The organism is Azomonas macrocytogenes (assembly GCF_014191985.1).
GTDB lineage: Bacteria > Pseudomonadota > Gammaproteobacteria > Pseudomonadales > Pseudomonadaceae > Azomonas > Azomonas macrocytogenes.
In genome coordinates this window covers 57,672-222,325 of sequence record NZ_JACHXI010000006.1, presented here as the reverse complement: position 1 = coordinate 222,325, position 164,654 = coordinate 57,672, and the positions used below count along the sequence as shown (strand labels likewise).

Sequence of the window (164,654 nt, the reverse complement as noted above, 5' to 3'; positions counted from 1 at the left end):
TCGGTGTAGCGACGACGGGTAATACGTTGCATGGGAACCTCCAGGTTGCGATCAAAGTATCGCTTCCTGGCGTCCGCTCTGGTGGGGCAGGTTCACCTCGTCCCAATGGGCTGTAAGGGACGAAGCCAATCCCCAGGCGGCGGCAGGTTGCCAAGCTGCCATTCGCTTCCGCTTCCGGGTCACGCGTCCACAGGGAATATTCGGTTTGCAAGGCATTGATCGGATGGACCTTGTGAACCCGCTCAAGGGTGGCGGCGGACGCTTCGCTCAGGCCGAGATAACGGACCTTGCCGGCGTGTACCAGATCGGCCATCGCGCCGACGGTCTCTTCAATAGGCACCTGCGGATCGACTCGATGCAGGTAATACAGATCCAGATGGTCTACGCCAAGACGCTTCAAGCTGCCCTCGATGGCCTGGCGGACATAGTCGGGACGACCATTGGTGCCCCGCGCCGCTGGATCGGCAGACCGGACAATGCCGAACTTGCTGGCCAGGAACACCTGCTCGCGCTTGCCACGGATGGCTTTGCCGACCAGTTCCTCATTGGTATGGGGGCCGTACATATCCGCGGTATCGAAAAAATTCAGCCCCAGTTCGAGTGCGCGATGCAGGGTCGCGGTCGACTCTCTATCATCGCGGTCAGTGCCATAGAAGTCGCTCATGCCCATGCAGCCCAAGCCGATTGCGGAAACCTGCGGGCCGTTGCGACCCAGTTGGCGCGTTTTCATATGCTGCCCCTCGCTCAATCTCGTTGGATAACCTTGGCGAGTCTGTTTATTTAATCTTCAAAGATAAATGCGGTAAAACTGCATTCACTATTTGTAATTTCCAAATAAGTTCATGGATCGACTATTTGCCATGCGGGTCTTCACCCGGATTATCGAATTGCAGGGTTTTGCCAGGGCAGGCGAAAGCCTGCAACTTTCACCAGCGACAGTCACGACCCTGATCAAGCAGCTCGAAGCCCATCTGGGCGTACAGTTACTGCAGAGAACCACGCGCCAGGTAACGCCGACGCGGGACGGCATGGCCTATTACGAACGGTGTGTGCGCCTTTTGGCCGATCTGGACGAAACGGAAGCGTTCTTTTCGCAGACGCGTAAAAATCCTCAGGGAAAGCTGCGGGTGGACCTGCCCGGTTCAATCAGCAGATTGCTGGTCATGCCGTCGCTACCGCAATTCTGCGAGCGCTATCCGGGCATCGAATTGATCATCAGCAGTAACGACCGGCCGATCGACTTGATCCGAGAAGGCGTGGACTGTGTGCTCCGCGCCGGCGCTGTGCTGGATGAAAGCCTGGTCGCCCGCCCCTTGACCAAACTCGCCCAGGTCACTTGCGCGAGCCCCGGATACCTGGAGAAACACGGCATACCGAGAACGATCGGACAGCTCGAAGGGCACTGCGCCGTGAATTATATTTCTGGCGCCACCGGCCGGCAGTTTCCCCTGGAGTTTCAAGTGGATGCCGAGCGGGTCATCCGCGAGCTGCCCGGGCAGGTTTCCGTCAACGGCGCCAGCGCTTACGTGGCAGCTTGCGAAGCAGGACTTGGCTTGATCCAGGCACCGCTTTACGTCTCGGCACAGCTGGCAGAAGGTCGCTTGTGCGAAGTGCTGCCCGCTTGCCGGCCTCCACCGCTGCCCTTGTCGGCGGCTTATCCGCCTCATCGGCAACTGTCCTCGCGTGTCAGGGTCTTCGTCGATTGGCTGGCCGAGTTGTTCGGCCGTCAAGCTTGAGCCTTGTCCGGCGTCCGGGCTCGCTACAGGCCGTAAGCAGCAATCACCGCAGCAGGCAGGCCGCATGACTCGGTCCGCCTGCTGCGGCGAATTCGGGCCACACCGTTGTCTGCCTCATTCGGTCGCTTGGGTAATGCCATGCGGGGCCGGCTTGCCGTGCTCGTCCAGGTTGACGAACACCATTTCCTCGACCGTGACGATTTCATGGTGGGTGGTCTTGTTGCGCATGGTGCAACGAATGGTGATCGAGGAATTGCCCAGGCGCACCACGGCGCAGCCGATCTCGATGATATCGCCCTGCCTGGCCGGCGATTTGAAGTTGATGACCGACATCGCCTTGGTGACCAGTCTTTCGGTTTTCAGTTGGCAATGGGCGAAAATCGCGGCTTCTTCATCGATCCAGGCCAGCGCCCGGCCACCGAAGAGATTACCGGCACCGTTGAGATCTTCGCCCTTAACCATCTTGCGACTTCTGAAATTCATCTCTGTTTCCTTCTGGGGTAATAAGTCGATCATGAACCTTTATGGCCGTTAATACTGCCGCGCGGGAAAAATCAGCGCTGCTGCCGGTCGGCTACTGAGGAACAGGGTTTCGGCATTGCAGCAACATATCGCTGCATGTTTCCGCGGGAGCGCAGTCCAGAACAAGTCGACAAAAAGCTATACTTCAATTATCAAGAAACATTCCCATCTGCAGGTCAAGCCGACGTGCCACCCTCCGCAAGCGCTCCATTGATCATCATCGCCGACAACGACCCGGAAATTGCCGATCTGCTTGCCCGAATCGTGGCCGAGGTGCGACCGGACGCCCGCGCTATCGCCATGGACGACGGTCGCAAGGTACTGACCGCCTGCAAGCGCCAGACGCCGGACCTGCTCATCGCGGATGTTGCCATTGCCACCCTCGACGGACTGAGCCTGCTTCGCGAACTGCGCGGCCATGGCCCGACCCAGCGACTGCCCTGCATCCTGCTCGATGGCAAAGCCAGCGCAGCCAATGTGCGAGCCGCACAACCCCTGCACCCAGCGGCATACTTGAGCAAACCACTGGATCGTGACGATTTGCGCAAGCGCCTGGGCAAATTGCTGGCCACGGATACCCCGGTGCCACCTCGCCAGCAACAGGAGCGGCTGGACGACTTTCTCGAACAACTGCGCGAAGCCCCCGGCAAGGCTCCGATCCTGGAGGAAATCCGTAGCGCCACGGCGCAATGCCTGCAAGCAGGCGAATATGACCTACACGACCTGGAGAAGATCTACAAACAAAACCCGCACATCACGGCATACCTGATCCACGCGGCCAATAGCGCGGTCTACTATACCGCCACGCCATGCACGACCTTGCCCCAGGCCCTTGCACGACTCGGCATCAAACGCACCCTCAATCTGATTCTCTCGGCCACTCTCGAAGAGCACGCCAGGCTGGCCGACCACCGCCTGGCCGACAAGGCCCGCGGCTTTACCCAGCAAGCCATACAGGTGGCGCAAACGTCGGCCTGGCTGGCCAAGCAGTTGAAGCTCGATGCCGAGCTCTGCTACACCGCAGGCTTGCTGCACAACCTGGGCGAACTGGTGCTCCTGCACTACCTGCAAAAGTGGCAGGACCAGGGCGGCGAGCTGGATGAAGCGCAACGGAACGACATAATCGAACGGCGCGGGGCCAGCTTCGGTTCGGCCCTGCGCGCCCACTGGCGGCTGCCCATCAACCTGCGGCAACTGATCGGCGCCTATTATTCCTTCTGGAACGGCGTCGTCGTTCCGGAAGCCCTGGTGCTCAACCTGGCCGGCCAACTGCTCAGGCTCCCGGAAGGCCAGGAGCCCGGCACCCTGTTCGACGTTCGCGAAGCCCGTATGCTGCGCCTCGATCGCAAACTGCTCGCCGAGGTTCCCCGGCAGAGTGCCAGCAGCGCCCACTGACTAAGAGGTGTGCCAGTGTTGCTTTGCTGAAGGCAAGCTCTGCTTTCAGACCGGCTCGCCACCCTGGCCGAAACTGTCGGCCTGCAACCGCCACAGCCCCCCGAAAACCCCACCCGATCGGCTGCGCAGCTCTTGCGGCGGGCCATCTTCGGCGATCCGCCCGTGGCTCAGCACCACGATACGGTCGAAGCCGGACAGCGTCGACAGCCGATGCGCCACGGCCAGTACCGTGCGCCCCAGGACCAGATCATTGAGCGCGGCCTGGATTTCCAGTTCGGAATGGGTATCCAGCGCCGAGGTGGCCTCATCGAGAATCAGAATCGGCGCATCCTTGAGAAACGCCCGGGCGATCCCCAGACGTTGGCGCTGGCCGCCGGACAGCATCACGCCGCGCTCGCCCACCAGAGTGTCGTAGCCCTGCGGCAATTCACGGATAAAGGTATCGCAATAGGCATGGCGGGCGGCCACCTCGACCTCCTCATCGGAGGCCTGCGGACGGCCATAGCGGATGTTCTCGCGAATACTGCGGTTGAACAGCGCGGTTTCCTGCGGAACCACCGCGATCCGTTCGCGCAGGCTGTCCTGGCTGACACTGCGGATATCCTGGCCATCGATCAGAATGCGCCCGCTTTGCACATCGTCCAGCCGCTGCAGCAGGCTGATCAAGGTGGACTTGCCGGCCCCGGACGTCCCGACGATGCCGACCTTCTGCCCGGCCGGAATATGCAGGGCGAAATGCTCGAAAACCTGGCGCCGGTCGGGATAGCGGTAACCGACATCCTCGAAATCGATACGCCCCGCCCCGTGCTCCAGATGGATCGAAGCATCGTCCAGCGCATGCGGTTGATTGATGATGCGCAGGGTATCGGCGATCGCCCCGAGCTGCTGGGTACTCTCCACCAGCGCCAGGGCCAGCTCGCGCGAACCATGCAGGATGCGGAACGTGAGCGCGCTGACCAGCACCACATCACCCGGCGTCGCCAGGCCCTGGCGCCAGCGCAGAATGGCCCAGACCAGCATGCCGCCAGCCATCACGGCCAGGCACATATCGTGCAGAAAGCGCATCCGCTCCAGATACATCCAACTGCTGCGGTGCGCCTGCGCCTCGTGGCCGATCTCCCGGGCCAGGCGCAGGCTTTCCCGCTCGCGCGCGGCGAACGCCTTGATAGTCCAGACATTGGACACCGCATCCACCAGTTCGCCACCGACGCGGGCGGCCTGCGCAGCGTACAGTTGGTGCCGCATGCGCCCACGCACGCCGAAAAGCGTGACCAGCGAAGCGATCAGGCTGACAAACACGACCAGCGCCAGCGCCATTCGCCAGTCCACCGTCAGCAGCACGACCAGCGCCCCGAAAAAATCCACCACCGGCGGCATGATCCGCCAGGTCATGCTGGCGTAAACGACTTCTGCCGCCTTGCCCACCGCCGAAATGCGGCTCCCCAGCGAACCGGCGAAATGTTCGTTGAAATAGCGCATGGGATGACCGGTGAGATGGCGGAACAGGTCGACGCGCAAATCCATGCAACTGGCAACGATGCAGCGACAGCCCAGCCAGCCGCCGACACGCCAGAACAGGTTTTCCAGCACGATCAGGCCGAGGAACAGCGTCAGCGGCGTCCATACATCGGCACTGTCGCGCTCGCCGGCCATGGCATCGACCAGCAGTTTCATGCCGTATTGCACTGCTACCGCCGAAAATGCAGCGCCGCAAATCAGCAACAGCAGCCCGCCGAAATGCCAGGGGCGCTTGCGTACGTAGAACCAGAGGAATGCCAGCGGCCGACTGGGCAGCAAAGAAGTTTGAGCGGAATTCGGAGCGGGTGCGTTCATAAGGACCGAGAGAATTCAAAACAGGCTGAAAAGGCGGCGCAGCGCTTGTGTTGCAAATTAATTCATCATCTGGACGGCCCTGCAAGACCCAGGGTTCCGTCAGTCGGGTCGGCATTGCGCTTGAGGCTTTCTATCTGCAGGAGAACGTGGCGTGCAGTACTGAATATACCGAAAACGACAGCCGCTATCTGTCCAATCCGCGCACTGATCCAGCCTTGGCGCGCCTTTTCCCGCTCGCGGCTGCTTCGCCGCCAATGACCTGTCCGGTGTAGCGCTTTTGCATGCGCCTGGCTTGCTCTTTCCAGTATTCCTCGCTCTTGGGCTTGAAACGGCGAGGCTTCGCAGCGGCATGGAGCATGATTGCCACGAGAATAAGAGCGACGACCGCCAACGCGACGATCCAGAGGGTATCCATAAGGCATTATTCCCGGAGAGACCGGCAGCCCTGGCTGCGGCAGATATTGAAGGAACTGCCGGAGTTGACTGCCCGGCTGGCATCGCCCACGACGACAGGCCACACATTCTACCGGAGCGGACCAACGAGGGGAGTCCGTTCAGCAGTTGCCGGCTGCATCGAGTTCTTGTCGCAACCAGGTGGCCAATCGCTCGGCACGCAAATCCGGGCGCCTCGCCCAAAGCGCCAACCTGGCCCTGGTCTCGACGAAGCCCCAGGGGGCCAGCAGCCGTCCACTGGCCAGGTCATCGGCGACCAGCTGCTGCGGCGCGATAGCCACGCCAAGCCCGGTCAGCGCGGCCTCCAGCAAATAATAAAGATGCTCGAAGCCCTGCCCCAGACGCAATCGTTCCAGCGCCAGATTCTGGCTGGCGATCCAGCTCGGCCAGGCCTGTGGGCGCGAGGTAGTGTGCAGCAGCGGCTCGTCGAGTAGTTTCCCGGCCGGCTGTCTGCCCAGCTCGGCGCCACGTGGATGCAGCGGGCTCAGCACCGGTCCGATACGTTCCACGGCCAGTTCGAACACCTGCATGTCCGCCGGCCACGGCGGTTCGGCATACCACAGCGTCGCATCCAGCCCGCTGCGCCGCGGGTCCGGCTCGCTTTCGCTGGCAGAAAGCTGCAGGCGCAGTTCCGGCAGTTCACGCTGCAAGCGGTCCAACCGAGGAATGAACCAGCGCGCCAACAGGCTACCGGGGCAACCGAGCACGAACGGCGCTTCGGCGGTCTGTTGCTGCAACTCGGCGCAGGTATCACGCAATCGCGCGAACGCCTCGCCCGCCGCTTCGCGCAGACGCAATCCGGCATCAGTGAGTTTCACGCCACGCCCATCCTTGACGAACAAGACCACGCCCAAGGCTTCTTCCAGCACTTTCAGTTGCCGACTAATGGCCCCATGAGTCACATGCAGCTCATTAGCTGCAAGGGTTACGCTTTGCCGGCGGGCGGCAGCCTCGAAGGCACGCAGGGCATTGAGCGGCGGAAGATCGATTGGCATATCAGTGAGTTTTTCTGACAGGTTGTAGCAATCTTATCGCTTTTCATTACCCGTGGCGGGGGTAGGATGACGCCATGCGTTTTTGGGAAGAACGAATCATCAACCCTGGAGATTGCCATGAATTCCTTCCGCTCCGGCCCCGACGAGCGCGGCCTGTTCGGCAACTTTGGCGGCCAGTTCGTCGCCGAAACCCTCATGCCGCTGATTAACGATCTGGCCACCGAATACGAAAAAGCCAAGGATGATCCGGCATTCCAGCAAGAGCTGGCCTACTTCCAGCGCGATTATGTGGGTCGCCCCAGCCCGCTGTATTTTGCCGAACGCCTCACCGAGCACTTGGGTGGCGCGAAGATCTACCTCAAGCGCGAAGAGCTGAACCACACCGGCGCGCACAAGATCAACAACTGCATCGGCCAGATCCTGCTGGCCCGGCGCATGGGGAAAAAACGCATCATTGCCGAAACCGGCGCCGGGATGCACGGCGTGGCCACCGCCACCGTGGCGGCGCGCTTCGGCCTGCAATGCGTGATCTACATGGGCACCACCGACATCGACCGCCAGCAGGCCAACGTCTTTCGCATGAGGCTGCTGGGTGCCGAAGTGATCCCGGTTACCGCCGGCACCGGTACGCTGAAGGATGCAATGAACGAGGCGTTGCGCGATTGGGTGACCAACGTCGAGAGTACCTTCTACCTGATCGGCACGGTCGCCGGTCCGCATCCCTATCCAGCGATGGTGCGTGACTTCCAGGCCGTAATCGGCCAGGAAACCCGTGAGCAACTGCTGGAAAAAGAAGGCCGCCTGCCCGATTCGCTGGTGGCCTGCATCGGCGGTGGCTCCAATGCCATGGGCCTGTTCCATCCCTTCCTCGATGAGCCGGGTGTGAACATCATCGGCGTGGAAGCAGCCGGCCACGGCATCGACACCGGCAAGCATGCCGCCAGCCTCAACGGCGGCGTACCCGGCGTGCTGCATGGCAATCGTACTTTCCTGCTGCAGGATGAAGACGGCCAGATCATTGACGCTCACTCCATTTCTGCTGGCCTGGATTACCCAGGAATCGGCCCGGAACACGCCTGGCTATACGACATCGGCCGGGTCGAATACACCTCCATCACCGACCACGAAGCATTACAGGCTTTCCATGTCTGCTGCCGCCTGGAGGGCATCATTCCGGCGCTGGAGTCCTCCCACGCCCTGGCCGAAGTACTCAAGCGCGCTCCGCAGTTACCCAGCGATCACCTGCTCGTAGTCAACCTCTCGGGACGTGGCGACAAGGATATGCAGACCGTCATGCACCACTTGAACCTGGAGGAGAAGCCCGCATGAGCCGCCTCCAGCCCCGCTTCGCCGAGCTGAAACAAGCCAACCGTGCTGCCCTGGTCACGTTCCTCACCGCTGGCGATCCGAACTACGATACGTCGCTGGCCATTCTCAGGGGACTGCCTGCCGCCGGTGCCGATGTGATCGAACTGGGCATGCCCTTCACCGATCCGATGGCTGACGGCCCGGCGATCCAGCTGGCCAATATTCGCGCCCTGCAGAACGGGCAAACGCTGGCGAAAACGCTGCAGATGGTCCGTGAATTCCGCCAGACCGACCAGGCTACGCCTCTGGTGCTGATGGGCTATTACAACCCCATCCACAAGTACGGCGTCGAACGTTTCATCGCCGCCGCACAGGAAGCCGGCGTCGATGGCCTGATCGTGGTCGACCTGCCGCCCGAGCATAACGACGAGTTGTGCGAACCGGCACAAGCCGCCGGTATCGACTTCATCCGTCTGACCACCCCGACCACCGATGACCAGCGCCTGCCCAAGGTACTACACGGCAGTTCCGGCTTCGTCTACTACGTCTCGGTGGCCGGAGTGACCGGCGCCGGCTCGGCAACCCTGGAGCATGTCGAACAGGCCGTGGCCCGCCTGCGCCGCCACACCGACCTACCCATCAGTATCGGTTTCGGCATCCGCACGCCGGAGCATGCCGCCACAGTCGCCCGCCTGGCCGATGGCGTGGTAGTGGGCTCGGCGCTGGTGGATCGCATAGCCAAGGCCGAATCCAGCGAGCAGACGGTGGAAAGCGTGCTGAAGCTGTGCCAGGAACTGGCGGAAGGGATAGGTAGCGCCCGACGCTAAAACCGGCCGGTCCCATCCAGACCGAACACGACGCATTCCGGCCGGCGCAACCGTGCCGAGCCGGATTCCACGCCCATTGCGCGCCCTCTCAATCCGTTGCCCTGCTTGCCATCCTTTCATCCAGCCCGCCTTGCGGGACGGCCCCAGCCAATAACGCTTTTCTGGCCTGTCGATTCGAGCAGCAGAAAAACGCGTAGGCGCTTCGAAAAGGCGGCCATGGAAGCTTTTCACTCAGTTGAATCGGCTTTTCATGAAGATTTTCCGGAACTTCGCTGCGGTATGCAGGGCCGATTGAACAGAGAGATCTATCGCCCCTTCAGCAAGCAGAGGAGAAATAAAGATGCTTTCAGCAGATGGCAAAGTTCGTTATGCCGTGGTGGCCGGTGGTTGGATATCGCAAGGTGCATTCATGCCCGGAGTCGAGCAGACCGGCAACTCCGTGATGACCGCCTTGGTCACTGCCGATCCGGCCAAGGCCGATAAGCTGGCTGAGCGCTACCAGTTGAAAAGCTACCATTACAATCATTTTTCCGAGTTGCTCGGATCCGGGGAAATCGATGCCGTTTATGTGGCCACCCCCAATCATCTGCATCGCCAGTTCGTCGTTCCGGCCCTTGAAGCAGGTATCCATGTCTTGCTGGAAAAGCCCATGGCAACCAGCGAAGAGGATTGCCAGGCCATACGCGCCGCCGCCGAACGCTCCGGCGCCAGATTGATGATTGCCTATCGCTTGCATTGCGAGCCGGGCACGCTGGAAATGATTGAACGGGCACGCAGCGGTGAATTCGGCGATCTGCGCCTGTTCACCTCAATCTTTACCCAGATGATCAAGCCGGAAAATCATCGTATGCAGCATGGCTATTGGGCTGGTCCGGTGCCGGACATGGGAACTTACCCGATCAATGCCGTACGCAATCTTTTTGGCCTGGAGCCCATCGAGGTCTACGCGGTAGGCAGTCATACGCCGGGGCGCAATATCGCAACGCCGGATGTGGTGACGGTCGTCCTGCGCTTCCCTGACGAACGGCACGCTCAATTCACCCTTAGCTACAGCGCGGCGGCAACCGATCGCTTCCAACTGGTGGGGACCAAAGGCGAGATCGAGGCATCGCCTTGTTACGGCTTCGGTGAAGGCACGGCGATCAATTACCGGGCTACGCTGGAAGGGGAAGTCAAAGAACATACACATCCGATCGTGGATCAATTCAGTAGCGAAACGGCGTATTTTTCCGATTGCATCCTGAACGACCGGGCCCCTGAACCAGACGGCGAAGAAGGCTGGCTGGATGTGCGGATACTGGCTGCCGTCGAACGGGCTCTGGAAACCGGCCAGCCGCAATCCCTGGAACCCATGACACGTAGCAAGCGGGCCACGCGTGACCAGGTTCGCCAGTTTCCACTGGCTGAAGTTCCCGAGTTCATCAATACGACCGATCCAGCCACATGATCGCTGGATACTGCAGCTGGTTGCCAGTTGCTCCGGGAAAAGCGTTTCTACCGTCGAACAGCATCCATCGAGCGATCAAACGCATCGTTCAACCCCAGCCCGGCGTCAGGGGCTTGCGGTGCGTGCGGATCACCTTGGCCGGGATCGGGATCCATATCCCCTGGAATGCAAGCCAAGCGCAACGTTTGTGTGGTGCGTGCACAGCCATTTCCTGCTTTGGCAGAACCTCTGGCATGCCACATCGGCGTTGTGCTTGCCGGCCGATTGTATGGCGGCAAAACCGCTGATCCCGTACCTCGATTGCCCTGCTGGCCTGCTTCGCTTCCAACCCCAGCGGGAACTTACTGTAATGATTAGTTACAGAAATCTGTAGCCTCGCGCTCCCTCTTTCCCCAATCCGCCCACTTTTCGTAGCCCAAAATGGAGGAACCATGGAAGAGACTTTGGACTGGAATACCGCCTGGCATAATCTCACCAGTCAGGTAATTGCGTTCAAACACTCAGTGATCAGCAATCAGACCTTGTGGATCAACCTGGCCGTTCTGCTGAGCATCACCATTGCCAGCTATCTGATTCTTCGCGCATTGCTCGCGCTTGCCACGCGCCGCCTGAACACGCTCTATGAGCGCAAGCACGGCAAGATCTACGGTTTTGCCGCCGAAATGCTCGGCAATACCAGCCGGCTGCTGATCTTTGCCTTCTCGCTCATGCTCGGCCTGCATGTCATCAAGCTCGCAGATCGCTGGGAAAGCAATATCAGCCATGGCTGGTTCTTCGCCCTGTCCCTGCAGATAGCCATCTGGCTCGACATGGGGATACGCCTGTGGATGAGCGGCCTGTCTTCATCCACGACGGCCAGCGGCAGGGCGCGCAATCCCGTCACCACCATCATCGTGGGCGTCATATTGCGCGGCATCGTTTGGGTAATGTTGCTGCTGTCGGTGCTGTCCAACCTGGGCGTCAACATTACGGCCATGGTTGCCAGTCTCGGGGTTGGCGGTATCGCCATCGCGCTTGCCGTGCAGACTGTCCTCAGCGATGTCTTCGCCTCGCTGTCCATCGGGCTCGATAAACCCTTCGAAGTTGGCGACTTCGTAGTCTTCGGCGAGGTAGCCGGAACCATCGAAAGCATCGGCCTGAAAACCACGCGCATTCGCAGCCTGAGCGGCGAACAGATCGTCTGCTCCAACGCGACCCTGCAATCGCAGATCCTGCACAACTACAAGCGGATGGGAACGCGCCGGATCGTGTTCAAGTTCGGTATCACCTATGACACGCCACCGGAAAAGGTTCGCGAAGTCTCCAGTGTCGTTCGGCGCATCATCGAGCAACAGGAAAAGGTTCGTTTCGACCGGGCGCATTTCACGGCATTCGATGAAAGCCAGCTGACTTTCGAAGTCGTCTACATCGTGCAGGCTGCGGACTTCAACCTGTACATGGATATTCAGCAGGAGATCAACCTGGCCCTGATGCAGGAATTGCGCAGCATGGACGTGAAGTTCGCCTTTCCTTCACGCAGCGTCGAGCTCATCGGCGGCAATCTGCCTGACATAAAGGTAACCAGCCCCGACCATGAAATAGCCCAATTTAATGCCAGAAAAGCAAGCAGGTAGAGTGTTTCTATCGCCAGTAGAAGCCTCGACGCCAGAGACTGTCGAGGTTTGACCGCGATAGCCATGGCAGCCAGCCGGCAAGCCATGGCTATCGTACTCTGGTGATTTATTGCCACTTGCACAGGAGTCGACGATGACCGATACCCCTTTCAACGGCGCCAAACTGGCTCTGTTGCACGGCGACGAACTACTGGTCTATCGGCGTGACTGCAAACCCGACCTCGAATACGCGAACTGCTGGGATCTGCCCGGAGGTGGTCGTGAAAACGAGGAAACACCCATCGAATGCGCCTTGCGCGAACTGCATGAGGAATTCGGCCTGCATCTAGCCGCCGAGCGCCTCGAATGGGCTCGCCTCTATCCACCGCGCAGCGCCGGCCGTCTACCGAGCTGGTTCTTCGCCGGGCAGATCGAGCCTGCAGAAATCCGCCAGATCCGCTTCGGCGACGAAGGCCAGTACTGGCAGATGATGACCGTCGCAGTCTTTCTCGAACATCCCGCAGCAGTGCCGCATTTACCCGGACGACTGTGGGATTATCTGCAAGATTGCGGTCGGGCTACAAAAGGCTAGCCACTGCTTGGCAGGCCTGAGCAAAAATCACTTTGCGCGGCGCAACAGCAGCAAGTATCTTCGAGGCACCGTACCGGACCAGCCACCGATGAAGATGACTACTCCCCTGTTTCTACGCCGGCTGCATATCGTTCGAATTTACCGCTTGACAATCGATGGCTCCGAATGATCTCCTGAAACCGGTTTCAACCAACGCCTGAAAACCACCAAGAACCCACAATAGGGAACCAGGCCGTGAACAGCATTCTCCTGCCCAGTCGCGGGCGTGTCACCATCAGTGAAGTTGCCAGTGCCGCCGGCGTATCCAAAGCCAGCGTGTCGCGCTATATCGGCGGCGACCGCCAGCTGTTGGCCGAAGCCACGGCCGAGCGTATTGCGCAAACCATCGAGCGGCTCGGCTTTCGCCCCAATCAGATGGCTCGCGGCCTCAAGCGTGGTCGTACACGGCTGATCGGCATGCTGGTGGCTGACATCCTCAATCCCTATTCGGTAGCCGTGATGCATGGCGTGGAAACCGCCTGCCAGCGACACGGCTATACCTTGGTGGTATGCAATACCAATCGCGACGATGAGCAGGAATGCCGCCATCTGGCCGCCCTGCAGTCCTACAACGTCGAAGGCTTGATCGTGAACACCCTGGGTCATCATGCCGGGGAGCTGAAGGATCTGCAGAACAGGTTGCCCCTGGTACTGGTCGACCGCCAGATGGAAGGCTTCGAGGCCGACCTGGTAGGCCTGGACAATACTCAAGCGGTGCGCCAGGCCATCGACCACCTGCAACAGCGCGGTTACCGTGACCTGCTACTGGTCAGCGAGCCGCTGGATGGCACCAGTTCGCGTCAGGAGCGTGCCCAGGCGTTCCGCACCCAAATCGCCGCCAATCCGTCCCTGAAAGGTCGCCTGCTGGAAACCAATGGTGACTTCACGGCCAAGCTCAAGACCTTCCTCACCGAACCGGGTCCGGGCCCCAAGGCCGTGTTCGCCGCCAACGGCATGGCGGCGCTGACCAGCACCGCAAGCTTGCGGGAACTGGGTTGCCGGTTGTTCGAGGACATCGGCCTGATTGCCCTCGACGATCTCGACTGGTATCCGCTGGTCGGCAACGGTGGCATCACCGCCCTGGCCCAGCCGACCGAGGCTATCGGCATCACTGCCCTGGAATATCTGCTGGCGCGCCTCAACGGCAGTCGATCGGCCGCGCAGCGGATGGCGTTTCCAGCAGAGCTGCGCATCCGTGGCTCCACCCAGCCACGAATATCCTGAATCCGAACGAGTACTACCGATAAACCACTTGCCGTGACGCCATTGTGGTCACGCGGCTTTGACCGAACCATCATGAAACCGGTTTCAAACAGGAGATGATAATGCCAAGACCACCTGTTTCCATCAGCCTCTCCAGCTTCGGGGCGCACGCGGTACTGGAGCATGGCCAGGCCAGCTTCCTGCCTTTGGTCAGTGCCGGCGGCGCTACCTTTGCAGAGGTTCGCGAAGAGCTGTTCGGCCCGGGAGAACCAGATCTCCAGGCGTTGGCGCAAGCCATTCAGACTCACCGGCTGCAGTGTATTTATTCCAGCCCGCTCCAGCTCTGGCAGGAAAACGGGCAGCTCGACACGGTTACGCTGAAACGCGCCCTGGGCAGAGCGCAATCCCTCAATGCCCGCTGGCTGAAGGTTTCCATCGGTTATTACGTCGGTCAGAACCTCGCTGAACTCGCTATCTGCCTGGCCGGATATCCGGTTCGCCTGCTGGTGGAAAACGACCAGACTGCGCAGGGTGGACGTATTGCCCCCTTGCAGGATTTCTTCGCTGCGGTACAGCGGCAGCAACTGGATATCGGCATGACGTTCGATATCGGCAACTGGCACTGGCAACGGGAGACGCCCAGCTTCGCTGCCATGCAACTGGGCCGGCATGTCGAATACGTGCATTGCAAAGCGGTGCGCCAAGTGAATGAGCGCCTGCACGCAGTGCCTCCGAGCGTCGAGGAGCTGGCCGACTGGACGGCCCTGTTCGCCTGTTTCCGCACCAATTTGCCGCGTGCCATCGAATTCCCCCTGCAAGGCGACAACCTGGCCAAAGAGGTTGCCCAGCAGGTCGAGAACCTCGCCAATCTCGGACAACTTCACGAGGAGCGCCACCATGCCTGAATTCGATATTCTCTGCTTCGGCGAAACCATGACCATGTTCGTCGCCGACGAGCCGGGCAACCTGCAGCATGTCCAGCATTTCAACAAACGCATCGCCGGCGCCGACAGCAACGTCGCCATCGGTTTTGCCCGCCTCGGTTTCCAAGTCGCCTGGCTGAGCCGGGTCGGCGATGACTCCTTCGGCCGTTTCATCCTCGATACCCTGCAACGCGAAAAAGTGGATTGCCGGCATGTCGCAGTCGATCCGCAGCACCGCACTGGCTTCCAGATGAAATCGCGCGAAATCGATGGTAGTGATCCGCATGTGGAATATTTTCGGCGCGGTTCGGCAGCCAGCTACCTGTCGCCTGCGGATGTCCATGAAAACCTGCTGCGCGCCAAGCACCTGCATGCCACCGGCATCCCGCCGGCACTTTCGCCAACGGCCCACGAGTTGTCACGGCATCTGCTCACCAGCATGCGCGCTGCCGGGCATACGATCTCCTTCGATCCCAACCTGCGGCCCTCCCTGTGGCCAAGCCCGGAACGCATGATCGAGACAATCAACAGTCTCGCCGTGCTCGCCGACTGGGTGATGCCCGGTCTTGCCGAAGGCCGGTTGCTCACCGGCTATGACAAGCCCGCCGATATCGCAGCCTTCTATCTGGATCAAGGCGTCAAGGCAGTCGCGATCAAGCTCGGCCCGGAAGGCGCCTACTACCGCAGTGCCGCTGGCGAGGGTGTCGTACCCGGGGTGCCGGTCAGCAACGTAGTGGATACGGTCGGTGCCGGCGATGCCTTCGCCGTCGGCCTGGTCAGCGCCCTGCTCGAAGGATTCGAGCTCCCCCAAGCCCTGGCGCGCGGCAATGATTTCGGCAGTCGCGCCGTACAGAGCATCGGTGACATGGAAGGACTGCCGTACCGGCATGAACTGATCGAGCCAGCCCAACGCCAGTTGGCCTGACCGGAATCATGGCCGCCCAAACCGTGCGGCCATTATTGAAAAGCTGAAACAACAACAACAATTCAGGAGAATCTCCATGACTACGAAAGCGCTCGCCAGCCGCCGCTGGTGGTACATCATCCCGATCGTTTTCATCACCTACAGCCTGGCCTACCTGGACCGCGCCAACTACGGTTTCGCCGCCGCCTCGGGAATGGCCGAGGATCTGAACATCACTCCGGGCTGGTCTTCGCTGCTGGGCTCGCTGTTCTTTCTTGGCTATTTCTTTTTCCAGGTACCGGGTGCCATCTATGCGGAAAAACGCAGTGTCAAGAAGCTGATCTTCGTCAGCCTGATTCTCTGGGGCGGTCTGGCGGCCCTGACTGGCGTGGTGCACAACCTTTACATGCTGGTCGTCATCCGCTTCGTGCTCGGGGTGGTCGAGGCTGCCGTGATGCCGGCGATGCTCATCTATCTCTGCCACTGGTTCACCCGTGCCGAGCGCTCACGGGCCAATACCTTTCTGATGCTGGGCAATCCTGTGACCATTCTCTGGATGTCGGTGGTGTCCGGTTATCTGGTCGAGAATACCGATTGGCGCTGGATGTTCATCATCGAAGGCTTGCCGGCAGTGTTGTGGGCCTTTATCTGGTGGCACCTGGTAGATGACCGTCCAGCCCAGGCCAAATGGCTCAGCGAACAGGACAAGGACGATCTGCAACAAGCGCTGATCGCCGAGCAACAAGGCATCAAGCCAGTGAAGAATTATGCCGAAGCCTTCCGCTCGCCCAAGGTGATCGTGCTGTCCTTGCAATACTTCTGCTGGAGCATCGGCGTATACGGTTTCGTCCTCTGGCTGCCGTCGATCCTCAAGCAAGGCGCCGACCTCGACATCGTCGAAGCCGGCTGGCTGTCTGCCCTGCCTTACCTGGCGGCCGCGATTGGCATGCTGGGCGTGTCCTGGGCGTCGGACCGCACGCAACAACGCAAGCGTTTCGTCTGGCCGCCGCTGCTAATCGCTTCGCTGGCTTTCTATGGCTCCTATGTGCTGGGTAGCGACCATTTCTGGCTGTCCTACGCACTGCTGATCGTCGCCGGTGGCTGCATGTACGCGCCTTACGGTCCGTTCTTCGCCATCGTGCCGGAAATCCTGCCATCCAACGTCGCTGGCGGTGCCATGGCGTTGATCAACAGCATGGGCGCACTGGGCTCGTTCGGTGGCTCCTGGTTCGTCGGCTATCTCAATGGCGCGACCGGCAGCCCTGCCGCTTCCTTCCTGTTCATGAGCTGCTCGTTGCTGGTTTCGGTGGCATTGACCCTCTTTCTCAACCCCAACTCCGGCGAGCGTTCGCCCCGTCAGCCGCAACATTCGCGTCTGGCGACCAATAATTAAGGATCATCGGCCATGAAGAAAAACGTTGTGTTGTACAAGAAGCTTTCCGCCGAGCTGATGACTCGTCTGCAGCAACAAGCGGAAGTCGTGCTGATCGAGGATCCGAAGAAACCCGACGGCCTGGCCCGGCTGCGCGATGCCCTGCCGCAGGCCCATGGCCTGCTGGGCGCCAGCCTCAAGCTGGATGCCGGGTTGCTCGATCTGGCGCCGCAACTCGAAGCCATCGCCAGCGTTTCGGTAGGCGTGGACAACTATGATCTGGATTACCTGACCAAACGCGGCATCCTGCTCAGCAATACGCCCGACGTGCTGACTGAAACCACCGCCGATACCGGCTTCGCGCTACTTATGGCGACAGCCCGGCGTGTGGTCGAACTGGCCGACTGGGTCCGCGCAGGCCAGTGGCAGAAGAGCGTGGGGAGCGCGCATTTCGGTAGCGACGTGCATGGCAAGACGCTGGGTATCGTCGGCATGGGCCGCATCGGCGAGGCACTGGCGCAACGCGGGCATTTCGGCTTCGGGATGCCGATCCTCTATCACAGCCACTCGCGCAAGCCGCAGGTCGAGGAACGCTTCGGCGCCGGTTATCGCTCGCTGGACGCGTTGCTGGAAGAAGCGGACTTCGTCTGTCTGACCCTGCCGCTGACGGCCGAAACCGAAGGCTTGATCGGTGCCGAGCAATTCGCTCGCATGGGGCCGCAGACCATCTTCGTCAATATCTCCCGCGGCAAGGTGGTCGATGAGCAAGCCCTGATCGCCGCCCTGCAGAACGGCGTCATTCGCGCCGCCGGGCTCGATGTGTTCGAGAAGGAGCCGCTACCGGCCGATTCGCCTCTGCTGCGCCTGTCCAACGTGGTCGCCACGCCGCATATCGGCTCGGCCACCCATGAAACCCGTGAGGCCATGGCCCGTTGCGCAGTGGAGAATCTGCTCACGGCACTTGCCGGTCAGCGCCCTGCCGACCTGGTCAATCCGGCCGTCTGGGCCAAGCGCTGACAGAAATCTGCCTCACTACCGCGCAAGCGTTTCTTTACCGACGCTTGCGCGGTACGACAGAGCACCTTTTCACAATGGCGTGACCGAGGAATCCGCCATACGCAGACTGCAGCCGATTTGCATACCAACAAGAAAAGACAAGAGGGTTCGGCATGTTGCAATTTCACTGCTCAAAGCGCACAGCGATACTGGGTTTCACTCTGGGTTTGCTGCCTTTTTCTGTCTCTGCCGCCGACTTCGTCGTCTCGGCCAACGATGGCAAGTATCAACGGGTAGAAGGTAAGGATACCTGGCCCAAAGAGGCCGGGAGCGACACCCTGACCGTATTGGATACCAGCACGTTTCCCTTCAGAAAAATCAAGGAGATTCCCGTCCAGTTCGGCATCCAGGGTCCCCCGCAAGCGGTGGCCATCACCCCGGACGGGCAACTGGCCCTGGTCGGCGCGCCAACCCGCTACGATCACGCCAACGGCAAGTTGATGACCGACAACTTCCTGCAAGTCGTCGATCTGCAAGCCGCTTCGCCAACCATCACGAAATTGCCGCTGCCTACGCATCCGCAAGGCATTGCCATCAATCCTGCAGGAAACCTGGCCCTGGTCGCGGGCATAGACGGCTCTCTCTACGCCGTCAGCCTCGAAGATAAACACGCCACCTTGCAGGGCTCGCTCAAACTCAGCTCCGGGCGTCTCGCCGGCCTCAGCTTCACCCATGACGGTCAGCATGCCCTGGTTGCCCTACGCGATCAGCAAGGAGTAGCCGTCGTGGATATCAAGGGCCAGGCGATCGAAGACAGTCTGGTCCGCCTGAGCAGCGGAGTGGCCCCCTACACCATCGATGTGTCGAGCGATGGCCGTTGGGCTGTCGTCAGCAACGTAGGCCTTGCCGGGCTGGCCGGCGATGCGAAAAAAGTCGGTGATGCGGATACAGTCAGTCTTATCGATGTATCGAGCACGCCCTTCAAGACCGTGCAGTACCTGAACGTTCCTTCGGTTCCGGAAAGCGTCGCCATTTCACCCGATGGACGCTGGATCGCCGTATTGTCGATGGACGGCTCGAATCTGCCCAAAGACAACCCGGGACGCAAGGAGAAAGGCAAGCTGACGCTATTCTCGATCAGGGATGGCCAGGCTATGCAGGTTTCCGAGGTTCCTTGCGCAGAAGCAGGCCAGGGCCTGGTCTTCACCCAGGATAACCGCCACATCATCGCTCAGTTGAATGTGGAGAAGCAGTTGGCCATCTATGCAATCCGCGATGGCCAGTTGCATGACAGCGGAACATCGATCCAACTGGAAGCAGGTCCAGGTTCGCTCAGAACGCCGCCCCGTTAAAGCCGAGCCATACCAGCAGGTTCGGCGCGATACCGGCCGAACCGCGCACACATCCTGGAGCATCCATCAAGGATGCTTGCCCGGGCTTCACCGGCTATGCTGAATTCCTTCGGAGGAATTCAAACGCATGGTGTACGACGCACTTTATCTGTTCGGTTACTTCATGGCGGTGCTGCAGGTCTGCGGCCTGGTGGCCGCGATCCACGCGATATTCACGGTAAGGACCTCACAAGGAGCCATCGCCTGGGCGATGTCGCTGGTGTTCATGCCGCTGCTGACCTTACTGCCTTACTTGGTATTCGGCCGCAGCAGCTTCGATGGCTATATTCGCGCCCGCCGCCAGGCCAACGAAGAGATGCACAAGGCGATGGCCGAGCTGGACTGGCGGCCCTGGGTCGAGGAGGCCCTGGCCGTAACCGATTCGCCAGACAAGCCCGATCTGCTATGGCCCTTCGCCCAACTGGCGGAAATGCCCAGCCTGGCCAGTAACCAGATACGCCTGCTGGTCAATGGCGAGGCGACGTTTTCAGCTATTTTCGAGGCCATTGCCAAGGCGCGCGAAGTGGTGCTGGTGCAATTTTTCATCATCCACGATGACGAGCTGGGACGGCGCTTGCAGGCTGCCCTGCTGGAACGCGCGGCGGCCGGGGTGCAAATCTATCTGCTCTATGATGCGGTCGGCAGCCACGCTCTGCCGCGTCACTATTCGACCCGGCTACGTCAGGCTGGGGTGCAGGTACACGACTTTTCCACCCGTGGCGGCTTCATCAACCGTTTCCAGTTGAATTTTCGCAACCATCGCAAGATCGTGGTGATAGATGGGCAAATCGGTTTCGTCGGCGGGCATAACGTGGGTGACGAGTACCTCGGCCACGATCCCAAACTGTCGCCCTGGCGCGATACCCATATCGAATTGAGCGGCCCGGTACTGGCGTGCCTGCAGGAATCCTTCGCCGAGGACTGGTATTGGGCCACCCGCCAGTTACCCCCCTTGTTGCTGCCGGCAGGCTATCTGGAAGACCAGGGGGTGATCTGCCAGGCGATCTGCAGCGGTCCGGCGGACTCGATGGAAACCGCTTCGCTGTTCTTTGTGCAGGCACTCAACCTGGCCCAGCAGCGGATCTGGCTGACCAGTCCGTATTTCGTGCCGGACGAGGCGGTCTTCGCCGCCATGCGCCTGGCGGTGCTGCGCGGCGTGGAAGTACGCCTGCTGCTGCCCTCGCGACCGGATCACCGCATGGTCTATGCCGCCTCCTCGCTCTATGCCCTGGAAGCTGCACAGATGGGCGTGCGGGTGTTTCGCTATCTACCGGGTTTCCTGCACCAGAAAGTGGTCCTGATCGACGACCAGATGGCTTCGGTCGGCAGCGCCAACCTGGACAATCGCTCGTTCCGGCTGAATTTCGAAGTGACGGTGCTGGTTGCCGACAGTAATTTCGCCGACGAAGTAGCGCGCATGCTGGAAGCGGATTTCGCCGAGTCGCAGGAACTCATTCCGGCGAACATGCCGAAGCCGCGCCGCCTGCAGCAGTTGGGGATGCGGGTCGCACGGCTGGTAGCGCCGGTGCTGTAGTTGGAGGAGCTGTCCCGCCTCGGCAGCATCAAGGCGGGACAGCAAGGCTTTCACGAAGGGCAGGCCAAACCTGCCGCCAGCAGGCAGCTATTGACGATTATCGTCACGGCCAATGATCTGGCCCAGGAACCAGACACGCTCTTCGGCCTGATCGATCCACTCTTCCAGCAGACTGGTAGTGGCCACGTCGTTGCCGTCCGAAGTCAGGGTATGGGTGGTGCGCATGTAAGCAGCCAGGGACTGGTTGTCGGCATACAGCTCTGCGAGCATCTGCTCGGCGCTGAGCTGCTCGGCCTCACTGCTGGCCAGGCGTTTGCGCTCGACAATCTGCTCAACGGAGCGCAGGGTCGGCTGGCCAAGCTTGCGTCCCCGCTCGGCAATGGCATCGGTGATGCCGAACAGTTGCGCTGCCTGCGCATCGAGCAGCAGGTGATAGTCACGGAAGTTCGGGCCGGAAATGTGCCAGTGGAAATTCTTGGTCTTGAGGTACAGCGCGAAGACATCGGCCAGCAGCACGGAAAGCGCCTTGCCGATCTCTACGCGGGAAGAAATATCCGCATCACGGCCCTGTCGGGCCTTGGTCATGATGCTCTCGACGTTATTCAATTCTTGCTTGGCGGTTGCAGTAGCCATGAACTTTCTCCTAATAAAGGTCGTTTCAGGATTTGCCGACCGAACCTCGCTGTCCGGGTCGCATGCCACCATGGGTTTGGCGCGATTTCGCCATAGCGGCAACGAAACCGCGCCAGACCCTGGAAAATCGTTCGAAAAGGCAATACCAAAAGCTTGCTGTGTAATTGACCATGCAAAATGGCAGGTTTCTCATATACGCCGCCTATTATTTCGATCCATCCATCGAATACCTCAGCATTTGCCAGCGCGCACAGAATCGATAGCGTCTTGATACCATAATGACACCAAGAGCTCGAATACGTCCTGCAGCCCGAACATGTCCATCCTGACCAGCCTGCGAACCCGCTTCGCACTCATCGCCGCTCTTTTGATCATTTCTCTCAGCTGGGTTTTCGGTGTGCTGATCAGCGAAGCCTCGTTCAACCGTCTGCGGGAAAACATCGGTAGTGAACTGGCCAGTTCTGCCTTTCTCATGATCGAACGCCTGGATCGCGATATGGCCGAACGGGCCCAGAACCTGCGGCTGCTCAAGCGACTCGAGACGGTACGCAGCTTCGACGATATCGATAACGCGCGCGCGCTGCTCAAGCAGTTCCAGGAACAATTCGTGGATATCGCCTGGCTCGGCCTGATGGACGCCACAGGCGTGGTACTCGCCTCGGGCAACGGCCAGTTGGAAGGCACCAGCATCGAGCGATTGCCGGTCTTTCTGAATGCCCGACAGGCACTTTTCATTGGTCCATCCCATGAAACGATGCAATCTTCGACCAAGATGAACAACAACCTCGTCGAAATCGGCCTGCCCATTCGCGACGACCAGGATCGCTTGCAAGGTGTGCTGGTGTGCTACCTGTCCAGGGCCTGGGCGGAATGGGTACGCCGCTCTCTGCTCGAATCCACCCCGGGTATTCTCGATGGACAGGAGTTTCTGATCCTGGGCAAGGACCAGACCGTCCAGCTCGGCCCATCCGAGCTGCTCGGCCATAGGCTCAATCTCGAGATTCAGCGGACCGACCACGAATCCTGGAGCGTGCAGAAATGGCCAGATGGCAGGGAGTATTTGATCGGCGTCGCCGGCAATAGTAGCCATCAGAACTATCAGGGGCTTGGCTGGACGGTGCTGGCCCGGCAACCGCTGGACAAGGCTTATGCCCCGGTCCGGGCCATGCAGGAGGAAATCCTCCACTGGGGCGTGGTGCTTTCCCTGTTTTTTGCTGGCCTGGGCTGGCTGCTCGCCGGCCTCATCACCCAGCCGCTGGATCGGATCGCCAGTGCCGCCAAGCGCATCGCCGCCGGCGAGAAAGTCGCGATTCCCGAACTGTACGGCAGTAGCGAAGTGCAAAGCCTCAGTCAGGCCATTCATCAACTGGTCCAGAGCCTGAGCAGCCAGCAGCACGAACTGGGGGCGATGAAGAATATCGCCTATTGCGACACCCTGACTGGGCTGGCCAACCGTGCGGCACTGGAAGGCTATCTCGCCAAGGTCGAGCAGCGCATCCATAACCAGGGCGGCAGCCTGTTTGTCCTTTGCCTGGATCTGGACGAGTTCAAGCCCATCAACGACCGCCTCGGCCATGCCGCCGGTGATCTGGTTCTGCAGGAGGCTGCCCGGCGACTGCAGCACTGCTCCCGCGACACCGATCTGGTGGTGCGCCTGGGGGGTGACGAATTCCTCATGCTGCTGCCCTTCCCCACCGGCGCGGTGCAAGGCATCGTCAATGGCATTGCCCAGCACGTGATCGATACCTTCGAAGCGCCTTTCCAGCTAGGGCACGAAAGCATCCGGCTGAGCTGCAGCATCGGCGGCGCCATGTGGCCTCGCGATGCCATGAACATGGACGAGGTGTTCAAGCTGGCCGACCAAGCCCTGTACTGCGCCAAGCGCCAAGGCAAAAACCGGATGCATTTCCATCAGGTACAGCCGATGACCAGCAAGGCTGGATGAAAGAGAAGGCCGCTTCCCGCCAGGCTTTTTCTCGGTTTTGCCCGAGCCTGTAACCTGCAACCGTTTCTCTACTTCTTCAACAGCGACCGTATCCCCGCCAGCGCTTCGTTTCCCCGCGCGGCCTTGACCGCGACCGGCGCATCTTCCTGACCTTCCCACTGCAGATCATCGGCCGACAGTTCAGCGAGAAAGCGGCTGGGCAGGCAGTCGAGCACTTCGCCGTACTGCTTGCGCCTGGCCGCGAAGGTGAACGCCAGGTTGCGGCGGGCGCGGGTGATGCCGACATAGGCCAGGCGACGTTCTTCCTCGATGGTATCGGCCTCGATGCTGGAGCGGTGCGGGAGGATGTCCTCTTCCATGCCCATGATGTAGACACTGGGAAACTCCAGGCCCTTGGAAGCGTGCAAGGTCATCATCTGCACGCCGTCGGCACCCTCCTGTTCCTCTTGCTGGCGTTCGAGCATGTCGCGCAAAACCAGCTTGGCGATGGCCTGCTCGATGGTCATGGCGCCGTCTTCGTCTTTTTCCAGGGTGTTCTTCAGCGCATCGATCAGGAACCAGACGTTGCCCATCCGGAAGTCGGCGGCCTTGTCGCTGGAGCTGTTCTGCCGCACCCAGTGTTCATAATCGATATCCATCACCATGCTACGCAGGGCAGCGATGGGTTCGTTCTGCGCGCAGTGCTGACGGAGTTGGTCCATATAGCGCTTGAAGCGCACCAGGCGCTCGGTGAAGCGGCTATCGAGCTGGGCGGACAAACCGATCTCATCGCAGGCGGCATAGAGCGACAGATCGCGCTCGCTGGCATAGTTGCCAAGCTTTTCCAGTGTGGCCGAACCGATCTCCCGGCGCGGTACGTTGATGACACGCAGGAAGGCGTTGTCGTCGTCCGGGTTCACCAACAGGCGAAAATAGCTCATCAGATCCTTCACTTCCTGCCGGGCAAAGAAGCTGGTGCCGCCGGACAAGCGATAGGGAATCTGGTGATGCTGCAGCTTCAGCTCCATCAGCTTGGCCTGGTAGTTGCCGCGATAGAGGATGGCGAAGTCACTGTAGGGACGGTCGGTCTTCAGGTGTTCGGTGAGGATTTCCAGGGCGATGCGCTCACACTCGGCGTCCTCGTTGCGGCAGCGGATCACACGGATCGCGTCACCATGGCCCATGTCGCTCCACAGTTCTTTCTCGAACACGTGGGGGTTGTTGGCGATCAGGATGTTGGCGCATTTGAGGATGCGGCTGGTGGAGCGGTAGTTCTGCTCCAGCATCACCACCTTCAGCGAGGGAAAATCCTCCTTCAACTGCATCAGGTTTTCCGGCCGCGCACCGCGCCAGGCGTAGATCGACTGATCGTCATCGCCCACCACGGTGAACTGCGCGCGTCCCTGCACCAGCAGCTTCACCAGCAGGTACTGGCTGGCGTTGGTGTCCTGGTACTCGTCCACCAACAGGTAGCGCACGCGATTCTGCCATTTCTCCAGCACCTCGGGATGCTCCTGGAACAGCTTGACCGGCTGCAGGATCAGGTCGTCGAAATCCACCGCATTGTAGGCTTTCAGGGTGCGCTGGTAGTGCAGGTAGACGACGGCGGCAGTCTGCTCCTTTGGATTGCGCGCCTTGGCCAGGGCCGCGTCCGGCAGGATCAAATCGTTCTTCCAACTGCCGATCTGCCGCAGCACCTCGTCGGTGCCGTCGTCGCCAGCGTATTCCTTCTGCATGATGTCGCTGACCAGCGCCTTGATATCGCCCTCGTCGAAGATCGAGAACCCCGGCTTGTAGCCCAGCTTCGCGTGTTCCTTGCGAATGATGTTGAGGCCGAGGTTGTGGAAGGTGGAGACCGTCAGCCCCTTGCTCTCGGCACCGCGCAGCAGGCTGCCGACCCGCGCCTTCATCTCCCGCGCCGCCTTGTTGGTGAAGGTCACCGCATAGATGTACTGGGCGCGAATGCCACACTGCTGAATCAGGTAGGCGATCTTGCGAGTGATGACGCTGGTCTTGCCGGAACCGGCGCCAGCCAGCACAAGCAACGGGCCGCCGATATAGGACACGGCCTCCTGTTGCCGGGGATTGAGTCGGGACATCGGGGAACACCAGAGACAAAAGGCCAGTCATTCTAGTGGCCTGTGCGGTTGATGGGTTAACTCAAGTTCGGCTGGCCGAGGTTTCCAGACAAGGCGCCACGACGAGTCATAGCCAGCTATGGCGAGGAGTGGCAACGCAGTATCGGCGCCTCGGGCACCGAAATCAGGCACTGCGCTTGTCCTCGGCTTCATTCTTCACATTCTGGAGCGTATGTTTTCAGTTGAAACCGTTTTCATCAGGAGGCAATGCCATGACATCCCTATCGCGTCGCCGGTTCAACCGGATGCTCGCCAGCCTCGGCCTGGCAATTCCCGGCCAGGCGCTGTTCGCGGCTACCGCTACCAACCCCGCCAGCAGTGCACCGCCGGAAACGTTATTGCTATCGCGCAATGACTGGGTCCCCAACAACGATCACCTGCCCGTCCTGGTATACCGTGGCGTACTCGCCGCAAACGGCGGCAATCCGGCAGCGGATTTCGAAGAACGCTTCGAGCGGACTGGCTGGCCGCCGCGCTGGCGCGCCAGTATCTATTCCTTCCATCACTACCATTCGAGCGCCCATGAAGTGCTGGGCATCGCCAGTGGTTCGGCGCAGCTGATGCTCGGCGGCCCCGAAGGCCATACCGTACAAGTCAGCGCCGGGGATGTCGTGGTGCTACCGGCCGGTACTGGGCACCGCGAGCTCAGTTCGACCGACGATTTCCTGGTGGTTGGCGCCTATCCACCCGATCAGCGGGTGGACAACTGCCGTTCGGCGCCTTCGCCAGCCGCCCTGCAAAGTATTCGCCAGCTACCCTTTCCGGACAGCGATCCGGTCGCTGGTAGAAACGGCCCCCTGACGCACCTCTGGCAATCGGCCTGAAACGCCACGGCAGACCAACCATTGCCTCGCTTCGAGGCCATTCAACCCAAGACAACAAGACAATAAGAGATGAAGATGGACACGCAGCGTAGAAAAGTACTCCGGTTCCTGTCTGGCATGATGCTGGCGCTCACCTGTGCGAGCGCCAATATGCCCGCGTCCTGGGCCGCTACCCCGACCCAGAAGCAGCAGCTACCCAAGATCGGCATCATCGGGGCCGGGCAGGTCGGCTCGACGCTTGGCCGATTATGGATCGACAGCGGTCATCAGGTGCTGTTCTCGTCCCGTCACCCGAATCAGCTCGACGAGCTGGTCAGCGAGTTGGGTAAGCGGGCCAGTGCGGGCAGCCCGGCCGACGCGGCACGCTTTGGGGATATCATTCTCCTGGCGGTCCCCTATGGCGCATTGCCCCAGCTAGGCCGCGATCTCGCACCGCTGCTGCGCGGTAAGGTCATTCTCGACGCGACCAACCCCTATCCGTGGCGCGACGGCGATCCAGCGCGACTGGCCGAGCAACAAGGCGCTGGGGTGACCAGTGCCAGTTACTTCCCTGGCGCGCAGCTGGTGCGCGGCTTCAACTCGATCGACGCCAGTGCGGTCGCCAGTAACGCCAACAAAACCTCGCCCACCATCGGCATCCCGCTGGCCGGAGACGATCAGGCAGCACTGGCGGCAGCCTCGGCGCTGGTCAAAGATGCCGGTTTCGAACCGGTAGTCGTCGGTCCACTGGCAAGCGCACGCCTGTTCCAGCCAGGCACCGCGCTGTTCCAGCAGGTCATGACACCCGCCCAATTGCACAGCCGCCTGGGCGCCAGTCGCTAACCCGAACCGGCTGCAGCCGTGGCGCAAGCGCGATGCTTCGCCCGGCCCCGCCACGCCGTTCAGTGCCGCAGAATTTGCCAGAGCGACGCCCCCACTCCGACGAAACTCTCTCCCGCCACCAAACCTGCTGCCAGGGTGATCACGAAACGCTCGGCGAAACTGCGCCAGCGCGACATCCACAGCCAAGCGAGCAACGCGCCGCTGGCCATCATCACGGACAGCGAGGCCGGGATCACGAAAGCCAGGCCGACGGCCGCGCAACTGGGCAGGTATCGACTGCGTTCGGGCGGCAGCAAGCCTTCGCCAACACCGATCAGGCTGCCGCTCAGCAGCGCAGCCAGCATTGCCCAGCGGGCACTCGGTGCGACCGAATCCAGCCCCTGGGTCAGGGCTTCGGCCACGGCTTTCCAGGTAGCCACGGCCGGCGCCGGCCACTGTTCGGTCAACAGCATGCCTTGCGGATCGGGAATCAACAGCTGGTAGGCGAGCACCCCGACGATGCTGCCGATAAAAATGCCGACACACTGGGCAAACAGCTGCCGCTCCGGCGTGGTGCCGATGGCACGGCCCACCTTGAAGTCGTTCATCAGATCGGCGCATTGCCCGGCAGCGCCGCCGGCCGTGTTGGCGCTCATCAAGTTGAGCGTAGGCTGGCCGGGTGCGATCAGGCCAAAACTCAACTGCGAGAGCTTGCCGACCGCACCGATGGGCGAGATAGCCGTCTCGCCGACAACCCGCGCCGCGACCAGCGCCAGCAGCATGGCCAGCGGCAGGGTCAGCACCGCCATCAGCGGATCGATATCGAACAGCAGAATCTGCAGCGTCACCACCAGCGCACTACTTGCCAGCATCCCCACCAAAGGGATACCGGATGGACGCGGCGGCAGGCCGATGGATGGATTATTGGCCTCGCCCCGGCGCAGACGAACCAGATAGCGGGCCAGCAGGTTGGCCAGGGTGGCGCTGACCATAAGGCTCACACCGGGCCAGAGCAGCCATTCCACCAGCGCCTTGAATTGTGGGCCATGGCTGTCCGGCAGCAGGACAATATGCCCGCTGTCCAGCAGCCAGGAACCCAGTCCGCCCCAGGCCAGCACGGCGCCAAGCAGCAGCGATAACCCGACACGCAGGCCGATGATGCCGCCGAAGCCGATCAAGAGTAAGGATGGATCGAGCGTGAAGGTCAGGCGTTCCAGATAAACGCCCGGTGTCCAGCGTGGCAGGTGCCAGACAAAATCGTCGATCCATTTCAGCGTGCCGGAGGCCAGCGCGGCAGAGAACAGTACGGCGATGCGCTTTATGGCCTCACCACCATGGCGAAAGATGTCCTGCATGGTTTCCAGCGTCGCCATGCCCTCCGGAAAGCGCAGCCCCGAATCAAGCAACGGACCGCGCAGATACCAGGCAACCCAGACACCGAGAAAACTCACCGAAAACACCCAAGCCATCAACGGTACGGCGTCGATCTGCTGGCCACTGATCAGCGTGTAGGCCGGAATCGGTGCGACCAACCCGCCGGAGATGATCGAGGCGGCGGCCGAAGCGGTGGTCTGGCAGATATTGCTCTCGCGCAGGGTCCAGGCAGCCTCCTGACGCTGGCGGCTATACAGGCGCCAGAAACCGAAGGCCAGCAGCAGGGAAATGATCGACATATTGAACGACCAGCCGATCCGTAACCCGGAATAGACGTTGGAAGGGGTCAGGATGGCGCCGAGCAGGATGCCGGTGAGCAATGCGCGCAACGTCAGCTCGCGTTCGGTGGACATGCAAAGGCTCTCCTTGGCCTGGCTGGGGCGAGACATCGCCATGGAACAGAGTCCGACCGGCACATCGGGAGATGGTTGCGCCCGTGCACGGTCATGGATGGTAATGCACGCACCGCCCTCTCCCGGCAAGAGGGCGTATCACCTATCAGTCACGACTTCCACCTGGATCGGCAATTGGCGGGCGCATGACACGCGCTCATGCATGGCTCAGATGGCATTGCGCAGACTGAGATCATCCGGGTGCGGCTGCAGGTAGGCCTGCTGGCCCAGGTAGGGGTCGGGATGCTTGCGTAAATGATGCTTGAGCAAGGTCAGCGGGACCACCAGCGGGACGGTGCCCTGGTGGTATTGCGCGATCAGATTCTGGATTTCCCGGCGATCACCGGGGTCGAGAAACTGTTTCAGGTAGCCGGACATATGCTGCAGGACATTGGCGTGGGTACCGCGCGTGGCGGTTTTCTTCAGCGCCTGCATCAACAGACTGAAATAATGCGGTCCGATCTGGTCGATTGGCTGCTCGCCAATACTGGCCAGCAGCCGCCCCAGTTGGCGGTACTGGCGCGGATCGTGAGCCAGCAGCTGGAATTTGTAGCTGGAGTGAAAATCCAGCACAGCCTTGCGCGTCAGACCGAGGCTCAACAGTTGCTGCCAGCGCGCGTAGGCGAATACACGGGCCAGGAAATTCTCGCGCAGTACCGGATCGTTCAAGCGGCCGTCCTCCTCCATCGGCAGATCCGGGCTGGCACCGCGAAAGGCCTGCGCGTAGATACCGGAGGCACTGTCTGAGGAATAACCGTTTTCCTGATAGACCTTGACTCGCTCCATCCCGCAGGAAGGCGATTTCTGCATCAGGATGTAGCCGCAAACATCGCGCAGTTGCCCAGCCATATGTCGACCATACTCGGCCAGCGGCTCGGTGACGTCGTGCTCGTGATGAAGGGTGCCTTGCGCTCGCGGGTTTTCCGGATCGCCCACCAGGCGAATCGACTCACGCGGCGTGCCAAGGCCAATCGCTACCTCGGGACAGACCGGGACGAAATCGAAATGCCGGGCCAGGGTTTGCGTGCACAAGCGCGATTCCTTGTGCCCCCCGTTATAGCGCACCGGCTCGCCTAACAAGCAGGCACTAATGGCGATCTTGATCTTGGGGCGGTTGAGATTTTCCATATGAACCTCGGCGTCCTATGCGTGCTTTGCAAACTACCACTCGACTCGTCCAGTTTCCTTGGCAAGCCATAACTATACAAACAAATAATCTGCGTACAAATATTGTACCCATGGGGTTAGCAACATGGGCGTAACTCATGGCATGCAGCGCAGAGCGAGGCCAGACGGAGATGGCGATTCTAGTACTCGGCTCGAACTGCTTATTAGTATATTCCGCCGTGTAATTGACGCCAGTTAATTAACGATTTTTTATTGACCACTCGCTCCAGATGATTCCCTCTACCACAGCCTGCCTGGCTCACCATGCGACAGACAGGCGACCGGGAAAACCGTTCCAGTCCGGGCCGGCAAACTATCCGTTCGGGTCTGTACCGGTGGTGTGCGCGCAAGCGCTTCACAATTGCACCAGCAGGCGCCGCGCCGCTTCACTGCCACTGAGCCAGGCTCCTTCGACCCGACCGGACAGGCACCAGTCGCCGCAGGCGTATACACCCAGGCCGGCATTACCGAGTACGCCCCATTCGTGCGGCTGTGCCGGACGGCCATATAGCCAACGATGGGCCAGGGCAAAAGCTGGCGCCGGCACAGTGCAGCCGATCAGTTCCGCGAATACGCCATACAACTGCTCGATCACCGCCTCCTTGGGCAGGTCGAGATTTTTCCGGGTCCAGTTGCTGGAGGCCTGTAGGCCCCAGGTATCCAGGCGATTGTCGCGCCCGGGCTTGCCACGGTCGCGCTCGATCCATTCGAGCGGGCCGTCCTGTACGAAACAGCCCTGCACTTCAGTAGGCAACGGCTTTTCGAACCCGAGTGCCACCGACCAGACCGGGTCCATGGTCGCGCTGGTCGCCGTGCTGGCCAGGACCGGGACCGCAGCCAGCAAGGCGCTGGCCTGCGGTGCTGGCGTGGCGATGATGACATGGCTGAACGGTCCATGGCCTTGGCCGCTGGCATCCTGCAGGGTCCAGTGAGTCGGGCCATGGAACACTTCGGTGATGCGGCAGCTGAATGTGACCGGTAGGTCACCGAGCAGGCCGCGGGTAATCGCACTGGTGTGCGGAATGCCGACCCAGCGCTCCTGTTCATCCGGCGATGCACTCAGCACACCCTCGCGGGCCTGGTAAAGATTGGGTTTCCATTCAGCGACCCAGCCTTGTTCCTGCCATTCCCGGATAGCCGTGCGAAAGTTCCGGTCACGGGCAGTGAAATATTGAGTGCCCATGTCCAACGTGCCAATTTCGCTGCGTTTACTGGCCATGCGGCCACCGCTACCGCGGCTCTTGTCGAATAACTGGACGGCGATCCCAGCCTTGTCCAGGGCACGGGCGGCGGTTAGTCCGGCCATCCCGGTACCAATGATGGCGACAAAAACGGAATTCATGGTTTACCTCGCTTGATGGTTTCAGGCCTCATAAAGTCATACAAACAATTACTCTTGTACAGGATCACGCCATCCAGATGGCGGCATCGAATGTATCGCCCTGCAACTCCTATAAATGCAGAACCTCACAACCTCTACAAGATCCCTTGATCGGAGCGGATCGAATAGCGCGGAGATAACATTCATGCACATATTGTTGACTGGCGGTACAGGATTGATCGGCAAGGCACTTTGCCGATACTGGACAACCCAAGGGCACCAGCTTGCGGTATTAAGTCGCACACCGCAGCGGGTAAAAGAACTGTGCGGCCCGCAGGTACAGGGGATCGCTCGCCTCGAAGAATGGACTGGCGAATCACTGGACGCCGTGGTCAACCTGGCCGGTGCGCCCATCGCCGAACGACCCTGGACGCAAAAGCGGCGGACCCTGCTGTGGGACAGCCGGGTGACGCTGACCGAACGCCTGGTGGAGTGGCTGGCCAGCCGCGAGCAGAAGCCGGCAGTGTTGATTTCTGGTTCCGCGATAGGTTTCTACGGTGACGGCGGCGAACGCGAGCTGCAGGAGGATGCCCAGTCGGGCAATGATTTCGGCAGCCAACTGTGCGCGGCCTGGGAAGCTGCCGCGCGCCACGCCGAGCCACTGGGTATCCGCGTGGCGCTGGTGCGTACCGGGCTGGTCCTGGCCCCTGGCGGAGGCTTTTTGCAGAAACTGCTACCAGCCTATCGACTGGGGCTGGGCGGGCGCATCGGCAGTGGCCAGCAATGGATGTCGTGGGTGCATCTGGACGATCAGGTTGCACTGATCGACTTCCTCCTCAACCATCCTGCGGCCAGTGGCCCTTATAATGCCTGTGCCCCACAACCGGTACGCAATGCCGAATTCAGCCAAGCTTTGGGCCAGGCCCTGCATCGACCGACCATCCTTGCCGTACCGGCGCCGCTGTTGAAACTGACTTTGGGCGAGCTGTCCACGCTGTTGCTGGGCGGACAGAAAGCCCTGCCGGCGCACCTGCAGGAGGCTGGCTTCACCTTTCGTTACCCTGAGCTGCCGGCGGCACTGGCCAGCGTACTGGGTGAAAACCGACACTAACCCTGATCACCCGATCCGGGACAGCTTGCGAGGAAATGGAACAATCAATGGCAGAACAGGCGTTGTTGCTGGTCAACCTGGGCTCCCCAGCCTCCACTGAAGTGGCCGATGTACGTCGCTATCTGAACCAGTTCCTGATGGATCCCTACGTGATCGATCTGCCCTGGCCGCTGCGACGCCTGCTGGTTACCCTGATCCTCGCCAGGCGGCCTGCCGAATCGGCGCACGCCTACGCCTCCATCTGGTGGCCGGAAGGTTCTCCGCTGAGCGTCCTGAGTCGCCGCCTGCAGGAAGCGTTACAGCCGCTCTGGGTGGATGGCCCGGTGGAGCTGGCGATGCGCTATGGCGATCCGTCTCTCGAAAACGTCCTGCTCGACCTGGCCAGGCGCGGTATCGGACAGGCGGTTCTGGCACCGCTCTACCCGCATTTCGCGGACAGCACGACCACGACAGCCATCCAGCAGGCACGCCAGATCGTGAGCCGACATGGGCTGGCCTTGCAGTTATCGATACTCGAGCCTTTTTATGAACAGCCGCCATACCTCGACGCACTGGTCGCCAGCGCACAGCCCTATCTGCAGCAAGGCTTCGATCACCTGCTGCTGAGCTACCACGGCCTGCCCGAGCGACATTTGCGCAAGCGCGACCCCAGCGGCGGGCATTGCCTGCAAGACACCGATTGCTGCGCACGCGCCGAGGGCGAAGTGCTTGCCCAGTGCTACCGTGCCCAGTGCTACCGCACCAGCACCGGCTTCGCCAGGCGGGCCGGTCTGCGCCCGGAGCAATGGTCGGTCGCCTTCCAGTCACGCCTGGGCCGGGCAAAATGGATCGAGCCCTACACCGATGCACGCCTGGACGAACTGGCACGACAAGGCGTGAAAAAACTGCTGGTGATGTGCCCGTCCTTCGTCGCCGACTGTATCGAAACCCTGGAGGAAATCGGTATCCGCGGCCGCGAGCAGTTCCTTGCTGCCGGCGGCGAAGAGTTGATCCTGGTGCCCTGCCTGAATACGCAGGAATCCTGGGTCCAGGCACTGGCGATACTGTGCCGGCAGACAAGCCGGGAATTCGCACGGCAAGCCACCTGAGCCAACCTTGCGGATTTGCACTTTTCTGCGGACCGACGGCCTGTACAACTGCCGTATAATCTCTCGTCAATCAGCTGGGGTAACCATGCCCAACACCTGCCACCCCAGACCAGTGCCCATATATGAACGATCCGACCGGCCCCGCTCCTCCCACAGGCTCAGGCTCCCCGAACCGGCAAGAGCTCTACCCCATCCGTGAAGTGGCGCGCCTGACCGGCATCAACCCGGTGACCCTGCGGGCCTGGGAGCGGCGCTACGGTCTGATTCGACCAACCCGCACCGAAAGCGGTCATCGGCTATATTCACTGGCAGATATCGAAGCGATCCGCAGCATCCAGGCCTGGACCCAGCGCGGCGTTCCGGTCAGCAAGGTCGGCGACATCCTCGAACGCAGCAGTGCCGGCAGCCCCGGACCGGTCGGACAGCAGAGCGCCAATCATGAATGGAGCGAGTGGCAAGTACAGATCCGGCACGCTACGAGCGGCTTCGATGAAGCGGCCCTGGAGCGGATCTACGGCCAGGTATTCGCCACCTGGCCGACGCACCTGGCATTCAACGAAATCCTGCTGCCAGTCTGGCAAGACCTGTCGCGGCGGCATCACGAATTCGGCGGCACCAGCGAATGGCTGTTCCTTGACGGCTTCCTCCGCGCACGGGTTCTGCAGCGATTGCTGCTGGCGCGGCCACAAACCGCCAATCGCGTATTACTGGCTGCGGTTCCCACCCACTGCCACGAACTCGAATTGCTGGTCGCCGGCCTGCTGCTGACCGGTGACAGCCTGGCGGTCGGCGTGCTGGCCATGGGGCAACCGCTGGAGGAACTCGGCTTGGTCTGCGAGCGTACCAGGCCACAGGGGCTGGTGCTCTATTCCAACCATCCCGGCGCAAGCGACTTGCCACGCCAGCTCACCAGACTGGCCATGATCCTGGACTGCCCGCTGGCCCTGGCCGGCGAAGCGGCCGAACTGAGCCGGGACAGCTTTGCCGGAACCCCCATCGCCTGCCTGGGCCGGGTCGGACCGGGTCTGCAGAACCGCCTGCAGCGATTCCTGGCCGGACAGCTGGATACCTGAACCGACTACAGCAGGGCGCGCAGAGCAGCCAGCTCGAACTGGAGACGCTGCAACTCGGCCTCCAACTGCTGCACCCGCTCCATGGCCTCCACCTCGGCGGTAACATCCTTCTGAATGCCAATGAAATAGGTAAGCGAATCACCTTCATTGAATACCGGTGAAATCGACAGCTCGTTCCAGAACGGCGTACCGTCCTTGCGGTAGTTGCGAATAACGCGCCGGCATGGCTGACGATTGCTGATCGCCTCGCGCAGCACTGCAGCGTTCGCCTGGCCACCTTCCTCGCCCTGCAGAAACCTGCAGTCTTTGTAAAGAATTTCCTCGGCCGTAAAACCGGTCAAACGCTCGAAAGCCGGATTGGCGTAGATCAGGATATTGTCGTCACCTTTCTGTTCGGTAACCACGATTCCGTCATTACTGGCTTCGACCACGAGTTGGAGCAGTTTGGCATTGATCATCAGCGGGACTCCCGGGGTATGACCGGCATTCTAACCGGGTTGGCCAGGCGAACCGCTACACTTGCCATGATCGGCACCACCCCGAAGACTGGCTGGTCGCCACATCATAAAGGGCTCGTCTGCTGCCCCCTGATGTATTCACTTCACGAAAACGGAGAATGAGATGACTCGCAAGACAGTATTCATCACCGGTGCCACATCCGGTTTTGGGCGCGCCAGCGCACGACGTTTTGCCGAAGCCGGCTGGGGATTGGTGCTGACCGGGCGGCGGGTCGAACGCCTGCAAGAGCTGCAGAAGGAACTGGGCAGCAAGGTGCCGGTGCATATCGCCACACTGGATGTACGCGATGCCCAGGCTGTCGCCCGGATCGTCGCCGAGCTGCCCGACGATTTTCGCGACATCCATTGCCTGGTCAACAATGCCGGGCTGGCCCTCGCCCCGCAGGCGGCGCAACAGACGGAACTGGCAGACTGGCATACCATGATCGATACCAATGTCACCGGCCTGGTCAATGTCACCCACAGCCTGCTCCCGACGCTGATTCGTTCGGGTGCCGGTGCCAGCATCGTCAACCTCGGCTCGGTGGCTGGCGCGTGGCCCTATCCCGGTAGCCATGTGTATGGCGCCAGCAAGGCTTTCGTCCGCCAGTTTTCCCTGAATCTGCGCTGCGACCTGCTAGGCACCGGCGTGCGGGTGACCGATATCGAACCGGGCATGGCAGAAACCGAGTTTACCCTGGTCCGGACTAAGGGCGACCAGGCAGCATCCGCTGCGCTCTACCAAGGCACGACGCCGCTTTCCGCCGAAGATGTCGCCGAGCAAATCTTCTACGTCGCCAGCCTGCCGCCGCAGATCAACATCAACCGCCTGGAAATCATGCCGACCCGTCAGGCCTGGGCAGGCTTTGCCGTCGATCGCGATAAATAAATAGAAGCGACCCAACAGCAGGCAAAAAAAACCCGAATCCGACAACCGCCGGATTCGGGCGAAAACCACGAAGAGAAACGGTTTCACATCCCGCTTCGGCCCGGTCCACCGCCAGTTCCGAAGATCTGGCGCGTCCAGCCGGCAGCCTGTCCGTCATTCTTGATCTTTTTTCAGGCATGCAAAGAAGAAATGAAACCTATGGTGCATCCGCTGCACCTGCCGGTCCGTGCAATGCAGACCAGGTCCGACATCATCCAGAGCGTGGATCGGAAGCGCTAAAAGTAGTCCACTTTCCGATTTTCGCACTGTTTTGGTTAATTCCGTTTAGGAAAGGCACCATTGTCGAACGAACAAAAGGAAAACTTCATTGATCTAAGTCAGAAAGGCCCATTCTTTCATGTGCGGCAACTTGGCACAGTTTCTGTATCAGTCGGAACAAGACGACAACGCCACTGTGCAGAAGGAATTCTCCTATGAAGAAATTTGCTCACCTCTCCCTCTACATGTTCCTTGCTGGAAGCGTCACCGCCAACGCCGCTGAAATCATGATGGAAAAAGAAGATACCAGCATCGGCAAAGGCTATGGCGCACTCTCCACCATGATGCTTGGTGCTGCCGCTGGCGGTCCGATCGGAGCGGTAGCTGGCAGCGTGGCGGGTTTCTTCGCCGGTGGTGAAACGCAGAAAGCCGTGGGCGGTAGCCAGAAGGCTTATATCGTGCGCACGGAAGACAATCGGGATGTGTGGATTCGCTCGCCCAATCGGGAATACCAAATCGGTCAGGACGTCGATGTGGTACGTGGCCGGATTCAGCCTCAGATCAACTGAGGCACTCCTGCCAATGGCTGCGTCGTGATGATCGAATCCAGCCTGGTGGCTGCTACAGGTGCTCCACCAGCCGGATTCGATATGACGAACTGACGTTTCCACCCGTCCTTTTCACCCGGCTCCCCACTCTCTCTGCGAATCCAGCATCCTGCCCAAGCCGTTGCCGACCACGATCATCCGGCTTATCCAGGCACCAGAAGAAATCCCCCCCAAACTGGCAAGCGGAAGTCATCTCCTGAGTCGTCCGCAAAATGGCAGGCGCACGCAACGTGCTCACGCCCGCACGGGTGAAAGAACCTGCAGAGAGCAGGCTTTTAGCGAGATGAATCAGTCGGCTTCGCCGATGGAAACGATGGAAGCCACACCCTCTGTGCTGAATTCGAAATCCACCTTTTCGCCCACCTCGACTTGCGTCAGTTGCTCAGCAGTGGCTTTGAACGGCATGGTCATCGCCGGCCATTGCAGCGCCGGCACTGCTTCGTGGGCGATAACGAGGGCGCCGTTTTCCTTGTCGATCTGTTTTACCGTACCGCTGGTGCTGACGGTTTCAGTGGCGGCTTTCTGCACCACCGAGGCATGGTCTCCATGCTCCGGATGGTCGGCGTATGCAACAGGCAGCACAACAAGCGAAGCAAAAATGGGGATGAGGATGTTCATGGAAGGACTCCTGTTTCAGTGATCGAAGTAGTGTGGGAAAGACGCCGGCGCTCGATCAGTCGATAGGCCGCCGGCAAGACAAAAAGAGATAGCAGCGGTGCGCTGAGCATGCCGCCGACCATGGGTGCGGCGATGCGGCTCATGATTTCGCTGCCGGTACCGCTGGCTAAAAGGATTGGCAGCAGGCCGGCGACGATGGTGGCCACCGTCATCGCCTTGGGCCGCACGCGCTGCACGGCACCGATGCGGATGGCCGCGAGCAGCGCGACTTCATCGCCGCGCCCGGCGGCACGTTGCTCGGCCCAGGCGTGTTTCAGGTAAAGCAGCATGATCACGCCGAACTCGGCGGCAACCCCGGCCAGGGCGATGAAACCGACCCCGGTGGCCGCCGACAGGTGATAACCCAGCAGGTAGAGCAGCCAGATCCCACCGATCAAGGCGAACGGCAAGGTCACCATGATCAGGAGCGCCTCGCCGACGCTGCCGAAGGTCAGATAGAGCAGCACCAGAATGATCGCCAGGGTCGCCGGTACCACCAGTTGCAGGCGAGCGGTGGCGCGCTCCAGGTATTCGAACTGGCCGGAATAGCTCAGGCTCATGCCCGGTTCCAGCTGGATTTGCGCGGCGATGGCCTGGCGCAGGTCGGCGACCACCGAGGCCAGATCGCGGCCACGCACGTCGATATAGACCCAGCCGGACAGTCGCGCATTTTCGCTTTTCAGCATCGGCGGGCCGTCACTGATCTCGACCTTCGCCACTGTGCCCAGGGTGATCTGACTACCCTGCGGCGTGTAGATCGGCAATTGACGCAAGCCGTCCAGCGAATCGCGCCATTCGCGGGGATAGCGCAGGTTGATCGGATAGCGCGCCAGCCCTTCCACCGTCTCGCCAACATTCTGCCCGCCCACGGCACCAGCGACGATGGCCTGCACAGCGTCGATATTCAGGCCATAACGAGCAGCCCTGGCGCGGTCGATCTGCACATCGAGGTAACGCCCGCCAGTCAACCGCTCGGCCAGCGCCGAGGTGACCCCGGATACGTTTTTGGCGATATGTTCGATGTGCTGGGTGGCCGCATCGATCTGCGCCAGATGACTACCCGCGACTTTGACCCCGATGGGACTCTTGATCCCGGTGGCGAGCATGTCGATGCGGTTGCGGATCGGTGGAACCCACAAATTCGCCAGCCCCGGCACGCGTACCCGGCGGTCCAGTTCCTCGATCAGTTGTTCCGCAGTCATGCCAGGCCGCCACTGGTCACGCGGCTTGAACTGGATAGTGGTTTCGAACATTTCCAAGGGTGCCGGATCGGTGGCGCTGTCAGCCCGCCCGGCCTTGCCGAACACTTGCGCCACTTCCGGTACGCTCCTGATCAATCGGTCGGTCTGTTGCAGCAATTCACCGGCCTTGCGTGCCGACAGGCCCGGCAAGGCTGTGGGCATATAGAGCAGATCGCCCTCGTCCAGGGGTGGCAGGAACTCCCCGCCCAGTCGCGATGCGGGCCAGAGTGTGGTGAGCAGGGCCAGCAACGCCACCGCCAGGGTGAGCTTCGGCCAGCGCAGTACGCGGTCCAGTGCCGGTCGGTAGAGGTGAATCAGCAACCGGTTGAGCGGGTTGCGCGCCTCATTCGGAATCTTGCCGCGAATCCAGTATCCCATCAGCACCGGCACCAGCGTCACCGACAGCGCCGCTGCCGCCGCCATGGCGTAAGTCTTGGTGAAGGCCAGCGGGCCGAACAGACGGCCTTCCTGCGCCTCCAGAGTAAACACCGGGATGAACGACAGGGTGATGATCAGCAAACTGAAGAACAACGCCGGTCCGACTTCCACTGCCGCTTCGGCGATCACCTGCCAGTGCGCCGCGCCCTGCAACGCCTGTTTCGGATTAGCCGCGCGCCAGGCTTCGATGTGCTTATGGGCGTTTTCGATCATTACCAGGGCGGCATCGACCATGGCACCGACGGCGATGGCAATCCCGCCCAGCGACATGATGTTGGCATTCACGCCCTGGCGCTGCATGACGATGAAGGCGATCAGCACGCCCACCGGCAGCGAGACGATGGCCACCAGCGACGAGCGCAGGTGCCAGAGAAACAGTCCGCAGACCAGCGCCACCACGATGAACTCCTCGACCAGCTTGTGGCTGAGGTTGTCCACGGCGCGGTCGATCAGTTGGCCGCGGTCATAGGTGGTGACGATTTCCACTCCGTCCGGCAGGCTTTTCTGCAATTCGGCCAGTTTGCTGCGCACCGCTTCGATGGTGGCACGGGCGTTCTTGCCGCTGCGCAGAATCACCACACCGCCGGCCACTTCGCCTTCGCCGTCCAGCTCCGCGATGCCCCGGCGCATTTCCGGGCCGAGCCGGATTGTGGCGACCTCGCCCAGGGTCACCGGAACGCCATTGGTATCCAGCCGTAGCGGGATGGCGCGAAAGTCCGCCAGTGTTTGCAGATAGCCAGAGGCCCGCACCATGTATTCGGCCTCGGCCAGTTCCACCACGCTGCCGCCGGTTTCCTGGTTGGCGGCCTGGATTGCCTGGGCAATCTGCTGCTGGGTAATACCGAGGCTGGCCATCTTCAGCGGATCGAGCTGCACCTGATACTGGCGCACCATGCCGCCAATAGCCGCCACTTCGGCGACGTTGGGCAGGGTTTTCAGCTCAAAGCGCAGAAACCAGTCCTGCAACGAACGCAACTGGGCCAGATCGTGCCCGCCACGGCGATCCACCAGGGCATATTGGTAAATCCAGCCAACGCCGGTGGCATCCGGCCCCAGTGCCGGGGTTACGCCAGCCGGCAGGCGGCTTTGTACCTGGCTCAGGTATTCCAGCACCCGCGAGCGTGCCCAATAAAGGTCGGTGCCATCCTCGAACAGGACGTAGACGTAGCTGTCGCCGAAGAAGGAATAACCGCGCACGGTCTTGGCACCCGGCACCGACAGCATGGTGGTGGTCAGCGGATAGGTGATTTGATTCTCGACGATCTGCGGCGCTTGACCGGGAAACGGTGTGCGTACGATCACCTGCACGTCGGAAAGATCAGGCAACGCATCGACCGGCGTCTGTCGCACCGCCCAGATGCCCCAGGCGACCACGAACAGCGTCGCCAGCAAGACCAGCAAGCGATTACCGATCGACCAGCGAATCAATGCGGCAATCATGGCTGGTGTCCCTCGTGGCCAACGGCGGGCAGCTTCTCGATCCGCCGAATCAAGAGCCCGTCATCAGTCTGCTCGACGGCGAAACGAACCCGGTCTCCCACCGCCAGCCCCGTGGCCAGCGCCGGATCGGCCAGCGGAAACGGCATACTCATGCCAGGCATGCCAAGGCTCTTGAACGGGCCATGGGAAATAGCGATCAGGCCGCCCTCCAGGCCGACAATGGTGCCCTCGGACTCATGCAGTGCCGGTTGCGCGGCTACCGCTCGCCGGTCCGACGACGGGACGCCAAGGCCGCGCAGGCTGGCTTCGGAGTCCAGCAGAAACTGCCCGGAGGCCACCACCTGCTGGCCTTCGGCAAGACCGTCCAGCACTTCGGTGAAATCACCGGTGTCGCGACCGATACGGATTTCCACCGGCCGATAGCGGCCTGCCGCTTCAGCCAGCATGACCAGATTGCGCTTGCCGGTGCGGATTACCGCTTCGCTGGGCACGACCAACACGCTGCGCTCGGAACCCGGCTGCAGTTGTACCTGCGCCGTCATACCGGGTCGCAACCGTGCGTGTGTATTGGGCAGCTCGACCCGTATCCGCACACTGCGGCTATCCAGACTCGCCAGGGGCAACAGGGCCGCGATACGCCCGTGCAAGATTTCACCGGGAAGCGCCGGTAAATGCGCCTCGACCGTTTGGCCGGCAGCCAGCCCGGCGCTTTGCGCCTCGGGCACCGCGATCTCTAGCCAGACGGTGCTCAAGCCATTGATTCGCGCCAGCGGCTGACCGGCTACCAGGGTCATGCCTTCGCGCACCTCGAGGCTTTCCAGCACCCCGGCAATCGGCGCGGTAACGGTCCAGATCGCCTGCACCTTGCCGGTTTTCTCGACACGAGCGATCAGTTCGCCCGGCATCCCGGCCAGACGCATGCGCTGGCGCGCGGCGGTCAGCAAGGCCGGCTGACCCAACCCGCGCAGGGCCAGGAATTCCTCCTGCACCGCCCCCCATTCGGGCACCAGCAAATCGGCCAGCGGCGCGCCTTTGGCAACCAGATCCTCCGGGGCGCGGGCATAGACACGCTCGACGAAGCCATTACTACGCGCCTGCACCAAGGCGACATTACGCGCGTCGAAGGTCAACACACCGCTGACGTCCAGCGTCTGGCTGAAGTGTTGTTGCGTGACCCTGGCCAGGCGCATACCAAGATTCTGCGCTACGTTGGCGTCGACACGAATACCCGGGCTTTCGGCCTCGCCCTCGGCGTAACGCGGCACCAGGTCCATATCCATGAAGGGCGATTTGCCGGGCCGGTCGAAATGCTGCTGCGGAGCCATGGGATCGTACCAGTAGAGCACCTTGGGTTCGTCAGGCATGGCCGGTGGATGCGCTGCCGGCGACTGCGCATGACGTGGGTAGAAGGCATAGGCCATTGCTGCCAGCGCGACGAGCAGGCTGATGACGGCAATGAGCCAGGGTAGCCGAGTGTTCATGGCTCGATATCTCCGAAGGCGAAATGCAGGCCGGCGCCGCTGGCGGCGTATTGTTCGGCAAGGTCGATGCGCCGCAGGCATGTGCGTATCCGTTCCTGGCGGGCCTCGACCACCGCCTCCAGCGAGCCTTTGCCGCCGCTGTAGTCGGCCAGCGCCAGGCGGACCTTTTCCTCGGCCAGCGGCAGCAGGGTCTGGTCGAGGCGTTTCAAGGCCTGGTCCAGGCGCTGGTAGCCGGCCAGCTCGTCTTCCAGCGCCCAGGTGTGCTCGCGCACCCGCGCTTCACGCTCGGCTTCCAGTTGGGTGACGCGGGCACGCTCGACGGCGATCTTCGGATCCTGGCGCGAACCAGTGAACAACGGCAGGTCGAAGGTGAACTTCAGATTCACCATGTCGCTGTAGTGGTTGCCACGCTTGAGGTAATCCAGCTCCCAGCCCCAGTCCGGTTTCTTCGCGGCAATGGCCTCCCGCACGCGTGCCTCGGCCTGGCGCGTCTGCGGTGCGAACACAGCCAGTTCCGGGTGACGCTGCAGATTGTGTTGGTAGTGCGCGGTATCAGTCGGCCAGCGCGGCCAATCACCCTGTAGCACTTGCCCGGCGGCCGCGCCGATCCAGCGGCGCAACGCCGCACGGGCACTGCTGCGGGCTTGCTGCAGTTCATCTTGCTGTTCGTCCAACAGGGCTTTTTCCTGACGCGGCAGCACAGCATCGGCGGCTAGCCCTTTCCCCCCGGCGATTCGCGCCCGCACGGTGCGCTCGAACAGGCGGTTCTCCGTATAAAGCTCCTGGAACAACGCCAGCTTGCGCTCGACCGCCAGATTGGCGATCCAGGCCAGGGCGGTCTGCCGGCGCACGGTGAGCAGGGCGATACGCTGCTCGGCATCCGCCACCTCGATCCCGGCCTGGGCCACTTCGACCCGGGCCTGGCGCTTGTCGCCGTTGGTCATTTCCTGCATGACGCCGATCATGCGCATGCTCATGGAGTCACGGTTGACACTCCAGCGGTCGTCTTCCTCGATGGGCAGATTCTGCACGCCCAGGGTCAGTTTGGGGTCCGGCAGCTCGCCGGCGGGAATGGCTGCGCTACGGGCGGCCTGCTGACTGGCGGCCTGGGCCGCGAGCGTCGGGGCCTCGCGTTCGGCCAGGCGCAAGGCTTCATCGAGAGTCAGGGCGGCGGCCGGCCAGGGCCAGGCCAGCGCGCCCGCCAACAGAGCGGCCACGCACGGGCGGCCCCTGAAGGATCGAAAGGGCATGATCGGGATTCCAGTGATGATCCAATGCGTGCCAGATGGCGACACGCAAACTCGCCGGCAGCCAAAGAGGCTGCTGGACGGAATTCAGGACACGACAGGAATCAGGCGCGCGGAGGGCGCCAGAAGGAATCGAAGGCAGGCAAGGGAGCAGCGAAACTGAAGGAAGGCGCGCCGAAACGGGCTGGCGGCAATAACGGCGACCGGATCACCGAGACTTGCAGGGGATTACTCGACTTGCACTCGTGGCCATGCTTGCACAGTTTGACCATCTCTTTCTGCACCTTTTGCGACCCCTTCTGGTGATCGCAACAATCGTGCGTGCCTGCGGCCATCTGCAGATCGGCATTCATGCTGCCGTGCATGGCATGCGTCTGCCCATGCTGCTGCAGGCAGGGCTGCACGGATGCCAAGGCACTCGCCATGCCATTGAGGGGCAATGCGAGGCCGAGCAACAGCATGAGGAAAAGGCGCAGAAAGATCTTCATGCGCCCGAGTCTACCGAGCACACCCAGAGCGGACAAGCCAAGCCGGCAGCAGGGAAAGGCGGTGCCTCTCTCAAGCAGCGGCACACGCCTGGCCGAACAAATAGGAATCCATCGCCAGGACGCCGTGGACAATGCCGCCATCCAGCACTTGCAGCGCATCGTCGGCACGCCGGGCACCCAACGCCACCAGCAGCGGCAAGAAATGCTCATCGGTGGGGTGAGCGCGCTCGGCTTCCGGTGCCAGGTGCACATAGTCCACCAGGCGCCGTGTATCACCAGCCGCCAGCGCTTCCCGTACCCAGGTAGCGAATGCCTTCACATAGGCAGCTTCACTATCGGGGCGGCGGCGCCATTCATGCAGATTATGGGTCAGGCTGCCCGAGCAGACGAGTAGCACACCCTCTTCACGTAGCGGAGCCAATGCCTGTCCGAACCGAAAGGCATCCTGTGGACGTAATGGATAAGGCAGCGAAACCTGGAAGACCGGCACCTTCGCCTTCGGCAGCAGGTGCAGCAAGGGTACCCAGGCGCCATGGTCAAGGCCGCGCTGCCTGTCGAGCCCGGCTTGCCAGCCGGCCTGGCGCAGCAGTTCCACGGTACGCGCCGCGAGCTGCGGATGCCCTGGCGCCGGATATTCCAGCTCGTAGAGTTGCCGGGCAAAGCCGCCGAAGTCGTGGATGGTCTCCGGCTGCGCCGTGCCAGTCACCATGACGTCGCCCTGGGTCATCCAGTGCGGCGAAACCACCAGCACCGCTTCCGGCTCGGGCAAGTTGCGCCCCAGCGCGGCGAGCAACGGCCCGGCCAACCCCGGCTCGAGAGCGAAAGTCGGCGCACCGTGGGAAACGAACAGGACAGGCAGAGTGGACATGGCAAACCTCCAGGGCACCGTCTGAAAGTGGCGCACCATCGACTGAGCGGAACTGATGTAGGGCCTGTTGACAACAGTCCGCGGTGGCGTAAGCCCCCGGCCCAAGTGGCAAAGGACTCACTGCGCAATACAACGTTGTTGGCGGATCGGCTGCTGCAATACTGCACTCGACACTCGATCCGGTACGAGCTCGATCAGCTTAAGCGCAAAGGAAGGCCCGATGCAGGCCCCTAGCACGTGAAAGTGGTCGATGCCCAGAGAATCCATTAGTAGCAAATTATCAATAGCATAGTTATCCCACCCGTCCCTGGCTGTGATCGGTGCCATGGAACGACCGGCATTACGCTGATCAACACTGATCACAGTGTAACGGTCGGCAAAGGCTTGTCGCGGATCAACAATGCCACGAGGTGTACCGTCTTCACGTACGCCCAGAGTTCGGAGCGTGAATGTAACCCGCCGGGTGCCAGAGCAAGTAGGGCAGGTCCTCTACCATGACACTGATAATGCAGGTGCGTACCGTTGGACAAAAGAAGGTCAGGCATAGGATGTCCTTGTTCCGCTGGAATACTATTAATTCGGCCGTTAAATTCACGCCATCGTAAATAGGCAAGATTGAGCCAGTGGCTCAGCGAGCCGTCGTTACCGCCAGCGCCTGTTCCAAATCGGCGATCAGGGAAGCGCTGTCGTCCAGGCCGATATGCAGACGCACGATGCAACTGGAGGTCGTCGGCAAGGCGCCGCGTCCGCTCAGTTCGGCGAGGATCGCCAGGCTTTCGTAGCCGCCCCAGGAGGCGCCGATGCCGAACAGGCGCAGCGCATCAATGAAGCGGGCGGCCAGCGCCGGGTCATCCTCGGCGAATTCGAACGACAGCAGCCCGTTGCTGCCGGTGAAATCGCGGCGCCAGAGCGCGTGGCCTGGGTGCTCGGGCAAGGCCGGATGGTAGACGCGACCGACCTCCGGGCGCCGCTGCAACCAGCGGGCGATTTCCAGCGCCTGACGTTCATGCACTTCCAGGCGTGCCGCCAGCGTCCGTGCGCCGCGCAGCACCAGCCAAGCATCGTCCGGGCTGACGGTGATGCCGAGGGCATCGCTCAGGCGCGACAGCGGTTGCCAGACCTCCTCGCGGGTGCAGACGCTACCCATGACCACATCGCCGTGTCCGCCCAGGTACTTGGTCAGCGCCATGATGGAGATGTCCGCGCCCAGCGCCAGCGGCCGGTACAGGTAGGCGGAGCCCCAGGTGTTGTCGACCGCCAGCAGAATGCCGCGCGGCCGGCACAGGGCGGCGATGGCCGGCAGGTCGCACAGTTCGTAGAGCAGCGAGCCGGGCATTTCGGTGTAGACCAGGCGCGTGTTGGCTTGCAGGTGCGCTTCGAGATCCCGGCCGTCCGGGGCGAAATAGCCGACCTCGATGCCGAAGGGTTCGAGCAGTTCGCGGGCCACGCGGCGCACCGGCGCATAGACCGATTCGGTGATCAATACGTGATCGCCCGGCCGCAGGTAACTCAGCAGCGCCTGCGCTGCCGCGGCCAGCCCGGTGGGGAACAGCTTGGTGCGGTAACCGCCTTCCAGTTCGCTGATCAGATCCTCCAAAGCGAAGGCGGTCGGGTTGCCGCGGGCGTCGTAGCTCAGGACGCGCTCGCTGTCGCGGCGGCCACGGACTGCCTGCATTTCCCCGACGCTGTCGAACAGCACGGTGCTCAGGCGCGTCAGCGGCGGATTGACCGGGCGCCCGCCGGAGCCTTTCGGCGGCCGGGCGGCGTGCACCAGACGGGTACGCGGGTCGTCGCTCATGACCGTTCCTCCGCGACCAATGGGCGGAAAGCGGCCAGTTCGCGCGCATTGAGCTGCGCCAGCAGGCCCAGTTCCCAGGCCAGGTACTGGCGCGCGGCCGCCTTGTTGCCGGCATGCCGGTCATGGACGAAGAACAGGAAGTCGATGCATTCCCCGTCCGGCGGCTGCGTGCCGCCCTCCTCCAGCGCCAGTCCGGCGGCATGCCAGAGATCTGGATCGGCACGGCAGATCCGCACGTTCTCGTGCTGCGCCTCGGGCAACTCCAGGGCGGCCAGATGCGCGAGCTGCGGATCGTCGGCGAGCAGCCGCAGCGGACGCGTTTCGCCGGCCGCGGCGGCAGCCAGCAGCGGGCGAATCGACCAGTTCGCACCTTTTATATGCACAGCGCGGTAGGCCATGCTCGGGCGCAGGTCGAACAGCCGCACGGCATCCCGTGCCAGTTCATCCACCAGGGTCGCAGTATCCACTTCCGCCACCACCGGCGGCTCGAATGCCGGCGCGCGGTCTGGCATCGCCAACCTGCTGCCCAAGCCATCGGCCAGCACATGGGCATCATGGCCCGCCTGGCGCAGCCAACTGGCTACGATGGGTGCGCGGATGTCTTCGGCATCGAACAACACGATCCGCGCCTGGCGCACGCCGATATACTGGTCGGTTGCCTGGATCAATTGCCCGCCCGGCGCGTGGCGGGCGCCCGCCAGGCTGCCGGCGGCGAATTCCTCGGCGCTGCGCACATCGAGGAGGAACAGGCTGCGCTGCGGATCGTCGGCCCAGGCCGCCACCTGCTCCGCTGTCAGCGCACGCACCCCGGCCCGCGCCGCCAGTCGCTGCGCGGCCTCGCGTCGTTCGGCGAGACCGGTCGGATGGGTCGATTCCGGGTAGCGCCGCGTGCTGCCGTGTTCCAGCGGCAGGTCGGCGAGGAACCAGCCCTGGGTGCCGTTTTCCAGCGCGTAGACGGGATTCTTCACCCCCAGGTTGATCAGGGTCTGCGCACCGATGATGCTGCGCGTGCGCCCGGCACAGTTGACCACGATGGTGGTCCGTTCGTCGGCAAGCAGATCGCCCAGCCGGTAGCCCAGTTCGCCGTTGGGACAACAGATGGCACCGGGAATGTTCATCTTGTGGTATTCCTCGAACGGCCGGCCGTCCAGTACCAGCAGCCGCTCGCCGCGCGCCTGCCGGGCGGCCAGCTCGGGTGCCGAGATGTGCGGCGTGGCGCAGGCCAGCTCGACCTGCTCGCCGAACGCCTTGGACGGCACGTTGACCCCGGCGAACAGCTCGAAGCCGGCGGCCCGCCAGCCCTGGACGCCGCCTTCGAGGATGTGCAGCCGCTGGTAGCCCAGCGCCTGCAAGCGCTGGGCGGCACGCTCGGCCAGTGCGCCGCCGGTTTCGTCGCAGATCACCAGGCGTACCGCCGGGTTCGGCGCCAGTCGCACGGCATCCAGCTCCAGCCGGCTATAGGGCAGCGACACGCCATAGAAGAGGTGCGCCGCACCGTACTGTCCGTGTTCGCGTACATCGAACAGGGCGATTTCCCGCCCGTTGTGCAGCCATTGCTGCAACTGCTGCGGCGTTATGGTCTGGGTCATGAGAGTCTCGTCTGCATAAAAAGATGGCCCTCATTCGAGAGCCAGGGAACGCTCCGCCGGTGCCAGTTCGCGCCCCTTGGCATAGGCGCGCTGGACGGCCGGTCGCGCTTTCAGGCGTTCGCGCCAGGCATCAATCCGTGGGTAGTCGGCGAGGCTCCGGCCCTGACGCTGCGGCTGGATCCACGGGAAGATCGCCATGTCGGCGATCGAATAGGCGCCAGCGACGTAATCCACCTCGCCCAGGCGCCGCTCCAGCACGCCGTACAGCCGCTCGGCCTCCTTGTCGAGCAGTTCCAGCGCGTAGGGCAGCGGCTCCGGCGCCCGCTCGCGGAACACCTGCAACTGGCTGAGGTAAGGCGTGATGTGCCCGGCCTGCCAGAACAGCCATTCCTGCACCCGATGACGGTCGTCCTGGAAGCGCCCGGTCTTGTCGGCCAGATAGCCCAGAATGGCGCCGGACTCGAACAACGCGAAGGGTTCGCCGCCACCCTGCGGCGCGTGATCGACGATGGCCGGGATGCGTCCGTTGGCGCTGATGCGCTGGAAGGCCGTGTCTTGTTGTTCGCCGGCGCGGATGTTCACCGGCAGCAGGCGATGCTCCAGGCCCAGCTCTTCCAGCAGGATGGCCGCCTTGAGGCCGTTGGCGGTCGGCCAGTAGTAGAGATCGATCATGCGTAGACGACCGCTGCCGAAGGCTCCATATGGTTGCGGTTGTAGTTTTTCAGCCGGCCGTCGGGCTGTACGGCGAAACGTCCGCTCAGCGCCTCCAGCGGGCGGCCGTAGAGGTGGAAGTGCAGTGTCGGCCGCTCGCCCTCGACGCGGATGTCGTGGATGTCGTCGCCGAGGAAGGCGATAGGCGCGCCGGGCTGTACGGTGATTTCGCGCTCCAGTTGCAGCGTGGCGAATTCCGGATCGCTGCCGTCGTCGGTGCGCAGGTAGACCCGGTTGAACTCGGTGCCCTCGACCGCGACGATGATCGCCCAGGTCTCGTGGTTATGCGGCGGCGTCTGCTTGCCCGGCAGCAGGGAATTCAGGTACAGCGTCGGGCTGTCGTCGCCATCGTCGTTGAGGCGATAGCGGATCGCAGTCTTGCCTTCGCTGGCAGCCGCAGCCGGTGGCGGAAAGCTGGCGAAGTTGAAGAAATCGCGACGCTCGGCCAGCTTCTCCAGCAGGCTGACGATTTCCGGCAGGCTCTCCCGGTCGATGCCGCGCGCCTGGATCGCACGCACCTGCTCGAGAAGAGCGGCGACCGCCTGACCGACTTCTTTGCTACTCATGGGTTTTTTCCTTATCTGGGGTGGTTGGCGACGGCTTTTGCGGGCCATCGGGTGAAATCCTTGAAATCGTCGATCAGCGTGCGGCCGCGACGGCCGGGACGAACGGCCGCCGATCCTGTTCGCCGCGCCCCAGCGTGTGCTGGAGAAAGGCGCGGGTGCGCGGACTGCGCGGCTCGTTGAACAGTTGCCGGGGGCTGCCGTGTTCGACGATCACGCCGTGCTCGGTGAAATACACCGCATCGCTGATCTCCTCGGCGAAGCGCATTTCGTGAGTGACCAGCACGCAGGTCATGCCCTCCTCGATCAGTTCGCGGATCACCCGCAGCACCTCGCCGACCGTCTCCGGGTCGAGCGCCGAGGTCACCTCGTCGAACAGGATCAGCTCCGGGCGCATGGCCAGCGCCCGGGCGATGGCCACCCGCTGCTGCTGGCCGCCGGACAGCTCGCCGGGATAGGCGCGCGCCTTGTGTTCCAGGCACACCTTGCCGAGCAGGCGCAGGGCCTCGTCCTGCGCCTCGCGGCGCTCGCGGCCCAGCACCTTGCAGGGGGCGATGGTCAGGTTTTCCAGCACCGACAGGTGCGGGAACAGGTTGTACTGCTGGAACACGAAGCCGACCCGCTTGCGCAGGGCGATGAACTCGGCATCGCTGTGCAGCGCGTGCACCGCCGTGTCGTCCACGCGAATCTGCCCGCGCTGCGGCCGCAGCAGCCCGGTGATGCAGCGCAGCAAGGTGGACTTGCCGGAGCCGGACGGGCCGATGATGGATACCGCCTGGCCACGCTGCACGTCCAGGTCGATGCCGCGCAGCACCGGGGTGTCGGCGAAGCTCAGGTGCACATCGCGCAGCGCGATCAGGGGGGCGGAAAGGTCAGCGGAAGGCATAGCGGCGCTCCAGGTACCGGGTGAATCGGGAAATCGGGTAGCAATAGGCGAAGAACAGCGCCAGCACGCTGAAGTAGATCAGCACCGTGAAACCGACCCGGTTCACCGTATTGCTGGCGATCTGCGCGGTATCGAGCAAATCGTGCACGCCCACCAGCGAAGACAGCGCCGTGCCCATGGTGATGACCGCGTAGAGGTTCATCCACGGCGGCAGCATGCGCTTGCAGCACTGCGGCAGGATGATCGTGCGCAGAATCTGCCCGCGACTGAATCCCAGCGAACGGGCGGCTTCCCACTGAGTGCCGGGAATCGAGGCAACCGCGCCGCGAAACACCTCGGCGACATTGGCGCTGGCCGGCAGAGCCAGGCCGAGGGTGACCTTGAGCCAGTCGGGAAACGGCAGGTAATGCCCGGCGACGCGGATCTCGAAGGGGAACACATAGGTGGTGAAGTAGATCAGCACCAGCCAGGGCGCGTTGCGGAACACCTGCACCCAGAGCCGGCCGGGCAGCCGCAGCAGTCGCAGCGGCGACAGGTTGAGCGCGCCGATAGCGAGCCCCAGCAGGGTGCCCAGGCCGATGGCCAGCAGGCTGATGAGGATGTTCAGCGCGAAGCCCTTGGCCAGCGCCGGCGACCACTCCAGCAGCGGCGCGAACACCTCGCGGGGCGGTGCCCCGGCGGCCAGCCAGACCAACAGCGTGGCCAGGGCCAGCACCTTGCCTGGATGGCGGCCGGGCGCGCAGCGGCGGGTCAACGACAGTTCAGTGGCCATAGCCGGGCATCCTCAGGCGCGCTTCCAGACCGCGTCCCAGGCAGTTGACAATGAAGCTCAACAGGCCGAAGAACAGCAGGATCAGGATCATCAGCTCCAGCACGTTGTCGCGCTGGGTCCAGATCAGGATCGAGGCGTAGGTGATATCGCCCACGGCGATGGCCGAGGCCACGGCGGTCATCTTCACCATCTCGATCAGGTTGTTCACCAGCGACGGCAGGGCGACGCGCACGGCCAGCGGCAGTTCGACCCGCCAGAGCCGCTGGCGGCGGCTGAAACCCAGCGAGGTCGCGGCTTCCAGAGTCACCTGCGGCACCGCTTCGAGGCCGGCGCGCAGGGCTTCGGCGTGGAACACGCCCTTGTGCAGGGAAATGACGATCACTACCCAGGCGAAGGGCGTGAACGGATTGGCGCCGCCGATAACCTCGGTGATCAGCATGTTGAGCACCAGGAAAGCGCAATAGAGCTGTACCAGGGTCGGCGTGTTGCGAGTGACCTCGACGAACAGCCGGGCCGGCCCCGCCAGCCAGGGACGCCCGGACACCAGCGCGGCGGCCAGTGCCACGCCGACCGCCAGGCTGCCGGCCATGGTGCATAGGCACAACTGGACGGTGACCCAGGCCCCCGCGACGAAAGAGTCGCGCTCGTAGGTATCGAGCAGGAAGTGGTAGTCGAGCCCCAGCCAGGCTGTCCACTGTACGAAGGCGTCGAGCCAGGCATTCATGCCGGCAGTTCCGCACGCAGCGCCGCGCAGGCCCGGGCGATGCGCCGACCCGCTTCGACGACGATGTCGGTCGCCGTGGCGATGGACAGGCGGAAATACGGCGAAAGCCCGTAGGCGCTGCCGGCGACCCCGGACACGCCGGATTCCAGCAGGTAGTCCAGCACGTCCGCCTCGCCGTCCAGGCGGCGGCCGTCCGGGCGCAGGCGGCCGAGCAGGCCGGCGCAGCGCACGAAGACGAAGAAGCCGCCCTGTGGCGCCAGCACCTCCAGCCCGTCCACCGGTGCCAGCGCCTCGACCAGCAGGTCGCGCCGCTCGCGGTAGGCGGTCACCTGGGCCGGCAAGAACGCCAGGCCATCCTCGAAGGCGGCCAGCGCGGCGGCCTGGCCGACCGAGGAAGCGCCGGAGGCAGCCTGGGACTGCACTATGGTCAGCGCCGTCGCCAGGGCTTCGGGTCCGGCGCCGAAGCCGACCCGCCAGCCGGTCATGGCATAGGTCTTGGACACGCCGCCGACCAGCAGGCTGCGCGCCTGCAGATCCGGGGCCACGTTCAGCAGTCCCTGCGGCGGACGCGCGTCGAAACGGATGTGCTCGTACAGCTCGTCGAGCAGGATCAGCACCTGCGGATGACGGCGCAGCACGGCGGCCAGCGCCGCCAGCTCGGCCTCGTTGTACAGCGCGCCGCTCGGGTTGCCCGGGCTGTTGAGGATCAGCCAGCGGGTGCGTGGCCCGATATGTGCCTCCAGTTGCGCCGGGGTCAGCTTGTAGTGCTGCTCCAGCGGGCATTCGAGGAATACCGGGGTGCCGTCGTTGAAGCGCACGATATCCGGGAACGACGGCCAGTAGGGCACCGGAACCAACACCTCGTCGCCCTCGTCCAGGGTCGCGGCGAAGGCATTGAAGATGATCTGCTTGGCGCCGTTGGCGACCATGATGCCAGCCAGCGGGTAGTCCAGCCGGTTCTCGGCGGCCAGCTTGCGCCGCACCGCCTCGCGCAGCGCGCGCACGCCAGCGGTCGGGGTGTACTTGGTGGCGCCAGCGGCGATGGCCGCGCAGGCTGCCCGCTTGATGTGTTCGGGGGTGTCGAAATCCGGCTCGCCGGTGGTCAGATCGAGGATGTCGCGACCGGCTTCGCGCAGCGCGGTGGTCTTCAACTTGGCAGCGGCATTGGCCGACAGCGATACGCGGCGCACGCGCCGGGACAGGTGAATACTCATGCGGAAGCCTCCGGCAGAACCTTTCCGGGATTGAGCAGCCCGCGCGGGTCCAGCGCCTGCTTGATACGGTGCATCAGCTCCAGTTCGACCGGGCTCTTGTAGCGGGCCAGCAGGTCGCGCTTGCGCTGGCCGATGCCGTGTTCGGCGCTGATCGAACCGCCGTGGGCATGCGCGCTGTCGTGCACCAGTTGGCTCAATGCCGCGTAGTTGGCCATGTGCTCGGCCACGCTCCGGCCGGGCGCATGGGCCACGTTGTAGTGCAGGTTGCCGTCGCCAAGATGGCCGAAAGTGTAATTGCGCACCCCAGGGAAATGCTGCTGCAGCAGCGCGTCGGTGCTTTCGACGAAGGCGACAATCTGCGAAACCGGCACCGAGATGTCGTGCTTCATGTTCTGCCCGGCGCACTTCTGGGCGTCGCTCATGGTTTCCCGCAGGCACCACAGCGCCTCGCTCTGCGCCAGGCTCTCGGCGATCCACGCATCGACCAGCAGGTCGTTTTCCAGCGCATCGCCCAGCACCCGTTCGAACAGCGCGCGGGCATGGGCTTCGTCCTGATGGTCGGACAGCTCCAGCAGGGCATACCAGGGCTGCTCCAACTCCGGGAACGGCAAGGGGCTGGCGGGAAACTGCTCGCGCAGCAGACGCAGGCAATCCACCGAGAGCAGTTCGAAGGCCGTCAGGCCGGCGCTGAAGCCCCGCCGGGCATGAGACAGGAAGGCCACCGCCCGGGCCAGCGAGGCGAAGGCGAGAAAGGCCGTGCATTGCGCTGCGGGCAAGGGGAACAGTTTGAGCGTGGCCGCGGTAATGATGCCCAGGGTACCTTCGCTGCCGATGAACAGGTCGCGCAGGTCGTAGCCGGTGTTGTCCTTGCGCAGACCGCGCAGGCCGTCCCAGATCTGTCCGTCGGCGGTGACTACTTCGAGTCCCAGGGTCAGTTCGCGGGCGTTGCCGTAGCGCAGCACCGCGACGCCGCCGGCATTGGTGCCCAGGTTGCCGCCCAGGGTGCAACTGCCCTCGGCACCCAGGCTGAGCGGGAACAGCCGGCTGGCGGCGCGGGCCGCCTCCTGCACATGCTGCAGGATGCAGCCAGCCTCGACGGTCAGGGTGTCGTTGTCGGTATCGACCTGCCGCACGCGGTTCAGCCGGTCGAGCAGCAGCAGCACGGCCCGGCCGCTGGCGTCGGGAGTCGCCGCGCCCATCAGCCCGGTATTGCCGCCCTGTACCACGATGGGCGCCGTGTGCCGCCCGCACAGGCGCACCACGGCGGCGACTTCGGCGGTATCGCGCGGGTGCACCGCCGCCACGACCCGGCCGACGAAGCGTCCGTGCCGGTCGCGCAGCAAGGCCTCGGCCTGCGCGGAATCTTGCACCCGGTCGGCGCCCAGGAGTTGCTGCAATTCGCTGAACAGCGTCATCGGGCGACCTTCGGCGACAGCACGCGGGCACCAGGTGGCACCAGCATGGAGCTGCTCGTGACAGTGGTAACCAGCCCGCTCATTTCCGGCTATCCGCCAGAGGCGCGGCGTTGCGGTATTTCTCGTGCAGGTCGCGCAGTGCCTGCGATGGATGCATACCGTTGCGCTCACCGACTTCGAGCAGCCAGCCGCTGCGGTGCCAGTCGCGGATGACTGCATCGAGTCGGGCCTGGATGTCTTTCTCGCCCTTGCGCACCCAGATCACCGAAGGCGACGGGATCAGATCGTTCGGCAGCGGGATCTCGTAATCGGCCCACTCCGGTTCCTCGAGCAGGGTGTGCATGGTCGGACTGACATGCACGGAAGCGACGCAGCCGTTGCCGCGCAGCGAGAGCAGCGATTCCGACTGGCTGCGGAACGCCTTGATCTCGGCGCCGTAGATCTCCACCAGCGGCTTGATGAAGTTGCTGCCCTGGGACACGCACACCGGCTGGCCCTTGAGGTCTTCCCAGCGCGCGATACCGCTGCCCTTGCGGATCAGCGCGGCGCCGCCCACTTCCTCGTAGGGGGTCGGCACGTAGTCGAGGATCCGGGTGCGCTCCTCGGTCAGCTGCATGTTGGCGATCAGGATGTCGACCTTGCCCTGCTGCAGGAACTGGATACGGTTGGGTGCCAGCACCGAGACCGTTTCCAGCTCGACGCCAAGCGCCTGGGCAATGCCCTTGGCCAGTTCGACATTGTAGCCGAGGTGCGCGCGGGTGAGCGGATCGATGGTGCCGAACGGCGGCCCGCTGAGGATCACCCCGACGCTGATCTTGTGACGCTCCCCAATCTTATCCAGCGTCGCATCGGCGTGCGCCGCGGTGCCGGCAACGGCCAGCAGCGTCACACCGAACAGGGCAGCCAGCGCCTTGAGCGCGGGGTGGCCGGAAGATGAATGAGCGTGCCTGAAAAACATGAAATTTCCCTCTCGCCAGATCGGTGCGGGTCGATCGAATCGGAGGGATGCTAGGAACAACAGTTAAGGCAGTGAAATTCTATTAAATAATATGGTTATATTCGGTATATTTTTTATTCACTTAATTAAAAATCAACTTATTGTATTAATTGATTTTTTTGAAAAACCCAACATGAAATCACTTCAAATACATTATGAAATATGATGTTTTACGTGACAGTCATGATGAATAGCGAACGGGAAACCGCCCATGCCTCCCTCTTCGACCCTGGACCTGGAATTGCTGAGGACCTTCATCGCCGTGGCGGATAGCCAGAGCTTCGCCGAAGCGGGACAGCAACTGGCGCGGACCCAATCGTCCGTCACTCAGCAGATGCAGCGTCTCGAACAATCGGTCGGCGTCGCCCTGTTCCAGAAACAGGGCCGCCAGAAGCAGCTCACCGACGCCGGCCGGCAACTGCTGCGTCGCGCCCGGGAAATGCTCGCGCTCAACGACGATGCGCTGAATTCCCTGCGCGAAGACGGCCTGAGCGGCGTGCTCCGGATCGGCTCGCCGCACGATGTCGCCGACACCATCCTGCCGCCGATCCTCAGCCACATCGCCCGCTCCGCACCACGTCTGCGCTTGGAGATCGACGTGGGCCGCAGTCCCTTCCTGATGGAAGATCTGCACCGAGGACGGGTCGACATGATCATTTCCACGCGCGAGGACCCGACCCTCGAAGGCTTTCCCCTGCGTACCTCTCCGGTCTGGTGGATCTGTTCTGCGCAATACCTGCACATGCCCCACGCGCCTCTACCGCTGATCTTGATCGACGAGCCGAGCATTTACCGCCGCTACGCTCTCGAAGCGCTCGAACAGCAGCGCATACCCTGGCGCCAGGCCTACCTGGCCTCGAATCTGATCGGCGTCAAGGCGGCCATTCGTGCCGGCCTGGGCGTCACCGCTCGCAGCATGGAACTGCTCGGACCAGACATGCGTGTCCTAGGAGAGCAAGAGGGGTTGCCGCGTCTGCCGGACGTCACCTATCACCTATGGATCAGGCCAAACACGCACAATTCTCTGGTACGCAAGGCCTATGACCTTATCCGCAGCAATCATGAGGCCGTCTATCGAAGCGGCCGGCGCAAGCAGATAGCGGATAGCGGATAGCGGATAGCGGATAGCGGATAGCGGATAGCGCTAATGGATGACAAGAACACATAGTTTTTATTTTTTATATTTATAAAACTACCAGTTGTCAGGTTGCGAGACGTCATTGGGATCAGGCAAGCCGGGCAATAGCGCAGCAGGCGCCCTTTCGAAGCGCTTGTCCGGGAGGTGTCCTGATGCCTCAGATCCATCCGCAGGCCCGTACCATCTCCGTCATGAAATCCCCAGGGCGGATGAGCCAACCGGCGTTCTGGAATGTCACCCACAGGCGATCATTGATTGGAACGCCAAGAGCCAAGAGCCAAGAGCCAACAGGCTTCTGGCAATTGCAGCATCGCGCTGTAGCCGTCAGAGTATGGAAAGCTTGTAAGTGACGATCAGTCGGTTTTCGTCACGATCGGTCGTGTCATTGCCGCGTAATGTGGCATTCCGCCAGCTGAAACCGAGTCCCTTGAGTGGGCCGCCTTGCACCACATAATCCAGGCGGAAGTCGCGTTCCCATTCTTTGTTGTCGCTCCCTGTGGCGTCGATACCTCTACCGCTGACATAGGTCAGGCTGGTCGCAAGGCCCGGTACGCCGACCGCTGCGAAGTCATAGGCGTACCGACCAACCCAGGAACGTTCGCCGGCACTGGCGAATTTGCTGTTCTGCAGGTTGGTGATCAGGTAGACCGTCTGGCCTGTACCCAGGTTGATGCGTGGCCAGTCACTGTTGCCGGTAACTTTTTGGTAGCCAATACCCAGCGAATGGCCCGACAGGTCATATGTGAACATCGCGCTCCAGAGCCTATTGTCTACCTCGCCGCTTCTGGAATCTCCAGCGCGCCAGTATCCACTGCTGCGATATCCTTCGGCGCGTCCAGAGCGGCTGGCGTTCTTGCTGTCGGAGTCGCTGTCGAAATAACGCAGATCGGTTTTCAGCGACCCTGCCGGCAGGATCCAGTTATGGATCAGGCCGACGAAGTGCTGCTTATAGAAATCCTTCAGGTTGCCGAAGTAATACTGCAGCGTTAGATCCTTGGTAGCCTTGTAGTCGGCACCGGCGAAATAGAATTTATTGCTGAACCGAGCCTGGCTGCCGCTATTGGCGCCAGCGATGGACAGACCGTAGCTATCGCTGGAGTTACGCTCGGTGGAATGCTCGATTTTACCTGCGGTCAGGGTTAGATCCTTGACCTCGTTGGAGGTGATTTGGGTACCGTGGAACAACTGCGGCAGCAGGCGACCGTCGTTGTAAATCAGCACTGGCATCTTCGGCAGCAGGGTGCCGAGGCGGGCCTCGGTCTTGGAAAAACGCAGCTTGCCGGTCACCCCGACCCGACCGAAGTCGGTCTTCGCCTTGCCGTTGCTTTCCAGCGGGAACAGGGCGCCGGGAGTGCGCTCGGCGTTCGCTTTGCCAGAGCGACCGCCACCATCCAGGCGGATGCCGTGCATGGCCAGCACGTCGAGGCCGAAACCGACCGGACCCTCGGTGAAGCCGGACTTGTAGTCAAGGAAGAAAGCCTGGCCCCACTCCTCGGACCTGGGACCACCGCCATTGCGGTTATCCTGATTGAAGTAGAAGTTGCGCAGCGAAAGCGTAGCTTTGCTGTCTTCGATGAATCCGGCGGCAGTAGCGGGTTGCGCGCCCAGGATGGCCAGCATGGCGGCTAGCATGGCGATGGTTCGGTCCGCGCCGCACACTGGCACGGTGAAGGTCGAAACGCTGGTATCAAGCGGTGGATAACTCATTGAACTGCCGCCTCTGGAAGGGTTGGATGGAGGCGGCATGCTAGGAACGACAGTTCGGTTGATGAAATTCAATTAGTTTATAATATTATATAAATAATATTTTTTATTCCCCCAAGTAAAAAATAACTCATTGTATTTATTAAAAATAATCCAAGATTGCAATTTGCAATCCTTATAAATACATAAGAATTACTGATGTATTTTATGACAGTCTTAATGTAATCGCGGCGAGTGCCACGTGCACTTCCCCTGAGTAGTGAACAGCCCCGGCCGGGCAGACAATAATCCTGGTGTGCAAATCCTACGGCCTCTGGAAGACTCGATCCGCACAACCTGCGGGATAATGATGTTCCGCAACCATCGGACGTAACGCATGACTAGCGCAAACGAATGGATCGATCAGTACGGCTACTTGGCAGTCCTGATCGGGACCGCCATCGAGGGTGACGGCATCGCCGTGCTGGCCGGGATCGCGGCCCGGCATGGTTATCTGAATCTGCTGTTCACCATCGTCGCAACGGCGTTGGGTGGGGCACTCAGCGATATCGGTCTCTATTTCGTCGGACGCCGTTATGGCGATGCCATCATCAGGCGCTTCAGCAAGCACCGGGAACGCATCGAACGGGCCCGCAGCCTGATCCTGCGGCACGAACGGCTGTGGATCATCGGCCTGCGATTCGCCTATGGATTCCGGATCATCGGGCCGATCATCATCGGTTCGAGCGGCATACCGGTACGCCGCTTCCTGCTGCTCAACATGCTGGGAACGGTGCTCTGGGCAGTGACGGTGGTCGTATTGGGGTATTGGGTGGGCGATGTCCTGCACCGGATCTTCGCAGGACATCCCCGGCTGGAAATCTGGCTGCTGGTGATTGCGGCCTGGATCGCGCTGCTGGCCTTCGCGGTACACCGCTTCCGGCGGCGACGGCAGATCTAGCCTGGCAGCGGCCACTCTCGAGCGCGGGCGCTCGGTGGTTCACTGCCACTACTTGATCGATCCGGAACCGGCAAGCCGTGCTCCCGTCTACTCAGAGTGGATCGAAATCCAGTTCTTCACCGCTCTGCTCCAGCGTCGCCCGGGCCAGTAATTCACCCAGGGCTTCGTCGTCGCTGTCGCAGATCCAGCGCTCGATGGCTTCGTCGTAATCGAAGTGAAAACCGCCGCAACGCGCGGCAACCCACAACTGGCGCAGCGCCGGCTGGCGACTGAGGATCAGTTGACTGCCATTGTCGAAGCGCACCGTCAGTACACCTGCGCTGTTTTCCAGATCGACATCCAGAGAACTGTCGTCGAAGATATCTTCGAGCGCCTGCTGGGCAGCATCGACAAGATCGTGAAAGCGGGCTTCGCTCATGCTCATGGAAACATTCCTACACAGTTGGATGGGCGGGATGCGCGCCAGGCAACGGCGCGGACACAGGACAACCGGTCGCGACCAGCACAGGGGCTCGTAGGCAATCTGCCGGGTGCCCGGTATACTCCGATCATTCGATTTTTCAAGGATTTTCGAGCCATGAAGCGTCCATTGCTTCTCTTACTCGCCCTGGTGATAACGGCTGGCAGCATGGTTGGCTGCGGCCAGAAAGGCCCACTGTACCTGCCGGGAAGTGAAACCGCCAAAGAGCGCCACAAAGACCGCTTCGAATTCTAGGTAAACAATTCATGGAAGCCTTCTGCTACCGCGATGGCCAACTGTTCGCGGAAGATGTGGCATTGTCTGCCATCGCCGAACGTTTCGGCACGCCCACCTACGTCTATTCCCGTGCGCAGATCCAGGCACAGTATCAGGCCTACGCTGCTGCGCTGGCCGGTATGCCGCACCTGGTCTGCTTCGCGGTCAAGGCCAACTCCAATCTTGGCGTGCTGAATGTGCTGGCGCGTCTGGGTGCGGGTTTCGATATCGTCTCGCGTGGTGAACTGGAGCGGGTACTGGCCGCCGGTGGCGAGCCGGACAAGATAGTCTTTTCCGGCGTAGGCAAGAGCCGTGACGATATGCGCCGCGCCCTGGAGGTCGGCGTGCATTGCTTCAACGTCGAATCCACCGACGAACTGGAGCGCCTGCAGCAGGTGGCTGCCAGGCTGGGCCTGATCGCACCGGTTTCGCTGCGGGTCAATCCCGACGTGGACGCCTTGACTCATCCGTACATTTCCACGGGCCTCAAGGAAAACAAATTCGGTATCGCCATCGACCAGGCCGAAGCGGCCTACCGGCGCGCCGCCGAGCTGCCGAACCTGCAAGTGATCGGGGTCGATTGCCATATCGGCTCGCAACTGACCAACCTGGCACCGTTTCTCGATGCGCTCGACCGTCTGCTGGCGCTGGTCGACCGTCTCGCTGCACAGGGCATCCATATCCGCCACCTGGACCTGGGCGGCGGTCTCGGCGTGCGCTACCGGGACGAACAACCACCCTCGCCCGGCGACTATATCCGGGCCGTGCGCCAGCGCCTCGGGGATCGCCCGCTGGCCCTGGTGTTCGAACCGGGCCGTTCCATCGTGGCCAACGCCGGCGTGCTGCTGACCCGGGTGGAGTACCTCAAGCACACTGCTCACAAAAACTTCGCCATCGTCGACGCCGCAATGAACGACATGGCTCGCCCTTCGCTGTATCAAGCCTGGATGGGGCTGGTACCCGTGCAACCGCGCCAGCAAGCGGCGCAGCACTACGATGTTGTCGGACCCATCTGCGAAACCGGCGATTTTCTCGCCAAGGACCGCGAGTTGGCGCTGGCCGAAGGCGATTTGCTGGCAGTGTGCTCGGCAGGTGCCTATGGCTTCGTCATGAGTTCCAATTACAACACCCGTGGTCGCGCTGCCGAAGTGCTGGTAGATGGGGCACAGGCTTTCGAAGTGCGCCGCCGCGAAACCCTCGCGGAGTTGTACGCTGGCGAAAGCCTGCTGCCGGAGTAAGCCATGCTGCTGCGTTTCACCAAAATGCACGGGCTGGGCAATGACTTCATGGTCATCGATCTGGTCAGCCAGCATGCGCATATCCAGCCCAAGCATGCCAGGCAGTGGGGCGACCGGCACACCGGTATCGGCTTCGACCAGTTGCTACTCGTCGAACCACCGCAGATGCCTGACGTGGACTTCCGCTACCGGATCTTCAACTCCGACGGTTCGGAAGTAGAACAATGCGGTAACGGCGCGCGCTGCTTCGCCCGTTTCGTGCTGGACAAGCGCCTGACCACCAAACGCCAGATCCGGGTCGAGACCAAGGGCGGCATCATCGAACTGGATATCCGCCAGGATGGCCAGGTACGGGTGGCGATGGGGCCACCACGGCTCGAACCGGACAACATTCCGTTCCTCGCCGACACGCAGGCGCTGAGCTATCCGCTCGAAGTGGAGGGCCAGACTGTCGAGTTGGCGGCCCTTTCCATGGGCAATCCACACGCTGTGCTGCGGGTCGCGGATCTGAGCCTGGCGCCGGTCACCGAATGGGGACCGAAGATCGAGCACCATCCACGCTTTCCACAGCGGGTCAACGTCGGTTTTCTGCAAGTGATCGACCGTCAATACGCACGTCTACGGGTCTGGGAGCGCGGCGCCGGCGAGACCCAGGCCTGCGGTACGGGTGCCTGTGCGGCAGCGGTTGCAGCGATTCGCCAGGGCTGGATGGATTCACCGGTACGGATCGAACTGCCCGGAGGCACTCTTTCCATCGAATGGGCAGGCGCGGCGCAATCAGTCATGATGACCGGCCCCGCCGTACGCGTTTTCGAAGGACAGGTACGCCTATGAGCAAAGAAAAGAGCAATCCACCCTCGCCCAGAAAGCGGTCGGGAAAGGTTTGCTCCGGTACGGAGCAGACTCTGGATGCCGAACGTGTGGCGGCCTATCTCAAGGAGAACCCGACGTTCTTCATCGACCGCGACGAACTGCTGGCGCGAATCCAGGTGCCGCACAAGCCGGCTGGCGCCATCTCGCTGGTGGAGCGGCAGCTCGACATCCTGCGCAAGCGCAACGACGAGTTGGCCCAGCGCCTGGCGCAAATCATGGAAGTGGCGCGGGAAAATGACCGCCTGTTCGACAAGACCCGCCGCCTGGTCCTGGATCTGCTCGATGCAGGTAACCTGGAGGAAATCGTCGGAGCGCTCGATGACAGCCTGCGTTATCAGTTCCAGGTGCCTTACGTCAGCCTGATTCTGTTCAACGAGACGCCATTGCCGGTAGGCCGCAGTACCCCCCTGGCCGAAGCGCAAAAAGCGATCGGGGATCTGCTGGTCGAGAGCAAGAGCATTTGCGGCATGCTGCGCCCGTATGAACTGGACTTCCTGTTCGGCGAAGACGCCCGGCAGATCGGCTCGGCAGCCGTCTCGACAATCGGCACGCACGGCATCCTGGCCATCGGCAGTCCTGATCCACAGCACTACAAGAGTTCGCTGGGAACCCTGTTCATCGGTTATATCGCCGAAGCGCTGGCGCGAGTCTTGGCCCATGCCGGCCAGTCGCTGCGCCCGATCAAATAGGCCGTTACGCCTGGAAAAACCGAGGAAGCCCCATGCAAGCCGCCCTGGATGCCTATCTCGACCACCTGCGCTACGAGCGCCAGGTATCGGCACATACCCTGGATGGCTACCGGCGCGACCTTGGCAAATTGTTTGCCCATTGCCGTACGCTGCAACTGGAAGGCTGGGCAAGCCTGAACCAGGCGCAGCTGCGCCAACTGATCGCCAGATTGCATGCCAAAGGGCTGTCCAGCCGCAGCCTGGCGCGACTGCTTTCCGCTGTGCGTGGCTTCTACGATTACCTGATCCGCGAAGGCCATTGCCAGCACGACCCGGCTGCCGGCCTTTCTCCACCCAAGGGCGAACGGCGACTGCCGCGCTTGCTGGACACCGACCGCGCCATGCAATTACTCGACGGCGCCGTGGAAGATGACTTCATCGCCCGCCGCGACCAGGCCATGCTGGAGCTGTTCTACTCCTCGGGGCTGCGCCTGTCCGAGCTGGTCGGACTGGATCTGCAGCAGCTCGATCTTGCCGAAGGGCTCGTCCAGGTCCAGGGCAAAGGCGGCAAAGCGCGCGTGCTACCGGTCGGACGCAAGGCCAAGGACGCGCTGACGCTCTGGTTACCGCTACGCCGGCAGGCCAATCCTGCCGACAGCGCGATCTTCATCAGCCGTCAGGGCAAGCGTCTGACCCCACGGGCGATTCAGTTGCGGGTACGCCAGGCCGGCGTCACGGAGCTGGGCCAGCACCTGCACCCGCACATGCTGCGCCACAGCTTCGCCAGCCATCTGCTGGAGTCCTCCCAAGACCTGCGCGCCGTGCAGGAACTGCTCGGCCATGCCGATATCGGCACGACGCAGATTTACACCCATCTGGATTTTCAGCATCTGGCCAAGATCTACGACCAGGCGCATCCGCGCGCGAAACGCAAGCGAGAGAACGAATGAGCATTCGATTGATCACATTCGACCTCGACGACACCTTCTGGAACACCGCCCCGGTGATCGCCAAAGCGGAAACGGAGCTGCGCAATTGGCTGGCTGCGAACACGCCCCGCCTGGGCGAGTTTTCCAGCGAAGCGTTGGCCACGATCCGGCGGCAACTGGTGGAGCACGATCCGCGACTCAAGCATCGGGTCAGCGAATTGCGCCGGCGTATTCTCTGCCATGCGCTGGAAGCAGCTGGCTATCCCATTGCCGAGGCGACCGAGCTGTCGGAGCAGGCTTTCCAGGTCTTCCTGGCCGCCCGCCATCTGATCGAGGTGTTTCCCGAGGTTCAACCGACCCTGGAAACCTTGGCCAATCGTTATACCCTCGCGGTGCTGACCAACGGCAACGCCGACGTACGGCGCCTGGGCCTGGCCGACTATTTTCACTTCATCCTTTGCGCCGAAGAGCTGGGTATCGGCAAGCCCGATCCACATCCGTTCCAGGAAGCACTACGCCGGAGCGGTTTCTCGGCCAGGCAGGCCGTGCATATTGGCGATAATCCGATTGACGATATCGGCGGAGCGCAGAGCGCCGGCGTTCGCGCCGTCTGGTTCAATCCCGGAGCCCTATCCTGGCAAGGCGACAATCGGCCGGACGCGGAGATACGCAGCCTGACAGAAATACCGGGGCTGATCGAAAGCTGGGCGGACTGATTTAAAGGCTGGCGGCTGGACGATGATCGACTTTCGCCCAGCCGCCACGGCTGCTGAAACGCCCGTTCAGATCGGACGGCTACCGTACTTGCTGTCCGGCTTCTTCGGTGGATCGGAAACCACATTGGGTTCGATTTCCTGCACCCTGCCGCCTTGAGCCAGGAATGCCTCCATGGCACGAGCCAGCTCATCGCGCTCGCGCTGCTTGGCTTCCACGCTCGGCAGTTCTTCAGGCTCGCTGAGCTTGGCTTTCTTGGCTGGACGCTCGGAGGCTTCGGAAGCCTGCTCTTCCTCGCCGGCATCGTCTCCTTCTACCGCAGACAGCTCTTCGCCAGTCTCCTCATCGTGTATTTCCAGATCGTCTTGTTCCAGTTCTTCGTCGCTCATGTTCCACCCCAATGGCATTGAACGCAGGTTGGTCATCGCAGCACCGCCATCGGCAGTGCCAAAAATAGCTTTACTGTTCGCCTTGCAGCGTGGCGATCAACCGTCTCGGGCCGCCCTGATCCCGGTGCTCGCCGAGATAGATACCCTGCCAGATACCGAGGGCAAGGGCGCCATCCTGTACCGGCAGGGTCAGTTGGCACCCCAGCAGGCTGGCCTTGAAGTGCGCAGGTAAGTCGTCCGGCCCTTCATAGTCATGCTCGTAACCGGCCTGGTCCTGCGGCACCAGGCGGTTGAAGAAGCGCCTGAAATCGCGCCGGACCGCCGGATCGGCATTCTCGTTGAGCGTCAGCGATGCCGAGGTATGCTGCAGCAGCAGGTTCAACAGACCCACCTTGCAAAGCGACAGTTCCGGCAAAGCATCGAGCAGCTCATCGGTGATTAGATGAAAGCCACGCGGGCGTTCTTGCAAAATGATTGAGCGTTGTTGCCACATGACGCTATCTCCTGCGGCCAGGCAGTAGTGAATACGGGAATCGGACGTGTGGATATTTTTCGCGAGCACCTGGCTTGGCACCTGCCGGCGACTTGTCCTGGCCCAGTCGTCGTGTCGGCGCATTTTAGCGCGCATGCCGGAAAAACAAAGGGCGCCAAAAGGCGCCCTTCGTATTATGGAATCGACACTACCGGCTGGAAGCTTCCTGGCAGGTCTTGTCCAAAGATGCGGCTGTCAAAGACTGTAACCACGTTCGTTATGCTGCGAAATATCCAGGCCTTCTTCTTCCTGATCTTCAGTGACGCGCAAACCGACGACAAGATCGATCACCTTGAGGATCACGAAAGTAACGACGGCGGTATAGACCACGGTAAAGAGCACCCCCTTGAACTGGATCCAGAGCTGCAGGCCGATATTCTCCACCTCACCGAAGCCCCCCATGGACGGCGCCGCGAACAGGCCGGTCAGGATCGCTCCCACGATACCGCCGACACCATGCACGCCAAAGGCATCCAGGGAATCATCATAGCCAAGGCGGCGCTTCAGGCTGGTGGCGCAGAAAAAGCAGGTCACCCCGGAAGCCAGACCGATGACCAAGGCTCCCACCGGGCCGACAGTACCGGCAGCCGGGGTAATGGCGACCAGACCGGCCACCACGCCGGACGCGATGCCCAGGGCACTCGCCTTGCCATGGATTTTCCACTCGACCGCCATCCAGCCCAGCGCTGCGGCGGCAGTGGCGATTTGCGTGACCAGCATGGCCATGCCGGCAGTGCCGTTGGCCGCCGCGGCGGAGCCGGCGTTGAAGCCGAACCAGCCGACCCAGAGCATGGCCGCGCCGATCAGGGTATAGCCCAGGTTATGCGGCGTCATGGCGACCTCCCCATAGCCTTTGCGCGGCCCCAGTACCAGGCAGGTCACCAGGCCAGCGATCCCGGCATTGATATGCACCACGGTGCCGCCGGCGAAATCAAGCACGCCCCAATCCCACATCAGCGTGCCATCGCCACCCCAGACCATATGCGCGATGGGCGCATAGACCAGGGTGAACCAGATCCCCATGAACAACAGCGTCGCGGAAAACTTCATGCGCTCGGCAAAGGCACCGACGATCAGCGCCGGAGTGATGATGGCGAAGGTCATCTGGAAGGTGATGAAGACGCTTTCCGGTATGGTCCCGGTCAAGCTTTCGGTATCGAGGCCGCTGAGGAAAACCCTGCCCAGGCCACCGACAAAGGTATGCAGGCTACCTTCGGTATCGAACGCCAGACTGTAGCCATAGACCATCCAGAGGATGCTGATCAGGCCGGTGCTGAGGAAGCATTGCATCATGACCGAAAGGATATTCTTTGAACGGACCATGCCGCCATAGAACAGCGCCAGGCCCGGAATCGTCATGAACAGCACCAGCGCGGTAGCGGTAAGCATCCAGGCCGTATCTCCCGAATCCGGCGCGGCTTCCTGGGCCATCGCCAGACCTGGCAGCAATAAAGATAAAAGAGCTCCCTGTCCTGCGATCTTCCGCAGTCTCATAGTTGTTTCTCTCCTGGGGTAAAACGGATCACCCGTTAAATGGCATCGGTGCCGGCCTCGCCGGTGCGGATACGAATGGCTTGTTCCAAGTTGACGACGAAGATCTTGCCATCGCCGATCTTGCCGGTGTTGGCGGCCTTGCTAATGGATTCGATGACCCGATCCAGCTGATCGTCGGCAATCGCTACCTCGATCTTCACTTTCGGCAGGAAGTCGACTACGTATTCGGCGCCGCGATACAGTTCAGTGTGGCCTTTCTGCCGACCGAAACCTTTCACTTCGGTGACGGTAATACCCTGCACGCCGATGTCCGACAGGGACTCGCGCACGTCGTCCAGTTTGAACGGCTTGATAATGGCAGTGACTAGCTTCATGAGGAACTCTCCCGTTGAACGGTCTACTCCGGAACACGCAACATCCGGTTCAGATCCAAATTGCAGTGTCTGGCTCTAAAGCAAGGTCTTCGATCCGACGACCTCACCCACTCTTTGTATGACCGCGAAGGCACAGCCCGCAGTTCCGCTTTTGCACCTTGAACAGCAAGGGTACACGCAAAAAAAGCGCCAGATTCTTCTATCATGCAGGACCAGCCCAGCCGCGGACCTGTCCACCTGACGTTTCAGGCTGGCAGATATTGCACTGCTTTGCACTGAAAATGAACCGGACATGCGCAAAGGTATCGCTATTGCCGGCACCCGCCTGATGGCATGCGCAGCACGACTGCCAGTGTTAGACTGCCCGGGAGCCAGATACAGGAACTCTTCATGCTGCCGCCCAAAGCCTTCATCGATGCCATCAGCTCCCAGGCCTCGCGCCTGTTCAATGGCGAAAACCCTCTGTCGCGCGGGGAATTCGAAGCTCAGTTCAAGGCCCTGGTCCAAGGTGCGTTGAGTCGGCTCGATGTCGTGAGCCGCGAGGAATTCGACAGCCAGATGGCCGTCCTGGCCCATACCCGCGCTCGCCTGGAAGCACTGGAAGCCAAAGTGGCCGAACTGGAAAAGCAAACCGCCCCGCCCGCTGCCGAATAAGCGGCAACGGCGACCCGATCAAGGAGTGATCGAATGTCCCTGGCCCTGGTCCACAGCCGTGCCCAGGTCGGTGTCGAAGCACCTGCCGTAACGGTCGAAGCGCATCTGGCCAACGGCCTGCCTTCACTGGCGCTGGTCGGCCTGCCGGAAACCGCCGTCAAGGAAAGCAAGGACCGCGTGCGCAGCGCCATCCTGACCTGTGGTTTCGATTTTCCTGCCCGCCGCATCACCCTCAGCCTCGCCCCGGCGGATCTGCCCAAGGAGGGCGGCCGTTTCGACCTGGCTATCGCCCTCGGCATCCTCGCCGCCAGCGGCCAGATACCGGCCCAGACGCTCGAACGACTCGAATGCCTGGGAGAACTGGCACTCTCCGGTGCCCTGCGACCGGTACAAGGCGTGCTGCCAGCCGCCCTCGCCGCTCGCGCAGCCGGCCGCTCCCTGCTGGTGCCACGCGCCAATGCCGAAGAGGCCAGCCTGGCATCCGGTCTTGAGGTCTTCGCCGCCGATCACTTGCTGGAAGTCGCCGCGCACTTCAGCGGCCAGACGCCACTCCTTCCCTATCAGGCACAAGGCTTGCTGCGCCAGACGCTGCCATACCCCGACCTGGCCGATGTCCAGGGTCAGGCAGCCGCCAAACGCGCTTTGCTGATCGCTGCAGCCGGGGCTCACAACCTGCTGTTGAGCGGCCCCCCAGGCACCGGTAAGACGCTGCTCGCCAGCCGCTTGCCGGGACTGTTGCCGCCGCTGGACGAACAGGAAGCCCTGGAAGTGGCCTCGATCCACTCCATTGCCAGCCAGGGGCCCTTGCACCATTGGCCGCAACGCCCTTTTCGCCAACCGCATCACAGCGCATCCGGCCCGGCGCTGGTCGGCGGTGGCAGCAAGCCGCGCCCCGGCGAAATCACCCTGGCGCACCAGGGCGTACTGTTTCTTGACGAATTGCCCGAATTCGACCGCAAGGTCCTGGAAGTCCTGCGTGAACCGCTGGAAAGTGGCGAGATTGTCATCGCTCGGGCTCGTGACCGGGTACGCTTTCCGGCACGCTTCCAACTGGTTGCCGCCATGAATCCCTGCCCTTGCGGCTACCTCGGCGATCCCGCTGGCCGTTGCCGCTGCACGCCCGAGCAGATCCAGCGCTACCGGGCCAAGCTCTCCGGTCCGCTGCTCGACCGCATCGACCTGCATCTGACCGTAGCCCGCGAGGCGACCGCCCTCGGCGCAACGCCTACAGCAGGTGAAAACAGCGCCAGGGTCGCGGCACACGTTGCCCAGGCCCGCCAACGTCAGCAACAGCGTCAGGGCTGCGCCAATGCCTTTCTCGATCTGAGCGGTTTGCGCCAGCATTGTGTGCTCTCCGCCACCGATCAACCCTGGCTGGAGCAAGCGTGCGAGCGACTCGGATTATCCCTGCGTGCGGCCCACCGGCTGCTCAAAGTCTCGCGCACCCTGGCAGATCTAGAACAGGCTGCGAATATCGAACGTCGACACCTGGCCGAAGCCCTGCAATACCGACCAACCCGGTAAGCTGCCCAATAGAGGAGCCGATCCGGCAAGAATTCCTCGATCTTGTACCTGCAAACGACGCCTGGCGAGCACCGGGCTGGCATACTCTCTCCAGATCGTCGCCCCGCATCGGTGGCGATATCGTCGACCGAGGAAGAGTTGTCATGGGCCGTCTGGTCTATCTGATGGGCGCCAGTGGCGTCGGCAAGGACAGCCTGCTGGCCGCCCTGCGCGAGTTGCAGCCGGACTGGCCAGTGGCACACCGCTATATCACCCGGGCCAGCACGGCCAGCGAAAACTGTATAACCCTCAGCGAAGCCGAGTTCGACTGGCGGCGCAAGGCCGGGCTGTTCTGCCTGGACTGGCAGGCCCATGGGCTCAGTTATGGCATCGGCCATGAAACCGAAGACTGGTTGGCGCAGGCTGAACTGGTCATCGTCAATGGCAGCCGCCTGCACCTGCCGGCAGCCCGCCAGCGCTTCGGTGCGCGTTTGCTGCCCTTGCTGGTAGTAGCCGAACCGCAGGTGATCCGCCAGCGCCTGCTGGCCCGTGGACGGGAAAGCACGGCGGAGATCGAACAACGCCTGATCCGTCGTCCCGACGGACTTGACAGCCACACCGACCTGCTGCGCCATGACAACAGCGGTACGCTGGCCGATAGTGTCACGGTGCTGCAAAAAACGCTGCAAGGCTGGGTAGACAAGGACTGACCCTCAGCAGGCGGTCGCCGTTCAGGGCACGCTGCGAATATCGAACAGGGTTTCCGGGGATTTTGGCAGATAGCCTTGCTCGGCCAATCGCTGGATGGCACCGATCAGGCAATCCTCGCTGCTGACGGCTTCAGTGAAACCTGCACGGCGGATCTTGCCCATGTCCGAGACCATGTCGAACTCGGTGTTGAAGACGAAATCACCGAACGCCCAGCCCACCAGTTTCTCGTAAGGCATAGGCTGCAAACCGTGCTGTTCGGCGAGTTGCCGCCATGCACCGGCCTGCTCCGGCATCAATCGGGCCAGGGAAAACGGTTGCGGCTCGGCGACCTCGATACTCAGTGCCACCCCTACCTTGTGCCAGAGGCGCTCCCAGCGGAACGACTCACCAACCAGATTGAACGCCTGATTGCGTGCGGCTGGTGCCTGTGCCGCCCAGAGACTGGCGCGGGCCAGCCAATGGGCATCGGTGACCTGGGCAAACACGTCCCGGTAAGTACGCACCGAACCGGGAAAACGTAGCGGCACACCGGCTCGCCGGCTCAGTGCGGCAAAGGCGCCGATCACCATGGCGATATTCATTGGATTCCCGGCAATGTCGCCCACCACCACATCGGGGCGCAGGATGGCCCAGTCGAACTCACCCAACCCGGCGCGTTCACGCAGCAAGTCTTCCTGATCGAAATAGAAGTTGGGCGCCAGATGGCGCGGCGCTTCATCCTCGTAGAAGGGCGCGCCGACCGGCCCCAGATGCACGCCATAGACCTTGGCTCCCTGATAGTGCACCACTCGCTGCAAGGGCGCGCCTGCCGCTTTCAAGCCATCAAGCAGATTGCGCAGCATGGCGCCGTTGATCTCGGCTTCCTTGGCCAGATTGCTGTCCGGACACAAAGCGGCGTAGAACACATGCGTCGTGTCGCCAGCGACTTCCAGTGCCTGCCGGGTCTGCATGGCATCGGCAAGATCGAGGTCGATGGTCTCGATTTCCGCTACGAAGGTGCGTCGTACCGCGCGTATATGCCAGTCGGGACTGGCTTTCAAGGTCTCAACCAGTGCATTGCCGATGATGCCGCTGGCTCCGACGACCAGAGCCACGTTCTTCGCAGCGAACATAAAGCGCCTCCCGAAGCTCGCCCTGCCGCTATTCAGCGGCCGGCAGATAGCATGGATTGGAAATGAACGGTGGACCACAGCCGGTCCATGGCAATAAAGACAAGAAAATCTTCACCACGACTCAGCTCAACCGCGACAGGAAATGCTACCTCCAGCAAGCAAATCGGATCATGCGATGTGCTATGAATCATAGGTGGTCGATTCGGGTACCCGCAAAGGCAACGTCTGCCAGGTATCGTGTTCTATCTATCCATGACTTTCCGGCCACACGCTCAGGGCTCTGGCCAAAGCGAACGAAAGGACTGAATCCAGGTTGCGCCAAGCCCGGAACGCTTCGGCCGCTAGATTCCGATTGATACACATGACCAGAAGAGGACTCAATGAATACCCGTCGTCAATTTCTTACCGTGGCCGCCGCCGGTGCCGCCACTTTCGCCGCCGCGCCATTGCTGGCGCAAGCCACGCAGCCTGATACCTTGACTGTCCCCGCGCAACGCGCCGGCTTAAACATGCCACCTGCCACGCTGATGCCGACGCTTGGCGAAACCACCGGCCGGCCGCTGCCGGTGAACAAGGCTGGCAAGCGCTTTCGTCCCATGACGCGCCTGGGCCTGGGCGGTGTGGCCATCGGCAACGCGTTCGCCGAAAGCACGGATGAGCAAAGCCAGGCGACGCTGGCGGCGGCCTATGCGGCCGGTGTCCGCTATTTCGATACCTCGCCCTGGTATGGTCTGGGGCTCAGCGAGCGCCGTTTCGGGCACTTTCTGCATACTCGCAAAGCCGACGACTACGTGCTGTCCACCAAGGTAGGGCGCCTGTTGACCGCCACTCACAAGCTGCCGAAGACGATGTGGCACAACCCCTCACCGTTCGATTATCGCTATGACTACAGTGCTGCCGGCGTACGCCGTTCAGTGGAAGACAGCCTGCAACGCCTGGGTGTCTCGCAGATCGACATCGTCTTCATCCACGACCTGGCGCCCAGCAATGGCGACCTGGGCGAGCGCTGGACCGAATACTTCGCGCAGGCCGTCAAGGGCGCGATGCCGGAACTGACCAAGATGCGCGAGGAGGGCTTGATCAAGGCATGGGGCATGGGCGTCAACGATGCCGAACCGGCGCTACGCTGCGTTGCCGAGGCCGACCCGGATATCTTCCTGCTGGCCTGCCAGTACTCGTTGCTGGATCACGAAAAGACCCTGCGCGACACCTTCCCGAAACTGGCCGAACGCGATATTTCAGTGGTGGTCGGCTCACCGTTGCTGGCCGGTTACCTGGCGGGACGCGACCGCTACTTGTACCGCGGCACCATCCCGGACTGGGCACCCGCCAAGCGCGAGCAGGTCGCGGCCATCGCCCAGGCGCACGGCATCGATATCCGCACTGCGGCCCTGCAATTCGCTGCCGCACCCGATGTCGTATCTGCCGTCATCCCCGGTGCGCGCACGCCGGAGCAAGCGCGCGCCAACGTCGCCTCGATGAGCGTCGCGATCCCCGCCGATTTCTGGAGCGAACTCAAGCAGCAGAAGCTGATCGCCGAGGATGCGCCCTTGCCGAAGCCGGTCTGACCGAAAACTGGAGGCTGGAAGCATCCAGCCTCTTCTTCTCTTGCCCGTACCATACTCAAGAGCTGAGGCAGCTTTTTCACCGACAGACAAAAAGCCGGTCCAGACCGATCGTCCGAACGGATTTTTCGCGCAGAACCATGTACAGAGTCCCGGTTCGAACCAGCGAGGGGCATGCGTTCATGCATGCATGAAGTAGCGCCAACGGCTCTCCTTCGCCATTTCCGAGTGGGAACCGGCGCTGTCGTTCCTATCGCGCCCCATGAAAAACACGGGCGATATTTACCAGGAGTAGCGTTATGGAAACTCAACTCCAGCAAGACAGAAATCCTCTCCATCACACCCAGAACATGCAGCAGCGCTTCCAGGAGATGATCGATCATCTTCGTTCCGACATTGATAAAGTCGATGAACCGCAGCTTCAGGCCATGTTCGAGACTTCGGCAGAAGTGCTTGTGGGGCTATCGAAAGCGTTCCGCGATTACGAGCAGAAAAACGAGACGGCTTGGCAGCACTGAAGACCTGGCCTTTGCCTGAGCAACCCGATACCGCCGATGCCTTGCCTGATAGCGCCAGGCGATATCGGGCAGGCATAGCAACCGGGAAACCAGAATAGTGACGAACCTGGTTGGCCAGATCAGCCTATCAAGCAACCGCTCCACCAGACCCAGGCATGACGATAAATTCGCCATGCCTGCCACCATTATCCCGATCCGGCTGATTTTCCGGGCTTGGGCATTGCACAGCACCAGCGCAGGCTTACACCACCAGCGACAGCAGCAGGATGAACCCCAGGGCGACCACTGACAGAATGGTTTCCATCATGCTCCAGGTCTTGAAGGTCTCGCTGACGCTCATGTTGAAGTACTGCTTGATCAGCCAGAAACCGGCATCGTTGACGTGCGAGAGCACCACCGAACCGGCACCGGTCGCCAGCACCAGCAACTCCCGGTTGACTCCCGGGATCAGCCCAACCACCGGCGCCACGATTCCCGCTCCAGTGATGGTAGCAACCGTGGCCGAACCGGTGGCGATACGAATCACCGCCGCGACCAGCCAGGCCAGCAGGATCGGCGAAACCTGCGCGCCAACGGCCATGTGCCCGATCACATCGCCCACCCCGCTGGCCACCAACATCTGCTTGAAGCCGCCGCCGGCGCCGATGATCAGAATGATAGCGGCAGTCGGAGCCAGACTTTCCTCGACCAGTTTGTAGACCTGCTTCGCGGAAAAGCCACGAGCATAGCCAAAGGTGTACAACGATAGCAGCAGGGCCAGCAACAGTGCGCTGATGGGATCACCGAGCAGATCCATCCAGACCCGGATGACGTGCCCTTCAGAGAAAATCAGATCGGCGAAGGTCTTCAGCAGCATCAAAAAGACCGGCAACAGTACGGTTGCCAGGGTGACACCGAAGCTGGGCAGGTTGCTGGTTTCCGGTTCGTGGGCCAGCTGTTCGGCCAGCTCCTCCGGCAGCTTGCCGGGAATGTAGCGGGCAATAAAAGAGCCATACAGGGGGCCGGCGATGATGGCGCTGGGCAGGGCGACGATCAGGCCATAGAGGATGGTCTTGCCGATGTCCGCACCGAACACGCCGATAGCCAGTAGCGGGCCAGGGTGCGGCGGTACCAACCCATGCACAGCGGACAAGCCGGCGAGCAGCGGGATGCCGAGCTTGATTAGTGAGACACCGGTGCGCCGGGCGACGATGAAGACCAAGGGCACCAGCAGTACGAAGCCGATCTCAAAGAACAGCGGCAGGCCAACGAGAAAGGCAGCGAACATCATCGCCCACTGCACACGCGCCCGGCCGAAGGCCTGGATCAGGGTATGGGCAATCTGGTCGGCACCGCCGGATTCGGCCATCATCTTGCCGAGCATGGTGCCCAGCGCGAGGATCACCCCGACGAAGCCGAGCACACTACCGAAGCCGCCCTGAAAGGATTTGACGACCTTTTCCACCGGCATGCCCGAGACCAGTCCGAGGAATAGGGCAGCAACGGTCAGCGAGATGAATGGATGCAGCTTGAAGCGGGTGATCAGCAGAATCAGGCCGACGACAGTGATCACAGCGCTGGCAAGCAGAAACGCATCGTGGGACATACCCAGCATGGGGGCCTCCTGAATTGTCTTTGTTATGGAGCAGGACGGTTAAGAACGAACGGCTGAGGTAGCGCTGTCTGCATAGATTAGCCAATGATTCAGTGTAGGGAAGGCTGCACCCACCAGTCGTTGGCGGCCGTCGCCAGTTCCTCGATGTCCTGGGAACTGGCGTCCAGCACCAGCGTGAGGGGTTCGCCGAACGGTGGCTCCAGCGTCTTGAACTGGCTGTCGATCATGCTGGCTGGCATGAAATGGTCAGGCCGTTCGGCAACCCGCCGGGCCGCCACGTCGGGAGGCAGCTGGAGGAAGACGAAGCCGAGTCCGGGAACGGCGCTGCGCAGTATGTCACGATAACTGAGCTTGAGCGCCGAGCAGGATAGCACTGGCCTCTGGCCAGCAGCGAGAGTGGCGCGCAACTCGTCGCCCAGGCGCGCCAGCCAGCCGCTGCGGTCTTCGTCGGTAAGAGGAATGCCAGCGCTCATCTTGTCGATGTTCTGCGGAGGGTGAAAGGCATCGCCTTCGATAGCAGTGGCGCCACTGAGTCGGCAAATGGCCTGGGCGACACTGGATTTTCCGCAACCGGCAACGCCCATGATCACGAGCGCATTGATAGGTGAAGCCATGAGTCACCTCGGGATAGCCTGGATAGCACTGCCTGCAAAACCGGGCAGACTATCATTGATCTATTGTCGTTATTCTGGTTGCAACCAGGGCTAATAATCATGGCAAACGATATTTATCTTGGAGCAAGACAATGATCGTTCGCAAAGACAGCGCTATCCTATGGTCGGGTTTTTTATTTGGCAACAATGAATAGCGGCCTCCAGCGTATTCTTTACATATAACAATTTTCAAGTAAGACCCCTCATGGCATACAACAAAAACGACAGACGCTCACGTACGAAAGGCCGGCCAACGCTCAATGAAGTGGCACACCGGGCCGGGGTCAGTCCCATTACTGCCTCGCGGGCACTGCGCGGCGTCGCCACGGTTGCCGAGGAACTGGTACGCAAGGTAGAGGAAGCCGCCCGCGAGCTGGGCTATATTGCCAACCCGGCCGCCAGGGCCCTGGCTTCGGCCCACAGCCAGTCGGTTCTGGTACTGGTGCCATCACTGGCCAACCAGCTATTCATCGATACTTTGGAAGCCATCCATAGCGTACTGCGGCCAAAGGGGCTGGAAGTGGTGATCGGCAACTTCCACTATTCCCGCGAGGAAGAGGAAGACCTGCTGCGCAACTATCTCGCCTATCAGCCACGCGGGCTGCTGCTCACTGGCTTCGAGCGCACGGAAAGCTCGCGCCGGATGATCGAGGCGAGTGGTCTGCCATGCGTCTACATGATGGATCTGGACTCCGGGTCCGGACTGCATTGCGTGGGTTTTTCGCAAGTGAATGCCGGGGCGGCGGCGGCCAGGCATCTGCTTTCCCGTGGACGCCAGCGGATCGCCTTCGTTGCCGCTCAGCTCGACCAGCGCACCTTGCTGCGCGGCGATGGCTTCCGGCGCACCTTGCAGCAGGCCGGCCGTTACGACCCGGCTTTCGAAATATTGACCCCACGCCCTTCCTCCGTCGGCCTGGGCAGCGAGCTGTTCGCCCAGTTGCTGGCCGCGCAACCGCAAATCGATGGTATTTTCTTCTGTAACGACGACCTGGCCCAGGGGGCCTTGCTCGAGGCGGCACGACACGGTGTGAAGGTTCCCGAACAGGTGGCCGTACTCGGTTTCAACGACCTGCCCAGCTCGGCCTTCATGGTGCCCAGGCTCAGCAGCATCCGCACGCCACGTGAGATAATCGGCCGGCGTGCAGCCGAGCAACTGCTCGATTTGATCGCCGGCAAAACAATTGCCGAGCCGGTACAGGACATGGGCTTCGAGCTGGTCTTGCGGGAAAGTACCTGAGCTTCGGCAATACGCCTGCAGGACACGGGAGCTGGCAGGCAAACACCTCCCGTTTCTGCATTCGCACGGCTCGTCAGCGTGCGGATCAGGCCGATTGCAGCAGGCCTGCGCAGGCCAATAAAGGTTCGATATCGGAAGCATTGGACAGGCATTGCCTGTAATGTTCAAACTGTGAACTCCTGCACAAAAAACAGCTGTTTTGTCTTAGTGCAGAATCTCACAAGGCCACATCGCTTGTCGTGATGAATTACCAGGCAAATGGATAGGGACTTGCCTGTATTTGCTCTTTCCCAGACTTCAGCATAGAGCCGGTCGCCAGCATGCAGGATGCACTTAGCCAAGAAACCGATCGCCTGACGATCCTCAACCGGATCGGTGCCCGCCTGGCGGCCGAGCTTGACCTCGAAAAACTCGCCCAGGAAACCACCGATGCCGGAGTCGAGCTGATCGGCGCCCAGTTCGGCGCGTTCGTCTACAACGTGCTCGACGAGCAGGGCAAGCGTTACACCCTGTACTCACTGTCGGGTGTATCGCTGGAAGTGTTCGCGAACATCTCGATGCCACATAACACCGAACCATTCGACATAGCCTTCGCAGACCGGGGCATCCTGCGCTCCGACGATATTACTCGCGACCCCCGCTGCGGCACGAACGTTCCGTACCTGGGCATGCCGCCAGGCGATCTGCCGATTCGCAGCTACCTGACCGTTCCCGTTGTTTCGCGTTCCGGCAATGTATTGGGCAGGTTGCTCTTCGGCCATGAAAGAACGGAAATATTCACCCACGAGCACGAGCAGCTGCTGAGCGGCATCGCCGGCCAGGCGGCGATCGCCATCGACAATGCCTGGCTCTTTCGCGCCTCGCAGCACGAGATCGCCGAACGCAGGCGGGCCGAGCAGTTGGCGCGTGATCGCAACGCCCGTCTCGAATTGCTGGCCCAGACCATCGAGCGGACTCATGCGGCCGATTCGCCCGACGCGCTGCTGGATATCGTCGCCTGGGCAGCCCGTGGTCTGGTGGATGCCGATGGCGCCTGCGTGATCCTCAGAGAGGGCAACGACTGCTACTGCGCTGCCGAGAACGCAATGCAACCCTTGTGGAAAGGGCAGCGCTTCGCGCTCAGCTCGTGCATTTCCGGCTGGGCGATGCAGCATCGCCAGAACGTAGCCATCGCCGATATCCGCAAGGACGAGCACACTCCGCATGAACTGGAGCTGTATCGTCTCACCTTCGTGCGCAGCCTGCTGGTCATCCCCATGCTTCGCAACGACAAAGGTATCGCAGCCATCGGCATCTACTGGGCTACGCAGCACGCAGCCGAATCCGCCGAAATAGCCCTGATCGAAACCCTGGCCCGCTCCACCGCAGCCATTATCGAGCGACTGGAAGCCGAACGGGCGCTGCGCACCTTGAACGAAACCCTGGAGGCCCGGGTCGCCGAGCGCACCGCCGAGCGCGACCGCATGTGGCGGCTGACCACCGACATCATGGTGGTAGCTCGTCTCGATACGACGATCACGGCTGTCAATCCAGCCTGGAGCAACCTGTTGGGCTGGTCGGAAACAGAACTGATCGGTCATAAGTACATCGATTTCATCCATCCCGACGATCTGGAAGCGACCCTGGCCGATGCCCATCAGCTGTCCCTGGGCATTCCCACCGTCCACTTCGAAAATCGCCAGCGCCACCGGAATGGCTCCTATCGCTGGATCAGTTGGATCGCCGTACCGGATGAGCATTTCATTCATGCCGCCGGACGCGACATCACTGCGCAAAAGGAGCAGGCCGAAGCCTTGCGCCTGGCTGAAGACGCTTTGCGGCATGCGCAGAAGATGGAAGCGCTGGGGCAGCTGACCGGCGGTATCGCCCACGACTTCAACAACCTGCTGGGCAGTATCGTCGGCTCACTGGACTTGATGCTGGCTCGCCTTGCCCAGGGCAAGACCGAGCATCTGGACCGCTACGCCCAACTGGCCAAGACTTCCGCCAATCGCGCCGCCGCGCTGACCCAGCGGCTGCTGGCCTTTGCCCGGCGCCAGCCGTTGTCACCGAAGGTGGTCGAAGTCGAGCGACTGATTGCCTCGCTCGAAGACCTGCTGAGCCGTACCCTTGGCGAAGCGATCCATATGGAATTCGCGATTGCCCAGGATCTATGGACGATCCAGTGCGATCCCAGCCAGTTGGAAAGCGCGATACTCAATCTGGCGATCAACTCTCGCGATGCCATGCCCGATGGCGGGCACCTCGTCATTGCCATCGACAATGTGCACATCGACAGGCTCTACGCCGCGCAAAACCACAATCTCAGTCCCGGCCAATATGTCCGCATCGCGGTCAGCGATACCGGCACTGGAATGCCGCACAATGTGATCGAGCGAGCCTTCGAACCCTTTTTCACGACCAAGCCCATCGGCAAGGGTACGGGACTCGGGCTGTCGATGATCTATGGCTTCGCCCAGCAGTCGGGCGGACATGCGCAAATTCATTCCGAGGTGGGCAAAGGCTCGACGGCCGAGCTGTATCTGCCCCGTTTTCAGGGCGTCACCACGGAGGATAACCAAGCCGTGGAGAGAGCGGACACTGTGCCACCGGCCAGTTAGAGTGATACCGTGCTGTCTGCCGGCATTCGCGACAGATAGCGGCCAAAGGCTGAGCAAGACTCCCCCTTTCCGGCTGGCGGGCAAAATTTCACCTCGCCCGGCCTGAAACCCCCGGCAACGTCTGCGAACTTGAATGCCTTGCACAAGACCAATAGCCTGATTGCATGACGCCGGGCCCCTCTGACGGTTCACACCGCCATGTCGGAGTCATAGCTTGTACAACTCGACTGCAAGGAGGGGCTCATGGAAGCTCTGCTAGCATTTGCCACGACCACATTCCTCGGTACGGCCACCTGGTTCTGGCTGCTGTTCATCACCATCGTCATCGCCCTGCTGGCCTTCGACCTCGGAGTGCTGCATCGCGATCATCACGCCATCGACGTCAAGGAAAGCCTGCTGCTATCGGCCGGCTACATCACCGCCGGCCTGCTATTCGGCCTGCTGGTCTGGCACTGGAAAGGCCACGACGCCAGCCTGGAGTACTACACCGGCTTTCTGATCGAAAAATCGCTATCGATGGACAACGTGTTCGTCATGGCGATGATCTTCAGTTACCTCCACATTCCGCGCAAATACCAACATGAGGTACTGTTCTGGGGCATCCTCGGTGTCATCGTGCTGCGGGCCCTGATGATCGGCCTGGGTACCGCGATGATTGCCCAGTTCCACTGGATGCTGTTCGTCTTCGGCGCCTTCCTGGTGCTTACCGGCCTGAAGATGCTGTTCTCCAAAGCCGACGACGAACCGGATCTGGAACACAACAGGTTCCTCGGCTTCCTGCGCCGCCATCTGCGTGTGACCCAGGAACTGCACGAAGATCGATTCTTCGTGCGCCAACCCAACGCCAGCGGTAAAGAAGTGCTCTGGATAACGCCCCTGCTGCTGGCCCTGATCCTGATCGAATGTGCCGACGTAGTGTTTGCCGTGGACAGCGTACCGGCCATCTTCGCCATCACCCTCGATCCTTTCATCGTCTACACCTCGAACATCTTCGCCGTCCTCGGCCTGCGCGCCCTGTATTTCGCCCTGGCCGCGCTGATCCATCGCTTTGCCTACCTGAAGTACGCCCTGGCCCTGGTGTTGATCTTCATCGGCTGCAAGATCTTCCTGGTCGATATCGTCGGCAAGATCCCGGCCCCGGTATCGCTTGGCGTGACCTTCGGTCTGCTGGCCGGCGGCATCCTGCTGTCATTGTGGAAAACCCGTAACGAAGAACCGATCCAGGAAGAGCCAGAGAAGTAACCTCCACAACTGATCCGCCAGCGCAGTCGGGCCGTCCGACTGCGCTGCAAACGGGTGCTGCCACAGGCATTGGATGGAAATCCGAATAAAGCCTAAAGAATAGGCTGGGAATCGATGTCTTCCTGAATCGGGCGACCGATACAGCGGTCGAAGATCTGGCTCAGGTGGCCATCGTCGCTGTAAAAAGAGGAGATATTCGCCTCGATCCACGCTTGCCGGTCGACCATCCACCAGTTGATCTCATATCCGGCGTTGACGATGATCCATTCGAAGAGGACGCGTTAACCAGCGAATCGCGTGGATAGCCTTCGAACCAACCTGCAGAATTCATCTTGCCAAACGCTTTTGCCGCTTCCGGTTCGATGCGATCCGGCACGCAGAACTGATTTCCCCCCTTGCTGATCTTCAACCGCCGAATTTCACCGGCCCAGCTGTAAATCTCCGAAAACAGGGTGCGATGAATGTACTTCAGGTTACCCAGACCGTAAGGCGGCTCCACAAACTCAAGCCGCTCTGCGGCAATCCCGGAGAGATAACGCTCGGCCTCGTTGAGATCCTCTTCGTCATGCAAATCGAGCAGGTTTTCGAGGACATCAGTCCCCGGATAGCAGTCCGGGTCCTGGCTAACGCAGTATTTGTCGGGGCTCAAGCTTTGGTTTGCCGAACGGCATTGAGCGCGGCTTCGCGGGTAGGCAACGGGTGATCGCTATCGTTTAGAGAGGCTTTGAAGCCTTCAAGACGAAGACTGGCCGCGTAGTTGGATTTGCGCTGCTTGGCGAAATAAGCCTTTTTGGCTTGAAGACTTAGCTTTTCCACGTTTGGCCCCTAGGACGGATGAGCTTGAGAAGTATAGTCGATCTGGTCATTTGATTGACTCTGTGGTGACCGAAAGCCAGTCAAGCGGTACGGCTGGTTATACAGCCACACATGAATAAGTGATGGTCTTGCATGCCTCAATATATATGCAATATCGTATATACGGATAAACAAATATATCCTTCAGAATAAACGATGACCGATTCCCCGACTCCCGTGCAAATCTTCAAATGCCTGGCCGATGAAACACGTATCCGGCTGGCGCTGCTCATCGCCCGTGAAAAAGAGCTGTGCGTCTGTGAGCTGACTGCAGCACTGGACGAAAGCCAGCCCAAGATTTCCCGCCATCTGGCCCAACTGCGCAGTTGCGGGTTGCTGGCCGACCGGCGCCAGGGCCAGTGGGTGTATTACCGGCTGCATCCCGATCTGCCCGACTGGGCCTGCGCCCTGCTGGAGAATCTTCTCGCCGCCAGCCCGCCATACTTCACTGCCGATTCACAGCGGCTCGACGCCTTGGGTGACCGGCCTGCACGCAGTGCGCTATGCAATCGATCCACCCCTTCGGACAACGACCTGCCACCATGCTGATAGCCTCTGCGATTTTCCTGTTCACCCTCATTCTGGTCATCTGGCAACCCAGGGGACTTGGCGTCGGGTGGAGCGCCTCGCTGGGTGCCATCCTCGCCTTGCTCAGCGGTGTCGTGACTCCGGCGGATATTCCCGTGGTCTGGCACATCGTCTGGAATGCCACAGCGACGTTCATCGCTATCATTATCATCAGCCTGCTGCTGGACGAGGCTGGTTTCTTCGAATGGGCCGCGCTGCATGTGGCGCGCTGGGGCAACGGCAGCGGTCCCCGCTTGTTTGCCTTCATCGTCCTGCTGGGCGCAGCGGTGTCGGCACTGTTCGCCAACGACGGGGCAGCCTTGATCCTGACGCCCATCGTCATTGCCATGCTCCTGGCGCTGCGCTTTTCCAGCGCAGCCACCCTGGCCTTCGTCATGGCCGCAGGGTTTATCGCCGATACGTCCAGCCTGCCGCTGGTGGTCTCGAACCTGGTCAATATCGTTTCGGCGGACTATTTCGGGCTGGGTTTCAGCGAATACGCCGCCGTGATGGTTCCGGTCGATGTCGTCAGTATCGCCGCCACCCTGCTGATGCTCATGTGGTTCTTCCGCCGGGAAATTCCAGGTACCTACGCGGTAGCGCAACTCAAACGCCCGCAACAGGCCATCCGCGACCGGGCGACTTTCCTGGCCGGCTGGTGGGTGCTGGCGCTATTGCTGGTCGGCTGCTTCGTCATCGAGCCGCTGGGTGTGCCGATCAGCCTGATCGCTGCCCCCTGCGCCGCGCTCCTGTTCGTCATCGCTGCCCGTGGCCATGTCATTTCAACTGCCAAGGTTTTCAAGGAAGCGCCCTGGCAGGTCGTGATCTTCTCACTCGGGATGTATCTGGTGGTGTACGGGCTGAGCAATGCCGGGCTCACCGCCTATCTCACTCGCTTGCTCGATGCATTCGCCGCGCAGGGGCTCTGGAGCGCCGTGCTGGGCACGGGGCTAGTGGCAGCGCTGCTGTCATCGATCATGAACAACATGCCCACCGTCCTGGTCGGCGCGCTATCCATCGACGCCAGCGCCGCCGACGGCATCATCCGCCAGGCCATGGTGTACGCCAACGTCATCGGCTGCGACCTGGGGCCGAAAATTACGCCCATCGGCAGCCTGGCCACGCTGCTGTGGCTGCATGTGCTGGCGCGCAAGGGCATCCGGATCACCTGGGGCTACTACTTGCGCACCGGCCTGGTACTGACCCTGCCTATTCTGCTGGCTACCCTGGCAGCCCTGGCCATTCGTCTCGGCAGCTGACTTGGAGAATCGTCATGAAAGTCCTGTTCATGTGCACCCACAACAGCTGCCGCAGCATCCTGTCCGAGGCCTTGTTCAACCACTTCGCACCTGCGGGCATGCAGGCCATCAGCTCGGGCAGCCACCCTAGCGGGCAGGTCAATCCGCGGGCCCTCGAGATACTCGAAGCGGCCGGCATTCCCACCACGGGTCTTTACAGCAAAGCCTCGGACGAATTCGAGCATTCGCCACCCGACATCGTCATCACCGTTTGCGACCGCGCTGCGGGAGAAGTCTGTCCCCTGTTCTTTGGCCCGTCACTCAAGGCTCACTGGGGCCTGGCCGATCCCTCTGCGACGAACGGCTCCGAGCAAGAAATCCGGGCTGCCTTCATGAGCACCCTGGACAAGATAAGGACGCGCATCCAGGCCTTTATCAAACTGCCCTTCGACTCTCTCGACCACGCACAGCTCAAGGCAGAAATAGCCCGGATCGGCAGGCTTTGATTTGAGGAAGCTGCAGCCGACTTGCTTGCAAGCCTCAGAACAGGCGCAGCTGGTTGCCTGTAACTACCTGCACCTCCTCCGCAGCAACCAGCGCCAGTCGCTCGGCCAGGCCGGCGGCATAGTCGGCGCAGGTTTCCACCGCTTCGTTCAGGCGTTCAGGCAGCGCCCAGATCTCGACCCGCTGCCGAGCGCGGGTGATGCCGGTGTAGAACAGCGCGCGGGTCAGCAGCGGGCCGGGTTGTTCCGGCAGCACCAGCAGTACCTCGTCGAATTCCGAGCCCTGGCTCTTGTGCACGGTCATGGCGAAGGCGCTGTCGTGGCTCGGCAGGCGCGCTGGGGAGAAGGAGCGATGCCCCTGCTCGCATTCGAAGAATACCCGCAGCCCCTGCGGCGTGTTCAGGCACAGGCCGATATCGCCATTGAACAGATCGAGGGCATAGTCGTTCTGCCGGACCATCACGGCCCGCCCTGGATACCAGCGTTCCCGCGCCGGCATCCCCAATCGGCGCTTGAACCGCGCCTCCAGTGCTTCGTTCAGATTGTTGACACCGAAGGCGCCTTCACGCTGGGCGCTCAGAATGCGAAAGCTATTGAAGCGGGTGAAAGCCTGCGCTGGTTCGCCGGCCTTGGCCATTTGCAGATAGGCAGCGTAGCCGTTTTCCAGGCGTTCCAGCAGCGCGGCAGGGGTGGGCGCCGGGTTCCAGGCCAGATCGGGACGCGCGTCCAGCAGCACGCGCCGGGTACCCTGGGCATCGCCGGCATTGATGCGCCGGGCCAGTTCGCCGATGCCACTGTCGCCGGCGAACCGATGGCTGTGAGTCAGGAGCACCACCGCCTCGCCGATCTGTGAACGCGGTGCTCCGCTTGGCACCGGCTGGCCAATCAGACGCTGCAGCTCAGCGGCGGTCTCTCCAGCGAAACCACCCCCGGCGCACAGTTCGGCGAAGACGGCGCCAGCCTCCACCGCCGCCAACTGATCCTTGTCCCCGAGCAGGATCAGCCGGGCGCCGGGCGGTAGTGCGGCAGTCAGCCGGGCCATCAGGGCCAGATCGACCATCGAAGCTTCGTCCACGACCAGCACATCCAGCGGCAATGGATTACCGGCGTGATGGCGCACCTTCGGGCTATCGCCACGGCTGCCGAGCAGGCGATGCAGGGTGCGGGCATCGTCGGGTAGCGCCTGCTTGATCGGCTCGCTTACCGGCAGAGCGGCCTTGGCGGCGCGGATCGCCTCGGCCATGCGGGCTGCTGCCTTGCCGGTGGGCGCAGCCAGACCGATGGCCAGGCGCTCGCCGCCAGGTTGCTCCAGCAATGCAGCGAGCAGGCGCACCACCGTGGTGGTCTTGCCGGTGCCTGGCCCGCCGGAAATCACCGCCAGGCACCGGCGTACCGCCTGGGCGGCGGCGAGGCGTTGCCAATCCGGGCTTTGCTGGTTGAAGGCGAACAAGCGTCCGAGACTTTCGGCCAGCTGCGTTTCATCGACCTGCGGGCGCTCGGCATCAAGTACCAGCAGCCGCTCGGCCAGTTCGCGCTCGTAGGCATGGTAGCGCGCCAGATACAGGCGTTCGCCGACCAGTACCAGCGGCGCATAGCCTTCCATCCCGCAGACCAGGGTGGATGTTTGCAGCTGGCGCTGCCAATCCGCCAGCGGCGGCAGGCTGGCATTGCTGTCCGGCCAGGGTCGCTGCCCAGCCACGCGGCCCAGTGGCAGGCAGACATCACCGCGCGCCAGTGCCTCGCAGCAGAGTGCGGCGGCGAGCAGTACTGGCGGCGCCGCTTGAGGATCGAGACGCCGCAAGCTGGCGATGAACGCCCGCTCCAGCGGACCCAGCGGTAGATCGGACAGGTTCATCGTCCTTCCTCGAACAGGCGGTCCAGCGCATCCAGCAGGCTGTCCGGCGGGCGGGCAAAGAATACTCCGGCCTCGGGCATGCCACGCAGGAACAGGTAGAACACCCCACCCAGTTGCTCGTCACAAAAATCCGCCAGCCGCTGGCGCAAGAAACGGCGCAACGCCACCAGATAGATCAGGTATTGCAGGTAGTAATGTTCGCCAGCGAGCGCCTGGAGCAGCCGCTCGCCGCCGTAATGACTGGCGTCCGGGCCGAGCCAGTTGGATTTGTAGTCGGCGATGTACCAGCGCCCTTCATGCTCGAAGGTCAGGTCGATGAAGCCTTTGAGAAACCCTCGAAGGCTGTCGAACTCCAGCCGTGCCGCGGCCTGGCGCAGTGGCTCCGGCAGGCCGTGGGCTGGCTCGACCAGCAGGGCGCGCAATCGCGAAACCTCCAGCAACCCCACGGGAAAGGTGAAACCCAGTTCGGGCAGGCGCCTGGCCGGATCGAGCGCTGCCAGGCGCAGGCCCCGGCCATCCAGATCGCATGCCAGCACCCGTTCGAGCTGCTCACGCACCAGCGGCGCGCTGTTCTCCGGCAAGCCGTGGGCCTTGAGCGCCGGTTCGATCAATTCGTCCAACGTACCCTTGCCACGCGCCCAGCTTTCCATGATCGCATGCAGGCAAGTGCCGGCGCGGGCGCCGCGCGGGAAGGCGAAGAAGCCCGTGCCCGGCTCGCCGGGGTCGGGCAAAGCCAGCGCGTCGCGATCGGGGGCTTCCATGTGCTGCCCGGCGGCAAGCCCAGAGAAACTGCCGATGCGCCAGGCGCTGTAGAGCGTGCGCGGCAGCACCGACAACTGCTGCGCCGGCGCGGCGCGGCCCGGTCCGGCAGCGCTGGCGTCACGGGTTTCCAGCTCCAGACACGCCATGCTGCCGCCGCAGAGCGCGACCAGTTCCTCGATTTCCGCCCGCAATCCGGTTTCATCCAACCCAGCCAGATGACCCGCCAGCTCGCTCAGGGCGTTATCTCCCGCCAAATCGCGACCGTGCAGCAGCCAGGCCAGGGCGCTAGTGTGCAGGCCTTCGTCGGCCAGGCTGCCATCTTTTTTCGGCTTGCACAGATTGACCGGCCCCCAGTGCAGCCAGAGCCGGTTGCGCGGGCGAGTCAGGGCGACATAGACCAGCCGCAGCTGCTCGGCGAAGACTTCGGCGCGAGCCCGCTGCAGGTTGTGCTCCAGTACATCGCTGCCCAGGTCCACCAGCGGCTGGCCCTGATCATCGTGGCAACGAGCGCTGTCGCGCTGCTTGCCAAGCAATCTGCCGTCCCAGAGAAACGGGCAGAACACCAACGGATACTCCAGCCCCTTGCTGGTATGGATGGTGACGATCTGTACTCGCTCGGCATCGCTTTCCAGGCGCAACAGGGCCTCGTCGCCACTGTTCCCGCTGCCACGCTGCTCGGCGAACCAGGCAAGCAACGGTTCCATGCCGGGCCGGCGCAGACTTTGCGTCTGCAACAATTCGCCCAGGTGCAGCAGGTTGGTCAGCCGCCGCTCGCCGTCGATCCGTGCCAGCAGGCGCGCAGCCACGCTCTGCTCGTCCAGCCAACTGCGGAACAGGCGCAAAAAGCCCTGCTGCTGCCAGAGCTGGTGATAGCGCTCGACGGCTTCGCGTTCGCGATCCCATTCCTGCTGGATGTTCTGGCTGCGCGCCAGATCTGCCGCATTGCGCCCCAGCAGGCGCGTCGCCAGGGCATGGCGCAGCAGTCCCTCGCGACCGGGTTCGGCATAGGCGGCCAGCACCGCCGCCAGTTCTTCGGCCTCTTCGGTCTGCCAGACACTATCGCGCCCACGCCGCACGCTGGGCACATCGCGGGCCGCCAGCGCTTCGGCAACCAAGGCCGCTTGCCGATGGTTGGCGACCAGTACGGCGATATCGCCACCTTTGAGCGGCGAGAGAACACCATCCTCTTCGAAGCCCGCCTCGCCATCCGCACTCGCCGCCAACAGCAGGGCAATGCGCCGCGCCGTATCGCCAGCGGCCCGTTGTTCAGCCTGACCTTTGGCAAGTGCTTGGTCGCCCAACCAGATCAGCGACAGCGGCGCCTCGCCAGCAGTCTCGGGCAAGACCAGGCGGGCTCGCTTGCTGGCGGCCGCGTTGACTGGCGGATACTCCAGACCGGCTTCGGCAAAGGGCCGTGGCCGGTCGAACAGACGATTCAGCGCATCGATCAATTGGGCAGTCGAGCGGTAGTTGGTCGGTAGGCTGTAGCGGCGGGCGGCCTGCTCACGAGCGGCCAGGTAAGTCAGCAGATCGGCGCCACGAAAGGCGTAGATGGCCTGCTTGGGGTCACCGACAAAACAGAGGTCGCCGCCTGCTGCTTCGGCTGTGGCGGTATAGATCCGGTTGAAAATCGCGTATTGGATCGGGTCGGTATCCTGGAATTCGTCGATCAATGCCAGCGGATACTTCTCGCGCAGCGTATCCGCCAATTGCGCGCCCCCCGGACTCTCCAGCGCCAGTTGCAGGCGATTGAGCAGGTCGTCGAAAGCCAACAGCCGCTGCGCCGCCTTGCGCACCGGCAGCTCGCGGTCGAGCCGACGCAGCAAGTCCACCTGCAAGCGGATCAGCCGCTGCTGGCCCACCGGCTCGGCCAGCTCTAGCGCGGCAGCCAGGGCATCGAGTGCTTCGGCCAGTTCGCAGATCAGTGGTTCATGGCCCTTCTTGCAGGCCTTGGCCAGTGCCGCGGCACCGAACTTGAGCAGGCATTCAGGCATTTCGAAGACCATGGCCACATCGACGAAATAGCCGTCCAGCTCTGCCTGCCATTCAGCGAATCTGGCAGTCTTGTGCGTGACCTGATTCAGGCCACCGTGGGCAGCCAGCGTCTCGACCCAGCGGTTGCCTTCCTGGCGCCACAAGCGAGCGGCCACACCCCAGGCAGTATCGACTGAGGATAAGTCGGCCAGCGGCGGCGACTCGCCGGGTTCGACGCGCAGATAAGGCTTGCCCAAGTGGCTGCGCAGCCGCTCGCGCAACCAGGCCGGAGTAATTTTGGATTTGGCCAGAAAGCGCGCCCAGGCCGGATCGGCGGCGGCCAACTCGCTGCGCCAGGCATCTGCCAGTAGGGCATCGAGTACCTCGCGGTCATCGTTGGTCAGTTCGCTGTCGAAATCCCCACCGGCCTCGAAAGCGACATCCTGCAGGGCGCGCTGGCAGAAACCGTGGATAGTGAAAATCGCCGCTTCGTCGAAACCGTGCACTGCCAGCAACAGGCGGCGATAGGACGCCGGATCGCAGTAGCGGGCCTGCAAGCCATTGAGAAAAGCATCCGCGCTCGGCTGCCCTTCGTAGACCGCCAGCAACTCGGCCAGCCGGGCGCGGATACGCTCGCGCAGTTCGGCAGTAGCAGCCTTGGTGTAGGTGACCACCAGGATCTGCCCCACGGACAATTGCCGTTCCAGTAACAGGCGTGCGTAGAGTGCAGTGAGCGTCCAGGTCTTGCCGGTCCCGGCACTGGCTTCGATCAGCGAACGGCCGCTGAAAGCGTCGTGCAGAAGGTCGAGCGTCATGTCACAGCCCTGTGTCGAAAGAATTCCCGGCGGGCCACGATGCCAAGGGCCACGCAGCGCGCAAAAGCGCCCTGTATACAACAGCAGGCGGAGCCGGTCGAGTGGATGCCCGACCGGCTGCCCTTCTCAGGCGCGCTACAGCAGCAGCGACAGCCCGAACGTCCAGACGCAGACATAGGCCAGCAGCGCCAGGCTGTAGCCCAGGGTCAGACGCATGATCGCCGACTCGCCGCCGACCTGCCCCACCGCTGCGGCAGCGATGGCGATGGACTGCGGCGAAATCAGTTTGCCCATCACCCCGCCGCAGGTGTTGGCTGCCACCAGCAGCGCCTGGCTGGTGCCAATCTGCGTTGCAGTCACCGCCTGCAAGTGGGCGAACAAGGTGTTGCTGTTGACCACCGAGCCGGTAATGAACACGCCGAGCCAGCCGATGATCGGGGAAATCAGCGGGAACACCTGCCCGACTTCCGCCAGCGCCAGGCCGATGGTGGACGAAGTGCCGGAAAAGTTGGCGATATAGGCGACCGCCATGATCAGGCAGATCATGGTGAGCGGTCGCCACAGTTCCGTCAGGGTCAACCGGAATTGCTCACCCGCTGCCTGCCACGACAGGCGAGGCGTCAGCAACACGGTCAGCAATACGGCAATCAGGATGGCGGTGCCCGGCGCACTGATCAGCGCCACGCTCCAGATGGCCGGCAGTTCGTGGGCGCTCGCGACGATGGGCGGCAACTCCTGGACCTGCAAGTGCAGGAAAGGGATGGACCAGCGCAGCACTGTCCCGGCCAGCAATCCATCGGCAGCGAACAATGCCTTGAACGCCGGCAGGCTCCAGAGCAGGATCACCCCGGTCAGGATGTAGAACGGCGACCAGGCGGCGATGACTTCCCGCAGCGACCAGCGCTGGTCGGACATCGGCGGCGCCCCCTCCTCGCGATAGATGTGCGCAGGTCGCCAGAACTGCATGAACGCCGCCAGCGTCCCCATGCACACCAGCGGCGCGAGGATATCCACCAGCTCGGGGCCCAGCAGATAGAGCGTCAGGGTCTGGATCAGGCTGAACAGCACACCGATCACCAGCAGCACCGGCCAGGTCTCGCGCACACCGCGCCACCCATCCAGCACGGCGACCAGCAAGGCCGGTACGAACAGGGTCGACAGTTGCACGATGGCGATCATCATCAGCGACATATCGGCCAGCGCTACACCACCTTGCTGCGCCCCGACGATCACCGGAATGCCAATGGCCCCGTAGGCCCCCGAAGCCGCGTTGGCCAGCAGGCAAAGCATCGCCGCCTTCAGCGGCTTGAAGCCCAGCTCCACCAGCAGGGCGGCACAGATGGCAATGGGCACGCCGAAACCGGCCGCACCTTCGAGAAAGGCACCGAAGCAGAAGGCGATGAGAATGACCTGGATACGCTGATCCTCGGAAACGGTCGCGATACTGCCGCGAATCACCTCGAACTTGCCGCTCTTGACCGCCAGCTTGTACAGCCACACGGCCATCAGCACGATGTAGCCGATAGGCCACAGACCGCTGAGGATGCCGAATATCGTTGCCCCGACGATACTGTGCAGCGGCATGCCGAACACCAGTAAGGCGGTCAGCACCGCCACGACCAGCGCCAGCATGGAAGCGGTAAGGCCCTTCAACTTGAGTAGCGTCAGGGCCAGCAGGAAGAACAGGATGGGAATCGCCGCTAACAGAGCGGATAGATAAGGGTTACCGAGAGGATCGTAAATCTGTTGCCACATGAATGAGGATTCCTTCCTATTCTATTGGGTAAACATGGCCAGTTGCTGCAAGCCGCAAATCGAGAAAATCGGTCCAGTGTCCCGCGGCTCAGGCCTTGATCGGCAGAATGTTTCCGCAGGCACGATCGTTGGCGAAACAATCCAGGTTGTGGAGGGTCACTTCGGCGATCTCGCGCAGGGCCTCAATGGTGAAAAAGCCCTGGTGGCCCGTGATGATCACGTTGGGGAAGGTCGTCAGGCGCAGGAACACTTCATCGTCGATCAGATCCGAGGAGCGGTCCTGGAAGAACAGTTGGCTTTCCTGCTCATATACATCGATGGCCAATGCGCGCAAACGCCGTGATTTCAAGGCACCGATTACCGCCTTGGTATCGATCAGCATGCCTCGCGAGGTATTGACCAGCATGGCGCCCAACTTCATGCGGGCCAGGCTGTCGGCATTGATCAGATGCCGGGTCGCCTCAGTCAGCGGGCAATGCAGGCTGACTACATCAGCCTCGGCCAGCAGCGTATCGAGTGGGACGTATTCGCCGACGGTGGAAAAATCGGCCGTCTGATAAGGATCATAGCCCAGCACCCGACAGCCGAAACCCTTGAAGATACGCGCCGTGGCCAGGCCGATCTTGCCGGTGCCGACGATTCCCACGGTCTTGCCGTGCAGGTTGAAGCCGAGCAGGCCGTCAAGCATGAAATTACCCTCGCGAACCCGGTTATAGGCCCGGTGGATATTCCGGTTGAGGGTCATGACCAGCGCGATGGCATGTTCGGCCACCGCCTCCGGCGAATAGGCCGGCACCCGTGCGACGAATAGTCCGAGCCGCTCGGCAACGGGCAGATCGATGTTGTTGAATCCGGCGCAACGCAGCAGAATCGCACGCACGCCGTAGTCTGCAAGCTGTTCCAGCAAGGCGGCATCGAGCTGATCGTTGACGAAGGCGCAAATGGCCGTGCAGCCCTGGGCCAGGCTCACGGTCTTATCGGTGAGCGCAGCCTTCTGGTAGATCAGCTCGAAACCGCTGGAAGCGTACTCGCGCTGCAAGACCTCGTCGAAAAAACGCTGGTCATAAGGTTGTGCACTGAATACTGCGACTTTCATGGATGAACTCCTGCGTTGGAACCGGGAAACCGTTCTGGGCAGACCGGTATTGATTCTCTTGAATCGAACTCATTCTAGAGCATCGCCAAAACGGCTGAACCAAGGCTTGCTATAAATCAGTCAAGCAGTATCCGGGCGCGTTGTCGCTCATGAATTGCATTGCTATGCCCAGAAGAGATTGCCGCCGCAAACGCAATCATCTGGAAGATCGTCGGCTGGTGTTGAGCAAGCCAGGCGGATCGGCGTAGCGTTGTCCTCGCACAGGCCGCAACGGTGCCTGTGCGCCCCTATAAAAAGTCGGGAAAGCGGAAATGATGAAGTACCTGGATCAATACATCGAAGCCCTGAAATTCCTCACCAGATTCAACGACGATTACAGGAAGCAGGACCCGGATTTCCAGGTGCTACGCAAGGAGCTGCTGGAATTACAGGTGGAAAAACGCCGGGAAACCTATGCCAGGGTGGCCCGTCTGATCCAGACCCTGGCGGCGGAATACGTCCAGTCCATCCCGCCGGAACATGCCATCGATCGTCCCCATACTGTGCTTCTGGGGTTCTGGGAAGCCTTCCAGCAAAACGGCTTCGGCAAGACCTTCGCCCTCAACACCACCATTGGCAACTTCAGCTACAAGGGCGATCCGCTCTACCGGCAGAGCAAGGCCGGGCTGAAGAAACTGATCAACCAGGGTATCCAGCCTGACCAGCCACTGGATGTGCATATGTGGCTGACCCTCGAAGACATGACGGTAATCGATCCGACCCTGCTCGGCACGCTGGAACGGCGCGGCCTGCTGAAAGCCACCGACTATTCGGCCAACGGCGTACTGATCTGGCGCGAAGATACGCCGAGCGATTTCGTCTACGAACCCATTCTGGTGGACAACGACTTCGCCTTCCGCGTAGACAACATCACCGCCGTCAGCCATTGAGCGAAAACCGCGAACCGGAGCCGGCCATCCGGCCCTGGTTCGTACCGGCAGATGCTCAGAGCAACGATTTGCTGTAGTCCAGGACCTTGTCGCACAGCTTGTCGGTGAGTTGCTGCTTGATCCCGGCGCTGCTCAGATCGATATTGGTGTCGCTGTCCCCCCCCAGGACTCCGCTGAGCCCTTCCTTGTAGCCAGGGTCCGCCTCAAGCTTCTGCTTTCCGCCGGCCAGCTCGGTGAGCTGGCTACCGACAGAGACCGCATCGCTGCCCAAAAACTTGTTCTTGACGCAGTACTGGAGCACACCGGCCAGGTTTCCGGTGCCGACGGAATCCAGGGCAGGTACCGAGTTCCCCGCCAACCCGGTCAAGGCGGAACCAGCGTCGGTGGCCAAGGTTTTTTCAGCGTCACTCTTGCCAAGAGTACCGCCCACCGAGTCGAGAATCCCGGCGGCGTGCACGCCGCTGCCAGCCAGCAGCGTACAAGTCAGAACAGCGATACGGCATGCAGGATACTTACGTTTAGTCACGGCACTATTCCCATGAGGATGAAAAATGGAGTCTGGCATTCTATACAACGAATGTTGGTGAAAATCCTGCGACATTCGTCTTGCCTATCCGCCAGCGGCGACATTCGTCGAGCTAGTGAGCGTTTCGCAGCGCTACGCCACTGATCCTGCTTGAACTTTCCCTATCCCAGCTCGTAAGGTGGCGCCCTGCCGGCCTTGCAGTCGGTAAAATGGAGAATGCGGTGCCCGGATCGATCCGGGTTGAATGGGAAATTCGGTTCGAAGCCGATGCTGCCCCCGCAACGGTAGAGTTGCATGAGTATGCAATCGAGCCCGATACCAGCCCATTCTTCCCAAGGATTGTCGCGGTGGGCGACCTTCCCGGCATGCTGCACAGGCCTGGCCTGACGACATGCCGTGCCCACGCATCTGGAAAACTTCGGAGTGGGCATGCCATCTCTCATCCAGCGCCTGGGTCTGGCGCTGCTGGTCCTCGCCTCTGCACTGCCTGGCAATACAACATTTGCCGCCAGCCAGCCTGCCGGGCCACAACTCAACGCCATTGTCTCGCAATACAGCGCTGCGGAATTCGCGGCGGCGGTCGCCCTGTTCAAGACACAGCACCCGGATTACCACATCAGTGCCCGTACTCCCGAACAACTGGCGGAACTGGACGAAGCGGGCGTGCGCGCCTGGCTGGCTACGGGCACGACGCTGTTCGGCGTCGGACTGTTCGGCGTCGAGGCCGAACGGCTGCAACCACTGCTGGCCGAGTGGGACCACGGTGAGCGCTTCATCCTGCACAGCGACCAGGCCCTGGTGACCCTGAGCCGGATCGGCGGGCAGAGGGTGTTCGCCACCCCCACCGAAGCCGAGCAACTTGGCGCGCAGAAGCCCGCCGCAGACCTGGCCGGCTGGGTGCATGAACTGAGCACAGCGCATCCGCGCCAGGCCGACTGGATCACGGCGCGCAGTTACTGGCTGGCCGGTGGCAGCGAGAATATCGCCCGGCTGCTCGGCTGGCTGGCAGCGCGGCAGGACTCGACAATTCAGACACAGGCGCCACAAGCTCGGCCGGTACTGCGTTTCTATCAACGGGGACAGGTGCGCGAGCCGCATGAGCTGAACTGGCACGGCAGAGGCCTGGTCGCCTTGATCGACCATGGCCGCGCCGACCGCAGCGGTGATCGCGATCTCAACGATGCCATCTGCAATATGCTGGAACAGCGCGATCTGGCCTGCATCAGCCTGTTCGCCGACTGGGGCGCGGGTACTGTGCAAGCGTTGCAGTGGCTGAAAGACGCCGAGCATCCGAAACTGCTGGCAATTGTAGCGCTGCAGGATTTCGTCATGGGCGGCGGCGAAGGCCGTGAGCAAGCAACGCAGTTGCTGGGCAAATTGAACGTGCCGGTACTCAAGGGGCTGCGCCTGGATGACCGTAACGAGGCGGCCTGGCTGCTCTCCAACGACGGCCTGGCCCGCGACAAGGTGCATTACCAGCTGGCCATGCCGGAACTGCAAGGCACGGGTCAACCGTTGGTGCTGGCCGACTGGCAGGCCGCCCAGATCGACCCAGTATCGGGCATCCGCTTCGGCTTCAGCCAGCCGCTGGCAACCCAGGTCGAGGCGCTGGTATCACGCATCCAGCGCTGGCAGCGCTTGCGTAACGAAGCCAACGAAGACAAACGCCTGGCAATTATCTACTACAACCATCCGCCGGGACGACACAACATCGGCGCGGACAACCTCGACGTGGCGCGTTCGCTGTTCGAGATCCTTAAACGCCTCGAAGCCGAGGGCTACGACACCGATGTATTGCCGCAAACCCCGCAACAACTGCTGGAAATGCTCGAGGAGCGCGGGGTCAACCTGCCGGAGCAGGGCGACGCGCTGGCCAGGATGGCCAGCCAGGTGCAAGGTCTATACGGTGAGGATTACCAACGCTGGTTCACCACCCTGCCCACCGCCCTGCAAGCGGAAATGCAGCAGGGACCCTTGGGCTACTGGAACGCCCAGCTACGCCGGGCGCTGGAGGCCGCGCACCTCGAAATGGCCCGAGATATCCTGGCCAATGGCTCCAGTGAGCTGCATCACGTACTGGACGGCGTCAACCACCCGGCGCGGGCACGTGCCCTGAATCTGCTGGAACAACTGGAAGCCATTTATCGACAGGCCCTGGAGCAACCTGGCCAAGTCGACTGGCAGCAGGCCGAGACGCTGATCCGGGCGCTCGCCGCGACCGGTATCGAGGGCCTACGCGGCTGGGGCGAAGCACCGGGCAAGGTGATGGTCGACAATGGCCGGCTGATCTTCCCCGGCCTGCGCTTTGGCAAGATCTTCGTCGGCCCGCAACCGCCGCGCGGCTGGGAAGTCGATGAAGAGCTGCTGCACGCCAATCTGGTCTTCCCCCCACCGCACCAATACCTGGCCTTCTATCACTGGCTGCGCGACGACTTCCAGGTCGATGCGCTGATCCATCTGGGCCGCCATTCCACCTACGAATTCCTGCCGCGCCGGCGTGTGGGCCTGAATGCCGAAGACTACTCGCAGCAGATCATCGGTGACCTGCCGAGCATCTATCCATACATCGTCGACGGCGTCGGCGAAGGCATCCAGGCCAAGCGCCGCGGTCTGGCAGTGATGATCGATCACCTCACGCCGCCACTGGTGGCCACGCCGCTGTATGACGACCTGCTCAAACTGCGCCAGTTGATCGAAAGCTTCGAAACCGGCAGTGGTCAAGTGAACGGGCCGGCACGCCAGGCGACCATCGCCGAGATCAAGCGCATTCTGGGCAGTTCCGGGCTGGAACCGGAGCTGCGCCAATCCATGGCCGAACCGCTGGCGGCGCGTGGTATCGGTTTCAAGGACGTGGACGACGAACTGCTGGTACACGAGGTCGGCCATTACCTGACCGCCATCCAGGAGCGTTTCATGCCCATGGGCCTGCATGTCTTCGGCAAACCCTGGGCGCCCGAGGCAGTGGATACCTTGCTCAAATCCATGGGCAGCGAACAGGCGCGCCAGGCCTTGATCGACTCGCCAGCGGCCGAGATGCAGGCACTGATCAATGCGCTGAACGGCCATTTCGTTATGCCGGGCAAGGGCAATGACCCGATCCGCACCCCCGAAGCCTTGCCTACCGGACGCAACTTCCATGCGCTGGACAGCAGCCTGCTGCCGAGTCGCATCGGCTGGGGTGTCGGCCATGATTTAGCGGAAAAGGCCCGCCAGCGGCCGCTGGCCGAGGATGGTCGCGAAGCAGTGATCCTCTGGGCCTCGGACACGGTACGTGACGAAGGCGCGATGATCGCTTTCGGCCTCGACCTGCTCGGCCTCGAACCCACCTGGAACAGCCGCGGCATCGTCCAAGGCATTCGGCGCCTGCCGCTGGAAAATGGCCGCGAGCGGCGCGATCTGCTGTTCACGACGTCCGGCCTGTTCCGCGACCTCTACGCCGATCAGTTGGCGCTGCTCGAACGTGGCGTGCTGCTGGCCCTGGACGGCGCCAGTGAGACTATCCGCCGCGATTATCCGGCTCTGCGCGCCGCCCTCGACGCCGCGCTGGAACCGCTCGGTCCAGAGGCCCTGGGCGGCAGCGAAAACCTCGCCATCAACCGGGTCGCCGCCAACTGGGTGAAGGATGCCGCGCGCCGGCTGGATACCGGGCTCTCCGCGCAACAGGCTGGTACGCTGGCATCGCTGCGGCTGTTCGGGGTGGCCCCAGGTGCCTACGGCGCAGGCATCAACAATCTGGTCGAGCGCTCCGGCAGTTGGCAGAATCGCAGTGAGCTGGCGGGCTACTACGTCAACCGCATGGGTCATGCCTATGGCCTGGGCCATCAGGGCGAGCCGGTTCAGGCGGTATTCGCGGACAATCTCAAGCACGTCAAGCGCACCTATCTCGGACGCTCCAGCAACCTCTACGGACTGATGGACAACAATGATGCCTTCGACTATCTCGGCGGCCTGAGCATGGCCGTGGAACAGTTGGCCGGGCAGACACCGGAAAATTACGTCAGCTGGCACAACGACCCGCAACAGGTGCGCCTGGAACCCTTGCAACAGGCACTGCTCGCCGAGTTGCGCGGACGTTTCCTCAACCCGGTCTGGATCAAGGCGCTGATGCAGCATGACTACGCCGGCGCGCGGACCATGGGCAGCGAATTCCTCGAATACCTCTGGGGCTGGCAGGTCACCAACCCGGAGATCATCAAGGATAGCGCCTGGGCAGAGGTCAAGGCGGTCTACCTCGATGATCGCTACCAATTGAAGCTCGACCAGTTCCTCGAACAGGGCGCCAACGTCCATGTGAAGAGCAACATGCTGGCAATCATGCTGGTGGCGATCCACAAAGGCTTCTGGCAGGCTGATGCGGCCACCGTGCAGGAACTCGGCAAGCAGTTCGCCCGCCTGGTCGCCGCCCACGGTCTGCCCGGCAGCGGCCATACCCGGCCGGATCACCCCATGTTCCAGTGGCTGTTGCCGCAGTTGCCGCAAGCGTTGCGCAGCGCGCTCGATGCACGCTTGCAGGCAGCACTGCGGCCAAGCGCAGAAACTGCTGCGGCACCGAGCAGCATCAGCGAGATCCAGGCCGAGCAGAGCGCGAACGAACAGGCCCAACAGGCCGCTGGCGACACCGGTCAAGACCAGCAGTTGGACCCGAAAATCTGGCTGGCCCTGCTGCTGTTGCTGGCGCTGGTCGGCATGGGCTTCTGGCGCGGCCGCGGACAACAAGTATCAGGAGATAAATAGGAATGTTCGAGAGTCAACTGTTCAGCTGGCTGCACCTGCTGGTCGGCTGGTTGCTGGAACCGGTGACCTGGGCCCTGTTCGGCCTGGTAGCGCTGGCGCTTTGCGACACCGGCATCGCCCTCGGTGAACGCTTCGGCGGGCTGAAAAGCTGGCGCAACCTGCCATTGGACGACATCGAGCGGCGTGCCCGCAAGCGTCTGGGGCGTGCCGAGGTGGTCGCCCGGATCGGCCCGATGCTCGGCCTGATGGGAACGCTGATCCCACTCGGTCCAGGCCTGTCGGCGCTCGGCGCAGGCGATGTGCAAATTCTCAGCGTGGCCATGCGCGTGGCCTTCGATACCACCGTACTCGGCCTTTTCACCGGTGCCATCGGCTTCGTCCTGAGCCGTCTGCGGCGGCGCTGGTACGACGACCTGCTCGATCAACTGGAGGCCGACATGGCCAGGGAGCATCGCGATGAACCAGCGCTGGCGCTCTAGACGCTTTGAGGCCGACGACGACCCACTCGGCTCGCTGGCCAACCTGGCCGATGTGATCCTGGTGTTCGCCTGTGGCCTGATCGCCGCCCTGGTGGCCAAGACCGATTTGCTGGAACAGCTGAAGATCCAGCGCCAGCCGGTAGCGGTCGAACGTGGCCGTGAATTGCCAACCCTGCCTGACTCGCTCGAAGGCAGCGCAGGCCAGGGGCTGGAAAGCGTCGGCCAAGTCTATCGCGACCCGCAGACGGGGAAACTGCTGCTGATCGGCAAGTAGGACCGCTGCAAGGCGCAAAACCGTAGGGCAATGAATGAAACAACCTTGCACTACCCGCCCTCACCCCTGAAACGCCGGCTCCTCCAGACCTTTCACGCCCGGATACACCGCGAACAGCCCGCCAGCCAGGGGCTGATCGTGCAAATCCTTTTCTAGTGCGCGCGCCGAGGTGACGAACAGCGTATCCAGGTTTGCGCCACCGAAGGCGCACATGGTTACGTTCTTCACCGGCAACTCCAGTGTGCGGTCGAGGCGGCCATCCGGCGTGAAACGATAAACGACGCCAGCACCATGGCCGCAGCTCCAGTAGCACCCGTCCTCATCCACCGCTGCGCCATCCGGGCAGCCCGAATGATGACTCAGATCCACCAGCAGGCGCCGGTTATGCGGGATGCCAGCGTCGATGTCGTAGTCGAAAGTCCAGATCGAGCGCACGATCGGATGTGAATCGGAGAGGTACATGGTTCTCCCGTCCGGGCTGAAGGCCAGGCCGTTGGGAACGATAAAGCCTTGCAGGTAGGGCACCAGCCGTGCGCCATGGATATCGACCGAATAACGGTAAAGCGCGCCGACCCGATGCGCATTCGCCGTATCCAGATGCATGGTGCTGGCCCAGAAGCGCCCCTGGCGGTCGCAACGGCCCTCATTGAAACGCATGTGCCCGGCGGTATGCTCGACAGCGGCCAGGCGAGTCGTCGCAAGTTTGCCGTGCGCAACGGGGCGCAGCTCGAACACCCCACTCTGCAAGCCGGCGATCCAGCCATTTCCCCGCGCAGCGCAACGGGCGATGCCACCGAGCATCTCTTCGGCCTGCCAGCTGTCCAGCGCGCTGTCCACAGCGGACCAGCGATGCAGCCGCCGTTCCGGAATATCGACCCAGTAGAGCGCCTGCTCGACTACGCTCCAGATCGGGCTTGCCCCTGCTTCGTTGCGGGCATCGAAAATCAGTTCGGCATGCATGGGCGAAATCTCCTGTCGTTTCGCGTACCGGCACCAAGATCCCGGCCCTGCCGGGCCGTGTTTCGGATATGACCGGTAGCAGGAACAAACAGTGCCCGGCGAATGTACCTGCGGCAGCCAGACTCAGGAAATAAAAAAGGGGCGAATATCGCCCCAGAAGCCCCTGCGAAGGACCAAGGAAAATCAGCTGGCTTTTTTCAGCCCCAGCTTGGCTTGCTCGCTGTGCGGTATGCGGCTCTCCGGCGAAGGTTTGAGCGCCCGGCTGGATTCACCGTTGACCGATACCGGAATCTCACCGGCCACAGTGGTACGGCGCACGATACGGCGGGCATCGCCATAATCATCGACTGCAACATGCTGGGTGGCACGATTGTCCCAGATGGCCACATCACCCTGCCGCCAGCGCCAGCGCACGGTATTCTCCAGGCTGACGACATGCTGCTGGAAAATCCTCAGCAGTTGCTGTGAATCATGGCTACTGAGGCCGACGAGCCGCTGGACGAAATGCCCGAGCACTAAAGCCTTCTCGCCGGTCTCGGGATGTACGCGCACCAAAGGATGCTCGGTCTCATAGACGGTGGAAGTGAACTCGTTCCGGAAGCGATTGGTGGCTACCGCCTCGATCTGCTTCGGCGCGGCATAGTCATAATCGTTGGTATGCAGCGCCCAGAGGCTGTCGGCGAGGTTACGCAGCGGTTCCGGCAGATCCTGGTAGGCGGTGGCAGCATTGGCGAACACCGTATCACCGCCGAACGCAGGGATCACTTCGCCCCGCAGCACACTGATCTTCGGATAATCGACCACGAAAGTGATATCGCTATGCCACGAGTTGGCGCGTGAACGCTCGGAATCGACATCGAAGATACCCTGCGTGTGCTCCACTGTCGGAATGGTAGGATGGACCACCAGTTCACCGAAACGCTGGGTGAAGGCTTCCTGCTCGGCGTCGCTTAGATGCTGGTCGCGGAAGAACAACGCCTTGTACTTGAGTACGGCCTGCTGCAGTTCGGCAAACTGCGCATCACTCAGATCGGTCAGGCGCACGCCTTCAACGACGGCGCCAATACGGGCGGTTACAGGCTGAATATTCAGGCTCATATCGGTTCTCCTCCAGAATTTGCCGGGTCGTGATTGGAATATTGGCCATGGGAGGGGAAGACCCTGGCGAGCCGCGATGACCATCGGCAAGTTCGCGGTACAAGGGACAAAGCAGAAAGCGTGCCGTCATTCGCAGCATACACTCAACGCCAGGATTCATGCGGCCTGCAGAGCTTTTTGCAAGTCAGGGAAACCTGCACCCACTGTTGGATTCAACGCAGCGATCGGCGCGATCTGCCGGGTTCGCCGCAGTAGGCGGAGTCGATTTTTTGTAAAAAAAGAATAATCAAAGCTTATTTGATTATTTTTAAACATAAGAAGAGCTCGCTAGATTGCCTTGAAAGCATTCAACACGAGGCCCTCATGAACGTCCCCATCCTGACCCTGGCCGACCATGAAAACAGTCGTGAAGAAATCCGCGCCAAAGCCTTGCTATTTGCCGATGAGCGCTCGCAGCAACTCCTGGCGCAGACCGAGCGAGTAGCCGACAGCTCGGTCGCCGTACTGATCCAGGGTGAAACCGGTACCGGCAAGGAACTGCTGGCGCGCCATATTCACAAATGCAGCGGACGCAAAGGGCCATTCATTGCCGTGAATGGCGCAGCCATCACCGAAAGCCTGGCCGAAAGCGAATTCTTCGGCCACGAAGCCGGCGCCTTCACCGGTGCCATCGGCCGGCGCGAAGGTTGGTTCGAAGCAGCCCACGGCGGCACCCTGTTCCTCGACGAAATCGGCGACCTGCCGCTGATACTGCAGGTCAAACTGCTACGCGTGCTGCAAGAACGCGAAGTCGTACGGGTCGGCGGACGCAAGCCGATCCCCATCGACGTCCGCCTGATCAGTGCCACCCATGTAGACCTGCAAGCAGCCATCGCCAGCGGACGCTTTCGCGAAGACCTCTTCTACCGCCTCAATATCGTCACCCTGCGCATTCCCCCCTTGCGCGAACGCCCTGGTGACATCCTGCCGCTGGCCCGCCACTTCCTCGGCCAGTTCGCCCGCGAACATACCCGTAAAGAACCCTGGCTCTCGATGGAGGCCATGCAGTGCCTACTGGCACACGACTGGCCGGGCAATATCCGCGAGTTGGAAAACACGCTGCTGAGCGCTGCCCTACAGAGCGAAGGGCCACTGATCGAAACCTGGCACCTGCAACTGCAGCGCCGGACGGCCAGCCCTTCATCCATCGAACGAACCGGCATCACACCCAGCGATACCCTCTGGCAAGACATCCAGCGCCAACTGGCCGAACTGCTGGAACGCGGCGACGACAGCCTTCTCGCACGCTGGGAATCACTGCTTCTGGAAACCACGCTCAGGCGTCACCGCTACAACCAGGTACACAGCGCCGACCGCCTCGGCATCAGCCGGCACACCCTGCGCACCCTGATGAAACGCCACGACCTGCTACCCTCCCCACCGCGGCCATAGCATGGACTGGTGGTTGCGAGAATACCGACGCCCGCGCGGGGCACGACCTGCCAATGGTCCTCTCTCTACTCGAGAGCACGACGTTTCAATCCGCGCGCCCGCGTGGGGCGCGACTTCAGCAAGCCGATAGCTGACTTGATATAAGCCGGAAATTCCTGACTGTATTTGCCGAGATCGTGCAACAAGCCCAGCAATTCACCCAAGTGCTCCATGCCCAGTTTCCGGGCAAAAATTCTGGCCCAAGCGGCTGCACCAAATAAATGCTCGGAAAGAGGCTGCCACGTATCGTCAGATTTACGATAGTGAGCTGTATAAGAAGGTGGAACACTCATCGCGACTCCGAATCAACAAAGTTCAGTAAGAACAATCCAGCTCCCGTTTTTTTGAAGAAACCGTAATAGTTCGCCATAGAGCAAGTCTCGCAACGTCTTCATGGCAGCGAATTAGATAGCAAAGCGCTTTTCCTAACCGGGACAGAGCGCTCAAACGTGGCAGGCATTCCACCCTGCCCTGCTGGCAGGGAAGCAGATCGGGCTTGCCGATTGCGCCTGGAAGCAATACTGTATAAAAATACAGTAAAGAGGAAATCGCCATGTCTTCCAGCCATGTGAAATACATCCATGACAGTCTCCAGAAACCCACCCTATCCGTGCCGTATATGGAAAAACAGGATCTGCTGAAACTGGCGCGGCAACTCAGGAATGCAGAACCGCGGCTTCTGCCGCCGCCGTTGCGCAATGGTCACGAGAGTGCCGCCTGAGCCATCCGGGCGCGAAACGGGCTTGCGTAATCAGGTTCCAGCGGTTTGCGTCTGCTGTCCCTGCTCTGTCATCAGCGCCTGTAGCTGGCGATTGCGTTCGCTGTCAGTCAATTGGGCGAGCTTTTCGACGGCGGCATGGAATTCGGGCCAGTTGCGCCCACTCTGTTCGAACAGGCGCGCGAAGGCGGGCGTCCAGCCATCGTAGAGGCCGAACGGCAGCAGTGTGGCATTGTTCAGCGGCTGGTTGATCCAGTGATCGAAGTAGCCCTGGCCTTTCCAGTCCCGCTCGCGCAGCCGATGGTAGGCTTGCCGCAGGCGCATGAATTCGGCCTGTTTGTTCGTCCGCATGATCGCTTCCGGCTGGCCGGAGGCATAGAGCACGCGCAGCCGTTCACGGGTTGCCAGCACCAGTTCCACCAGTTGCCGGTAAGCGCGCTCCCGTTCCGCACGCGGCGGCGGCAGACCGCGCAGCGCCTGCCATTCGCGCAAACCTTCCTGTTCGACGAAGCTGGCATAGGACTCGTTGAAGGCGGTATCGCCCGGCAGATACAGCCGCTGATGCGCAAGTTCGTGGAAAACCAGGGCCGCGAGCTGTTCATCGTTGCGGCGCAGCATGGAGCTGAGTACCGGATCGGCGAACCAGCCGAGGGTGGAATAGGCATCCACGCCGGCGACCAGGGTGTCCAGGCCGGTCAGGCTCAGTTCGGCCGCTGTTGCCCGCGCGGCGCTCTGGTGGAAATAGCCGCGATAGGCGACGCAGCCGGCAATGGGGAAGCAGTGTTGCAGCGGCTCGACCGAGAACTCGGGAGTGGCAAAGACGTTCCATACGACATAGGAACGCTGGATGTCCGCGTATTGCCGGTAGCTGGCGTTATCCGGCAGGCCGAGATTGCTGCTGGCGAAGGCGCGGGCCTTGAGCAGCAAGGCCAGGCGCTGGCGCAGTTCGGCGTCCTGCCCAGGGTCGCCGATCAGCGTGTCGATGGACTGGCGCGACTGGAGCAGCGAAAGCTGCCCCGAGGCGAGCTGGCCATAGTAGCTGGCACAACCACTTAGCAACAAAACCGACAGCAGGAAAATCCGGCGCAGTAGCAAATGATAAAGTAGAACGAAAATATGTCGCATTCGGGCCAAAGTAGGTTCTATACGAAATCGGCGAGCGCAGTTCGGGCCATAGAGGCAGGCAGCAGGTAAGCGAGGTTAAACGAGCAACGCCGTGCGCACGAGTCTCTTTTCATGCGGTATCGCTCGGTGCTGGCCGTTTTCGTAGGGAACCTGGCGTACCTGGTAATCGAACGCGACATCCTTATCGACAGTGACGATTCAGGAGTTTCGACATGCGCGGCTTGATGCCCGGACTGGTATTGCTTTCCCTTGGCGGTTGTTCGCTGTGGATACCAACCCCCAACCCCGACCAGGCGTGGATCGACTTGCAGCCGCAAAACCAGACTCAGCTCGAAGCCCTTGCGGTGGATCAGGAGCAACTGCGTGACACCCGTTATTTCCAGGTCGACCCTGGTAGCCGCCGCCTGGACATGCGCACTCGCTTCACCGTCAATGCCGCCAATGTGGGCGGTACCGAGCCGCTCCAGCGCGACTGCCGGCTGAGCCTCGAATATGCCGATTTCAGTGCCGGCAGCCGCTATCGCCTGGTCGCCGGCGGCCTCGGTTTCCGCCCGTGGGCCAAGCTCTACGATGCAAACAATAACCTGCTGGCCCGTGCCACGGAGCGGGGATGCGGCGGCGCGTCCTGAAGCCTGGCGACCTGGCCAGACTGGCTATCGCGCTACTGCCGATGGCCCTGGCCGGTTGTGCCGGGCCATTGCCCGAGCCCGACCTCAAACAGGCCTGGGTCGACATGAGCAAGCCGCCGAGCGACTATCTGATGGCCGACCGGCTGGATGAAACACGGGTCGACGATGGGCGTTATTTCCAGGTAACCCCTGGTGCTCATGAACTCGAAGTGCGTTACGACTTCGAAGTCATAGGCGGGGGTGGACGGGATACCGGCAAATATCGTCGCAGTTGCCAGCTGGTGGTCCACTACGATGCATTCCAGGCCGGGCAGCGTTACCGTATCGCAGCGTACTCGCTGGGATTCAACCCTTATGCCTTCCTGCAAGATGCCGCGCATCAAGATCTGGCAGAGGCAGAAATGGTCTACTGCTGGCCGTGAGAACCTGTTCACGATCTCGCGAGCTAGAGCCAAACGGTGGCGAAAACGGCAGAGGAAGCGGACCGGGCTCGCGTGCGAGTTTACGAATGGTAAATGAGCATTTCGACCGGGCTGGCGATCCAGGCTGGTTTCAACGCCGTTTGGCCGACGCGCAGCAGATCGTGAACAGGTTCTAAGTGTCGCCGCCGTATCCTGCAGCAGATCCGGCCCGGCGCCGGATCATCTTTCATCCGTACCGCGAATCGCGGAAAACGCGAGCTTGACCATGCCACGACTCGATCAGATCCGTTTTTCCACCCTGGACCTCGCGCCCATTCGTGACGATGGTAGCCCGGCCCAGGCCCTGCATAACTCCCTGGCCCTGGCCCGTCATGTGGAAGGACTGGGTTTCGAGCGTTTCTGGGTCGCCGAGCATCACAACATGGACGGCATCGCCAGTTCGGCCACCTCGGTCCTGATCGGCTATCTGGCGGCCGGCACCTCGCGCATCCGAGTTGGCGCGGGTGGCGTGATGCTGTCGAACCACTCACCACTGGTGATCGCCGAACAGTTCGGCACCCTGGAAACCCTCTATCCGGGACGCATCGACCTGGGGCTCGGGCGCGCGCCAGGTACCGATCGCTACACCATGCAGGCCCTGCGGCGAAACCGGAGCAGCGACGACGACGACGAATTCCCTGCCGATGTCGCGCAGGTCCGGGCACTGCTCGGCCCGCCGCAACCGAATCAGCGGGTATTCGCCATTCCCGGAACCAATACCCGCGTCCCCCTCTGGTTGCTCGGTTCCAGCCTGTTCAGCGCACAGTTGGCGGCCTCCATGGGGCTGCCTTATGCCTTCGCCTCGCATTTCGCACCGCTTTATGTGCATGAGGCGATCAGGCTCTATCGCGACCAGTTCCAGCCATCCGAAGCCCTGGACAAACCCTATGTGATGCTTGGCGTACCGCTGTATGCCGCCGACAGCGACGAGCGCGCCGAATACCTGGCCACCACGGCCTTTCAGCGAGTACTGGCGCTGCTGCGCAGCCAGAGCCGGGTACTGCGTCCGCCGATCAAGAGCATGCAGGGCGTCTGGCTGCCGCACGAGCAGGATGCGGTGGGCAACTTCCTGGGCATGGCGCTGATCGGCGGCCCGCGCAAGGTCCGCGCGCGCCTGGAGGTGTTGCTGGAGCAGACTCGGGCCGATGAGTTGATCTTCACCAACGACATGTACGAGCCGAACGATCGCCACCGGGCCTTCGAGATCGTGGCGCAGCTGCGTTCGGCCTGACCTCGGCTGTTTGCCGGCGATACCAGCCGATTCCATACAGCGCTGCGCACTATTACGGCGTTGCGCTGCCCAACCCTGCCTTGCCATAACGACTTTGCTCGTTCCAACCACGAAACCTGCAGCCCGGATCACCCTATGCAAGACAAGATTTTGCGCCGGACTTTCGTCAAAAGCCTGGCCGCCGGCGGCCTGCTCGCGCAGCTCGGCCTGTGGCACGCACCGCTGCAGGCAACAGGCCGACGGCACCGCCCGGCCATACTGACAGGCAACGAATTCGATCTGCTGCTGGCGCAAACCAGTGTCGATTTCGCCGGCGCCAGCCACCGTGCCATGACCATCAACGGCACCCTGCCCGGCCCGACCTTGCGCTGGCGCGAAGGCGATACCGTCACGCTGCGGGTCAGGAACCGGCTGGACGCACCCGGTTCGATCCATTGGCACGGCATCCTCCTGCCAGCCAACATGGACGGCGTGCCCGGCATGAGCTTCGACGGCATAGCCCCGGGCGGCCTGTACGAATACCACTTCAAGGTCCGCCAGCACGGCACCTACTGGTATCACAGCCATTCGGCGCTGCAGGAGCAATCGGGCGTCTACGGCGCGCTGGTGATCGAACCCAGCACGGCAGAGCCTTGGCACTGCGACCGCGACTACGTGGTGATGCTCACCGACTGGACCGATGAGAACCCGGAGCGGGTCTTGTCCAAACTCAAGAAACAGTCCGACTACTACAACTACCAGCAGCGCACCGTGTTCGATTTCATCCACGATGTGAGCGAGCACGGCTGGCTGTCGACCCTCTCCGAGCGCATGGGCTGGGCCAGGATGACCATGAACCCCACCGACATTTCCGACGTCAGCGGCTATACCTACACCTATCTGCTCAACGGCCGGGCACCCGACGACAACTGGACCGCGCTCTTCCAACCGGGTGAGAAGATCCGCCTGCGATTCATCAATGGTTCGTCCATGACCTACTTCGACCTACGCATTCCGGGCCTGAAGCTGACTGTCGTGGCAGCCGACGGCCAACCGGTCGAACCGGTCGAGGTCGACGAGTTGCGCATCGCGGTCGCAGAAACCTTCGACGTGATCGTCGAACCCCAGGCCGAGGCCTACACCCTCTTCGCCCAGTCCATGGATCGCACCGGCCATGCGCGCGGCACCCTGGCCGTTCGCGAAGGCTTGAGCGCGGCAGTTCCCGAGATGGACCCGCGCCCGGTACTCACCATGAACGATGTGGGCATGCACCACAGCGACATGGCTGACAGCGGGCACGGTGGGATGGACCACGGCAGTATGGGTGGCCAGATGCAACAGCATCCCGCCTCGGAATCCCACAACCCACTGGTCGACATGCAAACCCTGTATCCCCAGCCCAAGCTGGACGATCCGGGCATCGGTCTGCGCGACAACGGCCGGCGCGTGCTGCGTTATGCGGACCTGCGCAGCCGCTTCGCCGATCCGGACGGCCGCGAGCCCGGCCGCACCCTCGAACTGCACCTGACCGGCAACATGGAGCGCTTCGCCTGGTCCTTCGACGGCATCAAGTTCTCCGCTGCCCAGCCACTGCGCCTGAAATACGGCGAGCGCCTGCGCATCACTCTGGTCAACGACACCATGATGGCCCACCCCATCCACCTGCATGGCATGTGGAGCGACCTTGAAGACGAGCACGGCAATTTCCTGGTGCGCAAACACACCATCGACATGCCGCCCGGCACCAAGCGCAGCTATCGCGTGACAGCCGACGCGCTGGGTCGCTGGGCTTATCACTGCCACATGCTGTACCACATGGAAATGGGCATGTTCCGCGAAGTGATCGTGGACGAGTGAGATCGCCATGAACCTATCTTTCAGCCACAAGCCGCTACTGGGCAGCGCTTTCGCCCTCGGTCTGCTGGGGGTCGCCCAGGTCCCCGTCGCCTTGGCCGAAGACGACCACAAGCATCATTCCGGCAGATCATCCATGGGCACGCACGCAGGAACGGGCAATGCCGCTCACGCCATGGATCACCACGGTATGACGCATGACGATGGCACCGCCACAGCCCAAAGCCGGACGCCCATTGCACCGATCACCGCCGCGGACCGCCGAGCCGCCTTTCCCCATGTATCCGGCCATACCTTGCACGACAGTGCGATTCGCCGTTTTTTTCTGTTCGAAAAGCTGGAATACCAGGATGCCGACGACGGCAGCGCCCTGAACTGGGATGCGCAAGGCTGGATCGGCGGCGATGTCGACCGACTGGTGCTGCGCTCTCAAGGCGAGCGCAGCAACGGCCTCACCGAGCAGGCGGAAATCCATGCCATGTGGGGCCATGCCCTGAACAACAATTGGGATCTGGTTGGTGGAGTACGCCACGACTTCAAACCGGAATCGGCCCAGACCTGGGCTGCCCTGGGCGCCCAGGGCACCTTCTACAATATCGATATCGAAGCCACCGGCTACTATGGCGAAAACGGCCAGACCTCGGCCCGTTTCGAAGCCACCTACGACCTGCTGCTCACCAACCGCCTGATCCTGCAACCCACGACGGAAATCAATGTCTACGGCCGCAACGACGAAAGCCGTGGCGTGGGTGCCGGCCTGTCCGAGATCGAAGCCGGCCTGCGCCTGCGCTACGAATTCGTCCGCCAGTTCGCACCCTATATCGGGGTCAATTGGAGCCGTTCCTACGACGGCACGGCCAACATGCTTCGTGAAGAAGGCGAAGCTGTCGAAGAATGGCGCTTCGTCGCCGGCATACGCCTGTGGTTCTGACAGCCGCACGGTGCCGGGCCTTGTATAATTCGGCACCCATAATAGAGGTGGATCAGCCCGCCAGTTCGGCGTGGCGCTCGCAGTCGAGGATATGATCCATCACCATCCCGCTCGCCTGCATGAAGGCGTAGCAGATCGTCGGCCCGACAAAGGTGAAGCCAGCCTTTTTCAACGCTTTGCTCATCGCCTCGGCCTCCAGCGTGACAGCCGGCACCTCGGCGAGCGAGGCAAAACGATTGATCCGTGGCATACCGCCGACGAATGACCAGAGCCACGCGACCGGATCATCCAGGCGCAACCAGGCCCGGGCGTTGCTGCGCGCAGCCTCCAGCTTGCGCCGGTGGCGGATGATGCCGGGGTCCTGCAACAGCGTCTCGATCTGCGCATCGCTCATGCACGCCAGGCGCTGCGGATCGAAGCCGAACAACACTTGGCGGTAGCGCTCGCGCTTTCTCAGCACGGTGATCCAGGCCAGACCAGCCTGGAAGCCTTCCAGCAGCAACAGCTCGAACAGCGCGCGCGGCTCGCGTAACGGCACGCCCCACTCGTGGTCGTGGTAGTCGATATACAGCGGATCGCTGCCGCACCAGGCACAACGAGGCATATTAGCGTTCTCAACAGATGGGGAAGCACCCGAAACGGTGCAATCGCGTATACTTACCGGCTTTCTGTCGAAGCCCTGCACAGGTGAACTCTTGAGTCAGACTACGCCCGCCGTGCGCACCTTCCAAGACCTCATTCTCGCCCTGCAGCATTACTGGGCCGAGCAGGGCTGCGTGGTGCTGCAGCCCTACGACATGGAAATGGGCGCAGGTACCTTTCATACCGCTACTTTCCTGCGCGCCATCGGTCCCGAGGCCTGGAACGCCGCCTATGTCCAACCATCGCGCCGCCCGGCCGATGGCCGCTATGGCGAGAACCCCAACCGCCTGCAGCACTACTATCAGTTCCAGGTGGTACTCAAACCCAACCCCGAGAATATCCAGGAGCTGTACCTCGGCTCGCTGCAAGCCATCGGTGTCGATCCGCTGGTGCACGACATCCGTTTCGTCGAGGACAACTGGGAATCGCCCACGCTCGGCGCCTGGGGCCTGGGCTGGGAGGTCTGGCTGAACGGCATGGAAGTCACCCAGTTCACCTACTTCCAGCAGGTCGGCGGCATCGAATGCTATCCGGTCACCGGCGAGATCACCTACGGTCTCGAACGCCTGGCCATGTACCTGCAGGGTGTCGATTCGGTGTATGACCTGATTTATTCGGACGGCCCGTTCGGCAAGGTGACCTATGGCGACGTGTTCCATCAGAACGAAGTCGAGCAGTCCACCTATAACTTCGAGCACGCCAACGTGGCGAAGCTGTTCGAACTATTCGACTTCTATGAAAGCGAGGCCAATCGCCTGATCGACCTCGAACTGTCGCTGCCAACCTACGAAATGGTGGTCAAGGCTTCGCACACCTTCAACCTGCTGGATGCGCGCCGCGCCATCTCGGTCACCGAGCGCCAGCGCTACATCCTGCGCGTGCGCACCCTGGCCCGCGCCGTGGCGCAGAGCTACCTGCAGGCGCGGGCGCGTCTCGGCTTTCCGATGGCCACGCCGGAACTACGCGACGAAGTCCTGGCCAAGCTGGAGGCAGCCGAATGAACACGCAAGACTTTCTGGTCGAACTGGGTACCGAGGAACTGCCACCCAAGGCCCTAAAAAACCTGGGCGACGCCTTCCTTGCCGGGGTCGAAAAAGGCATCAAGGACGCCGGGCTGAGCTACCATGGCGCGCTGGTCTACGCCGCACCCCGGCGCCTGGCTGTGCTGGTCAAGCGCCTGGCGATCCAGCAACCGGATCGCTCGGTGAACCTGGACGGCCCACCGACCCAGGCCGCGTTCGACGAAGAAGGCCAGCCGACCCAGGCCGCGCTCGGCTTTGCCCGCAAGTGCGGCGTCGATCTGGCCGAAATCGACCGCAGCGGCGCCAAACTGAAATTCAACCGCCAGATTCCCGGCCAGCCTGCCAGCAGCCTGCTGCCCGGTATCGTCGAGGCCGCCCTGGCTGCCCTGCCGATTCCCAAGCGCATGCGCTGGGCCGCGCGCAAGGATGAGTTTGTCCGGCCGACCCAGTGGCTGGTGATGCTGTTCGGCGATAACGTGATCGAGTGCGAAATCCTCGCCCAGACCGCCGGCCGCACCTCGCGTGGACACCGTTTCCACCATCCGGGCGAAGTGCGGATCAGCTCGCCAGCCACCTATGCCGAAGACCTGCGCTCCGCCTACGTGATCGCCGACTTCAAGGAGCGCCGCGACCGTATCGCCAAGGGCGTCGAGCAACTGGCCAGCGAACAGAAGGGCAAGGCCATCGTGCCGCCAGCGCTGCTCGATGAAGTTACCGCGCTGGTCGAGTGGCCAGTGCCGCTGGCCTGCTCTTTCGAGGAACGCTTCCTCGCCGTACCGCAGGAAGCGTTGATCTCCACCATGCAGGACAACCAGAAATACTTCTGCCTGCTGGACGAATCCGGCAAGCTGTTGCCGCGCTTCATCACCGTTGCCAACCTGGAAAGCCGCGACCCAGGCCAGATCGTTTCCGGTAACGAAAAGGTCGTGCGCCCGCGCCTGACCGACGCCGAATTCTTTTTCAACCAGGACCAGAAGCAGTCGCTGGAAAGCTTCAACCAGCGCCTGTCGAAAGTGGTGTTCCAGGCACAGTTGGGCACAGTTTACGAGAAGGCCGAACGAGTCTCCAGACTTGCCGCCTGGATCGCTGAGCGCATCGGCGGCGACGCCACGCACGCCGCCCGGGCGGGCCTTCTCTCCAAGTGCGATCTGGCCAGCGAGATGGTCGGCGAGTTCCCGGAAATGCAGGGCGTTGCCGGTTATTACTATGCTCGCAACGATGGCGAAGCGGAAGATATCGCCCTGGCCCTGAACGAGCAGTACATGCCACGCGGCGCCGGGGCCGAACTGCCGACGACCCTGACCGGTGCCGCCGTGGCGGTGGCCGATAAACTGGATACGCTGGCTGGCATCTTCGGTATCGGCATGCCGCCGACCGGCAGCAAGGACCCTTACGCCCTGCGCCGTGCCGCGCTGGGCGTACTGCGCATCCTGATCGAGAAAGAACTGGAACTGAACCTGAGCAAGGCCGTAGACGTCGCGGTCGCCCAGTACGGCGACCGGATCAAGGCACAGGGCCTGAGCGAGCAGGTGGTGGAATTCATCTTCGACCGCCTGCGGGCCCGTTATGAAGATGAAGGCGTACAAGTGCCCGTGTATCTCGCGGTACGCGCCGTGCAACCGGTCTCGGCACTGGATTTCGACCAGCGCGTGCAGGCCGTGCGGGCCTTCCGCAAGCTGCCGGGCGCCGAAGCCCTGGCGGCGGCCAACAAGCGCGTGTCCAACCTGCTGGACAAATACGAAGGCAAACTGCCGACCAGTATCGATCCGCGCTTCTTCGACAATGCCACCGAGTTCTCGCTGTACTCGGCGATCCAGCAGGCCGACCACACCGTGGCACCGCTGGCTGCCGAGCGCCGTTACCGCGAAGCGCTGGAGCGCCTGGCCAGCCTGCGCGGGCCGGTGGATGCCTTCTTCGAGGCGGTGCTGGTCAATGCCGAGGACCAAGCCGTGCGGGCCAACCGCTACGCCCTGCTGGCCAGGCTGCGCGGCCTGTTCCTGGGTGTCGCCGACATTTCTGCGCTCGGCTGACGGGCTTTCGCCCAAGACTCCACGCTGCCCGGGCGTGGAGCCAGCCGACCGAACGCATCATCTTTGCCAGGAACGACCGATGAGACACCAGAACGCCTCGAAACTGATCGTGCTCGATCGCGACGGGGTCATCAATGAAGACTCCGACGACTACATCAAGTCACCGGAAGCCTGGATACCCATTCCCGGCTCGCTGGAAGCCATCGCCCGCCTGTGCCAGGCCGGCTGGACCGTGGCCGTCGCGACCAACCAGTCAGGGGTCGCCCGTGGCCTGTTCACCCGCGCGGAACTGGAGCGCATGCATTTCAAGATGCAGCAACTGGCCATGGAAGCAGGTGGTTGCATCAACCTGATCGTGCACTGCCCGCACGGCCCGGACGAGGGATGCGACTGCCGCAAGCCGCTTCCCGGCCTCTATCGCCAGATTGCCGAACACTTCGAACGAGAGGATCTGGCCGGCGTACCGGTGATAGGCGATAGCCTGCGTGATCTGCAGGCCGGACTGGCGCTGCAGGGAACGCCCTACCTGGTCGAAACCGGCAAGGGCCAGCACACCCGGCAACAGCAATTGCCGGTCGGTACTCAGGTCTTCGCGGACCTCGCAGCAGTCGTCGACCATCTACTCGGAACCTCCCGATGACCCTCACGTACAAGCTGCGCATCGTCCTGCTCTATGCCTATTTTGGCCTGACCGCCGGCCTCTGGTGCCTGGTCGGCGTGACCTGCGCGCCCTTCCTCTCGACCTATCGCCGCTACCGCCTGGTCGCCCATAGTTGGTGCCACAACGCGATCCGTGCCACACAGGTGTTGGTCGATATCGACTACCGGGTCATTGGTCAGGAGAACATTCCCGAGCGACCTTGCGTGATTCTCGCCAATCACCAGAGCGCCTGGGAGACCTTCTTTCTCACCGGCAGCTTCTTCTCGCCGCTGACCCAGGTACTCAAACGCGAACTGCTCGACATTCCATTTTTCGGCTGGGCGATACGCTTGATCAAGCCCATCGCCATCGACCGCGACAACCCCAAGATGGCGCTCAAGCAGGTTGCAATCCAAGGCCATGAGCGCCTACAACAAGGCATCTGGGTGCTGATCTTTCCCGAAGGCACGCGCGTACCGGTCGGCGAACCGGGCAAGTTTTCCCGTAGTGGCGCAGCGCTTGCCGCGAATGCCGGACTGCCGATCCTGCCGATAGCACACAACGCCGGCAGTTTCTGGCCGCGCACCGGCTGGAGCAAGCGCCCGGGCACCATCCAGGTAGTCATCGGCCCACCGCTGCTGGCCGAAGGTGAAGGCCCACGTGCCATCGCGGAACTCAATCAGCGCGCAGAACAATGGATTCACGCAACCGTCAAGGAGCTGGAAAGCCAGGTGTGATCGATCAACCAGGCGTGACCGGTGCCCGTACCCTCAATATCGACAAGCGCAACCTCGACCTGCGCTTTTAAGGAAGGCGTACTCATGCAGCAGCCCCAGACCGAACAGCTGACCACCGAATGGCGAAACCTGATCGCCCGCACTTCGGCCGAAGCCCGCGACGAGGTACGGGTGCTGGCCAGGCAGCATGCCGCCGAGCTGACAGCGTTGTTCTACCGGGAAATGCTCAAAGACCCTGCCTCGGCCAGCTTTCTCAGCCACGAACAAGTCAAGAACCACCTGAGTCACTCGCTGCAGCAATGGATCATCGCGCTGTTCTCGGTCACGACGCCCGAGGAGCTGAAACACAACATCGAACAGCAAAAGAGCATTGGTCAGGTGCATGCACGCGTGGAAATCCCCGTCAGCCTGGTCCTGCGCGGCGGTCGCCTGCTGAAGAACCACCTGGTCGAACTGCTCGAAGAACGCAATCTGGACGATACCCGGCGCCGCGAGGCGAGCAGCCTGTGCTATGGCCTCATCGATCTGGCGCTGGAAATCATGTGCCTGGCCTTCTCCCAGTCCCACGATCGCAGCTCTCGAGCCGAGGAGGCCTACCGCCTGTTTTCCATCTCGCACAACATCCGCGTCGAGAAAGAACGCCAGCGCGCCGCTCTGCTGGACTGGGAAAACCAGCTGATGTTCGACCTGGCTACCGGCAACACACCCGAAACCCTGTCAACGCTCACCGGAGCCGAATTCGGTCTGTGGTTCCGGCACAAGGCCTCCCATGCCTTCCAGGGTTCACCCGAGAGCAACAACGTCCTGCAACTGATCCACGAAATCGACCACTATCTGCCGAAACTGGCCGATACCAACAGCGGGATCGATACCCTGCGTCAGATCCGGGAACGAACCCGCTCGATCAAATACCTGCTGGACAGCCTGTTCGAACAGGCCGGTGAACTGGAAGCCGGTCGCGATGTGCTGACCCGGCTGCTGAACCGTAAATTCCTGCCGGTGGTCATGGGCAAGGAAATGCACTACAGCCGTACCTCGGGGCAGAGCTTCGCCGTACTGATGCTGGACGTGGACCATTTCAAGTCGATCAACGACACCTACGGCCACGAAGCAGGCGATCTGGTCCTGCAACAAGTCGCTGGAATCCTCTCGTCCAATACCCGTGGTGGCGACTACGCCTTCCGCATGGGTGGCGAGGAGTTTCTCGTGATCCTAGTGGACATCATTCCGGAAAAAGCCCTGCTGGCCGCCGAAAAGCTGCGCCAGCTGATCGAAAGCGAACGCTTCAAACTGCCACAGGACCGGGAGTTGCACATCACCGTCAGCGTCGGGATCGCTCCCCACGACGGCCATCCCGACTACCAGCAACTGCTGCAGCGCGCCGACCAGGCGCTCTATCAAGCCAAGAGCAACGGTCGCAACCAGTGCGTGCTGTTGGAAGGGTGAACGCCCGTTCGTAAACAGGTGAATGTGCCATCTCTACATGTTGCCAGATTATTGCAACAGCCCCCGGGTCCATGGCCATTCAAGACACACCGCGAGCAAAGACTTTTCATGTCTGCCGCTTACCGTTGGATTTGCGCGCCAGCCGGCAGCATGATGGCGGCATCCGGGCCGGCCCATGTCGCGAAACGGGTTTCGATTTTCCATGCAAGCAGATCGATCACGGCCACGTGATCGTCATCGAGTGCGGCATACAACCAACGGCCATCGGCAGCAAGGTTCAGACCTGGTGCTGCCACGCCCAGCGGCAAACGGCGCTCCTCGGCCAGGGTGTCCGGTCGCAGCAGCGACAGGCTGCGGTCGGCCTCGTTGGATACGAGCAGTTTTCCATCGGGTAGGGAAACCACGCGCACGGCTTCGCCACGCGTCGGCATCCGGCGCAGCTCGCGCATGTCGTGCGCGTCGTAGGCGACGATGTCGCTACCGTAGCGGTTGATGACGTAGAAGGTGGCTTCATCGGGGCTCAGACAGCAGCCTTCCGGCCCCTTGCCGCTGAAACGCTTGACCGGCGCCACGGAAGGATCGTGGGGATCGGCCAGGATCACCATGCCGCTGAGCGTATCTGCTACATAGGCGCGCCGACCGTCGCGTCTGATCACCAGGTAATGGCTGCGCAGTCCACCCAGCGGCACCGCCTGATCGGGCACATCGCTGTTTGCTGGGTCGTCGAAGCGAATCAGTACCGAGTCGAGCTCAGCCAGCACGTATAGCCGGCCAGCCTGATCCATACGGATGCCGTGCAAACGCCGGAATGGCGACAGGTCGATAGTACGGTGCAAACGGCGACCAACCAGGTCGATCACGAACACGCGATCACCGCCAACTCCCGGACCACGCCAACGCGCCACGCCGTACTGGGCAATGTAGGCATAGCGGCCCTGCGCATCGACGGCAATTTCATGCGGTTGCGCCGGCAGCGGGATACTACTCAGCCGCCGGCCTTGTGGCAGTGCATAGAAGCTCACGGCAGGCATGTCCTTTTCGACGAGGACCAGGATATCCCCCCCTTGCACCGCGAATGCGGGCCGACCGAAGGCCGTCATTGCCAACGTCGAACCAGCCAGGGCCAATAGCTTGCGCCGTTTCATCCGGCTCATGGTCTCCGTTTGCTGCGCCAATCGGGAATCGATCGCACAGTTGCGCACAGTCGATCACGCAGCCTTCACGATGTCTGTTTCTGCCACCGGAACCGTGGGGTCGACGCTGTCGATTCAGGGAGCATCGCGAGTCACCTCCAGACGCGCAAATGACTGCGACGTCGCGACCACTTCAAGTCGGTTCACGTTCATACGCGGTGGTAGTGAGGCCAGCCAGAACAGGCTTTCGGCGATGTCTTGCGGGGTCATCGGGTTGGCGTCCTGATAGGTACGCTTGGAAGCCTCTGCGTCGCCCTTGGTGCGGACCTGGGTGAATTCCGTTTCGACCATTCCGGGCTGGACCACGGTCACACGCACGCCAGTCCCGCGCAAATCGCTGCGCAGCCCCATCGAGAACTGATCGACGAACGCCTTGGTACCGCCATAGACGTTACTGCCGGGATAGGGGTAGTTGCCGGCGACCGAGCCGATGTTGATGATCTGACCATGGCGTTCGATCAGTTTTGGCAGCAGGTGGTGAGTCAGCGTGACCAGAGCGGTGATATTGGTATCGATCATCGTGCGCCAATCCTCCAGATTGGCCTGCTGTGCCGGCCCGGTGCCGAGCGAAAGGCCGGCGTTGTTGATCAGCAGGTCGATCTCGCGGAAGTCTTTGGGCAAAGCATCCAGAGCCTTGTCCATGGCTGGCGCATCGCGCATATCGAAAACCGCCGGATACACACGGTCAGCCCCGAATTCCTCGACCAGCGGTTGCAGGCGCTCTGCGCGGCGGCCGGTAGCGACCACCTTCCAGCCTTCGGCCGCGAAACGGCGCGCCGTGGTCGCTCCGATGCCGGATGTGGCACCGGTGATCAGCACCGTCCGTGCTTCCGGCGGGGCCGCGGCTGCAGGCTGGACAAAGGCCAGCCCCCAATAGCAGAGCAGGACAAAAAAGGCCGTTGGCAGAGCGGGAATGCGCATGTATTTACCTCCTGGTCTTGGCGGATCGCCGCCACATGGGCTTGCAAGGCAAGCCACGGTGAATGAATCAGGCAATCGCGTCAGGCCCGCGACAAGGTTCATGCAGAACCTTCAACCGGCGGCGATGCAGAAGACCGGGCCGTCTCGCCAGCCTCGCGGCGCTGCTGTGCACGCCCGAGGCCGACGCCCGTCAGCGCCCATACCAGTGCCAGCGCCGCACCGATGATCATCGCCAGCGCCGGATGCTCGCCGATCAAATCGAGACCGCGCTTGACCCACCCGCTGGCGGCATCGCCGCCGCGGTAGACCACGGTGTCGATGAAGTTCTTGGCCTTGTACTTCTGTTCGGCCGGCACCACGGTGTAAAGCATCTCCCGGCCCGGCCGCACCAGTGCGTATTCGCCGGCGCGGCGCACCACCATCACCACCACGAATACGGCGAACACGGGGGCCAGTGCCAGCCACAGGAAACCGGCGGCCATCACTAGCGGCACGGCCACCAGCAATACCCCCACACCCAGTTTCTGCGCAATGCGCCCGGTCAAAAACACCTGAGTCAGGATGGCCAGCGTTTGCACCACGGTATCGATCAGCCCGAATACCTGGGTCTGGCGAACGCGGTCGGGAAAGTATTCGGCGACCATCCGCGCCTGCTCGAAGTACAGGAAGGTGGTGACACTGGCCAGCAGCACCACGAAGACCGCGATGCCCAGCAGATAGCGTGAGTGAAATACCGCCGTGGCACCGGCAAACGGATTGCCGCCCAGGGGCTTGCGCCGCACCGGCTCATCCGTACTCGCGCCTGCCTCGACCGGATGGTGATCGCGCCAGCGATGCAGCCACACCGCCGCCAGCGCACTGCTGGCCAAAAGTACTGCAGATAGCACGAGCAGGCCGGCATGACCGAGCGGCGCGACCAGCAGTGTCCCCAGGATCGGGCCAGTCAGGCCGCCGAGGCTGGCACCGCCTGCGATCAATGCGAACAGGCGTTTCGCCTCGCCGGTGACGAATATATCGGCCATCACGCTCCAGGCCAGCGAGATCGTCAGCATGTTGAACACCGACAACCAGATATAGAACGCGCGCGCGATCCAGGGATCATCCGGACGGCTCGCCAGGGCCACGGCAAAACCCAGCAGATTGAGCACGAAGAAACCGTACACCCAAGGCACGATGCGCCGGCGCGACACCTTGGAGGCCAGCCAGCCGAACAACGGCAGCGCCACCAGTGTGGCGACGAAGGTGCCGGTAAACAGCCATTGCAGATTCTCCACCCCGCCGGCCACGCCCATCGTCTCGCGAACCGGTCGCAGCATGAAATAGCCGGTGAACAGCAGGAAAAACATCAACAGTCCCGCCAGCACGGCAGGCGCTTCGCGGGGTTCCAGATTGAGCAGTTTGGTCAGGCGGCGAAGCGGTGCCGAAGGTGTGTTCATCAGGTAGCCCTCAACCGACCAGATCGATCAGTGACTGTCGCTGCGCAGCCGTCAGCACCGCTTCGCTGCCAGCCTTGAGATTGTCAGTCTGCCGGTCCGGCTTGCCGGTGGCCGGGATCACTGCGGTGACCGCCGGATCACTGAGGGCGAACTGGAGAAACGCCTGTGCCCAGGAAGTGATGCCGGCCTCGGCGGCCCAGGCCGGCAACGCCTTGCCCTTGACTCTGGCGAACAACCGGCCATCGTCGAAGGCACGATTGACCAGTACGGCTACGCCCAGCTCCTTGGCTATCGGGAATATCCTGGTTTCGGCACTGCGCGAAATGACCGAGTAGTTGACTTGCAAAAAGTCCGGCTTGACCGCTCGGACCACCTCGGCCAGTTCGTCGTGCCCGCTGTCCAGCCAGTGGGTGACACCGGTGTAGCGGGTCTTGCCCTGGGCCTTGAGTTCGTTGATCACCTCGATCTGCGTCTTCCAGTCTTGCAGGCTGTGCACCTGCAGCAGTTCGACCTTATCGGTCTGCAGCAACTGCAAGGAGCGCTGGAACTGCGCCAGTCCGGCTGCGCGGCCGGTGGCGCCGATCTTGGTGGCCAGAAATGCCCTGGAGCGCAGCTCAAGTTCCGCCAGCAGCCGGCCAAGGACCGCCTCGGCATTGCCGTAGCCAGGGGCCGTGTCGATCAGCGTTGCGCCGGCAGCGAAGAAACGCCGCAGCACTTCACGCAGCGGATCGAGCTCGGCGGCACTGTTACCGACATCGAAACTGCCGGAGCTCCCCATGCCAATCACCGGCAGGCGTTCGCCGGTAGAAGGAATGGCGCGCATCTGCAACGCCTGGGTAGCGGGCACAGCGCCAAGGGCGAAACGCGTAGAGCCAGCGACGGCAAGGCCCGCCGAGGCCAACGCACAGCCGGAAACGAAACGACGTCGGGATAGCATCGGAGCATTCCTTAAACAATACGCACGGTATGTAAATCGAGTGTAGATAGGTTTTCTGTGCTAATGATTGACAGGAAACCTAATGAACTATTGCCGCAGGAAGAAACAATCGATGGCCATCAATGACCTGTCCTTGTTGCGCCTGTTCGTGCAGGTGGTGGAAGCAGGAACACTGTCGGCGACGGCGCGCAAATTGAACATCTCGCTGCCGGTGGTCAGTCGGCGGCTTCGCCTGTTGGAAAATAATCTGGGCGCACGCCTGCTGCAGCGGACTACGCGACGCCAATCGCTTACCGCCGAGGGCAGGCTTTTCTATCAGCGTGCCGTGCAGATACTGGCCGATCTGGAGCAGGTCGAGCAGCAGTTGTCCCGGCACAGCGCAACGGTATCGGGGCACTTGCGGGTGACCGCCCCGGTAGCCCTGGGACGTCGGCGCATCACTCCGCTGCTGGCAGAGTTCCGCGCCTTGCATCCGCAATTGCACGTGCAGCTCGAACTCACCGACACGGTGCTCGATCTGGTCGAGTCCGGCGTGGATCTAGCCGTACGTTACGGCGCTCTGGACGATTCGTCCTACATCTCCCAGCCATTGGCGCCCAACCACCGGATACTGTGCGCTTCGCCGGACTATCTACAGCACCATGGCGAACCGCGTCATCCAACGGAACTGGTCCACCACCAGTGCCTGCAGATCGGACATCAGACGCAGACGGAGTGGCGTTTCGAGGGCGACGAACCCGTGACGGTGAAGATCGCGGCCACGCTGGTGGCCAACGACGGCGACGCCGTACACCAATGGGCGCTGGCCGGGCATGGCATTGCGCGCAAGTCCATCTGGGATGTGGCCGAGGATCTGCGCGTCGGTCGTCTGGTACAGGTTCTGGCCGACTATCCGATTCCCGCCGCCCCGCTGCATGCCATCTACCCGCACAGGCGCCACCTTACGCTGCGCGTACGCGCGTTCCTCGACTACCTGGCGGCGCACCTGGGTACGGCGGCCTGATTACGTACCGCTGGCCAGAGGCTCCAGCGGCACGATCCCGGTCCTGAAAACCTGGAATTGAAGCCTTTCAAAGTGCGAACGGCAGCCTGACTTCCTCATCCCGCCGCGCCAGCAGACGATGATAGAACTCGTCCGGATTCTTGATCAGCACCTCGCGGCCGGCATGTTCCTGGACGGCGATCAGGCGCGACAGCCAGAAGCGCAGGCAGGCGATGCGCAGCATCGATGGCCATAGCTCGGCCTCGACCGGCGTAAAGCGGCGCAGGCTCGAATAGGCTGCCAGCAACGCCTGGGCACGCGGCAGATCGAGCGAGCCGTCGGGGTTCGAGCACCAGTCGTTCAAGGTGATCGCCAGGTCATAGAGCATCGGCCCCGAGCAGGCGTTGTAAAAATCGATCACGCCGGAAAGATGCGGGCCGTCGAACAGCACATTGTCGAGAAATAGGTCGGCGTGCAGGTTGGCACGTGGCAGTTCCTGCACGCGTTTCTGCAGGGTTTCGGCCTCCACCAGCGCCTCGCGCAGGGCCGGCAACTGCGTGTCCGGCAGGCTCATGGCGAGCAGCGGACCTTCCCGCAGCATCCACACCAGGCCCCGGTCGCTGCGCCGTTCGAGAATATGGTCGCGGGTAGCCAGATGCAGCCGCGCCAGCAACCGGCCGACTTCGGCACAGTGATGGGCGTTCGGCTCGGCAATGTGCTTGCCGGGCAGGCGCGGTTGCAGCAGCGCCGGTTTTTCCGCCAGCGAACGCAAGGTATTGCCGTTTTCGTCGGGCAAGGCGTAGGGCACCGGCAACCCGGCCTGGTGCAAGACTTCAAGCAGCTCGATGAAAAACGGCAGATCGTCGACCGGACCGCGCTCCACCAGGGTCAGGACGAATTCGCCCTGCTCCAGGCTGACGAAGAAATTGCTGTTCTCGCTGCCTTCGGCGATCCCCTGGAAATCGCGCAGCCGGCCAAGCCGGTAAGGGGCGAGAAAAACATCGAGTTCGTGGCGTTCCAGCGGCGTAAATACGGACATAAGGGTTTTCTGCTTACCAACTGAAGATTTTCCAGGCAGGAATCAACATGCCCGGCTTTTCGGAATTGACGAAATTATTGTCACCGTCGGCACGCACCAGGAAATAGGGCTTGCCATACGTGGGTGTGACTTTCACGGCATAGAGGATGCCATTGAGACGATATTCCTCGATGGTGCGGTCGCCTTCCGTACGGATGGTCACGTCCGGATCGCCTGGTGACTGCGGGTCCGGGGCCATGGAGGGTAATTGCTCTTGCTGGGCAATGGCCGGCAGTTGCACGCTTGCCAGCACAGCAACCAGCATCAAGTGTTTGAGAGCGCGCATGCTAACCTTGCTCCTTTACTGAGTGGTCCTTCCATTTTAGCGCCGGACCCGCCGAAAAGGTTGATTCTACCCATGAACCAAGCGCCTCTCGTTCTGGTGGACGGTTCGTCCTACCTGTATCGCGCCTTCCATGCCCTACCCCCGCTGACCACCTCCACCGGCAAGCCGACCGGTGCGGTGAAAGGTGTGCTGAACATGTTGCTCAGCCTGCGCCGCCAGTATCCGCAAAGCCCCTTCGCAGTGGTCTTCGACGCCAAAGGCAAGACCTTTCGTGATGAACTCTTCGCCCACTATAAATCCCACCGTCCGCCGATGCCGGATGATCTGCGCGCTCAGGTAGAGCCACTGCATGCCAGCATCCGCGCCCTGGGCCTGCCGCTGTTGTGCGTCGATGGCGTGGAAGCCGATGACGTGATCGGCACCCTGGCCCGGCAATGCGCCGGCGCCGGGCGCGACGTGGTGATCTCCACCGGCGACAAGGACATGGCCCAGTTGGTCTGTCCGCACGTCACCCTGGTCAACACCATGACCGGCAGCGTCTACGACATCGAGGGCGTAAAGACCAGGTTCGGCGTCGGCCCGGAGCTGATCATCGATTTTCTCGCGCTGATGGGCGACAAAGTGGACAACATTCCCGGCGTGCCGGGCGTGGGCGAAAAAACCGCCTGCGGCCTGCTCACCGGGATCAATGGCGGCTTGCAAGGCATCTACGCCAACCTCGACCAGGTAGCCGGCCTGTCGATTCGCGGCGCCAAGTCGCTGGCCGCCAAGCTGGAAGAACACCGCGACGCCGCCTTTCTCTCTTATGAACTGGCGACCATCAAGCTCGACGTACCACTGGATATCGAGATCGATGCCCTGCTGCCCGAGGCGCCGCACCGCGAGGCGCTGATTGCGCTCTACCGGGAGCTGGAGTTCAAGGCCTGGCTGGATGAACTGCTGCGCGAGGCAGCTGCCAGCCAGGACGACTCGGACGGTGAATCGATCCAGGCCCAGGCGCAGTACACCACCATCCTCGAACCGGTCGATTTCGCCGCCTGGCTGGAAAAACTCAAAGCCGCCACGCTGTTTGCGGTTGATACCGAAACCACCAGCATCGATGCCCAGCGCGCCGAGCTGGTCGGCGTGTCGTTCGCCGTCACTGAGAACGAAGCGGCCTATGTACCGCTGACGCACCGCTATATGGGCGCGCCGGAGCAACTCGACCTGGATACAGTGCTCGCCGCGCTCAAGCCGCTGCTGGAAGACCCGCAAAAAACGAAAATCTGCCAGCACGGCAAGTACGACATGAACGTACTGATCCGTTACGGCATCGAACTGCGCGGACAGGCCTACGACACCATGCTCGAATCCTATGTGCTGGACGCCACCGCGACCCGCCACGACATGGATAGCCTGGCGCTGAAGTACCTTGGCCGCGGTACCATCCGCTTCGAAGACATCGCCGGCAAGGGTGCCAAGCAGCTGACTTTCGATCAGATCGCCATCGAGCAGGCGGGGCCCTACGCCGCCGAGGATGCCGATATCACCCTGCGCCTGCACCGGACGCTGTGGGAAAGACTCGAAGCCATACCGTCGCTGGCCAAGGTGCTGACCGACATCGAAATGCCGCTGGTACCGGTACTGGCGCGCATCGAGCGCAACGGCGCGCTGGTCGATGCTGAGCTGCTCGGCGTGCAAAGCCGCGAGCTGGGCGAGAAGCTGATCGAGCTGGAGAAAGAGGCCCATGCCATCGCCGGGCAGGAATTCAACCTGGGTTCGCCCAAGCAGCTCGGCGCCATCCTCTATGAAAAACTCGGCTGCCCGGTACTGTCCAAGACCGCCGGTGGCCAGCCTTCCACCGCCGAAAGCGTACTGGCCGACCTGGCCGAGCAGGATTACCCGCTCCCCAAGGTGATCATGCAGCATCGCACCCTGAGCAAGCTCAAGGGCACCTACACCGACAAACTGCCGCAGCAGATCAACCCGCGCACCGGGCGCATCCACACCAGCTATCACCAGGCGGTCACCGCCACCGGACGGCTGTCCTCGAGCGACCCGAACCTGCAGAACATCCCGATCCGTACCGCCGAAGGCCGGCGTATCCGCCAGGCCTTCATTGCCCCCGAAGGCTACCGGTTGCTGGCGGCGGACTATTCGCAGATCGAACTACGCATCATGGCGCACCTGGCCCGCGACGAAAGCCTGCTGCATGCCTTCCAGAACGACCTGGACATCCATCGCGCCACCGCCGCCGAAATCATGGGCGTGCCGCTGGAAGAAGTCAGCAATGAACAGCGCCGCCGCGCCAAGGCCATCAACTTCGGCCTGATCTACGGCATGAGCGCCTTCGGTCTGGCCAAACAGATCGGCGTCGGCCGGCCGGAAGCCCAGGCCTATATCGACCGCTACTTCGCCCGCTACCCCGGCGTGCTCGCCTACATGGAACGCACTCGCGCGCAGGCCGCCGAGCAGGGTTACGTCGAGACGCTGTTCGGCCGGCGCCTGTACCTGCCGGAAATCCAGTCGAAGAACGGCAACCTGCGCAAGGCCGCCGAGCGCACCGCCATCAACGCACCCATGCAGGGCACTGCAGCGGACATCATCAAGCGCGCCATGGTCGCGGTGGATCACTGGCTGCAGGACAGCGGCCTGGATGCCCGGATCATCCTGCAGGTCCACGATGAGCTGGTGCTGGAAGTACACGAGCAGCATGTGGAGGAAGTGCGGGAAAAACTCGCCCCGCTGATGAGTCAGGCCGCCGACCTGGCCGTACCGCTGCTGGTCGAGACAGGCATCGGCAACAATTGGGACGAGGCGCACTGATAACGACCCGCGCGGCTCCCGGCTGAACCAATCCCCGAACTATCAAGTCAAACACAGGGAGCGGCTTGTAAAAGCCTCTCGATGCTCTTTAATTGTGTTAAGTGCTGGCAGATTCCGGGCCCAAACCCTAGCGGTCCGGACTTGAACCTCGAACTTCTATCCCCACTGAAGTTCGAGGTTTTTTATTGCATGCGGACTCCAGCATTGAACGTGGCTGGTCTGCGCCAGGCCCATCACCGCGAGTTTTCCGAGAGATTAAGCGGATTCACTATTAGCCTGGGCCCTCAGCGCTTCGTCCCGCCGCATCTGCCAACGCATCCAGACGATGCCCAGACCCACGACTGCCGCGCCGACCCAGGCGTTGCTGGTCAGGCCCAGCGCCTCCAGGGTGGCCCCGCCCAGCAGCGAACCCAGCGCGATACCGCCATTGAAACCGGCGATGTTCAGCCCGGCGGCCACCGCCGGCGCCTGCGGCGCATGGATATGCGACAGCCCGATCACCCGCGCCTGCAAGGCCGGCACTGCGGCGTAGGTCAGCGCACCCAGCAATCCCGTCAGCAGCACCATCAGCACTAGCGACGCCGCCGACAGCCAGATCGCCAGCAACACCGCCGTCAGGCCGACCAGCACCGTCATCACTGCGTGCTCCGCCCCCTTGCGATCGGTCAGGCGGCCGCCCCAGACGTTGCCGATGGCCGCCATCACGCCATAGCCCAGCATCAACAGGCTGGCCGAGCCTTCGCTGATCTTCGTCACCTGCAACAAGATCGGCGAGATATAAGTGTAGAGGGTGAACGAGCCGGCATAGGCCAACACCGTGATACCCGCCCCGGCCAGCAGGGGCGGGTTGAACAGCGCTTTCAGGCCGTCCAGCGCCTTGGCCTGCATTGAGGTAGCGTTTCGGTCCGTTGGCATCAGGACCAACAGGCCCAGGAAGCCGATGGCGCCACTCGCGGCCACGGCCATAAAGATGACTTGCCAGCTCAGCACACTGCCCAGCCAAGTGCCGAGCGGCACCCCCAGCGCCAGGGCCAGCGTCAAGCCGCCGAACACCACGGCCACTGCCGCCCCGGCCCGATGCCGCCCGGCCAACTGCGTGGCGACGCTGGAGGCCACGGCCAGGAACACGCCATGCCCGAGGCCTGAGGCAAAGCGCGCCACCAGCATCGGCGTCAGCGCAGCGGACAGGCTGACCACCGCATTGCCCAGCGTGAACAGCGCCATCGCCACCAGCAACAGGCGCTTGCGCGGCCAGTGTGTGGCGAGCGCCGTGAGGCCCGGCGCGCCGATCACCGCACCCAGCGCATAGGCCGTAACCGCTGTGCCCACCTGGCTGACACTGGCATGCAGGTCGGCAGAGATGGTCGAAACCAGCCCAATGGTGACGAACTCGGTGAAGCCCAGGGCGAACGCGCAAAGCGCGAAGACGTAGATGACGAAGGGCATGCGCAGGGTCATGACTCAATGTCCATCGCAAGAAGAAGGTGCAGGGACATAACGAACTCCTAAAATCAAATGGAACACGCCGCCAATAGCGACGGCATGCTGGGCCTGGATCGTCATTCTGGAGAGAGGGGGTTACTCTTGGAACTGACCAAAATAAACAAATACTTTCTCTGGAATGACCCAAATGGCCTTGCGCAACCTGGATGACCTAGCGGTGTTCGTGCAGGTGGTGGAGCGCCATAGCTTTTCCGCTGCCGCCCGCGACCTGCACCTCGCCCCCAAGACGGTGAGCAAGCAGATTGCCCGGCTGGAACAGGCGCTGGGCACCACCCTGTTCGAGCGCAACACCCGCAACCTGCGAATCACCGACGAGGGTCGCGCCATCGCCGAACGGGCACGAGTCGCGCTGGGCGTACTGGAAGAAGTGCAGGAACTGGCGACCGGCGGCAGCCGCGATCTGCGCGGCAGCATCCGCCTGACCGCGCCCACACCTTTCGGGCGCAAGTACGTGGCCTCGGCGATCCACGACTTCTGCCGCCTGCATCCCGGGGTTGGCTTCGACCTGCGCTTGTCCGACCAGGTGCAGGACCTCTACAGCGGCGACCTGGATCTAGCGATTCGCATGGGCGAGATGGCCGACTCACGGTTGGTCGCGCGGCGCGTGGCCGACAATCGGCGGATATTGGCGGCCTCCCCCGCTTACCTGAAAGCACAGGGCAGCCCCGCGCAGCCGGAAGATCTGGCACGACACAACTGCCTGGTGTTCGCCTATCCGGGCCTGTTGCAGAACATCTGGCCGCTGCGCAAGGGCCGCCGGGAAAAGCCCGTCGCGGTCGGTGGCACGCTATGCAGCGACAACGGCGACGTGCTGCACGCGTGGTGCCTGGCCGGACTGGGCATCTCGCTGCGCGAGACCTGGGACATCCATGAGGAACTGCGCGACGGACGGCTGGTGCGCGTGCTGCCGGAATGGGAAGCCACGCCCTCGAAGATCAGCCTCGTGCGGGCACGGCGGGAACCCGTGCCGCGCCGGTTGATGGTGTTCAGCGATTTCCTGCTGGAACGCTGGCGGGATGCACCGTGGGATGCGGCCTGACAAGCGCATCGCTACCGCATCAGCCGTCATGGGCACAAGCCGGGAGGCGGTGCCAGTGAAATGGGTGGTTCGGCCTGGTAGGCCCGGTGCAGCAGTTCCAGGAAAGACCGTGCCTCCGTGCTGCCGTCCCAGAACGCCAGATTCCAGATCTGGCCCCTCGCTGATGCGTCCCTGGTGATCGGCGAAGGCGGCATCGTCGAAGCCTTGAGCGACGGCTCGGTGGAGCTGGCGATTGCCACCATCTGCGCGGATAGGATGGCGACAGACAGGGATTTACCGCCATCCACGGTTGTGCCGGAACCAGAGCAGTCGGAGTGCACGACCGTCCAATATTCCGTGAACCTCTCATTCGCAAAAGACGGCTCAAGGCAAGCGAACTCATTCCGCACTGCTGGCGCAGCTCCTTGAGTCGCTCGGGATTGGCCCCGCCATCGATTCGACCACCTCGATCGGCGCCATCGGTCCACAGCCGGCCATCACACGCTCGGCCCTGGCACAGGGGTGACCGCGTACTTACAATCCAGGCCCATGTCCTTCGAACTGATTTTCCTGTCGGGTGCGGCCCTGTTCGCCGGTTTCGTCGATGCCATCGTGGGTGGCGGCGGCCTGATTCTGGTGCCCGCGCTGTTTGCCGGCTTGCCCGGTGTGCATCCGGCCACGCTGCTGGGCATCAACAAGGGCACCGGTATCGCCGGCACCGCCGTGGCGGCAGCCCAGTTCAGCCGGCGTGTACAGATGCGCTGGGCCAGTCTCTGGCCGGCCACGCTGGCCGGGCTGGCGGGCGCTTTTCTCGGCGCCTGGACGGTCACACTGATCAGCCCCGACTTCCTGCGCAAACTGCTGCCTTGCGTGCTGATCGCCGTGCTGGCCTACACCGTGGCGCGCAAGGACCTGGGCCGCAACCATGCACCGCGCCTCGAAGGCCGTGCCGAAACCCTGGTGGCTTCGGGCATCGGCCTGCTGATCGGTTTCTACGATGGTTTCTTTGGTCCTGGCACCGGCAGCTTTTTTGTCTTCCTGTTCGTGCGTCTGCTGGGCTACGACTTCCTGCACGCATCGGCTTCGGCCAAGGTGCTCAATACCGCTACCAACCTGGCCGCGCTGCTGCTGTTCACACTCAAGGGCCATGTGTGGTGGCACTTCGTGGTGGTGATGGCAGTGGCCAACATCGCCGGCAGCCTGCTCGGCACCCGACTGGCGCTCAAGCACGGCGCCGGCTTTGTGCGCGGTGTGTTTATCCTGGTGGTGACCGCCCTGATCATCAAGACCGGCCTGGACGCCTTCAACGCCGTCTGAGGCTGGCAGTCCGGGCCGGATTTACACGATTTTCTCTGTCCGTTGATCAGGCCGCTTTCGCGGCGCATGCGACCCAAAGCCTTCCAACAGGCATCCACGGCGGCGCGGGCCTTGGCGAATGAATCCCAGATTGAGCGTGGGCAGCGGCTGTTGCAACGTACAAGGCGAGGAGTCTGCCGCCGTGATGCGCGAGGCCATCGTGGCCGCGCTGCGGGAGTCGGCCAGGCTGGGCCTGAGTGTTGCCTTGCTCGCAGTACCCGATGCGCTGCCGTGGCTGGAGTCGGGCGAACTGGTGCGGGTGCTGCCGCGCTGGTGGGCGTTTTTAGGAAACCTGCGTGAAAACCACCGGAAACGAAAACGCATTGCGGCGTGTCGAGCAGCAATAACGGGTAATTCGATGGGTATCGAACGCGATCAGAACCTTGGTTGCTCCTTTCGAGCGCAGCTCGTACTTGCGCTAAGCAGCCTGCTGGTCTATCAACATTAGGTACAGCGCAGCAAAGGCCCAGTCTTCAAAATGTCGGTCGAATACGGGCGGCGCTGTGTCATCCGCACACATTAGCTGCCACAGATCAAAGTTCATAACACGTTCTAATTGCTAGCATCGCGTCCGCTTTCAAAAAAGGGAAATATTCTGATGTTAATCATCGATCAACCTATTCGGCGATCTCTCATCAGCGGATACAGGCGGCGCTGTGTCATCCGTATCCACTAGCTGCCGCAGATTAAAGTTCATAACACTTTTTACGTTTTTAGCATCGAGTCCGTTTTCAAAAAAAATAAGAAAATAGTACGTGCCATCATCTCGTCCGCTTTTAAAAAAAGGAAATATTTGATGTTAATCATCAATCAACGTATTCGGCGATCTTTCGTCAGCGGAATCGCTGCGACGACGCTGTTCAGCAGCGCCACAGCAGCCGTTGCGGTTCCCTACCTGCAACCCGGCCCTGAACCTGCGGTGCACACGCAGAAAGCATTCGCGCCCCAGGACACCTTCACAGCGAAGTGGACTCGTGCCGATGCACGTCAGATCAAGCGGATGTCGGACCCGGGGGCCGGCTCGCGTCAGAGCTCGATGCCTGCGGAATACACCATGCCCAACGTCCCGCAGGACTTCCCCGACATGTCGAACGAGCAGGTCTGGGTGTGGGATACCTGGCCCCTGACCGACGCCAACGCGAACCAGTACAGCGTTAATGGGCAGGAGATCATCTTCTCGCTCGTCGCCGACCGGAACCTCGGCTTCGATGATCGCCACGTGTTCGCGAAGATCGGCTACTTCTATCGCCCGGCCGGCATTCCCGCCAACCTACGGCCAACCAACGGCGGCTGGACCTACGGCGGTCTCGTCTTCGACGAGGGCGTTACCGGCAAGATCTTCAAGGATCAGTCGTACAGCCATCAGACGCAGTGGTCGGGCTCGGCGCGCATCTTCCCAGGTGGCGAGATCAAGCTGTTCTTTACGGATGTCGCGTTCTATCGTGACGCTGAGGGCAAGGACATCAAGCCGTACGACCCGCAGATCGCGCTCAGCGTCGGCATGGTGCACGCCAACAAGAAGAAAGGCGTGTGGTTCACCGGCTTCAAGAATGTTATTCCGCTCCTGTCGGCCGATGGCACGTACTACCAGACCGGTGAGCAGAACCCGTACTTCAACTTCCGTGACCCGTTCACCTTCGAGGACCCGGCCCACCCGGGCGAGACCTTCATGGTTTTCGAGGGCAACTCGGCCATGCCGCGAGAGTCTGCCGTGTGCACCGCAAAAGACCTCGGCTACCAGGCAGGTGACCCCTACGCCGAGACCGTCGAGCAGGTGAACGCGTCGGGTGCGACCTACCAGATCGGCAACATCGGTTTGGCGAGGGCGAAGAACAAAGACCTCACCAAGTGGGAATTCCTGCCGCCGATCCTCTCGGCGAACTGCGTGACCGACCAGACCGAACGGCCGCAGATCTACATGAAGGACGGCAAGTACTACCTCTTCACCATCAGCCACCGCGGCACCTACGCAGCCGGCCTTGATGGCCCCGAGGGCGTGTACGGCTTCGTGGGCAACGGGATCCGCAGCGATTACCAGCCGATGAACCAGGGATCCGGGCTGGTGCTCGGCAACCCGACGAACCTCAACTTCAACGCCGGGTTCCCGTACGCTCCCGACTATAACCAGCCCTTAGGCCACTTCCAGGCGTACTCGCACTACGTAATGCCGGGCGGCCTGGTGCAGTCGTTCATCGATACGATCGGCACCGAGGGTAACTTCCGGCGCGGCGGCACCCTCGCACCGACCGTGAAGATCGATATCGAAGGGGCGTCGTCGGCGGTTGACCACTCCTACGGTTCCAACGGCAACGGACTGGGTGGCTGGGCCGACATCCCGGCGAACCGCAATGTGAATCCGGTCGAGCAGATCAAGCAGCAGATCAAACTGCTGCTCGAGCAGCTGATCAAGCGACTGCATTAACGGATCTCACGAAGAGACGCCCGGCTGGATTTCCAACCGGGCGTCTCTTTGTGTGTGCCTGGACTTGAGAAGGGTAGGATGCGGCGTCAACAGCTGTCGCATCCCGCCTGGTCCTACTCGGTGCCTAATGTAGAACTAGAACGCGACTTCAGGCGGCGGCCGAGGAGGTACTGTCACGTTGCTGGCAGGTTGACGGAACGGAGATGCGGCCTTCAGCAGGGAAGGGAGCGACGTGGCACCGGCTCTGCACTCAGCCTACAGGCACCACTGGCTCACCAAGTGACTCACCGTCGCCTTGGAGTGCCTGCTCCATCATGCCGCTCGATCGGCGCGATCGCGAGCGGCGCGAGTCGGAAGGAACGCAGTTCGGTGTCGCCGCCGAGCGACTCAACCGAGAGCCCGTTCGCGCCGGGGGCCCCGAACGCGAGATTCGAGAGCACGGCCTCGCCGTCGTTCACGAAGACCTCGACCGAGGCCGCATCGACGATGACATCAAGGGTGACGACACCGTTGCGGGCCGGCGCCGGCACTGTACGAACCTTGCGGTAGACCTCGGGCATCCGGCCGGCCGCCGCATCCGCGTCGCGCGCGACGAAGGCGATGCCGTGCACAAAGTCGTACCCGACGGTCGTGAAGTGCCCGCCACCCTCTTTGATGCGAAAGCGCACCTCGTCGGCGCTCGAGGCCGCGTCGAGCTGGACCCGGAGTCGGTAGGCATCGGATTTCGGCTGGGGGAGCTTCGCCCCCGAGGCTTTTGTCACGCGTACCTTGGAACGCACCTCGGCGCCACCCTCGAGCTTGTCGAGCGCGTCGATGGGCTGCGAGACGAGCATCGGCTCGCCGTCGACCGATCGCAGCTTGATGCGTCGCACGATCGAGTCGGCGCCGCCGTGCCAGTCGTCGGTCGGCAACTTGGTGGCGTAGGCCCAGTTGTTGAGCCAGCCGATGGCGTAGCGGGAAGCAAGGCGTTCGGCGGCGCCCTGTCGCGGGTCATCCCACGTCACGGTAGCGTAGAAATCGGCGCCCGAGTCGAGCCATCGCGGTTTGTCGCGATCCGCGGTGAAACGCTCGCCGTCCCAGTTGCCGGTCCAGTACACGGTTCCCGTGGTCATGCCCATGTCGGCACCGTTCGCGCCTGTCACGAGCACCCATCGCGTGTTCGCCGGATCACCGTCGACCGACATGCGGAACAGGTCGGGGCACTCAAGGAGTCCGAGGTCGTCGCGCTTGAAGTCCGATCGGTACGTCCAGCGCTTTAGGTCGGGCGAAGTATAGAAGCCGATCTTGTGGCCCTCGGCGAGCGCCATGAGCCATTCGTTGCGGGCATCGTCCCAGATGATCTTCGGGTCACGCCAGTCGTCGACGCCCGGATTGTCCATGACGGGATTGCCGTCGTACGCCTTGAAGCGGTAGCCGCCGTCGGTCGAGACGAAGAGCGACTGCCGCTGCACGCCCTCGTGCTGCTGGGTCATGATGGCGATCACCGCGCCGGCGCCAAAGCCCGCGGTGTTCTTGGTGTCGATCACGGCGCTGCCGGTTTCGATGTCGCCGAGGCCGTTCTTGTACTTGTCGATCGCGACGCCATGATCCTGCCAGTGCACCAGGTCGGTCGAGGTCGCGTGGTACCACTCAGTGCCGTTTCCCTTGGGGTAATCAGCGTTGTAGAGGTAGTAGAAGTGCCAGACGCCGTCGATCAGGATCGGGCGCTGAGGATCGTTTATCCAGTGCTTGGCGGGGGTAAGGTGTACAGCGGGCCGGTGGAGCGACCAGTCGGCCGGCCGCGTGAACCTGGATGACTCGGTTGGCGGCGGGGTCGCCGGACCGGACGCGAACACGAGCATCGCCACGGTCACGGTGATGAGCAGCGCGGCAAGCGCGCAGACCGATGCGCGCTTCGAGATGAGATTGCAGTTCATGATTCTCCGTGTTGGGTGTCGAGCACCTATCAGAGCTTGCTGCCGAAGCGTTCATCGAAACCCTCGATGCGTCTTCGCAACAGAACTTGGGGAGCAGATGCGTCACTCGAGGAATCCTCGGCTACGCTGGCCAACTCCAAATCGATTTGCAAAATGAGAGGCTCCGCTCTCAGTGGATCGGATTCCGCTGAGCGCGCGATCACCTGCGAGCTGATGCGAATCCGCGGACTCTCGCGGGAGGTTCTCGCGCTTCGAGACACCCGTTGCCTGAAATTGAATCCGTGCCGCATCGTGGAAACAGTAGGGGGTGTCTTAGAACCTGTTGACGATCTGCTGCGCGTCGGCCAAACGGCGTTGAAACCAGCCTGGATCGCCAGCCCGGTCGAAATGCTCATTTACCACCCGTAAACTCGCACGCGAGCCCGGTCCGCTTCCTCAGCCGTTTTCGCCGCCGTTTAGCTCTCGCTCGCGAGATCGTGAACAGGCTCTTGGCACTCCCATTCATATGAAAGAAGCACTTTATTCAAGTAAAGAGGCCACTTTCCGACACGTTCGACGCATGGCCTGGAACGGGGTCAGAGAAGGTAAGCCGCCGTCACACTTAACTTTTAACGTTATCAAAAGTATAGGCCGGCCTTCGAATGCAGGTCAAGTCAGTGATTTAGAACGTATTATGAACTTTGATTCACAGTAACCAGTGGGTGCGGATGACCCAACGCCTCCTGTATCCGACCGACATTTCCGATGAAGACTGGGCCCTTGCCACGCTCTAGACTAGCGGGCTTGCTTATCTGGCTTCATTTCCCCAGCGCCGGGAAACCGCGATGCTTGGCAGACCACGCCACGACCAACGTTGCCAGCAGCAGCACCAGTAGTGCAGGAGAAAACGCACCGACGCCGAAGTGATCCAGCAATACGCCGCCGACGATGCCGCCGCCCGCAATAGCTATGTTCCAGGCCGTCACCAACATGGACTGCGCAACATCCGCCGCTTCCCCGGCCGTCTTGGCGAGCGCTGTCTGAAACAGGGTCGCAGCACCACCGAAGGCAAGGCCCCAGGCACCGACCGCCGTATAAACGGCGGCAGGCTCGTTGCCCGTCAGCCCCAGCGCCAGTGCCGATATTCCGAACAAGGCCGTGCTGGCGAGGGTCAACGCCCGCAAATGGCGGTCGATCAGCACGCCAATGATCCAGATACCCAGCAACGATGTGACGCCAAACACCAGCAGTACCAGATCCGTCCGTTCCGCCATGCCGGCCGTCGCCAGAAACGGAGCGATGTAGGTATAGAGGATGTTGTGCGCGAGGACGAAGGCCAACACCACGAACAACACCGGGCGAATGCCCGGCAAGGTGAACACATACCCCAGCGACAGCCGCTTGCCCGTGGCCTGCCCGGCGAAATCAGGCACCTTGATGCGTACCCAAGCCATCAGCATCAGCGCCAGCAAGCTCATGATGCCGAAGCACATGCGCCAGCCCACCAGATTACCGAGAAAGGTGCCGGCCGGCACGCCAAGGGACAGTGCCAGTGGCGTACCGACCATCGCAACGGCGATGGCTCGCCCCTTTTGGTGCTCGGGCACCATGCGGGCGGCATAGCCCGCCAGCAGCGCCCAAAGCAGTCCCGCCGAGACGCCCGCCAGAAATCGGGCCACCATCGTCAGAGCATAGATGGTGGAGAGCGTCGTAACCGTGTTGGCGACGGCAAAACCGGCGATAGCGGCCAGCAGCAACGGCCTGCGCCGTGCTCCCTGCGTGGCGGCAGTCAACGGAATGGCCGCGACCAGCGAGCCGATGGCATAGATCGTGACGAGTTGGCCAGCCAGCGCCTCGGAAATCATCAGCCTGGCACTGATCTGCGGCAGCAAACCGGCCGGCAGGGCTTCGGTCAAGATCGTGACGAACCCTGCCAGAGCCAGTGCCAGTAGCGATGCGATGGGTAGCCGCGCCGATGTTTGATCCGCGCCGCCGCTCTCGTTGAGGGTGCTTGTTCCTGTTGAAGTTGTCATGGTTTCGCCTGTTTGGAGTGCTGATGACACGCCAAACGGCGCAGCCCATCACACAGTGAGAACAGGCGATCATCTTGGGTGGAGGGGCCAAGCAAGACAATAATGCTAATGCTCACAACATATCGGACAAATATTCTTGAATAGGCGCAACGATGGAATCACTCAACGGCATCGCGTTCTTCGTGCAGGCGGCGGAAACCCGCAGCTTTTCGGAGGCCGGGCGCGTGCTTGGCATCTCGTCTTCCGCCGTGGGCAAGAGCGTGGCGCGACTGGAGGAACGGCTGGGCGTACGCCTGTTTCATCGCAGCACGCGCAGCATCACCCTGACCGCCGAGGGCGCGCTGTTTCTTGAGCGCTGCCGGCGCATTCTCTGCGAGGTCGAGGCGGCGGAATTGGAACTGTCGGAAACCCGGCTGGCCCCGCAAGGCAAGCTGCGCGTGAGCCTGCCGCTGGTCAGCGGGCTGGTCATGCCAGCGCTGACGGCATTCATGCATCGCTACCCGGCCATCGAACTGGATGTGGATTTCTCGGACCGGATGGTGGATGTGATCGAAGAAGGCTTCGATGCGGTCATCCGTACCGGTGAGCTGGCGGACTCCCGGCTGATGTCCCGCCAGTTGGGAACGTTCAAATTGCTGTTGGTTGGCTCGCCCCGGTACTTCTCCAGGCATGGCATTCCCCGCGTGCCCGCCGACCTGGCGCAGCATGCCTGCCTGCAACACAAATTCCCGAGTACCGGCAAGCTCGAGCCGTGGCCATTGCGGATGCCGGCGGGAACTGCAGAACCCATCCTTCCGGTCTCGATGGTGAGCAACACCACCGAAGCACTGATTCACGTCGCCCGCGACGGGTTGGGGATTGCCTGCCTGCCGGACTTCATGGTCCGCGATGCCATCGTGGCGGGCGAACTGGTCACGGTGCTGGACGACTTCAACCAGCACCAGGGCACCTTCCGTATGCTCTGGCCATCCAGCAAGCATCTGGCACCGAAGCTGCGAGTGTTCATCGACTTCATGGGCACGGAGCTTTTCAAAACCTGATGGGCTGGAGCCAGCCCAACGAATATCCTCGCTAGCGCCCAAACGTCCACGACACGGCCATCCCGAACCGTGGCCGCAGATGTTCTGCATTACGGCAACACCAGCCCGCCTCCGGCCTTGTGCAACTGGCGCAGATGCTTGCCCAGCTCGGCCAGATTGCCCTCGATATTCTCCAACTCGGCACGCCTATCGGCGTTCACCAGCAAGCGCACTTCCTTGTCGAGCATATCGGCGAGACGGTTCATGCGAGCCTGGCGTTCGCCGCTGGCCTTTTCCAGGCGCTGCCATTCGCTGGCCTGGGGCAGGCCGTAACCTTCGTCGTCGAGCAGTTCGGCCGGACGGCTCAGGTAGCTGCTACTGGCGAGAATTTCCTTAAGCATGGCGTCGGCCCTGGCCATGCCGTCGCCGGGTTGCTCGCGATTGCTCAGGTAACGGCGCTTGAGCTCGTCGCGGCTCAAAAGCAATTGGCGAAACTGAGCAGCCTGTTCCACCAGCAGCAAGGCGGCGGCGGTACGCAGGTCGGCGCGCACGAACCAGCGGCGGCGGTCGCTGGCCTTGGTGTCCAGCCATTGTTCGACGCTGTCCTCGGGGACACCGAGCCGGCTTTTGATCACCTCGAACATGGCTTGATAGCGCTCGCGGTAGGAGTCGAAGCGATAGCCCAGGCGCAAGGCTTCGCGCGGGTCTTTCAGTTTGTCGGCGTCGGCCAGGCCATGGGCCAGCAAAAGTTCCAGCAGGCCGTTGGGCATGATGGTTTCCAATCGCGACAGTTCCTGGCGGTCGACGCCGCCACGCAGTAGCGACAAGGTTTCCACCGCGCAGTTGTTGGAAAGGAAGTAGTAGTTGCCGTCATAGCTCCAGTGCAGTTCGGCGCTCCGCTCGACGAAGGCGCGGATTTCCGCCCGGGACAGACGCAGCGGCACCGAGGTCAGGCCGCGCAGTTCCATCTTGGTGTACTCGTCGATCACCTGATCCAGCGGCAGCACGAACAGACGCGAGGGGTATTCCCCGGTCAGGCCGCGCCAGCTGGAGAGCTGCACATCGTCGACAAAGGCGCGAAAGGACAGCACCAGATGCTGATTCAGGTCCAGCCGGCAATCCGGCCCGCGCGGGCGGCCCGGCGCGCAGATGATCAATCGCAGCATGCTGTGGCCCCAGCGGCTGGCCCAGTCCTGGTTGGCTTCGGCGAACAGATAGTCCACTTCGAGGATTCGCTCCGGGTCGAGGCGCAGCAGCGGGGTATGGGCGAAGTCGCGGCCGGCGTTGAGGATCGGGAAATCCGCGGCGCAGGTTTTCCGGTATGGCTGCCAGGCGAAATGCTCGCTGAAGTAGCGGTACAGCGAAGGCCGGCGGCAGGCATAGTCGGGGTCGAGCAGGAAATACTCCATGTTGACGGCGACGAACTCGCGCGGATTGCTCAGCTCGTAGGCATCCGGGTTGCGTGCCACCAGGCCGTTCTCATGCTCGCGCTCGCCGCGCCAGCCAATCCGCCGCTGCCAGCCGGCGAGATCGAGCAGGCGCGGATCGTCGCTCAGGCTGAAACGGCGCTGGTCCTGGCCAAGGCAGGCTTGCGCCTGCCCGATCTGGCCGAGGCTGTCCGCCGCCTGCCGGCAACGCGCCAGAACTGGCGCGGTCTGCGCCTGCCAGAGTCGGGCGCGGTCATACAGGTGGGTCAATTCGTGCAGCACGGTGGCCAGCAGTTCGCGGCGCAGTGTGCCGTGGATGCGGCCGGTGCTCTGGCGAGCGGCGGAACCGTCGGCCAAGGCTGGCAAGAGGCGGCGATCCAGTTCGAGTGTATTGCCGCCGGCACGGCCGTAGACGTTGCCGGGCAGGTCGGCGCGCCACCGGACCTGCACCTGGCGGTCGAGGCGTTCGACAAAAACCGGCGGTAATGCCGCCAGGGCCTCGTCCAGCAGGGTCTGGCTGGCCTGGCGCTGGGCCGGGTCCAGATCGGTAGTCTGCAGAACCAGCCGCAGCTCGGCCTGGGTGCCGCCTGCCGCCAGCGTCAGACAGCCGGCCAACAACCAGGTCCGGCGTCGACTCACAAGGCCAGGATGGTTTCGGCCAGGGTCAGATCGCTGGCTTCACGAGCCTGCGGGAAGCGCTCGCGCAGGGCCTTGAGCGCGGCTTCGAGCTGCGCGCCACGAATATCGCCGTTAGTGGCGACGAAGCTGGCCGCCTCCGCCCGCGCCTGGACTACCACCTTCATATCGCGGACCGAAGTGGTGGTATCGGAAGTGAAGTCGAGGGTGCGATCGGTGGAGCGGGTGGAAATGTTGAACAGCCGCTCCAGACTGTGGGCCTCGACAGTGCCGGCCAGCACCGTCAGCAGCGTAGCGGTGGAAATCACGAGCTTGCGCAAGATGGTTACTCCTTGGCGTCAATGGGCAGGGACGAGAAAAGAATGGCTTCAGCCAGTTCCATATCACTGTCCTGTTTGGACCATTTTTCGCGCAGGCGGTGCAGCGCTGCTTCCAGTCGCGCGCCACGCAGCGCGCCACCGCTGGCGACGAAGCTCGCCGCATCGTCGCGGGCCTCCAGGATCAGCTTGTTGTCGAAGGGCGAGCTGCTGATCTTGCTGGTGACGTAAACGGTACGCACGGTGGCATCGGTGGTGGCATCGAAGGCCTGGACCGTAGCGCAGAAGCTGCCGGCCACGGCAAAAACGAAAGGTAACGTTCGCATGATAGGTTCGGGGCAAAAAAAACCCTGCAAGGCTAATCAAACGCAGCGCCATGATCCAGCGTCATGGCGGCACAGTTCAGAGGGTCATGATGGCCTGGGCGAGTTGCAGATCACTGGCTTCTGCCAGGTGCGGTGCTTTCGTGCGGATGTGCGCAAGGGCGGCTTCCAGGCGGACGCCGCGCTGCTCGCCGTTGCTGGCTACGAAACGGGCAGCATCGTCGTGGGCCTCCTGCACGATCTTGTCGTCCTCGAAGGATTCGGTGGTACCATTGGTCGAATCGGTGATACGCGCGGATGTCCAGTCGGTCATCGCGGTAAAACTGGAAGCCGAAGCCGTTCCGGCCTGGAATAAAGTGGCGGAGCAGAGGATGGCCAATAAATATAAATATCGAGACATGAGGAAATCTCCCTGGGTTATCGCGTCGAACCATTCATCCGCTGAAATCGGGTAACGGTACAGAGTTTGCTCGATGCACTGTAACTCCCGTTTACCCTGATTGAAACAGGCTGGAAACGTCAACTTTTTCACGGTCCACCCCGATTCGAAGTGAATGGCGGATAACAGGAATCGATAAATTGACGTGGCAGCAGTCAGTAAAACAAACAAGCGTCAATGTTTTTGCAATGAAGTTCGGCTTCAATGAATGGTCGCATCGCAGGCTGCGTGTCCGACGCTTCGTACTCGGCCAGATCGGCTCGCAGCCCCGTAACACCGGCGCTCGCCCGAACAGGTAACTACCCCATGCCCGATCCGGATCTGATCGCACCGCAGGCCCCGCACATCCCGGTATCCCGACGCCTGCCTTTCGCCTTTGCCCGGCGCCATGGCGTCCTGCTGCTGGAACAGGGTAGCCCGCATCCGGGTGGCCCGCATGAGGACGACCTGCAAGGTCCGTGTATTTATGCGCGCCAGGGCGCCCCGCTGACCGCCCTGCAGGAAGCCCAGCGGCTGGCGGGCGCCGCATTACCGGTAAGCTGGCTTACGGAGACCGAATACGATCAAGCCCTCGGCGCGACCTACCAGCACGAAGGGTCGGCGGCGGCGATGATGGCCGAGGATCTGGGCAGCGACCTGGATCTGGCCAGCCTGGCCGAGCACATGCCCAAGACCGAAGACCTGCTGGAGCAGGAAGACGACGCGCCGATCATCCGCCTGATTAACGCCATCCTCGGCGAAGCGATCAACGAGAATGCTTCGGACATCCATATCGAAACCTTCGAGAAACGCCTGGTCGTGCGCTTTCGGATCGACGGCATCCTGCGCGAGATCGTGCAGCCCAAGCGCGAGCTGGCGGCCTTGCTGGTCTCGCGGATCAAGGTCATGGCGCGCCTGGACATCGCCGAGAAGCGTGTGCCGCAGGACGGGCGCATTTCCCTGCGGGTCGGCGGGCGCGAAGTGGATATCCGCGTCTCCACCCTGCCCTCGGCCAACGGCGAGCGAGTGGTGCTGCGTCTTTTGGACAAGCAGGCCGGGCGCCTGACCCTCGGCCACCTGGGAATGAGCGATACGGACCGCTCGCGTCTGCAGGAAGCGGTGGTCAAGCCGCACGGTATCATCCTGGTCACCGGCCCCACCGGCTCAGGCAAGACCACCACGCTGTACGCCAGCCTGACCACGTTGAACGACCGGTCGCGCAACATCCTTACCGTCGAGGACCCCATCGAATATCACCTCGAAGGCATCGGCCAGACCCAGGTCAACCCCAAGGTGGATATGACTTTCGCCCGCGGCCTGCGCGCCATCCTGCGCCAGGACCCGGACGTGGTGATGGTCGGCGAGATCCGCGACCAGGAAACCGCCGACATGGCCGTACAGGCCTCGCTCACCGGCCACCTGGTGCTCTCCACCCTGCACACCAACAGCGCCATCGGTGCGGTCACGCGGCTGGTGGACATGGGCGTCGAGCCCTTCCTGATTTCGTCCTCACTGCTGGCTGTATTGGCCCAGCGGCTGGTGCGGGTACTGTGCAATGACTGCAAGCGCCCCTATGTCGCCGACGCTGCCGAATGCGCGTTGCTGGGCGTCGATCCCGTAGCGGCACCGACGCTCTACCACGCCGAAGGGTGCGACGCCTGCCGCCAGCTCGGTTATCGCGGCCGGACCGGCATCTACGAGCTGGTGTTGATCGACGATACCCTGCGCAGCATGATCCATACCCGCCTGTCCGAGCAGGAGATGATCCGCCATGCGCGGCTGCTCGGCCCCAGCATTCGCGCCGACGGCATGCGCAAGGTGCGCGAAGGCGCGACAACGCTTGAAGAAGTCCTGCGGGTAACGCGAGAAGAATAATGGCCGCTTTCGAATACAAGGCACTCGACCCACGCGGGCACGAGCAAAAAGGTGTGATCGAGGCGGACAGCGGCCGCCAGGCGCGCCAGCTATTGCGCGAACGCCAGTTGGCACCACTCGACGTGAAACCGGCCCGCGCCAGGGAAGAACGGGGCCCCTCCGGCAGCTTCGGCAAGGGGCTATCGGCGCGCGATCTGGCGCTGGTGACCCGCCAGCTGTCGACCCTGGTCCAGGCGGCGCTGCCCATCGAGGAAGCCCTGCGCGCCGCCGCCGCGCAAGCCACGTCGCAGAAGATCAAATCCATGCTGCTGGCCGTGCGCGCGCGAGTGACCGAGGGCCATACCCTGGCGGCGAGCCTGGCCGCCTATCCCTCGGCCTTCCCCGAGCTGTACCGCGCCACGGTCTCGGCCGGCGAGCATGCCGGGCATCTCGGACCGGTGCTCGATCAGTTGGCCGACTACACCGACCAGCGCCAGCAATCGCGGCAGAAGATCCAGTTGGCGCTGCTCTATCCGATCATCCTGATGGTCGCCTCGCTGACCATCGTTGGCTTTTTGCTCGGCTATGTGGTGCCGGACGTGGTACGGGTGTTCATCGACAGCGGCCAGGCACTGCCGGCGCTGACCAGCGGGCTGATTGCCGTCAGCGATCTGGTCAAGGCCTGGGGCTGGCTGTTGGTGCTGACGACCGCCGGTGTGCTGCTGGGCATGCGCCAGTTGCTGCGCGATCCCGCTCGCCAGCGGCGCTGGCACGGTTTCATCTTGCGTCTGCCGCTGATCGGCCGGCTCAGCCGGGCGACCAACACTGCCCGTTTCGCCTCGACGCTGGCGATTCTCACCCGCAGCGGCGTGCCGCTGGTGGAGGCGCTGGCCATCGCGGCGGCGGTGATCGGCAACCTGCGTATCCGCGACAAGGTGGTCGAGGCGGCGCAGAAGGTGCGCGAAGGCCGCAGTCTGACCCGCGCCCTGGAAGGCACCGGCGAGTTCCCGCCGATGATGCTGCACATGATCGCCAGCGGCGAGAAATCCGGCGAGCTGGAACAGATGCTGGCGCGCACCGCACGCAACCAGGAAAACGACCTGGCCGCGCAGATCGCCCTGCTGGTCGGCCTGTTCGAACCCTTCATGCTGGTCTTCATGGGAGCGGTGGTGCTGGTCATCGTGCTGGCGATCCTGATGCCTATTCTTTCTCTCAACCAACTCGTAGGGTAATGACAATGCGTGTGCGCAAACAGGGTGGCTTCACCCTCATCGAAATCATGGTGGTCGTGGTGATCCTGGGCATTCTCGCGGCCCTGGTCGTACCCCAGGTGATGAGCCGCCCGGACCAGGCCAAGGTCACCGTGGCCAAGGGCGATATCAAGGCGGTCGCGGCGGCGCTGGACATGTACAAGCTGGACAACTTCAGCTACCCCAGCACACAGCAGGGCCTGGATGCCCTGGTGAAGAAACCGGCCGGCAGCCCGTCACCCAAGAACTGGAACCCGGACGGTTACCTCAAGCGCCTGCCGAAAGATCCCTGGGGCAATGATTACCAGTACCTCTCGCCAGGTACCCATGGCACCACTTTCGATCTTTACTCGCTGGGCGCCGACGGCCGGGACGGCGGCGCCGACCTGAACGCCGACATCGGCAACTGGGATCAGTGACCGTGTACCGGCAGCCGGCCCTGCGCCGTCGCCCTATACGTGGCGGCCAGGAACGCGGCTTCACCCTGATCGAGCTGATGGTGGTGCTGGTCATTCTCGGCATCCTGGTCAGCCTGGCGGTACTGGCCGGCAGCGGCGGCAGCACCTCCCGCGAGCTGGGCGACGAAGCCCGCCAGCTTGCCGGCCTGATCGGTGTACTGGTCGACGAAGCGGTGCTGGACAACCGCGAATATGGCCTGCTGATGGATAACCAGAGCTACCGCGTGCTGCGCTACGACGATGCCAGAGCCGGCTGGCTCGACACCGAGCAAGGCGCGTTGCACCAGTTGCCGGGCTGGGCCCGGCTCGACCTGCAACTCGACGGCACTCCGCTGCAACTGGCCGCGCCGCTGCCAACGGACACGGATTTCACTCGCCCGCCCGAGCGCCGGCGGCAAGCCAAGGGACCGCAGCCGCAACTGCTGATTCTCTCCAGTGGTGAGCTTTCGCCGTTCACCCTGCAACTCTCTGAACGCCGCAGCGGCGGCAACACCTGGCAGCTGGCCAGCGACGGTTTCCGTCTGCCCCAGGCGCAACGGCTGGAAAAACGCCGATGACACGCCGATCAGGCGGTTTCACCCTGCTCGAAGTGATGGTCGCCCTGGCCATCTTTGCCATCGTCGCCGCCGCAGTGCTCACCGCCACCAGTCGGGCGCTGACCAACTCCGCCCGGCTCACCGACCTGACCCTGGCCGGCTGGGTCGCCGATAACCGCCTCACCGAACTGCAACTGGCCAAACCCGTACCCGGCACCGGGCGGGAAAAACACGAGCTGGATTACGCCGACCGCCGCTGGGCAACGGAAAGCCTGATCGAGGCCACCAGCGATCCGAGCCTGCTGCGGGCGACTGTCTGGGTTGCCATACCCAGCCGCTCCAGAAGCTCGCCCAGCGCGCATGCGCTCACCAGCCTGACCGGCTTTCTTGAGGTAACCGAGCAGGACCAAGAGCAGCAAGAGCAGCAAGAGCAGGAGGCGCCCGATGCCGCTACCGCGCACTGAACACCAGGCCGGCTTCACGCTGCTGGAAGTGCTGATTGCCATCGCCCTGTTCGCCCTGCTCGGGCTCGGCACCTACCGCATGCTCGAAGCCGTGCTGCGCAGCGATGCGGCCACGCTGACCCAGGAACAGTACCTGCGCGAACTGAGCCGTGCCGTCTGGGCCTTCGAGCGCGACATACAGCAAATTACACCACGGGCGATCCGCGACAACTTCGGCGACGAGCGCGTTGCCTTCATCGCTCAGCACGACAGCAAGGAAGGCGGCATGGTGCTGGAATTCACCCGCAGCGGCTGGCGCAACCCGACCGGTCTGCCACGGGCGGAACTGCAGCGGGTGCGCTGGCGCCTGAGCGACCAGCATCTTGAGCGTCTCTATTGGGTCGTGCTCGACCGGGAAGTGGATAGCCAGCCGCGTATTCAACGCCTGCTCGACGGCGTACTCGACATGCAGCTGCGCTACCAGGACGAAAATGCCACCTGGCATCAGGAATGGCCACCTTATGATCGCGCCAGGGTCGTCGACCCCACCGTGGCTGCCGAGCGCCTGCCGCGTGCACTCGAAATAACCTTCCAGCACGCGCGCTACGGCAGCATTACCCGCCTGTTGCGCCTGCCCGACCCGCTGCCGCGCCGCGAGACGGCCAATACCCACGACGGCCTACCGCCATGGGCTGGGCGCCAGTGAGAAAACAACGCGGCGTCGCCCTGATTACCGTGCTGCTGATCGTGGTCATCGTCACCGTGGTCTGCGCCAGCATGATCGCCCGCCAGCATCTGGCGATCCGCACCACGGCCAACCAGGTACTGGCCCGCCAGGCCTGGCACTATGCGCTGGGCGGCGAGGTGCTGGCCAAGGCGATCCTGCGCCGTGATACACAAGCGGACAAGACCAATGGCTCCATCGATCACCTCGGCGAAGCCTGGGCGCGACCGCTGCCGGCCTTGCCCATCGAGGCCGGCGCGATCAACGTGCGTATCGAGGATCTGGCCGGGCGCTTCAATCTCAATAGTCTGGTACAGAACCAGCAACCCAATACCGCCGCCATCGCCCAGTTCCGCCGCCTGTTGCTGCAACTGGGCATTGAGGCGCCCTATGCTGAGCGACTGGTCGACTGGCAGGACCGTGACCAGAGCCCGGGCCAGCTCTACGGCGCCGAGGATCTCGAATACCAGCGCCTCGACCCGCCCTACCGCACGGCCGACCGCCGGTTGTACGACGTTTCCGAACTGCGCCTGCTGCTGGACATGCGTGACGCGGACTACCAGCGCCTGGCGCCCCTCGTCAGCGCCTTGCCAGAGGATGCAGCGATCAATATCAATACCGCCAGCGCCCCGGTGATCGCCAGCCTTGACGATAAGCTGTCACTGGATACCATCGCCGCCGCCCTGCAGGAACGCCCGGCCAAAGGCTTTCGCGATATCGCCAGCTTTCTCGCCCAACCAGCCTTGAGTGGCACCGAACTGAAAGGCACGCAACTGGCGGTGAAGAGTCAATACTTCCAGGTCACCAGCGAGGTGCGCCTGGGTGGACGGCGGCTGGTGCTGGCCAGCCTGCTCAAGCGCGAGGACGACGGCAGCATTCGCGTACTACAGCGTAATTTCGGGCAACCGCCGCGCCTGCTCAACGAAGGAGACTGACCCGTCCATGGACATGCTGTTCCTACCCGCCGACGCGGGCACCAGGCTCACGGCCGAAACCCCTGTGTACTGGTTGCCCGACGACGGTCCCGGCGCGACGCTGAACCTGACCGAATGCGCCGCCGCCGCACGTGGCCCGCTGGCGCTGGTGATTCCGGTGGAAAGCTGCAGCTTCTTCGCCGTGCAACTGCCGACCCGCAAGGCACGCTGGGTCGAGCAGGCAACGGCCTACGCCGTCGAGGAGTTGCTGGCAGAGAACGTCGACGAACTGCATCTGGCGCGTGGCGAGCTGCTGGCCGACGGCCGCAACCGAGTCGTGGCCATTCGCCGCAGCCTGCTGGCGCACTGGCTCGGCCAGTTGAACGTACTGGGTCTGGAGGCGACGACCATCCATGTAGATGCCGACCTGCTACCCCGCGAAGCTACGCAACTGCTGTTTCTCGGCACACGCGGCCTGCTCGGTGGCAGCCAGGAGGTGCGCCTGGCATTCGCCACGGCCAACTGGCCGCTGCTCGCCGAGCAGTGTCCGCAGCCGCGCCACGCCCAGGGCACTACAGCCGAACCCCCGGAACAGGTCGAGACATATCACCTGCTGGACGAGCCTTATCGCTGGCTCGCCGCCGGGCGCGCGGCAGCGGTGAACCTGGCCCAGGGCGAATTCGCCACACGCAGCACCGGGCAAGGGCTCGACCGCTGGAAACCGGTGCTGGCGCTGCTCGGCCTGCTCCTGTTGATCCAGCTCGGCTTCACCCTCGGCCAGAGCTGGTACCTGCGCCACCAGGGCGATCGCTATGCCGACGCCAGCCTGGCGCAGTATCGTGAGCTATTCCCCGAGGATCACCGAATCATCAACCTGCGGACGCAGTTCGACGAACACCTGAACATGACCACCCAATCCTCGGCAAACTTCCTGGGCCTGCTGGAACAGACCGCCATGGTGATCGCCGCCGGCACGCCGGTGGTCATCCAGCAACTGGATTACAACCTGCAGGGTGGCGGGCTGGTGCTGCAGGTCAGCGCCCCGGATTTCGCCACGCTGGAGCAATTTCGCCAGCAGCTGGGCGAGAACGGCCAGGCCGTGCAACTGGGCTCGGCCAACCGCGACGGCAATCTCGTCAGCGCCCGCGTCACGATAGGAGGTTAACGATGCGCTTCCAGGAACAGCTGAACACCGCGCTCGAGCAGTCGCCGCTCTGGCAGCGCTGGCAGAAACTGCCTACCCGCGACCGCCAGGCCCTCATCCTGCTCGGCGCCGTGCTGTTGGCGCTGGTCCTCTATCTCGCCGTCTGGCAGCCGGCACAGCGCTCGTTGATCGAGGCGCGCAGCTATTACCAGCAACAACGCGACCTGCACGCCCACATCGAGCAGAACACCGACCTGGCCCGGCAAATGTCCCGCATCCCGCACCCCACCGTAGCGCCCGAGCAACTGCAGGGGCTGGTCACCCAGACGGCCCAGCAACGCGGCCTGATCGTGGAAAGCCTCGACAATGGCGGCGATGGCACCCTGACCATCAATCTACCCAATGCTGCTGCCGTGACCCTGCTGAGCTGGTTGGCGGAGCTGCAAAGGCAAGGCATACAGCTGGACCGAAGCAATCTGCAGCGCATGGGTGACGGGTTGGTGAATGCCGGCGTGACGCTGCGGGCGGCGCAATAGCGGATTCCGGCAGAATACGAATAGGCGAGTACACCCCCGCCAAGCGAACCGCAAGGGTAAAAGACGGATACATTTATCTTTGGCTTTTCCCTCGTAATGCTGGGCAACATGGCGGCGTGACTCATTAATCGGGAAACTGCCATGCAACGTTTTCTCAGTATCTTCATGGTCTTCTGCCTCGCTCTGACCCTGAGCCTGGAGGCTTCCGCCAAGCGCTTCGGCGGCGGCCAAAGCATGGGCTCGGCGCCCAGCCACCAGACTCGCCAGGCCCCGCAGCAGCAACCTCACGCCAACCCTGCCGCGCCACCGCAACAACCTGCGCCCAGCGGTGCTTCGCGCTGGCTCGGTCCGCTGGCCGGCATTGCCGCCGGTGGCCTGCTCGCTTCGATGTTCATGGGCGACGGCTTCGAAGGCATCCAGCTCCTGGATATCCTCCTTATCGCACTGGTCGCCTTTCTGGTGTTCCGCTTCATCATCGCGCGCAAGCGTCGCCAGCATCAGCCGGCCATGGCCGGACATGCGCCACTGCAACGGCAGATGCCGCAACAGCAGGTGCCTGGTGGTACGTCGCGTGCCCCCGGCGCGGCGCTGATCAAGGCCCCGGCCTGGTTCAGCGAACAGCGCTTCGTCGAGAACGCACGCACCCACTTCATGGCCCTGCAGCAGCATTGGGATACCAACGAGATGGACAAGATCGCCGAGTTCGTCACGCCGCAGATGCTGCAACTGCTCAAAAAAGAACGCCAGGAACTGGGTGACGGCTATCAAGCGACCTACATCGACAACCTGCAGGTCCAGCTCGATGGCGTCGACGACCTGGCCGACAAAACCGTCGCTACCGTAACCTTCAGCGGTACCGCCAAGACCTCGCGCTTCGACCAGGGCGAACCGTTCAGCGAAAGCTGGCGCATGGAACGGACCCAGGGTGAAAACCAGCCCTGGCTGGTCGCCGGCGTCCGCCAGAACACCTGACCTCACGTGGCAGCGCCCGACTCCGGGCCGCCTGCCGCAAACAGGCCCATGCCACGCCATGGGCCTGTTTTGTATCTTCCGGAAGTTCCAACGCTCAGTCATCGTCGATAGCAGATGCCGTTTCGGCTCGCCTCGCCCTGCATCAACTTATTTCGACCACTCGTTCGATAACGATTCCGCCTGCTTGAGTACCAACTCAACCGCATCGGGTTGCTGGTCGGGCGGGTACTTCCACTTCTGCAAAGTCCGCCGCACCAGAATTCGCAGCCGGGCGCGCACACTCTCGCGCACCTGCCAATCCACCGTGGTGCTACCCCGCAGCTTCTCGGTGATCTCGACGGCGATCTTCTTGAGGATTTCATCGCCCAGCTCCCGTACCGCGCTTTCATTGTTGGCCAGTGCATCGTAGAAGGCGATCTCGTCCGGATTCAGCCCCAGCGCAGCTTCGCGTTCCAGTGCTGCCTGGAAGTCCTTGGCCATCTGGATCAGTTCCTCGATGACCCGCGCCGTCTCCACTGCCACGATGGCATTGTCCAGGATCTACTTGAGCGCACTGTTCCTGTCCGCGTCGGAACGCTTGCGGTCCACCGTGGTGAACTTGACGATATCCAGCTTCTTATCAGCCGCTTTCGCGATCATGGTAGGCAAGCGTGCGCTTGATGAACTCGACGACGCCGTTACCCAGCACGTTGGCCAGTGGCAGCTGCGTCCTTCCTGCACGGCGAGGCTGGCGATCAGGGCGCCTTTGCTGTGGCCGATCAAGATCAACTGGCCGAAACGTGGATCGGCCTTCAATTGCCAGTTCCAGGCGATGGCATCCTCGGCGTAACGCTCGACGCTCAGAGCACGCTCGTCCGGCCCTGCGGCCTGGATGGCGGCAATACCGCGCTTGTCGTAGCGCAGGCTGGCGATGCCGCTTCTGGCCAGCACCTGGGCCAGGCGCTTAAGGCTGTCGTTGCGCATTTGTGGATCGTTGCCATTGTGATCGGTCGGGCCGGAGCCGGCAATCAGCAGTGCGACCGGCAGGCGTTGCTCGGACTTGGGCAGCATCAGGCTGCTGTGCAGCGTTCCGGTGGGGGTATCCAGCTCGGCGCTGCTGTTGAGGATGGCCTGGGCGAAGGCGAAAGGCGCGAGCATGGTCAGCAACAGGCAAAGCAATGAGTGCATCGGAGGTCCGTTCCGCGAAGGTTGATCAGAGGGTGATGGGGCAGAAGGTCTTCGCGTTGTTATTCAGTCTCGCTCACGGGTGTTCCCCTTCCGTATCCGCCCTGAGCAGCACGAAATGCTCGATCAGGCGAACCATCAATTCCTTCTGCTCGGGCAGACTTTCGGCCACCAACAGGGCCAGCGCCACCAAGGTATTGGTCGTTGATCAACCGCTCACAGGCTGCGCCAGCAGTTGCTGGTTCAAGCGCAGATACCACAGGAACAGAAACGAACCCGTACGCTTGTTGCCATCGGCCAGTGGGTGGTTCTTGATGACGAAATACAGCAGATGCGCCGCCCGGCTGGCCACGTTAGGGTAGAACAGCTCATCGCCAAAACCCTGCTCGATGGTGGCAATGGCGGAAGCCAACCCCTCGCCACGCAACTGGCCGAACAACTCCGTGGCCTCGCCCTTGGCGATCAGTTCCGCCTTCAATTGCGCAATGGCCGCCAGCGCATCGTCCAGCGCCAGCATGCCGTTCTGACGGGCGTTCTGTTCTTGCAAACTCTGCTCGTCACAGCCTTGCAGCAGGCTCCAACTGCGGGCGTAGTCGCCAATCACCTGCAACACGGCGCGACCTTCATCCGAGACAAGCTGCTGGTTGGCCAACGTGCGCGACAGCAGGCTCACCGCCTGCTCGAACTCGATGCCGCGCTCGGCCAAACGGCGCTGGTTCAGCGTATAGCCATCGACCAGATGCTGGCGCAGCACACCGGTGGCCCATTGGCGGAACTGCACGCCACGTGGGGACTTGATCCGATAGCCAACCGAGATGATGACGTCGAGGTTGTAGAACTGCGTCTGGTAGGTTTTGCCATCCTCGGCAGTACGTGCAAATTTTGCACATACTGAATCGCGCACCAGTTCCCCCTCCTTGAACACATTGAGAATGTGCTTGGTGATGACCGAACGCTCCCGCCCGAACAGTTCGCACATCTGCTCCTGCGTCAGCCAGACGGTTTCTTTATCCAGAGCCACATCAAGCTGCGCCTGGCCATCGGCACTGGTGAAAATCTGGATGTGTTGTCTGTTCATTGTCGATTACCTCCCTGTATTACCTGTAACTGCCGTCCTGCAAGGCCGCTCGTTTTTGTAAACCGGGGCCAGTCAGGCGATAACGCTGGTTTCTGCTGTTGGGTTTGTCAGGCAGAGTCATCTCGACCAGCCCCAGCACCGCCTGCATTTCCTGCCGCGCCATCTCGCCGGTGAGCGCCCGCAGCAAGGATTCAACTTGCGGGGAATCTTGCGGGGTAGTCGTCTGCAACGTCCGATCACTGCACTCCAGCATGAAGCGGATAAAGGGCGCGCAATCCGTTGCTGCCGTACTGTCATTCAACGCCTGATAATAGGCGGCCTGTTGCCGATGAATCAGGCTCTCCACCGGCAACCAGGCAAAGGCTAGCTGCCAATGGGAAAGCAGCAGCGTTTGCCATAATCGCCCCATGCGCCCATTGCCATCGGCAAAAGGATGGATAAATTCAAACTCCTAATGAAACACCGAACTGGCAATCAATGGATGTTCACGGGTATTTTTCAACCAGCCAAACAACTGCTGCATCAGTTCAGGTACCCGGTTGGCTGGCGGTGCCATGTGCAATATTTCCTTGCCTGCCATCACGCCCACACCACCACTGCGGTAATTCCCTGGATGATCCGGCAGACCTTTCATCAGCAACTGGTGCGCTGCCAATAAATCCGCTTCTTTCAGTCCATTGCAGTTCGGCAGTTGTTCATAAACCGCCAGTGCATTGCGGGCTTCCTGCAACTCACGCGGCGGAGCCAGTACGGTTTTACCCTCCAGCAATGCCGTGATCTGCTCTTCCGACAGGGTATTGCCCTCGATCGCCAGCGAGCCGGTTACCGTGCGAATGCGATTGATACGGCGCAGACGTAAACCCAGCCCCTGCTCCGGCAAGGCACTCAACCGCCCCACCTGCTCCGCAATGGCGGCGACCAGCGAAACGATGTCGCTGGTGAGGGTGTAGGGGGGCAGATAAGTCGTCATGTATTATTCAGCGCCTTTAACATCTGTAGGGAAATGCTTTGCAAGCAACAATGCCCGTATAGCCTGATCAGGCTTGGTGGCGTCAATCAGATCAACTATTGAATGTTCCCAGGAAGTTATTTCGGATAGTTGTTTTTTAATGCCGCCGAGTTCTTCTACTACCTTCAACAAGGACGGTTTACCCATCATTCCTGGCAAACCCAGCCAGTTTCCTGGAGTCGAGCTGGACACGGGCGAAGTCTTTGTTGAGCACGTTTTTCAGACGGGCATTCTCGCGTTCGACGGCTTCCATGGCGTTGTCGATCAGCCAGCCGACCGAGCGCATTTCTTCGGGCTTGTCCTTGCCGGGTTTGTTCTACGGCAGCGTCGAGGTCGGAGCGCAGCTTACCGTCAGGCGATGGTGTGCGATGGCGGCGGGATTGTATCAGCGCGCCGAAAGGTACTCGCTCCCGAGCCCGGCCTGTGCCGTTTCAAACAGCACGGGCCACTATCTGCCGGATTTCCCACAGTTACTCGGCGCGGCTCTGGTGCGCGGCGGCTTGCTGCGCCGCATTCTGCGGGGCAAGCGGGCCTTGGCAAGGCAAGCCGCGGGCGTCTGGTGCAAGGCGCTGGCGCAGCGTGCTATATCGCTATGGCATTTCAATATTATAAAAATGAAAATTATGGCATAAGCCGTGCACGCTTCCTTTTCGCTCCTGGCCGACCTTGCACAACCGGCCGGCGCCGACAAAAACAGGAAAAGGAACCTCGATCGATGAAACGCACGCTGTTGTCTTCCCTGCCGCTGGTATTCGCCGCAGTCTGGTCGATCCCGGCCGAAGCGGCCGATCCGCCGAAGGTGATTCGCTTCGGTATGGCGACCGTCGGCAAGGGTGGCATTCCGTACGCGTCCGACAACGTGTCTGGCCTGGCTCATCAACGCCATGCCATCGAGGAGGAACTGAAAGGCGACGGCATCGAGGTCGAGTGGATCTACTTCAAGGGCGCGGGTCCCGCCGTCAACGAGGCGCTGGCCAACAAGCAGCTGGATTTTTCCATGCAGGGCGATCTGCCGGCCGTGATCGGCAAGGCCGGTGGCCTGAACACCCGCTTGATCACCGCCGATTCGCTGCTTATTTCGACTTATCTGGTGGTACCGCCGGAATCCACGGCAAAAACCCTGGCGGACCTCAAAGGCAAACGCGTAGGGCTGTTCAAGGGCACCAACATGCAGCTTTCGGTGGCTCGGGCGCTGAAGGCCCAGGGTTTGCGCGAACGGGATTTCCGCATCATCAACATGGACCTGGCCACCATAGGCGCCGCGCTGGCAGCAAAGGATATCGATGCCGGTTGGTTCAGTTCGGAAGCCTTTCTGCTCCAGGCCAATGGCACCGGCCGGATCATCTACGACATCCGCGCGCAGGACCCGCGCCTGACCCGCCAGGCCCATGTACTGGTGGATGGTGATTTCGAGCAGCAGCATCCAGAGATCGTGCAGAAAGTGGTCAACGGCCTGGTCAAGACCGCCGCCTGGACCTCGGCGGCGGAAAATCGCGAGGCTGCCATCGCCTTGTGGGCCAACTCCGGCACACCTGTCTCGGCGCTGCGCGCGGTGCAGGAGGGTCAATCGCTGGCGCGCCGCTATTCGCCACGGATCGATGGTTTCTTCATCGACCGCTATCGCGCCACGGTGACCGAATCCCGCGAGTTGGGGTTGTTGCGCGGCGATGTCGACGTAGCGAGCTGGGTCGAGCCGAAGTATGTGGATAACGCCATCGCCCAGCTCGGCCTGCAGCAGTTGTGGCCAGTGTACGACGCCGATAACCGGCCGCATGTGCAGGAATCCGCCGCCAGGGACACGGACCGATGAACACGACGCTCGTCCGTTCGCCGTTGTTTGCTGGCCGACGCTGGCCAAACCTCGTACCGCCACTGCGCTGGCTCGCCCTCAAGAGCTGTGCCCTGCTGCTACCGGCGGCCCTGCTGCTGCTCTGGCACACGGCGGTCGTGCGGCAATGGGTTTCGGCGCAGATTCTGCCGCCGCCGTCGCTGGTGCTGGAAACCCTGCTTACGCTCTGGCACAGCGGTGATCTGTGGTTCGAGCTGTCCATCAGCCTGCAGCGGGTATTGATCGGCGCGGCCATGGGTAGCGTGCTGGGTCTGTTGCTCGGCCTGTCGATGGGGCTTTCGCGGCGCGTCGAAGCCTATCTGTTGCCGCTGTTTCAGGCCATCAGCCAGGTGCCGGTGCTGGGCTGGATTCCGCTGTTGATGATGCTGGTCGGTATCGATGAAACCCTGAAATACCTGGTGATCGCCCATGCGGTGCTGGTGCCGTTGACCATCAATACCTTTTCCGGCATCCGCGCGATTCCACCGAGTTACCTGGAAGTGGCCCAGGTGTACCGCTTCAACCTGGCTCAGCGGCTGCGCCGGGTCATCCTGCCGGCGGCGCTGCCGAGCCTCTTCACCGGCCTGCGCTTCGCCCTGACCAAAGGCTGGATTGCACTGGTCACGGTCGAGCTGCTGGCCTCCAGCGAAGGCCTCGGCTACCTGATGGTCGACGGCCGGCAAATGTTCCAGCTCGACCAGGTGATCGTCGCCATGCTGATGGTCGGGCTGGTCGGCCTGGTGCTGGACAAGGGGCTGGCACTGCTCGAAACCCGCCTGCAGCGCTGGCAGCGCCAGGCGTTCTGAAGGAGATTCGCGCATGCCCGCCCAGCACTTGAAGAAACGTTTCGACCTGCGCGGCTGGGTGGTTCCGCTCGGGCTGCTTGCGCTCTGGTGGCTGGCTACGGCAGCGGAATGGGTGGATACCCGCCTCGTCGCCAGCCCGGTTGCCGTGGCCGAGGCGGCCTGGCAGGCAGCGATCAGCGGCGAGTTGTGGCAGAACCTTGCGGCCAGCCTGCAACGCAACCTGACCGGTTTTGCACTGGGCGCGTCCCTGGGCCTGGCCTGCGGTTGCCTGCTCGGGTTGTCGCGGCTGGCCGAACGGCTGGTCGGACCGACCTTCCACACGCTCAAGCAGATCGCCCCGTTCGCCTGGATTCCGCTGCTGTCGGCCTGGTTTGGCTTCGGTGAAGCGGCCAAGGTGGCGTTCATCAGCCTTGCGGTGTTCTATCCGGTGGCGCTGAACAGCTTCGAAGGCATCCGCGCCACGCGCCGCGAACTCTATGAGGTGGCACAGGTGCTCGGGCTGACCTCGACGCAGCGGCTGTTCAAGTTGCTCCTGCCTTCCGCCGCACCGGCGATCTTCGCCGGTCTGCACCTGGGGTTGATCTACGCCTGGCTGACGACGCTGGGCGCCGAATACTTCTTTTCTGCTGCGCCCGGCATCGGCAACACCATGATCGATGGACGCGAACATTTCGCGATGGATCAGGTGATCTATGGCCTGGTGGTGGTCGGTTGCGTTGGCATCGTGCTCAACCATCTGGCTGGTTGGATCGAAAAACGCGCCCTGGCCTGGCGCGAGCCACATCATCATTGAGGAGCTATGCCATGCGAAGCGACTTTCTCAGCCTGCGCCAGGTCGACAAGCGCTTTCCGGTCGAAGATGGCGAACTGCATGTGCTCGACGATATTTCCCTGAATATCCGCCAGGGTGAATTCATCAGCATCGTCGGCGGCAGCGGTTGCGGCAAATCTACCCTGCTGCGCCTGCTGGTCGGCCTGGAGCAGGCTTCGGGTGGCAGCCTGCAACTGGATGGCGCACCGATCGAAGGCACGGACCCCGAACGCGGCATCGTCTTCCAGGATCACCGCCTGTATCCCTGGCTGACCGTGGAGGACAACGTTCTGCTGGCGCTGCTCAACTCGCCACTGAGCAAGGCCGAGCGCCTGCAGCGGGTACATGAACATCTGCGCCTGGTGGGCCTGGAAGCCTTCGCTAGAGCCTGGCCGGCGCAGCTCTCCGGCGGCATGAGCCAACGGGTGGCGATTGCCCGCGGGCTGGTCAATCGACCGAAGATCCTGCTGCTGGACGAACCCTTCGGCGCCCTCGATGCCCTGACCCGCGCCCAGTTGCAGGAAGAACTGGCGCGGATCTGGCTGGCCGAGGGCATCACCACCGTGCTGGTCACCCACGATGTGGACGAAGCCGTGTTCCTGGGTGATCGCGTGGTGGTGATGCAACCGCGCCCCGGCAAGATCGGGCGCATCGTCGAGGTGGACCTGCCGCACCCGCGCCACCGCGACCATCCACGCCTGCACGAGCTGCGCAGCGATATCCTGCGGGACTTTGCGCGGCACTGAGACAGGCCGCGGTATGGCGTATTGCATGTTCAATGAGGCCTTGACGGGAACGACTGCCTCGCACGCTTATGCTCAGACCGATGCAGGGACAGGACCGAAACGCTCTTCGTACAGCTTGCCGACCCAATCGATGAACACCCGGACCCGTGGCGACAATTGCCGGTGGTAGGGATACAGGGCTGAGACGGGCAAGTCCGGGCTCTTCCAGTCGTCCAGTACCGCTACCAGGCGGCCCTGGCGCAGTTCTTCTTCCACATGGAAGCGCGGTAGCTGGATCAGGCCGCCACCGCGCAAGGCGCAGACGACATAGTTCTCGGCGTCGTTAACCGAAATCCAGCCCCCCAGCGAAAACGCCTGCAACTGCCCAGCGATGAGCAATTCGAATGGATAGTGGGTGTGCCGGGTACTGGAAAAGAAACCTACCGCCTGATGGGCAGGCAGATCGTCCGGGTGCTGCGGAACACCGAAGCGTTCCAGGTAGAGAGGGCTGGCGCAGATGACCTGCGGCATAACTGCCAATCGGCGCGCCACAAGCGACGAATCGCGCGGATTGCCCGCGCGCACGACGCAATCGATGCCTTCCTGAATCAGGTCCACCAGGCGATCTCCGCCGCTGACTACCAGATCGATGCTCGGATAACGAGCCCGAAATTCATCGATTCTCGGCAGTACGATCCGGGTTGCATGGATGCCATGCAGATCCAGGCGCAGCACGCCACGCGGATTGGCGGCTACGTGCTGCAACGATGATTCGGCATCCTCCAGCTCGCCGAGGATGCGAACGCAGCGCTCATAGAAAGCCTGTCCGTCCAGCGTGGGTTGTACCTGCCGTGTGGTCCGTTCCAGCAAACGGGCCCCCAGCCGCGCTTCCAGCTCCTTGATGGCGTGGGTCGCCGTGGCGCGCGGAATATCCAGGGCACCCGCAGCACGGGTGAAGCTGCCCATTTCCACAATACGGGCGAACAGTTGCAGGGAGTCGAAGCGGTCCATGTCGGCTATTGTTTATTTATTTTGAATTGTGTTGCCAATTAATAGCGATTTATCCCGAATGGCACAACATGAAGAATGCCTATCCAGCAAGTCCGGCCGCTTCTGGCCATACGACACAGAAGGAGCATTGCATGAACACTGCCAGCAAAACTGCCATTGTCACCGGAGGCTCTCGCGGCATCGGTCAGGCTATCGCCAAACGTCTGGCCGCCGACGGCTTCGCCGTTGTGGTCGGCTATGCCGGTAATGCAGCCAGGGCGCAAGAAACCGTATCGACCATTCGCGCCCAGGGCGGTACGGCCATCGCTACCCAGGCTGATATCAGCGATCCCGAACAGGTAGCCGCGCTGTACGAGAGTGCCCAAGAGGCCTTCAGCCGTATCGATGTCGTGGTCAACAATGCCGGAGTCATGCCTGTCGCGCCTATTGCGCTCGAAAGCCTGCCCGAGCTCTACCAGGCGGTCGCTACCAATCTGCACGGCACCTTTCTGATGATGGCCCATGCGGCCAGACACCTGGGTGAAGGTGGCCGCTTCATCGCACTATCCTCCAGCGTGCTGGCCAAAAATTTCCCGGGTTACGGGCCGTACATCGCTTCCAAGGCGGGCGTCGAGGGTCTCGTCCATGTGTTCGCCAACGAACTGCGCGGACGCGGCATCACGGTCAACGCAGTGGCTCCCGGTCCGGTGGCGACCGAACTGTTCCGCCAAGGCAAGAGCGAGGAACAGATCGCTCAGATCGTCAAGCAGGCACCGCTCGAACGGATTGGTCAGCCCGACGATATCGCCAGCGTGGTGGCGTTTCTGGCAGGCTCGGACGGCGCCTGGGTGAATTCCCAGGTGCTGCGCGCCAATGGCGGCTTCGCCTGAGCCTTCGAAGCCATGCTCAGGGTGCCTTGGTCGCCTGGATCATCCGGACGGGTGTCGCGCCCTGCTCCAGCACTTCGGCCATCACCTGTGTCTGCCAGTCGAAATAGGGATTGTAGGTCAGGCGTGCGTGGACCTTGCCGTCTTCCCGATAGCCCCAATCCGAGAACCAGACCGGTGCGCCCCGCTCGCAGGCTGCGGTCGCGGCTTCATCCTGACCGTTCCAGCAAATGCGCAGACTACCATCCTGGCCATAGAGTGGATTCTCGGGCGAAAACAGTAGCCCCATGTGCGAGAACTGGCTAATTCGCCGCTCGGGCAGGGCATCCGAGCGCACCAGCACCCGTGGATCGTCGGCAGCCGCTGCCACTGGCGGCTCGCCATACCAGACCAGCCGGCTGGCCGGATGGGTGAAGCGCGTCTGGAAACTTTCCATGAGATAAGCCGTATCCAGCACCGAATCGTGGCGGACCACCACCATGAAGACGGGCTTGTCGTAGGAGCGCTGCTGCAGCTCCCGGCGGGCGACGCGGCTGCTGCGATAAAACTGGGCGAAGCCGTTGGTCGGGACCGTCAGGTAGCGCACGGCATTCTGCATGGGCCGCTCGCTATTCGAGCCGAGCACCCATGGCCGGATCCAGCTGATCCATGGCGTCAGCCAGTCGTAAAGGCTGTCGGATTTGAACGCTGGCGAAAACAGCAGCAGGCCGGCAATTTCCGGATGCGCATAGGCATATTCGAGGGCCAGATTCGCCCCTGTGGAAAATCCGCCCAGATAGACCTGCCCCACCTCCCGCTGCAGGATCGCGACCTGCTCGGCAACGACGCGCCGCCAGTCTTCCAGGCTGGTTTCCAGCAGATCGGCCGGCTGCGTGCCATGGCCGGGCAACAGTATCGATCTGGCCAGAAATCCCTGCTCCGCCAGGCGAGCACCGACATCGTGGAACGACCAGGGCGAATCGCCCAGCCCATGAATCAGCAGGATACCCCGCCGGGGCTTGCCCTGCGGACGCCATTGCTGCGGTGCATTCCAGCTCAGTTCGGCCGAGCGATTCTGGGTCTGGAATACCCGATGGCGCTCCAGCCACTGCAAGGTATCGTACTGATAATCCTCGAACCGCAGCTGCCCCAATGGCATGCCAGCGGCCTGCGAAGGTACGGCAGCCATCAGGGCACCCCCCAAAACTGCACAGCGGCACAGCGTTGCTATCAACCTATTATGAATATCCATCCGGTACTACTGTCCTTCATCCATTGCCCCAGTGAAATCATCCTTGTAAATCATCCCTGCGATCAATCCATCCAAGTGGACAGCAGTATTCAACCGGCACGAACAATCCGGCCCTCAGGTTCGGCTCCGCCTGAGCAGCGCCCGCTGGCCAGGCGAAACCAGGACAAAGGATTGAAGATCCGCTAGCGGAACAACGGCAGGGTATCGGGAGGGAGGGAGTGCAGGCGCGGTGCCGGGCAATTCTGCCCGGGCAACCGGAGCATGATGATGAGGAAACGTCAGACCGGGCAGTGACTCACCACAGCTTGCTGAGATTGTAGAGACTCAAGCTCGAGATCAGTACCCCAACGATGGCCAGCAGCACCTTCGGTGGCGCGTACTTGGTCAGCACGGCGGCGAAAGGCGCCGCGAACAGGCCACCGAAGATCAGACCGGCGATCACCGACCAATGCGTGAAGCCGCCCAGCACCGCAAAGGAGACACCACCAGTAATCGCCAGGAAGAACTCCGCGGCATTGACCGAGCCAATGGTGGTGCGTGGATCGTGCCCGCTGCCCAGCAGCGAGGTGGTGACGACCGGCCCCCAACCGCCACCGCCCACCGCATCGACAAAGCCGCCAGTGAGCGCCAGCGGTGCCACATACTTCGGTGGCTCGGTCTGCACGCGCAGTTGGCCCCACAGCTTCGACAGAATATAAATGCCGATCAGCAACAAGTAACCCGAAATCCAGGGTTTGAGAACGTCGCCGTCGATCGACGTCACGATATAGGCACCGGTCACCGCGCCGATGATGCCGGGGATCAACAGCCGCTTGAACAGCGCCTTGTTGACATTGCCCAGTTTCCAATGCGACAGGCCCGAGAATCCGGTAGTGAAGATTTCGGCGATATGCACCGAACCCGAGGCCGCTGCGGGAGGCACCCCAGCAGAGAGCAGAAAGGTAGTCGAGGTCACGCCATAGGCCATGCCCAGCGCGCCATCGACAATTTGGGCACCCAGGCCCACTGCCGCCGCCGTCCAAAAGGATCGGGATTGCAGGCCCGCCCCCAGATCACCCAGAAGTGTTTCCCAGCCGCTGGGCAGGAAATAACCCAGCCCGCCCGCCAGCAGCAGGATAAAGATCGGGACCACGCGAATAGCCCAGTAGCGCGCATTGCGGCCAACGGCCTCGGTGGCGGCTTCCAGGACCAAGGGTTCTCGCGTATGCGTGGCGCTTGGCAAGCTCTCTAACGCAGCCGCATATTCGGCTTCGGATTGGGGTTTAGTCATCTGCTGGCTCTCCAGAATAGTGAATGCACTGATTCGCAGAGCTAATGTTAAAAAGTGTTTTATGGCTGTGGGAAAGACCTAAATCGGCTATCGATATGCAAATGACAGACCGCCGCCCCCAACGCCCAGGCCTTGTCCAGACGCGGGCCAACGCCTGCAGCAACGACGACTGAACCACCAGACTGTCGTCGCCACGGCAGGGAAGAATCTACCCAGGTAGGTCAGCGGCCGTGACCGATTGGTGATTCGGTTTCAAATTTCTTGTGGCGGGCCAGGCATTTTTCCGACGAACGCTTCTGAGGATACTGCCGGATATTCCCGATTCCGCAGCCACGGTCCGCCAAGATGTTCAAGAAACTCGCCCTGTCCCTCGCCCTGCCCCTCACCGTCACTGCGGCATTCGCCCAGGCTGCGGAACCGACGCCAGCGGCCGCCTGGTATCCCTCGCGGTACGGCGCGGCCGATGAGATCGGCGCGGCCAACCTGCTGACTCCCGAACTCGTGCTGAACGCGGCGAAATTGGTGAAGACGGGCAAGACTTATGCCCTGGGCATCGAGATCAACAAAGACCTGCCGGCCTTCCAGCACCGCAGCTTCAAGCTCTACAACGTCCAGCCGGGCGAGCAGGCCGGGCTGACCATGGGGCCCAACCAGTTCACCTTCAATGATGAGCTGGTGGTGGCCTGGACTGGCGTCGGTACCCAGCTCAACGGTATCGGCCATATCGGCATCGACAATGTCTACTACAACGGCAACCGCGCCGCCGATATCGTCACCATGGAAGGCGTGAAAAAGCTTGGCCTGGAGAAAGTCCCGCCGCTGGTGACCCGAGGAGTGGTGCTGGACATGACGGCCCATTACGGCCAGGACATCGTTCCCGAAGGCACCCTCTTCAGCGTGGCCGATATCGAGGCGGTGTTGCAGAAACAGGGCATCGAGATCGGCAAGGGCGACGTGGTGCTGTTCAACACCGGCTGGCTCGAACTGATCGGCAAGGACAACACGCGCTTTCTCGCCGGCGAACCCGGTATCGGCCTGGAGGCCGCCCAGTACCTGATCGACCGCGGCGTAGTCGCCATCGGTGGCGATACCTGGGCTCTGGAGGCAGTACCAGGCGACAGTGACGCGGTATTTCCGGTCAATCAATTGATGCTGGCCAAAAACGGTGTCTACAACCTAGAACTGATTGACAGTCGCGCGCTGGTCCGGGACCGGGTCTGGGAATTTCTTTTCGTCCTTGGCCAGCCGCGCTATACCGGAACGACTCAGGTGACGATCAATCCGGTTGCCATCCACTGACGCAAGGAGTTCGAGCATGCTGCACACCGATTACGCTGCCTGGAGCTGGACACCAGGTCTTGGGATCGACGGCCTGCGGCAGGTCCGCCGCCCTCTGCAGCAGCCCGCCGCGGGCGAGGTCCTGATCGCCAACCGGGCGCTGGCGCTGAACCCGGTCGACTGGAAGATGATTGAGTGGGGCCATCCGGCCTGGCGCGACGGCCAGGTGCCCGGCGTCGATGGCGTGGGCGTGGTGGCGGCCGTCGGCAGCGGCGTCGACCTTCTGCCAGGAACCCGCGTGGCCTATCACCAGGCGCTCGGCCGCGATGGCAGTTTCGCCGAGTATTGCCGCGTCACGGCCGAGGCAGTCCTGCGCGTGCCAGCCGCCCTTGCCGATGCCGCGGCCGCCTGCCTGCCCTGCCCCGGTCTGACTGCCTGGCAGGCCCTGGAAAAGGTCCCGCTCGCACCGGCCCGCGATGTGCTGGTGGTCGGTGCTGGCGGTGCGGTCGGCCTATTTCTCGTCCAGTTCGCCCTGCAACGCGGCTGGCGTGTCTGGGCCACGGCGGCCCCCGGCCATCACCAGCGGCTGCTCGAATTGGGGGTCGTCGGCGTATTCGATTATCGCCAGGGTGACTGGTCGGCCGGCCTGTACAAACGACTGGGCGAGCGACGGCTGCATGCGCTGTTCGATACGGTCAGTGGCCGGCACGCCGCGGCACTCGCGTCCTTGCTGGGCTACAACGGCCACCTGGTGTGCATTCAGGATCGCCTGGAGACAGCGCCTCTGCCGGCCTTCGGCACCGCCCTGTCACTGCACGAAGTCGCCCTGAACAGCATTCACGAACACGGCAGCCGCCTCGACCGACAAAACTTGCGCCAGACCGGGGAGCGGCTGTTGCAGGCACTGGCCGACGGCAGTCTGCGAGCACCGCAGCGCAGCGTCTTCGCCTTCGAGGCCCTGCCCGATGCCTTGCGGACACTCAAGGATGGCAGCAGCAATGGCAAGTGGGTTACGCACCTGCAGGCACCAGCCAGCATTCCCCATCTCAACCCATAGAGGAGAAACAGCATGGAACTGGGTATCGCCGGACGCTGGGCGCTGGTCTGCGCCGCCAGCAAGGGGCTTGGTAAAGGCTGCGCCGCCGCCCTGGCCCGGGAAGGAGTGAATCTGGTGGTCAACGCCCGCAAACTCGAGGTGCTGGAAGCGACCGCAGCACAATTGCGCGCACTGCATCCAGCCATCGAAGTGCGCAGCGTAGCCGGCGATATCAGCCGCGACGACGTGCGCCAGGCCGCGCTCGCCGCCGGCCCGCAGATCGATATTCTGGTCAACAATGCCGGCGGCCCGCCGCCGGGCGACTTTCGCGACTGGAGCCGCGAAGACTGGCTGCAGGCGGTGGAAATCAACATGCTCACGCCCATCGAGCTGATCAAGGCCACGGTGGACGGCATGGCCGCACGCGGTTTCGGCCGGGTGGTGAACATCACCTCGGCGGCAGTGAAAGCACCGATCGACATCCTCGGTCTCTCCAATGGCGCACGCAGCGGCCTGACCGGTTTCATTGCCGGCCTGGCCCGCCAACCGCATCTGGCCGGGCGCAACGTCACAATCAACAACCTGCTGCCTGGAGCCTTCGACACCGACCGCCTGCGCCAGACCCTGGACGCCGCCGCTCGGGCCAGCGCCCAGAGCTCCACGGCCATCGCCGAACAGCGTCAACGCGGCATTCCGGCTGGCCGTTTCGGCTCTGCCGACGAATTCGGTGCCTTCTGCGCCTTCCTCTGCAGTGCCCACGCCGGCTACATGACCGGCCAGAACCTGCTGCTCGACGGCGGCCATTATCCCGGCACGTTCTAGAGCGCTCTGCTCCCCATATCCATCCCGTCCACGACGGGATGCTGGAGTTCGCTATGCATCCTCGCTTGCAACGGCTGCTGGGCAGCCAGGGTTTTTCCATAGGTCTTGAACTGCCGCTGGACAACGACTGGTCCAGCAACGGCCAACGACTGCGCCAGGAAGATGGGCGCCCCTTCGGCGTGCCTGATCTGAGCCGGCACGCCGAGCTGGCCCGGCTGGCCGATCGCAGCGGTTTCCGCGCGCTCTGGGTACGCGATGTGCCGCTCTACGATCCGGCTTTCGGCGATGCCGCGCAGGTCTTCGAGATCTTCACTTATCTTGGCTATCTGGCCGGCATCACCGATGACATCCTGCTCGGCAGCGCGGCCGTGGTGCTGCCGCTGCGCCAGCCCTGGCTGACCCTCAAGGCTGCCGAATCCGTCGATGCGCTGAGTGGCGGACGCCTGCTGCTGGGTGTCGCCAGTGGCGACCGCCCCATGGAATACCCCCTGTTCGGCATCGACTTCGCCGGGCGCGGCCAGGCGTTCCGCGACACCGTCGAACTGCTGCGCGAGCGTGGCCGGGGTCGTCTGCCAGAGGGCGCACGCCTGCTGCCCGAATCCGCCGAGCGCGCCCCACTGCTGGCGGCGGGCCTGGCCCAGCAGTCGCCAGCATGGATCGGGGCACAACTGGACGGCTGGC

At 62.3% G+C, this 164,654-nt stretch carries 153 protein-coding genes, 4 pseudogenes and 1 riboswitch (1 of these 158 only partly in view); of the genes and pseudogenes, 85 read left to right on the top strand and 72 right to left on the bottom strand.

Annotated features, from left to right (window positions below; all coding sequences use genetic code 11):
• Positions 1 to 730 (bottom strand): aldo/keto reductase (locus FHR87_RS08640; protein WP_183166308.1); only part of this gene is annotated, 730 nt, incomplete at its 3' end.
• A 112-nt stretch (positions 731 to 842) separates the two neighbouring features.
• Between FHR87_RS08640 and FHR87_RS08635 the strand changes: the two genes are divergently transcribed.
• Complete coding sequence (locus tag FHR87_RS08635) at positions 843 to 1,736, top strand: LysR family transcriptional regulator (RefSeq protein WP_183166307.1); 894 nt, start codon at positions 843 to 845, stop codon at positions 1,734 to 1,736.
• A 114-nt stretch (positions 1,737 to 1,850) separates the two neighbouring features.
• Here the strand turns inward: FHR87_RS08635 and FHR87_RS08630 are convergent, their stop codons facing one another.
• On the bottom strand, positions 1,851 to 2,219 hold the full coding sequence (locus tag FHR87_RS08630; protein ID WP_183166306.1) for an acyl-CoA thioesterase: 369 nt from the start codon (positions 2,217 to 2,219) through the stop codon (positions 1,851 to 1,853).
• 225 nt (positions 2,220 to 2,444) lie between these two features.
• On the opposite strand from FHR87_RS08630, the gene FHR87_RS08625 reads away from it, so the two are divergent.
• Positions 2,445 to 3,653 carry an HDOD domain-containing protein gene (locus FHR87_RS08625; protein ID WP_338021238.1) on the top strand — a complete coding sequence of 403 codons (1,209 nt, stop codon included), beginning with the start codon at positions 2,445 to 2,447 and terminating at the stop codon, positions 3,651 to 3,653.
• Positions 3,654 to 3,698: 45 nt separating this feature from the next.
• Here FHR87_RS08625 and FHR87_RS08620 read toward each other — a convergent pair whose 3' ends face one another.
• From FHR87_RS08620 to FHR87_RS08610, 3 genes are all read right to left on the bottom strand, one after another.
• A complete protein-coding gene (locus tag FHR87_RS08620) occupies positions 3,699 to 5,486 on the bottom strand; it encodes an ABC transporter ATP-binding protein (protein ID WP_183166304.1) in 1,788 nt (595 codons plus the stop codon).
• A gap of 184 nt (positions 5,487 to 5,670) precedes the next feature.
• Entirely contained in the window at positions 5,671 to 5,901 is a 231-nt protein-coding gene (locus FHR87_RS08615) for a hypothetical protein (RefSeq protein WP_183166303.1), read from the bottom strand.
• A 139-nt stretch (positions 5,902 to 6,040) separates the two neighbouring features.
• The gene (locus FHR87_RS08610) at positions 6,041 to 6,934 is read right to left on the bottom strand and encodes a LysR family transcriptional regulator (protein WP_183166302.1); all 894 of its coding nucleotides are present in this window, start codon (positions 6,932 to 6,934) and stop codon (positions 6,041 to 6,043) included.
• Positions 6,935 to 7,051: 117 nt separating this feature from the next.
• Here FHR87_RS08610 and trpB point away from each other — a divergent pair, with 117 nt between their 5' ends.
• The 12 genes from trpB to cls all read left to right on the top strand — a co-directional run bounded on the left by trpB (position 7,052) and on the right by cls (position 21,062).
• The gene (gene trpB / locus FHR87_RS08605; protein ID WP_183166301.1) at positions 7,052 to 8,263 is read left to right on the top strand and encodes a tryptophan synthase subunit beta; all 1,212 of its coding nucleotides are present in this window, start codon (positions 7,052 to 7,054) and stop codon (positions 8,261 to 8,263) included.
• Positions 8,260 to 9,069 carry a tryptophan synthase subunit alpha gene (trpA, locus tag FHR87_RS08600; protein ID WP_183166300.1) on the top strand — a complete coding sequence of 270 codons (810 nt, stop codon included), beginning with the start codon at positions 8,260 to 8,262 and terminating at the stop codon, positions 9,067 to 9,069. The genes trpB and trpA overlap by 4 nt, the downstream gene beginning before the upstream one ends.
• A gap of 340 nt (positions 9,070 to 9,409) precedes the next feature.
• Positions 9,410 to 10,516, top strand: coding sequence for a Gfo/Idh/MocA family protein (locus FHR87_RS08595; RefSeq protein WP_183166299.1), 1,107 nt, complete (start codon positions 9,410 to 9,412; stop codon positions 10,514 to 10,516).
• A 431-nt stretch (positions 10,517 to 10,947) separates the two neighbouring features.
• On the top strand, positions 10,948 to 12,129 hold the full coding sequence (locus tag FHR87_RS08590) for a mechanosensitive ion channel family protein (RefSeq protein WP_183166298.1): 1,182 nt from the start codon (positions 10,948 to 10,950) through the stop codon (positions 12,127 to 12,129).
• Between the two features lie 133 nt (positions 12,130 to 12,262).
• Positions 12,263 to 12,700: an NUDIX hydrolase gene (locus tag FHR87_RS08585; RefSeq protein ID WP_183166297.1), complete on the top strand. Its 438-nt coding sequence runs from the start codon at positions 12,263 to 12,265 to the stop codon at positions 12,698 to 12,700.
• Positions 12,701 to 12,934: 234 nt separating this feature from the next.
• Entirely contained in the window at positions 12,935 to 13,963 is a 1,029-nt protein-coding gene (locus tag FHR87_RS08580) for a substrate-binding domain-containing protein (protein ID WP_183166296.1), read from the top strand.
• A gap of 101 nt (positions 13,964 to 14,064) precedes the next feature.
• Positions 14,065 to 14,847, top strand: coding sequence for a sugar phosphate isomerase/epimerase family protein (locus FHR87_RS08575; protein ID WP_183166295.1), 783 nt, complete (start codon positions 14,065 to 14,067; stop codon positions 14,845 to 14,847).
• Positions 14,840 to 15,790 (top strand): sugar kinase, encoded by a 951-nt coding sequence (locus FHR87_RS08570; protein ID WP_183166294.1) that lies wholly within the window; start codon positions 14,840 to 14,842, stop codon positions 15,788 to 15,790. Before FHR87_RS08575 ends, FHR87_RS08570 begins: the two co-directional genes overlap by 8 nt.
• Positions 15,791 to 15,866: 76 nt before the next feature.
• Positions 15,867 to 17,162, top strand: a complete 1,296-nt coding sequence (locus FHR87_RS08565) for an MFS transporter (RefSeq protein WP_183166293.1) — start codon at positions 15,867 to 15,869, stop codon at positions 17,160 to 17,162.
• Between the two features lie 12 nt (positions 17,163 to 17,174).
• Positions 17,175 to 18,158 (top strand): NAD(P)-dependent oxidoreductase, encoded by a 984-nt coding sequence (locus FHR87_RS08560; protein ID WP_183166292.1) that lies wholly within the window; start codon positions 17,175 to 17,177, stop codon positions 18,156 to 18,158.
• A 152-nt stretch (positions 18,159 to 18,310) separates the two neighbouring features.
• Complete coding sequence (locus FHR87_RS08555; RefSeq protein WP_221189779.1) at positions 18,311 to 19,489, top strand: WD40 repeat domain-containing protein; 1,179 nt, start codon at positions 18,311 to 18,313, stop codon at positions 19,487 to 19,489.
• A 127-nt stretch (positions 19,490 to 19,616) separates the two neighbouring features.
• Entirely contained in the window at positions 19,617 to 21,062 is a 1,446-nt protein-coding gene (gene cls, locus FHR87_RS08550; protein ID WP_183166291.1) for a cardiolipin synthase, read from the top strand.
• A gap of 87 nt (positions 21,063 to 21,149) precedes the next feature.
• On the opposite strand, the gene FHR87_RS08545 is transcribed toward cls, so the two are convergent.
• Positions 21,150 to 21,695, bottom strand: a complete 546-nt coding sequence (locus FHR87_RS08545; RefSeq protein ID WP_183166290.1) for a Dps family protein — start codon at positions 21,693 to 21,695, stop codon at positions 21,150 to 21,152.
• Positions 21,696 to 22,011: 316 nt separating this feature from the next.
• On the opposite strand from FHR87_RS08545, the gene FHR87_RS08540 reads away from it, so the two are divergent.
• Positions 22,012 to 23,640 carry a sensor domain-containing diguanylate cyclase gene (locus FHR87_RS08540; protein ID WP_183166289.1) on the top strand — a complete coding sequence of 543 codons (1,629 nt, stop codon included), beginning with the start codon at positions 22,012 to 22,014 and terminating at the stop codon, positions 23,638 to 23,640.
• Between the two features lie 68 nt (positions 23,641 to 23,708).
• Here the strand turns inward: FHR87_RS08540 and rep are convergent, their stop codons facing one another.
• Positions 23,709 to 25,718: a DNA helicase Rep gene (rep, locus tag FHR87_RS08535; RefSeq protein ID WP_183166288.1), complete on the bottom strand. Its 2,010-nt coding sequence runs from the start codon at positions 25,716 to 25,718 to the stop codon at positions 23,709 to 23,711.
• A 251-nt stretch (positions 25,719 to 25,969) separates the two neighbouring features.
• On the opposite strand from rep, the gene FHR87_RS08530 reads away from it, so the two are divergent.
• Both FHR87_RS08530 and FHR87_RS08525 read left to right on the top strand, forming a co-directional pair.
• Entirely contained in the window at positions 25,970 to 26,581 is a 612-nt protein-coding gene (locus FHR87_RS08530) for a cupin domain-containing protein (RefSeq protein WP_183166287.1), read from the top strand.
• A gap of 150 nt (positions 26,582 to 26,731) precedes the next feature.
• Entirely contained in the window at positions 26,732 to 27,403 is a 672-nt protein-coding gene (locus FHR87_RS08525; RefSeq protein WP_246335874.1) for an NADPH-dependent F420 reductase, read from the top strand.
• Positions 27,404 to 27,462: 59 nt separating this feature from the next.
• Here the strand turns inward: FHR87_RS08525 and FHR87_RS08520 are convergent, their stop codons facing one another.
• From FHR87_RS08520 to FHR87_RS08510, 3 genes are all read right to left on the bottom strand, one after another.
• Positions 27,463 to 29,169, bottom strand: coding sequence for an OPT family oligopeptide transporter (locus FHR87_RS08520; protein ID WP_183166286.1), 1,707 nt, complete (start codon positions 29,167 to 29,169; stop codon positions 27,463 to 27,465).
• A 207-nt stretch (positions 29,170 to 29,376) separates the two neighbouring features.
• The gene (locus FHR87_RS08515; RefSeq protein ID WP_183166285.1) at positions 29,377 to 30,336 is read right to left on the bottom strand and encodes a YbgA family protein; all 960 of its coding nucleotides are present in this window, start codon (positions 30,334 to 30,336) and stop codon (positions 29,377 to 29,379) included.
• Positions 30,337 to 30,730: 394 nt separating this feature from the next.
• Positions 30,731 to 31,717 carry an NAD(P)/FAD-dependent oxidoreductase gene (locus FHR87_RS08510; protein ID WP_183166284.1) on the bottom strand — a complete coding sequence of 329 codons (987 nt, stop codon included), beginning with the start codon at positions 31,715 to 31,717 and terminating at the stop codon, positions 30,731 to 30,733.
• Positions 31,718 to 31,901: 184 nt separating this feature from the next.
• On the opposite strand from FHR87_RS08510, the gene FHR87_RS08505 reads away from it, so the two are divergent.
• The 3 genes from FHR87_RS08505 to FHR87_RS08495 all read left to right on the top strand — a co-directional run bounded on the left by FHR87_RS08505 (position 31,902) and on the right by FHR87_RS08495 (position 34,968).
• Entirely contained in the window at positions 31,902 to 32,807 is a 906-nt protein-coding gene (locus FHR87_RS08505) for a TIGR01777 family oxidoreductase (RefSeq protein ID WP_183166283.1), read from the top strand.
• A 47-nt stretch (positions 32,808 to 32,854) separates the two neighbouring features.
• On the top strand, positions 32,855 to 33,895 hold the full coding sequence (gene hemH, locus FHR87_RS08500; protein WP_183166282.1) for a ferrochelatase: 1,041 nt from the start codon (positions 32,855 to 32,857) through the stop codon (positions 33,893 to 33,895).
• A gap of 122 nt (positions 33,896 to 34,017) precedes the next feature.
• Positions 34,018 to 34,968 (top strand): MerR family transcriptional regulator, encoded by a 951-nt coding sequence (locus FHR87_RS08495; protein ID WP_183166281.1) that lies wholly within the window; start codon positions 34,018 to 34,020, stop codon positions 34,966 to 34,968.
• Positions 34,969 to 34,973: 5 nt separating this feature from the next.
• Here the strand turns inward: FHR87_RS08495 and FHR87_RS08490 are convergent, their stop codons facing one another.
• On the bottom strand, positions 34,974 to 35,426 hold the full coding sequence (locus FHR87_RS08490) for a PAS domain-containing protein (RefSeq protein ID WP_183166280.1): 453 nt from the start codon (positions 35,424 to 35,426) through the stop codon (positions 34,974 to 34,976).
• A 163-nt stretch (positions 35,427 to 35,589) separates the two neighbouring features.
• On the opposite strand from FHR87_RS08490, the gene FHR87_RS08485 reads away from it, so the two are divergent.
• Together FHR87_RS08485 and FHR87_RS08480 are read left to right on the top strand one after the other, a co-directional pair.
• A complete protein-coding gene (locus tag FHR87_RS08485) occupies positions 35,590 to 36,354 on the top strand; it encodes an SDR family oxidoreductase (RefSeq protein ID WP_183166279.1) in 765 nt (254 codons plus the stop codon).
• Positions 36,355 to 36,827: 473 nt separating this feature from the next.
• Positions 36,828 to 37,181, top strand: coding sequence for a hypothetical protein (locus FHR87_RS08480; protein ID WP_183166278.1), 354 nt, complete (start codon positions 36,828 to 36,830; stop codon positions 37,179 to 37,181).
• Between the two features lie 327 nt (positions 37,182 to 37,508).
• Here FHR87_RS08480 and FHR87_RS08475 read toward each other — a convergent pair whose 3' ends face one another.
• The 17 genes and pseudogenes from FHR87_RS08475 to FHR87_RS08395 all read right to left on the bottom strand — a co-directional run bounded on the left by FHR87_RS08475 (position 37,509) and on the right by FHR87_RS08395 (position 55,710).
• Positions 37,509 to 37,838 carry a copper-binding protein gene (locus FHR87_RS08475; RefSeq protein WP_183166277.1) on the bottom strand — a complete coding sequence of 110 codons (330 nt, stop codon included), beginning with the start codon at positions 37,836 to 37,838 and terminating at the stop codon, positions 37,509 to 37,511.
• Positions 37,835 to 40,996, bottom strand: a complete 3,162-nt coding sequence (locus tag FHR87_RS08470) for an efflux RND transporter permease subunit (RefSeq protein ID WP_183166276.1) — start codon at positions 40,994 to 40,996, stop codon at positions 37,835 to 37,837. The genes FHR87_RS08475 and FHR87_RS08470 overlap by 4 nt, the downstream gene beginning before the upstream one ends.
• Positions 40,993 to 42,477 (bottom strand): efflux RND transporter periplasmic adaptor subunit, encoded by a 1,485-nt coding sequence (locus FHR87_RS08465; protein ID WP_183166275.1) that lies wholly within the window; start codon positions 42,475 to 42,477, stop codon positions 40,993 to 40,995. The genes FHR87_RS08470 and FHR87_RS08465 overlap by 4 nt, the downstream gene beginning before the upstream one ends.
• Positions 42,474 to 43,727, bottom strand: a complete 1,254-nt coding sequence (locus tag FHR87_RS08460) for a TolC family protein (RefSeq protein ID WP_183166274.1) — start codon at positions 43,725 to 43,727, stop codon at positions 42,474 to 42,476. Before FHR87_RS08460 ends, FHR87_RS08465 begins: the two co-directional genes overlap by 4 nt.
• Positions 43,728 to 43,828: 101 nt before the next feature.
• Positions 43,829 to 44,212, bottom strand: coding sequence for a hypothetical protein (locus tag FHR87_RS08455; protein ID WP_183166273.1), 384 nt, complete (start codon positions 44,210 to 44,212; stop codon positions 43,829 to 43,831).
• A gap of 70 nt (positions 44,213 to 44,282) precedes the next feature.
• Positions 44,283 to 45,080: a dioxygenase family protein gene (locus FHR87_RS08450; RefSeq protein WP_183166272.1), complete on the bottom strand. Its 798-nt coding sequence runs from the start codon at positions 45,078 to 45,080 to the stop codon at positions 44,283 to 44,285.
• A gap of 117 nt (positions 45,081 to 45,197) precedes the next feature.
• Positions 45,198 to 45,407, bottom strand: coding sequence for an alpha/beta hydrolase family protein (locus FHR87_RS19635; protein WP_420826733.1), 210 nt, complete (start codon positions 45,405 to 45,407; stop codon positions 45,198 to 45,200).
• Between the two features lie 32 nt (positions 45,408 to 45,439).
• On the bottom strand, positions 45,440 to 45,625 hold the full coding sequence (locus FHR87_RS08440; RefSeq protein ID WP_183166270.1) for a hypothetical protein: 186 nt from the start codon (positions 45,623 to 45,625) through the stop codon (positions 45,440 to 45,442).
• A gap of 83 nt (positions 45,626 to 45,708) precedes the next feature.
• Positions 45,709 to 48,467 (bottom strand): annotated as a pseudogene (gene metC, locus FHR87_RS08435) (cystathionine beta-lyase).
• A gap of 30 nt (positions 48,468 to 48,497) precedes the next feature.
• Positions 48,498 to 49,139 carry a glutathione S-transferase N-terminal domain-containing protein gene (locus tag FHR87_RS08430; RefSeq protein ID WP_183166269.1) on the bottom strand — a complete coding sequence of 214 codons (642 nt, stop codon included), beginning with the start codon at positions 49,137 to 49,139 and terminating at the stop codon, positions 48,498 to 48,500.
• On the bottom strand, positions 49,136 to 49,744 hold the full coding sequence (locus FHR87_RS08425) for a cysteine dioxygenase family protein (RefSeq protein WP_183166268.1): 609 nt from the start codon (positions 49,742 to 49,744) through the stop codon (positions 49,136 to 49,138). Before FHR87_RS08425 ends, FHR87_RS08430 begins: the two co-directional genes overlap by 4 nt.
• Positions 49,745 to 49,817: 73 nt before the next feature.
• Positions 49,818 to 50,627, bottom strand: coding sequence for an amino acid ABC transporter ATP-binding protein (locus FHR87_RS08420; protein WP_183166267.1), 810 nt, complete (start codon positions 50,625 to 50,627; stop codon positions 49,818 to 49,820).
• Positions 50,614 to 51,399: an amino acid ABC transporter permease gene (locus FHR87_RS08415; protein ID WP_183166266.1), complete on the bottom strand. Its 786-nt coding sequence runs from the start codon at positions 51,397 to 51,399 to the stop codon at positions 50,614 to 50,616. Before FHR87_RS08415 ends, FHR87_RS08420 begins: the two co-directional genes overlap by 14 nt.
• Positions 51,389 to 52,123 carry an amino acid ABC transporter permease gene (locus FHR87_RS08410; protein WP_183166265.1) on the bottom strand — a complete coding sequence of 245 codons (735 nt, stop codon included), beginning with the start codon at positions 52,121 to 52,123 and terminating at the stop codon, positions 51,389 to 51,391. Before FHR87_RS08410 ends, FHR87_RS08415 begins: the two co-directional genes overlap by 11 nt.
• The gene (locus tag FHR87_RS08405; protein WP_183166264.1) at positions 52,120 to 53,337 is read right to left on the bottom strand and encodes an aminotransferase class I/II-fold pyridoxal phosphate-dependent enzyme; all 1,218 of its coding nucleotides are present in this window, start codon (positions 53,335 to 53,337) and stop codon (positions 52,120 to 52,122) included. Before FHR87_RS08405 ends, FHR87_RS08410 begins: the two co-directional genes overlap by 4 nt.
• Entirely contained in the window at positions 53,334 to 54,752 is a 1,419-nt protein-coding gene (locus FHR87_RS08400; RefSeq protein ID WP_183166263.1) for an FAD-binding oxidoreductase, read from the bottom strand. The genes FHR87_RS08405 and FHR87_RS08400 overlap by 4 nt, the downstream gene beginning before the upstream one ends.
• Positions 54,753 to 54,831: 79 nt before the next feature.
• Positions 54,832 to 55,710 (bottom strand): transporter substrate-binding domain-containing protein, encoded by an 879-nt coding sequence (locus FHR87_RS08395; protein WP_183166262.1) that lies wholly within the window; start codon positions 55,708 to 55,710, stop codon positions 54,832 to 54,834.
• A 250-nt stretch (positions 55,711 to 55,960) separates the two neighbouring features.
• On the opposite strand from FHR87_RS08395, the gene FHR87_RS08390 reads away from it, so the two are divergent.
• A complete protein-coding gene (locus tag FHR87_RS08390; RefSeq protein WP_183166261.1) occupies positions 55,961 to 56,863 on the top strand; it encodes a LysR substrate-binding domain-containing protein in 903 nt (300 codons plus the stop codon).
• A 348-nt stretch (positions 56,864 to 57,211) separates the two neighbouring features.
• On the opposite strand, the gene FHR87_RS08385 is transcribed toward FHR87_RS08390, so the two are convergent.
• Positions 57,212 to 58,519 (bottom strand): OprD family porin, encoded by a 1,308-nt coding sequence (locus FHR87_RS08385; protein ID WP_246335902.1) that lies wholly within the window; start codon positions 58,517 to 58,519, stop codon positions 57,212 to 57,214.
• Between the two features lie 448 nt (positions 58,520 to 58,967).
• Here FHR87_RS08385 and FHR87_RS08380 point away from each other — a divergent pair, with 448 nt between their 5' ends.
• Entirely contained in the window at positions 58,968 to 59,531 is a 564-nt protein-coding gene (locus tag FHR87_RS08380) for a DedA family protein (protein ID WP_183166259.1), read from the top strand.
• Between the two features lie 91 nt (positions 59,532 to 59,622).
• Here the strand turns inward: FHR87_RS08380 and cyaY are convergent, their stop codons facing one another.
• Positions 59,623 to 59,955 carry an iron donor protein CyaY gene (cyaY, locus tag FHR87_RS08375; protein ID WP_183166258.1) on the bottom strand — a complete coding sequence of 111 codons (333 nt, stop codon included), beginning with the start codon at positions 59,953 to 59,955 and terminating at the stop codon, positions 59,623 to 59,625.
• Positions 59,956 to 60,108: 153 nt separating this feature from the next.
• Between cyaY and lptM the strand changes: the two genes are divergently transcribed.
• From lptM to FHR87_RS08345, 6 genes are read left to right on the top strand one after another with little or no spacing between them, the layout of a single operon-like run.
• Positions 60,109 to 60,246, top strand: coding sequence for an LPS translocon maturation chaperone LptM (lptM, locus tag FHR87_RS08370; protein WP_183166257.1), 138 nt, complete (start codon positions 60,109 to 60,111; stop codon positions 60,244 to 60,246).
• 11 nt (positions 60,247 to 60,257) lie between these two features.
• A complete protein-coding gene (gene lysA, locus FHR87_RS08365; protein ID WP_183166256.1) occupies positions 60,258 to 61,505 on the top strand; it encodes a diaminopimelate decarboxylase in 1,248 nt (415 codons plus the stop codon).
• A gap of 3 nt (positions 61,506 to 61,508) precedes the next feature.
• The gene (gene dapF, locus FHR87_RS08360; RefSeq protein ID WP_183166255.1) at positions 61,509 to 62,339 is read left to right on the top strand and encodes a diaminopimelate epimerase; all 831 of its coding nucleotides are present in this window, start codon (positions 61,509 to 61,511) and stop codon (positions 62,337 to 62,339) included.
• The gene (locus FHR87_RS08355; RefSeq protein WP_183166254.1) at positions 62,336 to 63,067 is read left to right on the top strand and encodes a DUF484 family protein; all 732 of its coding nucleotides are present in this window, start codon (positions 62,336 to 62,338) and stop codon (positions 63,065 to 63,067) included. The genes dapF and FHR87_RS08355 overlap by 4 nt, the downstream gene beginning before the upstream one ends.
• Positions 63,068 to 63,099: 32 nt before the next feature.
• Complete coding sequence (gene xerC / locus FHR87_RS08350) at positions 63,100 to 63,996, top strand: tyrosine recombinase XerC (protein WP_183166253.1); 897 nt, start codon at positions 63,100 to 63,102, stop codon at positions 63,994 to 63,996.
• Positions 63,993 to 64,691 (top strand): HAD family hydrolase, encoded by a 699-nt coding sequence (locus FHR87_RS08345; protein ID WP_183166252.1) that lies wholly within the window; start codon positions 63,993 to 63,995, stop codon positions 64,689 to 64,691. Before xerC ends, FHR87_RS08345 begins: the two co-directional genes overlap by 4 nt.
• A gap of 66 nt (positions 64,692 to 64,757) precedes the next feature.
• Here the strand turns inward: FHR87_RS08345 and sutA are convergent, their stop codons facing one another.
• From sutA to glnK, 4 genes are all read right to left on the bottom strand, one after another.
• Positions 64,758 to 65,078 carry a transcriptional regulator SutA gene (gene sutA / locus FHR87_RS08340; RefSeq protein ID WP_183166320.1) on the bottom strand — a complete coding sequence of 107 codons (321 nt, stop codon included), beginning with the start codon at positions 65,076 to 65,078 and terminating at the stop codon, positions 64,758 to 64,760.
• Between the two features lie 70 nt (positions 65,079 to 65,148).
• Positions 65,149 to 65,571, bottom strand: coding sequence for a secondary thiamine-phosphate synthase enzyme YjbQ (locus tag FHR87_RS08335; RefSeq protein ID WP_183166251.1), 423 nt, complete (start codon positions 65,569 to 65,571; stop codon positions 65,149 to 65,151).
• Positions 65,572 to 65,805: 234 nt separating this feature from the next.
• Entirely contained in the window at positions 65,806 to 67,104 is a 1,299-nt protein-coding gene (locus tag FHR87_RS08330; protein WP_183166250.1) for an ammonium transporter, read from the bottom strand.
• 35 nt (positions 67,105 to 67,139) lie between these two features.
• Entirely contained in the window at positions 67,140 to 67,478 is a 339-nt protein-coding gene (gene glnK, locus FHR87_RS08325) for a P-II family nitrogen regulator (protein ID WP_183166249.1), read from the bottom strand.
• Positions 67,479 to 67,868: 390 nt separating this feature from the next.
• Between glnK and FHR87_RS08320 the strand changes: the two genes are divergently transcribed.
• The 3 genes from FHR87_RS08320 to phnN all read left to right on the top strand — a co-directional run bounded on the left by FHR87_RS08320 (position 67,869) and on the right by phnN (position 70,345).
• Entirely contained in the window at positions 67,869 to 68,132 is a 264-nt protein-coding gene (locus FHR87_RS08320; RefSeq protein WP_183166248.1) for an accessory factor UbiK family protein, read from the top strand.
• A gap of 33 nt (positions 68,133 to 68,165) precedes the next feature.
• Positions 68,166 to 69,656, top strand: a complete 1,491-nt coding sequence (locus tag FHR87_RS08315; RefSeq protein ID WP_183166247.1) for a YifB family Mg chelatase-like AAA ATPase — start codon at positions 68,166 to 68,168, stop codon at positions 69,654 to 69,656.
• 143 nt (positions 69,657 to 69,799) lie between these two features.
• Positions 69,800 to 70,345 carry a ribose 1,5-bisphosphokinase gene (phnN, locus tag FHR87_RS08310; RefSeq protein ID WP_183166246.1) on the top strand — a complete coding sequence of 182 codons (546 nt, stop codon included), beginning with the start codon at positions 69,800 to 69,802 and terminating at the stop codon, positions 70,343 to 70,345.
• 21 nt (positions 70,346 to 70,366) lie between these two features.
• On the opposite strand, the gene FHR87_RS08305 is transcribed toward phnN, so the two are convergent.
• The gene (locus FHR87_RS08305) at positions 70,367 to 71,458 is read right to left on the bottom strand and encodes an SDR family oxidoreductase (RefSeq protein ID WP_183166245.1); all 1,092 of its coding nucleotides are present in this window, start codon (positions 71,456 to 71,458) and stop codon (positions 70,367 to 70,369) included.
• A gap of 596 nt (positions 71,459 to 72,054) precedes the next feature.
• Here FHR87_RS08305 and FHR87_RS08300 point away from each other — a divergent pair.
• Both FHR87_RS08300 and FHR87_RS08295 read left to right on the top strand, forming a co-directional pair.
• Positions 72,055 to 73,026 carry an aldo/keto reductase gene (locus FHR87_RS08300; RefSeq protein ID WP_221189782.1) on the top strand — a complete coding sequence of 324 codons (972 nt, stop codon included), beginning with the start codon at positions 72,055 to 72,057 and terminating at the stop codon, positions 73,024 to 73,026.
• A 296-nt stretch (positions 73,027 to 73,322) separates the two neighbouring features.
• Positions 73,323 to 73,541 carry a hypothetical protein gene (locus FHR87_RS08295; RefSeq protein WP_183166243.1) on the top strand — a complete coding sequence of 73 codons (219 nt, stop codon included), beginning with the start codon at positions 73,323 to 73,325 and terminating at the stop codon, positions 73,539 to 73,541.
• Between the two features lie 241 nt (positions 73,542 to 73,782).
• Here FHR87_RS08295 and FHR87_RS08290 read toward each other — a convergent pair whose 3' ends face one another.
• Positions 73,783 to 75,135, bottom strand: coding sequence for a GntP family permease (locus FHR87_RS08290; protein WP_183166242.1), 1,353 nt, complete (start codon positions 75,133 to 75,135; stop codon positions 73,783 to 73,785).
• An 89-nt stretch (positions 75,136 to 75,224) separates the two neighbouring features.
• Complete coding sequence (locus FHR87_RS08285; protein ID WP_183166241.1) at positions 75,225 to 75,749, bottom strand: gluconokinase; 525 nt, start codon at positions 75,747 to 75,749, stop codon at positions 75,225 to 75,227.
• Positions 75,750 to 75,993: 244 nt separating this feature from the next.
• Between FHR87_RS08285 and gntR the strand changes: the two genes are divergently transcribed.
• The 3 genes from gntR to FHR87_RS08270 all read left to right on the top strand — a co-directional run bounded on the left by gntR (position 75,994) and on the right by FHR87_RS08270 (position 80,867).
• Positions 75,994 to 77,025, top strand: a complete 1,032-nt coding sequence (gntR, locus tag FHR87_RS08280; RefSeq protein WP_183166240.1) for an HTH-type transcriptional regulator GntR — start codon at positions 75,994 to 75,996, stop codon at positions 77,023 to 77,025.
• A gap of 320 nt (positions 77,026 to 77,345) precedes the next feature.
• Entirely contained in the window at positions 77,346 to 79,625 is a 2,280-nt protein-coding gene (locus tag FHR87_RS08275; RefSeq protein ID WP_183166239.1) for a GAF domain-containing protein, read from the top strand.
• Between the two features lie 243 nt (positions 79,626 to 79,868).
• A complete protein-coding gene (locus tag FHR87_RS08270) occupies positions 79,869 to 80,867 on the top strand; it encodes a TerC family protein (protein WP_183166238.1) in 999 nt (332 codons plus the stop codon).
• Between the two features lie 160 nt (positions 80,868 to 81,027).
• Here FHR87_RS08270 and FHR87_RS08265 read toward each other — a convergent pair whose 3' ends face one another.
• Positions 81,028 to 81,516 carry a Fic/DOC family protein gene (locus tag FHR87_RS08265; RefSeq protein WP_420826732.1) on the bottom strand — a complete coding sequence of 163 codons (489 nt, stop codon included), beginning with the start codon at positions 81,514 to 81,516 and terminating at the stop codon, positions 81,028 to 81,030.
• Positions 81,513 to 81,683: a YhfG family protein gene (locus FHR87_RS08260; RefSeq protein ID WP_183166237.1), complete on the bottom strand. Its 171-nt coding sequence runs from the start codon at positions 81,681 to 81,683 to the stop codon at positions 81,513 to 81,515. Before FHR87_RS08260 ends, FHR87_RS08265 begins: the two co-directional genes overlap by 4 nt.
• Before the next feature lie 195 nt (positions 81,684 to 81,878).
• On the opposite strand from FHR87_RS08260, the gene FHR87_RS08255 reads away from it, so the two are divergent.
• From FHR87_RS08255 to FHR87_RS08245, 3 genes are read left to right on the top strand one after another with little or no spacing between them, the layout of a single operon-like run.
• The gene (locus FHR87_RS08255) at positions 81,879 to 82,271 is read left to right on the top strand and encodes a metalloregulator ArsR/SmtB family transcription factor (RefSeq protein ID WP_183166236.1); all 393 of its coding nucleotides are present in this window, start codon (positions 81,879 to 81,881) and stop codon (positions 82,269 to 82,271) included.
• Positions 82,265 to 83,548: an arsenic transporter gene (locus FHR87_RS08250; RefSeq protein WP_183166235.1), complete on the top strand. Its 1,284-nt coding sequence runs from the start codon at positions 82,265 to 82,267 to the stop codon at positions 83,546 to 83,548. The genes FHR87_RS08255 and FHR87_RS08250 overlap by 7 nt, the downstream gene beginning before the upstream one ends.
• Before the next feature lie 14 nt (positions 83,549 to 83,562).
• Positions 83,563 to 84,033: an arsenate reductase ArsC gene (locus tag FHR87_RS08245; RefSeq protein ID WP_183166234.1), complete on the top strand. Its 471-nt coding sequence runs from the start codon at positions 83,563 to 83,565 to the stop codon at positions 84,031 to 84,033.
• A 34-nt stretch (positions 84,034 to 84,067) separates the two neighbouring features.
• Here the strand turns inward: FHR87_RS08245 and recD are convergent, their stop codons facing one another.
• The 4 genes from recD to FHR87_RS08225 all read right to left on the bottom strand — a co-directional run bounded on the left by recD (position 84,068) and on the right by FHR87_RS08225 (position 92,287).
• Complete coding sequence (recD, locus tag FHR87_RS08240) at positions 84,068 to 85,885, bottom strand: exodeoxyribonuclease V subunit alpha (protein ID WP_183166233.1); 1,818 nt, start codon at positions 85,883 to 85,885, stop codon at positions 84,068 to 84,070.
• Positions 85,882 to 89,436: an exodeoxyribonuclease V subunit beta gene (gene recB / locus FHR87_RS08235; protein ID WP_183166232.1), complete on the bottom strand. Its 3,555-nt coding sequence runs from the start codon at positions 89,434 to 89,436 to the stop codon at positions 85,882 to 85,884. Before recB ends, recD begins: the two co-directional genes overlap by 4 nt.
• 135 nt (positions 89,437 to 89,571) lie before the next feature.
• Positions 89,572 to 91,191 carry an L-lactate permease gene (locus FHR87_RS08230; protein WP_183166231.1) on the bottom strand — a complete coding sequence of 540 codons (1,620 nt, stop codon included), beginning with the start codon at positions 91,189 to 91,191 and terminating at the stop codon, positions 89,572 to 89,574.
• A gap of 88 nt (positions 91,192 to 91,279) precedes the next feature.
• Entirely contained in the window at positions 91,280 to 92,287 is a 1,008-nt protein-coding gene (locus FHR87_RS08225; RefSeq protein WP_183166230.1) for a 2-hydroxyacid dehydrogenase, read from the bottom strand.
• 311 nt (positions 92,288 to 92,598) lie between these two features.
• On the opposite strand from FHR87_RS08225, the gene FHR87_RS08220 reads away from it, so the two are divergent.
• On the top strand, positions 92,599 to 93,216 hold the full coding sequence (locus tag FHR87_RS08220) for a hypothetical protein (RefSeq protein WP_183166229.1): 618 nt from the start codon (positions 92,599 to 92,601) through the stop codon (positions 93,214 to 93,216).
• 55 nt (positions 93,217 to 93,271) lie between these two features.
• Here the strand turns inward: FHR87_RS08220 and FHR87_RS08215 are convergent, their stop codons facing one another.
• A complete protein-coding gene (locus tag FHR87_RS08215) occupies positions 93,272 to 93,742 on the bottom strand; it encodes a DUF2501 domain-containing protein (RefSeq protein WP_338021237.1) in 471 nt (156 codons plus the stop codon).
• A 202-nt stretch (positions 93,743 to 93,944) separates the two neighbouring features.
• Positions 93,945 to 94,083: riboswitch (cobalamin riboswitch) on the top strand.
• A gap of 88 nt (positions 94,084 to 94,171) precedes the next feature.
• Here FHR87_RS08215 and FHR87_RS08210 point away from each other — a divergent pair.
• Genes FHR87_RS08210 through FHR87_RS08200 form a run of 3 tightly spaced genes read left to right on the top strand, consistent with a single transcriptional unit; the run spans position 94,172 to position 99,229 of the window.
• Positions 94,172 to 98,476 (top strand): cobaltochelatase subunit CobN, encoded by a 4,305-nt coding sequence (locus FHR87_RS08210; protein WP_183166227.1) that lies wholly within the window; start codon positions 94,172 to 94,174, stop codon positions 98,474 to 98,476.
• A gap of 2 nt (positions 98,477 to 98,478) precedes the next feature.
• Positions 98,479 to 98,955 (top strand): MotA/TolQ/ExbB proton channel family protein, encoded by a 477-nt coding sequence (locus tag FHR87_RS08205; RefSeq protein ID WP_183166226.1) that lies wholly within the window; start codon positions 98,479 to 98,481, stop codon positions 98,953 to 98,955.
• Positions 98,933 to 99,229: a DUF2149 domain-containing protein gene (locus tag FHR87_RS08200; protein WP_183166225.1), complete on the top strand. Its 297-nt coding sequence runs from the start codon at positions 98,933 to 98,935 to the stop codon at positions 99,227 to 99,229. Before FHR87_RS08205 ends, FHR87_RS08200 begins: the two co-directional genes overlap by 23 nt.
• Before the next feature lie 60 nt (positions 99,230 to 99,289).
• Here FHR87_RS08200 and FHR87_RS08195 read toward each other — a convergent pair whose 3' ends face one another.
• Both FHR87_RS08195 and FHR87_RS08190 read right to left on the bottom strand, forming a co-directional pair.
• On the bottom strand, positions 99,290 to 100,189 hold the full coding sequence (locus FHR87_RS08195) for an SMP-30/gluconolactonase/LRE family protein (protein WP_183166224.1): 900 nt from the start codon (positions 100,187 to 100,189) through the stop codon (positions 99,290 to 99,292).
• A 183-nt stretch (positions 100,190 to 100,372) separates the two neighbouring features.
• On the bottom strand, positions 100,373 to 101,287 hold the full coding sequence (locus FHR87_RS08190; RefSeq protein ID WP_183166223.1) for a TauD/TfdA dioxygenase family protein: 915 nt from the start codon (positions 101,285 to 101,287) through the stop codon (positions 100,373 to 100,375).
• A gap of 363 nt (positions 101,288 to 101,650) precedes the next feature.
• On the opposite strand from FHR87_RS08190, the gene FHR87_RS08185 reads away from it, so the two are divergent.
• Entirely contained in the window at positions 101,651 to 102,718 is a 1,068-nt protein-coding gene (locus FHR87_RS08185; protein WP_183166222.1) for a sigma-54 interaction domain-containing protein, read from the top strand.
• 65 nt (positions 102,719 to 102,783) lie between these two features.
• Here the strand turns inward: FHR87_RS08185 and FHR87_RS08180 are convergent, their stop codons facing one another.
• Positions 102,784 to 103,050, bottom strand: a complete 267-nt coding sequence (locus FHR87_RS08180; RefSeq protein ID WP_183166221.1) for a CRISPR-associated endonuclease Cas3'' — start codon at positions 103,048 to 103,050, stop codon at positions 102,784 to 102,786.
• Positions 103,051 to 103,310: 260 nt separating this feature from the next.
• Between FHR87_RS08180 and FHR87_RS08175 the strand changes: the two genes are divergently transcribed.
• A complete protein-coding gene (locus tag FHR87_RS08175) occupies positions 103,311 to 103,478 on the top strand; it encodes a hypothetical protein (protein WP_183166220.1) in 168 nt (55 codons plus the stop codon).
• Between the two features lie 30 nt (positions 103,479 to 103,508).
• On the opposite strand, the gene FHR87_RS08170 is transcribed toward FHR87_RS08175, so the two are convergent.
• The gene (locus tag FHR87_RS08170) at positions 103,509 to 104,600 is read right to left on the bottom strand and encodes an aminopeptidase (protein WP_183166219.1); all 1,092 of its coding nucleotides are present in this window, start codon (positions 104,598 to 104,600) and stop codon (positions 103,509 to 103,511) included.
• A gap of 212 nt (positions 104,601 to 104,812) precedes the next feature.
• Between FHR87_RS08170 and FHR87_RS08165 the strand changes: the two genes are divergently transcribed.
• The 5 genes from FHR87_RS08165 to FHR87_RS08145 all read left to right on the top strand — a co-directional run bounded on the left by FHR87_RS08165 (position 104,813) and on the right by FHR87_RS08145 (position 109,685).
• Positions 104,813 to 105,229 (top strand): PA0061/PA0062 family lipoprotein, encoded by a 417-nt coding sequence (locus tag FHR87_RS08165; RefSeq protein WP_183166218.1) that lies wholly within the window; start codon positions 104,813 to 104,815, stop codon positions 105,227 to 105,229.
• On the top strand, positions 105,211 to 105,651 hold the full coding sequence (locus tag FHR87_RS08160) for a PA0061/PA0062 family lipoprotein (RefSeq protein WP_246335873.1): 441 nt from the start codon (positions 105,211 to 105,213) through the stop codon (positions 105,649 to 105,651). Before FHR87_RS08165 ends, FHR87_RS08160 begins: the two co-directional genes overlap by 19 nt.
• 265 nt (positions 105,652 to 105,916) lie before the next feature.
• The gene (locus FHR87_RS08155) at positions 105,917 to 106,921 is read left to right on the top strand and encodes an LLM class flavin-dependent oxidoreductase (RefSeq protein WP_183166217.1); all 1,005 of its coding nucleotides are present in this window, start codon (positions 105,917 to 105,919) and stop codon (positions 106,919 to 106,921) included.
• A gap of 135 nt (positions 106,922 to 107,056) precedes the next feature.
• Entirely contained in the window at positions 107,057 to 108,757 is a 1,701-nt protein-coding gene (locus tag FHR87_RS08150) for a copper resistance system multicopper oxidase (protein ID WP_183166318.1), read from the top strand.
• A 7-nt stretch (positions 108,758 to 108,764) separates the two neighbouring features.
• Positions 108,765 to 109,685, top strand: a complete 921-nt coding sequence (locus FHR87_RS08145; RefSeq protein WP_183166216.1) for a copper resistance protein B — start codon at positions 108,765 to 108,767, stop codon at positions 109,683 to 109,685.
• Positions 109,686 to 109,737: 52 nt separating this feature from the next.
• Here the strand turns inward: FHR87_RS08145 and FHR87_RS08140 are convergent, their stop codons facing one another.
• The gene (locus tag FHR87_RS08140; protein WP_183166215.1) at positions 109,738 to 110,289 is read right to left on the bottom strand and encodes a DNA-3-methyladenine glycosylase I; all 552 of its coding nucleotides are present in this window, start codon (positions 110,287 to 110,289) and stop codon (positions 109,738 to 109,740) included.
• Positions 110,290 to 110,380: 91 nt separating this feature from the next.
• Here FHR87_RS08140 and glyQ point away from each other — a divergent pair, with 91 nt between their 5' ends.
• The 5 genes from glyQ (at position 110,381) to FHR87_RS08115 (ending at position 116,202) form a co-directional block, all read left to right on the top strand.
• On the top strand, positions 110,381 to 111,328 hold the full coding sequence (glyQ, locus tag FHR87_RS08135; RefSeq protein ID WP_183166214.1) for a glycine--tRNA ligase subunit alpha: 948 nt from the start codon (positions 110,381 to 110,383) through the stop codon (positions 111,326 to 111,328).
• A complete protein-coding gene (gene glyS, locus FHR87_RS08130) occupies positions 111,325 to 113,379 on the top strand; it encodes a glycine--tRNA ligase subunit beta (protein ID WP_183166213.1) in 2,055 nt (684 codons plus the stop codon). The genes glyQ and glyS overlap by 4 nt, the downstream gene beginning before the upstream one ends.
• 79 nt (positions 113,380 to 113,458) lie before the next feature.
• Positions 113,459 to 114,019, top strand: coding sequence for a D-glycero-beta-D-manno-heptose 1,7-bisphosphate 7-phosphatase (gene gmhB / locus FHR87_RS08125; protein ID WP_183166212.1), 561 nt, complete (start codon positions 113,459 to 113,461; stop codon positions 114,017 to 114,019).
• Positions 114,016 to 114,756, top strand: coding sequence for a lysophospholipid acyltransferase family protein (locus tag FHR87_RS08120; protein WP_183166211.1), 741 nt, complete (start codon positions 114,016 to 114,018; stop codon positions 114,754 to 114,756). Before gmhB ends, FHR87_RS08120 begins: the two co-directional genes overlap by 4 nt.
• Before the next feature lie 84 nt (positions 114,757 to 114,840).
• On the top strand, positions 114,841 to 116,202 hold the full coding sequence (locus tag FHR87_RS08115; RefSeq protein ID WP_183166210.1) for a GGDEF domain-containing protein: 1,362 nt from the start codon (positions 114,841 to 114,843) through the stop codon (positions 116,200 to 116,202).
• A gap of 119 nt (positions 116,203 to 116,321) precedes the next feature.
• On the opposite strand, the gene FHR87_RS08110 is transcribed toward FHR87_RS08115, so the two are convergent.
• From FHR87_RS08110 to FHR87_RS08095, 4 genes are all read right to left on the bottom strand, one after another.
• Entirely contained in the window at positions 116,322 to 117,356 is a 1,035-nt protein-coding gene (locus FHR87_RS08110; protein WP_183166209.1) for a YncE family protein, read from the bottom strand.
• A 114-nt stretch (positions 117,357 to 117,470) separates the two neighbouring features.
• Positions 117,471 to 118,316, bottom strand: coding sequence for an SDR family NAD(P)-dependent oxidoreductase (locus FHR87_RS08105; protein WP_183166208.1), 846 nt, complete (start codon positions 118,314 to 118,316; stop codon positions 117,471 to 117,473).
• Positions 118,317 to 118,414: 98 nt separating this feature from the next.
• Entirely contained in the window at positions 118,415 to 119,752 is a 1,338-nt protein-coding gene (locus FHR87_RS08100) for an NTP/NDP exchange transporter (protein WP_183166207.1), read from the bottom strand.
• Positions 119,753 to 119,762: 10 nt separating this feature from the next.
• Positions 119,763 to 120,689: an aldo/keto reductase gene (locus FHR87_RS08095; RefSeq protein ID WP_183166206.1), complete on the bottom strand. Its 927-nt coding sequence runs from the start codon at positions 120,687 to 120,689 to the stop codon at positions 119,763 to 119,765.
• 112 nt (positions 120,690 to 120,801) lie between these two features.
• Here FHR87_RS08095 and FHR87_RS08090 point away from each other — a divergent pair, with 112 nt between their 5' ends.
• A complete protein-coding gene (locus FHR87_RS08090; protein ID WP_183166205.1) occupies positions 120,802 to 121,692 on the top strand; it encodes a LysR family transcriptional regulator in 891 nt (296 codons plus the stop codon).
• A 67-nt stretch (positions 121,693 to 121,759) separates the two neighbouring features.
• Here FHR87_RS08090 and FHR87_RS08085 read toward each other — a convergent pair whose 3' ends face one another.
• Together FHR87_RS08085 and FHR87_RS08080 are read right to left on the bottom strand one after the other, a co-directional pair.
• Positions 121,760 to 122,710, bottom strand: coding sequence for a homoserine kinase (locus FHR87_RS08085; RefSeq protein WP_183166204.1), 951 nt, complete (start codon positions 122,708 to 122,710; stop codon positions 121,760 to 121,762).
• 13 nt (positions 122,711 to 122,723) lie between these two features.
• Positions 122,724 to 123,035 (bottom strand): DUF2782 domain-containing protein, encoded by a 312-nt coding sequence (locus FHR87_RS08080; protein WP_183166203.1) that lies wholly within the window; start codon positions 123,033 to 123,035, stop codon positions 122,724 to 122,726.
• Positions 123,036 to 123,107: 72 nt separating this feature from the next.
• Here FHR87_RS08080 and polA point away from each other — a divergent pair, with 72 nt between their 5' ends.
• Positions 123,108 to 125,840 carry a DNA polymerase I gene (polA, locus tag FHR87_RS08075; RefSeq protein WP_183166202.1) on the top strand — a complete coding sequence of 911 codons (2,733 nt, stop codon included), beginning with the start codon at positions 123,108 to 123,110 and terminating at the stop codon, positions 125,838 to 125,840.
• A gap of 255 nt (positions 125,841 to 126,095) precedes the next feature.
• On the opposite strand, the gene FHR87_RS08070 is transcribed toward polA, so the two are convergent.
• On the bottom strand, positions 126,096 to 127,298 hold the full coding sequence (locus FHR87_RS08070; protein WP_183166201.1) for an MFS transporter: 1,203 nt from the start codon (positions 127,296 to 127,298) through the stop codon (positions 126,096 to 126,098).
• 172 nt (positions 127,299 to 127,470) lie between these two features.
• Here FHR87_RS08070 and FHR87_RS08065 point away from each other — a divergent pair, with 172 nt between their 5' ends.
• Positions 127,471 to 128,382, top strand: a complete 912-nt coding sequence (locus FHR87_RS08065; RefSeq protein WP_183166200.1) for a LysR family transcriptional regulator — start codon at positions 127,471 to 127,473, stop codon at positions 128,380 to 128,382.
• 26 nt (positions 128,383 to 128,408) lie between these two features.
• Here the strand turns inward: FHR87_RS08065 and FHR87_RS08060 are convergent, their stop codons facing one another.
• Positions 128,409 to 128,702, bottom strand: coding sequence for a hypothetical protein (locus FHR87_RS08060; protein ID WP_183166323.1), 294 nt, complete (start codon positions 128,700 to 128,702; stop codon positions 128,409 to 128,411).
• Between the two features lie 208 nt (positions 128,703 to 128,910).
• Here FHR87_RS08060 and FHR87_RS08055 point away from each other — a divergent pair, with 208 nt between their 5' ends.
• The 3 genes from FHR87_RS08055 (at position 128,911) to FHR87_RS08045 (ending at position 132,139) form a co-directional block, all read left to right on the top strand.
• Positions 128,911 to 129,678, top strand: a complete 768-nt coding sequence (locus FHR87_RS08055; RefSeq protein ID WP_183166199.1) for a TSUP family transporter — start codon at positions 128,911 to 128,913, stop codon at positions 129,676 to 129,678.
• A 184-nt stretch (positions 129,679 to 129,862) separates the two neighbouring features.
• Positions 129,863 to 130,165 carry a type 2 periplasmic-binding domain-containing protein gene (locus tag FHR87_RS19165; RefSeq protein WP_246335872.1) on the top strand — a complete coding sequence of 101 codons (303 nt, stop codon included), beginning with the start codon at positions 129,863 to 129,865 and terminating at the stop codon, positions 130,163 to 130,165.
• 348 nt (positions 130,166 to 130,513) lie between these two features.
• The gene (locus FHR87_RS08045) at positions 130,514 to 132,139 is read left to right on the top strand and encodes a glycoside hydrolase family 68 protein (protein WP_183166198.1); all 1,626 of its coding nucleotides are present in this window, start codon (positions 130,514 to 130,516) and stop codon (positions 132,137 to 132,139) included.
• A gap of 284 nt (positions 132,140 to 132,423) precedes the next feature.
• Here the strand turns inward: FHR87_RS08045 and FHR87_RS08040 are convergent, their stop codons facing one another.
• Entirely contained in the window at positions 132,424 to 134,055 is a 1,632-nt protein-coding gene (locus tag FHR87_RS08040) for a glycoside hydrolase family 32 protein (RefSeq protein ID WP_221189778.1), read from the bottom strand.
• 66 nt (positions 134,056 to 134,121) lie between these two features.
• On the opposite strand from FHR87_RS08040, the gene FHR87_RS08035 reads away from it, so the two are divergent.
• On the top strand, positions 134,122 to 134,463 hold the full coding sequence (locus FHR87_RS08035; protein WP_183166197.1) for a hypothetical protein: 342 nt from the start codon (positions 134,122 to 134,124) through the stop codon (positions 134,461 to 134,463).
• 389 nt (positions 134,464 to 134,852) lie between these two features.
• Here the strand turns inward: FHR87_RS08035 and FHR87_RS08030 are convergent, their stop codons facing one another.
• Complete coding sequence (locus tag FHR87_RS08030) at positions 134,853 to 136,067, bottom strand: MFS transporter (RefSeq protein ID WP_183166196.1); 1,215 nt, start codon at positions 136,065 to 136,067, stop codon at positions 134,853 to 134,855.
• A 152-nt stretch (positions 136,068 to 136,219) separates the two neighbouring features.
• On the opposite strand from FHR87_RS08030, the gene FHR87_RS08025 reads away from it, so the two are divergent.
• Positions 136,220 to 137,107, top strand: a complete 888-nt coding sequence (locus FHR87_RS08025; protein ID WP_183166195.1) for a LysR family transcriptional regulator — start codon at positions 136,220 to 136,222, stop codon at positions 137,105 to 137,107.
• Between the two features lie 89 nt (positions 137,108 to 137,196).
• Here FHR87_RS08025 and FHR87_RS08020 read toward each other — a convergent pair whose 3' ends face one another.
• The 4 genes from FHR87_RS08020 to FHR87_RS08005 form a co-directional block, all read right to left on the bottom strand.
• Positions 137,197 to 139,152 (bottom strand): DUF7844 domain-containing protein, encoded by a 1,956-nt coding sequence (locus tag FHR87_RS08020; RefSeq protein WP_183166194.1) that lies wholly within the window; start codon positions 139,150 to 139,152, stop codon positions 137,197 to 137,199.
• Complete coding sequence (locus tag FHR87_RS08015; protein ID WP_183166193.1) at positions 139,149 to 139,469, bottom strand: DUF2388 domain-containing protein; 321 nt, start codon at positions 139,467 to 139,469, stop codon at positions 139,149 to 139,151. Before FHR87_RS08015 ends, FHR87_RS08020 begins: the two co-directional genes overlap by 4 nt.
• A gap of 5 nt (positions 139,470 to 139,474) precedes the next feature.
• Entirely contained in the window at positions 139,475 to 139,792 is a 318-nt protein-coding gene (locus FHR87_RS08010) for a DUF2388 domain-containing protein (protein WP_183166192.1), read from the bottom strand.
• A gap of 76 nt (positions 139,793 to 139,868) precedes the next feature.
• Positions 139,869 to 140,189 (bottom strand): DUF2388 domain-containing protein, encoded by a 321-nt coding sequence (locus FHR87_RS08005; protein WP_183166191.1) that lies wholly within the window; start codon positions 140,187 to 140,189, stop codon positions 139,869 to 139,871.
• A gap of 345 nt (positions 140,190 to 140,534) precedes the next feature.
• On the opposite strand from FHR87_RS08005, the gene gspE reads away from it, so the two are divergent.
• The 10 genes from gspE (at position 140,535) to FHR87_RS07955 (ending at position 149,038) form a co-directional block, all read left to right on the top strand.
• Positions 140,535 to 142,082, top strand: a complete 1,548-nt coding sequence (gspE, locus tag FHR87_RS08000; protein WP_183166190.1) for a type II secretion system ATPase GspE — start codon at positions 140,535 to 140,537, stop codon at positions 142,080 to 142,082.
• Entirely contained in the window at positions 142,082 to 143,293 is a 1,212-nt protein-coding gene (gene xcpS / locus FHR87_RS07995) for a GspF family T2SS innner membrane protein variant XcpS (RefSeq protein ID WP_183166189.1), read from the top strand. The genes gspE and xcpS overlap by 1 nt, the downstream gene beginning before the upstream one ends.
• A gap of 5 nt (positions 143,294 to 143,298) precedes the next feature.
• The gene (gene gspG / locus FHR87_RS07990) at positions 143,299 to 143,730 is read left to right on the top strand and encodes a type II secretion system major pseudopilin GspG (protein WP_183166188.1); all 432 of its coding nucleotides are present in this window, start codon (positions 143,299 to 143,301) and stop codon (positions 143,728 to 143,730) included.
• A 2-nt stretch (positions 143,731 to 143,732) separates the two neighbouring features.
• On the top strand, positions 143,733 to 144,326 hold the full coding sequence (gspH, locus tag FHR87_RS07985) for a type II secretion system minor pseudopilin GspH (protein WP_338021236.1): 594 nt from the start codon (positions 143,733 to 143,735) through the stop codon (positions 144,324 to 144,326).
• Entirely contained in the window at positions 144,323 to 144,769 is a 447-nt protein-coding gene (gene gspI, locus FHR87_RS07980; RefSeq protein WP_183166187.1) for a type II secretion system minor pseudopilin GspI, read from the top strand. Before gspH ends, gspI begins: the two co-directional genes overlap by 4 nt.
• Positions 144,750 to 145,454, top strand: a complete 705-nt coding sequence (gene gspJ, locus FHR87_RS07975; protein ID WP_183166186.1) for a type II secretion system minor pseudopilin GspJ — start codon at positions 144,750 to 144,752, stop codon at positions 145,452 to 145,454. Before gspI ends, gspJ begins: the two co-directional genes overlap by 20 nt.
• Positions 145,451 to 146,407, top strand: a complete 957-nt coding sequence (gspK, locus tag FHR87_RS07970; RefSeq protein ID WP_338021235.1) for a type II secretion system minor pseudopilin GspK — start codon at positions 145,451 to 145,453, stop codon at positions 146,405 to 146,407. The genes gspJ and gspK overlap by 4 nt, the downstream gene beginning before the upstream one ends.
• Positions 146,408 to 146,414: 7 nt before the next feature.
• The gene (gene gspL, locus FHR87_RS07965) at positions 146,415 to 147,551 is read left to right on the top strand and encodes a type II secretion system protein GspL (protein ID WP_183166184.1); all 1,137 of its coding nucleotides are present in this window, start codon (positions 146,415 to 146,417) and stop codon (positions 147,549 to 147,551) included.
• Between the two features lie 2 nt (positions 147,552 to 147,553).
• Positions 147,554 to 148,066, top strand: coding sequence for a type II secretion system protein GspM (gspM, locus tag FHR87_RS07960; protein ID WP_183166183.1), 513 nt, complete (start codon positions 147,554 to 147,556; stop codon positions 148,064 to 148,066).
• Positions 148,067 to 148,207: 141 nt separating this feature from the next.
• Positions 148,208 to 149,038 (top strand): Tim44 domain-containing protein, encoded by an 831-nt coding sequence (locus tag FHR87_RS07955; RefSeq protein WP_183166182.1) that lies wholly within the window; start codon positions 148,208 to 148,210, stop codon positions 149,036 to 149,038.
• Positions 149,039 to 149,185: 147 nt separating this feature from the next.
• Here the strand turns inward: FHR87_RS07955 and FHR87_RS07950 are convergent.
• The 6 genes and pseudogenes from FHR87_RS07950 to FHR87_RS07930 all read right to left on the bottom strand — a co-directional run.
• A pseudogene (locus tag FHR87_RS07950) lies at positions 149,186 to 149,554 on the bottom strand (type I restriction enzyme endonuclease domain-containing protein); the annotation flags it as partial.
• A 186-nt stretch (positions 149,555 to 149,740) separates the two neighbouring features.
• Positions 149,741 to 150,205 (bottom strand): annotated as a pseudogene (locus tag FHR87_RS07945) (alpha/beta hydrolase); the annotation flags it as partial.
• 205 nt (positions 150,206 to 150,410) lie between these two features.
• Complete coding sequence (locus FHR87_RS07940) at positions 150,411 to 151,280, bottom strand: virulence RhuM family protein/type II toxin-antitoxin system death-on-curing family toxin (RefSeq protein ID WP_221189777.1); 870 nt, start codon at positions 151,278 to 151,280, stop codon at positions 150,411 to 150,413.
• 19 nt (positions 151,281 to 151,299) lie between these two features.
• Complete coding sequence (locus FHR87_RS19550; RefSeq protein WP_338021239.1) at positions 151,300 to 151,428, bottom strand: Fic family protein; 129 nt, start codon at positions 151,426 to 151,428, stop codon at positions 151,300 to 151,302.
• Between the two features lie 243 nt (positions 151,429 to 151,671).
• Positions 151,672 to 152,250: pseudogene (locus FHR87_RS19545) on the bottom strand (Fic family protein); the annotation flags it as partial.
• Positions 152,251 to 152,253: 3 nt separating this feature from the next.
• Complete coding sequence (locus FHR87_RS07930) at positions 152,254 to 152,481, bottom strand: hypothetical protein (RefSeq protein ID WP_183166181.1); 228 nt, start codon at positions 152,479 to 152,481, stop codon at positions 152,254 to 152,256.
• A 59-nt stretch (positions 152,482 to 152,540) separates the two neighbouring features.
• On the opposite strand from FHR87_RS07930, the gene FHR87_RS07925 reads away from it, so the two are divergent.
• The 5 genes from FHR87_RS07925 (at position 152,541) to FHR87_RS07905 (ending at position 156,480) form a co-directional block, all read left to right on the top strand.
• Positions 152,541 to 152,921 (top strand): hypothetical protein, encoded by a 381-nt coding sequence (locus FHR87_RS07925; protein ID WP_183166180.1) that lies wholly within the window; start codon positions 152,541 to 152,543, stop codon positions 152,919 to 152,921.
• Between the two features lie 83 nt (positions 152,922 to 153,004).
• Positions 153,005 to 154,099: an ABC transporter substrate-binding protein gene (locus FHR87_RS07920; protein WP_183166179.1), complete on the top strand. Its 1,095-nt coding sequence runs from the start codon at positions 153,005 to 153,007 to the stop codon at positions 154,097 to 154,099.
• Positions 154,096 to 154,923 carry an ABC transporter permease gene (locus tag FHR87_RS07915; protein ID WP_183166178.1) on the top strand — a complete coding sequence of 276 codons (828 nt, stop codon included), beginning with the start codon at positions 154,096 to 154,098 and terminating at the stop codon, positions 154,921 to 154,923. The genes FHR87_RS07920 and FHR87_RS07915 overlap by 4 nt, the downstream gene beginning before the upstream one ends.
• Before the next feature lie 13 nt (positions 154,924 to 154,936).
• Entirely contained in the window at positions 154,937 to 155,716 is a 780-nt protein-coding gene (locus FHR87_RS07910; protein ID WP_183166177.1) for an ABC transporter permease, read from the top strand.
• Positions 155,717 to 155,727: 11 nt separating this feature from the next.
• Positions 155,728 to 156,480: an ABC transporter ATP-binding protein gene (locus FHR87_RS07905; RefSeq protein ID WP_183166176.1), complete on the top strand. Its 753-nt coding sequence runs from the start codon at positions 155,728 to 155,730 to the stop codon at positions 156,478 to 156,480.
• 72 nt (positions 156,481 to 156,552) lie between these two features.
• On the opposite strand, the gene FHR87_RS07900 is transcribed toward FHR87_RS07905, so the two are convergent.
• Complete coding sequence (locus tag FHR87_RS07900; RefSeq protein WP_183166175.1) at positions 156,553 to 157,470, bottom strand: LysR family transcriptional regulator; 918 nt, start codon at positions 157,468 to 157,470, stop codon at positions 156,553 to 156,555.
• Positions 157,471 to 157,601: 131 nt separating this feature from the next.
• On the opposite strand from FHR87_RS07900, the gene FHR87_RS07895 reads away from it, so the two are divergent.
• Positions 157,602 to 158,339 carry an SDR family oxidoreductase gene (locus tag FHR87_RS07895; RefSeq protein WP_183166174.1) on the top strand — a complete coding sequence of 246 codons (738 nt, stop codon included), beginning with the start codon at positions 157,602 to 157,604 and terminating at the stop codon, positions 158,337 to 158,339.
• Between the two features lie 16 nt (positions 158,340 to 158,355).
• Here the strand turns inward: FHR87_RS07895 and FHR87_RS07890 are convergent, their stop codons facing one another.
• Both FHR87_RS07890 and FHR87_RS07885 read right to left on the bottom strand, forming a co-directional pair.
• On the bottom strand, positions 158,356 to 159,504 hold the full coding sequence (locus tag FHR87_RS07890; RefSeq protein ID WP_246335865.1) for an alpha/beta hydrolase: 1,149 nt from the start codon (positions 159,502 to 159,504) through the stop codon (positions 158,356 to 158,358).
• Positions 159,505 to 159,862: 358 nt separating this feature from the next.
• Entirely contained in the window at positions 159,863 to 160,837 is a 975-nt protein-coding gene (locus tag FHR87_RS07885) for a sulfite exporter TauE/SafE family protein (protein WP_183166173.1), read from the bottom strand.
• A gap of 345 nt (positions 160,838 to 161,182) precedes the next feature.
• Between FHR87_RS07885 and FHR87_RS07880 the strand changes: the two genes are divergently transcribed.
• The 4 genes in view from FHR87_RS07880 to FHR87_RS07865 are tightly spaced (at most 53 nt apart) and all read left to right on the top strand, a layout consistent with a single transcriptional unit that may run on beyond the window.
• Complete coding sequence (locus FHR87_RS07880) at positions 161,183 to 162,136, top strand: cyclase family protein (protein WP_183166172.1); 954 nt, start codon at positions 161,183 to 161,185, stop codon at positions 162,134 to 162,136.
• A complete protein-coding gene (locus tag FHR87_RS07875) occupies positions 162,123 to 163,172 on the top strand; it encodes an alcohol dehydrogenase catalytic domain-containing protein (RefSeq protein ID WP_338021233.1) in 1,050 nt (349 codons plus the stop codon). Before FHR87_RS07880 ends, FHR87_RS07875 begins: the two co-directional genes overlap by 14 nt.
• Positions 163,173 to 163,184: 12 nt before the next feature.
• Positions 163,185 to 163,973, top strand: coding sequence for an SDR family oxidoreductase (locus FHR87_RS07870; RefSeq protein WP_183166171.1), 789 nt, complete (start codon positions 163,185 to 163,187; stop codon positions 163,971 to 163,973).
• Positions 163,974 to 164,026: 53 nt separating this feature from the next.
• On the top strand, positions 164,027 to 164,654 hold the 5' portion of the coding sequence (locus FHR87_RS07865) for a TIGR03571 family LLM class oxidoreductase (RefSeq protein ID WP_183166170.1). It continues 302 nt past the right edge of the window; only the first 628 of its 930 coding nucleotides appear in the window; the start codon lies at positions 164,027 to 164,029; the stop codon falls past the right edge of the window.

Bases quoted from the DNA above. Each gene is read 5' to 3' on its own strand.
- FHR87_RS08465 (WP_183166275.1), bottom strand. From the start codon at position 42,477: ATGAACACTCGGCTACCCTGGCTCATTGCCGTCATCAGCCTGCTCGTC.
- FHR87_RS08515 (WP_183166285.1), bottom strand. From the start codon at position 30,336: ATGGAAAATCTCAACCGCCCCAAGATCAAGATCGCCATTAGTGCCTGC.
- FHR87_RS07915 (WP_183166178.1), top strand. From the start codon at position 154,096: ATGAACACGACGCTCGTCCGTTCGCCGTTGTTTGCTGGCCGACGCTGG.
- FHR87_RS08320 (WP_183166248.1), top strand. From the start codon at position 67,869: ATGCTGCCGCCCAAAGCCTTCATCGATGCCATCAGCTCCCAGGCCTCG.
- FHR87_RS07955 (WP_183166182.1), top strand. From the start codon at position 148,208: ATGCAACGTTTTCTCAGTATCTTCATGGTCTTCTGCCTCGCTCTGACC.
- FHR87_RS08100 (WP_183166207.1), bottom strand. From the start codon at position 119,752: ATGAACACACCTTCGGCACCGCTTCGCCGCCTGACCAAACTGCTCAAT.
- glyS (WP_183166213.1), top strand. From the start codon at position 111,325: ATGAACACGCAAGACTTTCTGGTCGAACTGGGTACCGAGGAACTGCCA.
- FHR87_RS08065 (WP_183166200.1), top strand. From the start codon at position 127,471: ATGGCCTTGCGCAACCTGGATGACCTAGCGGTGTTCGTGCAGGTGGTG.
- FHR87_RS08495 (WP_183166281.1), top strand. From the start codon at position 34,018: ATGAACGATCCGACCGGCCCCGCTCCTCCCACAGGCTCAGGCTCCCCG.
- glnK (WP_183166249.1), bottom strand. From the start codon at position 67,478: ATGAAGCTAGTCACTGCCATTATCAAGCCGTTCAAACTGGACGACGTG.
- FHR87_RS08400 (WP_183166263.1), bottom strand. From the start codon at position 54,752: ATGACGCTGTTCAGCGAATTGCAGCAACTCCTGGGCGCCGACCGGGTG.
- FHR87_RS08190 (WP_183166223.1), bottom strand. From the start codon at position 101,287: ATGAGCCTGAATATTCAGCCTGTAACCGCCCGTATTGGCGCCGTCGTT.
- recD (WP_183166233.1), bottom strand. From the start codon at position 85,885: ATGAACCTGTCCGATCTACCGCTGGGTCCGCTGGAGCGGGCGTTCATC.
- FHR87_RS08415 (WP_183166266.1), bottom strand. From the start codon at position 51,399: ATGGCCACTGAACTGTCGTTGACCCGCCGCTGCGCGCCCGGCCGCCAT.
- FHR87_RS08270 (WP_183166238.1), top strand. From the start codon at position 79,869: ATGGAAGCTCTGCTAGCATTTGCCACGACCACATTCCTCGGTACGGCC.
- lptM (WP_183166257.1), top strand. From the start codon at position 60,109: ATGAAGCGTCCATTGCTTCTCTTACTCGCCCTGGTGATAACGGCTGGC.
- sutA (WP_183166320.1), bottom strand. From the start codon at position 65,078: ATGAGCGACGAAGAACTGGAACAAGACGATCTGGAAATACACGATGAG.
- trpA (WP_183166300.1), top strand. From the start codon at position 8,260: ATGAGCCGCCTCCAGCCCCGCTTCGCCGAGCTGAAACAAGCCAACCGT.
- gspJ (WP_183166186.1), top strand. From the start codon at position 144,750: ATGCCGCTACCGCGCACTGAACACCAGGCCGGCTTCACGCTGCTGGAA.
- FHR87_RS07905 (WP_183166176.1), top strand. From the start codon at position 155,728: ATGCGAAGCGACTTTCTCAGCCTGCGCCAGGTCGACAAGCGCTTTCCG.
- FHR87_RS08485 (WP_183166279.1), top strand. From the start codon at position 35,590: ATGACTCGCAAGACAGTATTCATCACCGGTGCCACATCCGGTTTTGGG.
- FHR87_RS08355 (WP_183166254.1), top strand. From the start codon at position 62,336: ATGAGCAAAGAAAAGAGCAATCCACCCTCGCCCAGAAAGCGGTCGGGA.
- FHR87_RS08195 (WP_183166224.1), bottom strand. From the start codon at position 100,189: ATGCATGCCGAACTGATTTTCGATGCCCGCAACGAAGCAGGGGCAAGC.
- FHR87_RS08520 (WP_183166286.1), bottom strand. From the start codon at position 29,169: ATGTCCACCGAACGCGAGCTGACGTTGCGCGCATTGCTCACCGGCATC.
- lysA (WP_183166256.1), top strand. From the start codon at position 60,258: ATGGAAGCCTTCTGCTACCGCGATGGCCAACTGTTCGCGGAAGATGTG.
- FHR87_RS07870 (WP_183166171.1), top strand. From the start codon at position 163,185: ATGGAACTGGGTATCGCCGGACGCTGGGCGCTGGTCTGCGCCGCCAGC.
- FHR87_RS08450 (WP_183166272.1), bottom strand. From the start codon at position 45,080: ATGTCCACTCTGCCTGTCCTGTTCGTTTCCCACGGTGCGCCGACTTTC.
- gmhB (WP_183166212.1), top strand. From the start codon at position 113,459: ATGAGACACCAGAACGCCTCGAAACTGATCGTGCTCGATCGCGACGGG.
- gspE (WP_183166190.1), top strand. From the start codon at position 140,535: ATGCCCGATCCGGATCTGATCGCACCGCAGGCCCCGCACATCCCGGTA.
- FHR87_RS08385 (WP_246335902.1), bottom strand. From the start codon at position 58,519: ATGCTAGCCGCCATGCTGGCCATCCTGGGCGCGCAACCCGCTACTGCC.
- FHR87_RS08080 (WP_183166203.1), bottom strand. From the start codon at position 123,035: ATGCGCGCTCTCAAACACTTGATGCTGGTTGCTGTGCTGGCAAGCGTG.
- FHR87_RS08025 (WP_183166195.1), top strand. From the start codon at position 136,220: ATGGAATCACTCAACGGCATCGCGTTCTTCGTGCAGGCGGCGGAAACC.
- FHR87_RS08570 (WP_183166294.1), top strand. From the start codon at position 14,840: ATGCCTGAATTCGATATTCTCTGCTTCGGCGAAACCATGACCATGTTC.
- FHR87_RS08330 (WP_183166250.1), bottom strand. From the start codon at position 67,104: ATGAGACTGCGGAAGATCGCAGGACAGGGAGCTCTTTTATCTTTATTG.
- gspM (WP_183166183.1), top strand. From the start codon at position 147,554: ATGCGCTTCCAGGAACAGCTGAACACCGCGCTCGAGCAGTCGCCGCTC.
- FHR87_RS08575 (WP_183166295.1), top strand. From the start codon at position 14,065: ATGCCAAGACCACCTGTTTCCATCAGCCTCTCCAGCTTCGGGGCGCAC.
- dapF (WP_183166255.1), top strand. From the start codon at position 61,509: ATGCTGCTGCGTTTCACCAAAATGCACGGGCTGGGCAATGACTTCATG.
- FHR87_RS08455 (WP_183166273.1), bottom strand. From the start codon at position 44,212: ATGAAGATCTTTCTGCGCCTTTTCCTCATGCTGTTGCTCGGCCTCGCA.
- FHR87_RS19550 (WP_338021239.1), bottom strand. From the start codon at position 151,428: ATGCAGGCGGTGCTGGGGCTGGTCGAGATGACTCTGCCTGACAAACCC.
- FHR87_RS08335 (WP_183166251.1), bottom strand. From the start codon at position 65,571: ATGTGGCAACAACGCTCAATCATTTTGCAAGAACGCCCGCGTGGCTTT.
- FHR87_RS08405 (WP_183166264.1), bottom strand. From the start codon at position 53,337: ATGAGTATTCACCTGTCCCGGCGCGTGCGCCGCGTATCGCTGTCGGCC.
- FHR87_RS08205 (WP_183166226.1), top strand. From the start codon at position 98,479: ATGTTCGAGAGTCAACTGTTCAGCTGGCTGCACCTGCTGGTCGGCTGG.
- FHR87_RS08505 (WP_183166283.1), top strand. From the start codon at position 31,902: ATGCACATATTGTTGACTGGCGGTACAGGATTGATCGGCAAGGCACTT.
- FHR87_RS07910 (WP_183166177.1), top strand. From the start codon at position 154,937: ATGCCCGCCCAGCACTTGAAGAAACGTTTCGACCTGCGCGGCTGGGTG.
- FHR87_RS08610 (WP_183166302.1), bottom strand. From the start codon at position 6,934: ATGCCAATCGATCTTCCGCCGCTCAATGCCCTGCGTGCCTTCGAGGCT.
- FHR87_RS08110 (WP_183166209.1), bottom strand. From the start codon at position 117,356: ATGAGCCGGATGAAACGGCGCAAGCTATTGGCCCTGGCTGGTTCGACG.
- FHR87_RS07920 (WP_183166179.1), top strand. From the start codon at position 153,005: ATGAAACGCACGCTGTTGTCTTCCCTGCCGCTGGTATTCGCCGCAGTC.
- FHR87_RS08095 (WP_183166206.1), bottom strand. From the start codon at position 120,689: ATGCTATCCCGACGTCGTTTCGTTTCCGGCTGTGCGTTGGCCTCGGCG.
- FHR87_RS08105 (WP_183166208.1), bottom strand. From the start codon at position 118,316: ATGCGCATTCCCGCTCTGCCAACGGCCTTTTTTGTCCTGCTCTGCTAT.
- FHR87_RS08615 (WP_183166303.1), bottom strand. From the start codon at position 5,901: ATGGATACCCTCTGGATCGTCGCGTTGGCGGTCGTCGCTCTTATTCTC.
- FHR87_RS08630 (WP_183166306.1), bottom strand. From the start codon at position 2,219: ATGAATTTCAGAAGTCGCAAGATGGTTAAGGGCGAAGATCTCAACGGT.
- gspL (WP_183166184.1), top strand. From the start codon at position 146,415: ATGGACATGCTGTTCCTACCCGCCGACGCGGGCACCAGGCTCACGGCC.
- rep (WP_183166288.1), bottom strand. From the start codon at position 25,718: ATGTCCCGACTCAATCCCCGGCAACAGGAGGCCGTGTCCTATATCGGC.
- FHR87_RS08225 (WP_183166230.1), bottom strand. From the start codon at position 92,287: ATGAAAGTCGCAGTATTCAGTGCACAACCTTATGACCAGCGTTTTTTC.
- FHR87_RS08245 (WP_183166234.1), top strand. From the start codon at position 83,563: ATGAAAGTCCTGTTCATGTGCACCCACAACAGCTGCCGCAGCATCCTG.
- FHR87_RS08255 (WP_183166236.1), top strand. From the start codon at position 81,879: ATGACCGATTCCCCGACTCCCGTGCAAATCTTCAAATGCCTGGCCGAT.
- FHR87_RS08220 (WP_183166229.1), top strand. From the start codon at position 92,599: ATGATGAAGTACCTGGATCAATACATCGAAGCCCTGAAATTCCTCACC.
- FHR87_RS08395 (WP_183166262.1), bottom strand. From the start codon at position 55,710: ATGTTTTTCAGGCACGCTCATTCATCTTCCGGCCACCCCGCGCTCAAG.
- FHR87_RS08120 (WP_183166211.1), top strand. From the start codon at position 114,016: ATGACCCTCACGTACAAGCTGCGCATCGTCCTGCTCTATGCCTATTTT.
- FHR87_RS07925 (WP_183166180.1), top strand. From the start codon at position 152,541: ATGGCGTTGTCGATCAGCCAGCCGACCGAGCGCATTTCTTCGGGCTTG.
- FHR87_RS08490 (WP_183166280.1), bottom strand. From the start codon at position 35,426: ATGATCAATGCCAAACTGCTCCAACTCGTGGTCGAAGCCAGTAATGAC.
- FHR87_RS08565 (WP_183166293.1), top strand. From the start codon at position 15,867: ATGACTACGAAAGCGCTCGCCAGCCGCCGCTGGTGGTACATCATCCCG.
- FHR87_RS08150 (WP_183166318.1), top strand. From the start codon at position 107,057: ATGCAAGACAAGATTTTGCGCCGGACTTTCGTCAAAAGCCTGGCCGCC.
- phnN (WP_183166246.1), top strand. From the start codon at position 69,800: ATGGGCCGTCTGGTCTATCTGATGGGCGCCAGTGGCGTCGGCAAGGAC.
- FHR87_RS08170 (WP_183166219.1), bottom strand. From the start codon at position 104,600: ATGCGACATATTTTCGTTCTACTTTATCATTTGCTACTGCGCCGGATT.
- FHR87_RS07890 (WP_246335865.1), bottom strand. From the start codon at position 159,504: ATGGCTGCCGTACCTTCGCAGGCCGCTGGCATGCCATTGGGGCAGCTG.
- recB (WP_183166232.1), bottom strand. From the start codon at position 89,436: ATGACGCTCGACCTTCTGCACGACGCTTTCAGCGGCCGTTCGCTGATC.
- FHR87_RS08005 (WP_183166191.1), bottom strand. From the start codon at position 140,189: ATGTCTCGATATTTATATTTATTGGCCATCCTCTGCTCCGCCACTTTA.
- FHR87_RS08380 (WP_183166259.1), top strand. From the start codon at position 58,968: ATGACTAGCGCAAACGAATGGATCGATCAGTACGGCTACTTGGCAGTC.
- FHR87_RS08290 (WP_183166242.1), bottom strand. From the start codon at position 75,135: ATGCTGGGTATGTCCCACGATGCGTTTCTGCTTGCCAGCGCTGTGATC.
- FHR87_RS19165 (WP_246335872.1), top strand. From the start codon at position 129,863: ATGCGCGAGGCCATCGTGGCCGCGCTGCGGGAGTCGGCCAGGCTGGGC.
- FHR87_RS08030 (WP_183166196.1), bottom strand. From the start codon at position 136,067: ATGACAACTTCAACAGGAACAAGCACCCTCAACGAGAGCGGCGGCGCG.
- FHR87_RS08010 (WP_183166192.1), bottom strand. From the start codon at position 139,792: ATGCGAACGTTACCTTTCGTTTTTGCCGTGGCCGGCAGCTTCTGCGCT.
- xerC (WP_183166253.1), top strand. From the start codon at position 63,100: ATGCAAGCCGCCCTGGATGCCTATCTCGACCACCTGCGCTACGAGCGC.
- FHR87_RS08175 (WP_183166220.1), top strand. From the start codon at position 103,311: ATGTCTTCCAGCCATGTGAAATACATCCATGACAGTCTCCAGAAACCC.
- FHR87_RS08635 (WP_183166307.1), top strand. From the start codon at position 843: ATGGATCGACTATTTGCCATGCGGGTCTTCACCCGGATTATCGAATTG.
- FHR87_RS08470 (WP_183166276.1), bottom strand. From the start codon at position 40,996: ATGATTGCCGCATTGATTCGCTGGTCGATCGGTAATCGCTTGCTGGTC.
- FHR87_RS08410 (WP_183166265.1), bottom strand. From the start codon at position 52,123: ATGAATGCCTGGCTCGACGCCTTCGTACAGTGGACAGCCTGGCTGGGG.
- FHR87_RS08185 (WP_183166222.1), top strand. From the start codon at position 101,651: ATGAACGTCCCCATCCTGACCCTGGCCGACCATGAAAACAGTCGTGAA.
- FHR87_RS08295 (WP_183166243.1), top strand. From the start codon at position 73,323: ATGGAAACTCAACTCCAGCAAGACAGAAATCCTCTCCATCACACCCAG.
- gspI (WP_183166187.1), top strand. From the start codon at position 144,323: ATGACACGCCGATCAGGCGGTTTCACCCTGCTCGAAGTGATGGTCGCC.
- FHR87_RS08440 (WP_183166270.1), bottom strand. From the start codon at position 45,625: ATGCCTGACCTTCTTTTGTCCAACGGTACGCACCTGCATTATCAGTGT.
- hemH (WP_183166282.1), top strand. From the start codon at position 32,855: ATGGCAGAACAGGCGTTGTTGCTGGTCAACCTGGGCTCCCCAGCCTCC.
- FHR87_RS08160 (WP_246335873.1), top strand. From the start codon at position 105,211: ATGCGGCGGCGCGTCCTGAAGCCTGGCGACCTGGCCAGACTGGCTATC.
- FHR87_RS07940 (WP_221189777.1), bottom strand. From the start codon at position 151,280: ATGAACAGACAACACATCCAGATTTTCACCAGTGCCGATGGCCAGGCG.
- FHR87_RS07895 (WP_183166174.1), top strand. From the start codon at position 157,602: ATGAACACTGCCAGCAAAACTGCCATTGTCACCGGAGGCTCTCGCGGC.
- FHR87_RS08070 (WP_183166201.1), bottom strand. From the start codon at position 127,298: ATGACCCTGCGCATGCCCTTCGTCATCTACGTCTTCGCGCTTTGCGCG.
- FHR87_RS08460 (WP_183166274.1), bottom strand. From the start codon at position 43,727: ATGCCCTTTCGATCCTTCAGGGGCCGCCCGTGCGTGGCCGCTCTGTTG.
- FHR87_RS08045 (WP_183166198.1), top strand. From the start codon at position 130,514: ATGTTAATCATCAATCAACGTATTCGGCGATCTTTCGTCAGCGGAATC.
- FHR87_RS08115 (WP_183166210.1), top strand. From the start codon at position 114,841: ATGCAGCAGCCCCAGACCGAACAGCTGACCACCGAATGGCGAAACCTG.
- FHR87_RS07885 (WP_183166173.1), bottom strand. From the start codon at position 160,837: ATGACTAAACCCCAATCCGAAGCCGAATATGCGGCTGCGTTAGAGAGC.
- FHR87_RS08285 (WP_183166241.1), bottom strand. From the start codon at position 75,749: ATGGCTTCACCTATCAATGCGCTCGTGATCATGGGCGTTGCCGGTTGC.
- FHR87_RS08545 (WP_183166290.1), bottom strand. From the start codon at position 21,695: ATGGCTACTGCAACCGCCAAGCAAGAATTGAATAACGTCGAGAGCATC.
- FHR87_RS08430 (WP_183166269.1), bottom strand. From the start codon at position 49,139: ATGATCGATCTCTACTACTGGCCGACCGCCAACGGCCTCAAGGCGGCC.
- trpB (WP_183166301.1), top strand. From the start codon at position 7,052: ATGAATTCCTTCCGCTCCGGCCCCGACGAGCGCGGCCTGTTCGGCAAC.
- FHR87_RS08300 (WP_221189782.1), top strand. From the start codon at position 72,055: ATGACGCGCCTGGGCCTGGGCGGTGTGGCCATCGGCAACGCGTTCGCC.
- FHR87_RS19635 (WP_420826733.1), bottom strand. From the start codon at position 45,407: ATGGCACCGATCACAGCCAGGGACGGGTGGGATAACTATGCTATTGAT.
- FHR87_RS08155 (WP_183166217.1), top strand. From the start codon at position 105,917: ATGCCACGACTCGATCAGATCCGTTTTTCCACCCTGGACCTCGCGCCC.
- FHR87_RS08560 (WP_183166292.1), top strand. From the start codon at position 17,175: ATGAAGAAAAACGTTGTGTTGTACAAGAAGCTTTCCGCCGAGCTGATG.
- FHR87_RS08540 (WP_183166289.1), top strand. From the start codon at position 22,012: ATGTCCATCCTGACCAGCCTGCGAACCCGCTTCGCACTCATCGCCGCT.
- FHR87_RS08510 (WP_183166284.1), bottom strand. From the start codon at position 31,717: ATGAATTCCGTTTTTGTCGCCATCATTGGTACCGGGATGGCCGGACTA.
- FHR87_RS08200 (WP_183166225.1), top strand. From the start codon at position 98,933: ATGAACCAGCGCTGGCGCTCTAGACGCTTTGAGGCCGACGACGACCCA.
- FHR87_RS08055 (WP_183166199.1), top strand. From the start codon at position 128,911: ATGTCCTTCGAACTGATTTTCCTGTCGGGTGCGGCCCTGTTCGCCGGT.
- FHR87_RS08165 (WP_183166218.1), top strand. From the start codon at position 104,813: ATGCGCGGCTTGATGCCCGGACTGGTATTGCTTTCCCTTGGCGGTTGT.
- FHR87_RS08590 (WP_183166298.1), top strand. From the start codon at position 10,948: ATGGAAGAGACTTTGGACTGGAATACCGCCTGGCATAATCTCACCAGT.
- polA (WP_183166202.1), top strand. From the start codon at position 123,108: ATGAACCAAGCGCCTCTCGTTCTGGTGGACGGTTCGTCCTACCTGTAT.
- FHR87_RS07900 (WP_183166175.1), bottom strand. From the start codon at position 157,470: ATGGACCGCTTCGACTCCCTGCAACTGTTCGCCCGTATTGTGGAAATG.
- FHR87_RS08585 (WP_183166297.1), top strand. From the start codon at position 12,263: ATGACCGATACCCCTTTCAACGGCGCCAAACTGGCTCTGTTGCACGGC.
- FHR87_RS08390 (WP_183166261.1), top strand. From the start codon at position 55,961: ATGCCTCCCTCTTCGACCCTGGACCTGGAATTGCTGAGGACCTTCATC.
- FHR87_RS08420 (WP_183166267.1), bottom strand. From the start codon at position 50,627: ATGCCTTCCGCTGACCTTTCCGCCCCCCTGATCGCGCTGCGCGATGTG.
- FHR87_RS08525 (WP_246335874.1), top strand. From the start codon at position 26,732: ATGCCCGCGTCCTGGGCCGCTACCCCGACCCAGAAGCAGCAGCTACCC.
- FHR87_RS08275 (WP_183166239.1), top strand. From the start codon at position 77,346: ATGCAGGATGCACTTAGCCAAGAAACCGATCGCCTGACGATCCTCAAC.
- FHR87_RS08620 (WP_183166304.1), bottom strand. From the start codon at position 5,486: ATGAACGCACCCGCTCCGAATTCCGCTCAAACTTCTTTGCTGCCCAGT.
- FHR87_RS08180 (WP_183166221.1), bottom strand. From the start codon at position 103,050: ATGAGTGTTCCACCTTCTTATACAGCTCACTATCGTAAATCTGACGAT.
- FHR87_RS08140 (WP_183166215.1), bottom strand. From the start codon at position 110,289: ATGCCTCGTTGTGCCTGGTGCGGCAGCGATCCGCTGTATATCGACTAC.
- FHR87_RS08555 (WP_221189779.1), top strand. From the start codon at position 18,311: ATGTTGCAATTTCACTGCTCAAAGCGCACAGCGATACTGGGTTTCACT.
- FHR87_RS08230 (WP_183166231.1), bottom strand. From the start codon at position 91,191: ATGTGGCAACAGATTTACGATCCTCTCGGTAACCCTTATCTATCCGCT.
- gntR (WP_183166240.1), top strand. From the start codon at position 75,994: ATGGCATACAACAAAAACGACAGACGCTCACGTACGAAAGGCCGGCCA.
- FHR87_RS08595 (WP_183166299.1), top strand. From the start codon at position 9,410: ATGCTTTCAGCAGATGGCAAAGTTCGTTATGCCGTGGTGGCCGGTGGT.
- FHR87_RS08035 (WP_183166197.1), top strand. From the start codon at position 134,122: ATGCGTCTTCGCAACAGAACTTGGGGAGCAGATGCGTCACTCGAGGAA.
- cyaY (WP_183166258.1), bottom strand. From the start codon at position 59,955: ATGAGCATGAGCGAAGCCCGCTTTCACGATCTTGTCGATGCTGCCCAG.
- FHR87_RS08250 (WP_183166235.1), top strand. From the start codon at position 82,265: ATGCTGATAGCCTCTGCGATTTTCCTGTTCACCCTCATTCTGGTCATC.
- FHR87_RS08145 (WP_183166216.1), top strand. From the start codon at position 108,765: ATGAACCTATCTTTCAGCCACAAGCCGCTACTGGGCAGCGCTTTCGCC.
- FHR87_RS08475 (WP_183166277.1), bottom strand. From the start codon at position 37,838: ATGAACATCCTCATCCCCATTTTTGCTTCGCTTGTTGTGCTGCCTGTT.
- FHR87_RS08085 (WP_183166204.1), bottom strand. From the start codon at position 122,710: ATGTCCGTATTTACGCCGCTGGAACGCCACGAACTCGATGTTTTTCTC.
- FHR87_RS08480 (WP_183166278.1), top strand. From the start codon at position 36,828: ATGAAGAAATTTGCTCACCTCTCCCTCTACATGTTCCTTGCTGGAAGC.
- FHR87_RS08090 (WP_183166205.1), top strand. From the start codon at position 120,802: ATGGCCATCAATGACCTGTCCTTGTTGCGCCTGTTCGTGCAGGTGGTG.
- FHR87_RS08315 (WP_183166247.1), top strand. From the start codon at position 68,166: ATGTCCCTGGCCCTGGTCCACAGCCGTGCCCAGGTCGGTGTCGAAGCA.
- FHR87_RS07880 (WP_183166172.1), top strand. From the start codon at position 161,183: ATGTTCAAGAAACTCGCCCTGTCCCTCGCCCTGCCCCTCACCGTCACT.
- FHR87_RS08425 (WP_183166268.1), bottom strand. From the start codon at position 49,744: ATGAGTAGCAAAGAAGTCGGTCAGGCGGTCGCCGCTCTTCTCGAGCAG.
- FHR87_RS08530 (WP_183166287.1), top strand. From the start codon at position 25,970: ATGACATCCCTATCGCGTCGCCGGTTCAACCGGATGCTCGCCAGCCTC.
- cls (WP_183166291.1), top strand. From the start codon at position 19,617: ATGGTGTACGACGCACTTTATCTGTTCGGTTACTTCATGGCGGTGCTG.
- gspG (WP_183166188.1), top strand. From the start codon at position 143,299: ATGCGTGTGCGCAAACAGGGTGGCTTCACCCTCATCGAAATCATGGTG.
- xcpS (WP_183166189.1), top strand. From the start codon at position 142,082: ATGGCCGCTTTCGAATACAAGGCACTCGACCCACGCGGGCACGAGCAA.
- FHR87_RS08040 (WP_221189778.1), bottom strand. From the start codon at position 134,055: ATGAACTGCAATCTCATCTCGAAGCGCGCATCGGTCTGCGCGCTTGCC.
- FHR87_RS08210 (WP_183166227.1), top strand. From the start codon at position 94,172: ATGCCATCTCTCATCCAGCGCCTGGGTCTGGCGCTGCTGGTCCTCGCC.
- FHR87_RS08305 (WP_183166245.1), bottom strand. From the start codon at position 71,458: ATGTTCGCTGCGAAGAACGTGGCTCTGGTCGTCGGAGCCAGCGGCATC.
- FHR87_RS08345 (WP_183166252.1), top strand. From the start codon at position 63,993: ATGAGCATTCGATTGATCACATTCGACCTCGACGACACCTTCTGGAAC.